Source organism: Herbiconiux flava (assembly GCF_013409865.1).
Classification (GTDB): Bacteria; Actinomycetota; Actinomycetes; order Actinomycetales; family Microbacteriaceae; genus Herbiconiux; species Herbiconiux flava.
Map to the genome: position 1 here is coordinate 1,621,780 of NZ_JACCBM010000001.1, position 223,218 is coordinate 1,844,997.

The 223,218-nt window shown below is 69.9% G+C and carries 224 protein-coding genes, 3 tRNA genes and 2 pseudogenes (2 of these 229 cut by a window edge); 132 read left to right on the plus strand and 97 right to left on the minus strand.

What is annotated here, in order from left to right; all coding sequences use genetic code 11:
• The 10 genes from BJ984_RS07860 to BJ984_RS07905 all read right to left on the minus strand — a co-directional run.
• A protein-coding gene (locus tag BJ984_RS07860; RefSeq protein ID WP_179547535.1) for a cell wall-binding repeat-containing protein crosses the window boundary here: on the minus strand, positions 1-1,681 show its 5' portion. 86 nt of this gene lie to the left of the window's left edge; the window shows 1,681 of its 1,767 coding nt (coding positions 1-1,681); it begins with the start codon at positions 1,679-1,681; its stop codon lies beyond the left edge, outside the window.
• A gap of 95 nt (positions 1,682-1,776) precedes the next feature.
• Positions 1,777-2,556: a phosphate ABC transporter ATP-binding protein PstB gene (gene pstB, locus BJ984_RS07865; protein WP_179547536.1), complete on the minus strand. Its 780-nt coding sequence runs from the start codon at positions 2,554-2,556 to the stop codon at positions 1,777-1,779.
• A gap of 39 nt (positions 2,557-2,595) precedes the next feature.
• Positions 2,596-3,696 (minus strand): phosphate ABC transporter permease PstA, encoded by a 1,101-nt coding sequence (gene pstA, locus BJ984_RS07870; RefSeq protein ID WP_179547537.1) that lies wholly within the window; start codon positions 3,694-3,696, stop codon positions 2,596-2,598.
• Positions 3,697-3,698: 2 nt separating this feature from the next.
• The gene (gene pstC, locus BJ984_RS07875) at positions 3,699-4,655 is read right to left on the minus strand and encodes a phosphate ABC transporter permease subunit PstC (RefSeq protein ID WP_179547538.1); all 957 of its coding nucleotides are present in this window, start codon (positions 4,653-4,655) and stop codon (positions 3,699-3,701) included.
• A 140-nt stretch (positions 4,656-4,795) separates the two neighbouring features.
• On the minus strand, positions 4,796-5,902 hold the full coding sequence (gene pstS / locus BJ984_RS07880; protein WP_179547539.1) for a phosphate ABC transporter substrate-binding protein PstS: 1,107 nt from the start codon (positions 5,900-5,902) through the stop codon (positions 4,796-4,798).
• A gap of 133 nt (positions 5,903-6,035) precedes the next feature.
• Positions 6,036-6,962 (minus strand): NUDIX hydrolase, encoded by a 927-nt coding sequence (locus tag BJ984_RS07885; RefSeq protein WP_179547540.1) that lies wholly within the window; start codon positions 6,960-6,962, stop codon positions 6,036-6,038.
• Complete coding sequence (locus BJ984_RS07890; protein ID WP_179547541.1) at positions 6,959-9,139, minus strand: RNA degradosome polyphosphate kinase; 2,181 nt, start codon at positions 9,137-9,139, stop codon at positions 6,959-6,961. The genes BJ984_RS07885 and BJ984_RS07890 overlap by 4 nt, the downstream gene beginning before the upstream one ends.
• 43 nt (positions 9,140-9,182) lie before the next feature.
• Positions 9,183-11,360: a glycosyl hydrolase family 8 gene (locus BJ984_RS07895; protein WP_179547542.1), complete on the minus strand. Its 2,178-nt coding sequence runs from the start codon at positions 11,358-11,360 to the stop codon at positions 9,183-9,185.
• A 4-nt stretch (positions 11,361-11,364) separates the two neighbouring features.
• The gene (mshD, locus tag BJ984_RS07900; RefSeq protein WP_179547543.1) at positions 11,365-12,261 is read right to left on the minus strand and encodes a mycothiol synthase; all 897 of its coding nucleotides are present in this window, start codon (positions 12,259-12,261) and stop codon (positions 11,365-11,367) included.
• Positions 12,230-12,922 (minus strand): response regulator transcription factor, encoded by a 693-nt coding sequence (locus BJ984_RS07905; protein WP_173183507.1) that lies wholly within the window; start codon positions 12,920-12,922, stop codon positions 12,230-12,232. The genes mshD and BJ984_RS07905 overlap by 32 nt, the downstream gene beginning before the upstream one ends.
• A gap of 67 nt (positions 12,923-12,989) precedes the next feature.
• Between BJ984_RS07905 and BJ984_RS07910 the strand changes: the two genes are divergently transcribed.
• From BJ984_RS07910 to BJ984_RS07930, 5 genes are all read left to right on the plus strand, one after another.
• The gene (locus tag BJ984_RS07910; RefSeq protein WP_179547544.1) at positions 12,990-13,256 is read left to right on the plus strand and encodes a hypothetical protein; all 267 of its coding nucleotides are present in this window, start codon (positions 12,990-12,992) and stop codon (positions 13,254-13,256) included.
• Positions 13,257-13,388: 132 nt separating this feature from the next.
• A complete protein-coding gene (locus tag BJ984_RS07915) occupies positions 13,389-14,027 on the plus strand; it encodes a nitrobindin family protein (RefSeq protein ID WP_179547545.1) in 639 nt (212 codons plus the stop codon).
• Between the two features lie 3 nt (positions 14,028-14,030).
• Positions 14,031-15,236, plus strand: a complete 1,206-nt coding sequence (ygfZ, locus tag BJ984_RS07920) for a CAF17-like 4Fe-4S cluster assembly/insertion protein YgfZ (RefSeq protein WP_179547546.1) — start codon at positions 14,031-14,033, stop codon at positions 15,234-15,236.
• On the plus strand, positions 15,236-16,348 hold the full coding sequence (locus tag BJ984_RS07925; protein ID WP_179547547.1) for an FUSC family protein: 1,113 nt from the start codon (positions 15,236-15,238) through the stop codon (positions 16,346-16,348). Before ygfZ ends, BJ984_RS07925 begins: the two co-directional genes overlap by 1 nt.
• A 27-nt stretch (positions 16,349-16,375) precedes the next feature.
• Positions 16,376-16,804: a hypothetical protein gene (locus BJ984_RS07930; RefSeq protein ID WP_179547548.1), complete on the plus strand. Its 429-nt coding sequence runs from the start codon at positions 16,376-16,378 to the stop codon at positions 16,802-16,804.
• 22 nt (positions 16,805-16,826) lie between these two features.
• On the opposite strand, the gene BJ984_RS07935 is transcribed toward BJ984_RS07930, so the two are convergent.
• Positions 16,827-17,639: a class I SAM-dependent methyltransferase gene (locus tag BJ984_RS07935; RefSeq protein ID WP_179547549.1), complete on the minus strand. Its 813-nt coding sequence runs from the start codon at positions 17,637-17,639 to the stop codon at positions 16,827-16,829.
• 74 nt (positions 17,640-17,713) lie between these two features.
• Here BJ984_RS07935 and BJ984_RS07940 point away from each other — a divergent pair, with 74 nt between their 5' ends.
• Positions 17,714-18,466: a phosphoglyceromutase gene (locus BJ984_RS07940; RefSeq protein ID WP_179547550.1), complete on the plus strand. Its 753-nt coding sequence runs from the start codon at positions 17,714-17,716 to the stop codon at positions 18,464-18,466.
• A gap of 78 nt (positions 18,467-18,544) precedes the next feature.
• Here the strand turns inward: BJ984_RS07940 and phoU are convergent, their stop codons facing one another.
• Positions 18,545-19,201, minus strand: coding sequence for a phosphate signaling complex protein PhoU (phoU, locus tag BJ984_RS07945; RefSeq protein ID WP_173183514.1), 657 nt, complete (start codon positions 19,199-19,201; stop codon positions 18,545-18,547).
• Positions 19,202-19,471: 270 nt separating this feature from the next.
• Between phoU and BJ984_RS07950 the strand changes: the two genes are divergently transcribed.
• Entirely contained in the window at positions 19,472-20,563 is a 1,092-nt protein-coding gene (locus tag BJ984_RS07950; protein ID WP_309298939.1) for a sensor histidine kinase, read from the plus strand.
• Positions 20,560-21,240, plus strand: a complete 681-nt coding sequence (locus BJ984_RS07955; RefSeq protein ID WP_173183516.1) for a response regulator transcription factor — start codon at positions 20,560-20,562, stop codon at positions 21,238-21,240. Before BJ984_RS07950 ends, BJ984_RS07955 begins: the two co-directional genes overlap by 4 nt.
• Positions 21,241-21,291: 51 nt before the next feature.
• Here the strand turns inward: BJ984_RS07955 and BJ984_RS07960 are convergent, their stop codons facing one another.
• Positions 21,292-21,888, minus strand: coding sequence for a hypothetical protein (locus BJ984_RS07960; RefSeq protein ID WP_179547552.1), 597 nt, complete (start codon positions 21,886-21,888; stop codon positions 21,292-21,294).
• Between the two features lie 126 nt (positions 21,889-22,014).
• Between BJ984_RS07960 and BJ984_RS18610 the strand changes: the two genes are divergently transcribed.
• Genes BJ984_RS18610 through rlmB form a run of 4 tightly spaced genes read left to right on the plus strand, consistent with a single transcriptional unit; the run spans position 22,015 to position 26,132 of the window.
• The gene (locus BJ984_RS18610) at positions 22,015-22,497 is read left to right on the plus strand and encodes a CarD family transcriptional regulator (protein ID WP_171703727.1); all 483 of its coding nucleotides are present in this window, start codon (positions 22,015-22,017) and stop codon (positions 22,495-22,497) included.
• Positions 22,498-22,499: 2 nt separating this feature from the next.
• Positions 22,500-23,657, plus strand: a complete 1,158-nt coding sequence (gene ispD / locus BJ984_RS07970) for a 2-C-methyl-D-erythritol 4-phosphate cytidylyltransferase (RefSeq protein WP_179547553.1) — start codon at positions 22,500-22,502, stop codon at positions 23,655-23,657.
• A gap of 26 nt (positions 23,658-23,683) precedes the next feature.
• Positions 23,684-25,102 (plus strand): cysteine--tRNA ligase, encoded by a 1,419-nt coding sequence (gene cysS, locus BJ984_RS07975; RefSeq protein ID WP_179547554.1) that lies wholly within the window; start codon positions 23,684-23,686, stop codon positions 25,100-25,102.
• On the plus strand, positions 25,095-26,132 hold the full coding sequence (gene rlmB / locus BJ984_RS07980; protein ID WP_179547555.1) for a 23S rRNA (guanosine(2251)-2'-O)-methyltransferase RlmB: 1,038 nt from the start codon (positions 25,095-25,097) through the stop codon (positions 26,130-26,132). The genes cysS and rlmB overlap by 8 nt, the downstream gene beginning before the upstream one ends.
• On the opposite strand, the gene BJ984_RS07985 is transcribed toward rlmB, so the two are convergent.
• Together BJ984_RS07985 and BJ984_RS07990 are read right to left on the minus strand one after the other, a co-directional pair.
• The gene (locus tag BJ984_RS07985; RefSeq protein ID WP_179547556.1) at positions 26,129-27,421 is read right to left on the minus strand and encodes a DUF4032 domain-containing protein; all 1,293 of its coding nucleotides are present in this window, start codon (positions 27,419-27,421) and stop codon (positions 26,129-26,131) included. The two genes, rlmB and BJ984_RS07985, sit on opposite strands and share 4 nt — an antisense overlap.
• 81 nt (positions 27,422-27,502) lie before the next feature.
• The gene (locus BJ984_RS07990) at positions 27,503-28,600 is read right to left on the minus strand and encodes an ABC transporter ATP-binding protein (RefSeq protein ID WP_179547557.1); all 1,098 of its coding nucleotides are present in this window, start codon (positions 28,598-28,600) and stop codon (positions 27,503-27,505) included.
• A gap of 215 nt (positions 28,601-28,815) precedes the next feature.
• On the opposite strand from BJ984_RS07990, the gene BJ984_RS07995 reads away from it, so the two are divergent.
• Positions 28,816-29,721: a DsbA family protein gene (locus BJ984_RS07995; RefSeq protein ID WP_179547558.1), complete on the plus strand. Its 906-nt coding sequence runs from the start codon at positions 28,816-28,818 to the stop codon at positions 29,719-29,721.
• Between the two features lie 85 nt (positions 29,722-29,806).
• A tRNA-Thr gene (locus BJ984_RS08000) sits at positions 29,807-29,882 on the plus strand.
• Between the two features lie 35 nt (positions 29,883-29,917).
• On the opposite strand, the gene BJ984_RS18925 is transcribed toward BJ984_RS08000, so the two are convergent.
• A complete protein-coding gene (locus BJ984_RS18925; protein ID WP_309298940.1) occupies positions 29,918-30,211 on the minus strand; it encodes a tyrosine-type recombinase/integrase in 294 nt (97 codons plus the stop codon).
• On the minus strand, positions 30,166-30,798 hold the full coding sequence (locus BJ984_RS08010) for a tyrosine-type recombinase/integrase (protein WP_179547559.1): 633 nt from the start codon (positions 30,796-30,798) through the stop codon (positions 30,166-30,168). Before BJ984_RS08010 ends, BJ984_RS18925 begins: the two co-directional genes overlap by 46 nt.
• A gap of 132 nt (positions 30,799-30,930) precedes the next feature.
• Between BJ984_RS08010 and BJ984_RS08015 the strand changes: the two genes are divergently transcribed.
• Both BJ984_RS08015 and BJ984_RS08020 read left to right on the plus strand, forming a co-directional pair.
• Entirely contained in the window at positions 30,931-31,116 is a 186-nt protein-coding gene (locus tag BJ984_RS08015) for a hypothetical protein (RefSeq protein ID WP_179547560.1), read from the plus strand.
• 32 nt (positions 31,117-31,148) lie between these two features.
• On the plus strand, positions 31,149-31,472 hold the full coding sequence (locus tag BJ984_RS08020) for a hypothetical protein (protein WP_179547561.1): 324 nt from the start codon (positions 31,149-31,151) through the stop codon (positions 31,470-31,472).
• Here the strand turns inward: BJ984_RS08020 and BJ984_RS08025 are convergent.
• On the minus strand, positions 31,445-31,849 hold the full coding sequence (locus BJ984_RS08025) for a hypothetical protein (protein WP_179547562.1): 405 nt from the start codon (positions 31,847-31,849) through the stop codon (positions 31,445-31,447). The two genes, BJ984_RS08020 and BJ984_RS08025, sit on opposite strands and share 28 nt — an antisense overlap.
• 20 nt (positions 31,850-31,869) lie before the next feature.
• Entirely contained in the window at positions 31,870-32,622 is a 753-nt protein-coding gene (locus BJ984_RS08030) for an AbiV family abortive infection protein (RefSeq protein WP_179547563.1), read from the minus strand.
• A 492-nt stretch (positions 32,623-33,114) separates the two neighbouring features.
• On the opposite strand from BJ984_RS08030, the gene BJ984_RS08035 reads away from it, so the two are divergent.
• Positions 33,115-33,621, plus strand: coding sequence for a helix-turn-helix domain-containing protein (locus BJ984_RS08035; protein WP_179547564.1), 507 nt, complete (start codon positions 33,115-33,117; stop codon positions 33,619-33,621).
• Positions 33,622-33,926: 305 nt separating this feature from the next.
• Here the strand turns inward: BJ984_RS08035 and BJ984_RS08040 are convergent, their stop codons facing one another.
• Positions 33,927-34,100 (minus strand): hypothetical protein, encoded by a 174-nt coding sequence (locus tag BJ984_RS08040; RefSeq protein ID WP_179547565.1) that lies wholly within the window; start codon positions 34,098-34,100, stop codon positions 33,927-33,929.
• 146 nt (positions 34,101-34,246) lie between these two features.
• Here BJ984_RS08040 and BJ984_RS08045 point away from each other — a divergent pair, with 146 nt between their 5' ends.
• The gene (locus BJ984_RS08045) at positions 34,247-34,459 is read left to right on the plus strand and encodes a multidrug transporter (RefSeq protein ID WP_179547566.1); all 213 of its coding nucleotides are present in this window, start codon (positions 34,247-34,249) and stop codon (positions 34,457-34,459) included.
• 4 nt (positions 34,460-34,463) lie between these two features.
• Here the strand turns inward: BJ984_RS08045 and BJ984_RS08050 are convergent, their stop codons facing one another.
• From BJ984_RS08050 to msrB, 3 genes are all read right to left on the minus strand, one after another.
• Positions 34,464-35,666: an MFS transporter gene (locus BJ984_RS08050; RefSeq protein ID WP_271206502.1), complete on the minus strand. Its 1,203-nt coding sequence runs from the start codon at positions 35,664-35,666 to the stop codon at positions 34,464-34,466.
• 114 nt (positions 35,667-35,780) lie between these two features.
• Positions 35,781-36,332, minus strand: coding sequence for a nitroreductase family protein (locus tag BJ984_RS08055; RefSeq protein WP_373877394.1), 552 nt, complete (start codon positions 36,330-36,332; stop codon positions 35,781-35,783).
• Between the two features lie 2 nt (positions 36,333-36,334).
• Positions 36,335-36,736 carry a peptide-methionine (R)-S-oxide reductase MsrB gene (msrB, locus tag BJ984_RS08060; protein ID WP_179547567.1) on the minus strand — a complete coding sequence of 134 codons (402 nt, stop codon included), beginning with the start codon at positions 36,734-36,736 and terminating at the stop codon, positions 36,335-36,337.
• Positions 36,737-36,872: 136 nt separating this feature from the next.
• On the opposite strand from msrB, the gene BJ984_RS08065 reads away from it, so the two are divergent.
• From BJ984_RS08065 to groL, 4 genes are all read left to right on the plus strand, one after another.
• Positions 36,873-37,124 carry a DUF3263 domain-containing protein gene (locus BJ984_RS08065; protein WP_173183527.1) on the plus strand — a complete coding sequence of 84 codons (252 nt, stop codon included), beginning with the start codon at positions 36,873-36,875 and terminating at the stop codon, positions 37,122-37,124.
• 14 nt (positions 37,125-37,138) lie between these two features.
• Positions 37,139-37,762, plus strand: a complete 624-nt coding sequence (locus tag BJ984_RS08070) for a LytR C-terminal domain-containing protein (protein WP_179547568.1) — start codon at positions 37,139-37,141, stop codon at positions 37,760-37,762.
• Positions 37,763-37,973: 211 nt separating this feature from the next.
• On the plus strand, positions 37,974-38,177 hold the full coding sequence (locus BJ984_RS08075; protein ID WP_173183529.1) for a cold-shock protein: 204 nt from the start codon (positions 37,974-37,976) through the stop codon (positions 38,175-38,177).
• A 179-nt stretch (positions 38,178-38,356) separates the two neighbouring features.
• On the plus strand, positions 38,357-39,976 hold the full coding sequence (gene groL, locus BJ984_RS08080; protein ID WP_179547569.1) for a chaperonin GroEL: 1,620 nt from the start codon (positions 38,357-38,359) through the stop codon (positions 39,974-39,976).
• A gap of 490 nt (positions 39,977-40,466) precedes the next feature.
• Here the strand turns inward: groL and BJ984_RS08085 are convergent, their stop codons facing one another.
• The 6 genes from BJ984_RS08085 to BJ984_RS08115 form a co-directional block, all read right to left on the minus strand.
• A complete protein-coding gene (locus BJ984_RS08085) occupies positions 40,467-40,670 on the minus strand; it encodes a hypothetical protein (protein ID WP_179547570.1) in 204 nt (67 codons plus the stop codon).
• A 48-nt stretch (positions 40,671-40,718) separates the two neighbouring features.
• Positions 40,719-42,902, minus strand: a complete 2,184-nt coding sequence (locus BJ984_RS18615; RefSeq protein WP_246306448.1) for an ATP-binding protein — start codon at positions 42,900-42,902, stop codon at positions 40,719-40,721.
• 13 nt (positions 42,903-42,915) lie between these two features.
• Positions 42,916-43,605, minus strand: coding sequence for a response regulator transcription factor (locus BJ984_RS08100; protein ID WP_066040896.1), 690 nt, complete (start codon positions 43,603-43,605; stop codon positions 42,916-42,918).
• A gap of 81 nt (positions 43,606-43,686) precedes the next feature.
• Positions 43,687-45,327, minus strand: coding sequence for a DNA repair helicase XPB (locus BJ984_RS08105; protein WP_179547571.1), 1,641 nt, complete (start codon positions 45,325-45,327; stop codon positions 43,687-43,689).
• 116 nt (positions 45,328-45,443) lie between these two features.
• Positions 45,444-47,459, minus strand: coding sequence for a helicase-associated domain-containing protein (locus BJ984_RS08110; RefSeq protein ID WP_179547572.1), 2,016 nt, complete (start codon positions 47,457-47,459; stop codon positions 45,444-45,446).
• A complete protein-coding gene (locus BJ984_RS08115; RefSeq protein ID WP_173183534.1) occupies positions 47,456-47,719 on the minus strand; it encodes a hypothetical protein in 264 nt (87 codons plus the stop codon). The genes BJ984_RS08110 and BJ984_RS08115 overlap by 4 nt, the downstream gene beginning before the upstream one ends.
• Before the next feature lie 78 nt (positions 47,720-47,797).
• Between BJ984_RS08115 and BJ984_RS08120 the strand changes: the two genes are divergently transcribed.
• On the plus strand, positions 47,798-48,178 hold the full coding sequence (locus tag BJ984_RS08120; RefSeq protein WP_179547573.1) for a cold-shock protein: 381 nt from the start codon (positions 47,798-47,800) through the stop codon (positions 48,176-48,178).
• Positions 48,178-49,422 (plus strand): DUF3027 domain-containing protein, encoded by a 1,245-nt coding sequence (locus tag BJ984_RS08125; protein WP_179547574.1) that lies wholly within the window; start codon positions 48,178-48,180, stop codon positions 49,420-49,422. Before BJ984_RS08120 ends, BJ984_RS08125 begins: the two co-directional genes overlap by 1 nt.
• Before the next feature lie 108 nt (positions 49,423-49,530).
• Here BJ984_RS08125 and serC read toward each other — a convergent pair whose 3' ends face one another.
• On the minus strand, positions 49,531-50,649 hold the full coding sequence (gene serC, locus BJ984_RS08130) for a phosphoserine transaminase (RefSeq protein ID WP_173183537.1): 1,119 nt from the start codon (positions 50,647-50,649) through the stop codon (positions 49,531-49,533).
• A 96-nt stretch (positions 50,650-50,745) separates the two neighbouring features.
• On the opposite strand from serC, the gene BJ984_RS08135 reads away from it, so the two are divergent.
• The 3 genes from BJ984_RS08135 (at position 50,746) to BJ984_RS08145 (ending at position 53,534) form a co-directional block, all read left to right on the plus strand.
• A complete protein-coding gene (locus BJ984_RS08135; protein ID WP_173183538.1) occupies positions 50,746-51,438 on the plus strand; it encodes an iron-dependent transcriptional repressor DtxR in 693 nt (230 codons plus the stop codon).
• A gap of 225 nt (positions 51,439-51,663) precedes the next feature.
• Entirely contained in the window at positions 51,664-52,659 is a 996-nt protein-coding gene (locus tag BJ984_RS08140; protein ID WP_179547575.1) for a C40 family peptidase, read from the plus strand.
• Positions 52,660-53,036: 377 nt separating this feature from the next.
• Entirely contained in the window at positions 53,037-53,534 is a 498-nt protein-coding gene (locus BJ984_RS08145; RefSeq protein ID WP_173183540.1) for an HNH endonuclease, read from the plus strand.
• 97 nt (positions 53,535-53,631) lie between these two features.
• Here BJ984_RS08145 and BJ984_RS08150 read toward each other — a convergent pair whose 3' ends face one another.
• Together BJ984_RS08150 and BJ984_RS08155 are read right to left on the minus strand one after the other, a co-directional pair.
• Positions 53,632-54,609 carry a zinc-binding dehydrogenase gene (locus BJ984_RS08150; RefSeq protein WP_179547576.1) on the minus strand — a complete coding sequence of 326 codons (978 nt, stop codon included), beginning with the start codon at positions 54,607-54,609 and terminating at the stop codon, positions 53,632-53,634.
• An 86-nt stretch (positions 54,610-54,695) separates the two neighbouring features.
• A complete protein-coding gene (locus BJ984_RS08155) occupies positions 54,696-55,286 on the minus strand; it encodes a TetR/AcrR family transcriptional regulator (protein ID WP_179547577.1) in 591 nt (196 codons plus the stop codon).
• Positions 55,287-55,361: 75 nt separating this feature from the next.
• On the opposite strand from BJ984_RS08155, the gene BJ984_RS08160 reads away from it, so the two are divergent.
• From BJ984_RS08160 to BJ984_RS08170, 3 genes are all read left to right on the plus strand, one after another.
• A tRNA-Arg gene (locus tag BJ984_RS08160) sits at positions 55,362-55,433 on the plus strand.
• Positions 55,434-55,626: 193 nt separating this feature from the next.
• Entirely contained in the window at positions 55,627-56,673 is a 1,047-nt protein-coding gene (locus tag BJ984_RS08165) for a YihY/virulence factor BrkB family protein (RefSeq protein WP_179547578.1), read from the plus strand.
• A gap of 63 nt (positions 56,674-56,736) precedes the next feature.
• The gene (locus BJ984_RS08170) at positions 56,737-57,093 is read left to right on the plus strand and encodes a hypothetical protein (protein WP_179547579.1); all 357 of its coding nucleotides are present in this window, start codon (positions 56,737-56,739) and stop codon (positions 57,091-57,093) included.
• A 70-nt stretch (positions 57,094-57,163) separates the two neighbouring features.
• On the opposite strand, the gene BJ984_RS08175 is transcribed toward BJ984_RS08170, so the two are convergent.
• Positions 57,164-58,216: an SIS domain-containing protein gene (locus BJ984_RS08175; protein WP_179547580.1), complete on the minus strand. Its 1,053-nt coding sequence runs from the start codon at positions 58,214-58,216 to the stop codon at positions 57,164-57,166.
• Positions 58,186-59,412 carry a hypothetical protein gene (locus tag BJ984_RS08180; RefSeq protein ID WP_179547581.1) on the minus strand — a complete coding sequence of 409 codons (1,227 nt, stop codon included), beginning with the start codon at positions 59,410-59,412 and terminating at the stop codon, positions 58,186-58,188. The genes BJ984_RS08175 and BJ984_RS08180 overlap by 31 nt, the downstream gene beginning before the upstream one ends.
• 145 nt (positions 59,413-59,557) lie before the next feature.
• Here BJ984_RS08180 and BJ984_RS08185 point away from each other — a divergent pair, with 145 nt between their 5' ends.
• The 4 genes from BJ984_RS08185 to BJ984_RS08200 are packed head-to-tail and all read left to right on the plus strand — an operon-like array spanning position 59,558 to position 63,531.
• Positions 59,558-60,649 (plus strand): polyamine ABC transporter substrate-binding protein, encoded by a 1,092-nt coding sequence (locus BJ984_RS08185; RefSeq protein ID WP_218870009.1) that lies wholly within the window; start codon positions 59,558-59,560, stop codon positions 60,647-60,649.
• A 14-nt stretch (positions 60,650-60,663) separates the two neighbouring features.
• Complete coding sequence (locus BJ984_RS08190; protein ID WP_179547582.1) at positions 60,664-61,632, plus strand: ABC transporter permease; 969 nt, start codon at positions 60,664-60,666, stop codon at positions 61,630-61,632.
• Complete coding sequence (locus BJ984_RS08195; protein WP_179547583.1) at positions 61,625-62,395, plus strand: ABC transporter permease; 771 nt, start codon at positions 61,625-61,627, stop codon at positions 62,393-62,395. Before BJ984_RS08190 ends, BJ984_RS08195 begins: the two co-directional genes overlap by 8 nt.
• A 2-nt stretch (positions 62,396-62,397) precedes the next feature.
• On the plus strand, positions 62,398-63,531 hold the full coding sequence (locus BJ984_RS08200) for an ABC transporter ATP-binding protein (RefSeq protein WP_179547584.1): 1,134 nt from the start codon (positions 62,398-62,400) through the stop codon (positions 63,529-63,531).
• Between the two features lie 8 nt (positions 63,532-63,539).
• Here the strand turns inward: BJ984_RS08200 and BJ984_RS08205 are convergent, their stop codons facing one another.
• On the minus strand, positions 63,540-64,145 hold the full coding sequence (locus BJ984_RS08205; protein WP_179547585.1) for a TetR/AcrR family transcriptional regulator: 606 nt from the start codon (positions 64,143-64,145) through the stop codon (positions 63,540-63,542).
• Between the two features lie 146 nt (positions 64,146-64,291).
• On the opposite strand from BJ984_RS08205, the gene BJ984_RS08210 reads away from it, so the two are divergent.
• From BJ984_RS08210 to BJ984_RS08230, 5 genes are all read left to right on the plus strand, one after another.
• A complete protein-coding gene (locus BJ984_RS08210; RefSeq protein ID WP_179547586.1) occupies positions 64,292-65,611 on the plus strand; it encodes a glycosyltransferase in 1,320 nt (439 codons plus the stop codon).
• The gene (locus tag BJ984_RS08215) at positions 65,608-67,026 is read left to right on the plus strand and encodes an NAD(P)/FAD-dependent oxidoreductase (RefSeq protein ID WP_271206469.1); all 1,419 of its coding nucleotides are present in this window, start codon (positions 65,608-65,610) and stop codon (positions 67,024-67,026) included. The genes BJ984_RS08210 and BJ984_RS08215 overlap by 4 nt, the downstream gene beginning before the upstream one ends.
• Before the next feature lie 52 nt (positions 67,027-67,078).
• Positions 67,079-68,545: an aminobutyraldehyde dehydrogenase gene (locus tag BJ984_RS08220; protein ID WP_179547587.1), complete on the plus strand. Its 1,467-nt coding sequence runs from the start codon at positions 67,079-67,081 to the stop codon at positions 68,543-68,545.
• 99 nt (positions 68,546-68,644) lie between these two features.
• Complete coding sequence (locus tag BJ984_RS08225; protein WP_179547588.1) at positions 68,645-69,796, plus strand: glutathione-independent formaldehyde dehydrogenase; 1,152 nt, start codon at positions 68,645-68,647, stop codon at positions 69,794-69,796.
• Positions 69,796-71,097, plus strand: a complete 1,302-nt coding sequence (locus tag BJ984_RS08230) for a DUF2254 domain-containing protein (protein WP_271206472.1) — start codon at positions 69,796-69,798, stop codon at positions 71,095-71,097. Before BJ984_RS08225 ends, BJ984_RS08230 begins: the two co-directional genes overlap by 1 nt.
• Before the next feature lie 11 nt (positions 71,098-71,108).
• Here BJ984_RS08230 and BJ984_RS08235 read toward each other — a convergent pair whose 3' ends face one another.
• On the minus strand, positions 71,109-71,627 hold the full coding sequence (locus BJ984_RS08235) for a response regulator transcription factor (protein ID WP_179547590.1): 519 nt from the start codon (positions 71,625-71,627) through the stop codon (positions 71,109-71,111).
• Positions 71,628-71,689: 62 nt separating this feature from the next.
• A complete protein-coding gene (locus tag BJ984_RS08240; RefSeq protein ID WP_179547591.1) occupies positions 71,690-72,715 on the minus strand; it encodes an NADP-dependent oxidoreductase in 1,026 nt (341 codons plus the stop codon).
• Positions 72,716-72,780: 65 nt separating this feature from the next.
• On the opposite strand from BJ984_RS08240, the gene BJ984_RS08245 reads away from it, so the two are divergent.
• On the plus strand, positions 72,781-73,065 hold the full coding sequence (locus BJ984_RS08245; protein ID WP_179547592.1) for a GNAT family N-acetyltransferase: 285 nt from the start codon (positions 72,781-72,783) through the stop codon (positions 73,063-73,065).
• A gap of 107 nt (positions 73,066-73,172) precedes the next feature.
• On the opposite strand, the gene BJ984_RS08250 is transcribed toward BJ984_RS08245, so the two are convergent.
• Positions 73,173-74,192, minus strand: a complete 1,020-nt coding sequence (locus BJ984_RS08250; protein WP_179547593.1) for a right-handed parallel beta-helix repeat-containing protein — start codon at positions 74,190-74,192, stop codon at positions 73,173-73,175.
• Positions 74,193-74,409: 217 nt separating this feature from the next.
• On the opposite strand from BJ984_RS08250, the gene BJ984_RS08255 reads away from it, so the two are divergent.
• The 3 genes from BJ984_RS08255 to BJ984_RS08265 are packed head-to-tail and all read left to right on the plus strand — an operon-like array spanning position 74,410 to position 79,246.
• Positions 74,410-75,699 (plus strand): glycosyltransferase, encoded by a 1,290-nt coding sequence (locus BJ984_RS08255; RefSeq protein ID WP_179547594.1) that lies wholly within the window; start codon positions 74,410-74,412, stop codon positions 75,697-75,699.
• A complete protein-coding gene (locus BJ984_RS08260) occupies positions 75,696-77,885 on the plus strand; it encodes a right-handed parallel beta-helix repeat-containing protein (RefSeq protein WP_179547595.1) in 2,190 nt (729 codons plus the stop codon). Before BJ984_RS08255 ends, BJ984_RS08260 begins: the two co-directional genes overlap by 4 nt.
• Before the next feature lie 59 nt (positions 77,886-77,944).
• A complete protein-coding gene (locus tag BJ984_RS08265) occupies positions 77,945-79,246 on the plus strand; it encodes a GNAT family N-acetyltransferase (protein ID WP_179547596.1) in 1,302 nt (433 codons plus the stop codon).
• Positions 79,247-79,322: 76 nt separating this feature from the next.
• Here BJ984_RS08265 and BJ984_RS08270 read toward each other — a convergent pair whose 3' ends face one another.
• Entirely contained in the window at positions 79,323-79,952 is a 630-nt protein-coding gene (locus BJ984_RS08270; RefSeq protein ID WP_179547597.1) for a TetR/AcrR family transcriptional regulator, read from the minus strand.
• A gap of 165 nt (positions 79,953-80,117) precedes the next feature.
• Between BJ984_RS08270 and BJ984_RS08275 the strand changes: the two genes are divergently transcribed.
• Entirely contained in the window at positions 80,118-81,995 is a 1,878-nt protein-coding gene (locus BJ984_RS08275; protein ID WP_179547598.1) for an amidase, read from the plus strand.
• Here BJ984_RS08275 and BJ984_RS08280 read toward each other — a convergent pair.
• The gene (locus BJ984_RS08280; protein WP_444979735.1) at positions 81,958-82,914 is read right to left on the minus strand and encodes a LysR family transcriptional regulator; all 957 of its coding nucleotides are present in this window, start codon (positions 82,912-82,914) and stop codon (positions 81,958-81,960) included. The two genes, BJ984_RS08275 and BJ984_RS08280, sit on opposite strands and share 38 nt — an antisense overlap.
• A 100-nt stretch (positions 82,915-83,014) precedes the next feature.
• On the opposite strand from BJ984_RS08280, the gene BJ984_RS08285 reads away from it, so the two are divergent.
• A complete protein-coding gene (locus tag BJ984_RS08285) occupies positions 83,015-84,439 on the plus strand; it encodes an MFS transporter (RefSeq protein WP_179547600.1) in 1,425 nt (474 codons plus the stop codon).
• Positions 84,436-85,260, plus strand: a complete 825-nt coding sequence (locus tag BJ984_RS08290; RefSeq protein WP_179547601.1) for a 3-hydroxybutyrate dehydrogenase — start codon at positions 84,436-84,438, stop codon at positions 85,258-85,260. The genes BJ984_RS08285 and BJ984_RS08290 overlap by 4 nt, the downstream gene beginning before the upstream one ends.
• 46 nt (positions 85,261-85,306) lie before the next feature.
• On the opposite strand, the gene BJ984_RS08295 is transcribed toward BJ984_RS08290, so the two are convergent.
• Positions 85,307-86,413, minus strand: a complete 1,107-nt coding sequence (locus BJ984_RS08295; protein WP_179547602.1) for an LLM class flavin-dependent oxidoreductase — start codon at positions 86,411-86,413, stop codon at positions 85,307-85,309.
• A 206-nt stretch (positions 86,414-86,619) separates the two neighbouring features.
• On the opposite strand from BJ984_RS08295, the gene BJ984_RS08300 reads away from it, so the two are divergent.
• Both BJ984_RS08300 and BJ984_RS08305 read left to right on the plus strand, forming a co-directional pair.
• Positions 86,620-90,300, plus strand: a complete 3,681-nt coding sequence (locus tag BJ984_RS08300; RefSeq protein WP_271206475.1) for an AAA family ATPase — start codon at positions 86,620-86,622, stop codon at positions 90,298-90,300.
• Positions 90,301-90,353: 53 nt separating this feature from the next.
• Positions 90,354-90,569, plus strand: a complete 216-nt coding sequence (locus BJ984_RS08305; protein ID WP_179547604.1) for a hypothetical protein — start codon at positions 90,354-90,356, stop codon at positions 90,567-90,569.
• 3 nt (positions 90,570-90,572) lie between these two features.
• On the opposite strand, the gene mscL is transcribed toward BJ984_RS08305, so the two are convergent.
• The 3 genes from mscL to BJ984_RS08320 are packed head-to-tail and all read right to left on the minus strand — an operon-like array spanning position 90,573 to position 91,984.
• Positions 90,573-91,031 carry a large conductance mechanosensitive channel protein MscL gene (gene mscL / locus BJ984_RS08310; RefSeq protein ID WP_179547605.1) on the minus strand — a complete coding sequence of 153 codons (459 nt, stop codon included), beginning with the start codon at positions 91,029-91,031 and terminating at the stop codon, positions 90,573-90,575.
• 10 nt (positions 91,032-91,041) lie between these two features.
• The gene (locus BJ984_RS08315) at positions 91,042-91,368 is read right to left on the minus strand and encodes an FmdB family zinc ribbon protein (RefSeq protein WP_179547606.1); all 327 of its coding nucleotides are present in this window, start codon (positions 91,366-91,368) and stop codon (positions 91,042-91,044) included.
• A gap of 31 nt (positions 91,369-91,399) precedes the next feature.
• Entirely contained in the window at positions 91,400-91,984 is a 585-nt protein-coding gene (locus BJ984_RS08320; RefSeq protein WP_179547607.1) for a 5-formyltetrahydrofolate cyclo-ligase, read from the minus strand.
• Between the two features lie 60 nt (positions 91,985-92,044).
• Here BJ984_RS08320 and galU point away from each other — a divergent pair, with 60 nt between their 5' ends.
• The 5 genes from galU to BJ984_RS08345 all read left to right on the plus strand — a co-directional run bounded on the left by galU (position 92,045) and on the right by BJ984_RS08345 (position 96,365).
• The gene (gene galU, locus BJ984_RS08325; protein ID WP_179547608.1) at positions 92,045-92,935 is read left to right on the plus strand and encodes a UTP--glucose-1-phosphate uridylyltransferase GalU; all 891 of its coding nucleotides are present in this window, start codon (positions 92,045-92,047) and stop codon (positions 92,933-92,935) included.
• A 31-nt stretch (positions 92,936-92,966) separates the two neighbouring features.
• Positions 92,967-93,620 carry a GNAT family N-acetyltransferase gene (locus BJ984_RS08330; protein WP_179547609.1) on the plus strand — a complete coding sequence of 218 codons (654 nt, stop codon included), beginning with the start codon at positions 92,967-92,969 and terminating at the stop codon, positions 93,618-93,620.
• Between the two features lie 123 nt (positions 93,621-93,743).
• Entirely contained in the window at positions 93,744-94,751 is a 1,008-nt protein-coding gene (locus tag BJ984_RS08335; protein WP_179547610.1) for a hypothetical protein, read from the plus strand.
• 138 nt (positions 94,752-94,889) lie between these two features.
• On the plus strand, positions 94,890-96,260 hold the full coding sequence (locus tag BJ984_RS08340) for an acyltransferase family protein (protein ID WP_179547611.1): 1,371 nt from the start codon (positions 94,890-94,892) through the stop codon (positions 96,258-96,260).
• Between the two features lie 29 nt (positions 96,261-96,289).
• Positions 96,290-96,365 (plus strand) — tRNA-Ala (locus tag BJ984_RS08345).
• 77 nt (positions 96,366-96,442) lie between these two features.
• On the opposite strand, the gene BJ984_RS08350 is transcribed toward BJ984_RS08345, so the two are convergent.
• A complete protein-coding gene (locus BJ984_RS08350) occupies positions 96,443-96,691 on the minus strand; it encodes a hypothetical protein (RefSeq protein ID WP_179547612.1) in 249 nt (82 codons plus the stop codon).
• Between the two features lie 88 nt (positions 96,692-96,779).
• Entirely contained in the window at positions 96,780-97,031 is a 252-nt protein-coding gene (locus BJ984_RS08355; protein ID WP_179547613.1) for a hypothetical protein, read from the minus strand.
• Positions 97,032-97,157: 126 nt separating this feature from the next.
• Here BJ984_RS08355 and BJ984_RS08360 point away from each other — a divergent pair, with 126 nt between their 5' ends.
• From BJ984_RS08360 to BJ984_RS08405, 10 genes are all read left to right on the plus strand, one after another.
• A complete protein-coding gene (locus BJ984_RS08360) occupies positions 97,158-97,562 on the plus strand; it encodes a TOBE domain-containing protein (protein WP_179547614.1) in 405 nt (134 codons plus the stop codon).
• Complete coding sequence (gene modA, locus BJ984_RS08365) at positions 97,562-98,386, plus strand: molybdate ABC transporter substrate-binding protein (protein WP_179547615.1); 825 nt, start codon at positions 97,562-97,564, stop codon at positions 98,384-98,386. The genes BJ984_RS08360 and modA overlap by 1 nt, the downstream gene beginning before the upstream one ends.
• An 8-nt stretch (positions 98,387-98,394) precedes the next feature.
• Complete coding sequence (locus tag BJ984_RS08370) at positions 98,395-99,210, plus strand: ABC transporter permease (protein ID WP_179547616.1); 816 nt, start codon at positions 98,395-98,397, stop codon at positions 99,208-99,210.
• Positions 99,207-100,271 (plus strand): sulfate/molybdate ABC transporter ATP-binding protein, encoded by a 1,065-nt coding sequence (locus BJ984_RS08375; RefSeq protein ID WP_179547617.1) that lies wholly within the window; start codon positions 99,207-99,209, stop codon positions 100,269-100,271. Before BJ984_RS08370 ends, BJ984_RS08375 begins: the two co-directional genes overlap by 4 nt.
• 303 nt (positions 100,272-100,574) lie before the next feature.
• Positions 100,575-100,664, plus strand: coding sequence for a potassium-transporting ATPase subunit F (locus BJ984_RS18620; RefSeq protein WP_173183582.1), 90 nt, complete (start codon positions 100,575-100,577; stop codon positions 100,662-100,664).
• The gene (gene kdpA, locus BJ984_RS08385) at positions 100,665-102,338 is read left to right on the plus strand and encodes a potassium-transporting ATPase subunit KdpA (RefSeq protein ID WP_179547618.1); all 1,674 of its coding nucleotides are present in this window, start codon (positions 100,665-100,667) and stop codon (positions 102,336-102,338) included.
• The gene (gene kdpB, locus BJ984_RS08390) at positions 102,338-104,407 is read left to right on the plus strand and encodes a potassium-transporting ATPase subunit KdpB (protein ID WP_179547619.1); all 2,070 of its coding nucleotides are present in this window, start codon (positions 102,338-102,340) and stop codon (positions 104,405-104,407) included. The genes kdpA and kdpB overlap by 1 nt, the downstream gene beginning before the upstream one ends.
• Positions 104,408-104,439: 32 nt before the next feature.
• Positions 104,440-105,042 (plus strand): potassium-transporting ATPase subunit KdpC, encoded by a 603-nt coding sequence (kdpC, locus tag BJ984_RS08395; RefSeq protein WP_179547620.1) that lies wholly within the window; start codon positions 104,440-104,442, stop codon positions 105,040-105,042.
• Positions 105,043-105,075: 33 nt separating this feature from the next.
• Positions 105,076-107,577 carry a DUF4118 domain-containing protein gene (locus BJ984_RS08400; protein ID WP_179547621.1) on the plus strand — a complete coding sequence of 834 codons (2,502 nt, stop codon included), beginning with the start codon at positions 105,076-105,078 and terminating at the stop codon, positions 107,575-107,577.
• A gap of 4 nt (positions 107,578-107,581) precedes the next feature.
• Complete coding sequence (locus BJ984_RS08405) at positions 107,582-108,322, plus strand: creatininase family protein (RefSeq protein WP_179547622.1); 741 nt, start codon at positions 107,582-107,584, stop codon at positions 108,320-108,322.
• 28 nt (positions 108,323-108,350) lie between these two features.
• Here BJ984_RS08405 and BJ984_RS08410 read toward each other — a convergent pair whose 3' ends face one another.
• Positions 108,351-108,809 carry a PPC domain-containing DNA-binding protein gene (locus tag BJ984_RS08410; RefSeq protein ID WP_179547623.1) on the minus strand — a complete coding sequence of 153 codons (459 nt, stop codon included), beginning with the start codon at positions 108,807-108,809 and terminating at the stop codon, positions 108,351-108,353.
• 140 nt (positions 108,810-108,949) lie between these two features.
• Between BJ984_RS08410 and BJ984_RS08415 the strand changes: the two genes are divergently transcribed.
• On the plus strand, positions 108,950-110,164 hold the full coding sequence (locus BJ984_RS08415; RefSeq protein WP_179547624.1) for a metal-dependent hydrolase family protein: 1,215 nt from the start codon (positions 108,950-108,952) through the stop codon (positions 110,162-110,164).
• 42 nt (positions 110,165-110,206) lie between these two features.
• Here BJ984_RS08415 and BJ984_RS08420 read toward each other — a convergent pair whose 3' ends face one another.
• Positions 110,207-110,683 carry a nucleoside deaminase gene (locus BJ984_RS08420; RefSeq protein WP_271206476.1) on the minus strand — a complete coding sequence of 159 codons (477 nt, stop codon included), beginning with the start codon at positions 110,681-110,683 and terminating at the stop codon, positions 110,207-110,209.
• 198 nt (positions 110,684-110,881) lie between these two features.
• Here BJ984_RS08420 and add point away from each other — a divergent pair, with 198 nt between their 5' ends.
• From add to BJ984_RS08470, 10 genes are all read left to right on the plus strand, one after another.
• Positions 110,882-112,009, plus strand: a complete 1,128-nt coding sequence (add, locus tag BJ984_RS08425; RefSeq protein ID WP_179547626.1) for an adenosine deaminase — start codon at positions 110,882-110,884, stop codon at positions 112,007-112,009.
• The gene (locus BJ984_RS08430; protein WP_179547627.1) at positions 112,006-112,716 is read left to right on the plus strand and encodes a hypothetical protein; all 711 of its coding nucleotides are present in this window, start codon (positions 112,006-112,008) and stop codon (positions 112,714-112,716) included. Before add ends, BJ984_RS08430 begins: the two co-directional genes overlap by 4 nt.
• Before the next feature lie 76 nt (positions 112,717-112,792).
• The gene (locus BJ984_RS08435; RefSeq protein ID WP_179547628.1) at positions 112,793-113,815 is read left to right on the plus strand and encodes a BMP family lipoprotein; all 1,023 of its coding nucleotides are present in this window, start codon (positions 112,793-112,795) and stop codon (positions 113,813-113,815) included.
• Positions 113,815-115,419, plus strand: coding sequence for an ABC transporter ATP-binding protein (locus BJ984_RS08440; protein WP_179547629.1), 1,605 nt, complete (start codon positions 113,815-113,817; stop codon positions 115,417-115,419). Before BJ984_RS08435 ends, BJ984_RS08440 begins: the two co-directional genes overlap by 1 nt.
• Positions 115,416-117,209 (plus strand): adenine deaminase C-terminal domain-containing protein, encoded by a 1,794-nt coding sequence (locus tag BJ984_RS08445; RefSeq protein WP_179547630.1) that lies wholly within the window; start codon positions 115,416-115,418, stop codon positions 117,207-117,209. The genes BJ984_RS08440 and BJ984_RS08445 overlap by 4 nt, the downstream gene beginning before the upstream one ends.
• The gene (locus tag BJ984_RS08450) at positions 117,206-118,342 is read left to right on the plus strand and encodes an ABC transporter permease (protein ID WP_179547631.1); all 1,137 of its coding nucleotides are present in this window, start codon (positions 117,206-117,208) and stop codon (positions 118,340-118,342) included. The genes BJ984_RS08445 and BJ984_RS08450 overlap by 4 nt, the downstream gene beginning before the upstream one ends.
• Complete coding sequence (locus tag BJ984_RS08455) at positions 118,339-119,253, plus strand: ABC transporter permease (protein ID WP_173183598.1); 915 nt, start codon at positions 118,339-118,341, stop codon at positions 119,251-119,253. Before BJ984_RS08450 ends, BJ984_RS08455 begins: the two co-directional genes overlap by 4 nt.
• On the plus strand, positions 119,250-119,990 hold the full coding sequence (locus BJ984_RS08460; protein ID WP_173183599.1) for a GntR family transcriptional regulator: 741 nt from the start codon (positions 119,250-119,252) through the stop codon (positions 119,988-119,990). The genes BJ984_RS08455 and BJ984_RS08460 overlap by 4 nt, the downstream gene beginning before the upstream one ends.
• 50 nt (positions 119,991-120,040) lie before the next feature.
• Complete coding sequence (locus tag BJ984_RS08465) at positions 120,041-121,162, plus strand: acyl-CoA dehydrogenase family protein (protein WP_179547632.1); 1,122 nt, start codon at positions 120,041-120,043, stop codon at positions 121,160-121,162.
• A gap of 30 nt (positions 121,163-121,192) precedes the next feature.
• Entirely contained in the window at positions 121,193-121,765 is a 573-nt protein-coding gene (locus BJ984_RS08470; RefSeq protein WP_179547633.1) for an MSMEG_1061 family FMN-dependent PPOX-type flavoprotein, read from the plus strand.
• A gap of 25 nt (positions 121,766-121,790) precedes the next feature.
• On the opposite strand, the gene BJ984_RS08475 is transcribed toward BJ984_RS08470, so the two are convergent.
• From BJ984_RS08475 to BJ984_RS08495, 5 genes are all read right to left on the minus strand, one after another.
• Entirely contained in the window at positions 121,791-122,669 is an 879-nt protein-coding gene (locus BJ984_RS08475) for an Fpg/Nei family DNA glycosylase (RefSeq protein WP_179547634.1), read from the minus strand.
• A 75-nt stretch (positions 122,670-122,744) separates the two neighbouring features.
• Complete coding sequence (locus BJ984_RS08480; RefSeq protein ID WP_179547635.1) at positions 122,745-123,224, minus strand: MarR family winged helix-turn-helix transcriptional regulator; 480 nt, start codon at positions 123,222-123,224, stop codon at positions 122,745-122,747.
• A gap of 50 nt (positions 123,225-123,274) precedes the next feature.
• A complete protein-coding gene (locus BJ984_RS08485) occupies positions 123,275-124,258 on the minus strand; it encodes a sucrase ferredoxin (RefSeq protein WP_218870014.1) in 984 nt (327 codons plus the stop codon).
• The gene (locus BJ984_RS08490; protein WP_271206477.1) at positions 124,255-125,526 is read right to left on the minus strand and encodes a JmjC domain-containing protein; all 1,272 of its coding nucleotides are present in this window, start codon (positions 125,524-125,526) and stop codon (positions 124,255-124,257) included. The genes BJ984_RS08485 and BJ984_RS08490 overlap by 4 nt, the downstream gene beginning before the upstream one ends.
• Positions 125,523-125,780 carry a BatC protein gene (locus BJ984_RS08495; RefSeq protein WP_179547636.1) on the minus strand — a complete coding sequence of 86 codons (258 nt, stop codon included), beginning with the start codon at positions 125,778-125,780 and terminating at the stop codon, positions 125,523-125,525. Before BJ984_RS08495 ends, BJ984_RS08490 begins: the two co-directional genes overlap by 4 nt.
• A gap of 139 nt (positions 125,781-125,919) precedes the next feature.
• On the opposite strand from BJ984_RS08495, the gene BJ984_RS08500 reads away from it, so the two are divergent.
• From BJ984_RS08500 to BJ984_RS08510, 3 genes are all read left to right on the plus strand, one after another.
• Positions 125,920-126,204: a type II toxin-antitoxin system Phd/YefM family antitoxin gene (locus tag BJ984_RS08500; RefSeq protein ID WP_179547637.1), complete on the plus strand. Its 285-nt coding sequence runs from the start codon at positions 125,920-125,922 to the stop codon at positions 126,202-126,204.
• Positions 126,201-126,467, plus strand: a complete 267-nt coding sequence (locus tag BJ984_RS08505; RefSeq protein ID WP_179547638.1) for a type II toxin-antitoxin system RelE family toxin — start codon at positions 126,201-126,203, stop codon at positions 126,465-126,467. Before BJ984_RS08500 ends, BJ984_RS08505 begins: the two co-directional genes overlap by 4 nt.
• A 92-nt stretch (positions 126,468-126,559) precedes the next feature.
• Positions 126,560-127,111, plus strand: a complete 552-nt coding sequence (locus tag BJ984_RS08510) for a GNAT family N-acetyltransferase (protein ID WP_179547639.1) — start codon at positions 126,560-126,562, stop codon at positions 127,109-127,111.
• 37 nt (positions 127,112-127,148) lie between these two features.
• On the opposite strand, the gene BJ984_RS08515 is transcribed toward BJ984_RS08510, so the two are convergent.
• Together BJ984_RS08515 and BJ984_RS08520 are read right to left on the minus strand one after the other, a co-directional pair.
• Entirely contained in the window at positions 127,149-127,376 is a 228-nt protein-coding gene (locus BJ984_RS08515) for an RNA-binding S4 domain-containing protein (RefSeq protein WP_179547640.1), read from the minus strand.
• A 64-nt stretch (positions 127,377-127,440) separates the two neighbouring features.
• Positions 127,441-128,019: a small multidrug efflux protein gene (locus BJ984_RS08520; protein WP_179547641.1), complete on the minus strand. Its 579-nt coding sequence runs from the start codon at positions 128,017-128,019 to the stop codon at positions 127,441-127,443.
• A gap of 125 nt (positions 128,020-128,144) precedes the next feature.
• Between BJ984_RS08520 and BJ984_RS08525 the strand changes: the two genes are divergently transcribed.
• The 3 genes from BJ984_RS08525 to BJ984_RS08535 all read left to right on the plus strand — a co-directional run bounded on the left by BJ984_RS08525 (position 128,145) and on the right by BJ984_RS08535 (position 130,539).
• On the plus strand, positions 128,145-128,750 hold the full coding sequence (locus BJ984_RS08525; protein WP_179547642.1) for a TetR family transcriptional regulator: 606 nt from the start codon (positions 128,145-128,147) through the stop codon (positions 128,748-128,750).
• A gap of 155 nt (positions 128,751-128,905) precedes the next feature.
• On the plus strand, positions 128,906-129,373 hold the full coding sequence (locus BJ984_RS08530) for a hypothetical protein (protein WP_179547643.1): 468 nt from the start codon (positions 128,906-128,908) through the stop codon (positions 129,371-129,373).
• Positions 129,370-130,539 carry a zinc-dependent alcohol dehydrogenase gene (locus tag BJ984_RS08535; RefSeq protein WP_179547644.1) on the plus strand — a complete coding sequence of 390 codons (1,170 nt, stop codon included), beginning with the start codon at positions 129,370-129,372 and terminating at the stop codon, positions 130,537-130,539. Before BJ984_RS08530 ends, BJ984_RS08535 begins: the two co-directional genes overlap by 4 nt.
• Before the next feature lie 97 nt (positions 130,540-130,636).
• Here BJ984_RS08535 and BJ984_RS08540 read toward each other — a convergent pair whose 3' ends face one another.
• Entirely contained in the window at positions 130,637-131,029 is a 393-nt protein-coding gene (locus tag BJ984_RS08540) for a DUF7144 family membrane protein (RefSeq protein WP_179547645.1), read from the minus strand.
• A gap of 164 nt (positions 131,030-131,193) precedes the next feature.
• Here BJ984_RS08540 and BJ984_RS08545 point away from each other — a divergent pair, with 164 nt between their 5' ends.
• Together BJ984_RS08545 and BJ984_RS08550 are read left to right on the plus strand one after the other, a co-directional pair.
• Complete coding sequence (locus BJ984_RS08545; protein WP_179547646.1) at positions 131,194-132,471, plus strand: DUF445 domain-containing protein; 1,278 nt, start codon at positions 131,194-131,196, stop codon at positions 132,469-132,471.
• Between the two features lie 44 nt (positions 132,472-132,515).
• The gene (locus BJ984_RS08550) at positions 132,516-132,905 is read left to right on the plus strand and encodes a VOC family protein (RefSeq protein WP_179547647.1); all 390 of its coding nucleotides are present in this window, start codon (positions 132,516-132,518) and stop codon (positions 132,903-132,905) included.
• 83 nt (positions 132,906-132,988) lie between these two features.
• Here BJ984_RS08550 and BJ984_RS08555 read toward each other — a convergent pair whose 3' ends face one another.
• Both BJ984_RS08555 and BJ984_RS08560 read right to left on the minus strand, forming a co-directional pair.
• Positions 132,989-134,881: a glycoside hydrolase family 2 TIM barrel-domain containing protein gene (locus BJ984_RS08555; RefSeq protein WP_309298942.1), complete on the minus strand. Its 1,893-nt coding sequence runs from the start codon at positions 134,879-134,881 to the stop codon at positions 132,989-132,991.
• Positions 134,878-135,882 carry a LacI family DNA-binding transcriptional regulator gene (locus BJ984_RS08560; RefSeq protein WP_179547648.1) on the minus strand — a complete coding sequence of 335 codons (1,005 nt, stop codon included), beginning with the start codon at positions 135,880-135,882 and terminating at the stop codon, positions 134,878-134,880. The genes BJ984_RS08555 and BJ984_RS08560 overlap by 4 nt, the downstream gene beginning before the upstream one ends.
• A 135-nt stretch (positions 135,883-136,017) precedes the next feature.
• Between BJ984_RS08560 and BJ984_RS08565 the strand changes: the two genes are divergently transcribed.
• The 4 genes from BJ984_RS08565 to BJ984_RS08580 are packed head-to-tail and all read left to right on the plus strand — an operon-like array spanning position 136,018 to position 140,531.
• Complete coding sequence (locus BJ984_RS08565) at positions 136,018-137,361, plus strand: ABC transporter substrate-binding protein (RefSeq protein ID WP_179547649.1); 1,344 nt, start codon at positions 136,018-136,020, stop codon at positions 137,359-137,361.
• Positions 137,362-137,413: 52 nt separating this feature from the next.
• Positions 137,414-138,355 carry a carbohydrate ABC transporter permease gene (locus BJ984_RS08570; protein WP_179547650.1) on the plus strand — a complete coding sequence of 314 codons (942 nt, stop codon included), beginning with the start codon at positions 137,414-137,416 and terminating at the stop codon, positions 138,353-138,355.
• Between the two features lie 8 nt (positions 138,356-138,363).
• Entirely contained in the window at positions 138,364-139,269 is a 906-nt protein-coding gene (locus BJ984_RS08575; RefSeq protein ID WP_246306449.1) for a carbohydrate ABC transporter permease, read from the plus strand.
• Positions 139,270-139,283: 14 nt separating this feature from the next.
• Positions 139,284-140,531 (plus strand): family 1 glycosylhydrolase, encoded by a 1,248-nt coding sequence (locus tag BJ984_RS08580; RefSeq protein WP_179547651.1) that lies wholly within the window; start codon positions 139,284-139,286, stop codon positions 140,529-140,531.
• A 47-nt stretch (positions 140,532-140,578) separates the two neighbouring features.
• Here BJ984_RS08580 and nagB read toward each other — a convergent pair whose 3' ends face one another.
• From nagB to BJ984_RS08615, 7 genes are all read right to left on the minus strand, one after another.
• Positions 140,579-141,364 carry a glucosamine-6-phosphate deaminase gene (nagB, locus tag BJ984_RS08585; RefSeq protein ID WP_179547652.1) on the minus strand — a complete coding sequence of 262 codons (786 nt, stop codon included), beginning with the start codon at positions 141,362-141,364 and terminating at the stop codon, positions 140,579-140,581.
• 43 nt (positions 141,365-141,407) lie between these two features.
• Positions 141,408-142,334, minus strand: a complete 927-nt coding sequence (locus BJ984_RS08590) for an N-acetylglucosamine kinase (protein ID WP_179547653.1) — start codon at positions 142,332-142,334, stop codon at positions 141,408-141,410.
• 56 nt (positions 142,335-142,390) lie between these two features.
• Positions 142,391-143,092 (minus strand): N-acetylmannosamine-6-phosphate 2-epimerase, encoded by a 702-nt coding sequence (locus BJ984_RS08595; RefSeq protein WP_218870016.1) that lies wholly within the window; start codon positions 143,090-143,092, stop codon positions 142,391-142,393.
• A 32-nt stretch (positions 143,093-143,124) separates the two neighbouring features.
• Positions 143,125-143,859, minus strand: coding sequence for a GntR family transcriptional regulator (locus tag BJ984_RS08600; RefSeq protein ID WP_179547655.1), 735 nt, complete (start codon positions 143,857-143,859; stop codon positions 143,125-143,127).
• Positions 143,856-144,740, minus strand: a complete 885-nt coding sequence (locus BJ984_RS08605) for a carbohydrate ABC transporter permease (protein ID WP_179547656.1) — start codon at positions 144,738-144,740, stop codon at positions 143,856-143,858. The genes BJ984_RS08600 and BJ984_RS08605 overlap by 4 nt, the downstream gene beginning before the upstream one ends.
• A complete protein-coding gene (locus BJ984_RS08610) occupies positions 144,737-145,651 on the minus strand; it encodes a carbohydrate ABC transporter permease (protein WP_179547657.1) in 915 nt (304 codons plus the stop codon). Before BJ984_RS08610 ends, BJ984_RS08605 begins: the two co-directional genes overlap by 4 nt.
• A 70-nt stretch (positions 145,652-145,721) precedes the next feature.
• Positions 145,722-146,897 (minus strand): extracellular solute-binding protein, encoded by a 1,176-nt coding sequence (locus BJ984_RS08615; RefSeq protein ID WP_179547658.1) that lies wholly within the window; start codon positions 146,895-146,897, stop codon positions 145,722-145,724.
• A gap of 303 nt (positions 146,898-147,200) precedes the next feature.
• On the opposite strand from BJ984_RS08615, the pseudogene BJ984_RS19200 reads away from it, so the two are divergent.
• A pseudogene (locus BJ984_RS19200) lies at positions 147,201-147,338 on the plus strand (DUF445 family protein); the annotation flags it as partial.
• A gap of 192 nt (positions 147,339-147,530) precedes the next feature.
• Here BJ984_RS19200 and BJ984_RS19205 read toward each other — a convergent pair.
• Positions 147,531-148,115, minus strand: a pseudogene (locus BJ984_RS19205) (DUF3800 domain-containing protein); the annotation flags it as partial.
• Positions 148,116-148,168: 53 nt separating this feature from the next.
• Here BJ984_RS19205 and BJ984_RS08625 point away from each other — a divergent pair.
• The 4 genes from BJ984_RS08625 to BJ984_RS08640 all read left to right on the plus strand — a co-directional run bounded on the left by BJ984_RS08625 (position 148,169) and on the right by BJ984_RS08640 (position 150,669).
• Positions 148,169-149,404, plus strand: coding sequence for an MFS transporter (locus BJ984_RS08625; RefSeq protein WP_179547660.1), 1,236 nt, complete (start codon positions 148,169-148,171; stop codon positions 149,402-149,404).
• Between the two features lie 51 nt (positions 149,405-149,455).
• Positions 149,456-150,019 (plus strand): dihydrofolate reductase family protein, encoded by a 564-nt coding sequence (locus BJ984_RS08630; RefSeq protein WP_179547661.1) that lies wholly within the window; start codon positions 149,456-149,458, stop codon positions 150,017-150,019.
• Positions 150,020-150,111: 92 nt separating this feature from the next.
• The gene (locus tag BJ984_RS08635; protein ID WP_179547662.1) at positions 150,112-150,336 is read left to right on the plus strand and encodes a DUF433 domain-containing protein; all 225 of its coding nucleotides are present in this window, start codon (positions 150,112-150,114) and stop codon (positions 150,334-150,336) included.
• Positions 150,337-150,339: 3 nt separating this feature from the next.
• Positions 150,340-150,669, plus strand: coding sequence for a DUF5615 family PIN-like protein (locus BJ984_RS08640; protein ID WP_179547663.1), 330 nt, complete (start codon positions 150,340-150,342; stop codon positions 150,667-150,669).
• A gap of 1,048 nt (positions 150,670-151,717) precedes the next feature.
• Here the strand turns inward: BJ984_RS08640 and BJ984_RS08645 are convergent.
• Both BJ984_RS08645 and BJ984_RS08650 read right to left on the minus strand, forming a co-directional pair.
• The gene (locus BJ984_RS08645) at positions 151,718-152,782 is read right to left on the minus strand and encodes a hypothetical protein (protein ID WP_179547664.1); all 1,065 of its coding nucleotides are present in this window, start codon (positions 152,780-152,782) and stop codon (positions 151,718-151,720) included.
• Positions 152,779-153,141, minus strand: coding sequence for a PadR family transcriptional regulator (locus BJ984_RS08650; RefSeq protein ID WP_179547665.1), 363 nt, complete (start codon positions 153,139-153,141; stop codon positions 152,779-152,781). Before BJ984_RS08650 ends, BJ984_RS08645 begins: the two co-directional genes overlap by 4 nt.
• Before the next feature lie 573 nt (positions 153,142-153,714).
• Here BJ984_RS08650 and BJ984_RS08655 point away from each other — a divergent pair.
• A complete protein-coding gene (locus tag BJ984_RS08655; RefSeq protein ID WP_179547666.1) occupies positions 153,715-154,974 on the plus strand; it encodes an AAA family ATPase in 1,260 nt (419 codons plus the stop codon).
• 388 nt (positions 154,975-155,362) lie between these two features.
• On the opposite strand, the gene BJ984_RS08660 is transcribed toward BJ984_RS08655, so the two are convergent.
• Genes BJ984_RS08660 through BJ984_RS08670 form a run of 3 tightly spaced genes read right to left on the minus strand, consistent with a single transcriptional unit; the run spans position 155,363 to position 156,127 of the window.
• Positions 155,363-155,782, minus strand: coding sequence for a hypothetical protein (locus BJ984_RS08660; protein WP_179547667.1), 420 nt, complete (start codon positions 155,780-155,782; stop codon positions 155,363-155,365).
• 43 nt (positions 155,783-155,825) lie between these two features.
• A complete protein-coding gene (locus BJ984_RS08665; RefSeq protein ID WP_179547668.1) occupies positions 155,826-155,984 on the minus strand; it encodes a hypothetical protein in 159 nt (52 codons plus the stop codon).
• Entirely contained in the window at positions 155,981-156,127 is a 147-nt protein-coding gene (locus tag BJ984_RS08670) for a hypothetical protein (RefSeq protein WP_179547669.1), read from the minus strand. Before BJ984_RS08670 ends, BJ984_RS08665 begins: the two co-directional genes overlap by 4 nt.
• A 598-nt stretch (positions 156,128-156,725) precedes the next feature.
• Between BJ984_RS08670 and BJ984_RS08680 the strand changes: the two genes are divergently transcribed.
• Entirely contained in the window at positions 156,726-157,097 is a 372-nt protein-coding gene (locus BJ984_RS08680) for a hypothetical protein (protein WP_179547671.1), read from the plus strand.
• Here the strand turns inward: BJ984_RS08680 and BJ984_RS08685 are convergent.
• Both BJ984_RS08685 and BJ984_RS08690 read right to left on the minus strand, forming a co-directional pair.
• Positions 157,094-158,218 (minus strand): hypothetical protein, encoded by a 1,125-nt coding sequence (locus BJ984_RS08685; RefSeq protein ID WP_179547672.1) that lies wholly within the window; start codon positions 158,216-158,218, stop codon positions 157,094-157,096. The two genes, BJ984_RS08680 and BJ984_RS08685, sit on opposite strands and share 4 nt — an antisense overlap.
• Positions 158,215-159,225 carry a helix-turn-helix domain-containing protein gene (locus tag BJ984_RS08690; protein WP_179547673.1) on the minus strand — a complete coding sequence of 337 codons (1,011 nt, stop codon included), beginning with the start codon at positions 159,223-159,225 and terminating at the stop codon, positions 158,215-158,217. Before BJ984_RS08690 ends, BJ984_RS08685 begins: the two co-directional genes overlap by 4 nt.
• A 225-nt stretch (positions 159,226-159,450) precedes the next feature.
• On the opposite strand from BJ984_RS08690, the gene BJ984_RS08695 reads away from it, so the two are divergent.
• Both BJ984_RS08695 and BJ984_RS08700 read left to right on the plus strand, forming a co-directional pair.
• Positions 159,451-160,746: a Shedu anti-phage system protein SduA domain-containing protein gene (locus tag BJ984_RS08695; protein ID WP_179547674.1), complete on the plus strand. Its 1,296-nt coding sequence runs from the start codon at positions 159,451-159,453 to the stop codon at positions 160,744-160,746.
• A 93-nt stretch (positions 160,747-160,839) separates the two neighbouring features.
• Positions 160,840-161,601: a hypothetical protein gene (locus BJ984_RS08700; protein WP_179547675.1), complete on the plus strand. Its 762-nt coding sequence runs from the start codon at positions 160,840-160,842 to the stop codon at positions 161,599-161,601.
• A 2-nt stretch (positions 161,602-161,603) separates the two neighbouring features.
• Here the strand turns inward: BJ984_RS08700 and BJ984_RS19060 are convergent, their stop codons facing one another.
• The 3 genes from BJ984_RS19060 to BJ984_RS08715 all read right to left on the minus strand — a co-directional run bounded on the left by BJ984_RS19060 (position 161,604) and on the right by BJ984_RS08715 (position 163,679).
• Positions 161,604-161,798 (minus strand): hypothetical protein, encoded by a 195-nt coding sequence (locus BJ984_RS19060; RefSeq protein WP_309298944.1) that lies wholly within the window; start codon positions 161,796-161,798, stop codon positions 161,604-161,606.
• Positions 161,799-162,326: 528 nt separating this feature from the next.
• Entirely contained in the window at positions 162,327-162,815 is a 489-nt protein-coding gene (locus BJ984_RS08710; RefSeq protein ID WP_179547676.1) for a hypothetical protein, read from the minus strand.
• A gap of 75 nt (positions 162,816-162,890) precedes the next feature.
• A complete protein-coding gene (locus BJ984_RS08715; protein ID WP_179547677.1) occupies positions 162,891-163,679 on the minus strand; it encodes a hypothetical protein in 789 nt (262 codons plus the stop codon).
• Positions 163,680-164,532: 853 nt separating this feature from the next.
• Here BJ984_RS08715 and BJ984_RS08720 point away from each other — a divergent pair.
• From BJ984_RS08720 to BJ984_RS08735, 4 genes are all read left to right on the plus strand, one after another.
• Positions 164,533-167,094, plus strand: coding sequence for an AAA family ATPase (locus BJ984_RS08720; RefSeq protein WP_179547678.1), 2,562 nt, complete (start codon positions 164,533-164,535; stop codon positions 167,092-167,094).
• Between the two features lie 426 nt (positions 167,095-167,520).
• Positions 167,521-167,886, plus strand: a complete 366-nt coding sequence (locus BJ984_RS08725; protein ID WP_179547679.1) for a hypothetical protein — start codon at positions 167,521-167,523, stop codon at positions 167,884-167,886.
• Positions 167,883-169,250 (plus strand): ApeA N-terminal domain 1-containing protein, encoded by a 1,368-nt coding sequence (locus tag BJ984_RS08730; RefSeq protein ID WP_271206478.1) that lies wholly within the window; start codon positions 167,883-167,885, stop codon positions 169,248-169,250. Before BJ984_RS08725 ends, BJ984_RS08730 begins: the two co-directional genes overlap by 4 nt.
• Positions 169,251-169,696: 446 nt before the next feature.
• Complete coding sequence (locus tag BJ984_RS08735; RefSeq protein ID WP_179547681.1) at positions 169,697-170,398, plus strand: MFS transporter; 702 nt, start codon at positions 169,697-169,699, stop codon at positions 170,396-170,398.
• Positions 170,399-170,606: 208 nt separating this feature from the next.
• On the opposite strand, the gene BJ984_RS08740 is transcribed toward BJ984_RS08735, so the two are convergent.
• Entirely contained in the window at positions 170,607-171,359 is a 753-nt protein-coding gene (locus tag BJ984_RS08740) for a DUF4145 domain-containing protein (protein WP_179547682.1), read from the minus strand.
• Between the two features lie 66 nt (positions 171,360-171,425).
• Here BJ984_RS08740 and BJ984_RS08745 point away from each other — a divergent pair, with 66 nt between their 5' ends.
• Together BJ984_RS08745 and BJ984_RS08750 are read left to right on the plus strand one after the other, a co-directional pair.
• The gene (locus BJ984_RS08745; RefSeq protein ID WP_179547683.1) at positions 171,426-172,214 is read left to right on the plus strand and encodes a hypothetical protein; all 789 of its coding nucleotides are present in this window, start codon (positions 171,426-171,428) and stop codon (positions 172,212-172,214) included.
• A 112-nt stretch (positions 172,215-172,326) separates the two neighbouring features.
• On the plus strand, positions 172,327-172,878 hold the full coding sequence (locus tag BJ984_RS08750; protein ID WP_179547684.1) for a hypothetical protein: 552 nt from the start codon (positions 172,327-172,329) through the stop codon (positions 172,876-172,878).
• 453 nt (positions 172,879-173,331) lie between these two features.
• Here BJ984_RS08750 and BJ984_RS08755 read toward each other — a convergent pair whose 3' ends face one another.
• Both BJ984_RS08755 and BJ984_RS08760 read right to left on the minus strand, forming a co-directional pair.
• The gene (locus BJ984_RS08755; RefSeq protein WP_179547685.1) at positions 173,332-175,716 is read right to left on the minus strand and encodes a tetratricopeptide repeat protein; all 2,385 of its coding nucleotides are present in this window, start codon (positions 175,714-175,716) and stop codon (positions 173,332-173,334) included.
• 90 nt (positions 175,717-175,806) lie between these two features.
• On the minus strand, positions 175,807-177,477 hold the full coding sequence (locus BJ984_RS08760) for a PucR family transcriptional regulator (RefSeq protein WP_179547686.1): 1,671 nt from the start codon (positions 177,475-177,477) through the stop codon (positions 175,807-175,809).
• A 190-nt stretch (positions 177,478-177,667) separates the two neighbouring features.
• Between BJ984_RS08760 and dnaK the strand changes: the two genes are divergently transcribed.
• The 9 genes from dnaK to BJ984_RS08805 all read left to right on the plus strand — a co-directional run bounded on the left by dnaK (position 177,668) and on the right by BJ984_RS08805 (position 186,960).
• Positions 177,668-179,545: a molecular chaperone DnaK gene (dnaK, locus tag BJ984_RS08765; RefSeq protein ID WP_179547687.1), complete on the plus strand. Its 1,878-nt coding sequence runs from the start codon at positions 177,668-177,670 to the stop codon at positions 179,543-179,545.
• Between the two features lie 11 nt (positions 179,546-179,556).
• Positions 179,557-180,072, plus strand: coding sequence for a nucleotide exchange factor GrpE (locus tag BJ984_RS08770; protein ID WP_179547688.1), 516 nt, complete (start codon positions 179,557-179,559; stop codon positions 180,070-180,072).
• A 4-nt stretch (positions 180,073-180,076) separates the two neighbouring features.
• Positions 180,077-181,024 (plus strand): J domain-containing protein, encoded by a 948-nt coding sequence (locus BJ984_RS08775; RefSeq protein WP_271206479.1) that lies wholly within the window; start codon positions 180,077-180,079, stop codon positions 181,022-181,024.
• Positions 181,021-181,338 carry a chaperone modulator CbpM gene (locus BJ984_RS08780; protein WP_179547689.1) on the plus strand — a complete coding sequence of 106 codons (318 nt, stop codon included), beginning with the start codon at positions 181,021-181,023 and terminating at the stop codon, positions 181,336-181,338. The genes BJ984_RS08775 and BJ984_RS08780 overlap by 4 nt, the downstream gene beginning before the upstream one ends.
• Positions 181,329-183,971, plus strand: a complete 2,643-nt coding sequence (gene clpB / locus BJ984_RS08785; protein WP_179547690.1) for an ATP-dependent chaperone ClpB — start codon at positions 181,329-181,331, stop codon at positions 183,969-183,971. The genes BJ984_RS08780 and clpB overlap by 10 nt, the downstream gene beginning before the upstream one ends.
• Complete coding sequence (gene trxA, locus BJ984_RS08790) at positions 183,968-184,420, plus strand: thioredoxin (protein ID WP_179547691.1); 453 nt, start codon at positions 183,968-183,970, stop codon at positions 184,418-184,420. The genes clpB and trxA overlap by 4 nt, the downstream gene beginning before the upstream one ends.
• The gene (locus tag BJ984_RS08795; protein ID WP_179547692.1) at positions 184,417-184,680 is read left to right on the plus strand and encodes a UBP-type zinc finger domain-containing protein; all 264 of its coding nucleotides are present in this window, start codon (positions 184,417-184,419) and stop codon (positions 184,678-184,680) included. The genes trxA and BJ984_RS08795 overlap by 4 nt, the downstream gene beginning before the upstream one ends.
• A gap of 110 nt (positions 184,681-184,790) precedes the next feature.
• Positions 184,791-186,326, plus strand: a complete 1,536-nt coding sequence (locus BJ984_RS08800; protein WP_271206480.1) for an FAD-dependent oxidoreductase — start codon at positions 184,791-184,793, stop codon at positions 186,324-186,326.
• Between the two features lie 58 nt (positions 186,327-186,384).
• Positions 186,385-186,960, plus strand: a complete 576-nt coding sequence (locus BJ984_RS08805) for an NADPH-dependent F420 reductase (protein WP_179547694.1) — start codon at positions 186,385-186,387, stop codon at positions 186,958-186,960.
• Between the two features lie 33 nt (positions 186,961-186,993).
• Here the strand turns inward: BJ984_RS08805 and BJ984_RS08810 are convergent, their stop codons facing one another.
• Together BJ984_RS08810 and BJ984_RS08815 are read right to left on the minus strand one after the other, a co-directional pair.
• Positions 186,994-187,497: a DinB family protein gene (locus BJ984_RS08810; RefSeq protein ID WP_179547695.1), complete on the minus strand. Its 504-nt coding sequence runs from the start codon at positions 187,495-187,497 to the stop codon at positions 186,994-186,996.
• A gap of 50 nt (positions 187,498-187,547) precedes the next feature.
• Positions 187,548-188,114 (minus strand): TetR/AcrR family transcriptional regulator, encoded by a 567-nt coding sequence (locus tag BJ984_RS08815; protein WP_179547696.1) that lies wholly within the window; start codon positions 188,112-188,114, stop codon positions 187,548-187,550.
• 92 nt (positions 188,115-188,206) lie between these two features.
• On the opposite strand from BJ984_RS08815, the gene BJ984_RS08820 reads away from it, so the two are divergent.
• Positions 188,207-189,229: an aldo/keto reductase gene (locus BJ984_RS08820; RefSeq protein WP_179547697.1), complete on the plus strand. Its 1,023-nt coding sequence runs from the start codon at positions 188,207-188,209 to the stop codon at positions 189,227-189,229.
• Positions 189,230-189,291: 62 nt separating this feature from the next.
• Here the strand turns inward: BJ984_RS08820 and BJ984_RS08825 are convergent, their stop codons facing one another.
• Together BJ984_RS08825 and BJ984_RS08830 are read right to left on the minus strand one after the other, a co-directional pair.
• Positions 189,292-190,539, minus strand: a complete 1,248-nt coding sequence (locus BJ984_RS08825; RefSeq protein WP_179547698.1) for a multidrug effflux MFS transporter — start codon at positions 190,537-190,539, stop codon at positions 189,292-189,294.
• Positions 190,536-191,426 carry a helix-turn-helix transcriptional regulator gene (locus tag BJ984_RS08830; protein ID WP_179547699.1) on the minus strand — a complete coding sequence of 297 codons (891 nt, stop codon included), beginning with the start codon at positions 191,424-191,426 and terminating at the stop codon, positions 190,536-190,538. Before BJ984_RS08830 ends, BJ984_RS08825 begins: the two co-directional genes overlap by 4 nt.
• 126 nt (positions 191,427-191,552) lie before the next feature.
• Between BJ984_RS08830 and BJ984_RS08835 the strand changes: the two genes are divergently transcribed.
• From BJ984_RS08835 to BJ984_RS08855, 5 genes are read left to right on the plus strand one after another with little or no spacing between them, the layout of a single operon-like run.
• Positions 191,553-192,569, plus strand: coding sequence for a zinc-dependent alcohol dehydrogenase family protein (locus BJ984_RS08835; RefSeq protein WP_179547700.1), 1,017 nt, complete (start codon positions 191,553-191,555; stop codon positions 192,567-192,569).
• A gap of 37 nt (positions 192,570-192,606) precedes the next feature.
• Positions 192,607-193,275 carry an NADPH-dependent F420 reductase gene (locus tag BJ984_RS08840; RefSeq protein ID WP_179547701.1) on the plus strand — a complete coding sequence of 223 codons (669 nt, stop codon included), beginning with the start codon at positions 192,607-192,609 and terminating at the stop codon, positions 193,273-193,275.
• 37 nt (positions 193,276-193,312) lie between these two features.
• Entirely contained in the window at positions 193,313-193,639 is a 327-nt protein-coding gene (locus BJ984_RS08845; protein ID WP_179547702.1) for a carboxymuconolactone decarboxylase family protein, read from the plus strand.
• Positions 193,636-194,037, plus strand: coding sequence for a (R)-mandelonitrile lyase (locus BJ984_RS08850; RefSeq protein ID WP_179547703.1), 402 nt, complete (start codon positions 193,636-193,638; stop codon positions 194,035-194,037). The genes BJ984_RS08845 and BJ984_RS08850 overlap by 4 nt, the downstream gene beginning before the upstream one ends.
• A gap of 29 nt (positions 194,038-194,066) precedes the next feature.
• Positions 194,067-195,053, plus strand: a complete 987-nt coding sequence (locus BJ984_RS08855; RefSeq protein WP_179547704.1) for an aldo/keto reductase — start codon at positions 194,067-194,069, stop codon at positions 195,051-195,053.
• Between the two features lie 20 nt (positions 195,054-195,073).
• On the opposite strand, the gene BJ984_RS08860 is transcribed toward BJ984_RS08855, so the two are convergent.
• Entirely contained in the window at positions 195,074-195,871 is a 798-nt protein-coding gene (locus BJ984_RS08860; protein ID WP_179547705.1) for an SDR family NAD(P)-dependent oxidoreductase, read from the minus strand.
• A 154-nt stretch (positions 195,872-196,025) separates the two neighbouring features.
• Here BJ984_RS08860 and BJ984_RS08865 point away from each other — a divergent pair, with 154 nt between their 5' ends.
• A complete protein-coding gene (locus tag BJ984_RS08865) occupies positions 196,026-196,418 on the plus strand; it encodes a MarR family winged helix-turn-helix transcriptional regulator (protein WP_246306672.1) in 393 nt (130 codons plus the stop codon).
• A 60-nt stretch (positions 196,419-196,478) separates the two neighbouring features.
• On the opposite strand, the gene BJ984_RS08870 is transcribed toward BJ984_RS08865, so the two are convergent.
• Both BJ984_RS08870 and BJ984_RS08875 read right to left on the minus strand, forming a co-directional pair.
• Positions 196,479-197,228, minus strand: a complete 750-nt coding sequence (locus tag BJ984_RS08870) for an alpha/beta hydrolase family protein (RefSeq protein WP_179547706.1) — start codon at positions 197,226-197,228, stop codon at positions 196,479-196,481.
• The gene (locus BJ984_RS08875) at positions 197,225-197,701 is read right to left on the minus strand and encodes a cupin domain-containing protein (protein ID WP_179547707.1); all 477 of its coding nucleotides are present in this window, start codon (positions 197,699-197,701) and stop codon (positions 197,225-197,227) included. Before BJ984_RS08875 ends, BJ984_RS08870 begins: the two co-directional genes overlap by 4 nt.
• 203 nt (positions 197,702-197,904) lie before the next feature.
• On the opposite strand from BJ984_RS08875, the gene BJ984_RS08880 reads away from it, so the two are divergent.
• Both BJ984_RS08880 and BJ984_RS08885 read left to right on the plus strand, forming a co-directional pair.
• On the plus strand, positions 197,905-198,480 hold the full coding sequence (locus BJ984_RS08880; RefSeq protein ID WP_179547708.1) for a helix-turn-helix domain-containing protein: 576 nt from the start codon (positions 197,905-197,907) through the stop codon (positions 198,478-198,480).
• Positions 198,481-198,482: 2 nt separating this feature from the next.
• Positions 198,483-199,064, plus strand: a complete 582-nt coding sequence (locus BJ984_RS08885; RefSeq protein ID WP_179547709.1) for a hypothetical protein — start codon at positions 198,483-198,485, stop codon at positions 199,062-199,064.
• Between the two features lie 35 nt (positions 199,065-199,099).
• On the opposite strand, the gene BJ984_RS08890 is transcribed toward BJ984_RS08885, so the two are convergent.
• Together BJ984_RS08890 and BJ984_RS08895 are read right to left on the minus strand one after the other, a co-directional pair.
• Positions 199,100-199,411, minus strand: a complete 312-nt coding sequence (locus tag BJ984_RS08890) for a transcriptional regulator (protein ID WP_179547710.1) — start codon at positions 199,409-199,411, stop codon at positions 199,100-199,102.
• Complete coding sequence (locus BJ984_RS08895; RefSeq protein ID WP_179547711.1) at positions 199,401-199,880, minus strand: hypothetical protein; 480 nt, start codon at positions 199,878-199,880, stop codon at positions 199,401-199,403. The genes BJ984_RS08890 and BJ984_RS08895 overlap by 11 nt, the downstream gene beginning before the upstream one ends.
• A 202-nt stretch (positions 199,881-200,082) precedes the next feature.
• Between BJ984_RS08895 and BJ984_RS08900 the strand changes: the two genes are divergently transcribed.
• The 3 genes from BJ984_RS08900 (at position 200,083) to BJ984_RS08910 (ending at position 201,951) form a co-directional block, all read left to right on the plus strand.
• Positions 200,083-200,343, plus strand: a complete 261-nt coding sequence (locus tag BJ984_RS08900; protein ID WP_179547712.1) for a hypothetical protein — start codon at positions 200,083-200,085, stop codon at positions 200,341-200,343.
• The gene (locus BJ984_RS08905) at positions 200,333-200,821 is read left to right on the plus strand and encodes a YbaK/EbsC family protein (RefSeq protein ID WP_179547713.1); all 489 of its coding nucleotides are present in this window, start codon (positions 200,333-200,335) and stop codon (positions 200,819-200,821) included. The genes BJ984_RS08900 and BJ984_RS08905 overlap by 11 nt, the downstream gene beginning before the upstream one ends.
• 167 nt (positions 200,822-200,988) lie before the next feature.
• Positions 200,989-201,951, plus strand: a complete 963-nt coding sequence (locus tag BJ984_RS08910) for a hypothetical protein (protein ID WP_179547714.1) — start codon at positions 200,989-200,991, stop codon at positions 201,949-201,951.
• 40 nt (positions 201,952-201,991) lie between these two features.
• Here the strand turns inward: BJ984_RS08910 and BJ984_RS08915 are convergent, their stop codons facing one another.
• Positions 201,992-202,930, minus strand: a complete 939-nt coding sequence (locus tag BJ984_RS08915) for a LysR family transcriptional regulator (protein WP_271206481.1) — start codon at positions 202,928-202,930, stop codon at positions 201,992-201,994.
• 86 nt (positions 202,931-203,016) lie between these two features.
• On the opposite strand from BJ984_RS08915, the gene BJ984_RS08920 reads away from it, so the two are divergent.
• Positions 203,017-203,934: a DMT family transporter gene (locus BJ984_RS08920; RefSeq protein ID WP_179547715.1), complete on the plus strand. Its 918-nt coding sequence runs from the start codon at positions 203,017-203,019 to the stop codon at positions 203,932-203,934.
• On the opposite strand, the gene BJ984_RS08925 is transcribed toward BJ984_RS08920, so the two are convergent.
• The 3 genes from BJ984_RS08925 to BJ984_RS08935 form a co-directional block, all read right to left on the minus strand.
• The gene (locus BJ984_RS08925) at positions 203,903-204,484 is read right to left on the minus strand and encodes a hypothetical protein (protein WP_179547716.1); all 582 of its coding nucleotides are present in this window, start codon (positions 204,482-204,484) and stop codon (positions 203,903-203,905) included. The two genes, BJ984_RS08920 and BJ984_RS08925, sit on opposite strands and share 32 nt — an antisense overlap.
• Before the next feature lie 121 nt (positions 204,485-204,605).
• Complete coding sequence (locus BJ984_RS08930; protein ID WP_179547717.1) at positions 204,606-204,833, minus strand: hypothetical protein; 228 nt, start codon at positions 204,831-204,833, stop codon at positions 204,606-204,608.
• 254 nt (positions 204,834-205,087) lie between these two features.
• On the minus strand, positions 205,088-205,567 hold the full coding sequence (locus BJ984_RS08935; protein WP_179547718.1) for a PPOX class F420-dependent oxidoreductase: 480 nt from the start codon (positions 205,565-205,567) through the stop codon (positions 205,088-205,090).
• A gap of 83 nt (positions 205,568-205,650) precedes the next feature.
• On the opposite strand from BJ984_RS08935, the gene BJ984_RS08940 reads away from it, so the two are divergent.
• The 4 genes from BJ984_RS08940 (at position 205,651) to BJ984_RS08955 (ending at position 207,918) form a co-directional block, all read left to right on the plus strand.
• Positions 205,651-206,544, plus strand: coding sequence for a hypothetical protein (locus BJ984_RS08940; protein WP_179547719.1), 894 nt, complete (start codon positions 205,651-205,653; stop codon positions 206,542-206,544).
• A gap of 64 nt (positions 206,545-206,608) precedes the next feature.
• The gene (locus tag BJ984_RS08945) at positions 206,609-207,130 is read left to right on the plus strand and encodes a helix-turn-helix domain-containing protein (protein WP_179547720.1); all 522 of its coding nucleotides are present in this window, start codon (positions 206,609-206,611) and stop codon (positions 207,128-207,130) included.
• Positions 207,127-207,453 carry a HepT-like ribonuclease domain-containing protein gene (locus tag BJ984_RS18625; protein ID WP_179547721.1) on the plus strand — a complete coding sequence of 109 codons (327 nt, stop codon included), beginning with the start codon at positions 207,127-207,129 and terminating at the stop codon, positions 207,451-207,453. Before BJ984_RS08945 ends, BJ984_RS18625 begins: the two co-directional genes overlap by 4 nt.
• Before the next feature lie 60 nt (positions 207,454-207,513).
• On the plus strand, positions 207,514-207,918 hold the full coding sequence (locus BJ984_RS08955) for a VOC family protein (protein WP_179547722.1): 405 nt from the start codon (positions 207,514-207,516) through the stop codon (positions 207,916-207,918).
• A 75-nt stretch (positions 207,919-207,993) separates the two neighbouring features.
• Here the strand turns inward: BJ984_RS08955 and BJ984_RS08960 are convergent, their stop codons facing one another.
• Positions 207,994-209,466 (minus strand): helix-turn-helix transcriptional regulator, encoded by a 1,473-nt coding sequence (locus BJ984_RS08960; RefSeq protein ID WP_179547723.1) that lies wholly within the window; start codon positions 209,464-209,466, stop codon positions 207,994-207,996.
• A gap of 143 nt (positions 209,467-209,609) precedes the next feature.
• Between BJ984_RS08960 and aceA the strand changes: the two genes are divergently transcribed.
• The 3 genes from aceA to BJ984_RS08975 all read left to right on the plus strand — a co-directional run bounded on the left by aceA (position 209,610) and on the right by BJ984_RS08975 (position 214,280).
• Positions 209,610-210,902: an isocitrate lyase gene (aceA, locus tag BJ984_RS08965; protein WP_179547724.1), complete on the plus strand. Its 1,293-nt coding sequence runs from the start codon at positions 209,610-209,612 to the stop codon at positions 210,900-210,902.
• Between the two features lie 63 nt (positions 210,903-210,965).
• Positions 210,966-212,594, plus strand: coding sequence for a malate synthase A (gene aceB / locus BJ984_RS08970; protein ID WP_179547725.1), 1,629 nt, complete (start codon positions 210,966-210,968; stop codon positions 212,592-212,594).
• Positions 212,595-212,675: 81 nt separating this feature from the next.
• A complete protein-coding gene (locus BJ984_RS08975; RefSeq protein WP_179547726.1) occupies positions 212,676-214,280 on the plus strand; it encodes a cation:proton antiporter in 1,605 nt (534 codons plus the stop codon).
• Between the two features lie 44 nt (positions 214,281-214,324).
• On the opposite strand, the gene BJ984_RS08980 is transcribed toward BJ984_RS08975, so the two are convergent.
• The 3 genes from BJ984_RS08980 to BJ984_RS08990 form a co-directional block, all read right to left on the minus strand.
• Entirely contained in the window at positions 214,325-215,086 is a 762-nt protein-coding gene (locus tag BJ984_RS08980; protein WP_179547727.1) for an HAD-IIB family hydrolase, read from the minus strand.
• 26 nt (positions 215,087-215,112) lie between these two features.
• Complete coding sequence (locus tag BJ984_RS19065; RefSeq protein WP_179547728.1) at positions 215,113-216,831, minus strand: EAL domain-containing protein; 1,719 nt, start codon at positions 216,829-216,831, stop codon at positions 215,113-215,115.
• A gap of 116 nt (positions 216,832-216,947) precedes the next feature.
• Complete coding sequence (locus tag BJ984_RS08990; protein ID WP_179547729.1) at positions 216,948-218,516, minus strand: carboxylesterase/lipase family protein; 1,569 nt, start codon at positions 218,514-218,516, stop codon at positions 216,948-216,950.
• A gap of 28 nt (positions 218,517-218,544) precedes the next feature.
• Here BJ984_RS08990 and BJ984_RS08995 point away from each other — a divergent pair, with 28 nt between their 5' ends.
• The gene (locus BJ984_RS08995; protein WP_373877399.1) at positions 218,545-220,212 is read left to right on the plus strand and encodes a DUF7059 domain-containing protein; all 1,668 of its coding nucleotides are present in this window, start codon (positions 218,545-218,547) and stop codon (positions 220,210-220,212) included.
• Between the two features lie 3 nt (positions 220,213-220,215).
• On the opposite strand, the gene BJ984_RS09000 is transcribed toward BJ984_RS08995, so the two are convergent.
• The gene (locus BJ984_RS09000) at positions 220,216-222,189 is read right to left on the minus strand and encodes a cell wall-binding repeat-containing protein (protein ID WP_179547730.1); all 1,974 of its coding nucleotides are present in this window, start codon (positions 222,187-222,189) and stop codon (positions 220,216-220,218) included.
• Positions 222,190-222,270: 81 nt separating this feature from the next.
• Here BJ984_RS09000 and BJ984_RS09005 point away from each other — a divergent pair, with 81 nt between their 5' ends.
• Positions 222,271-223,218, plus strand: the 5' portion of a protein-coding gene (locus BJ984_RS09005; protein ID WP_179547731.1) for an FAD-dependent oxidoreductase. The gene runs 354 nt beyond the window's last position; only the first 948 of its 1,302 coding nucleotides appear in the window; it begins with the start codon at positions 222,271-222,273; its stop codon lies off the right edge, out of view.

Below are 223,218 nucleotides of genomic sequence, written 5' to 3' on the forward strand. Positions count from 1 at the left end.
CGGTGCGCTGCAGCGAACCGAGCACCGAGTCGGGGACGCAGTCAGGACGGACGGCGTACAGCGGCATCGCCGACTTCGCGGCCCAGGCCGACCCGGACAGTGCATCGGGGAACGTCGTGCCGGTTGCGAAGAACGCCTGCGATTCATGGGGGAAGACGGCAACGTTGATCGCGACGGACGTCTCGTACCGGTCGGCCCCGAAAAGGCGGTTCGCCCTGGTGAACGACGCGAGTTCCGCCTCGATCTCCGATGACACCGCGATGGGCCCGCCGACGACGGTGGCCCTGTAGAGGGACAGTGCGCGGAGGAGTTCGGCGGTCGGCGCGTCGAGAGTCGGGGCGGCGCCGTCGACGAGGAGCACCGGGAGTCGTGAGACACCGGCCGCGGCGCCGGCGCTCAGAGCGTCGGGGAAGTCCCGCCCGGTCGCGATGAACACCTGTGAAGGGCCGTCGGGGAACGCGTGCGTCAGAACGTTGCGGGAGACCGCGTAGCGATCGGAGCCGTCGATGCGTTCGGTCGGCGCGATGCCTTCGAGTTCCTCTTGAACGTCCGGTGTTAGGGCGGCGGGCCCTCCGACCATCACGATCCTCTGGGGAGCAAGGCGCGCAAGCTCGGCGCTCACCTCGGGGAGCAGCGAGTCTCCAGTGGTGAGAAGGAGTGGCCCGCCCTCCTTGACCGCCGCCGGGCCCGCGGTCAGGGCGTCGGCGAATCCCGACCCGGTGACGACGTACGCCACTCGGGCGCCGTTAGGGTAGGACGCTTTCGACACGTTCACCGCGACGTCGTAGCGATCCTCACCGCCGAGCCGCTCGGTCGTTATCGGATGCTCGAGTCGAACGGGCATCCGCAGTTCGAATCGTCCCATCCGGCCCTGCGGGTCGGACCGATCACGAGGCTGGTAGAAGGCGACCCACAGGGACATGTCGGCGACGTCGTCATCGACGAGTCCTGCAGGGATGGCGACGAAAAGTTCCGACCCGTCGTCTGACCTCGTGTATTCGAGGTCGATCGTGCGATCGTCGGCGTTCCCGTCCAGTCGTACCTGCGGCACGATCTCGCGGTCGGGTTCGTTCAACCCGGACGGAGCGGTCCAGAAGCCGTCCTCGGCGTCGAGCACGAAGTCGCTGCCGGGCCGCAGCACCGCCGGTGAGGGACTCCCGGTGGAGGAGTCCCGGAGGTCGCTCGCCACCGCATTCTGCAGGGAGAGGTCGTAGTCGAAGGCATCCTGGGCCGGAGAGCCGGAGGAGTCTCCGGTGGTGAAGCTCGCCCAGAGCAGGGCGGAGTCCCTCGACAGATCAGGTTCTCCCGTCTCCTGGTCCGGAACCGAGATCACCACCGAGAGCCCCTGGTGAGGGGGCAGATCAAGCGGGAGGGGGATGTCGATCGAGGTGGCGTTACCCGGCGCCGTGCCGGTCGATCCCTCGCCGAGACCGAGGTTCCAGGCGAACGAATCGATCTGGAAGGCGGCGAGTTCGGCCGGCAAGGTGAGATGAAGGCTCTGTGGCGAAGCCGGGATCGGAGTCGTCGGCCAGTGGGCCGTCAGCGACTTCGTGATGATGTGGACGGCTGCGTGCTGCGTGGGCGATGGTTCGATATCCGAGGCCGCCGCGCCGTGGAGGGGAAGGAGCGGCGCCAGTAGCAGTGCCGCACTCGCGCTCGCCAGTGTGATGAGTCTCCTCATGCCCGTCCCCGTTCGTCCCCGCCCCGCAGGCTGCTGGCCGCGACCGTGCGGCAGCAGCTCAGCCTAGCCTGCGGGGACGGCGAGAGGAGGTCAGCTCAACCGAAACGGCCGCTCACGTAGTCCTCGGTGTCCTTGACGGTGGGGTTCGAGAAGATCGTCGTGGTGTCGTCGTACTCGATCAGCTTGCCGGGCTTGCCCGTGCCCGCGATGTTGAAGAAGGCGGTGCGGTCGCTGACGCGTGAGGCCTGCTGCATGTTGTGGGTCACGATGACGACCGTGTACTCCGACTTGAGCTCCTCGATCAGGTCCTCGATGGCGAGGGTCGAGATCGGGTCGAGGGCCGAGCAGGGCTCGTCCATCAGGATGACGTCGGGGGAGACCGCGATCGCGCGGGCGATGCAGAGGCGCTGCTGCTGGCCGCCCGAGAGGCCGGAGCCGGGCGCGTTCAGGCGGTCCTTGACCTCGTTCCAGAGGTTGGCGCCGCGCAGCGACTTCTCGATCAGCGCGTCGGAGTCGCTCTTCGACATGCGCTTGTTGTTGAGCTTCACGCCGGCCAGCACGTTCTCGCCGATCGACATGGTGGGGAACGGGTTGGGGCGCTGGAAGACCATGCCCACCTGACGGCGCACGAGCACCGGGTCGACGCCGGGGCCGTAGAGGTTGTTGCCGTCGATCAGCACCTCGCCCTCGACGTGGGCGCCGGGGATGACCTCGTGCATGCGGTTCAGCGTGCGGAGGAAGGTCGACTTGCCGCAGCCCGACGGGCCGATGAAGGCGGTGACGGTGCGGGGCTCGATCTTGAGGGAGACACCCTCCACGGCCAGGAAGCTGCTGTAGTAGACGTTGAGATCGTTGACTTCGATGCGCTTGGACACTCGAGTTCCTTCGGGTTGCGGTGGGTTCGACAGGCCGCGTCAGCGGCCGAGCTTGGGGGAGAAGACCTTCGCGACGATGCGCGCCACGAGGTTCAGGGCCATCACGATCACGACGAGGGTGAGGGCACCGGCCCACGCGCGGTCGAGGTAGGCCTGGGCATCCGTGCCCTGGTTCGCGTACTGCGTGTAGACGAACACCGGCAGCGTCATCATGCGCTCGTTGAACAGGTTGTAGTTCATGCTCTGCGTGAAGCCGGCGATGATCAGCAGCGGGGCGGTCTCGCCGATGACGCGGGAGATGGCGAGCATCACACCGGTCGTGATGCCGGCGATCGAGGTGGGCAGCACGACCTTGACGATGGTGAGCCACTTCGGCACGCCGAGGGCGTAGGCGGCCTCGCGCAGCTCGTTCGGCACCAGCTTCAGCATCTCCTCGCTGGAGCGCACGACGACCGGGATCATCAGCACCGACAGCGCCACGGCGCCGCCGAAGCCGAAGCGGATGCCGGGCTGGTTCAGGATGAGCGCGAAGAACGCGAAGGCGAACAGACCGGCGACGATCGAGGGGATGCCCGTCATCACGTCGACCAGGAAGGTGATCGAGCGGGCGAGGTGGCCGCGGCCGTACTCGACGAGGTAGATGGCGGTGAGCAGGCCGACCGGCACCGAGATGAGCGTCGCCATGCCGGTGATCTCGAGCGTGCCGACGATGGCGTGCAGGGCCCCACCGCCCTCGCCGACCACGTTGCGCATCGACTCGCTGAAGAACGGCAGGTCGAAGCGGGGGATGCCGTTCGAGATGACGGTGAACAGCAGCGAGATCAGGGGCAGCAGCGCGATCACGAAGGCCAGCGTCACGAGCGAGGTGACGAAGCGGTTCATCGCGGGCCGCGGGCCCTCGTAGGCCCGGGAGACGATGTAGTTCACGAGAACCCAGAGCGCGGTGCCGAAGAAGACGGCTCCGACGACGTTGAAGTTCTCGTTGACGCCGGCGGCCATCAGGATGACGAAGACCGAGCCGACGATGACCCAGCTGGTGACGAGCAGCAGCCAGGGCACGTACTTGGGCAGGATGCCCGTGGTGAGCGAGTTGGCGATGGGTTCCGCCTGCCGCGTGGGGGGAGTGGTGGTCGTCGTCATGACTAGTTGGCTCCCGAGAAGGCCTTGCGGCGGTTGACGATGGCGCGGGCGATGAAGTTCACCGCGAAGGTGATGACGAACAGGATCAGGCCGGTCGCGATCAGCACGTTCACACCGACGCCGTGGGCCTCGGGGAAGTTCAGGGCGATGTTCGCGGCGATCGTGGTGGGGTTCGTCGACTGCAGCAGGGCGAAGGAGATCAGCACCTGCGGCGAGAGCACCATGGCGACGGCCATGGTCTCGCCGAGGGCGCGGCCGAGGCCGAGCATGGACGCCGAGACGATGCCGGGACGGCCGAACGGCAGCACGGCCGTGCGGATCATCTCCCAGCGGGTGGCGCCGAGCGCGAGCGCCGCCTCCTCGTGCAGCTTCGGCGTCTGCAGGAAGATCTCACGGCTGAGGGCGGTGATGATCGGCAGGATCATGACGGCCAGCACGATGGCGACCGTGAGGATGGTGCGGCCGGTGCCCGAGACGGGGCCGGCGAACAGCGGGAACCAGCCGAACAGGTCGACCAGGGTCGACCAGAAGGGCTGGACGAACGGTGCGAGCACCGTGATGCCCCAGAGGCCGAACACGACGCTCGGCACGGCGGCCAGCAGGTCGATCACGTAGCCGAGGCCCTGGGCGAGCCGGCGGGGCGCGTAGTGCGAGATGAAGAGGGCGATGCCGATCGCGAGCGGCACGGCGATCAGGAGGGCGAGGAACGCCGCCCAGATGGTGCCGAAGACCAGCGGGCCGACATAGGCCCAGAAGTTCTCGGCGCCGCCCTTGAGGTCTTCCGGCTTCGCGGTGAAGGCGGGGATGCTCTGGGCGATCAGGAAGACCGTGACCGCGGCGAGGGTGACGAGGATGAGCGAGCCCGCGACGACCGTGGCGGTCGAGAAGATGCGGTCTCCCGGCCGTTGCTTGGCCTTGAGCCGCGGTGGCGCGGCCGGCTTGACGGGGGCGGTGGTCATGGAGCTCGTCTCCTGTCGTCCTGGGTGAGGAGTCAGCGGGTGCAGATGTGGGGCGGGGTTCGGGATGGGCCCTGACCCGGTTCTGTCCGGTTCCGGATCCCGCGGGCGGGACCGGAACCGGACAGAGGTGACAAGCGGTGTTACTTGATGGTCTCGATCGCGGCGGCGACCTTCGTCGACAGCTCGGAGGAGAGCGGCGCGGCGCCGGCCGACTCGGCGGCGACCGACTGGCCGTCCTCCGAGGCGAGGTAGCCGATGTAGGCCTTCACGAGCTCACCCTGAGCGGCGTCGGCGTACTCCTGGCAGGCGATCGCGTAGGAGACGAGCACCAGCGGGTATTGGGTCGGGTCGGTGGTGGAGCGGTCCAGCGCGATGGCGATGTCGTTCGCCTCGCGGCCCTCGACCAGCGGCGACTCCTCGACCACGGCGGCCGCGGCCTCGGCGCTGTACTCGACGAACTCCTCGCCGACCTTGATCTTCGCGACACCGAGGTCGCCGGCCTTGGAGGCGTCGGCGTAGCCGATGGTGTTCACGCCGTTGGTGACGGCCTGGATGACACCGGAGGTGCCCTGAGCGCCCTCACCCGACTGGAAGGGGAAGGTGTCGGCGGCCTTCTCGGCCCAGGCCTCGGGAGCGACCTTGCCGAGGTAGTCGGTGAAGTTCTTGGTGGTGCCCGAGTCGTCCGAACGGTGAACGGCGGTGATCGGAGCGGAGGGGAGCGTCGCGTCGGCGTTCAGCGCGGCGATGGCCGGGTCGTTCCAGGTGGTGATCTTGCCCGAGAAGATGTTCGCGATGGTGGCCGCGTCCAGGTTCAGGTCGGTGACGCCCTCGACGTTGAACACGACGGCGATCGGGGAGATGTAGACCGGGATGTCGATGGCCTTGGTGTCGGGCGCGCAGCTGGCGAACTCGCCGGCCAGCTCCTCGTCGCTCAGCGCCGAGTCGGAGCCGGCGAAGGCGGCGGCACCCGAGATGAAGCTCTCGCGGCCGGCGCCGGAGCCCTGGGGGTCGTAGTTGACGGTGACGTCGGGGTTCGCGGTCTGGAACGCGGCGATCCAGGCCTCCTGGGCCGAGCCCTGCGAGGAGGCGCCGATGCCGGTGAGGGTGCCGGTGAGAGCCGAGGCGGACGCGGCGTCGGAGGAGCCGCCGGCGGCGGGGGCGCCGCCTTCGTTCGAGGCGCAGGCGCTCAGGGCGAGGGCTGCGGTGATGGCGATGACCGCGGGGGCGGCATAGCGCTTGAGCTTCACGAGGAATCTCCCTTTCGGAGTGATGTCAGGTCGGGCCGGTGCGGGCCCGTCTGAGACGCTAAGCGCCACGGCTTAAGAGCCTGCCGCCCAGGGGTGAACGGAAGGTGAACAGCCGGGTTTCCTCGTGAGAGATCTACTGCGGGACGTGCGTCTCGATCGCGATGATGCCCGATCCGGGCCGGTCGACCGAGAGGTGCAGCACCGAGAACCCGGCCACCGGCAGGTCGCCCGCACGGGACGCACTGACCCGCGACGCCGTGCCGGTCGCCAGGGCGACCTCGCGCACGATCTCGGGCAGCACCGGCCCGTGGCTGCAGAGCACCGTGGTGATCCGCTTGCGGATGCGCTTGCCGACCACCTCGCGGATGCCGTCGTCGCCCGACTCGAACGCGTCCTGGCTGATCGCATCCGTCGTCTTCACGTCGAGGTGCAGGGTCTTGGACAGCGGTTCGACGGTCTGCCGGCAGCGCTTGGCGGTGGAGCTGATGATGCGGGAGGGGCCGAAGCTGGCCAGGGCGGGGACGATCGACTTCGCCTCGCCGCGTCCGCGCTCGGTGAGGTGCCGGGAGGCGTCGGGCCCGTCGAACTGGTAGGGCGGCACGGCCTTGGCGTGACGGAGGGCGATCACGGCGAAGGTGCGCGTGACACCCTCGTCGACGAGCATCCGGAACCTCTCGACGATCTCGGCGTCGCGCTCGTAGGTGAGGGCGCCCAGGGCCTTGCGGATGGGCAGCCACTCCAGGGCCGCCACCTCGCCGTTCGGCAGGAACGAGGAGGCGAGCACGGCGGCGTCGGTGACCTCGGCGGCCCAGTAGTGCACGACCTTCTCGCGCCCGTTGGGCATGGTGTAGTTCGTCATGCCGAGCGGTACGCCGAGGGTGACGGCGAGCCCGGTCTCCTCGACGACCTCGCGCACCGCGGTCTGCGGCAGCGTCTCGCCGGGGTCGACCTTGCCCTTGGGCAGCGAGACGTCGCGGTGGGCGGTGCGATGGATGACCAGCACCTTCACCTTGCCGTCGACGACCCGCCAGCACACCGCCCCCGCGGCGAAGACCGTCACCGCGTGGTGCCCGGGCGCTTGCGGCGGCTGACGATGTGCATGAGCTCGTCCTGGAGGTCGATCAGCGGGGCGCCCTCCCCGTCGAACTCGGAGCGGGTCCAGTCGCCGTCGGCGTCGAGCTCCCAGGAGGAGGTGCTGTCGCTCATCGCCATCTCGAACAGGGTGTCGATCTCCTTGAGGTGACCCGGGTCGACCAGGCGCACCAGCGCCTCGACGCGGCGGTCGAGGTTGCGGTGCATCATGTCGGCGCTGCCGATGTAGACCTGCGGGTCGCCGTCGTTGACGAACGAGAAGATGCGCGAGTGCTCGAGGTAGCGGCCCAGGATGGAGCGCACGCGGATGGTCTCGCTGAGCCCCTCCTGCCCGGGCTTCAGGGCGCAGATGCCGCGCACCCAGAGGTCGATCGGCACGCCCGCCTGGCTGGCCCGGTAGAGCCCGTCGATGATGGCCTCGTCGACAATCGAGTTCAGCTTGATCCGGATGCCGGAGGGCAGCCCCTTCCGCGCGTTCTCGGCCTCGACCGCGATGCGCTTGAGCAGGCCCTTGCGGAGGTGCAGGGGCGCCACGAGCAGGCGCTTGAACTTCTTCTCGATGGCGTAGCCGGAGAGCTCGTTGAACAGCCGGGTGAGGTCTTTGCCCACCTGGTCGTCGGCGGTGAGGAGGCCGAGGTCTTCGTAGATGCGCGAGGTCTTCGGGTTGTAGTTGCCCGTGCCGATGTGGCTGTAGCTCTTCAGCCGGCCCTTCTCCTGCCGGATCACGAGCGCGAGCTTGCAGTGGGTCTTGAGGCCCACCAGTCCGTAGACGACGTGCACGCCGGCCTTCTCGAGCTTGCGCGCCCAGGAGATGTTGGCCTGCTCGTCGAAGCGGGCCTTGATCTCGACCAGCGCGAGCACCTGCTTGCCGGCCTCGGCCGCGTCGATCAGCGCCTCGACGATGGGGGAGTCGCCGCTCGTGCGGTAGAGGGTCTGCTTGATGGCGAGCACGTTCGGGTCGGCCGCGGCCTGCTCGAGGAAGGCCTGCACGCTGGTCGCGAACGACTCGTAGGGGTGGTGCAGCAGGATGTCGCCGCGCGAGATCGCCTTGAAGATGTCGGGCTTCGCGTTCGGCTCGGGCGGCAGCAGCGCGGCGGCCGTGGTCGGCACGTGCTTGGGGTACTTCAGGTCGGGCCGCGGGATGCGCGTCAGGTCGAACAGGCCGCCGAGATCCAGCGGCGACGGCAGCCGGTAGACCTCCTGCTCGGTGATGTCGAGCTCGCGCACGATCAGCTCGAGGGTCACCGCGTCCATGTCGTCGCTGACCTCGAGGCGGATGGGCGGGCCGAAGCGGCGTCGCAGCAGCTCCTTCTCGAGTGCCTGCAGCAGGTTCTCGGTCTCGTCCTCCTCGACCTCGACGTCCTCGTTGCGGGTGACGCGGAAGACGTGGTGCTCGACGATCTCCATGCCGGGGAACAGGTCGCCCAGGTGGTTGGAGATCAGGTCTTCGAGGGTGATGAAGCGCACCTCGTCGGAGGTCTCGCGGTGATCGACCCGGATGAAGCGGCTGAGCACCTGCGGCACCTTCAGGCGCGCGAACTCCTCCTTGCCGGTCTTGGCGTTGCGAACGCGCACCGAGAGGTTGAGCGAGAGGCCGGAGATGTAGGGGAACGGATGCGCGGGGTCGACGGCGAGCGGCATCAGCACCGGGAAGATCTGGTTCGAGAAGATGTCGCGCAGGTTCACGCGGTCGGCCTCGTCGAGCTCGTCATAGGTGGCGATGCGGATGCCCGCCTCCGCCAGTGCCGGACGCACGAGGTCCTGGTAGGCCGCCGCGTGCCGGGCCTGGAGCTCGTGGGCCTTGACCGAGATGTCCTGCAGCACGTCGGTGGGACGGCGGCCGACGTTCGTGGGCACCGCGAGGTCGGTGAGGATGCGGCGCTTCAGGCCTGCGACCCGCACCATGAAGAACTCGTCGAGGTTCGAGGCGAAGATGGCGAGGAAGTTGGCGCGTTCGAGCACCGGCACCGTCGGGTCCTCCGCGAGCTCGAGTACGCGCGTGTTGAAGGCGAGCCAGCTCAGCTCGCGGTCGAGGTAGCGGCCCTCGGGCAGCGGCTCGCCGGGGGTCTGCGGAGCGGCCTCGTCGTAGTCGTCGTCGAAGTCGGTCACGACGCCGGCGTCGAGCGAGATGATGTCGTCGTCCATGCAGACATCATGTCACCCACGACGTGTCCAGCGGATGAACGGGTCAGCCGGACGGCCTGAGGTAGGCGCGCAGCGCGGCCTCGGTGGCGGCCGAGACCGGGGCGGTTCCGCCGAGCACGACGATGCGCGTGGGGCGCAGTCGCTTCAGCTCGGCCGCGATGGCGGCGGGGATCGCGTCGCGGGTGACGAGGAGCACGGGCGCGCCCACCGCGATCGCCGCGGCGGAGCCGGACAGGGCGTCGGGGAAGGTGGCGCCCGACGCCACGTAGACGGTGGGGGTGCCGGGCGAGGGGAAGACCGCGGCCGAGAGCGAGGCGGCAACGGCGAAGCGGTCGGCGCCGCTGATGCGGGTCACGGGGGCGATTGCGGCGAGAGACGCCTTCGTGGCCTCGGAGACGGCGTTGGGGCCACCGAGCAGCACGATCAATGTCGGTGTGAGGCGGGCCAGCTCGGCACGGATGGGCTCCGGGACGCCGTCGCGGCGCACGAGCAGCACCGGCCCCCCGTCGTGGCCGGCGGCGGCCGAGCCCGCGAGGGCGTCGGGGAACGTCTCGCCCGAGGCGACGTAGACCGTGCCCGCGCCACGAGGGAAGGCGGCCTTCGACACCGCTGCCGACACCACGAAGCGGTCGGCGCCGCCGATCCGGGTGACCGGGGCGACGGCCGCCAGGGCCTGTTTCACGGCGGCGCCCACGGAGTTCTCGCCGCCGAGCAGCACGATCTGCGCCGGCGCGAGGCGCTTCAGCTCGGCCGCCACCTCGGGCGGCAGCGCATCCCGGCGAACCAGCAGCACCGGACCGCCGACGGCGCCGGCCGCGGCGGAGGCGGAGAGGGCGTCGGGGAAGTTCTCGCCCGAGGCCACGTAGACGGTCGGGGTGCCGCGCGGGAAGGACGCTGCCGAGATCGCCGCGGACACGACGAAGCGGTCGGCGCCGCCGATGCGCTCGACGCCGGCGGGTGTCCGGGTGCTCGGCTGCCAGGCGTTGCCCGAGATCAGGAGCATCGCCTGCAGGCGGAGCGTGTCGGAGTAGTACCCGGTGGAGGGCTGCGACTTCAGCAGCGCCCAGCCCGCGTTCACCCAGCCCTGCCGGCTCGACGAGACCGCGGCTCCGGCGGTCATCGGCGCGAGGAAGGCGAGGTCGGCGAAGTCGGCGGTCGCGGTGCCGTCGAGCGCGTAGCCCGCCCGGAGGCGCGCGGGGTCGCCGTTCGTCGCCGAGACCGCCCAGCCCGCCAGGCGGCCGGCCGCGGCGGCGGCGCGGGTGTCGCCCGCGAGCAGGGCGGAGGAGGCGAGCCGCCAGGGCGTGCGGCAGGCGTTGTAGCCGAATTCTCCGTCGTGAACCGATTCGAGGTACTTCGCGGGCGCCGGCACCGGGGTCGTCGCGGTGCCGACCGCGAAGTCGGGCAGCAGCCCGGTCTTGGGGGCGGCGGTGCGCTGCAGCGTCTCGACCAGGTCGAGGGCCGCGTCGGCGGCCTCGCCCCAGAACGGGTCGCCGGTCGCCGCCTGGAAGGCCCGGAAGTGTCCGACCATCAGGTCGGAGGTGCGCACGCCGTCGCGCTTGGGGCTGTCGGGGCCGACCCAGTCGCCGAGCAGCGGCAGGGCGGTGTCGGGGTTCATCGCGCTGCGCTTGATCGCCGCGATCACCCGCCGGGCCTCTCCGGCGTAGTCGACGGAGCCGCTCGAGCCCCACTGCGTGTCGGCGAGCAGCAGCGCGTAGGCGATGTCGAGGTCGCCGTCGCTCGCCGAGCTGTCGTTCTCGGGCTCGTCGCTGCAGTCGTCGAGCTGGTGCCACGACATCAGCTGCGGGTCGCCCGAGCTCGGGTGGTCGAGCACGAAGCGGTACAGGCCGTCGAAGACGGTGCGCGCCTTCGCGTCGTGCCCGGCCATCAGGGCGGTGACGACCATCCCGTACCCCTGGCCCTCGGAGACCACGAGGTACGGCGTCGCGGTCGAGGCGTCGACGTAGTAGCGGCCGTCGCCGCAGCCCGCCTTCAGGTAGCGGGTCCTCCAGGCGTCGTAAGCGGCGGCGGTGGCGGCGTCTGCCGCCGCGGTGCCACCCGGTGCGTTCGCCGACCCGGGGGCACGCGGAACGGGGTGCGAACCGAACGGGCGCGCGACCGCGGCGGCCGCGCTCGCCGCGGGTGCGGCGACCGGAGCGAGCCCGGTGACGAGCAGCAGAGCGCAGACGACGAGGCCGAGGAAAGGGATCAGCCGCCGCGCCACGGTGCTACCGCGCCGTCCGTCGCGCCGTGCGCTGCGCGTACTGCACGTCGATGGTGTGGTCGGTGAAGCCGAGGGAACGGTAGAGGGCGACGGCCCGGGTGTTGTCGGCGTCGACGTAGAGGGCGGCCTGCGTGCAGCCGCGCTCGACGAGCCGGTTCAGCCCCGCGTTCATCAGGTGCCGGCCGAGGCCCTGCCCGGCGTGCCCCTCCTCGACGCCGACCACGTAGATCTCGCCGACCCTGTCGCCCGGCTCGACCTTCAGCCAGTTGTAACCGACCAGGCGCCCGTCGCCGTCGCGCAGCAGCAGGAAGTCGTCGGGGTCGAACCAGCTCTCGGACTGCCGGAAGCGCAGGTCGTCGGCGGTGATCGAGCCCTGTTCGGCGTGGCCGGCGAAGACCCGGGCGTTCAGCTCGACCCAGTCGTCGGCGTCGCGCCCGCCGCGGTACGGCACGACCTCGAAGCCGGCAGGGATCTCGGTGCGCGGCGCCGGAGACGTGGCCGAGAGCTCGCGGCGCAGCTGCAGCAGCGTGCGCACGGCGTCGAAGCGGTGGGTCGCGGCGAGGCGGCGGCTGGCGGGGTGGTCGCCGTGCGCCCAGGCGAGCAGCGGCCCCTGCGCGTTGTTGCGCAGCACGATGTCGAGCAGCTGACGGCCGAGGCCCTCCTCGCGCCACTCGGGGTCGATCACGAACTCGAGCTCGCCCTGCCCCACGATGGCGGCGCCCACCACGGTGCCGCCGCGCTCGGCGAGCAGCAGCGAGCGCGCGCCCTTGCCGGCGTCGATCTGCGCCTGGTCGTTGAAGGGGTGCTGCCCGTCGACGAGCTCCGCCCGGGCGACGAGCCGGAGGAACGGCTCCCGCGCCTCGTCGGGGCTACTGACCGAGAGTGTGAGCGAGTCGGTCATTGTCGTCCTCGAAGAAGTTGAACCGGTAGCCGACGTTGCGCACGGTGCCGATCAACGACTCGAGGTCGCCGAGCTTCGCGCGGAGACGCCGCACGTGCACGTCGACCGTGCGGGTGCCGCCGAAGTAGTCGTAGCCCCACACCTCGCTGAGCAGCTGCTCGCGGGTGAAGACGCGCGAGGGGTGCATGGCGAAGAAGCGCAGCAGCTCGAACTCCTTGAAGGTGAGGTCGAGCGGCCGGCCGTGCACGCGGGCCGAGTAGCTGGCCTCGTCGATGACGACGCCCGAGGCCTGGATCTTCGAGGTCGACTGATCCTGCACCTGACGGCCGATGGCGAGCCGGATGCGCGTGTCGACCTCGGCCGGACCGGCCGACTCGAGCACCACGTCGGCCGCGCCCCACTCGGCACTGACCGCGGTGAGACCGCCCTCGGTGAGGATCAGGACGACCGGCACACCGATGCCCGTGGTGCTCAGGATCTTGCAGAGGGAACGGGCCGAGGCGAGGTCGTGCCGGGCGTCGACGAAGATGAGGTCGCTGTTCGGTGTGTTCACGAGCTGCGACGGCTCGGCAGGGATCTGACGGGTGCGGTGGCTGAGCAGGGACAGGGCGGGGAGGACCTCGCGGTCGACCGTGGAGGTCAGGATCAACAACTGCGCCACGTAAGATCCTCCAGAGAATGCCTGCGCTTCATACTACTCGGGCAGAATGGCGGGTATGAGTCTGCTCATGAGAAGCGTAGTGCCGGTCTGGATCCTCTCCGTGGTGGCCGTCCTCGCGGTGGGGCTGTTCGTGCCCGCCGCGAGCTTCCTGGTCTTCCTGCCCGTGGTGCTCGGGCTCGCCCTCGTGGTGACCTTCGGCATCCAGCTGCTCGTGCCCGTGCGCAAGGGCTTCGTCGACCGCGTCTCGGCCAGCCTCGGCGGAGCGGTGGTCATCCTGGCCGTCGCGACGGCGGTGCTCGCGCCCCTCGCCTTCGCGGCGGGGGCTAAGATCTAGGCATGTCCTACGTCGCGCTCGAACTCCTGTTCATCGGCCTTCTCGGGCTCGCGAGCCTCGCGATCGCCTGGACATCGGGGGTCGTCATCTACAAGCTCTTCCGCGGCCAGCGCTGACCGGCGAGGCGCGACCGTGATCGAGATCCCGACAGGGCTCCCCGCCGAACTGGTCCCCCTCTCCTGGCTCATCGGCGTGTGGGAGGGCACCGGCGTCATCGACTACGCCATCGACCCGCCGGCCGACGCCGAGGAGGGCACGGAGCCCACCCGTGTCTCGCGCGAGTTCGGCCAGCGCATCAGCTTCAGCCACGACGGCCTGCCCTTCCTGAACTACAGCTCCTCGAGCTGGCTGCTGCCCGTCGGCGACGAGACCGAGCCCACCCCGCTCACCGCCGAAACGGGTTACTGGCGCCTCAGCCGCCTGCACATCGAGGGCGACGCCGGCCCCGGCATGCTCCCCGGTGAGGGCCCGCGGCCCTTCAACACCGCCCAGTCGGTCGAGACGCTCCGCAACGCGGCCGAGGGCTTCGACATCGAGGTGGCGATCGTGCATCCCACCGGTGTCAGCGAGCTCTACCTCGGCCAGGTCAAGGGCCCGCGCATCGATCTCGCCACCGACGCGGTCGTGCGCACCCGCTCCGCCAAGGAGTACGCGGCGGCCACCCGCCTCTACGGGCTCGTCGACAACCACCTGCTCTGGGCGTGGGACATCGCGGCCCTCGGCCAAGACCTCCGCACCCACGCCTCGGCGCGGCTCGCGAAGGTCGACTGAGCAGTGACGCTCCGCGTCGCCTCGCCCTTCCTCAGCCTCCCCGGCGCCGTCGCCGCCACCGGTGCCGACCACGGTGTGGCCGCCCATTACGGCAACCCGGTCTCCGAGCAGCGGATGCTCGATGCCGGCCGCTCCGGCCGCGCCACCGCCGCCCCGGCCGTCGTCGACCTCTCGAACCGGGGTGTCGTGTCGGTGACCGGCCCCGACCGCCTGTCCTGGCTCGACTCCGTCACCAGCCAGCGCCTCACCGGGCTCGCCCCGGGGGAGTCCGCCGAGACGCTGCTGCTCTCGGCGGCCGGACGCATCGAGCACGCCATCCGGGTGCTCGACGACGGCGAGACCGCTTGGCTGCTCGTCGACGCCGCCGAGACCGAGCCGCTCGAGCAGTGGCTGCAGCGCATGCGCTTCATGCTCCGGGTCGAGATCGCCGACCGCAGCGCCGAGTTCGCCACGATCGGCTGGCTGGCCGCCGGGCCGGGGGTGCTCGAGGGCGCCGCGCCGGTGCTCGTCCCCGCCCTGGCCGAGGGCGGCGGGCATCCGCTCGTCTGGGCCGACCCGTGGCCCGAGGTCGTCGCCGGGGGCGTGCAGTACGCCCAGATCGCCGAGCACCCGGGGGCCGACTGGTTCTGGCGTGAGGGGCTCGTGCCGCGCGCGGGCCTCGAGGGTCTCGCCGACGCGGTGCGCCGCCGTGACCTCTCGGCCGCCGGCGTGCTCGCCCTCGAGGCGCTGCGCATCGCCGCCTGGCGACCGCGCCTCTCGACCGAGGTCGACGACCGCAGCATCCCGCACGAACTCGACTGGATGCGGTCGGCCGTGCATCTCGCGAAGGGCTGCTACCGCGGCCAGGAGACCGTGGCGAAGGTGCACAACCTCGGCCACCCGCCGCGGCGGCTCGTGCAGCTGCAGCTCGACGGCTCCGACGCGGTGCTGCCGGCCGCCGGCGACCCGGTGCTGCGCGCCGCCGATGCCGCCCTGCCGGCCGACGAAGCACCCGAGGCCCTCGGCCACGTGACCTCGGTGGGCAACCACCACGAGTGGGGGCCCATCGCGCTCGCGGTGCTGCGCCGCCAGGCGCCCGAGGGGGAGCCCCTCGTCGTGCGCACGGAGGCCGGTGACGTCGCCGCCTCGGCCGACACGATCGTGGGGCCCGACGCCGGCGCCGCGGTCGGTCGGGTGCGGCTGCCGCGTCTCGGCGCCCGCACGCGGTAGTGACCGCACCCGCGGCCGACGACGGCCCCCTGCCGCTGCCTGCGCGCTGGGCCGCGCTGACCCGCGCCTCAGCCGAGCGCACCGTCGCGAGCGCACCGGCCCTGCTGCAGCTCGCCGTCGCGGTGACGATCGCGTACGCGCTGGCGCACTTCGTGCTCGCCCACCCCTATCCGATCGCCGCGGTCACCGTGACGCTGTCGAGCCTCGGGCTGGTGCTCGACGCCCGGCCGCGCCGGGTGGCCGAGACGGCGGTGGCGATGACGGTGGGCATCGCGCTGAGCGAGGTCATCCTGCTGCTGGCCGGCCAGGGGCTCTGGCAGTTCGCGGTGACGGTGCTCGTGGCACTGACCGTCACCCGCTTCCTCTCCCCGGTGCCCGGGCTGCCGATCCTCGCCGCCGTGCAGGCCTCGCTCGTCTCGCTCATGCCGGTGCCCGCCGGCGGCCCGTTCACCCGCACCGCAGACGCGGTGCTCGGCGGGCTCGTCGCGCTGGCCTGCACCGCGCTCATCCCGCGCGACCCGCGCCGGGCGGCCCGCCGCGAGGGGCTGAAGTTCTTCGCCGCCTTCACCGCCATCCTGTCCTCGCTCGTGACGGTGCTGCGCATCGGCGACCAGCACACCGCCGAGCTCGTGCTCAGCCGCGCCCGCGGCACCCAGGTGCTCATCGAGCAGTGGCGCGGCTCGCTCGACTCGGCCGTCGCCATCGCCCGCATCTCGCCGTTCCTCCGCCGGCACCGGTCCGAGCTGGCCGAGCTGCAGACGATGCAGCTGCACCTCGACCACGCCGCCCGCAACCTCCGCGTGATCAGCCGGCGGCTGAGCGTGCTCGGCGACGGGCACCCCCGGCCCGAGCTGGCTGAGCTGCTGGCGGGCATCCTGAGCGCCACCGCCCTGCTCGGGCAGAGCATCGACCGGCCGGAGCTGCGGCCGGTGGTGAGGCAGAGCCTCGTGCTCGTCGCCATCCGGCTCGACCCGCGGGTGCTGACGCCAGGGCAGCCGTTCGCCGAGGCGGCGCTCGTGCTGTCGATCCGGCCGCTCGTGCTCGACCTGCTGGCGGCCAGCGGCATGCCCCTCGAGGAGGCCCGGCGCACGCTGCCCGACATCACCACGTGAGGCCCGCGGATTCGATACCGTAGAGCCATGCAGATGCGAAAGCTCGTTCCCGCCGTTCTCGTCGCCACCGCCTTCGCGTTCGTGCTCACCGGGTGCACCGAGACCGGCCCCACCCAGAACTTCTCCGGCCTCCCCGACGAGGAGGAGATCGCCACCGAGTCCGAGGGCGGCGCCGACCAGGGCCTGCAGGCCTTCTGGCTGCAGGAGGGCTCGCAGATCGCCGTCGCCATCTCGGGCAGCTCGACCTGCCCGGTGGTCGGCTCGCACATCGAGGTCGTCGAGCCCGAGGGCAAGGGCAACGTGGTCGAGATCACCACCCGCCCCATCTCCAGCGGCCCCTGCACCATGGACTTCGTGCCCCACACCTCGGTGTTCTGGACGCCCGACCTCGTCACCACCGCCGAGCCGCTCACCGTGCGCGTCGGGGACCAGGAGATCGAGCTCCCGATCAAGTAGCGGGCTCCCGATCGAGTAGGGGTCAGGCGGCCGGCGCAACGTCGGCCCAGTCGACCGTGAGCTCGCCGAGCCGTTGCCGCCGTTTCGGCGTGCGCACCGACCAGCCGGCGTCGGCCATCGCGCCCACCGTGGCGATCCAGCGCTGCACCGGGCCGTAGCTGCCGAGCCCGGCGTTGTGCTGCCAGAACCGGTCGAGCTCGGCGAGAAAGCGGTGCACGTTCTCGCCGGGAACGTTGCGGTGGATGAGCGCCTTGGGCAGTCGCTCCGCCACGATCGACGGATGCTCGAGCTCGGACAGCCGCAACGACACCGTGAAGCTCTCCGGCCCCTCCGGCGCGAGTGTGACCCAGCTCGCCACCCGGCCCACCTCGTTGCAGGTGCCCTCGACGAGCCGACCTCCGGGCTGCAGGCGGCCGAGCATCCGCTGCCAGGCATCGGGCACGGCGCTCTCGTCGTACTGCCTCAGCACGTTGAAGGCCCGGATGACCGCGGCGTCGCGGCCGGCCGGCAGCGGCACCTCGAAGCCGCCGACGGCGAACGACACCCGGGCGTCGCGGTCGAACGGGGTGCGGCCGTCGCGCACGTCCTTCAGCTGGGCGGTGGCGGTGGCGACGCGCTCGGGTGCGATCTCGAAGCCGATCACCTCGACGTCGGGGCGCACCCCGGCGAGCCGGGCCTGCAGTTCGAACGCCGTCACCCCGCTCGCGCCGTAGCCGAGGTCGACGACCAGCGGATCATCGGTGCGGCGCAGCACCGGCAGCGTGCCGATGAAGCGGTCGACGCGGCGCAGACGGTTGGTGCCCGTCGTTCCCCGGGTGACGGCACCGATCGGCATGCGACCATCCAAGCACGAGCGGATGCCCGCCCGGGCCCCCTGGATAGGCCGAGCCCCCTGGATAGGATGGAGGCATGCCAACAGAGCCCTACACCCTCGTCCTGCTGCGCCACGGCAACAGCGACTGGAACCAGAAGAACCTGTTCACCGGCTGGGTCGACGTGAAGCTCAGTGAGCAGGGCGTCGCCGAGGCCAAGCGCGCCGGCGAGCTGCTCGCCGAGTCGGGGCTGCTGCCCGACGTGCTGTACACCTCGCGCCTGACCCGCGCGATCCAGACCGCCGACCTCGCGCTCGAGGTGGCCGACCGCCTCTGGGTCGACGTCAAGCGCTCCTGGCGTCTGAACGAGCGCCACTACGGCGCCCTCCAGGGCAAGGACAAGGCGCAGACGCTCGCGGAGTACGGCCCCGAGCAGTTCCAGACCTGGCGCCGCTCCTTCGACGTGCCGCCGCCCCCCATCGACGACGACGCCCAGTACTCGCAGGTCGGCGACCCGCGGTACGCCGACCTCGGCGACGCGGTGCCCCGCACCGAGTGCCTGAAGGACGTCATCGACCGCATGCTGCCCTATTGGGAGAGCGACATCACGGGCGACCTGGCCCTCGGCAAGACTGTGCTCGTCACCGCGCACGGCAACTCGCTGCGCGCGCTCGTCAAGCACCTCGACGGCATCAGCGACGACGACATCGCCGAGCTCAACATCCCCACGGGCATCCCGCTCGTCTACCGTCTCGACGAGTCGTTCGTGCCCGTCGGGCCGGCCGAGTACCTCGACCCCGAGGCCGCCGCCGCGGGTGCCGCCGCGGTCGCCGCCCAGGGCAAGAAGTAGCCCTCGCCCGCATCCCGAACACGAAGAAGCCCCGGCCCGCTGACGCGGCCGGGGCTTCTTCGGTGAACGGACGGTGAATCAGGGGTTGGACGACCCGACCCATTCGCCCGTGGCGAGGTACTGCACCTTCTTGGCGATCGAGACCGCGTGGTCGGCGAAGCGCTCGTGGTAGCGGCTGGCGAGGGTGACGTCGACGGTGTCGACCGCCTCGCCCTTCCAGTGTGCGCCGAGCACCGCGTCGAACACGCTGACGTGTAGCTCGTCGATCGCGTCGTCGTCGTTGCGCATCTCGTCGGCCAGCGCCAGGTCTTCGGTCTTCAGCAGCACGGTGAGCTTCTTCGCGATCTCCACGTCGAGCCGGCCCATCTCTGCGAAGGTCTGGCGCAGGCTCTTCTTCACCACCTTGTCGGGGTAGCGGTAGCGCGCCAGCTGGGCGATGTGCTCGGCGATGTCGCCCATCCGCTCGAGCGAGGCGCTGACGCGGAGCGCGGTGACCACGATGCGCAGGTCGCGGGCGACCGGCTGCTGCAACGCGAGGATGTTGATGGCCAGCTCGTCCAGGCTCGAGGCCAGGGCGTCGATCTTGGGGTCCTCGGCGATGACCTTCTCGGCCAGGGTGACGTTCGATTCGTTGAACGCCGCGGTGGCGTTCGTGATGGCGACCGTGACGAGCTCGGAGATCTCGACGAGACGATCCTGAACCTCGCGCAGCTCTTGCTGGAATACCTCACGCATGCGTGTGGTCCTTTCTTGGGTACGGCGGACACGTCGGACATGGACCACGCGTGCGCGCGGCGCACCGCCGCGATCGGCAGGCGACGGATCCATCCTCGCGGGGGCAGGTTAACGTCAGGTGCCGGTCAGTTGAACAGTCGCCGAAGCGACGCCCCTGCGGCCCCTGACCTCAGTCTGGCCCCGATCGGACTCACTAGTGTAGTCAGCATGGAAACAGGCTGGTTGGTGCTGTTGTCCGTGGCACTCGGCCTGGTCGTCGGAGCAGGTTTCATGGCCCTCCTGCACGTCGCCGAGCGGCGCGGGAGCGACGCCGTCGCGGCGACCTCGAGCGCCGTCCCCGACGGCGTCGATCAGGTGATCGACGCGATCGAGTCGGCGGGCCTCGTGCTCGACCCCTCGAACAACGTCGTGAAGGCCTCGGCGGCCGCCTACACCTACGGCCTGGTGTCGAACCAGGTGCTCGTGCATCCGGAGATCGACGGGCTGGTCGCCCGCGTGCGTCGCACCGGCGAGCCCGTCGACCAGGAGATCACGCTCGCCCGCGGGCCCTTCGGCGAGGCGCTGATCCACCTCGACGTGCGCGTGGCGCGGCTCGGCAGCCGCTACGTCGTGGTGCTCGCCGACGACCGCACCGACTCGTACCGGCTCGAGGAGACGCGACGGGACTTCATCGCGAACATCAGCCACGAGCTGAAGACGCCGATCGGCGCGATCTCGCTGCTCGCCGAGGCCCTCGAACCGGCTTCCGACGACCCGGAGCAGGTGCGCCGCTTCGCCAAGCGCATGGCCACCGAGGCCACGCGGCTCTCCCAGATCACCCGCGAGATCATCGAGCTGTCGCGTCTGCAGGCGACGGATGTGCTGAGCACCGCGAAGCGACTCGACCTCGACGGCATCATCTCGAACGCGGTCGACCAGAACCACGTCGCGGCTGACGCCCGGCACATGACCCTCGCGGTCGGCGGCAAGAAGCACGTCATGATCGACGGCGACGAGACCTTGCTCACCCTCGCGGTGAACAACCTGATCGCCAACGCCATCCAGTACTCGCCCGACGGCTCGCGCATCGGCATCGGCGTGCGCCTGGAGGAGGGCGTCGTCGAGCTCTCGGTCACCGACCAGGGCATCGGCATCCCCGAGGACGACCTGCCCCGCGTCTTCGAGCGCTTCTTCCGGGTCGACCAGGCGCGCTCGCGCAACACGGGCGGCACCGGTCTCGGCCTCAGCATCGTCAAGCACGTGGTGCAGAACCACGGCGGAGACATCCGGGCCTGGTCGCAGATCGGCCAGGGCTCGACGTTCACCATCCGGCTGCCGGAGGCCTCGAACTCCGCAGCCGCCCTGCAAGGAGAGAAGCGATGACCCACATCCTGCTGGTCGAAGACGAGGCCGCGCTGAGCGAGCCGCTCAGCTACCTGCTGCGTCGCGAGGGCTACGGCGTGACCGTGGCGCCCGACGGCCCGAGCGCGCTCAGCGAGTTCGACCGGGGCGGCGTCGACATCATCCTGCTCGACCTGATGATCCCCGGCATCCCGGGCACCGAGGTCTGCCGTGAGATCCGCACCCGCTCCTCGGTGCCGATCATCATGCTGACGGCGAAGGACTCGGAGATCGACATCGTCGTGGGCCTGGAGCTCGGCGCCGACGACTACGTCACCAAGCCGTACTCGACGCGGGAGCTGCTGGCGCGCATCCGAGCCGTCATGCGGCGTCAGCTCGAGGTGCTCGACGCCGCCGAGCCGATGCTGAAGGCCGGCCCGGTGTCGATGGACGTGGAGCGGCACACGGTCGCCGTCGACGGCACCGAGGTCTCCATGCCGCTGAAGGAATTCGAGCTGCTGGAGCTGCTGCTCCGGAACGCCGGTCGCGTGCTCACGCGCGGGCAGCTGATCGACCGGGTCTGGGGCTCGGACTACTTCGGCGACACCAAGACGCTCGACGTGCACATCAAGCGCATCCGCTCGAAGATCGAGAAGACGCCGTCGGAGCCGACGCTGCTCGTGACCGTGCGGGGGCTGGGCTACCGCTTCGAGGCCTAGGCCTCACGGACCCTGGGGGCTGCTCGCCCTCGGGGTCACTCGCCCTGGGGGCTACTCGCCCTCGGGGCTCTGCTGGGTCCCTTCGGTGCCGGACGTGGGCTCGGGGGTCGGGACCACGGTGGGGGTCGGCAGCGCGACGGTGGGGGTCGGCGTGGGAGTCGCGGTGGGCGCCAGGCCGTCGTACTCGGGCAGCGAGGTGTTCAGCACCGGCACCATGAGCTGCTCGCCCTCGGTGTCGCCGTACTGGAAGTAGACGGGGAAGAGGCTGCCCGGCTCGGTGACGTTCTCGAGCAGGATCTGCTCGGAGTCGCTGCCGCCGAAGCTCGTGATGGTGCCGACGTTGTCGGCGTCACCTTCGAGCTCGACCTCCTGGGAGACGCGCTCACCGGTGGAGCCGTTCTCGTACTGCACCGTGACCGACTGGGGCTGGTCGGTGTTGTTGACGAAGGAGACCAGCAGGCTGGCGAGCTCGCCGCTGTCGCTGATCAGGGTGGCGTTGCGCACGTCGACGTCACCGATGGTGGTGTTGACGCCGTCGGTGACCTGCTTGATCTCGCCGGTCACCTGGGGCGTGATGAAGGCGCACCCGGCCGTACCGGTGACGACGAGTGCAGCCGTCAGAACGGATGCCGCGAACCGAGCTCTCACAAGACCCTCCAGAGGCGTAGACGCTTTGACTTCACCCTACAACGCGGCGGCGGGGAGGGGCTGGTTAGGACACCCTTAGTACATGCCCGCTGTGGTATCCTAGAGGTCACGGAAGGACATCCATACATGCTTTTTGAGGTCGGCGAGACTGTCGTTTACCCCCACCACGGAGCCGCAACGATCTCCGAGGTGAAGACCCGGGTCATCAAGGGCGAAGAGAAGATCTACCTGAAGCTCCGTGTCACCCAGGGAGATCTGACGATCGAGGTGCCCGCCGAGAACGTCGACCTGGTCGGCGTCCGTGACGTCATCGGCCGCGAGGGCCTCGACAAGGTGTTCGAGGTGCTGCGCGCTCCCTTCACCGAGGAGCCCACCAACTGGTCGCGCCGCTACAAGGCCAACCTCGAGAAGCTCGCCTCCGGCGACGTCATCAAGGTCAGCGAGGTCGTGCGCGACCTCTGGCGCCGCGATCAGGATCGCGGGCTCTCGGCCGGCGAGAAGCGCATGCTCGCGAAGGCCCGTCAGATCCTCATCTCCGAGCTCGCGCTCGCCGAGAAGACCGACGAGGAGAAGGCGTCGCTCGTCCTCGACGAGGTCCTGGCCTCCTAGCAGTGCCGGCCACCCCCTCGGTCGCGGTCATCGTCGTCGCGGCCGGCTCCGGCACGCGCCTCGGGCTGAACCGGCCCAAGGCCTTCGTCGAGATCGCCGGCCGCACCATCCTGTCGCGCTCGCTCGACCCGGTGCGCGGCATGGCTGAACCTGTGTCGATCGTGGTCGTCGTGCCCGAGGCGCTCGTCGCCGAGACGGCAGCCGGGCTCGATGCGGCCGTGGTGGCGGGTGCCGCCACCCGGCAGCAGTCCGTCGCCGCCGGGCTGGCCGTCGTGCCCGAGGGCACCGAGATCGTGCTCGTGCACGACGCGGCCCGCGCCTTCACCCCGCCCGAGGTCTTCGACCGGGTGGTCGCCGCCGTGCGGGCGACCGGTCACGGCGTCATCCCGGGGCTGCCGGTCACCGACACCATCAAGGGTGTCGCCGCCGACGGCACCGTGCGTGACACGATCGACCGCTCCACCCTCACCGCGGTGCAGACCCCGCAGGGCTTCCCGCTCGGGCAGCTGACCGAGGCCTACCGGCTCGCGGCCGGCGACTTCACCGACGACGCCGCCCTCCTGCGCGAGGCCGGGCATCCCGTCTCGGTGGTGGCCGGCGACGGCCGCTCGTTCAAGATCACCACGGCAGACGACCTCGGCCGCGCCGAGGACCTGCTGCGCCGGAGCCTCCCCACGATGCGCACCGGCGTCGGCGTCGACGCCCACGCCTTCTCGACCGACGAGGGCGAGGAGCTCTGGCTCGCCGGTCTGTTCTGGCCGGGGGAGCGGGGCCTCTCGGGGCACAGTGACGGCGACGTCGTCGCGCACGCCATCTGCGACGCCCTGCTCGGTGCGAGCGGGCTCGGCGACCTCGGCAGCCGCTTCGGCACCGCCGACCCCGAGCTGGCCGGTGCGCACGGCGAGGTCTTCCTGCGCCGCACCCGCCAGATCCTCGCCGCCGAGGGCTTCACGGTCGGCAACGTCTCGGTGCAGCTGATCGGCAACCGTCCCCGCTTCTCGCCGCGGAAGGCCGAGGCCGACGCGCTGCTGTCGGCCGTGCTCGGAGCCCCCGTGAGCGTCTCGGCGACCACGACCGACGGGCTCGGCTCCGTCGGGCGGGGCGAGGGGCTCACGGCGATCGCGACGGCGCTCGTCGTCGGCGTCACACGCAGCGGCTGAGCGGGGCGGCCCTCTAAACTGTGGGGGTGACCATCCGACTCTACGATTCGAAGGCCCACGCGCTCACCGACTTCTCGCCCATCGTTCCGGGCCGGGTCGGCATCTACGTGTGCGGCCCGACCGTGCAGTCGTCCCCGCACATCGGGCACCTGCGCTCGGCGCTCGTCTACGACCAGCTGCGCCGCTGGTTCGACCACAACGGCTACGTCGTCACCTTCGTGCGCAACGTCACCGACATCGACGACAAGATCCTGATGAACGCGGCCGGCACCACCGAGGAGTGGTGGGCGCTGGCCTACCGCATCGAGCTCGAGTTCACCGCGGCCTACAGCGCCATCGGCGTGCTGCCGCCCACCTACGAGCCGCGGGCCACCGCCTCCATCTCCGAGATGCAGGCGATCATCGCCCGGCTGATCGAGAACGGCCACGCCTACGCCACCGACGACGGCACGGGCGACGTCTACTTCGACACCGCCTCCTGGCCCTCCTACGGCGAGCTGACCCGCCAGAAGCTCGATGACATGGCGCCGGCCGGCGACTCCGACTCCCGCGGCAAGCGCGACGTGCGCGACTTCGCCCTCTGGAAGGGGCACAAGGAGGGCGAGCCGCAGACGGCCGCCTGGCCGAGCCCCTGGGGCGCCGGCCGCCCCGGCTGGCACATCGAGTGCTCGGCGATGTCCACGAAGTACCTCGGGCCGCAGTTCGACATCCACGGCGGCGGCCTCGACCTGCGCTTCCCGCACCACGAGAACGAGCTGGCCCAGTCGCACGCGGCGGGCGACCCCTTCGCCAACCTCTGGATCCACAACGGCCTGGTGGCCGTCACCGGCCAGAAGATGTCGAAGTCGCTCGGCAACTCGATCTTCGCGGCTGAACTGATCGCCTCGGCCCGCCCGGTGGTGCTGCGCTACTACCTCGGCGCCGCCCACTACCGCTCCACCCTCGAGTACCACGAGGGGGCGCTGGAGGAGGCCGAGGCCGCGGTCTCGCGCATCGAGGGCTTCCTCGAGCGCGCCGAGCGCCGGCTCGAGGGCACCCGCTTCCAGGGCACCGCCGTGCTGGTCGTGCCCGAGGAGTTCCGGGAGGCGATGGACGACGATCTCAGCGTGCCCCAAGCGGTCGCGGTCATCCACGAGACCGTCCGCCGCGGCAACGCCGCCCTCGACGACGAGGACTTCGCCGAGGCGGCCACGCTGCTCGGCCAGGTGCTCGCCATGACCGAGGTGCTCGGCATCAACCCCCTGGCCCCCGAGTGGGCCTCCCGAACCGACAGCGGGGCCGAGCGCGCGCTCGGCGCGCTCGTCGAACGACTCGTCTCCGACCGGGAGACGGCACGCAAGAGCCGCGATTTCACCACCGCGGACCGCATCCGGGACGAACTCGGACAAGCGGGGATCTCGATAGAAGACACGCCCACGGGCGCGCACTGGAGTCTCGATGGCTAAATCAGGATCGGCACGCCCCTCGCGGGCCGGAGCCGTACGCAAGAGCAGCAAGGGCCGTGCCGTCGGCTCGGGCGGGCAGGGGCGCCAGGCGCTCGAGGGCAAAAAGCCCACGCCCAAGGCCGAAGACCGGCCGTACCACCCCGCCGGCAAGGCCAAGGCCGCGCGTGACCGCTTCGCCGCGGCCGGCGGCAAGGGCCGGCCCGGCGCCCGCTCGTCCTCCGAGCGGGGTCAGGATGCTCCGCGGAGCGCTCCCGCCCGCCGGGTCAAGAAGGCCGACGACAGCGAGATGGTCACCGGGCGCAACTCGGTGGTCGAGGCGCTGCGCGCGCAGATCCCCGCGACGGCGCTCTACGTGGCGTTCCGCGTCGAGGTCGACGAGCGCGTCAAGGAGGCGCTGTCGCTGGCGAACAAGCGCGGCATCCCCGTGATGGAGGTCATGCGCCCCGAGCTCGACCGGCTCTCCGGCCACGACTCCGTGCACCAGGGTCTCGCCCTCAAGGTGCCGCCCTACGAGTACGCGCACCCCGAGACGCTGCTCGACCAGGTCACGCGCAAGGGTCAGACGCCGCTGTTCGTGGCACTGGACGGCATCACCGATCCGCGCAACCTCGGGGCGATCATCCGCTCGACCGCCGCGTTCGGCGGCCACGGCGTGATCGTGCCCCAGCGTCGCTCGGTGGGCGTCACCGCCTCGGCCTGGAAGACCTCGGCCGGCGCCGCCGCGCGCACGCCCGTCGCCATGGCGTCGAACCTCACCCAGACCCTCAAGGCCTTCAAGGCCGCCGGTGTCTTCGTGGTGGGCCTCGACGGCGACGGCGACGTCGAGCTGCCGGGCCTCGACTTCGCCCAGGGCCCGATCGTGATCGTCGTGGGCAACGAGGGCAAGGGGCTGTCGCGCCTGGTCACCGAGACCTGCGACGCGATCGTCTCGATCCCGATCTCGTCGGGCACCGAGTCGCTGAACGCCGGCATCGCCGCCTCGGTCACCCTCTACGAGATCGCCAGGCAACGCACCCTGAAGAAGGGTTAGACCTTCAGTCGCCAGTCCTCGTCGTCGGACGCGGCGTCCTGCACCGCGATGGCCATCGTGATCGCCCCGGTCGGGGGCTCGATCACGGTGGCCTCGTCGCGTCGGTGGCGCAGGATGTCCTCGACGTAGGACGAGAGGGCCTCGGCCAGCGGCACGTCGCGGTTCTGCTCCTGGCTCATGTACCAGCGGTGCTCGAGCAGCTGGTGGAAGATCTCGGCCGGCTCGAGCTTGCCCTTGAGGTCGCGCGGGATGGCGCGGATGACCGGCTCGAACACCTTGGCGAGCCACTCGTGCGCGAGCATCTCCTCGTCGTAGGCCTTCCGGCCGTACTTCGCCGTGTACGAGTCGAGGTCGTTCAGCAGGCGCCGGGCCTGGTTCTCCTGGGCGTCGAGGCCGGTGAGGCGGAGCAGGCGGCGCTGGTGGTGCCCCGCATCCACCACCTTGGGCTGGATGCGCACGGTCGTGCCGCCCTCGGTGGTCTTGATCGCGAGCTCTTCGATGTCAAAGCCGAGGTCGTTCAGGCGGTCGACGCGCTCGTTGATGCGCCAGCGCTCGGAGCTGCTGAACGACTCGGAACCCGTGAGCTCCTTCCAGAGCGAGCGGTAGGCCGCGACGATGCCGTTCGAGACGGTGATCGGGTCGAGCTCCTCGTCGATGCGGCCGCCGGCCTCGAGGTCCATCAGCTCGCCGGCGATGTTCACGCGGGCGATCTCGAGGTCGTTCTCGCGCTGGCCGTTGGAGAGGCCGCCCTCGTAGAGTTGGCCGGTCTCGGCGTCGACGAGGTAGGCGGCGAAGGCGCCGGCGTCACGACGGAAGAGGGTGTTCGAGAGCGAGACGTCACCCCAGAAGAAGCCGATCACGTGCAGGCGGACGAGCAGCACGGCGAGGGCGTCGACGAGGCGGGTGGCCGTGTCGGGGCGCAGCTGCTGGGAGAACAGCGCGCGGTAGGGCAGCGAGAACTTCAGATGCCGGGTGACGAGCGCGGAGTTCAGCACGTCGCCGTCGTAGGTGCGGCGGTTGGTGACCACGGCCAGAGGGTCGACGCAGGGCACGTCGAGACGCTGCAGGGTGCGGAGCATCTCGTACTCGCGCTTGGCCATCTCGTCGGTGGTCTCCTTGATGGCGATCACGTGGCCCGAGAGGTGGGCGAAGCGCACCAGGTGACGGGAGATGCCCTTGGGCAGCGCGGCGATGTACTCGTCGGCCCAGTCGTCGAGCGGCAGCTCCCAGGGCAGGTCGAGCAGCGCCGGGTCGGCCGTGGCGGAGGTGATGTTCAGGGAGGTGCTCATGGGCTCATCCGTCTCGTGAGGGGAAGACGACTCTGCCGTGGCCCCTGGGAGCCACGGCAGAGTCGATCAGGATCGGGCAGGTCAGACGATGGCCTTGTTGCCCATGCGCTCGCCCGACTCGAGGTCGAACAGGTGCACGTGGTTCGGGGCGGCGGTGAGGTACACCTTGTCGCCGACGAAGGGGTGCGAGCGGCCGTCGACGCGGGTGACGATGTCGGTGCGCTTGCCCTCGATCTCGGAGTGGCCGTAGAGGTAGCCGTCGGCGCCGAGCTCCTCGATCAGGTCGACCGTGACCTCGAGGCCCTCGCCCGGGGTGGAGGAGAGCACGATGTCCTCGGGACGGACGCCGATGGTGGCGCTGGTGCCCGTGGTGCTGGCGAGCGTCTCGCGGTCGACCGGCACGATCGAGGTGCCGAAGCGCACTCCGCCGTCGGCCAGGTCGGCGTGGAACAGGTTCATCGCGGGGGAGCCGATGAAGCCGGCGACGAAGACGTTGTTCGGCTTCTCGTACAGGTCGCGCGGGGTTCCGACCTGCTGGAGCAGTCCGTCCTTCAGCACGGCGATGCGGTCGCCCATGGTGAGCGCCTCGGTCTGGTCGTGGGTGACGTAGACGGTGGTGACGCCCAGGCGGCGCTGCAGCGACGCGATCTGGGTGCGGGTCTGCACGCGGAGCTTGGCGTCGAGGTTCGACAGCGGCTCGTCCATCAGGAACACCTGGGGCTGACGCACGATGGCGCGGCCCATGGCGACGCGCTGACGCTGACCACCCGAGAGGGCCTTGGGCTTGCGGCTGAGGTAGGGCTCGAGGTCGAGCAGCTTCGCGGCCTCGAGCACGCGGGCGGCGCGCTCGTCCTTGCCGACGCCGGCGATCTTGAGCGCGAAGCCCATGTTCTCGGCGACCGTCATGTGCGGGTAGAGCGCGTAGTTCTGGAAGACCATCGCGATGTCGCGGTCCTTCGGGGGGATGTCGGTGACGTCGCGGTCACCGATCAGGATGCGGCCCTCGTTGACCTCTTCGAGACCGGCCAGCATGCGCAGCGACGTGGACTTGCCGCAGCCGGAGGGGCCGACGAGCACGAGGAACTCGCCGTCGGCGACCTGAAGGTCGAGCTTGTCGACCGACGCGCGGGTGGCGCCGGGGTAGACGCGGGACGCCTTGTCGAAAGTGACAGATGCCATGTTCATTTCTCCTTCACCGGCAGGTACGTGCCGGACGATCCGTTGTGATGGATGGAACCGACCCTCGACAGCGAGGGTCCATCGCTCATTCTCGCACAGCTCGGGCGCACAGCCACCCTGTGGCCAGTTCCCAGACTGCCTTCCTACTATCCTTGAGTGGTCGCGAGCCCCTGGTCGCGCTCCACCCCCCTGACACCACCACACGGAAGAGACGTATGACCATCGACGGACCCGGAGATCGTCAGTCCAAGAACCAGCGACGCGAGGCCGCCCGGGAGAAGGCGAAGCAGCTCCGCGAGGAGCAGCGCAAGAAAGAGGTGCGCAACCGCGCCATCCTCATCTCCTCGCTCAGCGTCGTCGTCATCGCGATCATCGTCGGTGTCGCGCTCGTGATCGTGTCGACCATCCGCCCGGCCGGCCCCGGCCCGCAGAACATGGCGAGCGACGGCATCCAGATCGGCACCGGCTTCGTCGCGGAGACCACTCCGGCCCTCGCCGCCGGCGAAGACCCCGTGCCGACCGTGAACGACCCGGCGTCCGGCACCGTCGACATCCGCGTCTACCTCGACTACATGTGCCCCTACTGCGGCCAGTTCGAGGCCACGAACAACACCCAGCTGGGGGAGTGGATCGAGTCCGGCGCCGCCACCGTCGAGATCCACCCGCTGTCGATCCTCGACCGCTCCTCGCTCGGGTCGAAGTACTCCACGCGCTCGGCCAACGCCGCCGCCTGCGTCGCGAACTACTCGCCCGATCAGTTCTGGGACTACAACTCGCTGCTGTTCCAGAACCAGCCCGCCGAGAACACCGAGGGCCTCGACAACCAGAAGCTCAAAGACCTGGCCGGTGAGGCCGAGGTGACGGCGCAGGGCGACATCGAGTCGTGCATCGACGACACCACCTTCCGGGGCTGGGTCGCCGACTCCACCTCGCGGGCCCTCGAGGGCCCGCTGCCCGACACCGACGAGGCCAAGGTCACCGGCACCCCGACCGTGCTCGTGAACGGCGAGAAGTACACCGGCTCGCTCACCGACCCCGACGCGTTCAGCGCCTTCGTCGTGCAGGTCTCGGGCGAGGCCTACTCGACCGCGACGCCGACCCCCACTCCCACCGCGGGCTGATCGGCCCCAGGACGGCCGTCCGGTGCGCCGGGCGGCCGTCCTCCTGCGCAGCTCCTGCGTCGCTACAATGAGGTGTTCCACCCCAGCCGGCCTGGCGCAATTGGTAGCGCACCGCTCTTGTAAAGCGGGGGTTACGGGTTCGAGTCCCGTGGCCGGCCCCACGATCCGTTGTTCTGCGCGGAACTGCCGCTGAGGCTCACGCCGCCGCCGAGCCGCCAGTCATGATTTGCTCATGATGAGCATTCTTCTCTGCGCGAGCTAAGGCTTTCGCTCGTGCTGCCTCGACCTTCGAAGTGACCTCATCGAGCCGATCGGGCCACAGATGGCCGTACGTGTTCAGTGTCTCCGTAGCGTCCCGGTGACTCAACATCCTCTGCACCAGCTTCACGTCGGCGCCGGCTGCGATCGCCATGCTCGCAGCGGTGTGACGCAGCTTGTGCGGTGTCACACCCACCTCGTCGAGGCCCGCCCCGCGACCGCCTTGGCCCACACTCGAGGCCGCCAGTTGTGATCGTGGACGGCCTGACCAGATTGAGCGCGGAAGACGTATTCGTCGTCCGTGCGCCCATCGAGTAGTGGCTTCAGTTCTTCCACGATGAAGCTCACCAGAGGAACCACGCGACGTTCACCGGTCTTCGGCATTCCAAGCTTCCGGGCTCCAGCCGCGTCGATGGTCCAGGTCCTCCGGACGGACACTCTCCTAGTGGTGATGTCGACGTCGGCGACCGTCAGAGCCAGCGCCTCGTTGATCCGCAGCCCCGAGTAGGCCAGCAGCAGAACCAGGGCCCTATCGCTCTGCGTGCCGGCAGCTTCGGCCGCGTCCGCGAGCGACTCGACTTCCTCGAAGTTGAGGTAGATCTGCTCCGCCTTCTGCGATGCCGGAAGCTTGACGCCGGCAGCGGGGTTGGAGGAGACCCATCCCGCCTTCACCGCGTACCCAAGAACCGCCGACGTGACGTAGTGCAGACGATCGATACTCGTCAAGCTCGCCGGCGCAGCGTCGGCCGAGTCGATGCTCGTCAACAACAACTTGACGGTGCTTGGCAAAGCCAGCGTGGTCGATGACGTCGAGCTCATCAGCAATCTGGACGTACCGAACCTGCCACCAGTGCCAACGGGCATGACGACGTACGAGGTGGTCGTTGGTTCCAACGGGCGGCTATACCGCGGCCCTGCCATCTGACGAAGCGGTGCCGGTATGGTCGGGGTGTGGCAGAAACCTCGATCCCAGGAGTCGGTATCGCGACCTATGAAGTCCGGACCGAGAGCTTTTACCAGCCTGGCTACGAGCTTCGAACAGCCGAGGACATCCGCGTCGACGGCGCGGTCCCCGACGCGGCGACGAAGCAGCTGGTCGAGGCCCACCTGAAGCGGCTCGCGATCATCAATCAATAGGCGTCGCTCCGATCCGCCTTGGAGGCAATGAAATGAGCAACGAATCGAGTGACCTGGACCAGTCGATAGTCGAGCTGGCTCGCGAGCAGGTCGATGCGCTCGAGGTACCAGAGTCGGAAGTCAGGCGCATCTATCTGGAGCTCGCCGCGCTCGCTCAGGACACCGAGTTGCCCGGACCGGAGTTCGTGCTCGCGCAGGTCGGCTTTCTGGCCATGACGACCGCTCTGCGTGAGAACTTCGAGAAGAAGACTCCACTGCAGGAGCAGGCCGACTTCCTGCGGGCACGGCGCGAGATCAAAAAGCTCACTGGTATCGAGGTCAGGAACCCCTATGACGTCTCGCCGCCTTCTTCGTAAAGATCTTCCCTGATTTCTGCCTCGCGCATTGCTAGACCCGCAAGCGTCGCTTCGATCTGACCGATACGAAGCGCATCCCCGTAGCTCTCAGCCACCTGAAGCCAGTAGCGATTCTTCTCTTGGTCCGCGAGAACTTGCTGCAGCTCGTTTCGGAGCGACCTCTCGGCACGAGTGGCGAGTGTGTGCTGAGCTGCCGCTTCCGCAGCGCGAGCGTATGCCGTCTGCTCCTCAGCCGCGCGAGCTCTGCGATTCGCAAGGACGCTGTCTCGTATTGCGACGATCAGCGCAAGAAGAGTAACCAGACCGATGAATACATTGGCGGCGAAATTCCACCAATCCGAGGCTGAATCAGGAGCGAAAGGGTTACCGGTGAGCATCCGCCGAGCTTAGCGAAAGGTCAAGCCGCCGACTCCGGTTCGTTGCCGCCGCCGCCGCCGCCGTAAGGAGTGCCTGTCTCTGAGAGCCGCCCGATCGCGTCGTCTTGGGCCTCCCAGCCCTCTCTCGACTGTCGCTGCACCGCAAGGCGACCGCCATCCGCGTAGGCGGCGTAGAGGTCAGTGTCTGGGATTGCCGATCGATCGGGCTGCTCACCGATGAACTTGATGTGGTCGCCCAAGCGAAGCTGCCACCCGATTTGATCGACGATCGCGACTAACTCCGCGACGTCGTCGCCAGTCTCGTCGTAAGGCTTGCGGGTCCGACCGGTCCCCTTGTCGATGTCGACGTACAGGCCGCTCATGCGATTCGCGCTCTGCTTCTCGGCGAACGCGTCCAGATCCGCGAGATAGTCCTCAACCGATCCGAGGAGCAGATCGTTGGGCTCCGGCGGCTCGACATCGAACCAGTAGTCGTGGTTCAGGATGAACGCGCGCACCTCACGCAGCTTGGGCTGATGATTGCGCCAGTCCCGCCAGAACTGATCGTCCAGCTCGGGGTCGCGGTGGCCGGCGGTGTGGCTGACGATCTTTGCCTTGTGAATCATGATCGCCTTGCCGGATTCCTCGAGAGCCACGATCGCGAGTGCACGGGCCCTGCCGCCGGCACCTACTGCAGCCAGAGCTTCGGCTTCCCGTGCCAGGCGCCACGCGTTCGACAGGAGCGCGTCGTAGAGCGACTCGACCTGCTCGAACGTCAGCTTTCGATTCGCCACCGTAACCCCCGCCCTCGACGTTACCTGCAGCCTAGCGATCACCCCAAGCGCCCTTCGGGGTGAAGTTCTTGCCGGCCGGCACCATCGCGTGCAGCGCCGCTCTATGGCATGCGGCCGCGGCGTCCGCGAGGGTCCCGAAGTAGCCGATGAGCTCGCGCGGCTCGGTCGATACATTCACTGCGCGGAAGCGCCACACCGTCTCGAGGCCGCGGCGTACCGTACTGCGAGGTAGCGGATCTCCACAAACGGCCCCTCTGTGCCCGGGCGGGGGAAGAGCCAAGTGGTGGGCAGGACCGTGTCTACGGGATGCCAAGCGGGCAACAGGGGCTCCTCTCTCGGGAGCGCGCCGGCCCGCGCACCAAGACCGTAGCAGTGCCCTCGGACAGCGCCCGTCTTGCGCTCGTGTGCCCAGCTGTCTCAGATACGACACCTATCCGGTCGGTTCGTGACAGCGTAGGTGCAGCCGCCTCCGCACGTGTCTAGAGTCGCTGCGTGACCACCCGCGACGCAGCTCTGGCGAATGTCAAGACGAACCTACGTGCAGCGATGCAGCAGGCCCGACTCTCGCCAGCAGAGGTCGCTGCTGCCGCTGGAATGAACCGCTCTACCGTTTCCCGGAGGCTGCTCGAGGGTGCCGACATGCCCATAGCCGATGTGTTCAGGATCGCACTGGCCTGCGGAGTGGACCCCGTCGAGATGTTCGCGGAATCAGGCCGCGTCGAAACTGGAGCCTCATCTGGAGCGCAGGCACAGACAAATCGACTAGCCGCGTTCGTTCGGACGATTGTGCGCGAGGAGCTGCTTCGATCCGACAACGCGAAGATCGCCTACTCTATCCCGGAGGCTGCAGACGCCGCAGGGCTGAGCACCACCTCGATCAGGAACGCGATCGCCCGCAACGACCTCGTGCCATCGTTCTACGGGCCTAAGCCGTTGCTGCCGCGGGCCGAACTTGAGCGGTGGCTCGTGGCCATGCCGTCCGAGCCCCCACGGAGGTAGGGGACCCCTCGCCCCCATCAATCGCGAGCCCGCTTCGCGTTCTGCCTCTCGCTGTGCGCATGAGTCTGGGGGGTACTTCGATGTCATGATCTGGTCATGATGGCCCGCGGCTCAAGCGTGAAGTAGCGGAATCAAGACGAACCGTTCCGGCGCCCGGGTTTCGCATGCCTGCGCGCTTCTCGGACGCAGGGGAAGGTACTTAGATGTACTGCGAAGTGACGCGAGAGAAAGCGGGGGTTACGGGTTCGAGTCCCGTGGCCGGCCCCACGCGCATCCGCCCTGCTCGGCCTGATCAGCCGGGCGGGTCAGCTCAGGATGCGGTCGCCGTACATCGCCATCACGGCGAGACCCACGGCCACGACGCCCATGACGGCGACGAGCACGATCCTGCCGATGCGCAACGCGCGGTCGCGTCGCGGGTTGACGTAGTAGCGGCTGGAGTTGCGTCGCCCTCGGCGACGTCTCGTCGTCGAAGGCATGACGCCAGATTACGACGTCTGAGCGCCAGGATCATTGCGGTCGTGTGAACAGATGCTGTGAGACGTGTGACGCGTTCGGGGGGCGTCGAGCGGATGCGCGGAGCGGCGTTCGTGCGCGCATCCGCTCACCGGGGTTGACTTGACCCATGCGCGAACCCACCGACGCCGAGAAGCGCCACGACCAGCTGACCAGTGCCCCCGACGCGACGGAGGCCGACGCGGCCCCGCGCATCGACGTCTCGACGACGGCCGACGGAACGACGCGGATCGACATCCGTGACGACGCCGAGGTGCGGCCGGGCGGCGACCCCGAGATCATCGACCCCGACGGCGACGCCGGGGCCAGCTCTCGCGAGTGACGGTTCAGGCCCTGCTGCGCGCCCGGTCGACCGCGAACGACGCCAGCAGCGCCACGAAGCCGAGCGCCGCCAGCCCCACGCCCACGTAGGCGGGGGCGAGGTAGCCGAAGCCGGCCGCGATGGCGACGCCCCCGAGGAACGCGCCGAGCGTGTTGCCGATGTTCAGCGCCGAGTGGTTCAGGGCGGCGGCGATGGTCTGCGCGTTGTGCGAGACGTCCATCAGCCGGGTCTGGATGGCGGGCGAGCACGACCCGGCGAAGGCGCCGACGAAGAAGATCGAGATCATCAGCCCCGCCACGGTGTGCGCGGTCAGGGCGAAGGCGAGCACCGAGACACCGGTGCCGAGGATGCCGATGACGAGCGAGCGCTTCACCGACCGGTCGGTCAGCCAGCCGGCGAGGGCGTTGCCGATGGTCATGCCCACGCCGAAGGCGACGAGCACCCAGGGCACGAAGCCGTCGCCCTGCCGGGTGACGTCGGTGACCACGGGAGCGACGTAGGTGTAGACGGCGAACACGCCGCCGAAGCCGATCGAGCCGACCGCGAGCGTGAGCCAGACCTGCAACCGGGTGAACGCCTTCAGCTCGTTGCGCATCGTGGCCGTCGGGTCGCCCGGCCGGAACGGCACCGTGAGGGCGATCGCGACGAAGGTCACCGCGAAGATGATGCCGACCATCAGGTAGGCGCTGCGCCAGCCGAAGTTCTGGCCGAGGAAGGTGCCGAAGGGCACGCCGACCACGTTGGCGATGGTGAGGCCGCCGAGCACGAAGGCGACACCGCGGGCCCGCTTGTCGGGCCCCATCAGCGAGGCCGCGACGAGCGAGGCGATGCCGAAGTAGGCCCCGTGCGGGAGGGCACTGAGGAATCGGGCGGCGAGCACCAGTCCGAACGAGGGCAGGATCGCCGAGAGCAGGTTGCCCACGACGAACACGGCGACCAGGACGAGCAGCAGGCGCTTGCGGGGCCAGCGCGCGGCGGCCGCAGCGATCGTGGGAGCGCCGACCACGACACCGAGGGCGTAGGCCGAGACGAGCAGGCCCGCATTGGCGTTGGCACCCGCCGCGTCGACCGCGTACTGGCCGGGCAGCAGGTCGGCCGCGATGTTCGGCAGCAGTCCCATCGTGACGAACTCGGTGACGCCGATGCCGAAGCCACCGAGCGCGAGGGCGAGGATGGCGAGCCACCGCCGCGCCGCGGGCACGTCGATGAGCGCCGGCCCGGCGGGGAGGTCCTGGGCGGCGGAGCCGTCGGCAGGAAGAAGGGAGTCGTCATCGACCGGAGCACGATCCAGATCGGTCACAGTGCCCCCAGCCTACGGCCGTCAGAGGGTCGAGAGGTGCTCCGAGACGCGGATGCGCCCCTTCCCGCGGGGCTTCCGCCCTCGGGGCGGCACGCCTCCCACATAGAGCCAGCCGAGCAGCTCCTCGTTCTTGCCGAGCCGGTGGGCCTTCTTCACGGCCTTGGCGCGGGTGTGCTCGCCGGTGCGCCAGAACACGCCCCAGCCCTCGTCGTCGAGCACGAGCGAGAGGTTGTGCGCGACTCCGGCGGCCACCGCCTCCTGCTCCCACTTCGGCACCTTGTGCTTCGGGGCGTACGACACGACGATGGCCAGCACGAGCGGGGCGCGGTGCGCCTTCGCCACGAACTTCTCGACGTCCTTCTCCTTCGCGCCGTCGGCCTCGGCGAGGCCCCGGCCCAGGCGGCTGATGCCGTCGGCTCGCATTTCGATGACGCGCCACGGGCGCAGGCCGCTGTGGTCGGCGAGCTGGCCGGCCGCCTCGACGGCCGCGGCCACCTGGGCGGGACTGGGGGCCGCATCCGTCACCTTCGACGACGAGCGGCGGGCGAGCATCGCCTCCTTCACACCGGGCACGGCTACACGACCTCGTCGAAGGTGAGCGAGACGGAGTTCATGCAGTAGCGGTCGCCCGTCGGCGTCTGCGGTGCGTCGTCGAAGAGGTGGCCGAGGTGCGAGCCGCAGCGGGCGCAGCGCACCTCGGTGCGCACCATGCCGAGCGTGCGGTCCTCGATCAGCTCGACGGCGTCCGAGCCGGCCGGGTCGTAGAAGCTCGGCCAGCCGCAGTGCGAGTCGAACTTGGTCTCGCTGCGGAAGAGCTCGGCCGAGCAGGCCTTGCAGCGGTAGACGCCCTCGCGCTGCTCGTCGAGCAGCTCGCCCGTCCACGGGCGCTCGGTGGCGGCCTGCCGCAGCACGGCGAACTCCTCGGCCGAGAGCTCCTCGCGCCACTCGTCGTCGGACTTGGAAACCTGGTAGCTCATGATGCTCCTGCTGTAACGGGATCGGGTGATCGGGGCCGCGAACGATCATCGCAGGAATGTCTGGGTGCCGCGCGGCTATCGGCGGGCGTTGAGCTACCCGCCAATATGATGTCGGGATCGGACAGGAGGGCAGGGCATGGAGCTCAGCGAGCGGGACATCCGCATCCTCGTCTTCGAACGCAGCTGGTGGCGCCACGCCGGCGCCAAGGAACAGGCGATCCGCAAGACGTTCGGCCTCTCCTCCGCCCGCTACTATCAACTTCTCGGTGCGCTGATCGACTCCCCGGCCGCTCTCGCACACGACCCGATGCTCATCAAGAGGCTTCAGCGGGTTCGGGAGGCGCGCCTCGCAGCGCGCTCGGCCCGGCTGCTGTCGCGCGACGACTAGGACCCTGCCGCTCCATGCCACGTTTCCCCGAGGACAGCTTCGACCGCCTGCCCGCCCCGTCCGGGCGCGTGGGCGCGCATCGCGGCCCCGTGCCGCGCGGTCGGGGATGGCGCGTGCTCGCCTGGGCGGCGCTCGCGACGGTGCTGCTCGTGGGTGCGGGCATCGGCTACCTCGCGATCATCGACAACAACAACCAGTTCACGGATGCGCTGGGGGGCGCCGGCTCGTCGGAGGCCGCCACCGAGGCGCCGACCCCGACCCCCACGGTCGCGCCGGTCACCGACGGCACCAAATCGGTCACCGTCCTGAACGGCACCGAGATCGCGGGACTCGCCACCCGGGTCGGCGACGCGGCGGTCGCGAGCGGCTGGAACGTCGGATCGCGCGCCAACGCCAGCACCACCGACTTCGCGACCACCACCGTGTACTACGCCGATGCGGCGAACGAAGGGGCCGCACTCGGCCTCGCCCAGTTGCTCGGCGGGGTGCCGACCGAGCTGAACGCCTCCTTCCCGGGCGCCGACCTCACCGTGGTGCTCGGCACCGACTACGCCGGGCCCGGGCTCACCGACGCGGCGGCGCCGGCGGAGGAGGCGCCGGCGGAAGAGGCCCCGGCCGAGGACGCTCCGGTCGAGTAGCGGCGGCGTCCGCCGGTCGTGCCGGCGGGCATCATGGACCCCCTCGCGGGGCCCCGTTGTTTCGCGCACGTTTCGACCGTGTTGAGTTGCTGTCACGATGTGTCGAATTCACCCGGATCGGCCGTCGTGCTCGCCGGACCAGTGATTAGTATCTGGAAATGGGCGTGGCAACCGTGTCACTTCTGCAGAAACACAGCACTTGGGAGTAACGATGGCGAACGGAACCGTGAAGTGGTTCAACGCTGAGAAGGGCTTCGGCTTCATCACGGTCGACGGGGGCGGACAGGACGTGTTCGTGCACTACTCGGCGATCGACATGAGCGGCTACAAGGTCCTCGAGGAGGGCCAGCAGGTCGTCTTCGAGGTCGGCACCGGATCGAAGGGTCCGCAGGCGGAATCGGTCCGTCTGGCCTGACGGGTTCGATCCAGCGAGACGCCCCGCCCTTCTGGGCCGGGGCGTTTCGCCATGCCCGGCGTCGTCACAGGTTCACTTGCACTCGCGCACCCCGAGTGCCAATATTGGTTTAGCACTCATGAAGTTCGAGTGCTAACCGCTGAATCTTTGATGACGTCCAGGGAGGACGAGAAACACACATGGCAAAGATCATTGCTTTCGATGAAGAGGCCCGCCGCGGCCTCGAGCGTGGCCTGAACACGCTCGCCGATGCCGTCAAGGTCACGCTCGGCCCGCGCGGTCGCAACGTCGTCCTCGAGAAGAAGTGGGGCGCCCCCACGATCACCAACGACGGCGTGTCCATCGCCAAGGAGATCGAGCTCGACGACCCCTACGAGAAGATCGGTGCCGAGCTCGTCAAGGAGGTCGCCAAGAAGACCGACGACGTCGCGGGTGACGGAACAACCACCGCGACCGTGCTCGCTCAGGCGCTCGTCAAGGAGGGCCTCCGCAACGTGGCCGCCGGCGCCGACCCCATCAGCCTCAAGAAGGGCATCGAGAAGGCCGTCGCGGCCGTCTCCGCCGAGCTGATCAAGAACGCCAAGGAGATCGAGACCAAGGAAGAGATCGCCGCCACCGCGTCGATCTCCGCCGCCGACCCCGAGATCGGCGCCATCATCGCCGAGGCCATCGACAAGGTCGGCAAGGAGGGTGTCGTCACCGTCGAGGAGTCGAACACCTTCGGCACCGAGCTCGAGCTGACCGAGGGCATGCGCTTCGATAAGGGCTACCTGTCGGCGTACTTCGTCACCGACCCCGAGCGTCAGGAAGCGGTCTTCGAAGACCCCTACATCCTGATCGTCAACTCGAAGGTCTCGAACATCAAGGACCTGCTGCCGATCGTCGACAAGGTCATCCAGACCGGCAAGCAGCTCCTCATCATCGCTGAGGACGTCGACGGCGAGGCCCTGGCCACGCTCGTCGTGAACAAGATCCGTGGCATCTTCAAGTCGGTCGCCGTCAAGGCTCCCGGCTTCGGCGACCGTCGCAAGGCGCAGCTGCAGGACATCGCGATCCTCACCGGCGGCCAGGTCATCTCCGAGGAGGTCGGCCTCAAGCTCGAGAACGTCTCCCTCGACCTGCTCGGCCAGGCCCGCAAGGTCGTCATCACGAAGGACGAGACCACCATCGTCGAGGGTGCCGGCGACGCCGACGCCATCGCCGGCCGCGTGGCTCAGATCCGTGCCGAGATCGAGAACACCGACAGCGACTACGACCGTGAGAAGCTCCAGGAGCGTCTCGCCAAGCTCGCCGGCGGTGTCGCGGTCATCAAGGCCGGTGCCGCCACCGAGGTCGAGCTGAAGGAGCGCAAGCACCGCATCGAAGACGCCGTGCGCAACGCCAAGGCCGCCGTCGAAGAGGGCATCGTCGCCGGTGGTGGCGTCGCCCTCATCCAGGCCGGCAAGACCGCGTTCGCGAACCTCGACCTCGTCGGTGACGAGGCCACCGGTGCGAACATCGTCAAGGTCGCCATCGAGGCGCCCCTGAAGCAGATCGCCTTCAACGCCGGCATGGAGCCGGGTGTCGTCGCCGCCAAGGTGCGCGAGCTCGACTACGGCTGGGGCCTGAACGCCGCGACCGGTGAGTACGTCGACCTCCTGGCCGCCGGCATCATCGACCCGGCCAAGGTCACCCGCTCGGCGCTGCAGAACGCCGCGTCGATCGCCGGCCTCTTCCTCACCACCGAGGTCGTCGTCGCCGAGAAGCCCGAGAAGAACCCGGCTCCGGCCGGCGACCCCACGGGCGGCATGGACTTCTAGTCCGCACGGGGTGCCGCGGCCCGCGCCGCGTCACCCCACCCGCGGCTCGCGCCGCACGCACCACTGCACCACTGCACTACCCCACAGGGCGGCTCCTCCGGGAGCCGCCCTTCTGCGTTCCCCGACGGTCCTTCGCCGCTCGGATCTCAGCCCGCGGGTGCACCCGGATGACGGAAGTTGCTTCTACCGACCCAGCCATGATCATCTCGGGTAATCGCGTGAGCGCGCGGCAGCCGGGTGTGCTGCCGCGCGCTTCGCGCTTGCCTACGGATGCGGTGGCTGGTTTAGGCGGCGGGTCGCCGGATGGTGCGTCGACGGGTCGTCGGAATAGGCTTCTGTTCCGTGTCGACCCATCTGGGTGGAATGAGATGAGGCACACCCTCGTGCATGGTCAATTTCCACGGTGATTTGTGCAGGTGTGAGTGGTGGAAGTGGCGGAGAAGACGCCATCGTCGATGTCGGTTCTTCCGGGCGGATGATTGTGACCGGCTCAGGCCTCGTTGCCGAGTTCGGTGCGCGACGGCACCCCGACCTCGCCGCTGAGCCGGCCCTGCAGCGCCCTCGCCGCGCGCCCGAGGACTTCGTGAGCGGCAAGCATTTCGAGCAGTTCGTCGTCAGTCAGGTCGGCCAGGCTCGAGCGTTGATCGCCGCGGATTTCGGCGGCGATCTCGTGCAGGCGAGCGGCTGAGATCAACCTGAAATTCTGTCAGACGAAGCTGATGAATGCTCGGTTTCTGCCTACTTACAGGGGGGCAGGGGCAGGCGGGGCGGGGGCGTCCATGAGGGGGAGGGTCACGCGGAAGGTCGCGCCACCGCCCGGCGTCTCGAGCGCCTGCACGGTGCCGTGGTGGGCTGCCACGATCGACGAGACGATCGCGAGGCCGAGGCCCGAGCCGCCCGTCTCGCGCGTGCGCGAGGAGTCGGCGCGCCAGAAGCGCTGGAAGATCTTCTCGCGGATCTGCGGCGGGATGCCGTCACCGTGGTCCACGATGTCGACCATCGCCACGCCCGCGGCCTCGTCGACCTGAACCACGAGCTCGATCGGGCTGTCGGCGTCGGTGAAGCGCAGAGCGTTGCCGATCAGGTTGGTCAGCACCTGCCGGATCTTGTTCTCCTCGGCCAGCACGATCGGCCGCACCGCAGGCGTCAGCTCGATCTCACCGGTCGCGGCGAACTCCTCGGTGCCGTCGAGGGCGGGGTCTCCGGATGCTCCGCCCGCCGTCTTTGGCCGACGCCGCAGCCGCGCCATGGCCGCGTTCGCCGACGACCGCACCGACGCCGAGGCGCCCTTGCGGGCCGGCGTGCCGATGGGCCCGGTGGTGTCGGCCGGGGTGCCGGCCCCGCCGTCGGGGGTGGCGGCGGACGATCCGGCCGAACGGGCGGCCGACTGCCCCGAGGCGAAGGCCGAACCGCCCCGCGGAAGCCCCCAGGCCCGCGCGGGCTTTCCGACGGCCGGAGGCGGGGTGGTCTCTGCGGCCGCGGAAGGTTCGGCCGATTCCTGGGGTGCGACGACCGTCTCGGAGGCCATGTCCGACGAGGCAGGTGAAAGAGGTACGTCAGGGATGACGGGTGACAAGGCTTCGGCGAGCTCCAACGTCTCCGCGACGGGATCGGGGGTCGTCGGCGTCACGGGCTCGACCGCTCCGGTCGTGTAGAGAGAGCCGGTCGAGGGCTCCCGCGGCTCCGCCGACACGTACAGCGACGGCTTTGGGCTGCCGGCGGGGGGCTGCTCCTCGCCGTCCAACGGCTGATACGCCGAACCGGGTGGGGCGTCCTCGGCGGGAGCGTCGGCCTGCTCCTCCGCCGGAGCCTCGAGCACCGGGCTGAACGGTACGGCAGGCGGGCCGACGGGGGTGCGCACGGTGACTTCGCGGCCGGGGCTCGCGGCACGCGCATCCGATGCCGTATCGATCGAGAGGGGCAGCAGGTCGACGGGAGCGAGCTGCAGGGGCCGGGTCTCGTCGAGGCGGGCCAGCTCGAGCAGGTCCTCGACGAGGGTGCCCATGCGGATCGCCTCCTTCTCGATGCGGTCCATGGCCTGGGCGACGTCGTCGGGGGTCTGCAGCGCACCCATGCGGTAGAGCTCGGCGTAGCCGCGCACCGAGACGAGCGGGGTGCGCAGCTCGTGCGAGGCGTCGCCGACGAAGCGGCGCATCTGGTCGATCGTGCGGGCACGGTCGGCGAAAGCGCTGTCGATGCGGGAGAGCATCGTGTTGAGGGAGCGGTTCAGGCGCCCGACCTCGGTCTCCGGCATCGCATCCGACATGCGGCGGCTGAAGTCGCCGCCGTCGGCGATGGCCGCGGCGGTGCGCTCCACCTCCCGCAGCGGGCCGAAGGTCGACGTCACGAGCAGCCGCGTGAGCATGGCGCCCAGGATGACCACGCCGATGCCGAAGGCGAGGAAGATCGACAGGTAGGTCGCTGTCGTCTTCTCGGTCTCGACCAGCGACTTCGCGATCACCACCGTGCCGAAGCCGTCGCCGCCGAACAGCTCGACCATCGTCGTGACGGCGTGCCACTCGGCACTGTGGTCGACCGAGTCGACCGTGAAGACCTTGCCGCCGAGCTGGTTCGCGGTGTCGAGGTCGACCAGGGCGGCGGGCATCGTGCCGGAGTCTTTATCGGCCCAGTTGCTGACGATCAGGTTGCCCGAGGCGTCGAGCAGACCCACGAAGTAGTCGTCAGGCGCCGACGTGATGTCCTGGATGTTGAACGAGGTGCTCGACGCGTTCGGCCCGAGGAAGGGGGAGGGGTCGGCGCTCGCCTGATCGAGCTGCGAGTCGACCTGCTGGAGCAGATACGTGCGCAGCACCACCATGGTGCCGACGCCCGAGACCACCAGCCCGAAGGTCAGCATCAGGACCGTCACACCGGTGATCTTGGTGCGCAGGGAGATGGAGTTCCACTGCCTCAGAATGGCGTGCATGCTGAGGGAAAGGCTACGCCTTGCTCACCTTCAGCATGTACCCGAAGCCGCGCTTGGTCTGGATGAGCGACTCCTCGGTGTGTGCGTCGAGCTTGCGGCGCAGGTAGGAGATGTAGCTCTCGACGATGCCGGCGTCGCCGTTGAAGTCGTACTCCCAGACGTGGTCGAGGATCTGCGCCTTCGACAGCACCCGGTTCGGGTTCAGCATCAGGTAGCGCAGCAGCTTGAACTCGGTGGGCGAGAGTTCGATGGCGGTGTCGCCGACGAAGACCTCGTGCGTGTCCTGATCCATGGTCAGCTCACCGGCGCGGATGATCGCGTCCTCGTCGGCCTGCATGGTGCGGCGGAGGATCGCCTTGATGCGCGCCACGATCTCGTCGAGGCTGAACGGCTTGGTGACGTAGTCGTCGCCGCCGACGGTGAGGCCCGTGATCTTGTCTTCCGTGTCGTCCTTCGCCGTGAGGAAGAGGATGGGCGCGGTGTAGCCGGCCGCGCGCAGACGCTTTGTGACGCCGAAGCCGTTCATGTCGGGCAGCATGACGTCCAGGATGATCAGGTCGGGCTCCTCCTCGAGCACCGCCGAGATGGTCTGCGCACCGTTCGAGACCGCGCGCACGGCGAAGCCGGCGAAGCGGAGGCTCGTGGTGAGCAGATCGCGGATGTTGGGTTCGTCGTCGACGATCAGGATGCGAGGACCGGTCATGCTCCTAGTATCTGCGGGTTCGCTGGGCGCAACCTGGGAGCTGGCGGCACGGCATCCATGACCGCACCCGGCCCGACCGGGCTACGCGGCCGCCGGCTCCGCGTCGAGGATCGTGTAGGCGTAGCCCTGCTCGGCGAGGAAGCGCTGGCGGTTCTGGGCGAACTCCTGGTCGACGGTGTCGCGCGCGACGAGCGTGTAGAAGCTCGCCGTGAGGCCCGACTCCTTCGGCCGCAGCAGACGGCCGAGGCGCTGGGCCTCCTCCTGGCGCGAGCCGAACGAGCCCGAGACCTGGATGGCGACGCTCGCCTCCGGCAGGTCGATCGAGAAGTTCGCGACCTTGGACACCACGAGGATCTTCTCCTCGCCGTCGCGGAAGGCCTGGAACAGCCGCTCGCGCTCGGCCACCGGCGTGGCGCCCGTGATCTGCGGGGCGCCGAGGGCCGCCGAGAGCTGCTCCAGCTGATCCAGGTACTGGCCGATGACGAGGATGCGCTCCCCGCGGTGCTGCTCGATGAGCCGCTTCGTCGCGTCGAGCTTCGCGGGGGCGGTGGCGGCGAGCCGGTAGCGCTCGTCGTCCGATGCGGCGGCGTAGATCATCCGCTCGTCGAAGGGCAGGTCGACCCGCACCTCGAAGCACTCGGCGGGGGAGATGTAGCCCTGGGCCTCGATCTCCTTCCACGGGGCGTCGAAGCGCTTGGGGCCGATCAGGCTGAAGACGTCGCTCTCGCGGCCGTCCTCCCGCACGAGCGTGGCGGTGAGGCCGAGGCGGCGGCGGGCCTGCAGGTCGGCGGTGAGCTTGAACACCGGGGCGGGCAGCAGGTGCACCTCGTCGTAGACCACGAGACCCCAGTCGAGGGCGTCGAGCAGCTCGAGGTGGGCGTACTTGCCGCCGCGCTTGGCCGTGAGGATCTGGTAGGTCGCGATCGTGACCGGCTTGATCTCCTTGAGCTGGCCCGAGTACTCGCCGATCTCCTCCTCGGTGAGGCTCGTGCGCTTCAGCAGCTCGGCGCGCCACTGCCTCGCCGACACCGTGTTCGTGACCAGGATGAGCGTGTTCGTCTTCACCGCCGCCATCGCCGCGGCACCGACGAGCGTCTTCCCCGCGCCACAGGGCAGCACGACCACGCCGGAACCGTGCTCGGCGAAGTTGTCGACGGCCTGCTGCTGGTAGCCGCGGAGGTGCCAGCTGGTCTCGTCGAGGTCGATCTCGTGCGGGGTGCCGGGGGTGAAGCCGGCCAGGTCGTCGGCGGGCCAGCCGAGCTTGATCAGCTCCTGCTTGAGCTGCCCGCGGGCCCAGGCCTCGATGCTCCAGGTGCCGTCGTCGTTCTTCTCGGTCAGCAGCGGGGCGACCTTCTTGCCGCGCGTGATCTCGGTCAGCACGGCCGGGTCGGTGGAGCGCAGGGTGAGGATGCCGTCGGGGCGGCGCTCGATCACGAGCTTGCCGTAGCGGCCGATGGTCTCGACGATCTCCATGGTCACCGACTGCGGCACCGCGAACTTCGAGTAGCTCTCGAGCGTGGCGAGGATCTCGTCGGCGCTGTGGCCGGCGGCGCGGGCGTTCCAGAGGCCGAGCCGGGTGATGCGGTAGGTGTGGATGTGCTCGGGCGCGCGCTCGAGCTCGGCGAAGACAGCGAGCTCGTGGCGGGCGGCTTCGGCCTGCGGATGCGCGACCTCGAGCAGCACGGTGCGGTCGCTTTGGACGATGAGAGGGCCGTCGGGCATAGTCCTCAAGTCTACGGCGGCCTGGGGCGGGGCGGTCGCCCGGGGCTGTCAGAGCGCCGTGAGCCTGGGCGTGTTCGCCGAGGGCGCGGAGGGCCGCGCGCGGGTGGCCGATCGGCTCAGAGCGCCGTGAGCTCGACGATGTTCGCCACGGGCACCGTGCGCTCGACGCCGGCCCGCTCGTCGGACACGCGGAGGCGTCCGTTGGCGAGGCTCAGCGGGGTGACGTCGAGACGCGTGGTGCTGCCGTCGGGCATCCGCACCCCGATGGTGACGGGGGTGCGGGCGCGCACGGCGCGGTCGAGCAGGCGCGCCGTCCAGGCGTCGGCGTCGTCGGGGTTGCGGCGGGCGGCGTCGCGCAGGCGCAGCACGAGGTCGGTGACGGCTGCGGTGGCGGGCGGCGGGGTGGCGGCGCTCGCCGCGGGGCGGGCCGGCAGCACGCGGGCGCGGCGCATCAGGCGCACGCGGCCGTCGGCGTCCTCGGCGATGACGGGGTAGCGGGCGTCCAGCAGCAGCCAGTAGGCGGATGCGGGGGTCGCCCGGGTGGCCAGCGCCCCCTCGCCGTCGCGGCGGAGGCCGAGCGCCGAGAGCGCCTGATCGGCGGCCAGCGCGGTCAGCAGAGAGGGGTCGGCGCTCTGCACGAGGGTGCGGGGCGGCTCCTCGCCGGCACCACGGTGCTGCGGGGAGCTGCGGTACCGGCCGTCGGCGCGGAACGGATCGCCGCCGTCGCGCTGGTCGGAGCCGGGGTGCCGGTCGGATCCGAGGTGCTGCCCCGAGCCGTGGTACTGGTCGGCCTCGCGGTGGGACTCGCTCGGCGGACGCGAGAGCACCCGCACCAAGCCGTGCCGGCGGGCTCCTTCGGTGAGCAGGTAGTCGACCGCCTGCGGGATGCCGGTGAGCGAGAGCGCGCCGAGGAACTCATGGAGCGACTGCTCGGTCTCGCCCGAGGACAGGGCGCGATCGATGCTCGGCTGCGAGATGCGGTACGAGGAGGCGACGCCGCGGTTCTCGAGGTCGGCCGCGAGGCGGAGGCGGGCATCGAGGGCAGGGGAGAGGGGGCCGGGGGCGATCACCGAGAGGTCGTGCTGGAGGTAGACCTGGTCGACCTCGGGCGGCAGCTCGGCGTCGAGCGCGGAGGTGTCGAGCACGGTGGTGTCGAGCGCGGTGGGGGCCGCGTCGGTGGCCGCGGCGGTGCCGGTCGCGGGGGTGGTGCGCCCCGCGTCGGCGGGGGAGTCCGCGGCGTCGAAGAGCGTGCGGCCGAAGAGGGTGAGATGTCCCGACGCCCAGACGCCCAACAGTTCGCCGCGCTCGGCGGCGTCGAGCAGGGCCGCGTGCATCGGCTCGTCGGCGGCGGGATAAGCGGCGTCGAGGGCGGCGGCGTCGGTGACCCGGGCGGTGCGCAGATGCTCCGGCAGCGGGGCGGGCAGCCCGTTGAGCCAGCGGCGCGCGAGCGCCAGCCAGCGGCCGCCGGGGGAGAGGGCGCTCCAGGCGTCGGCGGACTCCGTCGACAGCAGCTCCTCGCCGTCCACCGCCGCGAGTCCGGCCGCCACCGCGACCTCGGCCAGCGGGCCGACCGCGTCGGGTTCGAGCGAGAGCAGGGGCGCGAGGCGCTTCTCCTCGGCGACCGAGACGCCGCCGCGCGCCCGCACCCGGGCGGGGGCGACGCGCAGCTGCTGCACGAGCTCGGCCACGGCGGTGATCGCGGTGAAGGCGCGCTCGCGGGCGGTCGCGGCGACCGGCTCGGGCACCTCGGCGGTGTCGTCGGCCTGAGGGCTGCGCCGCGCATCCTGAGCCCCCTGGCCATCGGGCAGCGGATGCTCGGACATCACCGACCCGGCCGTCTCGGCGACCTCGGGGGGAACGCTCGGGCCGGCCTCCGTATCCGGGATCACGAGGGCCAGCGCCACCGCGGTGTCGAGGTCGGCGGGCGCGGTGCCGGACGCGAGGCGCTGGAGCTCGGCACGCGGCAGGGTGCGCAGGGCCGGGCGGATCGAGGCGGGGTCGAGCAGCGCGTCGGCGAGGTCGAAGAAGTCGCGGAGTTCGCGGGGAGGCGGCTGCCGGGTCAGCAGCAGCGAGGTGAGCGCGTCGTCGTCGAGGCGGGTGAGCCGGCGGGCGAGCGGGAGCGGATCGCTCATTTACTCCCGCGGGCATCCTGCCGGCGACGGCGGATGCTGATGATGAGCAGCACGAAGATCAGCACGAAGCCGATCGGCAGACCGAAGTACGGCACGAAGAAGACGACCTGCCAGATCTGCAGGTCGTAGTTCAGCGTCTGGGTGGCCAGGCCGATGAGCAGGGCGACGAACGCGAGCACCGAGAGACCGATCACCGCGGCGATCATGAAGGTCAGCGACCGCTGCACTCGGCTCGGCGGGGTGTTCTCGGCATCACTCACAGTCCGAGGATACCGGCACGGGTAGTCTGGTAGTCGGCCACGAGCGGTATTCGGGCCGATTACACGAGGAGATGCACGATGCCCACCGGCAAGGTCAAGTTCTACGACGACGAGAAGGGCTTCGGCTTCATCAGCAGCGATGACGGCCAAGAAGTGTTCCTGCACGCGTCCGCCCTGCCTGCGGGAGCCACCGTCAAGGCGGGCACCAAGCTCGAGTTCGGCATCGCCGACGGCAAGCGCGGCGCCCAGGCTCTCTCGGTGCGGGTGCTCGAAGCGCCCCCGAGCCTCGTGAAGATGTCGCGCAAGCCGGCCGACGACATGGCCGTCATCATCGAAGACCTCGTGAAGGTGCTCGACTCGATCGGCGGCAATCTCAAGCGCGGCCGCTACCCCGACAACGCCCACAGCCGCAAGATCGCGGCCCTGCTGCGCAAGGTCGCCGACGAGCTGGACGCGTGATGACGGATGCCCGTGCCGCCGCCCCGGGCGACGGTGACGAGACCGTGACCGCTGCCGACACCGTCGTCGAACCGGCCTCGGTGGTGACCGACTCTGTCGAGCCTTCGGGCGGGGTCGAGGTCGAGCTGGCCGCTGAGGTCGAGGTCGAGATTGACGTCGAGGTCGAGGTGGTTGAGCTGGCGGCCGAGGTCGTCACGGTCGAGCCCGACGGCATCGAGATCGTGGAGATCGCCGAGGTGATCGAGACCGCGGAGGTTCTCGAGGTGCTGGACGAGCTGGGGTCCGGCGACGACGCCGACATCGCGGCCGACGTGGAGCCTGAGCCCGAGGTGGACGAGAACCCGTCCCAGGCCGAACCCGAGCCCGCGGTGGACGAGGTCGCATCCGAGCCTGCGCCCGCGGTGGACGAGGACGCGGCTGAGGCGGCGGTCGACGAGGTCGCAGCGGAGCCTGTCGAGGGCGCGGTGGAGGCGAAGCCGGAGCCCGTCGTGGACGAGGTGCTGCTGAAGGCCGTGGAGCTCGCGCGGAGCGCGCTGCGGGAGATCACGCCCGGCGCGACCGTCGGCGAGGTCATCGGGCATCGCGCCGAGGAGGATCACGTGCTGAGCCTCTTCTTCGCGACCCGGCTGCCCGGCTACCCCGGATGGCACTGGACCGTCACGCTCGGCCGCGTCGACGCGGACTCCGCGCCGTCGGTGCTCGAGGTCGAGCTGCTGCCGGGCGAGGGCGCCCTCGTGGCCCCCGACTGGCTGCCCTGGTCGGAGCGCCTCGCCGAGTACCAGCTCGCTCAGGAGCTGGCCGCAGCCCAGGCCGGCGACGACTCCGACGACGACGATTCCGACGATGATGTCGATTCCGACGACGATTCGGACGACGACGACAGCGACGACTCCGACGATGACGACTCGGACGACGACGATGATGATGGCGACGAGTCCGATGACGACGACCTGGACGACGCCGATGACGTGCTCGACCTCGACGACGGCATCGGCCTCGACGACCACGTCACGGACGACGACGACCTCGTCTCGTCAGCGGCCGGCGCCGAGGCCGACGGCTCGGACGACCTGTCGTACGACGACGAGTCCGACGACGGCGATGACGACGACGAGGCGGGCGACGACGAGTCCGACGACGACGGCGACGTGGACGACGGCGAGTCGGACGGCCACGACGACAACGACGACGCGGACGACTTCGACGACCCGCACGCCGAGGGGCCCGCATCCGGCCGCTGGTGACCGTGGCGCATGATCGGTGACGGGTGAGCCGTCACGGCCGAACGTTCGCACGCACCGGTGGCGCAGCCTCTGCACCACCCGGCCTGAGGGCCCGCCCGCCCCGGCGGGTCAGGCCGCCAGGGCCTCCACGACGTAGTCGATCGCCGCGATGAGCTGCTTCACGTCGGACGGCTCGATGGCCACGAAGGTGGCCACGCGCAGCTGGTTGCGACCGAGCTTGCGGTAGGGCTCCGTGTCCACGATGCCGTTCTGGCGCAGCACCTTCGCGACGGCGGCGGCGTCGACCGAGTCGTCGAAGTCGATCGTCACGACGACCTGCGAGCGGTGCGACGGGTCGGCCACGAACGGCCGGGCGAACGAGGTGCTCTCGGCCCACTCGTAGAGCGAGCCCGACGACTCCGCCGTGCGGGCCGAGGCCCAGGGGAGGCCGCCGTTGCCGTTGATCCACGAGACCTGGTCGTCGAGCATGACGAGCGTCGCGATCGCCGGGGTGTTCAGCGTCTGGTTCAGCCGCGAGTTGTCGACGGCGTTCTTCAGGCTGAGGAACTCGGGGATGTAGCGGCCGGACGCCGCGACCGTCTCGACCCGCTCGAGGGCGGCCGGCGACATCAGGGCGAACCACAGGCCGCCGTCGCTGGCGAAGTTCTTCTGCGGGGCGAAGTAGTAGACGTCGGCCTCGGCCGCGTCGAAGTCGATGCCGCCCGCGGCGCTCGTGGCGTCGACCACGGTGAGCGCTCCCGCGTCGCCGTGCACCCGGCGCACCGGGGCCATCACGCCGGTGGAGGTCTCGTTGTGCGGCCAGGCGTAGACGTCGACGCCCTCCAGCACCTCGATCTCGCCACGCGATCCCGCCTCCGACTTCACCACGTGCGGCGCCTGGAGCCACGGGGCCCCGGCGGCGGCGGCGAACTTCGAGCCGAACTCGCCGAAGGAGAGGTTCTCGGCGCGGTTCTGGATCAACCCGAATGCCGCAGCGTCCCAGAACGCGGTCGAGCCGCCGTTGCCGAGCACGACCTCGTAGCCCTCGGGGAGGGAGAACAGCGACGACAAGCCCTCGCGCACCGATCCGACGAGGTTCTTGACCGGCGCCTGACGGTGGCTCGTGCCGAGCAGCGAGGCGCCGCGGGTGAGCAGGTCTTCGAGCTGACCGGGGCGCACCTTCGAGGGGCCGCAGCCGAAGCGCCCGTCTACGGGGAGTCGGTCGGTGGGAATCTGGATCTCGGCCATGGGCACCATAGTATCGACGCGGGCACCCGCCTCGATGTCGCGGCGAAACACTAGGCTGGGTTAGGTACGCCTCACATGGCCGCAAGGAGTATTCACTTGGCAGATCTGATCGACACCACCGAGATGTATCTCCGCACCATCCTCGAACTCGAGGAGGAGAACATCAACCCCCTGCGCGCTCGCATCTCCGAGCGCCTCGGGCACTCGGGCCCCACCGTGTCTCAGACCGTCGGCCGCATGGAGCGCGACGGCCTGGTCGTCGTCTCGCTCGACCGCCACCTCGAGCTCACCGAGGTCGGCCGCAAGAAGGCCATCTCCGTCATGCGCAAGCACCGGCTCGCCGAGCGCCTGCTGAGCGACGTCATCGGCCTCGAGTGGGAGCTCGTGCACGACGAGGCGTGCCGCTGGGAGCACGTGATGAGCGAGCAGGTCGAGCGGCGCATCCTCGAGATGCTCGACCACCCCACCGAGTCGCCCTACGGCAACCCCATCCCGGGCCTGGATGCGTTCGGCGACAAGGAGTCGATCCCCTTCACCAAGGGCGTCGTCAACATCGTCACCCTCGTGCACGGCGCGGTCGGGCCGCAGACCAAGACCATCCGCCGGCTCGGCGAGCCCGCGCAGGTCGACCCCGAGCTGCTGCTGCAGCTGAAGCAAGCCGGTGTGGTGCCGGGCAACTCCGCCGCCTTCACCGCGGTCGGCTCCTACGTTCTGGTAGAGGTCGAAGGTTTCGACGAGGGCATCGAACTGCCCAACGAGGTCGCGAGCCATATATTCGTTGGCATCTAGCCGGGTCGACGTCGACGGGCGTTACCGAAATGTTAAAAACACCCCGTTTCAAGGTGACAAAGCCACCCCCCTCCCGTATTCTCTAACGAGTCCACCGGCCCCCGAATGGCGGCGGACACGGGCCAAGACACCTCGATTCCCGTCTCTTGGCCGCTGACTGCACACGGACTCGGTGTGGACGGGAGCAGCTGCCCTTGCTGCGAGAGGTGCCGGAGGAAAATAATCTTGGCCCCACTTGGTGATTCGCTCGACAACGAGCAGAACCCCGACAACGACCGACCCGAACAGCCGATGACCCGGCGCCGCCTGCGAGAGCTCGAAGCTCTGAACTCCGCAGCGGCGAGCAGCGCGGTCGAGGCTCCCTCGAAGGACATGGTTCTCGCCGTGCCCGCGCCCAGCGCGCAGGCCCGCGCCACCACGACCGCTCTCGAGGTGAAGAAGCCGGCTCCCATCGCGACGCAGCGACCGAGCATCCGGATGCCGCGGTTCGCGAAGCCGTCGAAGAAGAGCGCCGGCCGCGCGGTCGTCATGACCTTCGCCGCCGCCCTCGTGGCCACGATGGCCCTGCCCGCCTACGCCTTCGGCGGCGGCGGAAGCTTCGAGGCCGGCGTCGCCACCGATGGCGAGCTCGCCGGCAACCAGACGCTCGTGGTGCCCGACGCCTCGGCGGCGCTGGCCGTGAGCCGCGACAACTACACCGCTCCCACGCCCGAGGAGCTGCAGGCCAGCCGTGAGCGGGCCGCCGCCGCGGTCGCCGCCACCCAGGCCGCCGCCGCCCGCGAGGCCGCCGCAGCATCGGCCGCCACCGCAGCGGCCGCTGCGGCCGAGAAGGGTTCGTCCGCGGGCTCGAGCGCCTTCACGGTGAACCCGCCTTCGGGCGCCTACAGCGGTGCCGCGGTCGTCGAGTACGCCGAGCAGTTCGTCGGCAAGGTGCCCTACGGCAGCGGCGCGAGCCCCGACACCAGCTTCGGCTGCGACGGCCTCACCCAGTACGTCTTCGGTCAGTTCGGCATCTACCTGCCCCGTCTCGTCAGCAACCAGGCCGCGATGGGCATCCCGATCTCGCCCGCCGACGCGCAGGCCGGCGACCTGATCATCTGGCCGATCGGCCACGTCGGCATCTACGACGGCGCCGGCGGATCGATCGATTCCCCCGACTGGGGCCGCTACGTCGAGCACCGCCCTCTGTGGGGCAGCTACTACTTCGTGCGGATCGTTTAGTCGGTCGAGTCCCGACCGGCCGGATCGGCCGCCGAGCATCCGCTCGGGGAGTGTAAACACTTCGTTACCAGCACCTGAATCGGCGCGCTACCTGTAGGTGGCGCGCCGATTCTGTCGTATCCTGGCGCTCTGATCGTCTCGAGAACACGGAGAGCCAGATGACGCAGGGCAGGAGCATCCCCACCACGGATCGCCTCGTGCTGCGCGTCCGCCGGCACACGAGTGGGCTGAGTCAGAGCCAGATACCCGGTTCTGCATGCACGGCGCTGTCATCATGACGGCGCCTTTTTTTGTGCCCTCCCGTCTCCCCGTTCGCCCGATGAGCGGATGCACGTCGAACACCTGGAAGCCGTCCAGGTCTCTTCGAAAGGGAGAGCATGCGAACACTGGTACTCAACGCAGGATATGAGCCGCTCGGCGTCGTGTCGTTCAAGCGGGCCCTCGTGCTCGTGCTGAACGACAAGGCCCGGGTGCTGGCACGGGATGCCGAGCATCCGGTGCACGGCATCGACACCGACTTCGACCGCCCGGCCGTCATCCTGCTCACCCGCTACGTGCGGGTTCCCACGAATCGGATGATGCCGGTCTCGCGCCGCGGCGTGCTGAGACGCGACTCGCAGCGCTGCGGGTACTGCGGCGGGTCGGCCAGCACGATCGACCACGTGCAGCCCCGGTCGCGGGGTGGGAAGGACACCTGGGAGAACCTCGTGGCCTGCTGCCTGCGCTGCAACAACGTCAAGGGCGATCGCACGCCGGCCGAGATGGGGTGGTCTCTGCGGTTCGCGCCGCGGATGCCGCACCAGGCCGGGTGGACCGTGAAGGGCGCGGAGCGGGTCGAGCCGGCGTGGGATCCGTTCCTCGCGGTGGCTGCCTGAGTGGTGGTGCCGACCGTCGGTGCGGTGGTGCGAGTGCGGGCGCGGGCCGCCCGAGCGGTGGTGCTCGCTCAGGCGGCGGCCGCGCATCCGCTCGTCGTCAGAAGCTGAGCAGGATCTTGCCCCGTCGGCCGGGCACCGCGCTCGCGGCGGCGGCCTCGCGGCCCTGCTCGATCGGGTAGACGGCCTCGACCGGCAGTTCGACCTCGCCCGAGCCGACGCGCTGGAGCAGCTCGCCGAAGAGGGCGTTGCGCTTGGCCGGGTCCATGTCGCGGCTGACGGTGCTGCCCCAGAAGCCCTTGACGGTGGCCTGCTTGAAGATCAGGTCGCCCGAGGAGAGCTGGAGCTGGCCCGACTCCATCGCGCCGAACGAGACGAGCGTGCCGTTCTCACCGAGGAGTGACAGCAGCTCACCGGCCGAGGCCCCGCCCACGGAGTCGACGGCGGCCCGCGGGCTCGCGCCGTCGAGCAGCTCGGCCACCCGGTCGCGCCAGCCGTCGTGCTCGGTCGACACGACGTCGCGGATGCCCACCCGGGCCAGCTCGTCGACACCGGCGTCGCGGCGCACGAGCCCGAGCACCCGCACCCCGCGGGCGGCGGCGAACTGGGCGAGCAGCTTGCCCACGGCGCCGTTCGCGGTGTTCTGCAGGATCCAGTCACCCTCCTGCACGTCGAGGAAGTCGAGCAGGCTCAAGGCGCTGAAGGGCATCGACACGAGCTGTGCGGCCGTCTCGTCGCTGATCGCGTCGGGCACCGGGATGAGGCCGGCCGCCTTCGTGACGAAGTACTCGCTCCAGACGCCGAAGGTGCCGCCGGTGGCGACGCGCTGGCCGACCGTGAGCGCGTCGACGCCCTCGCCGAGCGCGTCGACGACGCCCACGGCCTCGGTGCCGGACTGCGCGGGCAGCTCGGGCTTGTATCCGTAGGTGCCGCGGATCGTCCACAGGTCGTGGTTGTGGATGGGGGAGAGCACGGTGCGCACGCGCACCTCGCCCGGGCCCGGCTCGGGGGTGGGCAGCTCGGTGACGTCGAGGACGTCGGGGGCGTCGCCGAAGGTGGCGTGGGTGAGGGCGCGCATGGGGGTCTCCTTGGGGTTTGTGGATTGTCGGGGTCGGGGTGGGGTGGGATGGGGTCGGATCGGCTGGTCTGGTCCGGGCTCGACGCTCAGGGGCTGTCGAGCAGGCGGTCGGTGGCGCCGAGCGCGGCCACGAAGGGCGTGCCGTCGCGGGCGAGGCGGTCGAGCAGGGCGGCTCCGAGCCAGAGTTGGTAGAGCGCCTCGGCGAGCTCGCGGGCCGGTGCCCCGGCGGCGATCGAGCCGTCGGCCTGGCCCTCGGCGACGACGTCGGCGAACAGCGCCACGAGGGCGGCGACGCCGTCGGCGAGGGCGACGCGCATCCGCTCGGAGAAGCCCGAGACCTCGGCCGCCAGCTGCACCACGAGGCACCGCCCGGCCGAGGCGCTGCCCGCCCGTGCGGCCCAGGCCTCACCGAGCAGGCGGATGCGCTCGCGCCCGGTGCCCGGCTGGGCGAGCAGGGCGTCGACCGCGGCGAGGTAGGTCTCGACGTAGCGCTCGAGCACGGCGACGCCGAAGCCCTCTTTCGAGGAGAAGTAGTGGTAGAACGAGCCCTTCGGGACGCCGCAGGTGGTCAGGATCTCCTGCAGGCCGACGCCGGTGAAGCCCTTCGCGAGCATCAGCTCCTCGCCGGTGGCGAGGATGGAGCCGCGGGTCTGCTCGGCTTTGGCGGTGAGGGACATGCGACCACTCTACGCTCGAATAGACCGGTCGGCTAGCGCCATAGACGCAGGGAGGCGGCTAAACTCGAAACGTCAGCCTCTGTAGCTCAATGGAAGAGCAGTTCCGTCCTAAGGAAAGGGTTGGGGGTTCGAGTCCCTCCAGGGGCACCCCGCCGTTCAGGCGCCCGAGTCGGGTCGCCGTCGTGCTGCATGCCTGGGCGGCCGTGGCAAGGGCCTGGCGGAACCCGCCCATCGGTCCAGATTGAGGACAGACGCGGCCGTGACGGCCCGTTGCACGAGGTGCGACCGACATCAGCCGCCGGCCCGGTCGCACACTCCCATCCCCTTTCTGGAGGACCCGATGAGCGCGACCGACACGGCAGACACGAACAGCAAGGGCGCACCCGCCCCGGACGATCCGCGCAAGCCGGACGGCCCCACCGACCTGAAGAAGCGGTCGTGGACGTACGTGCTGAAGAAGACCGCCCGCGAGTTCAGCGCCGACCAGTGCACCGACATCGCTGCGAGCCTCACGTACTACGCCGTGCTCGCGCTCTTCCCGGCGCTGATCGCCATCTTCTCGCTGCTCGGCGTCTTCGGTCAGGGCCAGGCGGCCACCGATGCCATCCTGGGCATCGTCGACGACGTCGCCCCGGGCGGCACCGCCGATGTCGTGCGCGGCCCGATCGAGCAGTTCGCGAGCTCGCCCGCAGCCGGCTTCGCGCTGATCGCCGGCCTGATCGTGGCGGTCTGGTCGGCGTCTGGCTATGTCACCGCCTTCAGCCGTGCCATGAACCGGATCTACGAGATCCAGGAGGGGCGCCCCTTCTGGAAGCTCAAGCCGGTGCAGCTGCTCGTGACGCTCGTCTCGCTCGTGCTGATCGTCATCGCCGCCCTCATCCTGGTGATCTCCGGCCCGGTCGCCGACGCGGTCGGCTCGGCCCTCGGCATCGGGGAGACCGCGACGACCGTCTGGTCGATCGCCAAGTGGCCGGTGCTCGCACTCGTGGTGGTGCTGATCCTCGCGATCCTCTACTACGCGACGCCGAACGCGAAGCAGCCTGAGTTCCGCTGGATGAGCATGGGGGCACTCCTCGCCATCGTCGTGCTCGTCATCGCGACCGTCGCCTTCGGCTTCTACGTGGCGAACTTCTCGAACTACGACAAGACCTACGGCTCCCTGGCCGGGGTCGTCATCTTCCTGCTCTGGCTCTGGATCGTGAACAACGCCATCCTGTTCGGTGCCGAGTTCGACGCCGAGCTCGAACGCGGCCGTCAGCTCCAGGCCGGGATCGCCGCCGAGGAGGACATCCAGCTCCCGCCGCGCGACACGAGGAAGAGCGACAAGGCGGCTGCCAAGGAGGAGGAGGACGTCGCCGAGGGACGCCGCATCCGGGAGGGGCGGTAGTGGCTGTTCAGCAGCGGAGTCAACCCGGTTGGCGGGGTCCGATCATCAGGGTGGGATGAGGGCATGGACAGGATCTTCTACGCCGGCGACTCGATCCTCACCGGGTCGGCGATCGCGAAGGCGCTGCTCGAGTACGCGGGAGCGCTGGCGAAGGCCGACACCTCCGCGACCGTCGAGATCCCGACCCGGCTCGACGACGGCGAGGTCGGGCGGTCGACGTTCCTCGTCGGCCCGGCGAGCCAGCTCGTCTCCGACACCGAGCCGAGCGACTCCGAGGAGATCGTCGACGCGGCGTTGATCGAGTACTTCCACGAGCAGACGCGTCGCCTGGAGTTCCGATCGGCGGGCGGGCGGGCCGGGCCGGCGGGTGTGGCGTCGGAGCCGGTCGACGACGGGAGCGGCTGGGCCGACGAGCTCTGAGGAGGTCTGCGGGCCGGGTGCGGGCGTGACGGGCAGGCGGCGGGCCGGCAGACGTCCGGTCCGGCCGGCGTCAGCTGAGCGACCGGCTCCAGGCGAAGTCGGGGTCGGCGCCGTGCCAGCGGGCCGCGAGCAGCTCCGCGACGAGGGGCTCGACGAGCAGAGCGACCGCGGGGTCGTCGTCGCCGCGGTAGCGCAGGTTCAGGTCGGCGGACAGGGCAGGGGAGGAGCCGACCAGCACGACCGTCGCGGCGCGCGAGCTCAGCCAGTCGAGGGCCGCCCCGTCCCACACCGACCCCGCGAACAGCAGCGCCCGGTAGTCGAGCGTCTTCGACAGGTACACGTCGACGTGCGACCAGTCGCCGGTCTCGCTCGCCCACGCGGGGCGGCGAGGCACCTCGCGCAGCATCAGCGCCGACTGCTGCGCCGACGACAGCCGCTCGACCGGGGCGAGCAGGAAGGTGCCGTCGGGCCCGCCGAGCAGGCGGTCGACGTCGTCGATCCAGGATGCCGCCGAGCCGAGCAGCTCGTCGGCGCTCGCCGCGGCGTCGCGCGCGAGGGTGGCCGGTTCGCGCACCCCGAGCAGAACCGGCACGCTCGCCGCGGCAGTCGAGGCGTGCCCGGCGACCGGTACGGCCGGCCGAAGCAGCGCCGCCAGCACCACGAGCGTGTGCCGGAAGGTGCGGCACGACACCCCGCTCGCCTCGACGCCGGCGACGAGCGGCACGACGAGGTCGGCGCGGGCGGCGAGCGGTGAGTCCTCGACGTTCGTGACCGCGATCAGCCGCCCGGCCCCGCGATACCCCTCGACGGCCTGCAGCACCTCGGCGCTGCCTCCCGTCGCCGAGACGGCCACGACCACGAGGTCGTCGGCGGGCGGCGGGAGCAGCGCCGTGCTGGCGAGCTCGACCACGACGTCGCGCCCGAGGCTGCGTGCCTCGCGGGCGACGACGGCCGCGGCATAGGCGCTCGAGCCCATGCCGAGCACGAGCACGCGCAGCCGCGGGGGAGCGAGCAGTGTGCGCGCACGCTCCAGGCCCGGGAGGCCGCCCGACAGGGCGTCGGCGAGCCGGCGCAGGGCCGCGGGGATGGCGCTCAGGTCGTCGGCGAAGCGGGCGGGGTCCACGGCGGGTCCTCTCGGTCGGCGGTCGGGGCGTAGCGCGCGGTGATGCCCGCGTCGGGAGCGTAGTTCCAGCGCGGCAGGAAGCGCGCCGCGTAGCTCAGCTCGCGGGCGAACTGCTCGACCTCGAGCGCCGGGAGCAGCCGCTCGTCGAGGAGGTCGTCGGCGCCGGCGTCGTGCAGCGCGCTGCGGTACGCGGCCCGCAGCTGCGCCCGGGCGTCGGCGGCCCAGGCGGTGGCCCGGGCATCCGCGGCCCCGAGCCGCCGCTGCGCGATGGAGCCCACCAGGTCGACCGAGACCAGGAGATGGGCGACGTCGACCGCCGCCGGTTCGAGCTCGTCGGCGAGCAGTGAAGCAGGCACGGTCTGGGGATCGCCGTCGAGGTCGACGACGAGGTAGCGAGGCGTGCCGCCGTCGGGTCGACGCAGGAACTGCCCCACGTGCAGGTCGCCGTGCACGGGGATGAGGCGCCCGGCCGCCGTGTCGGGCAGGGTGTCGGCGAGCGACCGCAGGGCGGGCATCCGGTTCGCCAGGCGCACGGAGGTGTCACCCGCCGCCACCTCGGCGGCGCGGTCGAGCGCGTCGTGCACCCGCGACCGGAGGCCGGCGGCAGTCGAGGACGGCTCGGGCCACACGTCGGCCGCCAGCGCGAGGTGCAGCCGGGCCGTCAGCTCGCCGAGCTCGCCCGGCCACATCGGCGCCGGGCCCCCGTCGAGGTGCTCGAGCAGGTCGTCGACCGCCCAGCTCCACCCGTCGCTCGCGCCCGCCACGTACTCACTGACGACGGCGACCGTGCCGGTGCCGAGGCCGGGCACCGTCCACTCGATGCGGCCGGCGGTGCGCGGCACGAAGTCGGCCCCGGCGGCGGCGAGCCGATCGAGCTGCCGCACCGAGCGCTCGGCCCCGCCCCAGTCGCGCACGACCTTCACGAGGAAGGCCTCGTCGACGACCACGGCCCAGTTCGTCATGTCGACGCCGAGGTCCCGCTCGACGCCCGCTCCGGGTGCGCGCGCCGGGCCGGCGGTGACGACCCGTGCCGTGCCGGCGTCGACGAACGGCGGATGCCCGCCCAGCACCATCGCGGCGAGCTCCGCTCCCACGCCCGAGCCCGCTCGGGCCGCGCTTCCGGAGCCGTCGACGACGCGCAGTCGCGCATCGGTCAGCGTCACCGCGCCCGAGGCGGTGGGAAGGCGGAAGTCCACTCGCCCAGGCTATCCATTCCTTGAACTCCAATTCGAACAATCATGTAAATTCCGCCATCCAGGCCTCGCCTGGGCATTGTGATTCCTTGCTGGACGGTGCAACAATCGGCCAACCCAGTTCTCGCGACCCGACCAGGAGGCAACCGTGCGATTCCGAAAGTCCGCAGCAGTGCTCGCCGGAGCGGCGGTGACCGCGCTCTCGCTGTCCTCGTGCGCCGGCAGTTCGTCCGAGGCCATCGACCCCGAGGCCGACCTGAGCACGCAGAGCCTCGTCGTGAGCATCTGGGCCGACTACTACCCCGAGACCCTCGCGGAGGACTTCGAGGCCGAGACGGGCATCCCCGTCACCATCGTGAACCACGCCACCAACGAGGAGATCGTCGCGAAGCTCACCGCCAGCGGCGACCCCGGCATCGACGTCGCCTTCGTGTCGGGGCAGTACGCCCAGGCGCTGAACGAGGCGGGGCTGCTGCAGGAGCTCGAGAAGTCGCTCATCCCGAACGAGGAGAACCTCTACCCCGAGGCCCTCGAGCTCGCCTACGACGAGGGCAACGTCTACTCCGAGCCCTACGCCTGGGGCACCACCGGGCTCTGCTACCGCCCCGACCTCACCGGCTTCGCGCCGACCTCGTGGAACGACCTGTTGAACCCGCGGCCCGAGCTCGAGGGCAAGACCACCATGCTCTCGACCGAGCGCTGGATGGCCCTGCCCGCGCTGAAGGTGCTCGGGGAGTCGGTCAACTCCACCGACCCGGCCGTGCTCGAGAAGGTCAAGGAGCAGATGGAGTCGACGAAGGACACGCTGCTCGCCTTCGACGACACCACGTTCTACAGCAAGCTCGTCTCGGGCGAGGCGGCCATGGTCGAGGCCTGGGACGGCTGGTGCAACTACGCCATCGCCGAGGACCCGACGGTCGAGTTCGTGGTGCCCGAGGAGGGCAGCGACCTCTGGGTCGACACCATGACCGTGCTGAAGAGCTCGAAGAACAAGGAGGCCGCGATGGCCTTCGTGAACTACATCCTCGAGGCCGACGTGCAGAAGTACGTGGCCGAGTCGATCCTGTACTCCGTGCCGAACAAGGCCGCCATCGACTCGCTCGACCCCGCGCTGGTCGAGCAGTTCCCGAACCTGGCCCTGCCGCCGTCGGAGCTGCTGAAGGGCGAGACCGTTGTCGACGTGGGCGAGTTCGGCACCGAGTACACCCGCCTCGCCACCGAGATCATGGCCGCCGGCTGAGCGAGCCCCGCCCCATGACCGTCCCCACCGGTACCGTGCAGAACCGCCCGGCACCCCCGCCCGCCGCCTCCCGGCCTGCCGCCCCCGCGCGCAGGCCGGGGGCCGGGGCCCGCTTCGCCGCCGTGCCGCTCGTCGGGCCGGGCGCGCTCTACATCACCCTGCTCGTGCTCGTGCCGGTCGCCCTGATCACGGTCTATTCGTTCTTCGAGCGCGGGCGCTTCGGCGGCGTGGTCTGGACCTTCACGCTCGACAACTTCGCCCGGCTGTTCGACCCGCTCTACCTCTCCGTCGTCGGCAACTCCCTCGTCATCGCCGCGATCGTCACGCTGCTCGCCCTGCTGATCGGCTACCCGACCGCGCTGATGATCACCCGGCTGTCCCCGAAGTGGCGCACGGTCGCGCTGATCGCGGTGCTGCTGCCGTTCTGGACGAACTTCCTGATCCGCACCTACGCCTGGATCCTGCTGCTCAACAACGCCGGCTGGATCAACCAGGCGCTCCAGGCCCTGGGCATCACCGACGAGCCGATCTCGATGCTCTACACACCGCAGGCGGTGGTGGTCGGACTGCTCTACATGTATCTGCCCCTGATGATCCTGCCGCTCTACTCGGCGCTCGCCCATCAGGACCGCCAGCTCGGCGAGGCCGCGACCGACCTCGGGGCGAGCCCGTTCCGGGTGTTCCGCACCGTCACCGTGCCGCTGTCGATCCCCGGCATCCTCACCGGCTGCGTCTTCGTGTTCGTGCCGGCGATGAGCAACTTCGTCATCCCCGAGCTGATCGGAGGCGGCAAGACGGTGCTCGTCGGCAACCTGATCCGCGACCAGTTCCTGAAGGCCCGCGACTGGCCGTTCGGTGCGGCGCTCGCGCTTGTGCTGACGGTCTCGCTGCTCCTGCTGCTCGTGCTGCAGAGCCGGCTGTCGAAGCGCCTGACCGAGGGCAAGCGTCAGGCCGAGGGGAAGAAGGTGCGCCGCGATGCGTGAGTCCCGCTTCATCCGCGTCCCGTTCTGGCTGACGTTCGCGTTCCTCTACCTGCCGATCGTGGTCGTCGTCGTGATCTCGTTCAACGACTCGTCGAACCTCTTCGTCTGGAAGGGCTTCACCCTCGACTGGTACGGGGTGCTGTTCAGCGACCAGGCGATCCTGCAGGGGCTCGTCAACACGCTGATCGTGGCGACCGGCTCGACGGCGATCGCCTGCGTGCTCGGCACGCTGCTCGCCGTCGGCATCCAGCGGCACACCCGTGGCGGCCTGATCCGGGCCTTCGCCCTCGCGCCCGCGCTGCTGCCCGACCTGCTGCTCGGCATCGGCATCCTGAGCGTGTTCTCGCTGCTCGGCTTCACCCTCGGCCTCTACTCGGTGCTGCTCTCGCACGCGGCCTTCTCGATCGCCTTCGTCACGGCGATCGTGCTGGCGCGACTGAGCCAGCTCGACCCGAGCCTCGAGGAGGCCTCGCGAGACCTCGGTGCCGGCCCGGTGCGCACCTTCACCCGGGTGACCCTGCCGCAGCTGGCCCCGGGCATCGTGGCCGGTGCCCTGCTCAGCTTCACCCTTTCGATCGACGAGTTCGTGATCGCCTTCTTCACCTCGGCTCCCACCACGCCGACCCTGCCGATCGTCATCTACTCGATGGTGCGGTTCGGGGTCACCCCCGAGATCAACGCGCTCGCCACCGTCCTCCTGTTCGTCAGCGTCGTCGCCGTCCTCGGTGCGCAGCGCCTCACCCGCGTCACGGAAGCCCTATGACCATGGACACCCACGCTCCCCTCAGTCGACCGGATGCCCGCGCCGACGCCCCCGCCCGCCCCGAGCTGCTCGTGCTGAGCGGCCTCAGCCACTCCTACGGCGGAGTGCGCGCGCTGCACGACATCGACCTCACGATCGGCGACAACGAGTTCTTCGCCCTGCTCGGCCCGTCGGGCTGCGGCAAGACGACCCTGCTGCGCTCGATCGCCGGTTTCGAGACCCCCGAGTCGGGCACGATCGCCCTGGACGGCGTCGACCTGGTCTCGACGCCCGCGCACAAGCGACCCGTCAACATGATGTTCCAGTCCTACGCGCTGTTCCCGCACCTCAGCGTGGAGCGCAACGTCGCCTACGGGCTCGAGGCCGAGGGCCTCGGCAAGGCCGAGGTGAAGCGCCGTGTCGGCGAGGCCATCGAGACCGTCGGGCTCGGCGCCTTCGCACGGCGCCGGCCGTCGCAGCTCTCGGGCGGACAGCGCCAGCGCGTGGCGCTCGCCCGCGCGATCGTGAAGCGCCCCCGGCTGCTGCTGCTCGACGAGCCGCTGTCGGCGCTCGACCGCAAGGTGCGCGCCGACATGCAGCTCGAGCTGAAGCGCCTCCAGCACGAGGTCGGCATGACCTTCGTGGTCGTCACCCACGACCAGGAGGAGGCCATGTCGATGGCCGACCGCGTGGCCGTGCTCGACGCCGGGCGGGTCGAGCAGCTCGACACCCCCGTGGGCCTCTACTCGAACCCGCGCACCCGCTTCGTCGCCGAGTTCATCGGCTCGTCGAGCCTGTTCGATGGTACGGCGACGGCGGGCGGCGTCGACGTGGCGGGGCTCGCCGAGCTGCCCGCCGCGCACACGCTGCCCGTGGGCTCCGCGGTCACCCTGGTGGTGCGGCCCGAAGACATCGAGGTCGTCGCCCCCGGCGGTGCGGGCCTGCTCGAGGGCGTCGTGATCGACACCTACTTCCTCGGCGGCAGCTCGACCGTCTCGGTGGCGGTGCCCGGCCGCGAGAAGCCCGTCGGATGCACGGTGCACGCCACGAGCACCGCCCGCCGCGGCGACACCGTCGGCCTCCGCATCGACCACGCCCGCTCGGTGGTGGTGGCCGACACCCGGCCGGTCTCCCACGGAGGGACCGAGTCGGCGTGAGCGCCCGCTCAAGCCAGCGCGTGACCGGTCGACTGGCGAGCGTACTCGACGATCAGGGCGCGGGCGCCGACGTGGTCGATCGTGGGGTGGCGGGCGACCATGCGGTAGCCGTACGCGTCCTCGAGCGCCACCAGGTTGCGGGCGATGGCGAGCGACGGGGCGGTGAGCGCGAAGATGCCGCGCGCCGCGCCCTGCTCCAGCACGATCTGGTACATGCCGACCTGGCGGTCGTAGAGGGCCGTCAGCAGGGTCGCCATCACGGGGTTGCGGCCGGCCGAGCCGCCGAGCTCGCACAGCAGGCGCACCTCGGGATCGGTGGAGTCGCTCGGCAGGCCGGAGTCGATCAGGGCGAGCAGGCGCAGCACCGGGTCGTCGTCGAGGCTCTCGAGCATGCGCACTCGCTCCTCGTAGAAGCGCTCCATGCCGGCGCGGTTCGCCTCCATCACGAGCTCGTCGATGTCGGGGTAGTAGTAGAGCACCGCACCGCTCGTCAAGCCCGCCTCTTCGGCCACCCGGTTCAGCCGCGCGCCGTCGGGTCCGTGCTGGGCGATGGTGCGCTGCGCGGCCGCGACGATCTCGCTGCGACGCTGCTCCTGACGCTTGGGACGGGCCATGGGGCTCCTCGGGGCGGTGGTGGTTCGGGGTGCGTCCGCTGTTTCGGGCGCGGTTCAATGTTAGGCCGCACTCGCCCGGATTACCGACGACCTGCGCGCATCCATTCTTTTCACGTCTATTCAAACAACGAGTCAGGAGCTGATTCATGACCGACGAGCGACTCACCGTGCTCTTCATGCCCGAGAGTGCCTACGGGCCGACCAACAACTGCATCGGGATCGGTACCGAGCTGCTCGCGCGCGGCCACCGCGTGGTGTTCGCCGCGGAGGCGAGCTGGGCCGGGAAGCTCGAACGCCTCGGCTTCGACGAGGACCTCGTGGAGCTCGCACCGCCGGCGCCCGAGGCGGACGGCGCGGAGGCCGACGCCGGGGCGTTCTGGAAGGACTACATCCGGAGCATCGCGCCGGAGTTCGCCAAGCCCACCGAGGCGCAGCTCGAGTCGGTCATCCGGCCCATCTGGGAGGAGCTGATCGAGGGGGCGAAGTACAGCGAGCCCGCGCTGAGGGCGATCATCGAGCGCACCCGCCCCGATGTGATCGTCGAGGACAACGTGGTGCTCTTCCCCGCGCTCGTCACCGCCGGCGTGCCGTTCGTGCGGATCGTCTCGTGCAACCCGCTCGAGGTGCCGGGTGCGGCGATCGCCCCGGCGTTCTCGGGCCTCGCCGACGACGACGCCGAGGGGCACGCGCGCTTCCGCGCCGAGTACGACCGCACCCACCGTGCGCTCTGGCAGGCGTTCGACGAGTGGGTGCAGGAGCAGGGCGCCGCCCCGCTGCCCGAGCTCGAGTTCCTGCCCGCCGGCGACCTCAACCTCTACGTCTACCCCGAGGAGCTCGACTACGTCGACGCCCGTCCGCTCGATGCCAGCTGGCACCGGCTGGAGTCGTCGGTGCGCCAGACCGACGAGCCGTTCGAGCTGCCGGAGGGCTTCGGCGGCCGCCCGCTCGTCTACTTCAGCCTCGGTTCCCTGGGGAGCGCCGACGTCTCGCTGATGCGGCGGGTGATCGTCGTGCTGGCCGAGCTGCCCTACGACGTCATCGTCTCGATGGGGCCCCTGCACGACGAGATCGAGCTGGCGCCGAACATGTGGGGCGCCGAGTTCCTGCCGCAGACCTCGATCATCCCTCTCGTCGACCTCGTGATCACCCACGGCGGCAACAACACGGTCACCGAGGCGCTGCACTTCGGCAAGCCCATGATCCTGCTGCCCCTGTTCTGGGACCAGTACGACAACGCCCAGCGCGTGCACGAGAGGGGTCTCGGCCGACGCCTGGCGAGCTACGACTTCACCGCCGAGGAGCTCACGGCGGCGCTCGGCGAGCTGCTGGCCGACGCCGCCTTTCGGGAGCGGGTCGACGCGATCGGCCGGCGCATCCGCGAGGGCGACGGCGTGCGGCGGGCGGCCGGCCTGATCGAGGCCGCCGCCCTCGAGCGCCGCGGTGCGTCGGCGTCGGTGCTGTCGTGACGCTGCCGCTGGCCGACGGGGCGCAGATCGCACGATCACTGGCGGATGCCCGTCCCACCGCCTTCTGGACCGACCAGCCCGGGGCGCCGGAACCCGGCGAGCCGCTCTCGGGCGCGACCGACGCCGACCTCGTCGTCGTCGGCGCCGGTTTCACCGGACTCTGGTCGGCCTGGCGCGCGCTCGACCGCGACCCCGGACTCAGCATCTTGGTGCTCGAGGGGCAGAGCGTCGGATTCGGCGCGAGCGGCCGCAACGGCGGCTTCGTCTCGGCCTCCCTCACCCACGGGCTCGCGCACGGCCGGCACCTCTGGCCCGGCGAGCTGACCGCGCTGCACGAGGAGGGCGAGCACAACCTCGCCGAGCTCGTGCGGCAGGTGACCGAGGCCGGCATCGACTGCGACCTCCAGCTCACCGGCAAGACGGCCCTGGCGGTGGAGCCGTGGCAGGTCGACGCGCTCGCCGAGTCGGCGGAGCTCGCCCGCGAGTTCGGGGAGGACGTCGAGCTGCAGAGCCGCGAGGAGGTGCAGGCCGACGTGCACTCGCCGACGTACCTCGCCGGCCTGCGCTCGCGAGCCGGCAACGTGATGGTGGATCCCGCCCGCCTCGCCTGGGGCATGGCCGCGGTGCTGCGGGCCCGCGGCGTACGGATCGTCGAGGGCAGCCCGGTGCGGTCGATCGAGCGCAGCGGTGCCGGGGTGCGGCTCAGCACCCCCGCCGGTTCGGTGACCGCGCGACAGGCCGTCGTCGCCACCGCCGCGTACCCGTCTCCGCTGAAGCGGCTGCGCACCTGGATCATGCCGCTCTACGACCACGCCCTGATGACCGAGCCGCTGACCGCCCCGCAGCTGCAGTCGATCGGCTGGGGCGAGCGGCAGGGACTGACCGACTCCGGCAACCAGTTCCACTACTACCGGCTGAGCGCGGACGACCGCATCCTCTGGGGCGGCTGGGACGCGCTCTACTACCGCGGAGGCCGCGTCGACCCGGCGCTGGAGCAGGAGGGCGGATCGCACGAGCTGCTCGCCCGCCAGTTCTTCGAGACCTTCCCGCAGCTCGCCGACGTCTCGTTCAGCCACCGCTGGGCCGGGCCGATCGACTCCACGACGCGCTTCACGGCCGCCTACGGGACGGCGTTCGGCGGGCGGGTCGCCTACGCGGCGGGGCACACCGGCCTCGGGGTCGGCGCGGCCCGCTTCTCGGCCGACGTCGCCCTCGACCTGCTCAGCGGCACGCCGACCTCGCGCACCCGCTTCGAGATCGTGCGCAGACGGCCCTTCCCCATCCCGCCCGAGCCGTTCCGCAACCCGATCGTGCAGTTCACCCGCTCCCGGATGATCGCCGCCGACGACAACGGCGGGCGCCGGGGCCTCTGGCTGCGGGCGCTCGACGCCGCGGGCCTCGGCTTCAACTCCTGAGCCGGCGCGCCCCACTCTTCCCCCTCCCGCACCACACGAACGGACGACAGACATGACAACGGGCACCACGGGCACCTTCATCGGCAACGAGTACCGGCCGGGCACGGGCGGAACCGCCCCGCTGATCGACCCCGCCACCGGCGAGCAGGCGAGCGAGATCGCCCTCTCCGGCCCGGCCGACGTCGACGAGGCCGTCGCCGCCGCGCGCGCCGCGGCTCCGGCCTGGGCCGCGCAGACGCCCGGCACCCGGGCGCGCGTGCTGCTGAAGCTCGCCGACGCCATCGAGGAGCACGCCGACGAGCTCGCGCGGATCGAGACCCGCGAGTCGGGCAAGCCCTACCTCACGGGGCTCGACGGTGAGATCCCGTTCGCTGCCGACAACCTGCGCTTCTTCGCCGGAGCCGCCCGGTCGCTCGACGGCACGGGGGCCGGCGTGTTCAGCGAGGGGTTCACCTCGGTGCTCACCCGGCGGCCTGTCGGGGTGGTGGCCGGCATCACGCCCTGGAACTTCCCGCTGATCATGGCGCTGTGGAAGGCGGGGCCGGCGCTCGCCGCCGGCAACACGAGCATCCTGAAGCCGGCTCCGCCGACGCCGGGGACGACCCTCCGGCTCGCGGAGCTCGCCGCCGAGTGCGGTCTGCCCGCGGGCGTGCTCAACGTCGTGACGGGGCACACCGAGGTGGGGTCGGCGCTCGCCGGGCATCCGGGAGTCGACATGGTCAGCGTCACGGGGTCGACCCGCACGGGCCAGGCCGTGATGCGCGGCGCCGTCGAGGGCGTGAAGCGGGTTCACCTGGAGCTCGGCGGCAAGGCGCCCGCGCTCGTGTTCGCCGACGCCGACATCGCGGCGATGGCCCACGCGCTGGCGCTCGGTTCGACGTACAACACGGGGCAGGACTGCACCGCGGCGACCCGGGTCTACATCCAGCGGGAGCGGTTCGACGACGGTGTGGCCGCCCTCCGCGCGGAGCTCGCGGGCATCCGGGTCGGCGACCCGATGAGCGATCAGACCGACGTGGGGCCGCTGATCTCGGCCGAGCACCGCGACCGCGTGCACGGCTTCGTCAGCCGGGCCGTCACCGAGGGCGCCGAGGTGCTCGTGGGCGGATCGCCGCTCGAACGGGCCGGCTCGTACTACCCGCCGACGCTCATCGTCGGCGCCGCCCAGAGTTCGGAGATCGTGCAGGGGGAGGTGTTCGGCCCGGTGCTCGTGGCGCTGCCCTTCGACGACGAGGCCGACGCGGTGCGGCTCGCGAACGACAGCGCGTACGGGCTCGCCTCGTCGGTGTGGACGAACGACGTCGCGCGGGCCATCCGGGTGAGCCAGCTGCTCGACGTCGGGGTGACCTGGGTGAACGACCACCTGCCGATCGCCTCGGAGGCGCCGCACGGCGGTGTGAAGGGCTCGGGCTTCGGCAAGGACATGAGCATCGAACCGCTGCTGGACTACTCCGTGACGCGGCACCTGATGATCCGGCACGCGGCGCCGCCCGCGACCACGGGGTACCGGCCCGCGTAGCGCCCGAACCCGGCCGGGATCGGCAGTCCTGCCGATGTGCCGGTGGGGACCGGAGGCGTCGAATGGTGGGACCACGTCGTCGTCCGGGAGGAGAAGGCCATGAGAGCAGTCGTCTACGAGGGTCCGCGTCAGGTGAGCGTCAAGGACGTTCCCGACGCCCGGATCGAACGCCCCACCGATGCGCTGGTGCGCATCACCACCACCAACATCTGCGGGTCGGACCTGCACATGTACGAGGGGCGCACCGATTTCGAACCGGGGCGCTGGTTCGGGCACGAGAACATGGGCGAGGTCGTCGAGGTGGGCGACGGCGTCGACAAGCTGCGGGTGGGCGATCAGGTGGTGATCCCGTTCAACGTCGCCTGCGGTCACTGCAAGAACTGCGAGCGCGGGCTCACCAACTACTGCCTGACCGCTCAGCCCGAGACGGCCTTCGCGGGTGCCGCCTACGGCTTCGCCGACATGGGGCCGTGGGCCGGCGGCCAGGCCGAGCTGCTGCGGGTTCCCTGGGCCGACTTCAACTGCCTGCGGCTGGGGGAGGACGCGGACGAGAGGGCGTCGGACTACGTGATGCTCGCCGACATCTTCCCCACCGGATACCACGCCACCGAGATGGCCGGGGTGCAGCCGGGAGACCAGACCGTCATCTACGGGGCCGGTCCGGTGGGTTTGATGGCGGCGCTGTCCGCGACGATCCGGGGGGCCGCCAAGGTCATGGTCGTGGACCGGCACCCGGATCGGCTCGCCCTCGCCGAATCGATCGGGGCGATCGCGATCGACGACTCCGAGGTCGACCCGGTCGAGGCCGTGCTCGAGCAGACGATGGGGCTCGGCGCGGACAATGGCTGCGAGTGCGTGGGGTATCAGGCGCACGACCCGGGCGGGGACGAGCATCCGAACCTCACCATGAACCGGCTGGTCTCGTCGGTGCGCTTCACCGGCCGGATCGGCTGCGTGGGGGTGTTCGTGCCCCAGGACCCCGGGGCCTCGGACGAGCTGGCCAAGCAGGGACAGCTCGCCTTCGACTACGGGATGTTCTGGTTCAAGGGTCAGCAGCTCGGCAGCGGACAGGCCCCGGTCAAGAAGTACAACCGGAGACTGCGGGACCTGATCGCGGAGGGGCGTGCCACCCCGTCGTTCATCGTCAGCCACGAGCTGCCGCTCGATCGGGCACCTGAGGCGTACGAGCGCTTCGACGCGCGCGAGGACGGCTGGACGAAGGTCGTGCTGAAGCCCGGTCTGGCCGCCTGATGCCGGCGGGCGCGACCCGGTCGGAGGCACGCCGGCCGGAACCCAGCGGCAATCGCCAGCACGAGTCGGAGTACCGCTGGCGCGCCAACAGCCTCTGGATCGTGCCGCTGCTGTGCATCGCCGGAGGTGCGATCGTGGCGGTGATCACCCTGAGCATCGACGGCGCGCTGGGCTACGACCGGCTCCCGTCGGACGTGCTCGGCACGCCGACGGCGGTGCAGACGATCCTGAGCACCGCCGCGTCGGCGATGCTCACCCTGACGACGATCGTGCTCACGGTGCTGACCCTCGGGGTGCAGCTGGCGATGCAGCAGTTCTCGCCCCGGATCGTGCGGGCGCTGCTGGCCGATCGGCGCAGCCAGCTCGCGCACGGCCTGTTCGCGGCCACGTTCCTCTACTGCATGATCGCGGTGGCGAAGGTGGACGAGTCGGCGCAGCCGGGTGACCAGGTGCCGAGCGTCACCGTCGCCGTCGCCTACCTGCTGCTGCTCGCGAGCCTGATCGCCCTCGTGGGCTACGTGCACCACGCCGGGCAGTCGTTGCGCGTCGCCGGCCTGATCGACCTGGTGGGCGACAACCTGCAGGAGGAGATCGAGCGGGCGTTCCCCCTGACGTCACCTCCGGTGATGGGGGAGCGGGTGATCACGATGCCGGAGTCGGGCGTCGTCGTGATGCTCGACGTCGACGGTCTGATCGACCGGGCCCGGCGCGCCGGGGACCGCTTCGAGATGCTCGTCGCGGTCGGCGACTTCGTGCCGCGCGGTGGGGCCGTGCTGCGGCACAGCGGCGATGGGCCCCTCGACGAGTCGGCGATCCGCCGGATGGTCGTGCTCGACAACGAGCGCAGCCATGTGGGAGACGCCGCGTACGGATTCCGGAAGCTCGTCGACATCACCGAACGCAGCATCGCCTCGAGTCCGCAGCACGATCCCGCCACGGCCGTGCAGGCCATCGATCGGCTGCACGACGCCATGCGGCAGCTGTGCCTGCGGGAGCTGCCGGGTTCGCAGCATCACGACGCCGCCGGCGTACTGCGGCTGGTGACCCGTGAGCTCGCCTGGCGAGGCTATGTCGCGATCGCGTTCGACGAGGTCGTGCTCGTCGCCCGGTCGTCCCCACCGGTGGTGCGGCGGCTGCTCGCCGCGTTCGACGACCTGATCGAGGTCGCCCCGCCCGATCGGCGCCCCCCGCTGGAGGAGCGGCGTGCACGCCTCCTCGCCGGCGCCGAGGAGCAGGGCATCCCGATCCTGCCCGATCTCCAGGGCATCGGCTCGGGGAGGGACCTGCTCGAGACGGACTGAGGGGCGGGTGCTCAGACCGCCCGGCTCCCGGAGGCCGCCGGTACGTACAGGCCCTCGCGATGCGCCAGGACCGCCGCGTGGGTGCGGGTGGGCGACGCCAGCTTGACGAGGATGTGCTCGACGTGGGTGGCCACCGTCCGCGGTGTCACGACCAGTCCTTCCGCGATCTGCTGGTTCGAGCATCCGTCGACCAGCAGCCCGAGCACCTCGAACTCGCGGTGGGTCAGACCATGGTCGACTCGCACGGGGGACAGCAGCACCACGCCCAGCCGGTGCGAGCGGGGCGGCTCGGTGGACGCCAGGTAGGACACCCGGACGTGCTGCGGCGAGTCGGCTGCGCCGCCCGTCGGCCAGAGGAATGTCAGGTGCAGCTCGCCCTCGATCAGGCGACCCCGCACCGTGTCGAGGAGGGGGCAGCCGCTGTCGAAGAGCTCATGGCCGGGGACATCGGGCAGCGGTTCGCACCCGCTCCGCTCGAGCAGCACCGTGCCGGCGTAGGCGTCGTCGACGAGCACGGAGGTGGTGACCATGGCGCGATGGTGCTCGCCGCCTGCAAGACCGGCAAGGGGATTGCGCCGGGGGCGGCCGTGTGTCAGGTGCGGGCGTCGGCCACGTCGCGGGCCTTGAGGTGGCGGGTGGTCGAGACGGGCTGCGTGCCCAGCACGACCTTGCCGCGCGAGTGCAGGCGCTGCAGGTCGGCGTAGGCGCGGTTCACGTCGGCGAGCGGGTAGAAGCCCGAGATGAGCAGGGTGAAGGCCTGCGACTCAGCGAGGCGCACGAGGGTCTCGAGCTGGCGGGTGCCGTGCTCGACCGACTCCGCGTCGTCGCGCAGCAGGGCGAGCTCGACCTCGCGGCGGTCGGCGCTCGAGCGATAGCGCTCGGTGGGCACGTCGAGCTCGCGGGCCAGCTCGTGGCCGTCCTGACCGAAGTTGTCGATGAAGGCGGTGACGCCTCCGGGGGCCGCCTTGCGGATGCGGTCGGCGATGCCCGGGCCGTACTCCACCGGCACGATGCCGAGCTGGCGCAGGTAGTCGAAGTTGCGGGCGCCGCAGGTTCCGATGACCTTCGCGCCGCGGTGCTTCGCGAGCTGCGCCTCGATGCTCCCGACGCCGCCGGCGGCCGCCGAGATGACGACGGTGTCGCCCGCGCCGATGTGCAGGTCGTCGAGCGTGTCGAGCGCGGTGACGCCGGCGAGGTAGAGGCCGCCGGCGGTCTCCCAGCTGAGCCGCGACGGCTTCTTCACGAGCGCCGACGCCGGCACCGTGAGGTAGGTGGCGTGCGCGCCCGAGCGCACGTGCCCGACCACGTCGGAGCCGCGCGGGAAGCGGGGGTCGGCCGAGTCGACGACGATGCCCGCGAAGTCGCTGCCCGAGCGGCGGGGGAAGGGCTCGTCGGCCCAGGTGGACTCCCGGCCGTCCCTGATGAAGATGTCGATGTGGCTGATGCCGGTGGCGATCACCTCGACCGTGACCTGACCGGGCGGCGGTGGGGCGAGCGGCCGCGTGCGGTTCTCCAGCACATCGACGTCACCCGTGCGGTCGTACTCGACGACCCTGGTCTCGCTCGGCTTCTTCACCGCGATCACCTCGATCCTGTGGATAGGGCTCACCCTATTCATGCCGGAGGTCGTGCGTCCAGCGACAGTTCGGCGGGCGCCCGGCGCGGCGGGCGTAGGGTGAGGCCATGGCACGCGAATTCAGTCACGACGTCGACGCGAAGCGCTACTCCCTCCGGGTCGACGGGGCGCTCGTGAGCGCGGTCGACTACGTCGTCGGCGGGCAGCAGATCTCGTTCACGCACACCTTCACCGACCCGAAGCAGCGGGGCAAGGGCTACGCGGGCGAGATCGTCGGCTACGCGGTCGACGACGTCGAGACGAGCACCGACTACCGGGTGGTGCCCATGTGCTGGTATGTCGGCAAGTGGTTCGACGAGCATCCGGAGCGGGCCGGCCTGCTGACTCGCTGAGCGATCGGTGCGGCGGGCGCCGGGTGGTTGGTGCCGCGGGCACCGGGGCGCTATAGTCGTCTGCGGGGAGGGCTTCGGCCCTCTCCACCAACGTTTAACGGGTGGTTTCAGCCCCCGCAGCTCACGTTGCTGACGAACGCGGGGTTCGCGACGCCGTCCACCGTCGCCTCGTTGTCGCAGAGCACCGTGTTGCCCGCAGCTCGCGCCGCCCCTTCGAGCAGCACGCCGTAGCCGTCGGCGGCCACGGCGAAGCGGTTGAGCTCGAAGCGGTTCCGCGCCCCCCAGCCGTCGACGATCACGTGCACCTGGGCCCCGTCGCGCGGGCCCCCGCCCGTGTTGCCCGTGATCAGCCAGTCCGAGCCCTTGACGTCGATCAGCGAGTCGACCGCCGTGCTCGCCGCGCCGTCGAGCGTGTTGCCGCTCAGCTCGCCGTCGCTCGTCCCCTCCTTCACGTCGATCGCCTCGGCCGTCGTGCCCGCGATGTCGGAGCCGGTGACGACGTTGCGGTCGCTGGCATCCGGCGCGCACTCCGAGATCTCGCACCAGTTGCTCTCGGCGGTGCCGATGTAGACGCCCTCCCCGAACTCGGCCTTGCGGAGGCCGGTGCCCCGCACGACCACGCCCTCGAGGCGGTTGTCGCTCGAGCCGGCCCTGAGGTGCAGGGCCTCGTCCCCGGTGTCCGAGACGCGGATGCCCGTCAGCACGTTCGAGGAGGAGCCGTCGAGCATCACCCCCTTCTGCCCGCCCTCGACCGAGAAGCCGCTCAGCACCCAGTGCGACGCCTGGTCGAGGTGCAGCGTGTAGCCCGAGTCGGTGGACGCCCCCACGAGCACCGCGTCGTCCCCGCCGCAGAGGGTGATCGGCGCGTCGGCGGTGCCGGAGCGGGTGATCTCGACGGGGGCGTCGTAGCGTCCGGCGGCGAGCAGGATGGTCTGGCCGGGCTCGGCGGCCGCGAGGGCGGCGGCCAGTTCGGACGTGCTCGCGACGGGGGTGCCTTCGGGGCACCCGGCGGCGGCGCCGGAGGGGGCGGCGGGCGGGGCGGGCCGGGGCGAGCATCCGCTCATCGCCGTCGCCACGATCGCCACGAGGAGAGCCCCCGCAGCGGCCGACCTGCGGTGCGCCCTCATGGGGTCAGTCTACGAAGGGCCGCGAGACGCGGTGCATGCCGCAGACGGAATGCGCTCCGCCGCGCCCACAACTGGGGGTGCCCCGGCCCGGGATGACGGGGGGCCGCGCCGCTACGCTGAGGCCGGGAGATGCTCGCCCGGCGTCTCGCGCCCGCACGCCGCCGCGGCCCACCCCACCACGGCGGCATCCCGATCCCGCCCGAAGGGTGGCAGCCCGATGCCCACCGACGTCTCGTCGTTCGTCGACGATCTCGGACGCACGCTGCTTTGGATCCTGCCCTTCGGCGTGTTCGGGATGGTCTCGTGGAGCTTCTGGCTGGTGCGCAAGGTCATCTCGGCGGCCACGAAGCCGGTCGTGAACGACTACCGCACGACGACGACGGTGGTCGTGCCCTCCTATCGCGAGGACCCGGCGGTGCTCGTGCGCTGCCTCGAGACCTGGCGGCGGCAGGGGCCGTCGCGCATCGTGATCGTGCTCGACGTGGCCGACACCGAGGCCGAGGCGCAGGTCGAGGCGCTCGGGCACGCCGAGGTCGACGTGATCATGTTCCGGCACCGCGGCAAGCGCTCGGCGCTGGGGGTGGGCATCCGGGCGGCCGACACCGAGCTCGTCGTCCTGGTCGACTCCGACACGGCGTGGGAGGACGGGATGCTCGACGCCATCCAGATGCCGTTCGTCGACGCCGCGGTGGGGGCCGTGAGCACGCGGCAGAACGTGTACCTCCCGGGCACGAGCATCTGGCGGCGGGTCGCCGACTGGATCATCGACCAGCGCTACTTCGACTACGCGCCCGCGATGGGTCGCTTCGGCGGCGTGATCTGCGCCTCGGGGCGCACGAGCGCGTACCGGCGGGAGGTCATCCTGCCGAAGCTGCCCGAGCTCGAGCACGAGATCTTCCTCGGCAGGGAGTGCGTCGCGGGCGACGACGGGCGGCTGACCTGGCTGGTGCTCTCGGAGGGCTACCGGGTGACGCACCAGGACTCGGCGCGGGCGCTGTCGATGTTCCCCGACACCTTCCGGGCGTTCGTGAAGCAGCGGGTGCGGTGGAGCCGCAACTCGTACCGGTGCTACCTCACGGCCATCCGGCGCGGCTGGATCTTCCGGGTGCCGTTCATCTCGCAGATCACGGTGATGCAGATCCTCTTCACCCCGGTGAGCATGTTCATCGCGCTGGCCTACGTGTTCCACGCCCTCTCGTCGCCCGTGCCGCTGCTCGGCTTCGGGGTGGCGGTGCTGTGGATGCTCGTGGGGCGCGGCATCCGCGGCATCTCGCACCTCTGGCGGAGGCCGCAGGACATCGTGCTGCTGCCGCTCGTGACCGTCGTCACGGCGCTCGTGGCGCTGCCGATCAAGCTGTTCGCGCTGTGCACGATGAACACGCAGGGGTGGCTGACGAGGTCGGCCGACAGCGTGGGCGGCGAGGGGCAGTCGGAGGCGACGCTGACGACGGCGCCGGCGTCGAGCGAGGCGACCGCGGCCGAGGCCGTCGAGGGGATGCGGGCGTGAGCGCCGGGCCCGACCGCGACCCCGAGCGCAGCGAGCTGCTCAGCGCCGCCGAGCGCGGCCAGACCATGGGCAGCGGCGCGCGGTGGGCGGTGCGGGCGGTCGTCGTCGGAGTGATCGTGCTGGGGTTCGGGGCGACGGTCGCCGTGGCGAACGGGGTGCCGCCACGGGTGTCCGCGTTCCTGCAGGGCGTCGTCGGCGGGGATGCGGCGGAGGCCGCGGCCGCCTCACCATCCGCGGGTGCGACGGCCGCCCGGTCGACGGAGGCGGAGGCCGGGGCCGAGGCGCTGATCGACCCCCGCACCGATCCCGAGGGCTTCGCGACCGCGTTGCAGCAGGCGCGCGACGAGGCCGACCCGGAGGCGGTCTCGCCCGACGCCGCCGAGCTCGCCGCCTACCAGCGGGCGCTCGAGGTGACCCGCGGCATCTCGACCACGCCCGAGGAGCAGGGGGAGGACCCGGCCGCCGTCATCCAGAGCCGCATCGTGCGGCTTCAGGATGCGCGCTGGAGCCTGCTCGCCCGCACCGGAGCCGCGGCCACCCGTGCCGACACCGTCGACGTGGTGCCGGCCGGATCGACGGTGACGCTCGACCAGCTCGTCGCCCGCGGTTCCGCGACCAGGATCGACGCCACGACGGTGCTCGTGACGCGATCGCTGTTCGTGGCCCGCGGGGCGGTGCTCGACCTCACGGCGCCGGGGCAGAGCATCCGGCTGCTCAGTGGGGAGCACGGCTCGGTGACGGTCGTCGCCTGGGGTGGCACGGTGACCCTCGCGGGCACCGAGGCCTCACCCGTCGGCCTCACCTCGTGGGACGAGGAGGCAGGCCGCTCCGACATCGACGTGGCCGACGGACGCTCGTACCTGCGGGTGCACGAGGGCACCCTGACGATCGGCCACGCGAACGTGGCCGACCTCGGCTTCTGGAGCGGGCGCACCGGCGGGCTCGCCGTGACCGGCACCCTCGCCTCGCCCTCCTCGGCCACCGTGACCCACTCGGTGATCACCGGGCAGCACATCGGGCTCTACCTCGCCTTCGCCGCGGCACCGACGATCGACGACACTCTCGTGCGGGCCTCGAGCGCGGAGGCGGTCGTGCTCGCGAACGGCACGGTCAGCCCCACGGTCGGTGCCAGCACCCTCACGGGCTCGGGCGGCGACGGGCTCGACGTGCGGCCGGGCGTCGACGACGTCACTCTGACCGGCAGCACGGTGACGCGCAACGGGGGGTACGGCATCCGCGCCGACGGGCGGCCGCAGGCCGACGGGGCGAACTCCTCGGGCTTCTCGGTCGAGGGCTCGTGGGGGCTGAGCGTCGACGGCAGCACCTTCGGCGACAACCGGGCGGGCGGGCTCTGGGTGCGCGGCACCGGCGGCGTCGTGCTCGAGGGCAACACGATAGACCAGCGCACGGTGGGGCTCAGACTGACGGATGCGCAGGGGACCGTCGCGCAGAACACCGTGCACGTCGAACCGGGCAGCGGCATCGTGCTCGAGGGGGCGGCGACCGCCGTGACGGCGCGCGCCAACCTCGTGACGGGGGAGGGGCCCGCGGCGATCCGGCTGCCGGAGGACGACGCCGGGACGGTCGCCGAGGCGGGCAACGACACCACCGGCTGGACCGGCCGGTGGGAGGCGCTGCTGTGGGTGGAGGCGCATCCGCTCGCGCTGCTCTGGGGGCTGCTGCTCGTCATCCCGATCGTGGGCATCGGCTTCGTGTTCTACCGGATGCGCCGGCAGCAAGCGATCCGCGAGCTGGTGGAGGCGTCGACGATCGCGCTCGCGGCGGCGGCGAAGGCGAAGTACGAGCGGGCCCGGGCGGGTGGTGGGGAGGAGTCCTTGCCGTCCCTCGTGGGTGCCGGGCAGTCGGCGCCGCCTCTTCAGCGAGTCGCGCCGCGCGTCGCCGGCACCGCGTACCGGGCCGGGCGCGAGGCGTCGGCGCCCGAACCGCGGTACGCCCCTCGTCAGGCCGCTGCGACACCGACGCCGATGCCGAAGCCCGCGCCGACCCCTGCACCCTCCGTCGCCGGAACCGACTTCGGCCAGTTCTCCTCGGTCGAGGACCTCGCCGTCGCGGCCGTGCTCGACGCCGGCAAGCCGATCGACACCGTCGCCCACGCGCTGCGGGTGCCGGTCGGCTCGGTGGCCGGCTGGGTGGCGAAGGCCCGCCGGGCGCGCGGCGAGCTCTGACGCGCATCCGGAACCCCGGCGCGGGCGCCCCGACGGAGGCGAGCGAATAGCCTGGGGGGATGGCTTCGCATGACGAGTACGACTTCCGCACCTTCCCCGCCGCCGTGGCGGAGGACGGCACGCCCGACCCGGCGTCGGCCGCCTGGCTGCAGGCCGAGACCCGCGGCTTCCACGACCCGCGCAAGAGCGAGAAGGTGCTCGCCCGCTCGGTGGAGCGCCTCGCCGCCGACGGCCGACGGCTCACCGGCGTCTACGCCCGCTCGGCTCCGGCCGGCGCGCTCGGCGTCGAGGTGCCCGTCGCCACCTTCGCCTGGTTCCCGAGCACCCTGAACACGGGCGGCGCCGAGCCCCTCGACGTGCACCTCGTCTCGAACGTCACGGTGCGGCCGACCCATCGCCGCCGGGGCCTCCTCCGCTCGATGATGACCGCCGACCTCGAGCAGGCCGTCACCGACGGCTACGCGCTGGCCGGGCTCACCGCATCGGAGGCGGGCATCTACCGCCGCTTCGGCTTCGGCGAGGCCAGCTGGGTGCGGCACGTCACGGTCACGACCGACAGTCGGTTCCGGATGGTCGCCGAGCCCCGAGGCCGGTGCGAGCTGATCGAGGCCGCCTCGCTCCGCACCATCGGGCCCGAGGTCTTCGCGCGGTTCCACGCCGGGCACCCCGGGTCGATCGACCGCCACGCCAAGTACTGGGATCGCGCGACGGGGCTCGCCGACGACAAGGGCGAGCCCGACGACGCCGTGCACGCGGCGGTGCACTACGACGAGTCGGGTGCGGTCGACGGCTACGTGGCCTACCGGTTCCAGGGCTGGGAGAAGGAGCCGTACACGCTCGGCATCGTCGACCTGGTGGCCGCCGACGACGAGGCCTACCTCGGCCTCTGGGACTTCCTCGGAGCCGTCGACCTCGTCGAGCGCATCGAGTGGGAGTTCGCGCCGATGGATGACCCGCTGCCCTTCGCCCTCACCGACTCGCGCCTGGTGAAGACGACGTTCGTCGAGGACTGGCTCTGGCTGCGGGTGCTCGACGTCGAGCGCGCCTTCGCGGCCCGCGGCTACGCGAACGACGGCGAGGCGGTGCTCGACGTGACGGATCCGCTCGGCTACGCCGCGGGCGTCTTCCGCCTGCGGGTCACCGGCGGCGTGGGCTCGGTGGTGCGCGTGGACCGCTCGGACAGCATGACGCCCGACGTCGTCGTCGACGCGGCGGCGCTCGGCTCGCTCTACCTCGGCGGGGTCGACCCGCGGGTGCTGGCGGCGGCCGGCCGGCTCTCGGAGCGCGCGCCGGGCGGGCTCCAGCGGCTGCGCGCGCTGCTCGCACCGGTGGCGCCGGTGTACGGCATCACGCACTTCTGACGCCGCCCGGCCCGACGACGCCTGCGCGCGTCAGAGGCCGGCGGCCGTCGGGCGCGGTCGGCCAGGCGCTGCGGCGTCAGAGGCCGGCGGCGGCGCGGGCGCGGCTGACGAAGGCCGGGCGCACGAGCTCGAAGCCGTCGAGGTAGGCGCCGACGAGTGCCGCGTCACGCAGCAGCACGAGCGTGGCGGCCGCCTCGTCGGCGTCGAAACCAGGGCGACCCGCCGCGTCATCCGCGTCGGCGTGCGCCGCCACCAGCGCCGCCCGCACCGTGGCGCGGAACCAGGCGCGATGCCGGGTGACGATCGTGCGGATCGGGCTCGCCGCATCCGGGAACTCGGCCGCCGCGTTGATGAACGGGCAGCCCCGGTCGTGCCGATCGGCCACGTCGTCGGCGATCGCCTCGATCAGCAGCTCGACGAGCCGCCGCGGGTCGTCGCCGGCCGTGACGGCGACGGCGGCGAACAGCCCGCGCACCCCGGCGTCCTCCCGCTCGAGGTAGGCGGCGACGAGCGCCTCCTTGCCGGTGAAGTGCCGGTACATCGTGGCACGGGTGACGTTCGCCTCGGCGAGCACCCGGTCCATGCCGACCCGGTGGATGCCCTCCCGGTAGAACAGCTCGGACGCCACCGCCACCAGCCGCTCCCGCGCCACCGACACGCGCCCGGCGGGGGCCGGTGCGGGATCGACGTGGAGAGCGGTGGACACGCCGCAATCCTAACGGAACACTCGTTCTCCCCGGCCGATCCCGGACGATCCACGGCCCAGCGGGCCACCGGTCAGAACGTTCGACGACGGACCCGCGACCGAAACACCCGGGAAATACGTCGACCCGATACTGGGAATCCCCTGTCGATCACCTAAGGATGTCCGTTGCCCGATTCCCCGTCCCGCCTCCGCTCCTTCGCCCGCCTCGGTGCCACGACCGCCGTCTGCGCGGGTCTCGTCATCACCGCCTCGGCCACGGCGAGCGCCGCCCCGCTGATCTCGTCCGTTCCGGCCGCCCCCACCGCCGCTCCCGCCCCCGACGTCGTCGACCTCGGCATCTCCGACGTGCTCGCTCAGCTCGAGGCGGGCACCACCACCTCGGTCGCGCTGACCCAGGAGTACCTCGACCGCATCGCGGCCTACGACGACCCCTACGCCGACCAGCCCGGGCTCGCCGCGGTCATCCTGGCCAACCCCGAGGCGCTGGCGACGGCCGCCGAACTCGACGCCGAGCGCGCCGCCGGCGAGCTCCGCGGCCCGCTGCACGGCGTGCCCATCCTGGTCAAGGACAACTACGCCACCTTCGACATGCCCACCACGGCGGGCAGCGCCTCGCTGCACACCTACCAGACGAAGGTCGACTCGACCGCGGTGGAGCGCCTCCGCGCGGCCGGCGCGATCATCATCGCGAAGACCAACATGGCCGAGTTCGCCTGGCACGGCACCTTCACCCTGAGCTCCGAGCGGGGCCGCACCAACAACCCCTACAACCAGCTGAACAGCGCGAGCGGTTCCAGTGGCGGAACGGGCGCGGCGGTGGCGGCGAGCTACGCGCCCGCCGGTCTCGGCACCGACTCCTGCGGCTCGATCGTCGGCCCGAGCGCCCACCAGAGCCTCGTCGGCTACCGGCCCACGATGGGCCTGACGAGCGTCGCGGGGATCGTTCCGCTCAGCGTGCGGCAGGACGTCTCCGGCCCGATGACCAAGACGGTGACGGATGCGGCCCTGCTGATGGAGGTGCTCGCCGGCTACGACCCGGCCGACCCCCAGACGGTGATCGCGAACGAGCAGTCGACCGACCGCTACGTCGAGGGCCTCAGCGACACCGCCCTCGAGGGCAAGCGCATCGGCTACGTGAAATGGGACTTCGAGGAGGACCCGGCCCGCCCCGGCCTCGCCGAGACCACCGCGCTCGTCGACCAGGCCGTCGCCGATCTCGAGGCGCAGGGCGCCGAGATCGTCGAGGTGCCGCAGTTCTCACGCGACTTCGTCTCGACCGTGCTGAAGAGCGGTGGCTGGATGGACATGCAGTCCTCCATCGACACCTTCTTCGCCACGACCGACGCCACCTGGCCGGAGGGCCTTGCCGAGCTGACCGAGCCGGCCGACGCTCTGACCTTCTCCGACGTGATCGCCGACGGCAAGTCGTCGCTGGAGCAGGGCGACATCGACTACTTCACGAGCTTCCCGGACTTCCCGAACGAGGCCTACGAGACCGCCGTCGCCGAGCAGGACGCGGGCAAGGCCGCGATGGACCGGTTCTTCGTCGACAACGACCTCGACGCCCTCGCCATGCCGACGAGCGCCACCTCGGCCACCACCGACTGGGCGGGCACGACGTTCTGCGACGTCGGCGCCAACACGGGCGTGCCGACCGTCTCCCTGCCGGCCGGCTTCACCTCGACGGGCGCCGCCGTCGGTCTCGAGCTCGCCGCTCCGCGGAGCGCCGACGCCGCATTGCTCGCCATGTCGTACGACTACGAGCAGGCCACCCTGCACCGTGTCGCCCCGGCCTCCACGCCCGAGCTGGTGCACCTCGCCCCGACCCCGACCCCGACGCCCACCCCCACGGCCACGCCGGCACCCGCCCCCGCCCCGGCTCCGGCCACCCCGGCACCGGCGGCCGACGGGTCGAACTCGCTGGCCGCGACCGGCGCCGGTCAGAGCGCCCCGCTCGGCCTCGCCGGTCTGGCGCTCGTCGCGGGCGGTCTGATCGTCGGGCTCGTCACCGTTCTGAAGCGCCGACGCCCCCGGGCGGAGTGATCGACGGCGCTGCGGCCGGCTCTCCGAGGAGGGCCGGCCGCAGCGCCGCGGCCTGTCGCCGGAGCGCGTCGACGACGGCCGCCACGGCGGGCTGGGCGAGCGACTCGGGTCGCACGACCATCCAGTACGAGAGCGTCTCGGCGATCTCCCCGGGCAGCAGCCGCACCAGGTCGGCGTGCCGGTCGGCCATGAAGCACGGCAGGAAGCCTATGCCGGCTCCCGCCCGGGTCGCCTCGACGTGCACGAACACATTGGTCGAGCTGAGCGAGTCGCGCATCCCGGGCACGAGCCGCCGGGGTGCGTCGAGGTCGTCCACCTGCAGCATCGAGTCGATGAAGTAGACGAGCGGATGCTCACCCAGCTCCTCCACGGCCGCCGGCGCCGGGTGCGCGGCGAGGTACTCCCGCGACGCGTACATGCCGAGCACGTACCGCCCGAGCAGGATCGCCTCGGCCCGGTGCACCTCCGGCCGCCCCACGACCACCTCCACGTCGAGCCCGGAGCGGTGCTGAAGAGCCCGCCGGGTCACCGACACCAGCTCGACGCGCAGCAGCGGATGCTCGCGCTGCAGCCGCGCGACCGCGGGAGCCGCGACGAAGGCGCTGAACCCGTCGGTCGCCGACATCCGCACGACGCCGGTGATCCGCGCATCCGCCTCGTCGGGGCCGAGCTGAGCCAGGGCCTCCTCGACACCGGCGGCGGCCCGGAGGGCGCGGTGTCCGAGCTCGGTCGGCTCCCACCCGCCGGCCGCGCGCGAGAGCACCCGCCCGCCGAGCGACCGCTCGAGGGCTCCGATGCGGCGGGCCACCGTGGTGTGGTTCAGCCCGAGCGAGGCCCCGGCCGAAGTGAAGCGACCCGTGCGCGAGACGGCGAGCAGGACGAGCAGATCCTGCGGGTCGGGCCCTGTCTCCGGTGACATGTCTGCAATTATGCACAGCGGATGCGCCGGATTGCTCATTGCCTGCCCGCGGATGTGCACGAATACTCGGTGCTGTCAACGACGACACCGAGGAGACAGCATGAGCGTCAACGATCGAGTCCGGGTCGAACCCGGCACGGCAGGGGCCCGGAACGAGGCCGGCGGCAGCGCAGCAGGCGGGGGAGCCGCGCCGAAGGGCCTGAAGAAGGTGGTCGCCGCCTCGATGGTCGGCACCGTCGTGGAGTGGTACGAGTTCTTCCTCTACGCCACGGCCGCGAGCCTCGTCTTCGGCACCGTGTTCTTCCCCAACGCCGGCACCCGGCTCGACGGCATCATCGCCGCCTTCCTCACCTACGCGGTCGGCTTCATCGCCCGCCCGCTCGGCGGCATCGTGTTCGGCCAGATCGGCGACCGGCTCGGCCGCAAGCACACCCTGCAGGTCACGATCATCATGATCGGCGCCGCCACCTTCCTGATCGGCTGCCTGCCGGGCTTCGACAGCATCGGCTACTGGGCGCCGGCCCTCCTCGTGGTGCTGCGCTTCATCCAGGGCTTCGCCCTCGGCGGCGAGTGGGGCGGTGCCGTGCTGCTCGTGGCCGAGCAGAGCCCCGACCGCTCGCGCGCCTTCTGGGCCAGCTGGCCGCAGGCGGCGGTGCCGGTCGGCAACCTGCTCGCCACGCTCGTGCTGCTGACGATGTCGGCCGTGCTGCCCGCCGAGCAGTTCCTCGGCTGGGGCTGGCGCGTGGCGTTCTGGATCTCGGCGCTGATCGTGCTCGTCGGCTACTACATCCGCACCCACGTCAACGAGGCGCCCATCTTCATCGAGGCTCGCGCCGAGGCGGAGGCGTCCAAGGCTGTGCGCGTCGGCGTCTTCGAGGTCGTGCGCCGGTACCCCCGCGGGGTGCTGAGCGCGATGGGTCTGAGGCTGGCCGAGAACATCCTGTACTACATCATCGTCAGCTTCTCGATCGTCTACCTCGTCACCGTGCACGAGTACAACACGAGCCAGCTGCTGCTCGCCCTGCTGATCGCCCACGCCGTGCACTTCGCGGTCATCCCGCAGGCCGGCCGGCTGGCCGACCGCATCGGCCGGAAGCCCGTCTACCTCGCCGGGGCCGTGCTCGGCGCCACCTGGGCGTTCTTCGCCTTCCCGCTCTTCGACACGCTCAACCCTGTGCTGATCGTCGCCGCGGTGACCATCGGCCTCTGCTTCCACGCCCTGATGTACGCGGGTCAGCCGGCCATCATGGCCGAGATGTTCCCGACCCGGATGCGCTACTCCGGTGTCTCGCTCGGCTACCAGGTCACGTCGGTGGTCGCGGGCTCGCTCGCCCCGATCATCGCTTCGGCGCTGCTGCAGCAGTACTCCTCCTGGATCCCGGTGGCCCTCTACGTGCTGATCGCCTGCGCGATCACCGCCGTCACGGTGCTCACCCTGCGCGAGACCCGCGGCATCTCCCTCCGCGCGGTCGACGCCGCCGATGCGGCCCGCGTGGCCGCCGAGTCGGGCGCGGTGCGGGCATGACGCTGCAGCAGGTGCCCTGGGCCGTGATCCCGGATGCTCGGCTGCCGCTCGCGGGCCGCCGCGCCCTGGTCACCGGCGCGGCCGGCGGCATCGGCGCAGCGGTCGCACGGGAGCTGGCCTCCCGCGGCGCCGAGCTCGTGCTCGCCGATCTCGACGGAGCCCGCGCCGAGGCGCTCGCCGACGAGCTCCGCTCCGGCCCCTCCGGGCCGGCCACCCGGGCCTGGGCCGTCGATCTCGGAGACACCGCCCGGCTGACCGACGAGCGGCTCGCGGGCATGCTCGGCGACGTCGACATCCTCGTGAACAACGCCGGGGTGCAGCACATCAGCCCGATCGAGGACTTCGACCCGGCCGAGTTCCGGCGCATCCTCTCGATCATGCTCGAGGCGCCGTTCCTGCTGGTGCGGGCCGCGCTGCCCGGCATGTACTCGCGCGGCTTCGGCCGGATCATCAACATCTCGTCGGTGCACGGCGTGCGGGCCTCCGCGTTCAAGAGCGCCTACGTCACCGCGAAGCACGGTCTCGAGGGCTTCTCGAAGGCGACCGCGCTCGAGGCGGCACCGCATGGGGTGACGAGCGTCTGCGTCAACCCCGGTTACGTGCGCACCCCGCTCGTGGAGCGGCAGCTGGAGCAGCAGGCCGAGGCGCACGGCGTCTCGGTCGAGGAGGTGCTGGAGCGCATCCTGCTCGCCGACGCCGCGATCAAGCGCCTGGTCGAGCCGCACGAGGTCGCCTCGCTCGTGGCCTGGCTGGCCTCGGACGACGCGGCCATGGCCACCGGCTCGAGCTACCTGCTCGACGGCGGCTGGTCGGCGCACTGAGCCACGCCGGAGCCGTCGGGCCCGGCCACCGGATCGGCGCGGTGGTTCAGGCGGGCTGCAGCGCCGACGACAGCTCGGGGAAGCGGGTCGCGAGCAGCTCGAGCGCCTCGACCCGGGCGGGCGTCTCGCGCGGCCCGTCGGTCGCGAGCGACCCGGCCACGGGGGAGACCATGACCTCGTCGACACCGTGGCGCTCGGTGAGCGGGCGGATGCGTGCCTCGACCTCGTCGGCCGTGCCGATCAGCCAGTGCCGCTCCTGCTCGAGCACCGACTGCTCCTCCATCGGGCTGAGGGCGGTGGCCTCGGCCTCCTCGACCGTGAGCTGCGGGCCGAGCACGCCGCCGGTGCGGAGTCTCGCCATGGCGATCAGCTGGGGGAGGGCGCGGCGGCGGGCCTCCTCCGCGGTGGCCGCGACCGAGATGTTGACGGTCAGCAGCGTCTTCGGAGTCGCGAGTGCCTCGGAGGGCTGGAAGTCGTCGCGGTAGATCGCCAGGGCGCGGTCGATCCCGGGCTGGCCGAAGTGGTTGGCGAAGACGTAGGCGGTGCCGAGCTTCGCGGCCAGGGCGGCGCTGTAGTCGCTGGAGCCGAGCAGCCAGAGCTCGGGTGCCGAGCTGCTGCGGGGCGTGGCCTGCAGCTCGTAGGAGCGGCCGCCGACGTTCAGGCCCACCCCGGGCTGCTCGTCGCCGAAGGGCCGGTCGGCCGGGCGGTCGGAGCCCAGCAGGGCGGCCACCGTCTCGACGTCGGTGGGGAACGAGGCCGCCGGGTCGGTGTCGGTCGTCGAGCGCTGCCCGCGCAGCATGTAGGCGGTGACCGGGTCGGAGCCCGGCGCGCGGCCGAGACCGAGGTCGATGCGGCCCGGGTGCATCGCCTCGAGCAGGGCGAACTGCTCGGCCACCGTGAGGGCGGCGTGGTTCGGCAGCATGACGCCGCCCGAGCCCAGACGGATGCGCGAGGTGCCGGCCGCGAAGTGGGCGATCAGCGTGGCGGGGGAGGTGGACGCGACCGAGGGCATGTTGTGGTGCTCGGCCATCCAGTAGCGGGTGTAGCCGAGGCGCTCGGCCGCCCGGGCGAGCGCCAGGCTCGCGGCGACGGCGTCTCCCGTCGTCTGGTCGGAGCGGACGGGGATGAGATCGAGCACCGAGAGAGCAGTCATGTCCCTGTTCTCAGCGGCTCCGTGCCCCCGTTTATTCCGAAACTCGCCTGTGGTTGCGCGATATTCCGGGAGGTCGCACGTACTGTGGCGGTGTGTGGCGTGCCGATAAGAAACGAGAAGCAGACGATCCGACGTCTGCCCCCGACTCTGCCGAGTCGGCCTGGGGCCGCAACGGGCAGTCCGCTGCCGGTGGCCCGATCGGACAGGTGTTCACGACGGAGAGTCTCGTCGAACCCGCCCGTGACCTGTGGCGTGCGGAGATCGCGGCGCTCGGCGGCGAATCGCCGCTGATCGTCTTCGACGACACCCCCCGCTCGCGGATCGAGCTCAGCACCACCCATCCCGGTGGTCTGGCGCAGTTCATCACGGGCAACTCGACGCTGCTGTCGAGCCTCATCCGCGACGAGCTCGCGCTCCGGAACGCCCGCATCGCCGCGGGCGCCATCACCGACAAGGGCGTCGAGCTCCGCTCGGTGCGGGGCATCGACTCGGTGCACCTCGCCATCGGCCTCGCCGAGTGGCGCGCGCCGAACCCCGACGGCAGCCCGGCCGGCGTCGGCGACGCGGGTGCCCAGCAGTTCCGCGCGCCGGTGCTCCTCCGCCCCATCTCGGTGCGCCGCTACGGCCGCGACTTCGAGCTGAAGCTCCGCGGAGTGCCGTTCGTGAACCCCGTGCTGGTGCGCGCGCTGCAGGAGCAGTTCGGCATCACGCTCGACGGCGAGAGCCTCGTGGCGCTGGCGCAGTCCAGCGGTGTCTTCAAGCCGCAGCCCGTGATCGACCGGCTGCGCAGCCTCACGTCCCACCTGCCCTGGTTCGCCGTCCAGCCGCGACTCGTGGTGTCGTCGTTCGCCGACGTGTCGAGCGCCATGCTGGCGGACAGCACCGAGCTCGCGCATCCGGTGCTCGACGCCCTCGCGGGCAACTTCAGCTCCCGGCGGGCCGTGCAGGAGGGCTACCACCCCGTCGAGCCCTCGCCGCAGGACCACCGAGCCCCCAGCACCGACACCCTGCTGCTCGACGCCGACAGCGAGCAGGAGAACGTGATCGCCCAGATCTCGGGCGGCAACTCCATCGTGGTCAAGACGCTTCCGGGCACCGGCGGCACCCAGACCATCGTGAACGCCATCGGCGCCCTCGTCGCGCAGAACAAGCGCGTGCTCGTCGTCAGCCCCCGCCGCCTCAGCCTGAGCGGCATCGGCCGCCGGCTGAGCGACGTGGGCCTGCCCGGCGTCGCCGTCTCGCCCCGCACGCTGCGCCGCGACCTGATCCAGTCGATCGGCCGCAACGAGAAGGCGTCGCAGCCCCGCGTCGCCGACATCGACGAGGCCCTCGTGCGCCTGCGCGGCGTGCTGCTCGACTACCGCTCCTCGATGTCGCGCGTCGACCCGACGCTCAAGGTCTCGGTGCTCGACGCCCTGCGCGAACTCGCCCGGCTGGCGCTGCTGCCGAACCCGCCCTCGACCACGGCCCGGCTCGACCGCACCGCGCTGGAGTCGCTCGCGACCGGCCGTGCCAAGGCCGCCAAGACGCTCAGCCGCGCGGCCGAGCTCGGCCAGTTCCGCTACGGCCCCGACGACTCTCCCTGGTACGGCGCGCAGTTCTCCTCGAGCGACGACGCCCACCGCACGCACCAGCTCGCGAAGCGGCTCGACCGCACCGACCTGCCGCGGCTGCTCACCGGCGCCTACGAGCTCATCGGCCAGACCCGCATGCGGCCGTTCACCTCGCTGAACGAGCTCGGCACCTACCTGCGCCTGCTCGCCGACCTGCGCGAGACGCTCGACAAGTTCCTGCCCGTGGTCTTCGACCGCTCGCTCACCGACCTGATCGCCGCCACCTCGCCGCGTCGCGACGCCCCGCAGATGTCGTCGACCTCGCGTCGGCGGCTCAAGGCGCTGGCCCGCGAGTACGTGCGCCCCGGCGTGCACATCGGCGACATCAACGAGTCGCTGCGGCGCATCCAGCAGCAGCGCACGCTCTGGTACCGCTACGCGGCGGCGGGCATCCCGCCGGAGATCCCCGTCGGCATCAACGACGTGCAGGTGGCCTTCCAGCGCGTCACCGAGGACCTGGCGCAGCTCGATCTGCCGCTCGGCCGCTCCGGCACCGCGCAGCACCTCGGCGCGCTGCCGATCGACCAGCTGATCGGCATGGTCGAGGGCCTGGCCGCCGACTCGGAGGTGCTCGCCAACCTGCAGGAGCGCACCGCGCTGCTCGACTCGCTGCACGAGCACTCGCTCGACCCGCTGCTCGTCGACCTGTCGAACCGCCACGTGCCCGAGTCGGCCGTGCCCGACGAGCTCGAGCTCGCCTGGTGGCAGTCGGTGCTCGAGCTGATGCTCGAGGGCGACCGCGCCCTGCTCGGCGCCAACACCGGCGTGCTCGACCGCCTCGAGGGCGACTTCCGGCTCGTCGACGAGGCGCACGCCTCGATGAACGGCCAGCTGCTCTCGTGGCAGCTCGCCGAGACCTGGAGTGTCGGCCTCGTCGACCACCCCGCCGAGGCGAGCGCGCTCAAGGAGCTGCTGCGCACCGACAAGGTCACCTCCGCGACCCTGCACGAGGCCGCGCCGCACCTCGGCAAGGTGCTCGCGCCGGTCTGGCTCGCCTCGCCCTACGAGGTGCCGCAGATCACCGACGCGATCACCTTCGACACCGTCGTGCTCGTCGACGCGGGGGCGACCACCCTCGCCGAGAACGTCGGCGCCATCCGTCGCGGCCGTCAGGTCGTTGCGTTCGGTGACCCGGTCACCCAGACGCCCTCGCACTTCGAGGTCGCCATCCGGCCCTTCGACGACTCCCGCACCCGCACGGCGGTCGACGCCGAGCTGGTCGAGGAGCTGCACGCCGACTCGGCGCTCGCCCGACTGGCCGACCTCGTGCCGACACTCTCGCTCACCCGCAGCTACCGCGCGGGCGGCGAAGACCTGGCCGAGCTCGTCAACCACCGCTTCTACGGCGGCAAGATCGACTCCCTGCCCTGGGCCGGCACCTTCCTCGGCCACGGCAGCCTCGCGCTGCACTACGTCGAGGGCCGCGGCGGCATGCCCGACTCCGAGACCGGGGCCGTCGAGAGCGTCGACGCCGAGGTCGACGAGGTCGTCTCGCTCGTGCTCGACCACGCGATCAACTACCCGCGCGAGTCGCTGATGGTCATCACGGCGTCGCCGAAGCATGCCGTGCGCGTGCAGCAGGCCGTGCTGGCGGCGTTCGCGAAGCGCAGCGACCTGGCCGACTTCATCCTGAAGGAGCGGGCCGAGCCGTTCATGGTCGCCACGCTCGAGCAGTCGGTGGCCCAGAGCCGCGACCGCGTGATCTTCTCGGTCGGCTACGGCAAGACCGCCCACGGGCGCGTGCTCACGAATTTCGGCGGGCTCGCTCGTCCCGGGGGAGAGCGTCTGCTCGCCGTCGGTATGACGAGGGCCCGTCGATCCATGGACATCGTGAGCTGCTTCATGCCCGCCGACATCGACGAGGAGCGGATGAACTACGGGGTCGTGGCGCTGCGCCAGATCCTGCAGGAGGCCGAGACCGGGCCGACGCCCGACACCTTCTCGAGCCCCGGCGACGCGCTGCTGATCGATCTCGCCCGCCGGCTCGGCGCGCGCGGCCTCGAGGTGGCCTTCGAGCACCGCGGCAAGCTGACGCTGGTGGCCTCGCACGACGGTCGCGCGATCGCGATCGAGACGGATGCGGTGGTGCACTCCACCTCGCTCCGCGAGTCCCTGCGCCTCCGGCCCGACATGCTCCGCCGGCTCGGCTGGCACTACCTGCGGGTGCACTCCTTCGAGCTGTTCACGAACCCGGAGGCCGTGGCGGCCCGCATCGCCTCGGTGATCGGGGTGCGCGAGCTGCAGCTGGTGGAGACGTCGCCGATCTCGGTCTGAGTCCGGCATCCGGGCTGGGTCCGGCATCCGGGCCCGGCCCGTACGCTGGTGTCATGGACGTGAAGAAGCTCGGGCGCCGGCGTGTGGCCACCTCGGCCGTGCGGGGGAGCGACCCGTCACCCCAGACGGGGCCCGACGGCGAGCGGGTGCGCGCCGCGGAGGACACCGATCAGGCGTGGGGCGTCACCCCGCGCGCGGGCGGTGGCGGAGCATCCGGAGCCGGCGCCAACGACGAGCAGCTCAAGCGGGACGTGCCCCCGCACTGGTGACCGCTAGTGCTTCGGCACGTGACCCGTCGCCGGTGGCTCGTCCGCCGCGGCGGCCCGCTGGGCGGCGAGCAGGTCGCGGATCTCGATCAGCAGCTCGGTCTCGGTGGGAGGGAGCTCCTCGTTCGTCTTCTCGAGCGACTCGGCCGGGGTGCCCTTGATGGCGAACGCCGCCTTCTTGAGGTGGTTGATCGGCAGCACGAAGACGAAGTAGACGACGACGGCGACGATCAGGAACTGGATGATCGCACCCAGTACGGCGCCGAACTTGATCTCGGCGTCGCCGATCGCGACGATGCCCGCGCTATCGAGGCTGTCGGCCCGGAACAGCGCCCCGATGATCGGGTTGAAGATGTTCGCGACGATCGAGTTGACGACCGCGGTGAAGGCGGCGCCGATGACCACGGCGACCGCGAGGTCGATGACGTTTCCGCGGAGGATGAACTCCCTGAATCCCTTGAACATGGGATCAAGCCTAGGAGGAAGCCGCCTTCGACGGCGTCGACGTGGCCGCCGGAGCCGACTTCGAGCTGGAGGAATCGGACTTCGACGCGCTGCTGGAGCTGCCGCCGCCGGAGTCGGAGTTCGACGACGAGCTCGAGGCGGGCGTCGAGTCGGACGTCTTCGCCCGCGAGTCGGTGCGGTAGAAGCCCGAGCCGTTGAAGGTCACGCCGACGGGGCTGAAGACCTTGCGCAGCTTGCCGCCGCAGACGGGGCACTCGGTGAGCGTGTCGTCGGTGAAGGCCTGCTGGATGTCGAAGGCGTTGTCGCACTCGGTGCAGCGGTAGGAGTAGGTGGGCACAGGAGCCTCCGGGAACGGGCTTCTCGCGCGGTCAGCGCGCGAAACGGATGATGCGGGTGGGGGTGACGGCTCCGTCGACGGGTGCGTCGTGCACCTCGCGGGGCACCTCGTCGAGGATCTCGTCGTCGAACACGACGGCGAACACCGGCGGGCAGTTCTCCATGGAGCCGAGGGTGCGGTCGAAGTAGCCGCGGCCCCAGCCCATGCGGGTGCCCCGGCCGTCGACGGCCGAGGCGGGGATCACGATGAGGTCGGCGTCGTTGATGGCGATCGGGCCGAGGATGCCGCCGGCCGGCTCGGGCAGGCCGTAGAGCCCCTCGGTCTCGGTCTCGCCGTCGGCCTCGGCCCAGTCGAGCAGGCCGTCCTGGCGGGCGATCGGCAGGAGCACGCGGCGGCCGTCGGCGAGCGCCCAGTTGATGAAGGGGCGCGTGTTCGGCTCGAACGACGTCGACAGGTACGCGGAGATGACCCGCGCATCCGTCTCGGTGGCGATCTTCACGAGGTTCTCGGTGAAGCCCAGCTCGGCGGCGTCGACGACATGGGCGGGGCGGGTTCGCCGGCGCTCGCGCAGCTCGGCGCGGAGGGCCCGCTTGTCGGTGCTGCGGTCGGTGGCCATGAGATCGATTCTAGAGCCGCGTGGAGTGAGGGATGCGCGAACCTGGATATGCTCTCGGACATGGGGACACCACTGACCAAAGCAGTTATTCCGGCCGCCGGACTCGGCACGCGCTTCCTTCCCGCCACCAAGGCGATGCCCAAGGAGATGCTGCCGGTCGTCGACAAGCCCGCCATCCAGTACGTCGTGGAGGAGGCCGTCAGCGCCGGCCTGAACGACGTCCTCGTGGTCACGGGCCGCAACAAGGCCGCCATCGAGAACCACTTCGACCGGGTCTACGAGCTCGAGTCGACGCTCGAGCAGAAGGGCAAGGGCGAGATGCTCCGGGTGGTCAACGAGTCCACCGCCCTCGCCGAGATGCACTACGTGCGCCAGGGCGACCCGCTGGGTCTCGGCCACGCGGTGCTGCGCTCGCGCATGCACGTCGGCCACGAGCCGTTCGCCGTGCTGCTCGGTGACGACATCATCGACGCCCGCGACCCCCTGCTGAAGCGGATGCTCGAGGTGCAGGACAAGCGTTCGGCCACCGTCATCGCGCTGATGGAGGTCGACCCCTCGATGACCCACCTCTACGGTGTCGCCTCGGTCGAGGCCACCGACGAGGACGACGTGGTGAAGGTCACCGGTCTCGTCGAGAAGCCCGACGAGGGCACCGCGCCCTCGAACCTCGCGGTGATCGGCCGCTACGTGCTCCAGCCCGAGGTCTTCGAGATCCTCGAGAACACGCCTCCGGGCAAGGGCGGCGAGATCCAGCTGACGGATGCTCTGCTCACGCTCGCCGACGACGACTCGATCGCGGGCGGCGTCTACGGCGTCGTCTTCGGCGGCCGTCGCTACGACACCGGCGACAAGCTCGACTACATCAAGGCGATCGTGCAGCTCGCCAGCGACCGCAGGGACCTCGGTCCCGACCTCCGGCCGTGGCTGCAGGAGTTCGTGGCCGGACTCTGAACCGGACGGGCCCCGCGGTAGTGTTCCAGCCATGTTCGTACCCACTCTGACCGAGGGGCGCGTCACGCTCCGGCCCATCCGGGTGCGGGACGCCAAGACCCTCGAGCGCGAGCTGATCGAGAACCGGTCGTGGCTGCGCACGTGGGAGGCGACCAACCCGCAGGGTCCGATGTCCTTCGACACCCGCGCGAGCATCCGCTCTCTTCAGACGAATGCGCGCGCGGGGTTCGGCCTGCCCTTTTTGATCGAGTACGACGGCGAGGTCGCCGGCCAGCTGAACGTGTCGTCGATCACCTACGGCTCGGTGGCCTCGGCCTCGATCGGCTACTGGGTGTCGGAGCGCTTCGCCGGCAAGAACATCACGCCGATCAGCACGGCGCTCGCGAGCGACTACTGCTTCTTCTCGGTGGGGCTGCACCGCATCGAGATCTGCATCCGGCCCGAGAACGGGCCGAGCCTGCGCGTGGTCGAGAAGCTGGGCTTCCGGTACGAGGGGCTGCGGCGTCGGTACATCCACATCAACGGCGACTGGCGCGACCACTTCTGCTTCGCGCTGGTGCGCGAGGAGCTGCCCGTGGGCGTGCTGCGGCGGTGGCAGGAGGGCGAGGTGCCCGTGGGTGACGGGGTCGTGCCCGAGAGCGAGCGCATCGCGGCGCAGCGGGCCATCCCGATCACACGCGCCTGACGGCCACGGCGGCGCCCGCCGTCGCGCGCGTCCGACACCCGCCGGCTCACGCGGAGCCGATTCCCACCCGACACACGTCCCGCGTTGAGGGGTGCGGGCGGCGCGCGCCCCTACCGTAGAGCCATGACGACGGACTGGCTCAGCGGAGGGTTCATCATCGCCCTCGCGGCGGTGCTGTGGCTCGCGTACCTGCTGCCGTCGTGGTTCCGTTCGCGCCAGTACCTCGCCACGGAGCGGAACGCCGTGCGGCTGCAGCAGACCCTGCGCATCCTCGCCGAGACCGCCGAGGTGCCCGAGGAGATCCGGGTCGAGGCGAGTGCGCGGTCGATCGCCGAGCAGGAGCGCATCCTGAAGCACCGGTCGCAGCAGCAGTCGCTCTCGGCCGTGCCGACCGCCGTGCGCACCGCCGACCGGCTGCGCCGCTCGCGCGCCGTGACCGCTCTGGTGCTCGCCGTCTCGCTCTCGGTCGCCGTGCTCGGCGGCATGCAGGCCGTCTACACCGGTGCCTGGATCATCCTGATCGGCGGCGCGCTGGCCTCGGTCGTCAGCATCGCGGTGCTGGTGCGGCTCGCCCGGGCCGGACGCCGGCTGCGGCTGCCCGCCTCGCTCGCGCCGAACGGAGTGCCGCTGGCCTCGCCGGAGCTCGTCGACTACGGGTTCGAGGACGCCGCCGCACCCGCCGTCGTCGGGGCGGAGGACGACGGCCGCTCGGCCGGCGACCGCGCCTCGGGCTGGGTGCCCGTCGCCGTGCCGCGACCCCTCTACCTCTCGCGCACGGCCCTGCCGCTCGGTCTCGACCAGCCTGCCGAGGTCGACGTGCCCGAGCGGCTCGACACGGTGAAGACCGCCGAACTCGCGGAGGCCACCGCGCGCGCCTCCCGTGAGCGGGCGGAGCCCGACCACCACGAGTCGCTGCGCCGGGCCGCTGCCTCGGCCGAGGCCGCCCTGCGGGCGCGCCTGGAGGCCGAGTCGGCCACCGTCGCCTCGCTGCCCGTCGCGGAGCCTGTCGCGCCGGCCGCCCCGGTCGCCCCCGCCGTGCCGTCCCGCTTCGCCCGCATGGGCATCGTCGACGGCGACACCGACGCCCACCTCGACATCGACGCCGTTCTCGCACGGCGGCGCGCGGGCTGACACTGCGCCGTGCTGGCACGGCGTCGCGCCGGCTGAGCTCGCCCGATCGTCTCGCGGCGGGGTGGTGCGGAACGCGCATCCGTCGACCTGCCCGTCGTATGCCCGAGCGGCGATGGGCTCCGCTCCTAGGATGGCGGCATGAGTGACGCCGGAGTCCGCGCCCCCGCCTCGAGATCGCAGTCGGCCTCGGGAGCCGCCGCCATCGACCTGTCGAAGCGGGATCTGACGCTCGACCTGGCCCGGGTGTTCTGCGTTCTGCTGGTGGTGCTGATCCACCTGCTGATGGTCGGTGTGGGCGCCGGGCCCGACGGCTCGATCGTCGTCTCGCGGCCCCTCGAGGAGCAGTGGTGGTTCGCCCCGGTCACCTGGGCCGGCCAGATCATGCCCCTGTTCTTCGTGGTGGGCGGATTCGCGTCCCTCACCGCCTGGCGCAGCCTCACCCGCCGGAGCGGCACGGCCGCGGGCTACGTGCGCAACCGCGTGCTGCGGCTCGCCCAGCCGGCCCTGCCCCTGTTCGTCTTCTACGCCGTCGTGATCGGGGGAGCGCGCCTCATCGGCGTCGATCCCGCGCTGATCGACGTGGCGGTCACGGGCGCCGCGTCGCCGCTGTGGTTCCTCGCCGCCTACACGCTCTGCCAGGCGCTCGTGCCGCTGATGGCCGGCTGGCACGCCCGGGCGCCGCGAGCCACCCTCCTGGTGCTGCTCGCCGGGGCGATCGTGATCGACGCGCTGCGCTACTCCACCGGCATCACCGAGATCGGCCTGCTGAACCTGTTCTTCGTATGGCTGCTCGTGCAGCAGCTCGGCTTCTTCTACGCCGACGGCTGGTTCGCCGCCCGGCGCTGGTACACGCTCGTCGGCATCGCGGCGCTCGCCTACGCCGCGCTCGTGCCGCTCACCGTCTGGGGCCCGTACGCCGACGACATGCTGACGAACCTCAACCCGCCCACGCTGCCGCTGGTGGCGCTCGCGGTGGCGCAGGCGTGCATCCTGAGGCTGTTGAAGCCCGCCCTCGCCCGCCTGATGAACACGCACGCGGCCCGGGCCGTGGTGTTCCTCGTCGGCACGCGGCTGATGACGATCTACCTCTGGCACCTGCCCGTGATCCTGCTCGTCTCGGGCGCGCTGCTGCTCATTCCCGGGGCGTCGCCCGAGCCGGCGAGCCCCGCCTGGTGGTGGTCGCGGCCGGTGATGTTCGTGCTGGTGCTCGCCGCGGTGTTCGGGCTGTCATTCCTCGTCGGGCGCTGGGAGGCGCCGCGCGAGGTGGGGCCGACGCCGCCGACGCCGGTGGTCGCGGTGGCGACGGTGCTGGCGTTCGTGCCGCCGTTCCTCGTGATGGAGTTCTTCATGGACCTGCCCACCGCGCTGATCGGAGTGGTGCTGCTGTCGATCGCCATCCTGATGCTCGGCCGCTGGCGGGCCCGGGATGCGGTCGCCCCGCCTGCAGGGACCCCGGCGGCCGCGCCGACGGCCGACCCCGGTTCGCAATCGGCGCCGCTTTCGTCGTAGAATATCGGGGTTGTCGTTTCGGCGTCAGCGGGGCTATGGCGCAGTTGGTAGCGCGTCTCGTTCGCAATGAGAAGGTCAGGGGTTCGAATCCCCTTAGCTCCACCAGATCCGTTCCCCCGGGAACGAACGAAGGGCCCGCCTAGGCGGGCCCTTCGTCGTTGCAGTGCGCGATTCCGCGTCGACTACTCCTCGGACTTCAGCGCGAGGCCGATCGCGAAGAAGGTCGGGGCCCAGTGGCCGATGAAGATGCCCCATCGGTCGGACTTCGCCTTGTCGGTCTCGTCCTTCTTGCCGCGCGAGGCGAGCCAGGCGATCAGCGACACGACGATCGAGACGAAGCCCGCGAGGTACGCGTGCTTGCTCTGGATGCCGAGTCCGTGGGCGAACTCGATCGGGTCGAAGCCGACCTTCTCGATGTCTTTCTTGGCCATGATGGGTCCTTTCGAGGATTCCCGGGGCAGGGATGCTCTCACACTCCACCTCCGCCGCCGAAAGCGCCACCCCTTCCTTCCCCGCGACTCACACCGCGGCCAGCAGCAGCAGCCAGCTCTCGCCGCTGAGGTCGTGGGCGGGGCCGCGGAGTGTCCAGTGCTGCGTGCCCTGGTTCTCGTCGACGCGCAGGATGGCGAGGGTGCGCCCGGTGTCCCCGTCGCCGAGCACCCACGTGGTGCCGTTCGACGCGGCGAGGAAGTAGCGCTGCCCGCCGTGCTCGTAATGGGTGCGGTCCCCGTGCCTCCAGGGCAGGCGGTCGAGTGATGTCAGCTGGGACAAGACGGTCCCCCTCCGGTGCGCGCGGCTGCATGGTGACGGCCGGGGTCCGGGGCTGACGCTCCAATTTTGCCCCACCGGCGCATGAATCGACCTTTCAGCCGCAGATCCGGCGATAGCATGGCATCCATGACGCAGATACGGATCCGAGACGCCGCGAGCTTCCTCGGCGTAAGCGATGACACCGTGCGCCGCTGGATCGAGACCGGCCTGCTCGCGAGCGAGAAGGACGAGGCCGGGCGCGGCGTGGTCGACGCCCTCGCCGTCGCCGAACTGGCGCGCCGCAACGCGGTGCTGCCTGCCGACCCCTCCGAGATCGGCCGCTCGGCGCGCAACCGCCTGGTCGGCGTCGTCACCGAGGTCGTCTCCGACACCGTGATGGCCCAGGTCGAGCTGCAGTGCGGCCCGCACCGCATCGTCTCCCTGATGAGCAGCGAGGCGGTGCGCGAGCTCGGCCTCGAGCCCGGCTCGATCGCGATCGCGGTGGTGAAGGCCACGACCGTGATGATCGAGACCCCCGGCGGGCGGGCCTGATGCGCCGCGTGACGACCGCGCTGCTGGCGGCGGCCACCCTGCTGCTGATGAGCGGATGCGCGGGCGCGGCCGCCCCTGCCGGTGACGCCGCGGCATCCTCCGCCGCCCCGAGCGGCACGGACTCGAGCGGCACGGACGCCGCCCTCGAGGGCACGATCACCGTGTTCGCGGCCGCCTCGCTGAAGGCGTCGTTCACCGAGCTCGCGCACGAGTTCGAGGCCGCGCATCCGGGAGTGACGGTCGAGCTCTCGTTCGCGGGCTCCTCCGACCTCGTGACCCAGATCACCGAGGGGGCACCCGCCGACGTCTTCGCCTCGGCCGACGAGAAGAACATGGCGAAGCTCACCGACGCCGGGCTCGTCGACGCCGCAGCCCCGGTCGACTTCGCCACCAACGTGCTGACGATCGCCGTGCCCCCGGGCAACCCGGGCGGCGTTCAGGGCTTCGCCGATCTCGCCGACCCGGCCATCGCGACCGTGGTCTGCGCGGCCCAGGTGCCCTGCGGTGCCGCCGCGGAGACACTCGAGACGGCCACCGGCGTCCGCATCCCCGCGGTCAGCGAGGAGTCCTCCGTCACCGACGTGCTCGGCAAGGTGACGAGCGGCGAGGCCGACGCGGGCCTGGTCTACGTCACCGACGTCGTGGCGGCGGGCGACGCGGTCGAGGGCATCGACATCGCCGAGGCGGGTGAGGCCGTCAACACCTACCCGATCGCCCCCGTGACCGACTCGCAGAACCCGGCGGCCGCGAAGGCCTTCGTCGCGCTCGTCACCGGCAGCGCCGGCCGCGAGGTGCTGACCGCCGCCGGCTTCGGCACACGGTAGGCCCGCCGGTGTCCGGCAGCACGTACGGCGGGGTTCCGCGCTGGGTCGCAGCCGTCGCAGCGATCGGCGCCGCCTTCGTGGTGCTGCCGCTCGTGGCGATGCTCGTGCGGGTGAACTGGGCGGAGTTCGTGCCGCTGATCACCTCGGAGTCCTCCCTCGACGCGCTCGGCCTCAGTCTCCGCACCTCCCTCGCCTCGACCGCGCTCTGCGTGCTGCTCGGGGTGCCGATGGCGGTCGTGCTCGCGCGCACCCGGTTCTGGGGGCAGAAGGTGCTGCGCTCGCTCGTGCTGCTGCCGCTCGTGCTGCCGCCGGTCGTCGGCGGCATCGCCCTGCTCTACACCTTCGGTCGGCGCGGGCTCCTGGGACAGGGCTTCGAGGCCTTCGGCGTGACCATCGCGTTCTCGACCACGGCGGTCGTGCTCGCGCAGACCTTCGTGGCACTGCCCTTCCTCGTGCTCAGCCTCGAGGGCGCTCTGCGCACGGTCGGCACCCGCTACGAGGCGGTCGGCGCGACCCTCGGTGCCCGGCCCACCACGGTGCTGCGGCGCATCACGCTGCCCCTCGTGCTGCCCGCTCTCGTCTCGGGCGCGGTGCTGTCGTTCGCCCGCGCGCTCGGCGAATTCGGTGCCACGCTCACCTTCGCGGGCTCGCTGCAGGGTGTGACGCGCACGCTGCCGCTCGAGATCTACCTCCAGCGCGAGACCGATCCGGATGCGGCGGTCGCGCTCTCGCTGGTGCTGGTCGTCGTCGCCGTGGTCGTCGTGGCCGTCGCGCACCGCGCCGGCGAGCCCGCCGGGCTCCGCCTGAGGCGGCGGCCGCGATGAGCTTCGAGCTGGAGGCGCACCTCGCCGAGCGGGACGTGTCGGTGGCCATCGAGGTCGCGGAGGGGGAGACCGTCGCCGTGCTCGGCCCGAACGGATCGGGCAAGTCGACGATGCTCGCGGTGGCCGCCGGGCTGCTGCGGCCCGACTCGGGGTGGGCGCGGCTCGGCGACCGGGTGCTGTTCGACCTCGGCGGGCCGGGCCGGGACCACGATCGAGGCCGGGGCCGCTGGCTGCCCCCGCACGCCCGCGGCATCGCACTGCTGGCGCAGGAGGCGCTGCTCTTCCCCCACCTGAGCGTGCTCGACAACGTCGCCTTCGGTTCACGCAGCCGGGGCCGATCGCGTTCCGAGTCGGCCGCGCACGCCCGGGTCTGGCTCGAGCAGGTCGACGCCGTCGAGCTCGCCGGCCGCCGCCCCGCCGAGCTCTCGGGCGGCCAGGCCCAGCGCATCGCCGTGGCGAGGGCGCTCGCCGCCGACCCGGCGCTGCTGCTCCTCGACGAGCCGATGGCGGCCCTCGACGTCTCGGTGGCCCCCGCGCTCCGCCGCATGCTGCGGGGCGTGCTCGCCGGCCGCAGCGCCGTCATCGTCACGCACGACGTGCTCGACGCCTTCACCCTCGCCGACCGGGTCGTCGTGCTCGACGCCGGCCGGGTCGTCGACTCCGGCCCCACCGCGGCGGTGCTCGAGCGGCCCCGCACCCCGTTCGCCGCCGGGCTCACCGGGGTGAACCTCATCACGGGCACCGCCCGGGGCGGGCGAGTGCTGACGGCCGACGGCCGGCGCGTCGACGCCCGCTTCACCGAGCCCGTGACCGACGGCACCGCGGCCGGCGTCTCGGTGCGCCCCGCCGCGGTGGCCGTGACGCTCGAGGAGCCCCCGGCATCCTGCCGCCTTCCCGGCCGGGTGACCGACGTCGAGCCGCGCGGCGACACGGTGCGCGTGCGCGCCGGCACGCTCGCGGCCGACCTCTCGCCGCGCGCCGCGGCCGAGCTCGACCTCGCGCCCGGGGCGACCGTGTGGTTCTCGTTCGCCGCCGACGACGCGACCGCCTACCCGCTCTAGCGCATCCGGAGCGGCCCGCTCGGGCTACCCGCGAGTGAGCGCCCGAGCGCCCGTTCGAACGAGCGCTCAGGCGACCGTGCGTTCGGATCGTGTGAGGATTCGACGCGCCCACCGCCCCCGGCCGTCAGGAAAGCGTTAGGACCGGCGGAACCGGGCTCCCCGGCGAGCACACTCGCATCCGTACCGCGCGCCCATCGGGGGCGCCTGTCGGATGGAGAACACCGTGCTCGACGTGATCTATATCGTCGCGATCCTCGCCGCCTTCGGCGTCGTCGCCCTCGTCGCGAAGGGGGTCGAGAAGCTGTGATCGTGCTCGAACTCGCCGCCGCGCTGCTGGGTGTCGCCGGAGTGGCGTACCTGGTGGTCGCCCTCGTGAAGCCGGAGAGGTTCTAGATGGAAGCCTGGCTCCTGGTCGCCCAGCTGGCGACCCTCGTGCTCGTGCTGGCGGTCATCCACCGCCCCCTGGGTGACTACATCGCCTGGACCTTCACCCGCGCCGAGGACCTCCGCGTCGAACGCGGGCTCTACCGGCTCGTCGGGGTCGACTCCGACTCCGAGCAGAGCTGGGGCGCCTACCTCCGCGGGGTGCTCGCCTTCTCGCTGATCGGCGTGCTGCTCGTCTACGCGCTGCAGCGGCTGCAGGCCGTGCTGCCCTATTCGCTCGGCTTCCCGGCCGTGCCCGAGGGGCTGTCGTTCAACACGGCCGCCTCCTTCGTGACGAACACGAACTGGCAGTCGTACTCGCCCGACGTCACCCTCGGCTACACCGTGCAGATCGCCGGCCTCGCCGTGCAGAACTTCGTCTCGGCCGGTGTCGGTCTCGCGGTCGCCATCGCCCTGGTGCGCGGCTTCGCGCGGCGCAACACGGGCACGCTCGGCAACTTCTGGGTCGACCTGACGCGTGCGGTGCTGCGCATCCTGCTGCCGCTGGCCGTCGTGTCGGCGATCGTGCTGATCGCGGGCGGCGTCATCCAGAACTTCAGCGGCTTCACCGAGGTGACCACGCTGACAGGTGGCACCGCGACGGTTCCCGGCGGGCCGGTGGCCTCGCAGGAGGCCATCAAGATGCTGGGCAACAACGGCGGCGGCTTCTTCAACACGAACTCCGCGCATCCCTTCGAGAACCCCACGCCCTGGACGAACCTGTTCCAGATCGTCCTGATGCTCGCCATCCCGTTCGCGCTGCCGCGCACCTTCGGGAAGATGGTCGGCGACACCCGCCAGGGCTACGCCGTGCTGGCCGCCATGGGCGTGCTCTTCGTGGCGTCGCTCGCCGCGCTGACCGCCTTCGAGATCGGCGGCGCCGGAACCGGGCCGCAGCTCGCCGGCGGCGCGATGGAGGGCAAGGAGCAGCGCTTCGGCATCGCCGCGTCGACGCTCTTCGCCACGACCTCGACCATCACGTCCACGGGCGCGGTCAACTCGATGCACGACAGCTTCACGTCGCTCGGCGGCATGATGACGCTGTTCAACATGATGCTCGGCGAGATCGCGCCCGGCGGCATCGGGGCGGGGCTCTACGGCATCCTGATGATCGCGGTGATCACCGTGTTCATCGCGGGCCTGCTCGTCGGCCGCACCCCGGAGTACCTGGGCAAGAAGCTCGGCCCGCGCGAGATCAAGCTGGCGAGCCTGTACATCCTCGCCACGCCCACCCTCGTGCTCGTCGGCACCGCGCTCAGCTTCGCGATCCCGCCGGTGCGGGCCGACGTCGAGAGCACCTCGATCTGGAACCCCGGCCTGCACGGCTTCACCGAGGTGCTCTACGCCTTCACCAGCGCGGCGAACAACAACGGCTCGGCCTTCGCCGGCCTCACCGCCAACACCCCGTGGTTCAACACCGCGCTCGGTGTGGCGATGCTGCTCGGCCGCTTCGTGCCCATCGTGCTCGTGCTCGCCCTGGCCGGCTCGCTGGCCGCGCAGGGCAAGGTGCCCGTCACCGCCGGCACCCTGCCGACCCACCGCCCGCAGTTCGTGGGCCTCCTCGTGGGCGTGATCGTCATCGTCGTCGCCCTCACCTACTTCCCCGTGCTCGCACTCGGACCTCTCGCCGAAGGGCTTCAGTAATGTCCAACCTCCCCAGTCAGATCGCCGCGGGGCTCCCCGGGGCGCTCCGCAAGCTCTCTCCGCGGCTGATGTGGCGGAACCCCGTCATGTTCATCGTCGAGGTCGGCGCCGCGTTCACCACGGTGCTCGCCATCGCGCAGCCGTTCGTCGGCGGCTCCGACTCGCTCGCCTTCACCTGGGCGATCGCCGTCTGGCTCTGGCTCACCGTGCTGTTCGCGAACCTCGCCGAGTCGGTCGCCGAGGGGCGGGGCAAGGCGCAGGCCGCCACGCTCCGCTCCACCCGCACCAGCACGACCGCCGCCCGGGTCGTCGGGTACGACCCCGCGGGCGACCCCGCCGCGCTCCGGGCCTCGACCGAGCAGGTGGCCTCGGCCGACCTCACCCTCGGCGACACCGTCGTGGTGGTCGCCGGGGAGCTCGTGCCGGGCGACGGCGACATCGTCGACGGCATCGCCTCGATCGACGAGTCGGCGATCACGGGCGAGTCCGCCCCGGTCGTGCGCGAGTCGGGCGGCGACCGCAGCGCCGTCACGGGCGGCACCCGGGTGCTGTCCGACCGGGTGGTCGTGCGCATCACCTCCAAGCCCGGCGAGACCTTCGTCGACCGCATGATCCGCCTCGTCGAGGGGGCCTCGCGCCAGAAGACGCCGAACGAGATCGCCTTGAACATCCTGCTGGCGAGCCTGTCGATCGTGTTCCTGATCGTCGTGCTCACCCTCGGCCCGATCGCCGGGTACTCGGATGCCGCACCCTCCATCGCCGTGATGGTCGCCCTGCTCGTCTGCCTCATCCCCACCACGATCGGCGCCCTCCTCTCGGCGATCGGCATCGCCGGCATGGACCGGCTCGTGCAGCACAACGTGCTCGCGATGTCGGGGCGCGCCGTCGAGGCCGCCGGCGACGTGACCACGCTGCTGATGGACAAGACCGGAACGATCACCTACGGCAACCGCCGCGCCGCCGAGTTCCGCACGCTGAAGGGCGTGCTGGCCGGCGAGCTGCGGGAGGCGGCGGCGCTGTCGTCGCTCTCCGACCCGACGCCCGAGGGCAAGTCGATCGTGGATCTGGCCTCGGCGGACGGCTTCGTGCGGCCCGCCTCCGTCGACGGCGAGATCGTGCCGTTCACGGCCCAGACCCGGATGAGCGGCATCGACTTCGCCGACGGCCGCCAGATCCGCAAGGGCGCCGGCTCGGCCGTCACCGCCTGGGCGAAGGAGAGCGGCACCTCGGGCAGCGAGCTCTTCGACGAGCTCGAGGAGTCGACCGACCGCATCGCGAGCCTGGGCGGCACCCCGCTCGTCGTCGCGGTGCGCGAACCCGGCGCCCCCGCGCGGGTGCTCGGCGTCGTCTACCTCAAGGACATCGTCAAGGAGGGCATGGCGTCGCGCTTCGCCGAGCTGCGCTCGATGGGCATCCGCACCGTCATGATCACGGGCGACAACCCGCTCACCGCCAAGGCGATCGCCGAGGAGGCCGGGGTCGACGACTACCTCGCCGAGGCGACGCCCGAGGACAAGCTCGCGCTGATCCGCCAGGAGCAGGAGGGCGGCCGGCTGGTCGCGATGACCGGCGACGGCACCAACGACGCCCCGGCGCTCGCGCAGGCCGACGTCGGCGTCGCGATGAACACCGGCACTTCCGCCGCGAAGGAGGCCGGCAACATGGTCGACCTCGACAGCGACCCGACCAAGCTCATCGACATCGTGGCCATCGGCAAGCAGCTCCTGATCACCCGCGGAGCGCTCACGACCTTCTCGATCGCCAACGACGTGGCGAAGTACTTCGCGATCATCCCGGCGATGTTCGCCGCGGTGTTCCCGGGGCTCGGGCTGCTGAACATCATGGGGCTGCACTCGCCGGCCTCGGCCATCCTCTCGGCGGTGATCTTCAACGCGCTGGTGATCATCGCGCTGATCCCGCTGGCGCTGAGGGGTGTGAAGTACCGGCCGATGTCGGCGTCGCGCATCCTCTCGCGCAACATCCTCGTGTACGGGCTGGGCGGGGTGATCGCCCCGTTCATCGGGATCAAGATCATCGACCTCGTCGTCAGCCTCATCCCGGGCTTCTAGCCCCTCTCATTCTCTACAGACAGGACATCACCATGGCCACCACCCGCGGGTTCGCCCGCCCCTACTGGGTCGCCCTCCGCTACATGCTCGTCGCGACCGTCGTGCTCGGCATCGCGTACCCCGTCGCCGTGCTCGGCATCGGCCAGCTCGCGCTGCCCGCCCAGGCCAACGGCAGCATCGTGACCGTCGACGGCCAGCCGGTCGGCTCGTCGCTGATCGGCCAGTCGTTCACCGATGCCGACGGAGCCGCTCTGCCCGAGTGGTTCCAGTCCCGCCCCTCCGCGGCCGGCTACGACGCCTCGGCGTCGGTCGCGAGCAACTACGGGCCCGAGAACCCCGACTTCATCGCCGAGATCGAGGCCCGTCGCGACGCCATCGCCGCGAGCGACGGAGTCGACGCCGGCGACATCCCGGTCGACGCGCTCACCACCTCGGGCTCGGGCCTCGACCCGCACATCAGCCCCGAGTACGCGAACGAGCAGGTCGCTCGAATCGCGGATGCCCGGGGCGTCCCCGAGGCCGACGTGCAGTCGCTCGTCGACTCGTTCAGCCAGGGTCGCGACCTCGGGTACCTCGGCGAGCCGACCGTGAACGTGCTGCAGCTGAACGTCGCGCTGTCGCAGCTCGCCGGCTGAGCATCCGGTGCCGGTCATGACGGGGGTGCACGCGTGAAGCAGGGACGACTGCGGGTGCTGCTCGGGGCCGCCCCCGGCGTGGGCAAGACCTACGCGATGCTCGAGGAGGGGCGGCGGCTGCGGTCGGAGGGCCGGGACGTGGTGGTGGCCGTGGTCGAGACCCACGGCCGTGCCGCCACCCGCGCCATGACCCTCGGCTTCGAGATCGTGCCCCGGCTGCGCGTGGCACACCGCGGCGTCGACCTCGAGGAGCTCGACCTCGACGCCGTGCTCGCCCGGGCCCCGCAGGTCGCGCTGGTCGACGAGCTGGCGCACACCAACGCGCCCGGCCTCGCGCACGAGAAGCGCTGGCGCGACGTCGAGACGCTGCTCGACGCGGGGATCGACGTCATCTCGACGGTGAACATCCAGCACATCGAGTCCCTCAACGACGTGGTGCAGCAGATCACGGGCGTGCCCCAGCGCGAGACCGTGCCCGACGCGGTGCTGCGCGACGCCGACCAGATCGAGGTCGTCGACCTGGCCCCGCAGGCGCTCCGCGACCGGCTCTCGGCCGGCGTCGTCTATCCGGCCGCGCGCATCGACGCTGCCCTGTCGAACTACTTCCGGCTGGGAAACCTCACCGCCCTGCGCGAGCTCGCCCTGCTCTGGCTGGCCGACGAGGTCGACTCCTCGCTGCAGCGCTACCGCACCGAGCACGGCATCGGCCAGAAGTGGGAGGCCCGCGAGCGCGTCGTCGTCGCGCTGACCGGCGGACCCGAGGGTGAGACGCTGCTGCGGCGCGGCTCCCGCATCGCCGCCCGCTCGGCCGGCGGACAGCTGCTCGCGGTGCACGTCACCAGCCAGGACGGACTGCGGTCGGGCGATCCCGGCGCCCTCACCGCCCAGCGCGCCCTCGTCGAGAGCCTCGGCGGAACCTTCCATCAGGTGGTCGGCAGCGACATCCCCGAGGCGCTCGTGCAGTTCGCCCGCGCCTCCAACGCCACCCAGCTCGTGCTCGGGGTGTCGCGGCGCAGCCGCCTCGCCGCGCTGGTCACGGGGGCGGGCATCGGGGCGACGGTCATCCGCGAGTCGGGTGACATCGACGTGCACATCGTCACCCATGCCGCAGCCGGCGGCCGGCTCAGGATGCGCCTCCCGGGCGTCGGGGGATCGCTCACCGCCCGGCGCCGGCTGCTCGGCGCCGCGATCGCGCTGGCGGGCGGGCCCTTGCTGACCTGGCTGCTGACGGCGTTCCGGAGCGACGAGTCGATCACCTCGGACGTGCTGGCGTACCAGCTGCTCGTGGTCGTCGTCGCGCTGGTCGGCGGCATCTGGCCGGCGCTGTTCGCGGCGCTGCTGTCGGGGGTGACGCTCGACTTCTTCTTCGTCGACCCGCTCTACACGGTGACGGTCGACGAACCGCTGCACCTCCTGGCGCTGCTGCTCTACATCGTGATCGCGGTGCTCGTGTCGATCGTGGTCGACCAGGCGGCCCGGCGCTCGCGGGCGGCGCGACGCTCGGCGGCGGAGTCGGAGCTGATCGCGGGCGTCGCGGGGGAGGTGCTGCGCGGGCAGGACGCACTGCAGGCCTTCGTGACCCGCACGCGGGAGGCGTTCGGGCTGACGGGCGTGCGGGTCGTGGTGGGGGAGCGGGTGCTGGCGAGCGACGGGGAGCCGGCCGACGGTGCGGGAGCACCGGACGTATCGGTCGATCGGGTGGCCGTCGGCGAGCGGGCCGTGCTCGAGCTGCACGGGCGCACGCTGCAGTCGTCGGATCGGCGGCTGCTCGGGATCATCGTCACCCAGCTCGCTTCGGCCCTCGAGAACGCCGACCTCGAGCAGACCGCCCGGGAGATGGCTCCGCTGGCCGCCGCCGACCGGGTGCGCACCGCCCTGCTCGCGGCCGTCGGCCATGACCTCCGCCGCCCGCTGGCCAGCGCCACGGCGGCGCTGACCGGGTTGCGCAGCTCGACGGGCATCCTGACTCCGGCCGACCGCGAGGAGCTGCTGGAGACCGCCGAGACGAGCCTCGGCCAGCTCACCCGGCTGCTCACCGACCTGCTCGACGTCAGCCGAGTGCAGGCCGGGGCGCTCGCCGTGACCCTCGCCGACGTCGACCTCGTCGACGTCGTGCCCGCCGCCCTGGAGGAGCTCGAGGTCGGTCCGTCGGCCGTCGAGCTCGACCTGCCCGCCGAACTGCCGGCCATGCGCGCCGACCCGGTGCTGCTCGAGCGCGTGCTGGTGAACCTGCTGGCGAACGCCCTCAAGCACGCGCCGTCGGCGTCGCCCGTGGTGGTGGCGGCGTCGGCGTTCCTCGACGGGGTCCAGATCCGCGTGATCGACCGGGGGCCGGGGGTGCCCGCCGACCGCCGTGAGGACATCTTCGTGCCCTTCCAGCGCCTCGGCGACACCGACAACAGCACGGGCCTCGGCCTCGGCCTCGCCCTCTCGAAGGGCTTCGTCGAGGGCATGGGCGGCACCCTCGAGTACGAGGAGACGCCCGGTGGCGGCTCGACCTTCGTCGTCGCGCTGCGGGCGGCGGCGGTACTGTGACCGCATGCCGATGACCGACCTCGCCTCCGCCAGCTGGACCGACGTGCAGCAGCACCTCGCCTCTGGCCGCACCCTCGCCGTGCTGCCCTTCGGTGCGCTCGAGCAGCACGGGCCGCACCTCCCGCTCTCGACCGACACGATCCAGGCGGCCGGCGTCGCCGAGCGCATCGCCCGCCACTACGAGGCCCTGCTGCTGCCGGCCGTGCCCTACGGCGAGACCTGGGACAACGGCGGCTTCCCCGGCACGATCTCCCTGGCCGCCTCGACCGTCACCGCGATCTGCCGCGACATCGGCCTCTCGGCCCAGTCGTTCGGCGTGACGACGCTGGTCGTCGTGAACGGCGACTACGGCAACCGGGCGCCCGTGCACGCGGCCGCCCGCGAGCTCTCGATCGGGGGCTTCGACACGCTGGTGCTCGACTATCCGGGGCTCGCCGAGATCGGTGACACCGTGAAGGAGACCGCCTGGGCGGCACCGGGTCTCTGCCACGCCGACGAGATCGAGACCTCGATGGTACTGGCCCTCGAACCGCGGCTCGTGCATCCGGACCGCTTCGTCGCGGCCTATCCCGAGCTGCCCGCCGACTTCGGGCGGCGGCCGATCCGTTTCGACACGCTCTCGCCGAGCGGCGTCTTCGGCGACCCGCGGCCCGCGACCGCCGCCAAGGGCGAGTCGATCATCGCCTACGTCGTCGAGCGCTCGATCGAGGAGATCGACGGGCACCTGGCCGCGATCTCCGCCTGAGCGACGCAGAGCGGATGCCCGCCTGCCCCTACTCGTTCGGGAACGTGAGGGTCGCGAGCCCCCGCGCCCGCGCGTTCGGCTGCCGCTCCAGCGCCGGCGACAGCAGCTCGACCAGCACGACCTCGGTCGGATACTGCACCACGCCCGACAGCACGTGCCCCGAGTGCGCCCGTGCCGAGTCGCCCTTCGCGCCGACGGAGGCGTGCAGGTGCACGAGCGGGCCGTCGGAGCCGCGCGCGACGGTCGCCGTGCCCTGGCCCTCGCAGTTGCGCACGGTGATCGACTCGGGCATCGGCTCGTCCTCGTCGGCCGGCGGCTCGCCCGCCCCGATCAGCGTGAGCTCGCGGAAGGCCCCGAGGAACACCGGCACGTAGCCGTCGGTCACCCCGAAGCGAAGGCACGCCTGCACCAGCGCCTCGAGCACGCCGTCGCCCGGCTCGAGCACCACGAGGATCGTGCGGCCCGTGACCGCTTCGCTACCGAACATCCGTCGATTCTCGCAGGTGCCGGCGCCCTGTTCCGCCCGGGCGGTGGCGCGTGCTCCACCCGCCGCTCCGCTCGGTCGCCCATCCGCCGGTGGCTAGGGTGGTGCCAGCGCCGGCGAGGCGCCCGAACGAGGGGAACCCGATGGACGGCACGCTCGACGGCATCACGGTCTGGAACGGCGAGCGGATGCTCGGGCCGTCCCGCCTCGCGTGGACGACGCCCGGCGACCGCGGCCCCGACCGCATCACCGCACTCGCCCCCGCCGACGACCGCCACCCGGGGCTCACCGTCATCCCGGGACTCATCGACACCCACGTGCACCTCGACACGAACGTGCTCGACGGATCGGGCCCCGGCGACGCCTGGCCGCTCGTCACCCCGCCCGAGGAGAAGGCGCTGCACGTGGCCGCGCACACGCAGCGCTTCGCGGCGCACGGCGTGACGACGGTGCGCGACCTCGCCGCGTCGGTCGTGCAGATCGCGGTGGCGCGCGCCCTCGATCAGGGTGTGCTCGAAGGCCCTCGCCTGCTCGCGAGCGGCCCCGTCGGCATGACCGCCGGGCACGGCGACCTCTTCACGCCGCCGCGGGTGCGCGACCGGCCGCCGGTCGCCGACTCGCCCGACGAGTGCCGGCGGCTCGTGCGGCAGTGGGCGCGGGAGGGTGCGACGGGCATCAAGCTCTACACCAGCGGCGGCATCTTCTCGATGGGCGACCAGGTGGGCTGGCGCAACCAGACGCGGGCCGAGATCGCGGCGACCGTCGACGAGGCGCACGCGCTGGGGATGCTGGTCGCCGCCCACAGCCACACGGCCGAGGGCATCGCGATCGCCCTCGAGGAGGGCGTCGACTCGATCGAGCACGGCACCGGGATGACCCCGGAGCAGTTCCCGGCGCTGGTCGCGGCGGACATCCCGGTGAGCCCGACGCTGCTGATCAACGACCTGGTCGCGGCCGGGGGGCCGGGCATCCGCCCCGAGGCAGCCGAGAAGGCGCGCGCCGTCGTGGCCGGGCGCGACGAGGTCTTCCGCGAGGCCGCCCGCGCCGGCGTGCGGTTCGTGCTCGGCACGGATGCGAACGGCCGGTTCGTGCGGCACGGCGGCCAGCTCGACGAGCTGCGGGCGATGAGCCGGCTGTTCGGGTGGGACGCCTCGCGGACGCTGGTCGCCGCCACCTCGGACGCCGCCGACGCGCTCGGCCTCGGCGACCGGATCGGGCGGCTCGCGGAGGGGTTCGCCGCCGACTTCGTCGTCGTGCGGGGCCGCCCGTGGGAGGACCTCGCCGCGCTGGCGCCCGACCGCATCGTCGCGGTCGTGGCGCGCGGACGCGTGCTGGCGGGGCGGCTGCCCGGCGCTTGACCGGGTCACAGGGTGCCCGGCGGTCGCGTCGGCCTGCGGAGACTAGACCCAGAAGTCCTCGTGCACGACCGACGCCTCGTCCTCGAGATGCGGGCCCGACACCTCGATGCGGCGCTGGCCGCGGGCGAAGACCTCGCGGCAGGGCAGCGAGAAGGTCGGGTTCTCGGGGTGGTCGCCGGTGAGCTCGAGCAGCCGGTGCTCGGAGAGGGCGTAGACGACGCGGTCGACGCCCGTCCAGTAGACGGCGCCGGAGCACATCGCGCACGGTTCGGCGCTCGTGTACAGCGTGCTGCCGGCCATGCCCTCGGCGCCGAGCCGGCGGAACGCGAGCGCGACCGCGCGCAGCTCGGCGTGCTGCGTGGGGTCGCCGGTGGGCGGGAGGGAGTCGTTGCCGGCCTCGGCGACGATCGTGCCCGCGGCGTCGGTGACCAGGGCGCCGAAGGGGTGGCGGCCCGACTCGCGGGACTCCGCTGCGACGCGCAGGCTCTCGCGCAGCAATCGGGTATCGGTGTCGTTCACGGGTGCCTCCACATGTACACAAGACGATTGGACGGATCACAGCGAGTGTAGACGAACCGCGGTATTACGACGAAGTGTTACAGCGGCGTTACGGTCCTGCTACATCTCCCGTACAACTTGTGAACAAGTCGCGACGGGCGGTTAGCCTGCTGGAACACCGCGGCTCCGACCGTGCCGCCGCCTCCCCGAAAGGCCAGAATGCTCCACTCCGACGCCGCTCCCGCTCGAATCGACGAGCAGGAGATCCGGCTGCTGCCGAAGGCCGAGGTGCACGTGCACCTCGAGGGCACCTTCGCGCTCGGGGACATCCTGCGGCTCGCGAAGGAGAACGGCGTCGCCCTCCCCGGACCGGCCGCCACGATCTTCGACGTCAGCACCCACGACGGCTTCACCCGCCCCGAGGTGAGCACCGGCGGCACCGCGCAGGGCGTCGGCGGTGCGGGGCTGAGCGGGTTCCTCCGCTTCCTCGACTGGCAGTGCGGGCTGGTGCGCAGCGCCGAGCAGGCCGCGCGGGTGGCGTACTCCTTCGCCGCCCGGCAGACGGCCTCGGGCGTGCGCTACTCCGACGTCATCGTCAACCCGACGCACTGGAACGCCTGGCGCGGACGCGAGATCGCCCTCCTGGAGGCGCTCGCCGCCGGCTTCGACGAGGCCGAGCAGGACGGCCTGGGCTCCGCGAACATCGCGTGCTCGCTGCTCCGCGGCCAGAGCGCGCCCGAGGCCGAGCAGCTGATCGGCGACCTCGTCTCCCGTCGCCCGGCCCGCGTGGTCGCCGTGAGCGTCGACGGCGACGAGAAGGCCAGCGGCCGCACCGGCGAGAAGTTCCGCGGCGCCTTCCGTCTCGCCGAGTCGGCGGGGCTCCGCCGCACGGTGCACGCGGGGGAGTCGAGCGGGCCGGAGGGAGTCTGGGACGCCCTCGACCTCCTGCACGCCGAGCGCATCGACCACGGCGTGCGATCGATCGAGGATCCGGCCCTCATCCAGCGGCTGATCGACGACGACGTCCCGCTCGGCGTCTGCCCTCGCTCGAACGTCACGCTCGGCCTCTACGCCGACTGGGCCGCGCATCCGCTGCCCCGGCTCGTCGAGGCCGGCGTGCGGGTGACGCTCAACACCGACGACCCCGCGCCGCTCGCCTGCACCATCGACGAGGACTGGGCCGTCGCCGCCGAGGTCTACGGCTTCGACCGCGCGCAGCTCGCCCGCTTCGCCGCCGAGTCCATCCGCGCCTCCTTCGCCGACGACGACCTCAAGCGCGAGCTGCTGGCCGAGCTCGAGGCGCTGACGCCCGCGCTCACGGGTGCGGCGCCCGGAGGCACGCCATGATCCCGCTCCCGACCGGTGCCGTGCGACCGGCGGCCTTCGCACTGGGCCTCGGCGCGATCGCGCTCGTCTCCTTCGTGGTGCTGGCGGCGGCCCCGTCGCGCGCGGAGGCGCCGACGGCCGCCACCCCGACTGCCACCTCCGCGGTCACCGCGTCGGCCGCCGCCACCGCGGCCGACGGCTCCGCCGTCGCACTCGCCCCGCTCCTCGCCACCTGGCCCGACGCCTACCGCGTCACCGGCACCAAGTCCGAGCCCCTCTACGTCGAGCACATCACCTCCACCCGCAGCGGTGACGACTACGCCCTCACCATCGACGTCGTGGCCCAGGGCGACAGCCCGCTCGGCGTCCAGTCGAGCTCGGTGCACCTCGACGCCGACGGCACGATCCGCTGGGTCGACGGATGCGCGAAAGCGCCCGAGCGCTGCGCCGACGACCCGGGCCTCCGCGGTTTCCTGTCCCAGGCGGCGCTGCTCGCGGCCGAGCGTCGAGGTGAGCTGCCCGAGTGGGGCGTCGCCAGGACGCAGCACGGGCATCCGGTCGTCTGCGTCTCGGACGCCGCCCTGCACCCCCTCGACCCGCCCACCGTGGCGACCCTCGACCCCTGCTTCTCGACCGCGACGGGCGCCCTGCTCGGTCACTGGTCGAGCGACAGCGCCGCCTTCGTCGGACCGACCCTCGCCGAGGGTCTCGTCGACGAGGCACGCTGACCCGCGCCCCGGCGCGCCGCACCACCACCCCGCACCACCACCTCCACCCCTGCACCGCATCCCCGAAAGGACCACCATGAGACGCCGCGCCTCCCTCCTCCCGGCCGCCGCCCTGATCACCGTCGCCGGACTCGCCCTCGCGGGCTGCAGCTCCGGCTCGTCGGCCTCGAGCGACTCCTCCACCCCCGCCGCCGACGACGTCATCAAGGTCGGTGCGCTGACCCCGGGCAACACGAACGACGGCGCCTTCAACCAGTCGCTGGCGGATGCGCTCGAGAAGCTGAAGGACGAGGGGCTGATCGACTACGAGCTCCGCGACCAGATGAGCGACCCGGCCGAGAGCGAGCCGGTCATCGCCGACTTCGCCAGCCAGGGCTATGACCTCATCATCGGCCACGGCATCGAGCTCGGAGACGCCGTGTTCTCGGTCGCCGAGACCTTCCCCGACGTGAAGTTCACCGCGTCGGGCGGCCCCGACATCCTCGAGAAGTACACCGACAACGTCGAGACCTGGACCTACAGCACCCCCGAGGTCGGCTACCTCTCGGGCTACATCGCGGGCGCAACCGGTGCCTCGCCGATCGGCCGCGTCGAGAGCCTGGAGCTCGACTTCGTCACCGCGACCGACGCCTTCTTCCAGCAGGGCGTGACCGCGGCCAACCCCGCGGCCGAGTTCCTGCCGGTCGTCTACGCGGGCAGCTTCGACGACGCCCAGGCGGCCGCCGCGGCGACCACCGGCCTGATCGGTCAGGGCGCGAAGCTCGTCTACACGACCGGTGACGGCATCGCCGCGGGTGTCGGCTCCGCCGCCGCCGACGGCGGGGTGCTGAGCGTCGGCGTGTCCTCCGCCGGTGGCGAGGCCGCCCTGGCGAACAACGTCTCGACCGTCGACCTCGACATGTACCCGATCGTCAAGGCCTGGGTCGAGGAGGTCGCCGACGGCGGCTTCGGCGGCAAGGGCGTGACCTCGACGCTGGCGAACGGCGGCATCGTCTTCGACCCGATCAACGACGTCGGCGGACAGGTCCCCGCCGAGGCGGCGGCCAAGGTCGACGAGGTCATCGCGGGCATCAACGACGGATCCGTCACGATCGGCTGATGACCATCTCACCCCAGGAGGCGGGCCGCGTCGTCGAGGCGCGGTCCGTCTCCAAGAGCTACGGCCCGGTGCGGGCGCTGCACGAGGTCTCGATCACGGTGCGCCCCGGCGCGGTGCACGCCCTGGTCGGCGAGAACGGGGCCGGCAAGTCGACCCTGGCGAAGGTGCTCGCCGGCATCGAGCCGCCGTCGAGCGGCACGATGAGCCTCGGCGGGGCGCCCTACGCGCCGCGCGACCGAGCCGAGGCGAAGCGCCGCGGCATCAACATGGTGCCGCAGCAGCTCAGCCTCGTGGGGGAGCTCAGCCTCGTCGAGAACTACCTCGTCGTCGGCTCGCGGCCGTTCGTCAACCGGCGGTCGGCCCGCTCCCTGCTCGCCGCGACCCTCGACCGGGCCCGCGTCGAGGTCGACCTCGACGCCCCCACCGCCTCGCTCACCCACTCCCACCGCCAGCTCGGCGAGATCGTGGTGGCGCTCGCCGAGGGCGCGCACACGCTCATCCTCGACGAGCCGACCGCGAGCCTCGGCCCGCTCGAGGTGGGCGGGCTGTTCGAGCACCTGCGCTCGCTCTGCGAACTCGGCACCGCGATCGTGCTGATCACCCACCGGCTCGACGAGGTGCGCCAGGTGGCCGACGACCTCACCGTGCTGTCGCACGGCCTCGAGGTGCACCACGGCTCGGCGACCGGGCTGCAGCCGGCCGAGATCGCCCGCCTGATGGTGGGGGAGCTGCCCGAGCTCGCCCCTCGCGCAGCCCGCACCCGCGGTGCCGTGACCCTGCGAGCCGAGGCCGTCGTGGCGCAGTCCACCCGCGACGCGCGCCTCGACGGGGTCGACCTCGCGGTGCACGCGGGCGAGGTGGTGGGCCTCGCGGGTGTCGCCGGCAGCGGCCAGAACCTGCTGCTCGACGTGCTCGCCGGGTTCGTGCCGCCGCGCTCCGGCACGGTGACGCTCGAGGGTTCCCGCACCGTCACGATCACCGGCAGCCGCGCCTCGACCGCCGCCGCCGAGCGCGGCGGGGCCACGGCGAGCACGCTCCGGGCCGCGGGCCTCGCCTGGATCCCGGAGGACCGCCGCGACGCCGTCGTGCCCACCATGAGCCTCCGCGAGAACCTCGCGGTCTACTCCAGTGCCCGGGGCCGGCGAGCGGATGCGCGGTCGCGCCCCCAGGGCTCCGACGACGTGTCGGCAGCCGGCCGCCTCGCGGCCTTCGACGTGCGCCCGGCCCGCCCCGAGCTCCTCGCCGCCGGCCTCTCCGGAGGCAACCAGCAGAAGCTGCTCGCCGCCCGCGAGCTCGGAGCCGCGCAGACCCCGAGTGCCGTGCTCGCCTACGGGCCGACCCAGGGTCTCGACCTCCGAGCGGCACAGGCCATCCGCGAGCGTCTGGTCGACCTCGCCGCCGCCGGCGCCGCCGTGCTCGTGGCCTCGCACGACCTCGAGGAGGTGCGCGCCGTCGCCGACCGCATCGTGGTCATGTTCGGTGGCCGCATCGTCGCCGACCTGCCCATCGCCGAGGCCACCACCGAACGCCTCGGCCGCGCCATGGCGGGCCTCCCCGCCGATGACACGCCTCGTCCCACCCTTCCCGAGGAGCCCGCACCATGACCGAGCTGACCGACCTCTACCCCACGGCCGCCGAGCTCGGCCGCCTCCGGGCCGTCGCCTCCGGCACCGAGCGCCCCGACCTGATCGTCCGCGGCGGCCTCGTGCAGTCGCCCGGCACCGAGGAGTGGCTCGAGCGCGACGTCGTCATCGCCGGCCGCCACATCGCGACCCTGACCCCCTGGAACCACGTCCCACCCGGCCCTGACGTCGAGCAGATCGACGCCACCGGATCCCACGTCGTGCCCACCTTCATCGACGCCCACCTGCACATCGAGTACACCAACCTCACCCCGGGCGAGCTCGCCCGCCTCAGTGTCGCCCGCGGCACGGGCACCGTGCTGACCGACCCGAACGGTGCCGCGAACGTCTGGGGCGCCCGCGGCATGGACCTCCTGCTCAGCACCGAGACCCCGCTCCACGTCTTCCAGCAGGTCTCGCCCACGACCCCCGCTTCTCCCACCCTCGAGCGCGGCGGCGCGGTCATCCCCGAGGAGGTCGTGCGCGCCCGCCTGTGGGACCCGGTCACCACCAACCTCGGCGAGGGCAACCCCTTCGACTACGGCGAGATCTCCACCGGCCGCTTCCGCGAGGCGCTCGTGGCCGGCCGCCGCATCACCGGCCACACCGCCGCCCAGACCGAGGAGTCGCTCTGGGGCTACCTCGCCGCCGGCGTCGGCGACGACCACAACTCCGCGACCGTCGACGAGGTGCTCGAACGCGTGCGGCTCGGCGCCATGATCACGATCATGGGGGCCTCCCTCACCGACAACACGGTGCCGATCTTCGCCGACCTCGAGCGGGTCGCCCCGGCGCTCCGCAGCCTCTGCTTCTGCGCCGACGACAAGCACGCCCTCGACCTGCACACCGAGGGGCACATCGACCATCACGTCCGCCAGGCCATCCGCTTCGGGGTCGACCCGCAGCTGGCCTACCGCATGGCCACCACGCAGCCCGCCGCGTACTACCGGCTCGATCAGGTGCTGGGGCTCCTCGCCCCGTCGCGCCTGGCCGATCTGCAGATCATCCCCGAGCTCGCCGAGGTGCGGCCGTCGGTGGTGGTCGTCGAGGGCCGCGTGGCCGCCCGCGACGGCCGGGCACTGTTCGAGAACCGCGACGAACTGCCGGACTGGGCATCCGGAACCGTGCACCTGCCCGAGCTGCTCGACCCCACGATGTTCGCGGTGCCCTCGACCGGCGACGAGGCCCGCGTGCGCGCGATGGCCATGTACAAGGGCTACTTCAAGCGCGAGTTCGAGGCCGGGCTGCCGATCGTCGACGGCCTCGTGCAGACCGACCCGTCATCCGACGTGCTGAAGATCGCGGTCGTCGACCGGCACCACGGCTCGGCCGAGACCGGCATCGGCTTCGTGCAGGGCTTCGGGCTGCGGGAGGGCGCCGTCGCCATCACGATGAACTGCCCGAACATGAACATCGCGGTCGTCGGGGTCGACGACGCCGCGATGCTCCGAGCCGTCGAGGAGCTGCGCGCCATGGACGGCGGCTTCGTCACGGTCGACGGCTCGGGCGAGGTGGTCGGCCGGGTGGCCCTGCCCGTCGGCGGCATGATGAGCGCCGCTCCGTTCGAAGAGACGGCGGATGCTCTGCAGCGCGCCCACGCCGCCACCCACGCCCTGGGCTGCCGCATCCCCTCGCCGTACATCATCCTGTCGTTCGTCGGCCTCTACGTCGTGCCCGACCTGGGGCTCACGGAACTCGGACTGATCGACACCGCGTCGCAGTCCTTCGTCGACGTGCTGCTGCCGGGAGCCGTCGACCGGTGCGGCTCGTGAGGGCCCTCGACCGGCGGCGGTGGGTGCTCACCGCTGCGGTCGTCGTCTCGATCATCCTGATCGCCGGTGCGCTGATCGTGTTCGCCGGAGCCGACCCGCTGCTCGGCCTGCAGGGACTCGTCGACGGGGTCTCGAGCTCGCCGTACCGCATCGGCGAGGTGCTCGTCGGGGCGGTGCCGATCGGGATCGTGGCGCTGACGCTCATCCCCGCGCTGCGGGCCGGCGTGTTCTCGGTCGGAGCCGAGGGGCAGATCGTGGTCGGAGCGATCTTCGCGACCGCCGCCGTGTTCGCCGTGAACCGGACGCTCGACGGCGCTGCCCCCGCCCTGCTGCTCTGGATCGCCGGCTTCGTCGCCGGTGCCGTCGGCGGCGGGCTGATGGCGCTGCTGCCAGCGTTCCTCGCGGTGCGCTGGCGGGTGAACGAGATCCTCAGCACCCTGCTGCTCAACTACCTCGCCGCCGGGTTCCTCGGCTGGACGCTCCGCACCTGGCTCGCCACCGACGCCGAGACCGCGACCCCGCAGAGCGACGAGCTGCCCGACGCCGCGAGCCTGCCGAGCCTCATCCCCGGCACCCGGGCGCACTGGGGCATCCTGCTGGTCGTCGTGCTCGCGGTCGTGTTCCTCGTCTGGCAGCGGAGCGCGGCCAGCACCCGGCTGAGCGTGTTCGCCAGCCGGCCGAAGCTCGCGCTGCGCCTCGGCGCGACCCGCAGCCGCACGGTGTACTCGACGATGCTCGTGTCGGGGCTCGGTGCGGGCGTGGTCGGCTGGATCCAGGTGGCCGGCGTCAACGACCGGCTGCTGAGCTCGGTGTCGGGCGGGGTGGGGTTCTCGGGCATCGCGGTGGCGCTGCTCGGGGCGCTCGCGCCGATCGGCATCGTGGCGGCGGCTCTGTTCTTCTCGGCGCTCACCGCCGGCGCCGTGGGCATGCAGTCGGCGACGGGCACCGTGCCATCGTCGATCGCCGAGGTGATCAAAGGCGTGCTGCTGATGGGCGTGGCGTGCATCGCGGCGTACCAACGGCGGCCGGCCGCCGTCGTGGCGCCGGCCGAGCCGGTGGTGGCGGATGCGCCCGACGGCCCCGATGCTCCAGGCCCGATCGCGACGGCCGAGGCCGAGGAGGCACGCGCATGAGCGTCGAGCTGTGGGTCGCCATCATCGCGGGCGCGCTCGCGCTGGCCGCGCCGCTCGTGCTCGCCGGCATCGGCGAGGGCTTCGTCGAGCGGGCGGGCCGGATCAACCTCGGCATCGAGGGCATGATGATCATGGGCGCCCTCACCGGCGTGTGGGCCGGCAGCCTCGCGGGCCCGCTCGCCGGTCTCGTCGCCGGCCTCCTGGTCGGCCTCGTGCTGGCCGTCGTGATGAACCTGCTCGTCTACCGGCTGCACGCCAACGAGATCGTGATCGGCCTGGGCATCACCATGCTAGGACTCGGCCTCAGCACCTACCTCTACCAGCTCTGGGTTCCTTCGGGTCAGACCAACGTCGCCGTCGCCACCGTGCCCCGCGTCGACCTCGGGCCGCTGAGCGAGCTGCCGGTGGTCGGCCCCATCCTGTTCGGCCAGAGCCCGCTGGTCTACCTGGCCGTCGTGCTGCTCGTCGTCGCCTGGGCCGTGATGCGGTTCACCCGCTTCGGCCTCGCGGTGCAGGCCGTGGGAACCGACCCGGCCTCGGCCGCTCTGCGGGGCGTGCGGGTGGAGCGCACGGGCGCATCCGCTCTGCTGATCGGCGGGGCGCTCGCCGGGCTCGGTGGCGCGGTGATCACGGTCGGCACCATCGGCTCGTTCACGCCCGATATCACCGCCGGTCGCGGGTACATCGTGCTGGCGGTCGTGATCATGGGCCGCAGCCGCCCGATCGGCATCGCATTGGGTGCGCTGCTGTTCGCGTTCCTGCAGAGCTTCGCGCTGCTGTCGCAGTCGACGTCGCTGCAGCTGCCCAGCGAGCTCTATCAGTCGCTACCGTACCTGGTGACCCTCGTCGTGCTCGTGATCACCTCGCGCAGCCAGATGCGACGGCTCTTCAAGACAGTGAGGCCTGCATGACCAGTGACAGCCAGCGCGTGCTCGCGGGGGTGCTGCGCTTCGTGCGCGACGCCGCCGCGTCCGGATCGACCCTGCCCGGCGAGGTCGAGATGGCCGAGCGCCTCGGTATCACCCGCAAGCAGGTGCGCGACGTGCTCGCCTCGCTCGAGCAGCAGGGCATCGTGCTGCGCCGGCAGGGCGCCGCCACCGAGGTCGACCCGGTGGCCACCCGGATGAGCGTGCGCTTCGAGGATCAGCTCGAGTACAGCACCCTGCTTCGGCAGCTGGGATACGAGAGCACCGTCGAGGTGCTGTCGATCTCGGACGTGCTGCTGCCCAAGGAGAGCGCGGGCCTGCTGATGACCGAGACCGGCCGGCCCGCGGCCCGGATCGTGAAGCGCTGGCGGGCCGACGGCTCGGTGGCGATGCTCTCGTTCGGCACGATGCCGCTGCCCTTCCCGCGGGCCGAGGTCGACCTCGGCGACTCCATCTACACGGCCGTCAAGCAGGTGTGGGGCGAGGCGATCGCGTGGGAGATCACGACCCCGTCGGCCGAGGTGCTCGGTGAGGAGGATGCCGAGCTGTTCGAGCATCCGGTGGGCACGCCCGTGCTGACGCTCGACATCGTGGGGCTCGGCCTGAGCGGGCGGCGGCTGTTCCACGCGCGGGAGCTGCACGACCCGAAGACCGTGTCGTACTCGATCATGCGCACTATTCGGCCTCCGCAGGTGTTCTCGACGGCGCGGTACCAGTTCTGAGTCCGCGTTCTCCTCTCTCTTCCTCGTCGTCCCCCTCGAAAGGACCTCTCATGCTCCGTCGCCCCTCACCGGTCGCCGTGCCCTCCTCGGAGGAGCCCTGGATCGACGTCGCCACCGCGCTCGCCGCGCGCTTCGCCGCGACGGTCGCCGCCGACGACGAGTCGGGCGAGCTGCCCCTCGCGCACCTGCAGGCGATCTCGGACAGCGGCCTCGACTCCGCGTTCCTGCCCGTCGAGCACGGGGGAGAGGGGCTGTCGTACGCCGCCCTCGCGCAGATCGTGCGTCTCTTCGCCGCCGCGCATCCGGCCGTCGCCGCGGTCTGGCTGATGCACATCGGAGCCGCGCACGGACTCGTGACCATGTCGCCGCCGCCCGCGGCCTCGTTCTTCGCCGAGCGGCTGCGCGCCGGCGACCGCTTCTCGAACGCGCTCTCGGAGCCCGCGGGCGGCAACCACTTCCTCGCCTCGCAGCAGGACGTCGACCCCATCGACGGCGGCTGGTCGCTCACGGGCCGCAAGCTCTTCGTCTCGGGCGTCGAGGTGGCGGACCACCTGCTGCTCAACGTGCGCATCGACGGCGCCCCCGCGTTCTTCGGCGTCTCCCGGGATTCGACGACGAGCCTGCCGCCGATCGACCAGACCATCGGCATGCGGGCCACCCGCAGCCGCAGCATCGTCTTCGACGGCACCGTGCTGCCGGCGTCACGCCGCTGCGGCCCGCCACCGGCCGACTACGCGAACCTCATCACGGTCGGCTTCGCCTCGCTCTCGATCGGCATCGCCGAGTCGGCGGTCGACGCCCTCGTGGCGTCGGCGACGACCCCGAAGGGCCCGGCCGGCGCTGTACTGGCCGACGAGCAGTGGGTGAAGTCCGAGACCGGGATGCTCTGGACCGAGCTGCGCGGCGCCGCACTGGTGGCGGAGCAGGTGGGCTGGCTCGCCGACCGCCGCGACCCGCTCGCGATGGCGGCCGCCACCGAGGCGAAGATGCTCGCGAACGAGATCGCGAAGAAGGCCGCGGCGCTGGCGCTCAAGGTCGGGGGCGGGGGAGCGTACCTCGCGCGCTCGCCCATCCAGCGGATCTTCCGCGACGCGCAGGCCGGGGCGCTGATGGCGTACTCGGTGCCGTTCAGCGCGGAGGCTGTGGGGGCGTGGGTGCTGGGGTCGCGCTGACCGCGCCGCCGGCCGGTACAGTGGGGCCCCATGGCGTACCCGCTCGTGAACCCGCCCGTCGACAGCGTCGAGGAGCTGGAAGCGGTGGTCGGAACCGCCATCCCCGCCATCGCGAACAAGGTGCGCGACCGCCTCGACGACCACGACCGCGCCTGGATCGCCCAGTCGCCCCTCGTCTTCATCGGCACCTCCGACGCGGCCGGCCGGCTCGACGTCTCGCCGAAGGGCGACCCGGGATCGGTCGCGCTCGTGCTCGACGACACCACGCTCGTGATAGCCGAGCGCCCGGGCAACCGCCGGGCCGACGGCTTCCGCAACATCCTGCAGAACCCGCGCGTCGGGCTCCTCTTCGTCGAGCCCGGACGCAGCGAGACCCTCCGCGTGGCGGGCCGCGCCCGCATCGCTCGCGACGAGCCCTTCTTCGACCGCCTCGTGGTGCGCGGCCACCGCCCCGCACTGGCGCTCGTCGTCGACGTCGAGGAGGTCTTCCTGCACTGCGCCAAGGCATTCGCGCGCTCGCGGGCCTGGAACGCGGAGCACTGGGCCGAGCATCCGCTGCCCGCCTACGCCGCCGCCACGAATCTCTACCGATCGACTCCGTGACCACTGCCTGACGGAGGCGAAGCCCCTACTTCAGCAGGCGGGAGAGCACGCGGTCGGCCAGCGGCTTGCCGCCCGTCTGGCAGGTGGGGCAGTACTGCAGGCTCGAGTCGGCGTAGGTGACCTGGCGGATGGTGTCGCCGCAGACCGGGCAGGCCTGGCCCGTGCGGCCGTGCACCGCGAGGCCCTGCTTCTTCTCGGCCTTCAGCTCCGACGCCGCGAGACCCTCCGCCCGAGCGATCGCCCCGCGCAGCGTCGACTGCATCGCTCCGTAGAGCAGCACCGTCTCGTCGGCGGTCATGGCGGCGGGCTTGAACGGCGACATCTTCGCCGCGTGCAGGATCTCATCCGAATACGCATTCCCGATGCCCGCGATGGTCGACTGATTGCGCAGCACGCCCTTGATCTGCGCCCGACCCGCCTGTTTCAGGATGCCCGCGAACACCTCGAGCGTGAAGCCCTCGCCCAAGGGATCGGGGCCGAGCCGGGCGATGCCCGGCACCTCGTCGGGCGACCGCACGACGTAGATCGCGAGGCTCTTCTTCGTGCCCGCCTCGGTGAGGTCGAAGCCGGTGCCGTCGTCGAGCACGAGCCGCGCCGCTAGGGCACCGCGCCCGGGTTTGCCGCTGGGTGGCGGAGGCGGAGCATCCCGCCACCTGAGCCAGCCCGCCCGCGCGAGGTGGGTGATGACGTGCAGCTCACCGCCGTCGGCGCCGCGCAGCACGAAGTCGAGGAACTTGCCGTGCCGGTCGACCCGCTCGACCGTGCTGCCCGCGACCGCCGAGACGGGCGGGTCGAAGGTCTTGAGGGCGGCGAACGACACCGGCTCGAGACGCTCGACGAGGCGACCCGCCAGCCGGCCGTTCAGGTCGACCGTGAGGGCGTGGACTTCAGGCAGCTCCGGCACGCCTCCAGTCTCCACCCGGCCGCCGACATCGGGCCAGGGGCAGCCGCGAGCAGGCCGGAGACGCCGACGAGCGACTCAGGGCAGGATGCGCAGCGTGTTCGACGGGTCGAGCTTCTGCAGCAGCGCCGCCATGATCCCGTCGAGCTGCTCCACCTGCTCGTCCGAGAGCAGATCGATCACGTGCTCCCGCACGGTCGCCACGTGCCCGGGCGCCGCGGCCACGACCTTGGCGCGCCCCTCGTCGGTGAGGTGCGCGTTGGTGGCCCGCCGATCGCCGGGGCAGGGCATCCGCTCGACGAAGCCACGGCTCTCCAGGCGCGAGACGACGTGGGAGAGGCGGGGCAGCGTGCTGTTCGTCGTGGCGGCGAGGGCGGTCATCCGCAGCACCTGATCGGGCGATTCGGACAGCTTCGCGAGCACCACGTACTCGAAGTGCGTGAGCGAGGAGTCGCGCTGCAGCTGCGAGTCGAGCACGGTCGGCAGCAGCTCGACGACGGCCTCGAGACGGATCCACGCCCGCAGCTGATCGGGCGTCAGCCAGCGCACCTCGTCCATGCGTTCAGTGTACGTCCCTTGTCGCGACAACCAACGCGGGTGCCCCGACGTCACTCGCGCGTGAGCGATACCAGCTGCCACTGCCGAACCTGCCCCGGCCGCGTGGTGTCGCAGGTCGACAGCAGCGGAGCGGACAGGTGCTCGGCCAGCTCGACCACCATGCTGCCGGCCTCGGCCGCCAGCGTCACGACCCACCTCGCGCCCGGCCCCTCGACCCCGTTCCAGTGCTCGTCGAGCGGCGCGAACGCCTCGAGCCGGTCGTCGCCCGTGGCCTCGCGCGCGAAGTGCTGCGCCGCCTGCACCGGATGCGTCAGCGCGCTCCGCCCACGGAAGAACTCCTCGACGACCCGCCCCTCGCCGTACGCCGTCGCTACAGCGGGCGCATCGCCGTCGTCGACCCGCCCGTAGTACAGCCCGTGCGGGAACAGCACCATCGTGCCCGCGAACCGGTCGCCGCCGAGGTGCGAGCACTCCCACGTCTCCTCGGGATACGCCTCGGCCAGCCGCGCCGCCACCTGCCGCCCGCGCACCGCGCAGCAGCGGTCATGCCGCCCGTGCGCGCACACCGCGAAGAGCGGGCGATCGGATGCGCGCCCCGCCGACCCGTCGAGAGGAACGTCGAGCAGCTTCTCGGGCGCGTCCACCTCACCCCACCGGATGCTCTCGTGCCCCGGCCGCGAGTCGACGAACGCCCATCGCCACGACGTCTGCGCCTCGAGCCGGGAGGGGTGCCGCCCCGTGCGCCGGATCGCCAGCGGCCGGAGCCCCGCGCTCTCGATGCGCGTGACCAGCGCCCGCCCCAGCTCGGCGTCGAACGGCGGATCGAGCAGCGCCCTCGTGCCCCACCCGCTCGACACCTCGACGAGGAACCACTGCAGCCCCCGCGACCCGGTGGCGAACAGCGGGTCATCGCGCTCGCGCGAGCGGTCGCTGCAGGGCGCCCACTCCGCGGGCGCCGGGCCGGTGGCAGCCAGGCCGGTGGCAGCTAGGCCGGTGTCGGGCAGGCCGGTGGCGGGGAGGGCGGTGGCGCTCACGCAGGAACCAGCACGCCCTCGCGCAGCAGTCGCCTTACCACGACCACCGCGCTGGCGGCGTCGAGCCCCGGCAGCTCGCCGAGAGCGATGTCGCCGCCCTCGTGCAGCCGGCGCACCGCGGCCTCGGCCTCGGCCGGCAGCGCGACGGTCTTCGTCGAGGTGCGGATGCGCACGCTCTCCCCGTCGTCGCTCAGGTCGACGGCGGCGTGCAGCGAGCCGCGCCATCGCACCCGCGACGACTCGCCGAGCGCCGCGATGAGGTCGACCGTGGCGAGCGGGGCCACCGGCTCGGGCCGCGTGGCCGAGTCGAAGCGGGAGGTGAGACTCTTCGACACGGTCTCCACCGCGTCTGCCGCGCCACCGGGGCCGGTGCCGGCCATCTCGGCGAACGCCTGCTGCACCGCGGCGAGGGTCTCGTCGACCACCGTCTTCAGCGCCGCGGGATCGGAGAAGTCGAGCCCGGCCGGCAGCGACGATCTGAGCGAAGCCACGTCGCCGAGCGACCCGATCAGTGCCTGCACCACGTCGGCCCTCGTGTACGCGGCCACGCCGATGGTGAGGTGCACGCTGGTGCCGCCGAGAGCCTCGGCCGAGTGGATCCATCCGCGCGGAAGGTAGAGCGCATCGCCAGGCTTGAAGACGGCGTCGATGATCGGCTCGTGCGTGGCGGCCTCGGCGACGGCGTCGCGATGGTCGCCCCACGGCTGATCGCGCAGCGGGTCGACGTGCACGGGCGCGTGGATGCGCCAGTGCTTCTCGCCCGCGATCTGCAGCACGAACACGTCGTGCACGTCGTAGTGGGGATCGAACCCGCGCGAGGAGGCCGGGGTGATGTACGCGTTCACCTGGATCGGATGCCCGAGGTCGTCGACGAGGCGCCGCGTGAAGTCGATCAGCGGCGGCCAGGTGCGGTGCAGCCCCTGGAGCACGATGGTCGCGCCTCCGGCGAACTCCTCCAGCACCTTCTCGGAGCTGACCTGGTCACCGACTTCGGCGCCGAACCCGCCGGGCGCGGTGTACCTGCCGGCCGCGAGCACCGAGCCCTCATGGGCCATGCGGATGAACGGCGTGCGCAGCCCGCGCGAGCTGACGAGCTCGTCGACCGCGGCCTCGGTCATCAGGTCGGTGAACCCCTCGGGCAGGTTCTCAGCCCTCGAGAGCAGGGGCTTCAGCCCCCAGAACTCCCGGTCGAACTCCTCGGGAGCGACCGAGATGCAGCGGGAGAGCGCGGGCCGGACATCCGACCCGCGCTCGATCTCGATCGTCACGCCGAGCCGTCGGCCCCGCCGTCGTGGCCGCCCGGGTTGGCGCCGCCGTCAGCGGTGCCCTCGCCCTCGTCGGCCGAGCCGTCGGCTCCGCCGTCGTGACCGTCGGCGTTCGCGCCGCCGTCTGCGGTGCCCTCGCCGGCCGAAGCCGAGCCGTCGGCCCCGCCGTCGTGGCCGCCGGGGTTCGCGCCGCCGTCGGCGGTGCCTTCGCCGCCGCCTGCGCCCTCGGTGGTGATGTCGTCGTCGTTGATTGCCATGGGTTTCTCCAATCGCCGGCGGTAGCTGCCGTCGCTCTCCAACCTACGCCGCACCCCCGACGCCCGACAGACCCCGCCCTGCGACCCCCGTCGGAACTTCCCTCACCGCACGAATAGGTCGTGCGCTAGAATTCTGTACATGGCTGTCATCCCCGTCGCCGAGGCCCGCGCGAACTTCTCGAAGATCGTCGAGTCGGCCTCGACCACCCACGAACGATTCGATGTGACGCGCAACGGCGCGCGGGCCGCCGTCATCCTGGGCGCCGACGACTACGACTCTCTGATCGAGACCGTCGAGATCCTCGGTGACAGCGAGACGGTCGAGGCCATCCGTGCCGGGCTCGGCGACCTCGTCGACGGCGAGACCCGCTCGGCCGACGACGTCCGCGAGGCGATGCGTCGCGCCGGGCGACTCCCCGAGTGACGTTCGAGGTCCGTTTCACTCGAGCTGCATCCCGGGCACTCGCCGAGCAGCTGCCCGAGAAGGTCGCGGCGGCGGCGTTCGAGTTCATCATGGGCGCTCTCCGCGAGAACCCGAAGCGGGTGGGCAAGCAACTGCGCGAACCCCTTCACCCGCTCTACTCGGCGCGCCGCGGTGAGTATCGCGTCATCTACCGCGTGCTCGATCAGCAGGTCGTGATCGAGATCGTGACGGTCACCCACCGGCGGGACGCGTACCGGCGGTAGCCACCTCGCCGGGCCGCAGCCGGGTCACCTGGAGATCTGTACAGTCGCTACGGCCGCAGCCGGGTCACCTGGAGATCTGTACAGTCGCCACCATGACGAACGACTCCGGGGCTCTCTCGATCGAGCTGCTCCCACCCGAAGCCGCCGACGACGAGGCACTCGTCGGCCGGCTCGTCGCGATCGTCAACGCCGCGTACGCCGTGGGCGAGGCCGGGATGTGGGTCGCCGGGACGAGCCGGGTGGGCGCCGAGGAGATGCGTGGGCTCATCCGGGCATCCGAGATCGTAGTCGCCCGGGTGGGGGAGCGGCCGACTGGATGCGTGCGCGTGCACCGCCTCGACGAGACCACCTGGGGCTTCGGGATGCTCGCCGCCGCCCGCGACGCGCACGGCCGGGGCATCGGGCGCGCGCTCGTGGCGGCCGCCGAGGAAGTCGCGCGGAGTGCCGGCGCCGCCGAGATGCAGCTGGAGCTGCTGGTTCCGAGCGTCGGCGTGCAGGAGTCGAAGGTGCGGCTCGCCGCCTGGTACGCCAGGGCCGGCTACCGCAGGACGGCCAGCAAGCCGATGGCGGAGGACTACCCCGAGCTCGCCGACTCGCTGGCCGCCCCTTGCGACTACCAGATCTGGCGCAAGCCGCTCGACTAGGACGGCGGGACCCGTCGAAGAGCGGCGGCGCGCTCCGCTACGGGCAGACCCGGGCTCGGCGCCCGTCGAAGCCGACGACATCCCCGACAGCGAGCTGCCGCCCCCGCCGCAGCTCGACCTCCCCGTTCACCATCACGGCGCCGTCGGCGATGACCTCCTTGACCATGCCGCCGCTGTCGAGCAGCCCCGCGAACTTGAGGAACTGCCCCAGCCGGATCATCTCCCCGCCGATGGAGACGTCGTCGATCGGTGCCTGCTTCGCCATGCCGCCAGGCTAGCCGACCCGGCCGTGCCACCAGGAGTCCCGGCTCGAGCGCACCACCCGGGGGTCAGCCCTCGAGCAGGGCCAGCACGCCGACGGCGCTCAGGGTCGTGACGGTGGTCCAGAGCACGATCGCGACGCCCTGCCAGAGCAGCACCCAGCCCTTCGCCACACCGGTCGAGACCAGCACCGCCGAGGTGAACTGGGTGGGCAGGGCCAGCGGGCCCAGGATGCTCGCACCGGGAACCCCGAAGCGCACGAGGAACCGCTTGAAGCGCTGAACGCCCTTCGACTCGGGCTTCGATTTCGGCTCGGGCTCCAGCTCGGGCTCGGCGATTTCGCCCGGCATCCCGCCCGCCGGCACCGGCACGGCCGCGGCCCGAGCAGCAGCCGCCTTGCGTGCGCGGCGTGCGACGACGACGGCCCGGATGCGCGCCCCGAAGAACACCACGACGAAGACGGAGGCGAAGTTGCCCACCGCAGCAGCGATCGCCGCGACGAACGGATTCAGTCCCGCCCACACCCCGAGCACGGCGGCGAGCTCACCCTCGACGAACGGGATCACCCCCGCCAGCGCGACGAGCAACGGCTGCACGATGACCGGCACGTGTGCCATGGCCTGCTGGAAGAACGCGATGACGTCCATGATCTCTCCAAAGGGGGTGGTGGCGACGGGTCGCCGAGGCGGTGCACCGAGACTAGCACACTGTACCGGTACAGTGTGCCAAACGTCCTGATGTGCCTTTAGAATCGAGCCAGGAGGTCTGACCCATGGAGAGCACTCGCGACCGCATCCTCGCCTCGGTCACGGCGATGATGCGCGACGGCGTCGAGCGCCTCAGCGTGCGTGCGGTCGCCGCCCACGCCGGGGTCGGCGCAAGCACCCTGCGCCACTACTTCCCGACCCAGCGCGACCTCATCAATGCCGCCCTCACCGCGACCTACGACGCGGCGATGCCCGACGAGCGCATCCGCGACACGTCCGTGCCGCCCCGCGAGCGACTGCGCGAGTGCCTCTGGCGCCTGTTCGAGCCCTTCGGCACCGACGACGCCGACGCGTTCGCGGTCTGGCAGAGCCTGTTCCAGGCGTTCCCGGGCGCCGACACGACTCCGGATGCGCGCGCCGGCTACGACCTGATCGTCGCCCAGGCCGAGCGCCGGGTCGGTGCGTGGCTCGCCATCCTCGAGGAGGAGGGCGTACTGCCGCCCGGCGACACCGAGCGCCGCGTGCACCTCCTGCTCACGGTCGTCGACGGCCTCTCGATCGAGCGCGCGCTCCCGCACCGCCCCGACTACCTCGTGCACCAGGCGGCCACGCTGGCATTCGCCGTCGACGCGGTCTTCGATCTCCCGCGCTCGTCGGCCTCGGCGATCTGACGCTCACCGCCGAGGAGTCCGCTCCTCCCGGCATTGTCTCTCCTGATCGCGCGGATGTGAATCCCCCTGCCATCGCCTGGGCGCGTCAATAGGTTCATGCCCATCGACCGAGGGTGGTTCTCGGAGGAACTCACCCTCTCAGCGAAGGAGGAGTGATGGGTACGAAGACAGCCGTCGCCGCAGGAGCGGCCGGCGTGGTGGCCATAGGCCTGGTGGCGAGGACACTGGTGCGCAAGCAGCCCGAGTCCGACGGGGACTCACGGCATCCGGAGGGCTGGAAGGCCGTGACCGTGCTGGGTGACCCGAGCGCCTTCGAGCAGGGCGCCTACCCCGAACCGCTGCAGCGCCTCGCCGAGGGGCTCGAGGTGCGGGTGCAGCCGGCCCCGGGTGACAAGGGCTTCGAGGTGCACGCCCGCGTGAAGGACGACGCCGACAAGGCCTTGTTCGGCGACGACGAACCCGACCAGGCCCTGCGGGCGGCGCTGCGGGACGCGAAGCAGCTGATCGAGACGGGAGAGGTGCTCCGCGCCGTCCCGAGGCCGCACGGCAAGCGGCCCACCACCCTGTTCGGAGTCGCCGTCGACAAAGCCGAGGACGAGGCGAAAGGCGGTGGAGTGCTGTGAAGGCTCTGACCTGGACCGGAGTGAACGAGCTCTCGGTCGAAGACGTGGACGACCCCGAGATCCTGAATGCGCAGGACATCATCGTCAGGGTCATCCTGAGCACCTCGTGCGGCTCGGATCTGCACCTGCTCGGCGGTTACGTGCCGACCATGCGCGCCGGCGATGTGCTCGGCCACGAGTTCATCGGCGAGGTCGTCGAGGTGGGCTCGGCGGTCTCCAGGCACAGAGCCGGCGACCGTGTCGTCGTGTGCTCGTTCATCAGCTGCGGCAGATGCTGGTTCTGCAGGAACGAGCTCTACTCGCTGTGCGACAACGGCAACCCGAACGCGGGCATCCCCGAGATGCTCTGGGGCCAGGCGCCGGGCGGATGCTACGGCTACTCCCACGCGCTCGGCGGCTGGGCGGGCAGTCATGCCCAGTACATCCGGGTGCCGTACGCCGATCAGGGTGCGTTCCCCGTGCCCGAGGGCGTCGCCGACGAGCGGGCGCTCTTCGCCTCGGATGCTGCGCCGACCGGGTGGATGGGCGCCGACCTCGGCGGGGTGAAGCCCGGCGACACGGTGGCCGTCTGGGGAGCGGGTGGCGTCGGCCAGATGGCGGCGCGAGCATCCATTCTGCTGGGGGCGGAGCGCGTGATCGTGATCGACCGCTTCCAGGAGCGGCTCGCTCAGGTCGAGAGCGTCATCGGCGCCGAGACGATGAACTACGAGACCAGCGAGGTGCTGCCCGAGCTGCGCGAGCTCACCGGCGGACGCGGGCCCGACGTCTGCATCGAGGCCGTGGGCATGGAGGCGCACAAGGATCGCCCCGACTTCGCCTACGACCAGGTCAAGCAGCAGTTGCGGCTGCAGACCGACCGGCCCACTGCCGTGCGCGAGGCGATCTTCGCGGCGCGGAAGGGCGGCAGCGTGTTCGTGCTGGGCGTCTTCGGCGGGTTCGTGGACAAGTTCCCACTGGGGCCGCTGATGAACAAGGGGCTCACGCTGCGGTCGGCGCAGCAGCACGGGCACCGGTACATCCCGATGCTGCTCGAGCGGATGGCCCGCGACGAGCTCGTCACCGAGCACCTCGCGACGCACGTGATGCCGCTCGCGCAGGGCCCTGAGGGCTACGAGATGTTCAAGGAGAAGACCGACGGATGCGTGCGGGCGGTCTTCCGCCCGTAACCGCTCTCGGCGGCGGGAGCGAGGCGCTGCGCGCCCTCCCGCCGTCGGGCTCGCGGGCCTGCCACGTGTCAGGACCGATCCGTGCCGCGCGACACCGCTAGCGGCGGAAGTAGGCGTTCGCGCTGCGGGTGTAGAGGAGGATGATGCCGAGCAGGGCCAGGGCCGCGTTGACGACGCCCTGCCAGAGGCTCGAGGGCACCGCCGCCAGGAGGTAGATCGCGCTCGCGAGGTTGAGGGCCAGCACGATCGTCGTCAGCACGCGGGCCAGCTGGCTGCCGCGCAGGAGGGCGGCGCCGACGATGACCGTGATGATGCCGAGCACGATCGACACGATCGCGCCGGTCGTCAGTGCACCGGCCGTGTCCGGGGCGCCGTTCGCCTCCGCCGTCGTCGAGGCGGTGATCAGACCGATGACGCCGCCGATCACCTGCAGCGCGCCCGAGATCCAGACGATCACGGCCACGAGGGTGACTCCACCAGGTCGCTTCATGTTTCCTCCCCCTGAGCCGGTGCGGCCCGGCTGTTGGCATCACCCTAATGTCGACGGATGCCCGGTGAGAAGGCCCGATCGGCCGACTGCACCCTGGGCGGCCATCGCGGTGGGGCGGCACGTGCCCGGACGCGTACGGTGGTGGGTGCCGCGACAAGGGAGGCATGATGACGACGACCACTCAGCTCGGCCCCGCCGACCTCGAGCGCCGCTCCGCGCTCCGGCGGATGAAGGTGCTCGCCACGAGCCTGCTCGTCGTCTCGGCCGTCGTCTTCGCCGTCGCCTTCGCGCTCGAGGATCGGTACCCGTGGCTCGGCTACGTGCGCGCCGCCGCCGAGGGCGCGATGGTCGGCGCGCTCGCGGACTGGTTCGCCGTGACGGCGCTGTTCCGGCATCCGCTCGGGCTGCGCATCCCGCACACGGCGATCATCCCGAACCGCAAGGACGAGATCGGCGTCAGCCTCGGCGAGTTCGTCGAGGAGAACTTCCTCTCCGACGAGGTGGTGCGCAGCAAACTGGCGACCTTCAGCGTGGCCGACCGGCTCGGCGCGTGGCTCGCAGACCCGAAGAACGCCGAGAGGGCGAGCGCCGAGGGTGCCGTGATGGCGCAGGGTCTGCTCCGCTTCCTCAGCGACCGCGACGTCGAGAGCCTGATCGAGCGCCTCGCCCGCGAGCACCTGTTCGAGAAGGAGTGGGCGCCGGCCCTCGGGCGGATGGGGTCCGAGCTCGTGGCGGCCGATCAGCAGCGGGCCGTCGTGGACGCGCTGGTCGAGGCGGCCGAGACCTGGCTCGCCGAGCATCCGGATGCCCTCGATGCCGTCGTCTCCACCCGCATCCCCCGCTGGGTGCCCGGTTTCGCGCGCGACTTCGCCGACGACCGCGCGCATCGCGAGCTCAACAAACTGCTGCAGGCGGTGAAGGAGGACCCCGAGCATCCGCTTCGCCTGGCCATCGACGGCTACCTCGACGACCTCACCGACCGGCTGCAGCACGACCCCGCGATGTCGGCCCGGGTCGAGCAGATCAAGGCCGAGTTCCTCGAGAGCCCGCGCCTGCGCTCGTTCGCGGGCCAGCTCTGGGAGGCGGCCAAGACGACCCTCGCCGAAGCACTGGCCGACCCCGCGAGCGAGCTGCGGTCGGCGGCGACGTCGGCGCTGGTCGACCTCGGGGCGCGTCTTTCGAGCGACCGGGTGCTCGCCACGAAGATCGACGCATGGATCGCCGACGCGGCGGGGTATGCGGTGCAGAAGTACCGCCACGACCTCGCGTCGGTGATCAGTGACACGGTGCAGCGGTGGGACGCGCGCGAGACGACGGAGAAGATCGAGCTGCAGGTGGGGCGTGACCTGCAGTTCATCCGCATCAACGGCACGGTGGTGGGTGCCCTCGCGGGCGTCGGCATCTACGCGATCGCGACGGGCGTGCACGCGCTGCTCGCCTGACCATGACCCTGGGGCTGGAGGGCTCGCGCGGCTAGGCTCGCCGCATGGCAGCCCGCATCTCGCACACGACGATCGACAGCCGCGACGCCCTGGCGCAGTCGGTGTTCTGGAGCGCTGTGCTCGGCTTCGCGGAGGACCCCGACGACCCGAACGTGCCGGGCGACGACGAGTGCATGATCTTCTCAAGCGACGGCGCTCAGCGCCTGCTCTTCATCGAGGTGCCCGAGGCGAAGGAGCTGAAGAACCGGCTGCACCTCGATCTCGAGCCCGAGGCGGGGAGCACCCGCGACGAGGAGCTGGAGCGGCTCCTGCAGCTCGGTGCCCGGCAGGTCGACGACCGCCGCCGGCCCGACGGCTCGGGCTGGGTCGTGCTGGCCGACCCCGAGGGCAACGAGTTCTGCATCCTGCGCAGCCGGGCCGAGCGGGCCGCTTAGCCCTCCGCTCCCGCCGCGAGGCGGCCGCTGCGACCACCCGCGCCGCGCGGGTGACGAACGCGCCGGGTGACGAACGCACCGGGCTAGCCGCGCACCGCCGCGCGGATGCGGTCGACGGGGAACTTCGGGGAGCGGTCGGCGTGGAGCAGGCCGTTCGTCTCCTGGCCGGTGTCGGTGAGCTGCGTGTAGCAGAACCCGGCGAGGGGCTGCACCGACCCGACCGCGAGGAGGATGGAGGTGACCTGCTTCTCGAACGACTCCGCGTCGCGGGCGGTCGAGTAGCCCCAGTCGCCGTCGCCGCCCGTCTCGAGGCTCACGCCGCCGAACTCGGTGAGCATGATCGGGCGGTGCGGATGCGCGTCCCTGCCTTCCGAGGAGGCGCCCGGTCCCGGTTCCGCCGACATGCGCCGCCCCGCCGGCCCGAACCCGTCGATCATCCGCTGCAGGCTCTCGGCGCTGCCGTACCGCGACGTGAGCGTGGCGGGGTCGGCCTCGTAGTCGTGGATCGTCATGATGTCGGAGTCGGTGTGCTCCCACCCGTCGTTGGAGATCACGGGTCGCGTGCCGTCGAGCGCCCGGGTCAGATCGGCGATCGCGCGACTGAAGGCGCGCTGGCGCGGGTCGTGCGAGATGTGCTGCACCCCCCAGCTCTCGTTCAGCGGCACCCAGGCGATGATCGACGGATGCGAGCGGTCGCGTTCGAGCACGGCGGTCCACTCGCTGACGAGGGCTCCGACGGCCTTCGGGTCGAACGCGTAGGCGCTGGCGGTCTCGCCCCACAGCATCAGCCCGAGCCGGTCGGCCCAGTACAGGAAGCGCGGGTCCTCGACCTTCTGGTGCACGCGAGCCGCGTTGAAGCCGAGCTCGAGGATCAGCTCGACCTCGCGCTTCAGCGTCGCCGCCGACGCGGCGAGATGCGATTCGGGCCAGTAGTTCTGGGCCAGCACCGACCGGAGGTAGATCGGCCGGTCGTTGAGCAGGAGGGCGTCGTCGGAGGTCGCGACGCTGCGGAGACCGAGGTAGCTCGACACCGTGTCCCAGGAGGGAGCCGCCGGCTCGTGCGGGTGCACGGAGATCCGGGCCCCGATCAGCGTCGGGGACGAGGGGCTCCAGAGCAGCTCCTCGTACTGCTGGCCGTTGAGCTGGCGGGGGATGACCAGCCGCACCGAGACCGTGCCCTCGCCCATCGTGCTCACCGTCGTGGCGGCGATGGTCTCGCCGAGGTGGCTGAGCGTCACGCTCACCGAGTCGGCGGCCGCGACGGGCCCGCTGAGCTCGATGTCGGCCTCCACCGTCGACGTCGTCAGGTCGGATCGCCAGATGATCGACTCCACGGAGACCGACGGCACCCACTCGAGCCACACCGGCTGCCAGATGCCGGTCGTGCGGTGGTACCAGATGGTGTGCGGTTCCTCGCGCCAGTCCTGCTTCCCGCGCAGCGACGAGACGTCACCGGGCAGGTCGACGGCGCGCACGACGATCGTCAGCTCGTCGCCCTCGGCGCGCACGAGGCGGGTGATGTCGGCCGCGAACGGGGTCTGCCCTCCGACGTGGGTGGCCACGAGGTGCCCGTTCACCCAGACGCTGGCCGCGTGGTCGACGGCGCCGAAGTGCAGCAGCATCCGCCCCGGCGCGGCGCCAGCATCCGTCGGCGCACCAGCCGCCCGCAGCTCGGCCGCCCCGACCGTGCGCCGGTACCAGGCGCGCGAGTGGAAACCGGTCTCATGGATGCCCGATGCCGGCGACTCGGGCGGGAAAGGCACCTCGATGCGGCGCGAGAACGGCACGTCGTCGTGCTCGTACTCCTCGTCGTCGTCCCAGGCGAAGTCCCACGTGCCGGAGAGGTCGTGCCAGTGCGGACGCATCAGCTGAGGCCGCGGGTAGGTGCCGTCCTGGGTCGTCGCGTCGGGGAGTCCGCGAGCGGGAAGATCGGCGTCGGACGCCGCCCGGGCCGCGGGGGTCGAGGTCATGGTCATTGCGCAGGTCCTTTCGTGCTGCCGCGGTGGGCGATCGTGAACCCGACGGTGTGCATTCCCGGTTCGGGGGGTTGGGCGAGCAGCAGGTCTATCGCCGTCGCGACGAGCTCGCCGGTGTTCGGCGAGACGGAGCTCAGCGTCGGCGTGCTGTACTGGCCCTCCTCGATGTCGTCGAAGCCGATGACGGCGATGTCGTCGGGCACCCTGACGTTCGCGGTCGAGAGCGCGTGCATCGCTCCGAGGGCGAGGAGGTCGTTGAAGGCGAAGATGCCGTCGGGCTCGAGCCCGGTGCCGAGGATGGTGCGGGCCGCCCGGGCTCCGTCGGCGCGGTGGAACCCGTCGACGGTCAGGATCAACGACTCGTCGACCGGGATGCCTGCCTCTTCCAGTGCGGCGCGGTACCCGGCGAGCCGCAGCAGTGCCGTCTCGTTCGGCCCGTGGTCCTGCGCCCCGATCGCGGCGATGCGCCGGCAGCCGATCGACAGCAGGTGCTGCGTCGCCGCCTTGGCCGCGGCCGTGTTGTCGACGGTGACGTGAGGGAAGGTGCTGGTGCCGATGTGCTCGCCGAGGAGCACGAGCGGCGTGCTGTCGCGGCGCCCCTCGAGGTCGCTGGCGCTCAGCGCGAGCGGACTGAGGATGATGCCGTCGACGGCGGTGGCCCCGATGCCCTCGCTGATCTTGCGCTCGACGTCGGCGAGGCCGTCGGTCTGATTCACCAGCACGGTGATCAGGCGGCCCTGGGCCTCGCGCACGAGGGAGGCGGCGAGCTCGGCGAAGTACGGCTGGCTGAGCTCGGGCACCGCGAGGGCGATCATGCCGCTCCGCCCGCTGCGCAGCTGGCGGGCGGCGGCGTTCGGCCGGTAGCCGACCTCGACCAGCGCCACCTGCACGCGCTCGCGCAGCTCGGCGGTCACCCAGCCGGTTCCGTTCACCACGTTCGAGACCGTCTTGGCCGAGACGCCGACGCGGTCGGCGACGTCTTTCAGTGTGGGCCGCGCCATTGCCGACCTCCCTTCCGTATCGCTGGCACCGGGTGGATCACCTTCACGGTAATGCCTTGTTCAACGATTACCAGTCATGTATAACGGTATTTGTCCTCTCGTTCAACGTTGAACGACACACGAAGGAGAAAGTCGATGAAGACACAGCACCGGCGCCGTTCACCTGAACGGCGTGCCCGTCACACCCTCCGCCCGCTCACCCTGGTGGCCGCCCTGGCCGTCACCGGCCTCGCGCTCGCCGGCTGCACCGGCCAGGGCTCGGGCGGCGGCAGCGACGACCAGCCCGACGCCTCGGGCAAGGTGACCCTCGACTTCTGGAACGGGTTCACCGGCCCCGACGGCCCCGCGCTCGAGAAGGTGATCGAGGACTTCAACGCGTCGCAGGACGACGTCGAGGTGAAGGCGAACATCATGCCGTGGGACACCCTGTACCAGAAGGTGCTCACCTCGGTCGCCGGCAACGACGGCCCCGACATCATCGCGATGTCGGCGTCGCGCATGCCCCAGTTCGCGAGTCAGGGCCTGTTCGAGCCGCTCGACGACTACTACACCGACGCCGACAACGACACCGAGGCCCTCGCCACGGCCGCGGTCGACGCCTCGGTGTTCGACGGCGTCAACTACGGGGTGCCGGTGAACTTCACCCCCATGATGATGTACTACAACAAAGACCTCTTCTCGGCCGCCGGCCTCGACCCCGAGGCGCCTCCCACCACCTGGGACGAGCTCGCGGGCATGGTTCCCAAGCTCACCGTCGACGAGAACGGCGACGGCCAGCCCGAGCAGTTCGCCCTGGCCCTCGCCGACCACGAGACGGTCCCCGTCTTCGCCTCGCTGCTGTGGGGAACGGGCGGCAGCATCGCCAACGACGACGGCACGAAGTCGACCCTCGGCGACCCCGAGTCGATCGAGGCCCTCGACTTCTGGGTGTCGCTCATCCGCGACCAGAAGGCCACCCAGATCGGCATGTCGGGTGCGGATGCGGACAAGCTGTTCCAGACGCAGAAGGCCGCCATCGAGGTCGTCGGCCCGTGGATGACGACCGGCTTCGACGAGGCCGGGCTCAACTACGGTCTCGCCAAGCCCCCGGCGGGCCCGAGCGACGAGGCGGTGCTCGCCGACGTCGTGTCGATGGGGCTGCCCGCCGGCACGAGCGACGCGCAGAAGGAGGCGGCGTACGAGTTCTTCGCCTACTGGAACTCGGCCGAAGGTCAGACCACCTGGGCCGACGGATCCGGCTTCCCGCCGAACCGCGCCGACGTGGCGGACAAGGTGACCGCGAGCCCCTACCCGGCGATCTTCGGTGCCGCCGAGGTGACGGACGTCTCGAAGACCCTCCTCCCCGGTGTCGCCAGCGGCGGCCCGATCATGGAGACCATCTTCAATCCCTCCGTGCAGAAGGCGCTGAACGGGGAGGGCTCGGTGAAGGACATCTTCACCGACGCGTCCGCCCAGGTCCAGGCCGAGCTCGACAAGTGATCCACCCGGAGGGCGGGAGCGTGTCGCACCCGCCCTCCGTGAAAGGCACCCCATGACGACCACCGCAGAGCGCCCCGCCGCTCAGCTCCCGCCGCCCCCGCGCCGGCGACCGGCCCTCCGCGTGAGCGCCCGCCGCTCGCTCACCGCCTGGCTCTTCCTGACGCCGACCCTGCTCATCCTGGTCGCGTTCACGGTCTACCCGATGGTGCAGGCGCTGTACCTCTCCTTCACCGACTACAACCTGATCCGGGCGGCCGAGTGGGTCGGCCTCGACAACTACACCGAGCTGCTCTCCGACGGCTCGTTCTGGAACGCCTTCGGCAACACGGTGCTCTACGCCCTCGTGGTCACCCCGGTGACCGTCGTGCTGGCGCTCGCCTTCGCACTGATGCTCAACCAGGCGTTCCGCGGCCGGGCGTTCGCCCGCACGGCGATCTTCCTGCCGTTCATCGTGTCGCTCGGCATCATCGCGATCGCCTGGGCCTTCCTGCTCGACCCGAACATCGGCTTGATCTCGCACTGGCTGAGCCTCGTCGGAATCGTGCCCGAGCAGGGCTGGCTGAGCGACCCGCGCTACGCGATGGCCGCGGTGATGATCGTGGGCGTGTGGAAAAACGTCGGCTTCTACATGGTGATCTACCTGGCGGGGCTGCAGTCGATCCCGGTCGACATGTACGAGGCCGCTCGACTCGACGGCGCCGGCGTGTTGCAGCGTTTCCGCAACGTGACGCTGCCCCTGCTCTCGAACCAGACGCTGCTCGTCTCCGTCCTGGCCCTGATCGCGACGCTGCAGGCGTTCGACCAGATCTACGTGATGACACGCGGCGGGCCGTTCTTCCGCACCGAGACGCTCGTGATGCTCGTCTACCGGGAGGGCTTCCAGGAGCTCCGCTTCGGCTACGCCTCGGCGATCTCCTTCGTGCTCGTGATCTTCGTGTTCATCCTCTCGATGGTGCAGTTCGGCTATCTCCGACGGAAGCAGGTGACCTACTGATGGCCGCGATGACGACCACGAAGCCCGTCAGACCCGGGAAGCCGGCCGTGGGCGGGGCGGCGACCACCGCATCCGCTCGTCGCCGTCGCCCGGTGAACACCCACCGGGCCGCCACCTGGCTGCTCGCGATCACCTCGGTCGCCATCGGCCTGCTGATGCTGCTGCCGATCATCTGGATGGTGTTCACCGCCTTCAAGCCCGAGAGCGACATCGTCAGCGCGCCACCCACCCTGTGGCCGCGGGAGCTCACCCTCGAGCACTTCGTGGAGGTGTGGGACCGCATCCCGTTCGCCCGGCTCTACGTGAACACGATCGTCTTCGCCGGCAGCGTCACGATCATCTCGCTGCTGTTCGACTCGATGGCGGCCTACGCCCTCGCTCGTCTGCCGTTCAAGGGGCGGGCCGTGGTGATGGTGCTGATCCTGCTGCTGCTCATGCTGCCGTTCCAGGTCACGCTCATCCCGCTCTACGACATGCTGAACGGGATGGGGCTGACGAACACCCTCCCCGGCCTGATCATCCCGAGGATGACGAACGCCTTCGGCATCTTCTTCCTCACCCAGTTCTTCCTCTCGCTGCCGAAGGACTTGGAGGAGGCGGCGCGGGTCGACGGAGCATCCGAGTGGCGCATCTACTGGGGCATCATCCTGCCGCTGTCGCGTCCGGCCCTGCTGACGCTCGGGCTGTTCCACTTCCAGTACAACTGGAACGACCTGCTCTGGCCGCTCGTCATGTCGTCGTCGGTGGAGACCTCGACCCTGCCGGCCGGGCTCGCGCTGTTCATGGGGCAGCACGTCGTGGAGTACGGCCTGCTGATGGCCGGGTCGCTCCTGGCGATGCTGCCGGTCATCCTGTTCTTCCTCCTCATCCAGCGCAGCTTCGTGGCGGGCATCGCCACCACGGGCCTCAAATGACGAAAGGATGCCGCGTGAGCGACACCCCCTGGTACCGCGAAGACCGCCTGCACTACGGCGTCGGCATCGAGGACACCTTCATCCCGCAGGAGGCCGTCGGCCACCGCAAGCTCGACGAGTACGAGCTCACCCAGCACTACGCCCGCTGGCGCGACGACCTCGACCTGGTCGCCGAGAGCGGGGCGGAGTTCGTGCGGTGGGGCATCCCGTGGTACCTCGTCGAACCGCGGCCGGGGGAGTTCGACTGGTCGTGGCTCGACCAGGTCGCCGAGCGGATGCGCGAACTGGGCCTGCGCTGCATCGTCGACCTGATGCACTACGGAACACCGCTGTGGCTCGACAACTCGTTCATCAACGCCGGCTATCCCGAGCGGGTCGCCTCGTACGGCCGAGCGGTCGCCGAGCGCTACCGCGACGTCTTAACCGACTTCACGCCGCTGAACGAACCGGTCGTCAATGCGGAGTGGTGCGGCGAGAACGCCAAGTGGCCGCCGTACCTCTCGGGTCACGACGGCTTCATCAAGGTCACGATGCAGCTGGCTCGCGGCATGGTGCTCACCCAGCGGGAGATCGCCGCCGTGCATCCGGACGCCACCTTCGTGCACGTCGACGCCGGCTTCCTGTACCGGGGAGACGGGGAGTCGCCGCTGCTCTCCCGAGAGCTGCTCGAGGAGCGCCGCTTCATCGCCCTCGACCTGATCACGGGCCGCTTCGACGCCGACTCCCCACTGCACCCGTGGCTGACCTCGCACGGCGTCACGGAGGCGGAGCTGCAGTGGTTCCGCGACAACGCGGTCACGCCCGACGTGATCGGGGTGAACTACTACCCCCACTTCACTACGGGCGAGTTCGTCGACGGCCGCCTCACGCCGGTGCACAACGACGGGGGCGGGCTGCGCACCCTCATCTCGCTGTACTCCGATCGCTACGGCCTCCCCATCGCCGTCACCGAGACCTCCCTCGTGGGCACCCCCGCCGAGAAGATCGACTGGATGCGCGAGTCGGGTTCGGTGCTTTCAGCGATGCGGGCCGAGGGTCACCCCATCATCGGCTTCACCTGGTTCCCGTTCTTCTCGATGGTCGACTGGCTGTACCGCTTCGACCAGCTGAAGCCCGACGACTGGATGCTCGAGTTCGGCATCGTCGATCTCGTGCGGGGCGCCGACCTCGGGCTCGAGCGGGTGCGCAACGAGGCGTTCGACGTCTTCAGGCGGGCGGCGCTCGATGCGCGCGGGGCGGGTGACCGGTCAGCCGCGCGGTGACCTCGCGGCGCTTGCGCGCCTGACCGCTTCGGACGCGGGCCGGCTTCTCAGCGCGTCCGCTGCCACTCGGGCTTGTGGTCGTAGGTGTAGCGGTAGTAGTCGGTGAGCTGCAGGCGGGATGCGGCCGCTTCATCGACCACGATCGTCGCGTGTTCGTGCAGCTGGAGCGCACTGGCCGGCACGAAGGCGCTGAGGGGTCCTTCGACCGCCGCCGCGATGGCGTCGGCCTTCTGCTCGCCCTGAGCGACCAGGACGAGGGCTCGGGCGTCGAGGATGGTTCCGAGGCCCTGCGTCATGCAGTGCGTGGGAACCTCGTCGGGCGATGCGAAGAAGCGCGCGTTGTCTTCGCGGGTGCGGAGGGCGAGGGTCTTGATGCGGGTGCGCGAGGCGAACGACGACGTCGGTTCGTTGAAGCCGATGTGGCCGTTCGTCCCGATGCCGAGGATCTGGATGTCGATCCCACCGGCGTCGAGGATGTCGGCTTCGTACTGTTTCGCCGCGAGGTCGAGGTCGCTCGCACGCCCGTCGGGAACCTGGACGCGAGAGGGATCGAACCCGAGCGGCTCGACCACGTCGCGAGCGATGATGCGGGCGTAGGACTCCGGATGCTCCAAAGGGATGCCCACGTACTCGTCGAGGGCGAAACCTCGAGCGAGCGCGAACGATAGCTCTCCCGCCTCGACTCGTCGGGCGAGGTCGCGGTAGATGCCCTGCGGGCTCGATCCGGTGGCGAGGCCGATCACGGCGTCGGAACGGTTCGCGACGACCGCCGCGATCAGGCCGGCGGCTGCACGGCCGACGTCGGCCGCGGTGGGGAGGATGACGATTTCCATGACGATCTCCTGAGATGGTTCGAGGGGAGGTGAGGCCCGCTTGTCAGCGGATCCTGCTCAGGCGCACCATCGGTGCGAAGCGAGCGGTGTCGACGTGCAGGAGCCGGCTGACGCCATCGAGGGGCCCGCCGACGGGTGGCATGCGCGAACCGAGGGGAACGAGGGAGGCCAGCCGAGCGTCGAGACCGGGCTGCAGGAGGTCGTCTGCTCGGGACAGTCGCCCGATGAGTGTCCACTGGGGGTCGTCGCCCAGCCCGCCGCCGGATGCGGCCGCCGCGATCACGCCAGCGATGTGCTCGCCGGCCTCGCGCCAGATGCTGGCGGCCATCGCATCCCCCTCCCTGGCGGCGTCGGCGACGTCTTTCGCGAAGGACGCCACGACCGCCACGGGGGAGGGCTCGGCGGCGAGGGTGCCGGGGAAGTCGGCGACGGCTCCGAACCGATCCTGCAACCGGTCCAGGAGTGCGGCCGAGCCGTTCGGGCGCCCGTCGGCGGCGCTGAGGGCGGCGACGAGGCCCTGCCGGCCGATCCACCAGCCAGAGCCCTCGTCGCCGATGAGGTATCCGACGCCGTCGACGCGGGCGGCTCCGGCTGGACCGAGACCGAGACCGACCATGCCGGTGCCCGCCGCGACGACGACGCCGTCCTGATCTCCGCGGGCTCCGAGGTAGGCCGTCACCGCGTCATCGGCGAGCACGATCGACGTGGTGCCCAGGGTGCGGTGCAGCCGATTCAGCACCCCATCGACGGCCGGAAGCCGGCCGTGGAGTCCGGTGCTCCCCACAGCTACGGCGTCGACACGGTCCAGACCGAGCTTCTCGGCGCACTCCGCCACGATCCGGGCGATGCTGTCGAGAAGGTTCGAGCCGTAGGCGAAGCCGTCGACCTCGAGTTCCGGGTCAGGACTGCCGTCGTGCACGGCTCGGATCCGGGCCTGGGTCTGCCCGATGTCGATTGCGAGGTCGACCACTGGTTCCTCTCTGGGGGTGGCGGGGCGCCGTCGGCCCGTGTCGGTAGGGGGCGTGATCAGCCCTGGAGTTGCCCGTCGGCGATCCGGCTGCGCTCGCCGGCGATGGCGTCGACGTACCACGAGGTGATGGAGGCAGGATGGGTGATCGCTGTCCCCACGACCACCGAGTAGGCACCGGCCTCCAGCGCCGCGCGCGCCTCGGTGGGGGTGTGGATGCGCCCCTCGGCGAAGAGCGGGACGCCGAGGCGAGCGGCGAGCGCGTTCACGAGCTCGAGGTCCGGGCCATCTGTACGGGGTCGTTCTCCGGTGTAGCCGGCGAGCGTGGTGCCGACGATGTCGGCTCCCGCGTCTTCGGCGGCCAGCCCGTCGTCGACGCTTCCCGCATCGGCCATCACCAGGACGTCGGCGCGCTGCCTGAGCTCGCGGATGGTCTGCTTCAGAGTGAGTCCGTCCGGCCGTTCGCGACGTGTGCCGTCGATCGCGACGACGTCGGCGCCGGCGTCGGCGACCGCCACGGCGTGCGTGAGCGTCGGGGTGATGAACACCCCGTCCGATCCGACCTTCCACAGTCCGATCTGCGGAACGTCCACGCTGCGGGCGATCGCGCGGATGTCGTCGAGCCCTTGGGAGCGGATGGCGGCGGCTCCGCCGATGACCACCGACTGGGCGATCCGCGCCATGGTCTCGGAGTCGCGCAGGGGTTCGCCCGGGTAGGCCTGGCAGGAGACGATGAGGCGGCCGCGCAGGGTGTGGAGCATGTGGAGCTTTCTGTCGGAGACTGCGTCGGACGTCATTTGTCGTCCCGGGTGACGGCCAGTTGGAAGGTGTACCGGTCGGCCCGGTAGGTGGTGCGTGCGAACTCGATGAGCTGACCTCGGCGCGAGGAGCTGACCCGGGTCACGGAGAGCGCGGCCGAGCCTTCCGCGACGTCGAGCAGGCGACTGTCCTCGGCCGACAGCGAGATGGCCATGATCTCCTGCTCGGCGCGGAACACCTCGTATCCGGCGAGGCGGAGCTGTTCGTAGAGCGACGAGCCGAGGTTCAGCGATTCGGTGGGCAGCACCGTCGTCGGGAGGTAGACCTCTTCGAGCGCGATGGGGGTGTCGTCCGCGAGTCTCAGTCGCCGGATCTTCGTCACTTCGCTCGACGGGGCCAGGCCGAGGGCGAGCGCGACCTGGTCCGGCGCAGCGATGCGCGTCAGCTCGAGCACCCGCGAGGAGGGGGTCGAGCCGCGGCTGATCATGTCCTCGGTGAACGACGTCAGCTTGGGGGTCTTCGAGAAGATGTCGGCCGAACCGACGAAGGTGCCCGAGCCGTGGACGTTGTAGACCCGGCCCTCCTCCACGAGGACCGAGATGGCCTTTCTCACGGTCATCCGGCTCACGCCATGGATGGCCATGAGTTCGCGTTCCGATGCCAGCGCATCGTGCGGCGACAGGGACTGGGCGATCGATTCCCGGATGCTGGCTGCGACCTGTTCGTATTTGTGGACCACGATTCGTCCTTCCCCGGCGTCCCCGGTCATCCCTTGACCGCGCCGGAGGACAGGCCACTAACAAGGTAGCGCTGCGCGAACACGGCGAAGAGGAGCGGTGGCAGGGTGGACAGCACCGAGGCGGCGGAGATGTCGCCCCACCGGATGCCGGTGCTGGTGATGAAGTTCGCCGCCCCGAGGGTGACCGGTGTGGCGTCGGACGTGGACAGGACCAGGGCGAACAGGTAGTCGTTCCAGCTGAAGATGAACACCAGCACCGACACGGCGACCATCGTGGGCGCCAGCAGCGGGAGCACGATCGACCCCAGCGTCCGATATATGCTCGCGCCGTCGACCGCTGCAGCCTCTTCGATCTCCTGCGGGATGTCGCCGAGGGCCGACGAGAGCAGGATGATCGCGAGCGGCAGATTGAGGAACGTGTTCGCGGCGATCAGGCCGGGGATGGTGTCGGCGAGCCCGAGCGTGGAGAACAGGATGAAGAACGGCACGACGAAGAAGATGGCGGGAAGCAGGCGGAGACCGGATGCGCTGCTGATGATCCACCGTCCGCCGAAGTTCAGCCGAACGATGGCGTAGGTGGCGGGAATGGCGATGATCAGCACGAGGAGCACGGTTCCCACGGCGATCATCGCCGAGTTGGCGAAGAACCGCGGGAAGTCGTAGCCCGACGCGTACAGCACGTTGGCGTAGTGATCGAGCGTGGGCGACGTGGGGAGGGAGATCGGGTTCTTGGCGATCTCGCCGTCGGGCTTGAAGCTGACCAGCACCGCGTTCAGCAACGGCACGTTCACGACCAACGCGATGATGCCGGCGGCGATAGTGAAGAGCCACGCCCTTCGACGGCGCGGTGCCTTGGTGGGCGGCGACACGGTCGCGGTCGTCTTCGTCGTGTTCTGGGCCAGCGCGGTCACTTCTTGGCCTCCATTCCGGTCGAGGAGATGCGTCGCACGATGAACGGCACGAACGGGATCAGGCAGACCAGCACGACCAGCGCGGCGGCGGCCGCTTTGCCGAAGTCGCCCGACTCGAACGCGGTCTTGTAGATGTAGATACTCAGAGTGGTGGTGCTCGTGCCGGGTCCGCCGGCGGTCAGCACGTAGATGACGTCGAAGGTGCGGATGGCGTCGATCGCACGGAGGAAGAAGGCCGCGAAGAGCACCGGTTTGAGCACGGGCACGATCACCGACGTCAACGACCGCACGTAGCCGGCTCCGTCCATCGCGGAGGCTTCGAGAAGCTCCTTCGGGAACGACTGCAGGCCCGCGTAGATGATCAGGAAGGTGAAGGGCGTCCACTGCAGCACGTCGAGCACGACGAGCAACGGGATGACCGAGTCGGGGGAGAACAGCGAGACGCTGAGGCCGACGCTGTCGAGCAAGGCGGGCAGTGCGCCGATGTCGCCGTTCAGCAGCAACCGGAACATGACGCCGAGCAGGGCCGGTGCGACCATGATCGGCAGCAGGAGCAGGGTGAAGAAGAGCTTCTTGCCGGGGAACGCGCGGTTCATCAGCAACGCCAGGGCGAACCCGAGCACCATCTCGATCACGACGACCACGGCGGAGAACCCGACGGTGAAGCCGGCGGCTTTCGCGAATCCGTCGCTGCGGAAGAGCGAGATGAAGTTGTCGATGCCGTTGGGTTCGTTCGACTGATCCAGCAGGGTGCTGCTCTGGAACGCGGTGAGCGCCCCTGACGCGAGCGGGTAGATCACGAAGACGGCGGCGAAGAGGATGAGGGGCAAGCTCAGGATCAGGGCCGCCGTGGTGCGCTTGCGGCGCTCCGTGGCGGTCGATCTCGGGCGTTCGACGACGGTGGATGGCATCTGTGGTTCGACCTTCTGTGCAGGAGGAGACCGAGGGGCGAGCCGCGAAGGGCCCGCCCCAGGGAGTCGATCAGCCGAGCAGCTCTTGCAGGTTGGCGTTGGCGGTCTCCAGCGCGTCGTCGACGTCCGTCTGGCCGACCCAGGCTCCGCTGAGGTCCTCGGCGAGCTTGCTGTAGGCCTGGAACGTCTGCGGGAAGACGGGTTCGGAGAACCCGTTCTCATCGATGGTCTTCGACACCTGGGCGAAGGCCGGGTTCACGGCAGCCTGAGCCTCCAGCACCTCGGGCATGGGCGGGATGCCGCCCGCCTCGGCGTACTGGGTCATCGCGTCGGTCGAGGCCAGGAACGAGAGGAACTTCTTCGCTGCGGCCTTGTTCTCGCTGTACTTGTTCAGCGAGACGGCGAGTGCGTGCACGTGGGTCTTTCCGCCCGGAACCGGAGCGATCGCGATCTTCCCGGCCACGTCAGGCGACTGAGCGGGGTCGTTCAGTGCTGCGAAGGCGGCGGACCACTGGATGGCGAACGCGGTGTCGCCCGACTGCAGTGCAGCCTGGGTCTCGGGGAACTCGGCCTGTGCGCTGTCGGGGGAGGTCCAGCCGTTCTCGTAGATGTCGGCATAGAGCTCGACGGCCTTCTTGGCAGCATCGCTCGTGAGCGCGGCCTGGCCGTCTTCCTCCCAGTTGCCGCCGTAGCCCCACAGCACGTCGTTCCAGATCATCGTGTTGTAGAGGAGATTCTTCGCCTGCAGGATGGTGCCGTACTCGGTGGGGGAGTCGGGGTTCTCGCTCTTCGAGAAGTAGGCCGCTGCCACCTTGAAATCGTCCAGATCCCACTCGGCGGGGTCTTTCGGGGCGCGCTTCTCGCCCAGGACCGATTCGCTGACCGTCTCGTACTCGGCCTGTGCGGCCGGGTCGCTCAGCAGAGCATCGACGAGGTCTTTGCGGTAGAGCAGGAAGTGGTTGCTCACGTCCAGCGGAAGCGCGTACAACTCGTCCTCGTAGGTGAGGCCTTCCGCCGCTACCGGGAAGTACGCCGAGGTGTCGATGTCGGTGAGCGGCTCGAGCGACGGAGCGAACTGGCCGATGTTGTACGACGCGGTGAAATAGATGTCGACGTCCGAGGACTTCGACGCCATCAGCGCCGCCTCCTTCGAGAACGTGTCCTGCCGCGACAGCAGCGTCAGCTCGACGTCGACCCCGTCGTCTTTGCCCTGACCGGCGTTGTAGGCGTCTACGACCTTGCTCATCGCATCGCCCTCAGGCCCAGGCCAGGCGACCAGCTTGACGGTACCTTCACCGGAACCCTCATCGCCGGCCGAGCCGTTCGAGCCCGCCGAACAGCCGGCCAGCAGCGCTGCCGACACGAACATCGCGCCGAGCGCCATTGCTTTCCTACGCATCATTCCTCCAGTGGTACGGTCCAGTTGAGATCTTCACTCTGCCATACAGTCTGGCGCGCTAACCAACACGTAACCCAACCGAAACATTGGTACGGTCCAGTTTGGCGACGGCTTCCAGCTGACCTCCACCCGACTGGCTCTCGCCGTCATGTAGGGCGCGATCTGCGGTTCATCCGTATCAACGGGACGGTCGTGGGCGCCCTCGCGGGCGTCGGCATCTTCGCCATCGCGTCGGCGCGGCAGGCGCTCCTCGCCCGGGTTGCGGGCTTCTTTTTCCCCAGTCGGTGAGATATCCTTGCAATCACGACGGGCTGGCTTCCAGAACGTTGTTCGCCTAAGACCTCGCCTCGTGCGGGGTTTTAGTGCTTGAGGCGTCCAAACCCTCGCCACTCTGGTCACAGGAGCGAGCGTCTGCCAGAGCTTCTCCACCTCGGCTCGGGTGCGAGGATCCTTCTCGACGTGGCCGTCGTAACGACGGTAGAGATAAGCGATCAGGTCGGCGACCTGCAACCCCGGCGTCGTGGTGGAGCACGCGAACGTGATGGGTGTCTCGATGTGGGCGAGCCTCGTCGGCCGTCCCGCGATCGTCCCGAGCTGCCGATACGTCTCGACCTGGGTCATGTGCGACTCCTGATCCGGGAGCTCGTCAGCCACCACCCGCACGTGCTCGCCCCGCTGCCGACCGCAGGCGCTCACCTCCTCGAGAACGTGTTGCAGCACGATCCTGTGTGGAGGATCGGGATACCTGTACCGAGCGCGGAGGCGCGGGATGTCCACTCCTCGCACGCACACGATGCCGGAAAGCTTCGCGATATTCGTCAGAGCCTGCTGGTAGATGGCGATCGCCGATCGCTGCTGACCCCGCAGCGCCTTCCACGACCCCCTGCCCGACATGATCTCGTGGGCGTGCAATTCGGCACCGGGCGGGACACCGAACCCTTCTGCGTACCTCGCAGCGTCCGCGACGGCAGCGTTCAGGATCGCCAGGTCCTTGGACTCGATGGTGAACGCGGCAATGTAGTACCGGTTCTGCGTGTACGACTCGTCGAGGAAGGAAATGAGCACATATCATTATCCTGCGTGCCAGACGACGACCTGACTTCAGCCAGACTGGCCCTGTGACCAGCCCGAGCTACCCCGTCGTCGACGTCCTGCGAACCAGGCACACGGGGTACCTGCTCGCGACGTCGCTGCTCGGTCGCCTCCCCGGCGCCATGGCCGCCCTCGCGATCGTGCAGCTCGTGCGCTCCACCAGCGGCGACTTCGCCTTCGCCGGCCTCATCACCGCCGTCTACGTCATCGCCGGCGCGGTGGGCCAGCCGCTTCTCGGACGACTGATCGACCGTCTCGGGCAGGTCGCTGTTCTGACCGTCAGCGGCATCCTGAGCTTTCTCGCCTTCACCGGCATGGCGCTGACCCTCGAACCGCTGCCGGGGCTGGCCGTGGCGCTCGCCGCAGCCGCCGGGGTGTTCACGCCGCCGCTCGAGCCGGCGCTGCGGGCGCTGTGGCCGCGGCTCGTGGCGCCCGGCCCGCAGCTGAAGGCGGCCTTCAGCCTGGATGCGGGCGCCCAGGAGATCATCTTCATCGTCGGCCCGCTGCTCACCGTGGTCGGCATCGCGGTGTTCGGCCCGGTCGGCAACCTGCTGTTCGCGGGCGCGCTCGGGTTGGTCGGAGCGGTCGCCTTCGTTCTCGACGCCGTCCCGCGCGCGGCCTCGACGAGCCGGGGCAGCGGTGGCCCCCGGCATCCCGGCGTGCGTTCGCCCATCCTCATCCCGGCGGTCGCGCGGGTGGCCGTGTTCACGTTCGGCATCGGCGTGCCCGTCGGCGCGCTGACCATCGTCGCGACGGCGTCCGAGGCGGCCCGCTCGAACGAGGGGCTGGCGGGGTGGATGCTCGCCGTGAACGCCCTCGGAGCCCTCGTCGGGGCGACCGTCGTCGGCATCCGTCCGCTCGGTTCCACGCCGGCGCGCCTCCTTACCGTGTGCGGTGTGCTCCTCGCCGTCGGCTACCTCCCGCTCGCCGCGACCGCACTTCCCACCTGGGCGTACATCGCCGTGGCCGGCATCTCGGGGCTGATGCTCCCGCCGACCCTAGGCCAGGTCTTCGAGCGGATCTCGCAGCTCAGCCCTGCCGCGGCCCTCACCGAGGCGAACGGCTGGGTCGTGAGCGCCATGACCCTCGGGGTCGGGGCGGGCACCCTCGTGGCCGGCGCGGTCGTCGGGGCGGCCGGCACGTCGATGGTGGCGTGGATCGTCCTCGGCGCGTCGACCCTCACCGCTCTGCTGTCTCTGGTCGCGCTGCCCGGCAGAGCGGCCGTCCCGACGGATCTTCCCGTGAACATCGCGCGCCAGTAGCCTGACAACGCATCGGCGGAAGACTCCGCACGCGTCGAGGGAGAGCACCGGATGAGGTCACTGCACTACGGGATCAACATCACCCTCGACGGCTGCGTGCATCACGAAGCGGGGATCGCCCCCGACGAGGAGTCGATGCGCTACTGGACCGCCCAGATCGACCGAGCAGACGCGCTGCTCTACGGCCGCGTCACCTACGAGATGATGGAGTCGGCCTGGCGCCGGCCGGCCTCGGGTGGGTGGCCGGACTGGATGAGCGAGTCCGACATCCCGTTCGCCGAGAGCATCGACCGCACGAAGAAGTATGTCGTGTCGAGCAACCTCGACGAGGTCGACTGGAACGCCGAACTCGTGCGGGGCGATCTCGAGCAGGCGGTGCGGAGGCTCAAGGAGGAGCCGGGAGAGAGCCTGTCCGTCGGGGGAGTGCAGCTGCCGCTGGCGCTCGCCGATCTGGGGCTGATCGACGAGTACGCGTTCGTGGTGCATCCGGTGATCGCCGGCCACGGCCCGACGCTGTTCGCGGGTCTGCGCGAGAGACTCGAGCTCGAGCTCGTCGACCGCCAGGACTTCCGCTCAGGAGCCATCGCCCTGCTCTACCGGCCCGCCACCGCGTGAGCCCTCGATCAGGGCTGGTCTCCCGGCGCGGATCGCTCGTGAGGATCGAAGTACTCAGATCGGAACAGGCGTCCAACCGGTACCCTTGATACATGCCCCTGTTGGATCGCATCGTCGTCGACCCGGAGATCGTGCACGGCCGTCCGGCCGTTCGCGGCACGCGCGTGCGTGTGACCGACGTTCTTTCACTCCTGGCTGCGGGCGCGTCCGAGGCGGAAATCCTCGAGGACTATCCCTACCTGACGGCAGACGACATCCGAGCCTGCCTCGCCTACGCGGCCGCTCAGGCCGATCACCCCATCCTGCTTGCTTCTTAGGCCGTGCGTTTCCTCGTCGACGCACAGCTGCCTCCCGCGCTGGCCCGCATGCTGTCCGATCACGGCCACTATTCGGAGCATGTGACGGACATCGGCCCAGCGGACGCGTCGGATCGAGAGCTGTGGAGGTACGCACTCGAGAACAGCGCGGTCCTCGTCACGAAGGACGAGGACTTCCCGAGCATGGTCGCTCTCGGCGGTCAGGCGCCGGCGATCGTGTGGATCCGCGTCGGCAACACGAGGCGCTACGCGCTGCTCGAGTGGTTCGAGCCCCTGATCGACACCGTGGTCGAGATGATCGAAGCCGGTAACGCCCTCATCGAACTCCGTTAGGCCTGAATCGAGGACTGGTTAGGAGTGCACCGGCTTGCGATCAGACAGTCTTCTGAGCGTGAGGCGACGCTTAAGGAAGCAGTGTCGCTACGACGTCGCTGGTATAGCCGTCAGGGCCGAATTCGACCCAGAACGTCGCTATCCAAAGGCCACCGCCGAAGAACTGCGTCTCCCCACCAGACGCTGTCGCGTCCTGATGGCTGGTTGAACAGCGCGTGCCCTGCTCCTGAGATTCGCAGACGTAGCCCGAGGACGACGCTGTCGAAATGAGACCGAGTTGCTCTTCAGGCGAGATCAAGCTGACAGAAGTCGTGAGTCCGACGCCTCCTGCCCCGCTCGGACTAGCCCAGAAGCAATCGAGACGGTCCCTTGTCTCGAGCATCGGCAGCAGCTCGGAACTCTTGGTGCCCAGGCTGGCCGCCCCGTCAACTTCGGTCCATGGAGGGTTGAGTTCAAGTCGTCCCGCTGCCTCTTGGAGATTCTCAAAGTAGGGCGGGCTGTATATCAGATCGCACGAAGTCGGCAGGGCAGAAGTCGCCGCCGGGGACGTAGTCGGGGCAGCCGCGGGCGTGCTTGCAATCGTCGCCGTCGCATTGTCCGTTGCCGTTGCCGTTGCCGTTGCCGAGGGCATCGCGGTCGGGTCGAGGGTCGTCGCTACTGGCTCACCGGCGCAGCCCGCCAGTAGCACGAGGGCGATCGGCAGGAGCACGAGCTTCCCGGCGCAACCTCTCATGCCCTCACTGTAACCTCACGGCTACACCTGTCGGGCGGCCGATCGTGTTCTTGCTGCGCCTCGCCGTATCGACCTGTCGGCGCAGCTGACACTCGCCCCTGGTGTTCCGTGCCTAGCTGGTGGCGGATGCGTCTTCGATTATGGGGTGCTGCTCCACGTTCCATACGCGGGGATGAACCGTCACAGCGATCTCGAACGAGAGTCAGTCCCGCTCAGCTCGGGTTAGCTCGATGTGCTTTGGCACGTTGGGGGCCACGATCGCCGCCTCAGCGGCCCTCCGACACACGAGCTCTGCCCTGAGTTGTATCTCGGTGATCATTGTGCGGCATCCGGCGCCGCGCTCGGCTCGGGAGTTGGTCTGGGGGCAGCGGTGGGAGTGGACGCGGCGGTGGGAATCGGAGTCGGGGTGAGGACGGTCGACTCCGGCACGGCATTGGTGGAGCGGAACGGCGGCGTCGCCGGCAGTGCGTCGCGAGCATCCACGTCGCCCTCATCGAGGGGTGCCTCCCTCAGCGGGTACACGTTCCAGAGGTTGCGGTTCGCGCCGGCCGCCAGGGGCACGGTGACCGTGGTTCCGTCCTCGCTGTAGCCGAAGTCCTCGTCGACGAGCGCGGCCCCGGTGGCCACCAGCGGCTCACCGTTCTGGTCGAACAGCTGGAGGTCGGTGACGGGGTTGCCCTCGGCGTCGTAGCCGAAGATGTTCGTGACGCGCTGCCCGTCGAACCACAGCCCGGTCGGATCGGTGTACGAGACGGCGGAGGAGGATCCTTCGTTCGCCCTGGCCTCGTTCAGCGCCCACACCGCGACGAACGGCAGGGCCACGATCGCGATCACCGAGACGGCCACCCGGAGGCCCCGAAGGAAGCGCCCGGGCGCCCACCGCCCGCGCCCCCACTGCACGCTCAGCACGAGGGAGGCGAACAGCATCACCCACATCACCAGCCCCGTCGGCACCAGTGCGCTCTGCCCCAGCACGACGACCGTGAGCAGCTGGTAGACGACCCACCCGCGCAGCACCCACCACACCGGCCGCACGGCGAGGGCGAACCCGACCATCCCCGACCCGAGGCGGGTCGAGTGGGCGATCCTCCGAGTCGCGGCCTCGAGCGCGTCGAGCCTCTGCTCCACGCGACGCCGCAGCGGCAGGGCCGAACTGGTGCGTGGCGGTAGACCAGCGGATGCGCGCAGCTCCTCCGCATAGGCGGCCGGGTCGTCGAGATGCAGATCGCCCTGCTCGTCGGAGGCCTGCTCGGAGAGGTCGGCCTCGAGCCCGCCGGTGAGGTCGTCGATGTCTTCGAGAGGGAGGTCGTCGAGGTGGCGCCTGACTGCGGCGGCGAAGTCCGCGATCGTCTTGTCGAGGGTGGCCGTTGGTTCGCTCACTTGTTCTCTCCGATCGTGCGAAGCGCGGTCTTCTTCGGTGGGGTCTCGGCCAGCAGGGCCGACATGGCCCCCGCGAAGTCGGACCAGGTGGTGCGCTGGCGGGCCAGCATGTCGCGACCCTCGGCGTTGATGGCGTAGTACTTGCGATGCGGGCCCCCGTCGGAGGGAACCACGTAGCTCGACAGCGCGCCCGCCGCGTAGAGCCGGCGCAACGTTCCGTAGACCGACGCGTCACCGACGTCGCCCAGCCCCGCGTCGCGCAGGCGCCGCACGATGTCGTACCCGTACCCGTCGTCGTGCTGCACGACCGCAAGCACGGCCACGTCGAGCACACCCTTGAGCAGTTGCGTCGTATCCACTGCACCTCCACTGTGTCGAAATACAAGGTACCACGGAGTGCGCGGTAGTGCGCACTGGGGAGTGAATGTGCCGCCACGCCATGGCGAGTGGATACGGCGGTCATTTGGTCTTCCGCCTCATCCATAGAGCGCGGATCTCCTCGCGGGAGCGATGGTCGTGGTGGCGACTCAGCCCGGTCAGGAGGCACCTCCCTCGGCCCATTCTCGCGAGACTGTGCACTCCCTACCCGTCACGCTCTTGACCGACACGGCGGATCGGATCATCCCATGCGAGGGCGGCCGGATGGCGCGGTGGGCGCGCAGTTCGAGGTCGGGGAGAGTGGCCCTCTCCGCACTGGCCACGGTTCTGTCCTTGCTCGCGTTGCCCGGCGGTTCCGCCCTCCACTTGGTGGTCAGAAAGATCCACCTGACGCTAGCGCCGCAGAACGGCGAGTCTCTGGAGGCTCGGCCACTTCTGAGGCGGACGGCGTCACAACCAGCATCTACATGTGAGGATGACCTATTGCAGTCCGCTAATTGGGGGAACTATTGTCAACGTCGATATTGCTCAATGCATTCGTACCGGCCGAGAGCATGGGGGATCCGCAGCGCTTCTCTGGGCGTTCCAAGGAGGTTGTTGAGATCGCAAAGTCGCTTCACCAGAGCGGAGTAATACCGCTAATCCACGGCGATCGCGGGTTGGGTAAATCAAGCCTTGCGCTGCAACTTAGCCGCATAGCCCAGGGCGATGTGGAGCTCCTCGAGGACATCGGTCGGAAAGATCTTGTCCTAACCAGTGAGCAGCAAATGATCACCTTTTATGTGGCGTGCGAAGACTCCACAAAGAATCTAAAAGGTCTGCTGCACCTGCTCGCAAATGCCGTGAACGGGCTCAAGCATGAACTTGCGAATGAGAAAAGTGACTCGTACAAGCTTGTGGACAAAAAGACTAAGCGTGGCTTGTCCTTGAAGATCTTCAAATCGGAGACTACGAAGAAATACGAGGTGAGTAGGAAGGAACGTAGCCTGAGTGGCCTTTCGCCATCCGAAACTCTTGTCGCGTTGTGCGAGACCCTTTCTGAGGCTTACGGACAGCCCGTGCTCTTCATCATTGACGAACTAGATCGCCTCAAGGGCGTCAAAGGGCTCGCAAGCTTCCTGAAGTCGAATGCGGGCCCGATGCTCCGATTCGCGCTAGTTGGGATTGGAGAAACTGAAGGCCAAATCCTCAAAGATCACCAATCACTCGATCGCCAGCTCGTCGGCGTGAACGTCCCGATCATGAAGCGCTCTGAACTAATTGCAATCGTTGATCATACGGAGGCGTATCTCCTGGAGCGTGATCTTGAGTATTCCTTTACCCCGTCGGCCAAGTCTGAACTTGCGCGACTCTCGTCGGGATTTCCCTGGTTCGTGCATGTGATTGGACAGCAGGCCCTCGCTCGCGCTCAAGAGGAAGGCCTGATGACGATTCAGAAAGGGATGATCGATAGGGCTGTTCTCGATCTGGCAGAGGGCCGCATGGCAGGGCAATTCTATTCGCTGTATCAGCGCGCTGTTAAGGACTCAAACCTGCGAGAGTACGTAATTCGGTTGTTCGCAGAGTGGAGGAACCAGGACATTCCGACAAGCGAAATTTACCCTCTGGCAACGAAGCTCGGCGTGAAAAACCCTTCCATCTACACGGGTCACCTCGGAAAGCCCATCTACGGTGCAGTGCTAACGAAGTCGCCAATTCAGGGTCGTGCGCTTTACCGATTCAAAGATGAGATGTTCAAGGTTTATGTGAGGATCCGAGGGTCGTTGTATCAGGACGTCGATGAAGAAGTTCGCAAGGCGTTTAGCAATCGCTGATCCACGGGGCTAATAAATGGTCCCGTGGATCAGTCGTACGAACGATCGTGCACCTATCGTAGAAGCCCAGCCTTCGGCTGAGATGCCGGCGCTGAACAGCCTATTTTCGTCAGCCCCGCACCGCGCGCTGCCTCGCTTTGGCGGAGCAGCAGAGGCGGACGAGGTCGATCTACGTGTTCTCGGCGATCGAACTGGGCCTGGGAGCCACCCCGCCCTGTCCTAGGTCGGTCAGTGTCTAAGCCGAGCAGCCAAGTCCCCGTCGGGGGTAGGACTCCTCGCGGTGCAAACTTTGCACGGCGATGTAGCCCATGGGTTGTATGACTTCGGCGCTGTTGGCCAGCTCTCCTAGCTCCCTCGCCCTGGCCGACCGTCTCACAACCCTGGGCAGTCAGGCCTTTCTGTTCAGGTCGGCGCGTTCCCGTGGAGAAGATGGCCCGAACCATATCCAAAGGGGGCGAGCCGTGGCGAGGATGAGCACCGCAAACAGGCTCTGACTGAGGACGCCAAACAAGGAGAGTCCGCCCACCACAGCGAAGACGGTCCAGTTCACGGCGATGTCGGCGACGATCACGACGATGCCGACCACGATGCCGGAGCGCCGTCGAAAGATGATCAGCGCAGCGGTGGCCGGATCCAGGATCGTCAGTGACACCCAGAACAACCGGACGCCGAGAGGGAAGTCGCTGTAGGCGTTCACTCCGCCGACGATCAGATCCGCTGTGTGAGTGGTTGTTCCCACGAGGAAGCCGAGCACCCACACGACCTGGAACACTCTGAGCGCTCGTGCTGATGCGGCGAGAGCGATCATGCGCTCATGCTACCGAGCCGGATGGTGCCGCCGAGTCCTCCGTCTAGTCCACGAAAGCGTCGAACGTCTCCTTGAACCAGAGGTTGTTGGCGCAGTCTTCGGAGCAGGCGCGGTGGCCGTAGACCATCTCGCTGCGGGGCACCCGGATGCCGCACTGCCGGCAGCGCCGGAGCCGGCCGCTGAACCGCTCGTGCGCGCTCACAGTGGCACCGCCCCGATGTACTCGCGCAGGGCCGCGCAGACCACTGCATTGATGTCCTCGCCTCGTGCCGCGGCAATAAGACGAGCCGTTCGTTCGAGCTGGTCGGGAACCCCGACGATAAGCTCCGTTCTGTTGGCTGTCATAAGGCAATTTTACGAGGTGCTATAGCACCCGCGCAAGAGGAAAGTGATGCATTGTCAGAATGCCGCGTGGCACACTGATCGCGTGCCGAATCAGCCGAAGACCCCTATGCGAGGGTTCAGAATCCCCACCGATCTCTATAAGGCCGCGCAGGCCAAGGCCGCCAGCGAAGGACGGTCGGTCACCGACATCGTTCGAGAGGCACTCGCCAGCTACGTGGGCGATGGATCCGCGACCCGTACGAGCAACCGTTAAATCTTCGAGCAACTCCGCACGCATCGCGCTTGGTGGCTCCGACTCACCGGAGCCATGAGAAAACGTATCGATAGGGGGTCGTTCACCGGTCGCTCCAACGACATCGTCGACACGCCCAAACGGCGCGTCTCGCTTACTGGTCCGAAATGCGCTCCGGTGACCGGGGCCCATGTGAGACGGCCCCTCAAGACCTACTGGGAACACTGACCTCAGCCGCTTGAGTATCAAGAACCGTAGCCCTGGGGAGGTACTCGGCTAAGCCTTCGTCAATCAACTTCATACGGCTACGACAACGGATTGCGAAGGTGCATCCTGATATCGTCACCGAGGTGAGGTTTAAGCACGATGTATGAGGTGGATGTGCACACGTTCGCGACACAGCTCCGTGGGGTGGAAGTTCTTTGCACCGTCGAGAACGTCGAGGGGGAGGAGCCCGTGATTGGAGTAGAGACCCGCGCATTGGACGTCGAACGCGGGCTGCGCGCGGTCTCGAGGTTTGCGGGCTACTGTCAGCGCACGCTTATTCTTGCGGCGCCATCGATCGAAGACGAGCAGTGGGCTGGTGTTCTTGCGTCTTACTTCGGCTTTGGATTGGTCGTGGATGATCGTCAGCGCCGCCAGATCATGCCGCCGCCGGAGATGGATGCCGGGAACGATGCAGAATCGCGTCGTCGATTTGTGCAGCGCGTGCTGCAGAACCTGGACGCTGCCAGTTAGGCGCCCGACCACGCAGTGATGTCGTCGGGCGCCTTCCACGGACGCCCGACCAATGCCGCAGTTGTTTCGTGGGCCACGACTGCATCGTGAACTCGGCCGTGCCAGATCGAGGGACGATCCATCGGGGCTGCGCCATGGATCTCCATCACGTAGGCATCGATAACTGCGTGATTGTGACGCGCAGCCGCGTCCTTCTGCTTGTCAGTGAACCGGTCGATGCGCTGGCCGTTGCATTCGCGACAGGAGCAGGTGGGTGCCGGCACGCCGACGTACAGCTCCTCCTGCATTGCATGGGTCTTCATCCAGTGCATATGCCCAGGGATTAGGACGTAGGGGGTCGGATCATCGGGACGCCGGGCCTTCCCGGAGTTCTTCGGCGGGGTGAACCGGCGGCTACTGGGACTCGCACCAATTGCGGCACCGAGTGCGCCATAAGCGAGCGCCTCGAGGCCCGCGAGGTCGGTTCGCCACGCGAGTGCCCCTGTCTCGGCGAGGACTTCACGGTGCAGTGCGAGTTTGCGGTTCGAGTCGAGAGGGTTGGTCGACGACCCAAACGAAAGAAGTACGGGGTGATCGCTTAGCTCGATGACGGCGATCAGGAACGCCTTATGTTCTGGCCGCAGCCAAGCGCTGGCCAGATAGAGCGGCAGGGCGAGGTCGGTCCCGGTGATCGCGTTCGCCGCTTCAACAGTGGCACGGAGGGTCTCGGTATCGCCCACATCGATGAACCCAGAGGGCAGCAGCGCAATCGATGCTCCAGACGTGCGCTGTGCGTCCAGGACATCTTCCAGGGTAGGGGCCGGAAATAGTCCCTCGCCCTCTGCTGGTAGATACCAGAGTGCATCTGGGGTGGACTCGTGATGCATGTGCGAGTCGGGCTCGGCGATAAGCAATATGTCAGCGAAGATGCGTCGTATCCGGCGCATCTTCGCGTGCCGATCTGCGCCGGTTATCACAAGCCCTTCGTAGTCAGTGGACAGATGAGTAGACATAGCCTCGGCGCCGTCGCATCCTGAGATTGTTAGCACACGGCTGCGAAGGACATCCCGAGCGGTTGGCCGCGCGGGGGCAACGACTGGCTGTGTGAACGTGCCGGAGTTGTTCGGCTCAATGGTGCTCATGCTGCCTCCAAATACTGATTGTTCAGCTCGTCGGTTTCGATCAGAGCAAGGTCGGCGACCTCTGAGAGGGGCTGGCCGGCGTTAATCCGCTGCCTGATCGCGTCTTGGATCAGCGTCGGGCGTTCTCGTGGAACGTTCACGGGTTCGTTTTTGCGGAGCCCACCCGCGGATATCTCGATATTCAAAGTTCGATAGGCAGAATCGGTAACGACGCCCAGGTCCCTCGCGCGCCGCGCGAGGGCTGCAATGGATGTTCCCCACAGCGACTTAAGCTCGGCCAGCTTCGGAAGAGTGGCACCACGCAGTGCTTCTTTGATATCTGCTCGCGGCATGAGGAACTCCGACGCAAACTCGTCGGCCTCCCGCTCGCAGTCCGCACACGGCACGTCATGCATGACGGCATGACCGAGCTCATGCGCGACAGTGAAGCGCAGGCGGTCGCCGGGAGCGTGCGACCCGAGCAGGATTATGGGTGGTGCGTCGTGGGGCCAGCTCGCAATGGCGTCGACCCGTGACGACGATACATCCCAACTAATGCACGGGACACCGTGCTGCTCGAGTAGCGCAACCATGTTCGGAATTGGGCCGGGTGGAAGATTCCAGAGCTTCCGAACGGCGCGTGCCCGGTCGGCAGGCTGATCCAGGGGAGACGCTAGGGGGAGGCGAGGGACGTCGGCGGGCCCCAGTGAATTGAGCAGGCGATTGACGCGCACATGTGTCAGCACCATGTCGGCACGAAGTTGATTGGCCGCCTTCGCAGGAAGCGAAGCCTGCTTGCGATGGAACTGTCGCGTATGGGGGGCATTGGTCGTCGACCCGTCGACGAGAGCGAGCGGTACGCGGAGCTGTCTAGCGAGCAGCTCAACGCGCGCATCAGCGAGCGGGAGCCGCCCGCTCTCCAATTTCGAGATGACGCCTTGAGCGACCCCAGCGGCATCAGCAAGCTCAGCTTGCGTCAGCCCTCGGGACACTCGCGCTGCCTCCAATAGAGAGATCTCGGTACTCATACCTGAAGTCTAACGCAAATCTCGCATCCAATATCGCGAATTATTCTCCATCTAAATCGAGCAGCTCAGCGAAGGAGTCGCGGTTGAGCGCATCGGAGGTGTTCGTGCTGTCGGAGCGATATGCCAGAACATCCCTCCGGCGACGCGCAGCTAGCTGCACCTGCACCTGCGATTCACGGCTCATCTGGCTCTAGTCAATCTGAGGCTCACACTAGGCTCGTGAATATGCCGTCAATCTCGACGCCACAGCCTCGGTGGAAGTACATTGCAGACGATCTGGATGCCATGGCTGCTGGTCCCACTGCCGACCAGATAAGGATTGCCGACGCTGTCGGCGCGCCGCTAACGCCTAGTCTTCCTGCTCCCGTAGCCGCCGTGGTTATTCGGGATCATTTGAAGTCGGTTCTTTTTCAGGGAGTCGGCCGGCCCGCTGACCTTCCCGAAGCGCTGAGTGAACTCGAAGCCGAACTCGGCATTACGATTCGTGCTCACCTGGTGACAGGCTCTCGGGATGAAGTAAGTGCTTGGTTCCATGCCCGCTACATGGTGATGACTTCCAGGGGTTTGCGTGCTCTAATGCCCGAACCCGGGGACGTAGTAAGTAGGCAATCCGGGGTAATCGAGAACCGAGTAATTTCAAGCATTAGCGCCGATGGTCGCATCAACTTCAAGGGCCGACCTGCGGCCCGTGCCTGGCCAAATCACCTTACATCAGTCGCGCGGGTCGGGAGCACGGGACACGCGGAGGCTATCAGGCAGATAGACGCATCTCTTCGTAATGCCGCCAGTTACACAAGAGCAAGCTTCGGGAACTTCGTACCGCTATCGGAGTTTGCGCTCGACGAGTATGCGCCAGCAGCCGAAGCCGTCAGAGCTCTTGAGGAGCTCTTGGAATCAGGAGAACGCCTGGAGCAGCCATTCCAAAACCTGCTCCAACGGTATCCGGCGCTTCTTGCATCGGTGGTCATCGGGAACTGGAAAACATTTGTTATCCCGCAGCCTCGATTGGGTGCCGAACTAGTGCCAGATTTTCTGGTTCTTGGCTTTAACAGCCTCGGGCCTCAATGGGTCACCGTCGAGATTGAGGCGGCTCGTCACAAGATCCTCAACCGTCATGGCCGGTTGTCCGGCCCTAGCAATCATGCAGTCCAGCAGATTCAAGATTGGCGAGAGTGGCTGACGGACCATATCGCCTACGCGCAGACGGAACATCACCTTCATGGGCTGACCAACCGTGCGCCCGGGTTGGTCATCATCGGTCGAGACAGCCCATCGTCCCAACGGCAGGCCGCTCGAGCCCAATCAGAGGAAGACGCGCGTATTGCAGTCCACTCGTGGGACTGGTTGCTCCGAAACGCTCAAGCTCGCATCCAGAACCCGCTAGCGCCATCGCAGTTCGCGCTGGCGAATCTTCCAGAAGAGGCAAACTCAGCTTCGCTCTTCCAGTCGTCCTTACAGATCTCTGGCGACACTTTCGATGACTCTGAGGTTCTGGACATCGACGATCTATTTTCGAGTTGAATCGCCTCTGTCGGAACGCTGCCTCGGTCGCCTCACCTGCTGGTCAAAGGCTAAGCGCCTTACGATTGGGATATTCGTGGGGAGGGGGGAAGCATGGCAGAAAACCAGGACTACCGCTTGGTGATTGGGAAGGTGCCCAATAACGGTGATCCCCTTGGCACCGGCGGAACGCGACGGCCCGGTGGCACGCTATCGTCCCAGGTGCGTGACCTTCGGGAAGTCGGCGACGATGCCCTCGCGAGATTGGACGCGCCGGTGTCGTCCACGTCACCGAGCTTCGCCAAGGAGCTGGGTAGGCAGCTTCTATTCAACATCGCCGATCAACTCGCGCGCGAGGTTGTCATCCCGGGCAGCAAGAAAGTCTGGAACGAGCGAGTCGCTCCCGCGATCGGACAGAAATGGAAGACGTGGCGCGCGAAGCAGGTGCCTTCAGACGAAAGCGACTCCGTGGAGGTTTCCGAGGGTGAATGGGTTGATGTCGATTGGAGCGAGCCCGCTGCAGAGATCGAGGCTATAGACCGCCCGACTATCGTGTTGAGTCGGCAGGAAGCTCAATGGCGCATCGCGGAGGCGCGGCGGGCCGCTCGCGAATTGGCACAGCATCTGGCTGTATTGCGTGCTTCAGGAGTGGTGGACGACCTCGACGTGCTTTCACTGCTCGTAGGGGATGGTGCACTCGAAATGACCGCGACGGCTTCAAGCAAAGCTGGGCAAGACCTCGTGGAGGACGCAGATCTGAAGCCTGAGCCGACCCGCATCTCGCAACGCCCTATCCATACCGAGAACTCGTATTCGCCGTGGCGAAGGGTGCCCACCGAGGACGATGAGGATGGTCACTCGTCGGCGCCGCAATGAGATCACACAGCGCACATGCCGGGGCTGGCCTTCAGGTGAATCGCGGCGGCGGTGATGTTGACACCCGAACGCCGATAGGGGCAATGGTGTTCACGGTGATGACTGCGCTTGCGCAGATGGAGTTTGACATCGAGCGGGAGCGTATCGGCGACTTTGTCAGCGAGCGGCGCACTGCAAGCGAGGACCTTGGTGGCCACCGATGACAGTTCATGGACTCGCAGATTCGGGGCGCCGCTTACCTGTTCGAGTAGCAGAAACCACCTGCACAAATGGCGAGGAATCTAGGGATGTCGCGCGCGACTCTGTATCGACAAATCCGTGAACTCGAACAGCGGGCCAGATACCTCGAACTCCTCGACGCTCTCGAAGATTACTGATTTGTGTCCTTCCTCGGGGTCCCGTTCTTCGATCTGGGATCGCTGTCTCGGAACTCGTCATCTGCTGGGCGCACTCGACATCACCAATCCTGCGGTGAACACTCGCGTCAGCGACCTTGGGATGACCGCGTTCATCAGAGCAGAACCCGCCACGGCAAACGACGGTGGGACGATTCTTCACAGCCTGACTATCGGACCATGCACGACAGATCCAGCAGCGGCAGACGCCGGCGCGCGCTTAGCCTTATCTCGTCGTTGATGCGACGATGTGCCGGTCGACATAGCAAATATTCCATTCCGCAGCAGCAGCAACATTCCGCCTGCTTCTACTGGATGCGAAGCGGGTCCCTACCGAATTCGCGGCCGCGGGGGCAGGCCATGCGCGGCACGTACTTCGTCGATGAACGAAGCCAACCGTGCCGAGTTCTCTGGTGAATCAGGGTTGACGCCTTTGACCATCACCTTGACCACTGTCGCGGTGGTGCACTGAAAGGTCACATACGGTCCTTTAGGGGTGTCCGTGTCAATTTCGACGTTGTCAGGGCCGGTCATCACTTGGTAGACCGCACCCCAATTCTTCGCGGACCCCGGCCGTTTGGCGTAATGTGCCGCGACCCCGACTGCGATGAATCGGTCGGTCGTGATGTAGATCCGATCTTTCCGAATCTGCTTCTCGGGACTGATCTCTCGGAACACGTCGCTCAGGTTGTGGGATTGAGTGACGGACGCCGGCAAGAGAGCGTCGCCGGCCTGAAGTCCCGGAAATCCTCCGTGATAGACCTTGACCCTTCCAGCGCGAATGTCACGGCTGAGCTGAGCGAGTTCTTCGGGCGTCATGTTTCTCCAATGTAAGCGGGTGGCGCGGCCAGGGCGGATGCTCTAGCGCGGAATGCGCCACCAGCCGGAGGAAGATTAATTGCTGTCATTCTTGGCCGCGGAATGGTCGTCGTGGGTGTCGAAGAATGCGTCTACGATCGTCATGGCCAACGATTCATCGGTCCCTTCCTCGACTAGGAGACGGTAGGTGAGCATGATGACGAAGACCGTCATCATGCGGTGAGCGTCGAGGTCGGGGTCCAGGACGTGCGGTCGCCCCACGCCCATGGTGTCGTCTGACACTGGTGCGTAGGCGCCGGCGAGATAGCCGGTTGCATGGGCATAGGACGATTCCTCCCGCCACGCCCGGAATGGGCCGGGATTCTTCACGATTGTTGCGTGCGCGGCCGAGGCAAATTTCCGAGCCTGATCCTTGATCTGTCCGTTGCTAGTGACGTTGAGGACGAAGGCGTTCATCGCTTCGAAATCGGGCTCCTCATTCCATCCCATCTCGCGGAGATGGTCGAACGTTTTCAGGGTCTGCTCGCGCTCAGCGTCGAGCATGGCGTCGACTGCTCCTGCGCGGTCTGACTGGGGCAGGTCGTGGAGCCAGTGAAGACGCATTGCGATCTCGATGAAGCAGCGACGGTTCGGTGCTGCTGCCGGAGACATGTCGGCAAGCGTCAGGGTGGCGACGACCTTGCTCTGTTCGAATGATGCACGAAGCCAGCCCACGACAAACTGGGTGACTCGATCGACCGGCACCTGTGAGAGCTCTACGGCGAGAACCCGGTGTGCGGAGGCGAGTGCATACTCCGCGTTCCCGAACCGTAGTGGTTTGCCAGTGGCGTGACGCCGCTGAGCTTTTGATCGTCGTCCACTCATCTGCGAACGCTATCGCGCCAGCGCATCATCGTGGTCCAGGCGCTGGCTTCGCTTGGGCCCGTCGGGTCAGGGTTACTGAGCCTTCGTTTTCCACCTAAGTACGCGGCAGAGATTCAGGCCCTGCTTGACGACAATGGGCTCAAGCACAGTGCCGCGATAGAACACTCAGACGGTGCCGAACTCGCGATTGAAACAAAAACCGTCGTGGCCGGGGCACTTGGTGCCGTGGGCGTTGGAGGGGTCGCAGCCGGGATCGCATCGATGTCCAAGACCTTCGTGCATCGCCACGACGGCAAGCACGTCATCACCGGTGACATCGACGTCACCGGATTCTCGATGAAGAAGACCGAGGAGATCATCTAGCGGCAGGTCGCTGCTCAGGCGCAGCGCGATGCCGACTGGTTCGCGTCGATCGAGTCTGACCCGACCGACCAGTAACGACCCCCTAATCGGGTAGCCCGACTCATTCGACAACCGATCTCAGAACCCCGTCGCGTAATGCACCTTCCGGCTCGCCATCTGATCTGATCTGTGAATATGCATCGGGACTCGTCGGAGTGTCAGTCACGACGTCTAGGCGCGCGACGATACGTCCCACGAAGTAGAGCGGAGCCGCCTTCAGGTGAATGATATGGGAGGGCGGAACGATTCGATCATTTCGCCCTCCCATGAAGGTTCGCGTGAGCCGGTGCCTGGCCTAATTGCCGAAAACAATCGTGTCCGGCTGTCCGGTGAGAATAACCCGCTCGTGAAGCTCGTCGATCCGTTCGCCGACTGCAGCGCTGCACTAGCATTCGGGTGAGTCGCATGGTCGCGTTCGGCGGAGCGCTCGTACACCAGGGGAGAATGGGTGATGGGGACAACAACGGCCGCGCGGATCGATCCGCGGGACTTGCTCAGCGAGTGGGCGAACGGTTCTGATGAGTGGGTCCGGTACATCGTCCGGAATGTTCTCACCGGCACTGGACCCCTCAACGCCGACCAGTCGGCGATCGCGTATGCATTGTTTCGGCAGGAGAAGGCCTTCGATGCCCGAGAGCTGCCTACGGAGGAGCCGTTAGCGACGTTGGAGTCCGTAGAGGAGGCGATTGAACCGCTGACGCTAACCTCGGTGTCGGAGGTGGCCGGGGTTAACGCGCTCGTTGCCGGCGGCGTCATCGAACCTCACGCGGGCCTGACGATCCTCTTTGGCGAGAACGGTACAGGTAAGACCGGGTACTCGCGGATCTTCAAAGCCCTCGCGGCCAGCCGGACTGCTGACGTAATCCTTGGTGACATTGAAGCGGCGACCTCTTTGCCGCAATCCGCGCTAATTAGCTACACCTTGGGGTCTGAGGCGAAAACATACACATGGAGCGGCGGACAGGGGGTGGCCCCGTTCACCCGGATGTCAATTTTCGACAGCCCCTCGGTGAGCTTCCACGTCGACGACGACCTGGAATACGTCTATGTACCGGCCGCGTTGGCACTGTTCAACCACGTCATAGCGGGCATTAAGACGGTGCAAAGCACGATCGATCGGAGCGTGAAAGAGCTGCGCTCCGCCCCAAACGGACTGCTGACCCGTTTTTCGCGCAACGCGACCGTGTACCCGTTGATCGAGACTCTTGGAGCATCGACCGACCTCGAATACCTGAGATCTTTCGTCGACACGAGGAATGACGTGGAGACTCACGTTGGGGACCTCCGCCGCACTGTAGCCGCTTTGGAAGCTGACACGATCAGTGCAGAGATCAAAGTTGTGCAGCGAGTTGAACGTATTCTCTCCCAGGCGTCCGCCGCGGCCACGGTGATCGCCGGCCTCGATCTTGATGCATATATTCGTGAACGGGAGACGCTCCGCGGCCTGCTGGACGACTACCGCATCTTCAGGAAGTCGCTGTTTGAAGCAGCAGATCTTCCCACTGAGCCCGATGACACATGGAGCGCGTTCATCACAGCCGGTGAGGCCTACCAGGGGCACCTGGTGGCGCTCGGTGTGCACGACACCGAGCGGTGCCTGTACTGCCGTCAATCGGTCAACGACGAAGCGCGTACATTGATTGAGAAGTACTCGCAATATCTCGATGACAAGATCAGCGTCGACATTGACGCTTCCCGTGCCCGGCTTCAAGCCCTTACCGCTCCGATCACCGCTCTGGTTGTCACTGATGCTGCAACGTTCGCCGCTGAATACGCCGACAGTGCTGATAAACCCGCCTTCCACGTCGAGCTGAGCCGCATGCTTAAGACCGCGAACACCCTCTCCGAACTGCTGAGCACCGCCGCACCTGTCACCCCGGCTCTCACCAAGCACGCCTCCGCAGATGCCGGCGGACTGAGCGTCGCCCTGTCTACCACCTCGACTCAGTTGGCAGAGCTGAAGTCGCAAGCCGCGACCCGTTCGGACACGCTTGCTGCGAAGAAGAAGGAACTCGTCGAGCTCGAAGCCGCGGTCGAGCTCGGTAAATCCTGGACCGCGATCGAGGCACAGGTGAAAGACACGAAGCAGGCTGACCGACTCGCGCTACTGGCAAAGCCCATGCCCGGGCTCCTCCGCACCGTCACGGGACTTGCCAAGACCGCCAGCGATCAGATGATAAACGAAAGCTTCGACGCGCTATTCACCCAAGAATGCGCTGCCTTGCGTGCCCCAACGCTGAACATCGAATTTGTGGGCCGCCAAGGACGCGCACAACGCCGCAAGGTCCTCACCGGCAAACACAAACCATCGGCCGTGTTGTCCGAGGGCGAGCAGAAGGTGCTTGCGATGGCAGACTTCCTTGCCGAAGCGCGCTTAGCCGGAATCACCGCCCCGGTCATCTTCGACGACCCCGTATCCAGCCTCGACCACCGCCGCATCAACGAAGTCGCTCAACGTGTAGTCCTACTCGCTGAAACCACCCAGGTGATGGTCTTCACCCACGACATCTTCTTCGCCAGCACCCTGCTCTCGCTGATGGAAACCAGCAAGCGCTGCTCGTACTTCCAGATCACAGACGAGGACGGCAAGGGCAAAATCACCCGCGCGACAGGCCCCCGCTGGGACAGTCTCACCAATATCAAAAAGAACATCAACGAAACCATCCAGGCCGCCAAAACGCAGGATGGCGACGCGCGTGCCGCGCTCGTGCGCACCGGCTACGACTGGGTTCGCGCCTGGTGCGAGGTTTTCACCGAAACAGAACTCCTCCAAGGGGTCACCCAGCGGTATCAACCCAACGTTCGGATGACAAACCTGCCGAAGATCAAAGCCGAAGCACTCCCAACCGCGATTGAGACCGTCAACCGTGTGTTCGAGGAAGCCTGCCGCTACATTGACGGCCACTCCCAACCCCTCCCCACACTCGGAGTCAGCCCGACACTCGCCGGACTCGAAACCCACTGGGCAGAATTAGCGGCGACGCGCAGTGCCTACTTGTCTGCGGACAACTAACTCAGGAGCGAATAGGTGGGAGCTTCGTGTCTATCAACCGATGTCAAGTGCGCCGAGTGGTGCTGACTAGACGGATCTTGTAGGCGTCCAGAGCCCGTATGTCGTGAGCCTGAATAGGTACTCCGAAGGCGTTATGCGGCGAACCAGTAACGATCGTCTCCGGAACGGTAAGCGCCGTAAAGCGTCCTCGCGCGGTCTAGGTGCGGCTGTCTCGATGCGCAGTTGATCGCGATCTAGTGATTCCCAGGCTCTCCGAGCCTGGCTGTCGCGCCCAGGCCACGGCTTGAATCCGTTCTCCGCCTGGAGGTCGAACCCGTCTTGGAGCGAGAGACTCCATCAGGAACGTGGCCTTGCTCGAGTGCTCGTCGACGGCGTGGATGGACGCGCAGACGAGGTCATCCTGATGGGTGTTGAGATACTCGACTCATGGTCAGCTATCTCCAGAATCTGCTCCTCGAGGTCGACGCGATCGAGGAGCAGTACGTGGCGATCGCCGGCTCGACTCCGATCGGGGATGTGAATCTAAACGAGGGCGGGTACGGTACCGTCCTTATCGTCGGCACCCCGGTTTGGGGCCGGGCCCCGTCAACCGCTCCCGAGGAGGTTGCGCGCTCTCAGTGTCTGAGTGCGTTCTCCGACTGGTTCATCCGCTATCGCCTCTTGTTCCCCGATCGTCTGCCTCGGGTGATGACTACCCTTCGCGAGTCCACGAAACCGCTCGCCACCGCCCTCGGCGTATCCAGCGTGCGCCGTGCACTCGACACTCCCGGAGAAGTCGAGGCCGCGCAGTGAGTGAGCGATTCGCGGGAAGCTGGTGGAACCCGGCCATACCGGGTGTTCGCTTTCCCGGAGTATTGAAGATCAACGGGCGAGGAGCCCCAACCCTTCACTTCAGTTCTCCCGCCTACGGGATAGAAGCCTATGGGCTTGACGTGCCGACACTGCACGGCAACCTCGATGACGGCACGGACGTCACCTTATGGGCGGTCGGATGGCACCCGATCCAACACCAGCCGGCCGTCGACGGCGACGGCGATGACGACCGCCAGCAGTGGAAGCGGACGCTGAGCACAGCTGTGCTCGGCGCTAATCTTCAGAGCGTGGGGAGCACCCTCTTTTCCAGGAGTGCAGTCCGGTTCACGAACCTCGACATGTGGAGTCGGCACCCAACGATCGTTGACCATGACGCCCCGGCGCCTGAGCACCCTCAAGCTCAGGTGACTCCCTACGGTGAGGAGTACCGCGTCACCATCGGCATCGAGAATCCCCAGGTCGTTCGTCGTCAGGCCGCCGGGTACGACTCGATCAATCAGGGGTCTGGTGATGACGCAGCCATCACCTTCGATGTAGTGCCAGCAGCGCCACTTGCGTTTCACGACCATCTTGCGATGGACGCTCGGAACCTGCTGACGTTCAGCTATCAAGCCGCCGCACACATCACTGCTCAGTATGCCACGACAGGGGACGGCCAGCCCGTCCGCATCTACCGGCAGAGACCGTCACGTAAAAGCAGCCGCCGCGTGCACCGCTCGAACATGATCATCACCGCGAACACATCAGACCCGGTGGAAATCTTCTCCCGGTGGTGGGCGGCCACGAAGGACTACTACCCCTTGCCGCAGATCCTGGCTGGCCGCTTCTACACACGGTTCGCGTTTCTCGAGCACCACGTCATCAGCGCTATCTCAGCCCTCGAAGCCACCTACGATCGGCTCGGACACTTGACCTCGGCGCCGATGGATAACGACCTGTTCCATGCCCGCAAGCAGTGGCACATCGATAACGAGCCCGACGAAGAGTTCCGTCGACTCCTCATCGGGATAGGCAACCGCCAGTCGCTCCGGCGAAAGCTCAAAGCCATCTATCGGGACCTCTCTGAACCGTTGGTGAAGGAGTCCGGCACCGACCCCAAGAAGTGGGTAGAGGACGTCATGGAGGTTCGCGACCTGCTCGCTCACACGGGGTCGCATGTTCCCGGCGTCAGCGATAGTGCCGAGTCGATTTTGGCGCGCGTCGATCGCGACACACGAGCCGTCCTCGCCCTACTGCTGTGCCGCTTCCTGGATATGGAGAGTGCCACGCTCTCGCGCGCAGCATCCGTGCTGTCGCAGTCCGGGCCTCTCGTGCGTGCCGACTCGATGCCGGGCGACATGTGATTTGACTAACGCTGAATCGGCGGTGCCGGGATTAAGCCAGTGGCGCCCGTAGGCCGCTGTCTTGTGGAGCGGATGGGCTGTCTCGCGCGAGCGGTGGGGTGACTCCGTATGTGTCGAGGCCGTGCACGGGTCACACTTCTCCGGAGCGGGAGAAACGCGACTGGGGTGAGGGTGTGGGGCGCCTGCTCCCATGGAGTTCGGCTTTGGGGATCATATTCCGGGCGGAAGGCGCGACGGCGAGCAGGTGGATGCTGGACGCGGCCGCGGGTCGCTCTGGTCGAGACGCGAGGTAATGCCGGCTTCCAGGTCGCCGCCGCGAGCGATATAGCGCGTGAGCTCAGCTCGTCCGTCATCAACCGGTGCCACAGCTCGTGCGTCTAATCACCGACGGCCGGTCGTTGTACAGAGAAGGGGAGTCCGGGGAGCGCATTCGGTAGGGTCGTCGCGTGAATCCCAACCCGTCGGCCGCAGCCGGGTCGCATCCGGATCGTCGCGCTCAGGTGGGGGTCATCCTGGCGGGTTCGGTGCCCAATCTCGTGCAGTGGTTCAACCTGTACCTCTACGCCACTTTCGCTCCGTACTTCCGGACCGAGTTCTTCGATCCCGACTCGCCCGATTCGCTGATCTACGTCTACGGGCTCTTCGCTCTGACGTTCGTGGTTCGCCCGCTCGGCTCCTGGCTCTTCGGCCGACTCGCCGACACGCGAGGCAGGCAACGGGCACTCGTTGCGGCGGTCACGATGATGTCGGCCGGATCCGTTGCTCTCGCGCTTGCCCCGACCGAGCGCGCGGTCGGGGCGTGGGCGGCCGTGATCCTCGTGGTCGTGAGCCTGCTCCAGGGCATCGCCACCGGGGGTGAGTACGCGGCCGCCACGGTGTTGTTGTCGGAGTCGGGCACGCGGGGCCACCGCGGATTCTTCGCCTCGTTCCAGGCCACCACGATCGTCGGTGGTCTCGTGCTCGCTCAGGCCTGCCTCCTGGCGCTGCTGCTGATCAGCGATCGAGAGGGGATTCCGGAGTGGGGCTGGCGGGTCGCGTTCGTGGCCGGTGGGGTGGCCGGGCTTGCGTCGCTGTTGTGGCGCGCGGATTCAAGCGCGGCGGATCCGGTGCCGGCACCGCCTCATATTTTCTTTTCGCCGCCGCCCTGATGATGCGGGAGGGGCATCCACCACGCTCAACACACAAGCCAGCTCCGCGAAGGGCTGAGCTCGGGTAGGCGGTCACGCCTAGGACCGAGCGATGTCCTCGGGCTTGGCGTCCGTCATCTGAATCGCCGTGACAAGCGACCCGGCTGCCACACGATGATGCTCGACCTGTTGGGAAGACCTGACGCCATTCGTCAGCCACCGGAATCTCTCAGATCTTCTTGCGCTTGTTGATCTGTCGTACCTTCGCCATCAGCTGCTGGTCGGTCTGGTCGAAAAGATCCCGAAGTGCCAACTCGAGAATCTCGGCTCCTTCGAGCACATTCGAGGGCGTGATGACAGCTTCGTGAGAACCACTGTTGCCTATCCACTTCACGGCTTCGAGCGCCTCGCCTACCCGTGGCTGTACGGCCTTGTAAAGCTGTATCCGACGATGGGTTGAGAGACGCTCGCGCTTGCCCTTCGCGGTTTTCACCGTTTTCGGAATCCTCTTGGCTGTCAGTAAGGCTTCGATGCCCTGACGGAGCTGGTTCGCGGCAGCACTCGGGTTTACCCACAGCAACTCGGACGCGGCAGTGACAGCGGTCATAACGGCTTGTGGTGCTCTGTCCGGGACGCGGAACAGCAACAGAGGCGGGGTCACGTACTGGATCCAGTAGGCATCGCCCATCTGGCCATACTTGGGGTCGCCATCGTTCACGAAGTAACCCCACTTCCCGGACATTGCTAGAACCTGACCGCACTTCGGCTCGTTGCACTTAAGGGACCCGGAGAACCACCCCGTGAGCTCCTCGTAGGGGCCGCCATAGTGTCGTTCATGATCGAGGTGGGCCTGAGATTCTCGGTCGGGATAGTGATGTGCCTTCTCGAAGCCGACTGATCCGATATCGCAAATGGGGCAGGCCACGCGGGGCCACTCATGCGTCGTCAGCCATCCGTGTAGGGCGCCGAGTGAACTTGCCATAGAAAGAACCTAGAGCACCGCGCCAGCGCAACGGGGGACCACTCATCTATTGCTATGGTGCCCGGCATGCCGATGACGGAAGCGCAGCGCGTAGCTCTGATCCAGATGCTGGACGCCGCGGAGGACCTGAACCGTTGGCGCCTCAGGGCGCATCGCGTGGAGGAGCCGGAGACCGGAAGTGAGCTCGCGCTCGACGACGCCATCTTTCAGCACATGGCGATCAGTCAGCTTGCTCGAATGTCTTTAGTTCTCGCCGGTGAGCACCTTCGCCTCGCGCTCGACGCAATACGAGCAAAGCAGCTCTATCCGTCTTCCCACTTCACCGTCCTGCGAGGCGCGCTCGTCGGCGCTTCCCAAGCTCTGTGGATTCTGGCGCCCGAAAACCGTGGTCAGCGTCAGGAGAGAGGCCTCACCGTCCTCACCGAGATGTACGCGCAGATGGCGAAGCAGTACCGCTTCCTCGAGAGCACCGGACTCTCGGCCAGCGACCGAGCGGCCCTCCATGGTCAGCAGCGATGGTTGAGTCAACGTCAAACAGAAGTCGCCTCCCTGAGAACAACCGTGGCGGTCCTGAACCTCACCGACGTGATCGGCGCCGCCGCCGACCACGCCCTCAAAGACGCGAAGCAACGTATCGCTGTCCGTCGCATGTGGCGCGAGACGAGCGCGGACGCTCACGTTCTCGGATGGTCTCTATTCCAGAGGACGACTTTCGGCCGCCCCGACAGACGCACGGGTGTGGGCGAGGGAGCGGCGTCTGGCAGCCCCGAGCACGTCGCCGAGTCGTTTGTGGCTTCCTATCGACTTCTGAGAGAGGGATGGTCGTTATTTGATCGGCGATGTGAAGCGCCGTAGTAGCTTCGCGGTGGCAACCGAAGAATGTCACTATTGACATAGCGTCCACAATGCGCGCGTCTGAACCCCAAACGTGAGCGAGGTGCGCTCCCGTGGAAACCTCGACACGTCTGTGTCAACAGTTGATGATTTCTTGTTATCCTCAGGTATGGGGGATCGAGTCAAGACTGTTCGGGTCGCTGGCGTACCGCCGCGAAAGCTCGTCCTACAGGGGCGAGAATATGGCGAAGAAACGTTGCAGCTACTTCACGAGGAGGTCGTGCGTTGTCGCGACGCCCAGTTGCAGAGCGTTGCGCAGATGCAAACTCGTGCGGGATTACTGGTCGGCTCAGCGTCAATAGCAGCGGCACTTGTCGGCGTAGCGGCGGATAGCTCGTGGTGGACCACTGTGATCGCACTTTTCTTGATCGCCGCGCTCCTCGGGCTGGCGGCTGCTGCGCCAACGACGGGCTTCATTGTCCAACCTCGTAAAGCGTTCGAGATCGCCGCAGGGCAAGACTTTCTACCGGCGCGTCATGTAGTAGTGGCGAACATCATTAAGGAGTACGAAACGTATTCCGCCCTCCTGGCTCGTCAGAGACGGTGGGCAACCGCAGGAATTATCGCCTTCGTCCTCGCGGCGGCTCTATGTGCGGTCATTCGTGTGCTTTCGCAATCAATTTAGGGAGAAGACATGGCAAGAGGGAACGACGACCGCGACGAGACGGTGTACTACGGAGTCGACGACACGAACGCCTCTAACGACAGCACTGATCGCCTCACTCTTAGTGGGGACGGGCCAGATGACAAAGCGGTTCGCCTGTCAGAAGCTCGCAAAAAGTCTGACTGACGCCGCGTATCGGAGCCGGTGGCGGCGGAGTTAAGTACATGGAAAAAGCCACCTCGGCGCGGGGTGGCTTTCCTCTACTGTGCGCCATTCATGGCGTAAGCGTAGGGGTTCGTCGCCGTTTCACCCGGGTAACGTTGCCGAATCCACCGGGATTAACCGCCGAATTACCCGACAGTTGATCGATTTTCGAATGGGTCGCTGCTGATAATCGCGGTTGAGTACCTCCGGTGCGACTCAAGTTCCGAGCACACAGCCGTTGCCGCCCTCTCGAGTATCTGCCAGCGTGAGTCAGATCTGGAGTCGCGCCTTGTCGTCTGCGAGAGCCTGATACAGGGCAGCTGCCTTGGCATGGTCGCCGGCGTCGTCGGTGGATCGAGCGAGGTTCTCGCGCGTGGTGAGCACGCGGGGATCGTCTGGGCCGAGCACCCGGCGCTCGTCGGCGAGCTGCTCGGTGAACAGCCCGATCGCCGCTTGCGCACCGATGGAGTCCTCGGTGGCGCGAGCCACGCTCGACCTCGCGGCGAGTGCGTCGGGACTGTCTCGGCCCGACCTCGCGGCGAGTGCGGTGGCCACCTGCTCCCAGAGGGGAAGTGCCTCCGCCGCCCGACCCGAGTCCGCGAGCGCCGAGGCCAATCGGCCGCGGGTGGTGATGAGGTCCGCGCTGTCGCTACCCAGAGTGTTCGCCTGGGTGGCGAGGATGTCTTCCGTGACCTGGATGGCGTCCGACGGGCGGTCGGATTCCGAGAGGGCGAGGGCCAGCTCTGCCCGGGTGTCGAGCACGTCGGCGTCGGACTCAGCGCGTGTGGTCAGCTGCTGAGCCAGCACCGCTTCGAGCATCGCTACGGCGGCCTGTGGTCGCCCGTCGAGCGCCATGGCGCTCGCGATCGACCGGCGAGTCCCCAGAACCTCCGAGGCGTCCGGCCCGTAGACGTCCTGTTCCACGCTCAGGAGCTCGTCGAGCAGCTCGATCGCTCGCCTCGGGTTGCCGAGTTGTCGCTGCGTCTGAGCGAAGGTCCACTGCAGCTCGCGGTCGCGCTGGTCGCGCAGGTCGAGTCGAGGGAGGGCCTCATCGCCCAAGCTCTCGATCGCCCGGTTCTCCTGGTGCAGATCGCCGAGAACGCCGAGCAGCGCGCGACTCGCGTCGACGGACTCGCGGTCGTCGAGTTCAGCTCGGTAGGCCAGCAACAGCCGGCCGGCCTGCGCCGCTCGATGCGCAGGAGCGTCGCGATCGGCGATGAGGTCCTTGGCCTGCTCGATGAGTGCACGCCGCACCTGCAGCCGTCGAGGCGCCTTCGCGAAGTCGTTGGCTGCGAGCTTCATCTGCGCCACGTCGTGGAACTGGCAGAAGATCTCGTCGACCGTGCGCACCCAGGCGCGGTCGATCACACTCCTCCCCGTGACGCGATCGCCGTGGTCGTCGCCGAGTTGCGCGAGCGCGGTCGCCAGCATCTCCCGATCCCACGATCGGTCGGCGCCCGCATCGGCCGAGACAATGGCGGGGATGGCGAGGGTCGCCAGCGTCAAGGCCTCGCGGTCGGGATCGCTGAGCCGCTCCCACGCCGTCTTGTAGAGATCCTCCACCTTGCCCGACAGCCGCTCGAGATCTCTCGGATCGATCTCGAGCACGTCGTCGTCGGGGTCGCCGTACGTCTCCAGCACCAGTTCGAGCGCGAACGGATTGCGGTAGGTGGAGACCAGCGCGTCCCGGGTGGCCGCACCGACCTGCGCGTGACGCGCGTGCACGATCGATTCGAGGTCTGCGGTGTCCAGGGCGCGCAGCGACGCCTCGGGTGGGAACGGGTGCGGAAGAGTCGTCGACTCCTCGTCGATGCGGATCAACCGCTCGCCCGCACTCTGCATGACGCGCACGAGGCCGGGGTCGGCGTCGACGAACCCCGGCCATCCGGTCGTCAGGATCATCACCGGGGCATCGCGGCGGATCAAACGCTCGAGCAGGTCGAGGAGAAGCTCATCGGCGTCATGCACGTCCTCCACGACGAGCACGACGGGAACCAGAGGGGCGATCTTGGTGAGGAACGACTCCACCTCGTCCACCTCGGAGGGCCGGTACACGATCCCCTCTGCGCTCCTGAGGTTCTTGCTGCGGGCCCGGGCAGCTCTCGTCCCCGCCACCCCCTTGCGGATCAGCCAGCTCATCGCCGAGAAACCCGGAAGCGCGCCCCCGACCATCTCAGCGGCTTTCGTGACGCCGAAGTCGACGACCGCGGTCCTGCCCTCCTCGAGCACCTTCGCACGGAGCGCGAGGAACGCGGGGTAGGCGAACTTCTCCACGAAGCCCGCCCGGTACCACCACGCGTTCTCGAGATGGTCGATGTGCTTGCGCAGCACGCCGACGTCCTGCAGCAGCGACTCGGTTGCCGTGCCGTTGCGCCTGCCGCAGGCGATTCCCCACCACAGGTAGTCCGGTCGGCTCATCGGCACGTGCTCGAAGTCGGGAGGGTTGATGGCCTTGCGTCGTTCCGAGACCTTGGCGTGATCGGTGGCGATCGCCGAGGGCCAGTACGCCGGCTCGGTCTGGCGCGACTGCGCCAGCGCGGAGTAGAACTCCCGGGCGATGCGCGTCTTGCCCCAGCCGGTCGGTGCCTCCAGCGAGACCCAGACGGGCCGCCGGTCTGCCTGTGCTCGATCGAACAGGTCGAGGAGGCCGGCCACGATCGCTCGCCGTCCTCGGCCGACGAACTCAGCCTCGTGGGGGTCGGATGTCACGGGCGTTCCTCCTTCGTTGCGTCGAGCCCGCGCGGATCAGCGCAGGCCGCCCCGCAGAGCCGCCTGGACGCGCACGGCGATGTGGAGGTTGAGCCGGTTCTCCGGGTCGGTGAGGTCGCGACCACTCAACTCGCGGATGCGCCCGAGCCGGTAGCGGAGGGTGCTGCGGTGGATGGTCAGCGCATCCGCCGCACGGTCGTAGTTGCCGCCGGAGTCCAGGTACAGCGTGAGCGTGTGGACGAGATCGGAGTGGTGTTCGCGGTCATGCTCGAGCAGTGCGCCGAGCCACTCATCCAGGTACCGGTTGAGCTCGAGCCCGTCGTTCGAGGTGTCGAGGATTCGGAGCAGGCCGAGATCGTCGTGGTGGGAGAGACCGAATGGCCGAGCTGACTCGATCCGGATCTTCAGGGCCCTGCCGGCCTCGGCGTAGGAGCGCGGCAGATCGTCGGCGACGCAGCGCCCTCCCACTCCGATCGTGCCTCGTTCGCTGAACACCGTCGACGACAACCGCCTGTGAAGGCTGGAGAGGTCGGCGTCGGCAGCGACGACCGCGAGCACGGTGTCCGTCCGGCGCGAGATGAGAGCTGGCACGCGCATGGCGATCAGGTCGTGGCCCAGGGCCGCCCCGATGTCGACACCGTTCGGGGAGGGCTGCTCCCAGGACACGAGCACAGCGCGTTGCAGGCCGCTGAGATCGAAGCCGAGCATCTCGGCGCGAGCACGGGCTTCGACGATGTCGGCACCGAGGACGAGATCGTCGGCGAGATTGCGACCCAAGCGGATCTCGACTGCGGCGACACTGCGCTGGTGTTCGAGCTCGACGGCGATCACCGCACTCGCGTGCTCGACGGCAAATCGATCGTCGTCGCTCCGCTCGTCATCCGGATCGTAGATGCCGATCACGCCGACGAGTTCGCCGTCGGCGCAGACCGCGGTCGAATGCCATCCCGCCCGTGCCGCGGCGTTCGCCGTGCCACTAGTGGTTGCCCGGAGGTCGGGCGGCGCAACGCAGTCGCCGACCCTGACCAGAATGCGTTCCGTGCCGAAGGAGTCCTGGAGCACCACCGATCGTCCCGTGAGCGCGCTCAAGGCCGAGACGACCTGGGTCTCACCGTTTTCGGTACGGGCCGCCGCGGCCAAGGTATCCCGCACCCTCTGGTACGTGTCGAGCCGCTGGATCGTCGCCGTCAGGGTGCGGTTGGCGCCCTTCTGAGTCTGACCGAGCTGCCGCAATTCGTGAGCCTGGCGGCGTTCCCGGTCGATCAACTCGGCTGTCGCCAGCGCCGCACCGGTCGGCTCCGCCAGCGCGCCGAGCAGGAACATCGCCTCGGGTGACGGTTCGGCTGCCCTGCGGAGCACCAGGGCACCCCTGACCGCACCGGTGCCCCGGAAGAAGAGGGCGTAGCTCCAGCCCCGGCCGTTCTCCAGCACCCCGCTCGTCCCGGCGCGCTCCTCCACCAGCAGGTCGAGCCGCCGGTCGGCTCTGCCGGAATGGCGGGCGAGACGACCTCCCTGGGCGATGTACGCGGCGGGGACCGCGCATCCGGAGATCGCCTTGGCCGAGACGGATGCGAGGCGGAGCGTTCGGCGCGCGGTCGGCCGCTCGAACATCGTCGAACCCACTCTGAAGAGGTCGTACAGGCCCGACCGTGCCTTGGCATCCAGGTCGGCTTGCGCGACTATCTCTGGGTCGCTCAGTGCGCACATGATGGTGGACTCCGCACCGCCAGGCTAACTGCTTTCGGCTGGGCCCGACAGAGCGAAGATCGCCGCTTCTTTCGACTCGCGAGGCCGATGACACGGCCTCCGGGGACGCGCACACTCGGCGTCAGCGAGACCAGTCTCGACGGCTCGAACCGGGCGCATGACCCGTGGGGCCCGACGAAAGGTATGTCTGATGGCCAAGGCAGTGGGCATCGACCTCGGCACCACGAACTCGGTGATCGCGGTTTGGGAAGGGGGAGAGGCGAAAGTCATCCCCAACGCGGAAGGTGCTCGCACCACTCCATCGGTGGTGGCGTTCACCGACACGGGTGAGCGACTCGTGGGGCAGCTCGCCCGGCGGCAGGCGATCCTGAATCCGAAAGGAACGATCTCGTCGGCCAAGCGCTTCATCGGGCGGAATTTCGACGAGATCGACGAGGAGGCCAAGGCGGTCGGCTTCGACATCGCAGCCGGGCCGAACGGCGAGGCGCGATTCACGATCCGTGACAAGCTCCACTCGCCGGAGGAGATCAGCGCGCTCGTGCTGCGCAAGCTCGTCGACGACGCCGCCAAGTTCCTCGGCGAGAAGGTGACCGAGGCGGTCATCACGGTTCCCGCCTACTTCAACGACGCCCAGCGCACCGCGACGAAGGATGCCGGCCGCATCGCCGGCCTCGAAGTGCTCCGCATCATCAACGAGCCGACCGCGGCCGCCCTCGCCTACGGCATGGACAAGAAAGAGCACGAGACGGTGCTCGTGTTCGACCTCGGCGGCGGCACCTTCGACGTGAGCCTCCTGGATGTCGGTGACGGCGTAGTGGAGGTGCGCTCGACGGCCGGCGACACCCATCTCGGCGGGGACGACTTCGACCGTCGCGTGGTCGACTACCTCGCCGATGAGTTTCAGAAGCTGGAGGGCATCGACCTCCGCAAGGACCCGCAGGCCCTCCAGCGCTTGTTCGAGGCGGCCGAGAAGGCCAAGGTCGAGCTCAGCACCGTGAGTCAGACGCAGGTCAGTCTGCCGTTCATCACGGCGGATGCCGACGGCCCGAAACATCTGACGACGACGCTGAAGCGCGCCACGTTCGAGAACATCACCGCCGACCTCGTGGAGCGCTGCCTCGGCCCGGTGCGGCAGGCGATGGAGGACGCGAAGGTCACCGCCAACGACATCGACGAGGTGATCCTGGTCGGAGGTTCGACGAGGATTCCAGCGGTGCAGAACCTCGTCAAACGACTCACCGGGGGCAAGGACCCCAACATGACCGTCAATCCCGATGAGGTGGTGGCCGTCGGTGCCGCGATCCAGGCGGGCGTCTTGAAGGGCGAGGTCAGCGACGTCCTCCTGCTCGACGTGACACCGCTCTCGCTGGGCGTCGAGACGCGCGGCGGCGTGATGACGAAGATCATCGAGCGCAACACCACTATCCCGGCTCGCCGAAGCGAGGTGTTCTCCACCGCTCAGGACAGCCAGGACTCGGTCGAGATCGTGGTGCTGCAGGGCGAGCGGGAGCGGGCAGCCGACAACCGGGTGCTCGGACGCTTCACCCTGACCGGCATCCGGCCGGCCCCGCGCGGCGAACCCCAGGTCGAAGTCACCTTCGACATCGACGCGGACGGCATCCTGAACGTGAAGGCCCGCGATAAGGACACCGGTGCCGAGCAGGGCATCACGATTAGCGGCACCACGAATCTCGATCAGTCCGAGATCGAGCGTATGGTCCGGGAGGCCGAGCAGAATCGCGGCGAGGACCAGCGGCTGCGTGAGGACATCGACGCCCGGAACGAGCTCGACGCCGCCGCGTACCGGGTCGAGCGCACGCTCACCGAGCATGGCGATTCCGTGCCGCAGCATGAGCGCGCTCGGGCCGAGATGCTGATCGGGCAGGCACGAGACGCCGTCGGCCGCGAGGTCTCGGCGGCTGAAGCGCGCGAGTTGACCAGTGAGTTGCAGCAGATGGATGCCGCGCTGTCCGTCGCCCGGGCATCCGATGCGCCGTCCTCCGAGAATCACACCGAGGACGATTCCGACGACGACGACGTCGTCGACGCCGAGTTCGATCGAAGCTGAGAGACCGTGACATGGCCGACCCGGAGGGCACCGACACCGACGTCGACACCGACGCGGGTGCCGCGTCAGCCCCGCCCGTCGCGCCCGACGATCCGGACCTTCGTCTCGCCGATCTCGAGGACCGCTGGCGCCGTGCGGTCGCCGACCTCGACAACCTGAGAAAGCGGGCGGCTCGGGAGATCGAATTCGTCCGCGACTCCGAGCGTGCCCAGGCCGCATCCGTCTTCCTCCCCGTCGTCGACGGGCTCGAGGATGCGGTCACCTACGCCCGAGGGCAGAGCGCCGGCCTGGCCGAAGGCATGCAGGCGATCCGGGAACAGGCCGTCGCCGCGCTCGAGCGCCTCGGTTACCCCCGCATCGACGGGGTCGGGGTGCCCTTCGACCCGCGCATCCACGAGGTCGTGTCGGTGGTCGGCCGGGGCGACCGGCCGCCGCGAACGGTCGTGGACGTCGCCCGGCTCGGGTTCGGAACCCCGGATCGGCTGCTGCGGGCCGCCGAAGTCGTCGTCACCTCAGCCGAGGAGTGACATCGTGGCGGCCGACGACTACTACCGACTGCTCGGCGTCTCGCGATCGGCCGACGCCAAGGAGATCCAGCGCGCCTACCGCAAACTGGCCCGCAGGTACCACCCCGACGTCAACAAGGAGACCGGAGCGGAAGACCGGTTCAAGGAGATCAGCGAGGCCTACCACGTGCTGGCCGATCCCGATTCGCGGGCGCAGTACGACCGGTTCGGGCCGGACTTCCGTCAGTACGCCGCGGGAGCCGAGCGCGAGCACGCCTCGCAGACGCGGGCCGGCGCGGCGGGGGGCGGCGGCCGAACCCGAGCGCGCCCCGGGCCTTCGGGATACACCTGGTCGAGCGCTCAAGGCGGCGCCGGGCCGGGCAGCGCCTCCGTCGACTGGGGAGACCTCTTCGGCGACGTCTTCGGCTCGATGCGGGGAATGGACAACGAAGCCACCCTCGAGCTCACCGTCGAGGAGGCCTTCCGCGGGGGTGCCCGAACGGTCGTCGTCTCGGGCCCCGACGGCGGCCGCCAGACCTTCGACATCCAGATCCCGGCGGGCGTCCTCGACGGCCAACGGATGCGCGTGACCGGCGGCGGGGGCGCGGGCCGGGACGACGGCGGGGCCGGCGACCTCGTCGTCACGTTCCGCGTGCGGCCCGACCGTCATCTGCGGCTCGACGGGAAGAACATCGAGATGGACCTGCCGATCTCGCCCTGGGAGGCCGCGCTCGGGACGAGCGTCTCGACCCGGGCTCCCGGCGGCCCGATCACCGTGCGGGTTCCGCCCGGCTCGTCCAGCGGCCGCCGCCTGAGGCTGAAGGGTCAGGGCATGCCGCAGTCCGGCGGGAAGCCGGGCGACCTCTTCGCGAAGGTGAAGATCATGGTCCCGCCGCACCTCACCGACCGTGAACGCGAGCTCTTCGAGACGCTCGGGCACGAGTCCGCCTACGATCCGAGGGCCGCATCATGAGCTCTCCGCTGCTTCCGGCGCTCCCACCCCGCCTCGACATCGGGATGGTCGCTGCCGCCTCCGGCACCCACCCCGAACTCGTCGCCCGGTTCGTCGAGCTCGGCCTCGTCCCGGCGCACCGGGACGGCGCGGGGCGGTTGTGGTTCGACCCGACCGCACCCGGACTGGTGCGGCGGATCGTGCGGCTGCACGCCGACCTGTCGCTCAACTATACCGCCGTCGCCCTCGTCATCGACCTGCTCGCCCGCATCGATGTGCTCGAGAGCTGGCGCCGGGTGATCCGTTCCGGAAAGGGGACTCCACCATGGAGATGAACAAACTGACCCAGAAATCCCAGGAAGCCCTTCAGCAGGCGCAGAGCATCGCGAGCCGGAACGGGCAGACGGAGACCGAGAACGAGCACCTCCTGCTGGCGCTGATCACGCAGGAGGGCGGACTGATCCCGCGACTGCTGGAGGCATCCGGTGTCGATCTGCCGGTGCTGCTCGGCGACGTGACGCGCGCGATCGAGCGCAAACCGAGGGCCACGGGGCCCGGGGCGACGCCCGGCCAGGTGTTCCTGTCGAAGACCCTGGCAGCGACCCTCGACCGTGCCGAGAGGGAGGCGGATCGGCTCAAGGACTCCTACGTCTCGGTGGAGCATCTGCTGCTCGCGCTCGCCGACGACCCCGGAAGCGCGACGGCGCGCCTGCTGCAGAGCGACGGCGTCACGCGCGAGAGCTTCCTGACGGCGCTCACCGCCGTCCGCGGCAACCAGCACGTCAATTCCGCGACCCCCGAGCAGACCTACGAGGCCTTGGAGAAGTACGGCCGCGATCTCGTCGCCGACGCCCGGGCCGGGCGCCTCGATCCGGTCATCGGCCGCGACACCGAGATCCGTCGCGTCATCCAGATCCTGTCGCGCAAGACGAAGAACAACCCGGTGCTGATCGGCGAGCCGGGCGTCGGCAAGACCGCCATCGTCGAGGGTCTGGCCCAGCGGATCGTGCGCACCGACGTTCCCGAAGGGCTCCGCGACAAGACGGTCTTCCAGCTCGACCTCGCGGCTCTGGTCGCCGGTGCGAAGTATCGCGGCGAGTTCGAGGAGCGGATGAAGGCGGTGCTGGCCGAGGTCACGTCGTCGGACGGGCGCATCCTGCTCTTCATCGACGAACTGCACACGCTCGTCGGTGCCGGTGCGACCGAGGGCGCCATGGACGCGGGCAACATGCTGAAGCCCATGCTCGCCCGGGGCGAGCTGCACCTCATCGGCGCGACGACGCTGGACGAATACCGCCGACACATCGAGAAGGATGCCGCGCTCGAGCGACGGTTCCAGACCGTGCTGGTGGAGGAGCCGGGCGTCGAGGACGCCATCTCGATCCTCCGTGGACTGCGGGAGCGCCTCGAGGTCTTCCACGGCGTGCGCATCCAGGACAACGCGCTCGTCGCGGCCGCCACCCTCTCCCACCGCTACATCACCGAGCGGTTCCTGCCCGACAAGGCCATCGACCTCGTCGACGAGGCCTGCGCGCGGCTGCGCACCGAGATCGATTCGATGCCCGCCGAGCTCGACGAGCTCACGCGACGGGTGACCCGCCTCGAGATCGAGGAGGCTGCGCTGGCGAAGGAGAAGGACAAGCCGAGCCGCCTCCGTCTGCATGAGCTGCGCCGGGAGCTCGCCGACCTGCGGGCGGATGCCGATGCGAAGCGGGCGCAGTGGGAGGCCGAGCGCCAGGCCATCCGCAAGGTGCAGGAGCTGCGCAGCGAACTCGAGCGGGTGCGGCGTGAGGCGGAGCAGGCCGAACGCAACTACGACCTCGACCGTGCGGCGGAACTGCGCTACGGCACGCTCGCCGACCTCGAGCGCAACCTCGCCGCCGAGGAGGCGAGGCTCCAATCGAAGCAGGGCCGGCAGCGGATGCTGCGCGAGGTCGTGACCGAGGAGGAGATCGCCGAGATCGTCGCCGCTTGGACCGGCATCCCGGTCGCCCGCCTGCAGGAGGGCGAACGCGAGAAGGTGCTGAAGCTCGACGAGGTGCTCGAGGAGCGCGTCGTCGGGCAGTCGGAGGCCGTGAGGCTGGTCACCGAGGCGATCATCCGTGCCCGGTCGGGCATCCGCGACCCTCGGCGGCCGATCGGGTCGTTCATCTTCCTGGGGCCGACGGGCGTCGGCAAGACCGAGCTCGCCAAAGCCCTGGCCGGCGCGCTGTTCGACAGCGAGTCGGCGATGATCCGTCTCGACATGAGCGAGTACCAGGAGCGGCACACCGTCAGCCGCCTGGTCGGGGCGCCTCCCGGGTACGTCGGCTACGACGAGGGCGGTCAGCTCACGGAGGCGGTGCGGAGACGGCCGTACTGCGTCGTGCTCTTCGACGAGATCGAGAAGGCGCATCCCGACGTGTTCAACACCCTGCTGCAGGTGCTCGACGACGGCCGCATCACCGACAGCCAGGGCCGCACGGTCGACTTCCGGAACACCGTCGTGATCATGACCTCCAACATCGGTGCCGACCACCTCCTCAGCGGCGCTCGCGACAGCGGCGGTGGCATCACCGACGAGGTGCGCGACCAGGTGCTCGCCGAACTGCGCGGCCGCTTCCGCCCGGAGTTCCTCAACCGCGTCGACGACATCGTCGTCTTCGCGCCGCTCGGCCTCGAACAGATCGAGTCGATCGTCGAGCTGCTGATGGACGACCTCCGCCGACGCCTCGCGGAACGCCAGATCACGCTGGAACTCACTCCCGAGGCGCGGTGGCTGATCGCCGAACGCGGCTACGACCCGCTCTACGGCGCGCGGCCGCTGCGGCGGTACATCTCGCACGACATCGAGACGCGGCTGGGCCGGGCCCTCCTCTCCGGATCGGTCGGCGAGGGCTCCACCGTGCGCATCGACGTGCGGGACGGCGACCTCGTGGTCGACCTGGAGCGGTCGGCGGCCGACACCGAGGCTGAGGTGATGACATGACGACCACGACGGCCACTATCATCCGGTGCCCGAACTGCCAGCACAAGAACCGCGTGCTCACGGCCGGCGCGGGGCGGCCGCGCTGCGGAAACTGCCATGAGCCCCTTCCCTGGATCGTCGATGCTCTCGACGACACCTTCGCCGAGGTCGCGGAGAAGGCCGATCCGCCGGTGATCGTCGACATGTGGGCGACCTGGTGTGGGCCGTGCCGCGTGGTCAGCCCCATCCTGGAGCAGCTGGCCACCGAGCGAGCGGGCGAGCTGAAGCTCGTGAAGGTGGATGTCGATCGCGCGCCCGGTCTGTCGTCGCGGTTCGGCATCCAGGCCGTCCCGACACTGCTCGTGCTGCACGGAGGCGAGGTCATAGCCCGGCAGGCCGGCGCCGCGCCGGTCGGCGTGCTGCGCCGCTGGTTCGACGAGGCGATGGCGAAAGAAAGAGAAGTCTCATGACCGTCCGCCCCGATCCCCACCTCGCCTTCGTCCGGCCGGTGTCTCCCCGCACTCCCGGCGCCTGCGAGGACTGTGTGGCCCTCGGCACGCCGTGGGTGCATCTGCGGCTGTGTCTGACCTGCGGCAAGGTCGGATGCTGCGACTCGTCGCCGATGAGGCATGCGCGAGCGCACGCACGGCACGACGGGCATCCCATCGTGCGCTCCCTCGAGCCGGGGGAGACCTGGCGCTGGTGCTACATCGACGAGGACTTCGCCTGATGCCGGGCCTCGGATCGGGGAGGGTCGTCGTGGAGACGCCGGACACGCTCGGGGCGTACCCCCGGCTCACGCCTGTGCAGCTGGAGGTTCTGAGGGGGGTGGGATCGCCCGTGCCCGTCTCCGAAGGGCAGGTGCTCATGCGGGCGGGCGAGGTGCCCGTCTCGTTCTTCGTGGTGCTCGAGGGGCTGCTCGAGGTCTCCGACGGCGAGCAGGTCGGCATCCACGGCCCCGGCCGTTTCGTGGGCGACATCGGGTTGCTGGAAGGGCAGCCGACCTTCAGCACCACCACCGCGGTGGTCGACGGCGTCGCGCTCGCGGTGCCGATCGAGGAGCTGACGAGGATCGTGACCGGCGATCCGCTGCTCGGCGACGTCATCCTGCGCGCCTACCTGATCCGGCGTTCGATGGCGATCGGTTTCGGGGCCGGGCTGCGCGTGATCGGATCGCCGTTCTCGCCCGACACCCGCCGGCTGCTCGACTTCGCCGCGCGAAACCGGGTTCCGCACCGGTTGCTCGACCTGGAACACGACCCGGGCGCCGAGGCGATCCTGCGGCGGCTGGGACTCGGCGCCTCCGAGGTGCCGTTAGTGATCGTCGGCGGATCGCGGATCCTCCGGAACCCCTCCGTCGTGCAGGTCGCACAGGCGCTCGGCGTGCGGAGCACCCTCCCTCCGGCGAGCAGCGACGTGCTCGTCGTCGGTGCGGGGCCCGCGGGTCTCGCCGCGGCGGTCTACGCCGCCTCGGACGGACTGTCCGTTCTGCTCACCGACGCCGTCGCGACCGGAGGGCAGGCGGCGCTGTCGGCGCGGATCGAGAACTACCTCGGATTCCCCTCCGGCATCTCCGGCGCGGAACTCGCGGAGCGTGGCACCCTCCAGGTCGCGAAGTTCGGCGCCACCCTGGTCACGCCCTCCGTCGCCGAAAGCCTCGTCGTCGACGAAGGCGCGCTGGTGGTGCGTTTTTCAGACGGAACGAGCGTCACTCCACGGGCGGTGGTGGTCGCATCCGGGATGAGCTACAACCGCCTCGCGGTGACGGGCCTCGACCGCTTCGAGTACACGAGCGTCTACTACGCCGCCACGGTCAACGAGGCGCGTCAGTGCGGCGCGGAGCCGGTCGTCGTGGTCGGGGGCGGCAACTCGGCCGGGCAGGCCGCCGTCTTCCTCGCCGGCACCGCGTCGCACGTGAACCTGGTCGTGCGCGGGGCGGATCTCGCGGCGAGCATGTCGCGCTACTTGATCGTGCAGGTGGAGGAGCATCCCCGCATCACGGTGCATCGGCAGACGGTGGTGGTGGAGGCGAACGGCCGAGCCGAACTCGAGTCGGTCGTCGTCGAGCACGTGCCCTCGGGTGCGCGAACTGAGATCCTCACGACGAATCTCTTCGTCTTCATCGGGGCGTCGCCGGCCACCTCGTGGCTCGGCCCGGACGTCGCTCGAGACGAGCGCGGCTACCTGATCACGGGGAGCGGCACGACACCGTCCGGCGCGAGCAGGCCCGCCCTCGAGACATCGGTTGCGGGTGTCTTCGCCATCGGCGACGTCCGCAGCCAGTCGGTCAAGCGGATATCGGCGGCGATCGGCGAAGGAGCGAGCGTCGTGCGGATGGTCCACGATCACATTGCGACCGGCGGCAGCCGATCGTGAGCGGCCGTGTGCCGACCGACTCCACGAGCACACACCACCAGAAGGGAAAGGGATCGTCATGTCACGCATCACCATCATCGGCAAGGGCTCCATGGGCGACGCCATCGGGGGTGTGTTCGCCGCGGGAGGCAGCGATGTCGCCTACGTCACGCATGGCCAGACCGAGGCGACCATCTCGGGCGACATCGTTGTGCTCGCGGTTCCCCATCCCGAGGTCGACGGCATCCTGACCGCCTTCGGTGCGCAACTCGAAGGCAAGACGGTCGTCGACATCACCAACCCGCTCGACTTCTCGACCTTCGACTCGCTCGTGGTGCCCGCCGACGCGTCCGCCGCATCCCACATCCAGGCGGAGCTCCTCGAGAGCCGCGTGCTCAAGGCGTTCAACACCACCTTCGCCGCCACCCTCGTGCACAGGCAGCTGGGCGGTGTGCCGACCACCGTGCTCGTGGCGGGCGACGACGCCGACGCCAAGGCCGCGCTGATCGAGGCGATCACGGCCGGCGGCGTCTCGGCGCTCGACGCGGGGGCCCTGAGCCGCGCGCGCGAACTCGAGGCGATCGGGTTTCTGCAGCTCACGCTCGCGGTGAGCGAGAAGATCGGGTGGAACGGCGGCTTCGCCGTGATCCGCTGACGAGACACGCGCGGAGGCGGTGACAGTAGGCGGTCAGTCGCCCGTGGTGCCGTCGGCCAGCTCGCGGAGGATGTCGAGGTGGCCGTTGTGGCGGGCGTTCTCCTCGATGAGGTGCAGGATCACCCAGCGGAGCGTCGGATGCTCGCCCGAGCGGAACGATGTCTGCGACCGGTCGTCGAGCTGCAGGCCGGCGATGATCGCGTCGGTCGCGACTGCCTGGGCGCGGTAGCCGTCGATCACGGTCTGCAGCGGCAGGGTGGCGCCGTCGATGAACTCCTGGTCGGGGGACTCGTCTGTCCAGGGGCCGAGGTCGGGGCCGCCGACGAAGCGGTTCTCGATCCAGGAGTGCTCGACCCAGCGCAGGTGGTTGAGCACGCCGCCGACGCTCATCAGCGGTGACGTGGCGAGCGGGGCGGCTGCGGCCTGTGCATCCGTCAGACCCGTCGACTTCTCGATGGCGGTGTCGCGGGTGTACTGCAGCATCGTGAGCAGGGTCGATCGTTCGTCCCAGGCTTCGGGGTGGTCGGTGCGTTCCATGCATCGAGTATCACCGAGCGAGCCCGCGAGCGCACTCGTCGGGACTGCTTCTACCGAGTGCGGAGGCCGTCGAGAAGCAGCCGCACCATCGGGTTCGGCGTGCCGTCGGGGGAGGGGGCGCGGTGGCTGAGATCGCCGACGGCCTGGAGGAGTTCGAGGGGGTCGACGTCATCGCGGATGTCGCCGGACGCTGCGGCCGCGTCGAGCAGCGAGGCGAGGGCCGGGCCGAGCTTGCCCATGAGCAGCGCGGGCAGGGCGTCGAACGCCGGGTCGCCTGAGCGGAGCGCATCCGAGAGGCCCTGCTTGGTCGCGACGAAGCGGGTGAAGCGGGTGATCCAGAGGTCGAGCGCTTCCTTCGGCGGATGCTCGGCCAGCAGCTCGGCCGCCGCCGCAGCCGTGGCGTCGATCTCCGAGGTGAAGACCGCGGCCACGAGCTCGGCGCGGTTGGGGAAGTGGCGGTAGAGGGTGCCGACCCCGACTCCGGCTTCGGTGGCGATCTCGCGGGCCGGCGCATCCACCCCGGAGCGGGCGAAGACCGTGCGCGCGGCGGTGAGGAGGGCGTCGAGGTTCTGCCGCGCATCCGCTCGCACCTTGCGCGGCTCGGTCGGTAAGGTCACGGCAAGGCCCCTTGCTTAATCGGAACCATGTTCCGTATAGTAATCAGCGTAGCGGAACGGTGTTCCGTATCTGATCCTAACAGGAGGACCCCATGCAGTATCGACCCCTCGGACGCACCGGAATCCAGGTGACGCCCTACGCGCTGGGCGCCATGATGCTCGGCTCGTTCGGCAATCCCGATCGCAAGGAGGGCGTGCGGATCATCCACCGCGCGCTGGAGGGCGGCATCAACTTCATCGACACGGCCGACCGCTACGGCGACTCGGAGGAGGTGGTGGGCGAGGCGCTCGTCGGGCGGCGCGACGACGTCGTGCTCGCCACCAAGTTCTGGGGTCCCGTCGACGACGACGTGAACCATCGCGGGGCCTCGCGGAGGTGGATCCGGCAGGCCGTCGAGCGCTCGCTGCGCAACCTGCAGACCGACCGCATCGACCTCTACCAGCTGCACCGGCCGGAGCCCGACACCGACATCGACGAGACCCTCTCCGCGCTCACCGACCTCGTGCGCGAGGGCAAGGTGCTCGCGATCGGCACGTCGTCGATGCGCGGGTCGGAGATCGTCGAGGCGCAGTGGGTCTCGGAGCGGCGCGGGTTCGAGCGGTTCCGCACCGAGCAGCCGAACTACTCGATCCTCGATCGCGAGATCGAGCGGGAGATCCTGCCGGTGGCTCAGCGCTATGGCATGGGCACGCTCGTCTACAGCCCGCTCGCGGGCGGGGCGCTGTCGGGCAAGTACCGCGCGGGGCAGGCGAACGAGAACTTCCGGGCGAGTACTGGTATGCGGCATTTTCAGGATGAGCGGCGGCTCGGTGCCATCGAGCAGCTCATCTCGCTGGCGGAGGAGGCGGGGATGCCGCTGACGCACCTGGCGATGGCGTTCGCCGTCGCGCATCCGGGAGTCACCTCGGCGATCGCGGGGCCGCGCACCATGGAGCAGCTCGAGGACACCCTGGCGGGCGCCGAGGTCTCACTGTCGGACGAGATCCTCGACCGGATCGACGCGATCGTTCCTCCGGGTGAGAGCATCGGGGCGATGGACATGGTCTACCGCGGGCCCGAGGTCGCGGATGCCACGCTGCGGCGCCGCCCGGCGTCCGCTCGCTCGGCGCGGTAGCGCGCTCGAGTTCGTGGCGCTGAGCTTCGAGCGGCACAGTTGAGTTAACGCGGTCGGTGGCGCTATCCGACTGATCCGGCGTGCGACCCGTGTTCCGCCTGATGGGAGACCGCGAATCCCGCGAGCAGCACCGCGAGGCAGATGCCGAACGCGATCGAGAGAGACACCGGCAGGCTGACGCTTCCGGCTCCGACCGTGGCCGTGCTGATGCCGGCGAGGGCGAACTGGGTGAAACCGATGAGCGCCGACGCGGTGCCGGCCGCGCGCGGCACCGCGGTGATCGCGGCCGCCACCGCGTTGCCCTGCACGAGTCCGAATCCGCCGAGGAAGAGCGGCAGGCACAGCGCCATCAGCCCGGCCGGCATCCCGGTGAGAGCCACCAGGGCGAAGGATGCCGCGGCCGCCGCCATGATGACGAGGCCGAGGGTGAGGATGCGGCGCGGCGCCCAGCGCACGGCCAGTCGCGACGAGATGAACGTGGCGGCGACGAGCGCGACGGCGTTCGCGCCGAACGCGAGCCCGAACTGGGCCGGGTCGAGTCCGATCACGTCCTGATAGAGGAAAGGGGCGGCCGAGACGTAGGCCATCAGGGCGGCGAACGCGAAGGCGCAGATGAGGGCGTTGCCGATGAACAGGCGCGAGCGCAGGTCGCGCAAGGCGGAGCCGTCTTCGGCGGCACGCTTGCGGAAGTGCTCACGGCGCGACGCCGGGTGGGTCTCCGGGATCGCGACCAGCGCGACGACGAGCATCCCGACGGTCAGGGCGAACACGATCACGAGCGCACCGCGCCAGCCGAGCGGGCCCGCGATGAAGCCGCCGAGAACAGGGCCCGCGATCGGCGCGATGCCGCCGATCGTCATGACCAGGCTGAACGCGCGGGCGGCGGTGGCGCCCGTGGAGATGTCGGCGATCACCGCGCGCCCGATCACCATGCCGGCCGCGCCGGTCGCGCCCTGCACGAAGCGCGCCGCGATCAGCACGGGGAGCGTGGGGGAGAAGACGGCCACCGCACCCGCGATGCAGCAGATGATCGCGCCCACGATGAGGGGCCGGCGGCGGCCGAACCGGTCGGAGGCGGGGCCGAGGATGAGCTGACCGACGCCGATCCCCACCAGGGAGGCGGTGAGGGTGAGCTGCGCCCCCGTCTCGTCCACGCCGAAGTCCGCCGCGAGCTGCGGGAACGACGGCAGGTAGAGGTCGGTGGTGATGGGGGCAACGGTGGAGAGGAACGCGATCGCCAGGAAGACGGGCAGCGGGATGCGCCCCGGGGTCGCGCCTCCTGGCGGCCCCGGTCGGGCTGCGCGGCTCACGAGGCGGTATCTGCGGCCATCGTCGGGAATGAGACATCCGTCTGTGTGAGGGCCCAGCTCGCCAGCAGGCGCAGCTTCTCCTCGGTGGCCGAGCCACGGGCGGCGTTGTAGACGGTGAGGGTGAGCCCGGGGTCTGCGGGCAGGTCGAGGGCGTTGTAGATGAGCTCGAGTTCGCCGACGGCCGGGTGCACGAACGTCTTCACGCCGGAGTGGTGCAGGCTCACCCGGTGGGCGGCCCAGCGGGTGCGGAAGTCGTCGCTGCGGGTGGAGAGCTCACCGACCAGGTCCGATAGTCCCCGGTCATAGGGATTGCGACCGGCCTCGGTGCGGAGGATCGCCACGTTGTCGTTCGCGGCCCGTTCCCAGTCGGCGTAGTACTCGCGCGCCTTCGGGTCGAGGAAGATGAACCGCGAGTGGTTCACCGGCCGTTCCGGGTTGGCGAACAGCGGCGAGTAGAGGGCGTGGCAGAGCAGATTGCCGGCGACGAAGTCCATCCGTGCGTTCCGCACGAACGCCGGCGCCGCCGTGATGGAGTCGAGAAGGAGCTGGATGCTCTCCCGCAGCTTCGGCTGCGAGGGCCGCTTCTTCGGGCCCCTCAGGCCGGCGTTCGCGGTGCGGGACAGGTCGAAGAGGTGCTCGGTCTCGGCCTCGTCGAGCTGCAGGGCCAGCGCGACGGCGTTGAGCACGCTCTCGGAGACGCCGGTCAGGTTTCCGCGCTCGAGGCGGGTGTAGTAGTCCGTTGAGACACCGGCCATCATCGCGACCTCCTCGCGTCGGAGCCCGGGCACTCGGCGGCGGCCGCCGTAAAGCGGCACACCGGCCTGCTCGGGCGTGATCCGATCCCGCCTGGCGGTCAGGAACGCCTGGATGTCGTCGCGGTTGTCCATACGGAAACGCTACGCCCGGGGTGGGGGCCGGAGAGAGTGTCTGTCATAACCGGGATAACACCGCCCTCTCACTGTTCCTTCGCGCGGGTGTCGACTGAAGATCCACCACCCGAAAGGAGCCCACCCATGCGTGGAGCAGTCATCTACGGCCCCGGTGACGTGCGGGTCGAGAACCTCGACGACGCCATGATCGTCAAGCCCACCGATGCCGTCATCCGTCTCGCGGCGACGTGCGTGTGCGGATCCGACCTCTGGGACTGGCGCGGGATCAACCACGTCGATCAGCCGACGCCGATGGGCCACGAGTACGCCGGTGTCGTCGAGGCGGTCGGCGGCGACGTCGAGAACGTCAAGGTCGGCGACTTCGTCATCGGCTCGTTCTTCGCCTCCGACAACACCTGCCCGATCTGCCAGGCCGGCTACCAGTCCTCCTGCGTGCACCGCGAGTTCGTCGGCGGCGCCCAGGCCGGACTGCTGCGCGTGCCCCTGGCCGACGGCACCCTCGTCGCCACCCCGGGGATGCCCGAGCCGGACCTCATCCCGAGTCTGCTCGCCGCCTCCGACGTGCTCGGCACCGGCTGGTTCGGTGCCGTGGCGGCCGAGGTCGGCCCCGGCAAGACCGTCGCGGTCGTGGGAGACGGCGCGGTGGGCCTTCTCGCCGTGCTCGCCGCGAAGCAGCTCGGCGCCGACCGCATCATCGCGATGAGCCGGCACGCCTCCCGGCAGGAGCTCGCCCGCGAGTTCGGTGCGACCGACATCGTCGAAGAGCGCGGCGACGCGGGCGTGGCGAAGATCATGGAGCTCACCGACGGGCTGGGGGCCCACTCGGTGATCGAGGCCGTCGGCACGCAGGAGTCGATGATGCAGGCCATCCACTCCACCCGCGCCGGTGGACACGTCGGCTTCGTCGGCGTCTCCCACGACGTCGAGATCCCCGGCGAGGAACTGTTCTTCTCGGCCGTGCACCTCCACGGCGGGCCGGCTCCCGTGCGCCGATTCCTGCCGGAGCTGATCGACCTGATCTGGAGCCGGCAGATCGACCCGGGCAAGGTCTTCGACCTCACCCTCCCGCTGGACGACGCCGCCGAAGGCTACAAGGCGATGGATGAGCGCCGCGCCATCAAGGTGCTGCTTCAGCCGTAGCTGCTCCGGTTCATCCGCACGAGAAAGAAGGCACACCATGAAGATCGCTGTTCTGGGAACCGGGATGGTCGGGCGAGCCCTCGCCGGCCGCCTGGCCGAGCTCGGCCACGACGTGAGCATCGGCACCCGCGACGTCGCCGACACGCAACGCTCGGCGGACTATTCCGCCTGGCAGGAGCAGCACCCCGCAGTGTCGCTCCGCACGTTCCGGGATGCGGGCGAGGCCGGCGAGCTGATCCTCAACGCGGTCGCCGGTGCTCACGCGCTCGCCGCCCTCGAGACCGTCGGCGCGGCCGTGCTCTCCGGAAAGGTGCTGCTGGATCTCGCGATCCCGCTGGACCTGTCCGCCGGGCTGCCGCCGATGCTCACCACCGCGAACACCGACTCGCTCGGCGAGCAGATCCAGGCCGCGTTCCCGGACACGCTCGTCGTCAAGTCGCTGCACACGGTGTACTACGAAGTCATGATCGACCCCGCCCGTGTGCCCGGAGAGCACTCGATCTTCGTCGCGGGGAACGACCCGTCGGCCAAGAACGTCGTCACCGGCATCCTGGAGCAGTTCGGATGGCCGGCCGGATCGATCATCGACCTCGGCGACATCACGGCCGCGCGGGCCACCGAGATGTACTCGCGGCTGTTCTTCGCCCTCTACGACCGGCTCGGCACCTTCGACTTCAACATCGCCGTCGTGCGCGCCGGCGCCTGAACCCCACGACACGTCAGACACCCGATAGGAGAACCCCATGACTGATCAGCCCAAACAGGTCGGCGGCGGACGCCGCATGTTCGGCGACTTCGCCCCGAAGCTGGCCTCCCTCACCGACGACGTGCTCTTCGACGACGTCTGGAACCGGCCCGAGCTGCCGGCCCGCGACCGCAGCCTCATCACCGTGGCCGTGCTCGCCGCGGGTGGCGACACCGCTCAGCTCGAGTTCCACCTCGGTCGCGCCGTCGAGAACGGAGTGACCGAGGAGGAGCTGATCGAAGCCATCACGCACGTCACGTTCTACGCCGGCTGGCCGAAGGGCATGGCCGCGATGGGAGTCGCGAAGAAGGTGTTCTCCGAATGAGGATCGTCCCGAAGCCCGCCACCGTGAAGAACCCGCCCGAGCAGTTCACCGGCGACGTGTGGGTGGATGCGATCGCGTCGCCGCAGAACGACGACCAGCGTGCCAGCGTCGCCCTGGTGCGGTTCAGCCCCGGCGCCCGCACCGCCTGGCACTCCCACGCGCGAGGCCAGACGCTGCACATCACCGAGGGCGTCGCGCTGCTCGGCAGCCGTGACGGAACCGTCATCGAGGCGCGGCCCGGACAGACGATCTACACCCCGCCCGGCGAGGAGCACTGGCACGGCGCCACCCCCGACGACTTCATGCAGCACCTCGCCTGCCTGGAGATGGGCGAGGATGCCGCCACCACCACCGTGTGGCTCGAGCACGTCACCGACGCCGAGTACCACCGGCTCTAGACCTCAGCGGAGAGAAGAAGGAGAACGCGATGCACACGCGAACACTCGGACAGGGTCTCGAGGTCTCGGCCATCGGCCTCGGCTGCATGGGGATGTCACAGGGGTACGGCCCGAACCCCGGAAGCCGCGAGGAGATGATCGGCGTGATCCGCGCCGCCGTCGACCGGGGGATCACCTTCTTCGACACCGCCGAGGTCTACGGCCCGTACGTGAACGAGGAGCTGGTCGGCGAGGCCCTGGAGCCGGTGCGCGATCAGGTCGTCATCGCGACCAAGTTCGGCTGGGACATCCGGGACGGGAAGTCGGTGGGCCTCGACAGCCGGCCCGACCAGATCAGGCGGGTCGCCGAGGCCTCCCTGCGGCGGCTGCGCACCGACACGATCGACCTCTTCTACCAGCACCGCGTCGACCCGGATGTTCCGATCGAAGACGTGGCCGGCGCCGTGGGCGAGCTGGTGCAGGAGGGGAAGGTGCGTCACTTCGGGCTGTCCGAGCCTGCTGCGGCGACCGTCCGGAGGGCGCACGCCGTGTTCCCGGTGACCGCTGTGCAGAGCGAGTACTCGCTGTGGACCCGCGACCCGGAGGCCGAGGTGCTGCCGGCGCTCGCCGAGCTGGGCATCGGCTTCGTTCCGTTCAGCCCGCTCGGCAAGGGGTTCTTCACCGGCACCGTCGACACGGCCGCGCCGTTCGGGGCGGGCGACGTGCGCGGCAGCATCCCGCGGTTCGAGGCCGAGAACCGGGCCGCGAACCAGTCGCTGGTCGATCACGTGAGGCAGCTCGCCGATACGAGAGGTGTGACGTCGGGGCAGATCGCTCTGGCCTGGCTGCTCGCGCAGCATCCGTGGGTCGTCCCCATCCCGGGCACCCGCCGCATCTCACGACTCGACGAGAACGCCGGCGCCACCCGGGCTGCGCTCTCGGCCGACGATGTGGCCGACCTCGACTCGCTCGCCTCGCGGCTCGGGGTGCAGGGCGACCGGTACAACGAGCAGCACATGGGGTACGTCGGCGGGTGACCGGGGGGCCGGCGGGCCGATCAGGGGCGGTAGCGCTCGGCCAGGCCAGAGCCGAGGTTGCCGCCCATGATCGCGCGCTCGGTGTTCGCGAGATCCTGGAGCAGATCGACGGATTCGAGACCGGGCAGGCAGACGACCTCGCCGCGTGAGAAGCCCGACCAGGCGGCCTTCGCGACGTCATCGGGTGTCATGGCGTTCGGCCCCTGGGAGGCGCCCCCGTTCCACTCCGAGGAGACGAGTCCCGGGCACAGCGCCATGGCGTGCACACCGGTGCCCTCCAGCTCGGTCGCGAGCACACGGGTGAAGGCGACCATCCCCGCTTTCGCGCCGACGTACAACGCCCGCTGTGGGAGGGAACGGCCCTGGGATGCGGGGCTCGACGGCACGCCCGCGCTGAAAGTGAGGTTCGAGGCGACCGCGATCAGGCCGCCCCGGCCGCGCTCGAGCATTCCGGGGAGGGCGGCGCGGGTGAGAGCCGGTGTGGCGTCGGCGTTCAGGGTCCACGCCCGCTCCAGCTCGGCCGGATCGATCTCGGCGAACGGGCCGTAGGCGCTGACGCCGGCATTCGAGACCAGCAGGTCGATGTCACCGGCGGCGGCCCGCTCGGTGACGAGGCGGAGGCCGGAGCGCTCGGACAGGTCGGCACCGACAGCCTCGGCGTGGGCTCCGGTCGGGCTCAGCTCCTCCGCCAGCGCCGCCAGACGGTCTTCGCGACGTGCGACGAGAACGAGGTCGTAGCCCTTCTCCGCCAGGAGGGCGGCGAGGGAGGCGCCGATGCCGGAGCTGGCGCCGGTGATGAGTGCGCGGGGACGAGTCATTGGTTCTCCAAAGCATTGATGACTATCAAGACGTTGATAAGTGTAAAGCAGATAAGCTGCCCGTGTGAACTCCGAATCGACAGGCACCGAGCGATCCGACCCGCGTCATCGGGTCATCTGGGCACTCCGTCGTGCGGAGATGGCGGTGCAGACCATGAAGGAGCGCCAGCTGCGCCCGATCGGGATGACCGCATCGCACTACGCGCTCCTGGTGTCGATCGACTCCGAGCCCGGCTCAGCGGGGGCAACTCTCGCCCGCCGACTCAACGTGACTCCGCAGGCTGTGGCCGCGCTCGTCGCCCGTCTGGAGGATCGCGGTCTTCTGGAGCGCCGCTCGCACCCGCGTCACGCGCATGTGCAGGAGCTCCATCTCACCGAACCCGGGCGTCAGGCGCTGCGGCAGGCGGAAGAGGTGATGGAGCGCATCGAGCAGCAGGTCATCGAGCTGATCGGGCCGGACTCGAGTTCAGCCTTCCGTGTGGCGCTCGACACCCTCGCCGACTCCGCTCTCGAGCTGCCGCAGGCCGAGACTCTCGCCGACCGGTAGGTCTCTTCCCCGGGCATGGCCTCGGCGGTCGCGATGAGAGCGTGAGGGGCCTCGCCGCGGCTACCGGTTGGCCCAGCGGTCGAGCCACTCGTGCACGGCAGCGAGGTGCGGTGCTTCGGGGTCGATCGCATCCATGTGGGCGAGGTGGGGTGGCTCGAAGAGCGTCACCGCGCCGCCGGTCGCCCGGGCGGCTTCGAGGAAGGCGCGGGTGTGGGCGATGGGGACTCGGGCGTCGTCGGTGCCGTGGATGATGAGGACCTCGGCGGGTGGGGGCACCTGGGCCAGGGGCGAAGCCTCGGCGTAGGTCGCGGGTATCTCAGAGGGGGCGCCGTCGAAGAACTCGGCGGCCGCGCCGGTGCCGACACCCTCGTGGTAGCTGCGGACGACGTCGGTGACCGGAGCCAGGGCTACGACCGCGTCGCCCGCCTCGCCGCCGAGCAGGGCGAGCTGGCCGCCGACCGAGTGACCGACGATCGCCAGGCGCGACGTCGCGCCCTCCGCGCGGACGGCGGTCAGGGCCGAGGCCAGGTCGTCACGCAGCGCGTCCCAGCCGTCCGCGCCCCGGCGGTACTCGATGTTCGCCACCATCCAGCCCCGCGCCGCGAACTGCGGCACGAGCGGCCGCATGAGCTCGGCGGTGTACGGCGCGCGCCAGTAGCCGCCGTGGATGAAGACGACCGTGCCGGGCGAGCCGGTCTCGGCACGCGCATCCGGGTTCCAGAGCTCGACCCACTGGTCGGCGTGCGGGCCGTACCGCCGCACGAGGTCGGCCTCGGGGAGGCCCCGCGGACGAGCATCCGTCGCCGTCACGCGCCCTCGACCGAGCCCGGCGCCAGGAAGTCGACGCCGTTGGCCGCCGAGAGGCGCACGACCTCGTCGGGGTCGGTGACGTTGTGGAGGAGGCTGAAGAGGGTGGCGAGCTTGCCGCCGGGGCTCACCCAGAAGAGCGACTTCGCATCCGTCTCCTGCTTGTTGTAGTAGGCGTGGGGGAGGTTGCGGGGCATCTGCACGAGGTCGCCGGGGCCGGCGGTGGTCCACCGGCCGTCGAGGTAGAGGGTGTAGACGCCCTCGAAGACGTAGATGAACTCGTCCTGCGTGGGGTGCACGTGCGGCGGCACACCGGTGCCGGCCGGGTCGAACGAGAGCCAGGAGTAGGTGTTCGCGCTCTCGATCTTGGTCGTGTAGGTGTGGCCCAGCACGTTCCAGACGCGGCCGCCGAACGCCTCGTCGGCGCGCACGATGCCGGCGGGCAGGTCGCCCAGGATGATCTCGTCAGTGCTCATCGTCGAACTCCTCGGGTCGGGTGGTGTGTGGCTCCATCATGGCCTGCTCGCGAGCGCCGTGCCGCGATCCTGCTCTGAACTGCGCCGAGTCCCTGGGCGGGCTGGTTTGAGCACTTCGGGATGGTAGGCCGTCCTATGTCGTAGGCGACTGATAAGATATGTCCTCCAAGACATAATTGACCTGAACGATGGAGGTGGCCGGTATGGCAGATGCATCGACGTTGATTCGCGCCGCCCGCCGGAGTCGACGGCTCACCCAGGAGCAACTGGCTGATCGCGCTCAGGTCGACCAGGGGAGCGTGTCTCGCTCAGAACGGGGTCGGGACGCCGGGTTCAGCACGATCGATCGTCTACTGGCAGGTACCGGTCATCGGCTCTACTCGGCCCCGACTCGGCGCGACGACGCTTCGACAGCGGCTGCAGAGATTCGTCAGCGGCTTCGCGAGAGGGACAAGGATCGCGCTCTGCGCGCTCTGCTTCAGCTCAACGACAACCTTCTCGCGGAGCACGGCCTCGTTCGAGGGATTCTCGGCCTGGCCGAGCCCGAGTTGACCGGGGACTCGGCGTGGGATGCGGCGATAGCGGCCCTCGTCGCCTGGCATTTGGGGGCAGAGAGCATCCCGGTGCCGGCCTGGGTCGACCAGCCGGACCGCTTTCTCACCGCGCCGAGAACGCTCGACGTGGACCCTGCCGACCCGGTGCCGCCGCGCTCCGAGGTGCCCGATGCGTTCGCCAAGCGGGGCGTCCTCGTCTGGCGTGACACGTTCGCGAGCGTCTGACGATGCCGAGCGCACTGAACCGCGACGACATCATCGCAGGACTGCGTGAGCTCATCGTCGAGCTTCGCGCCGCCGATCAGGTTGCGGGTATTCGGCTCGTCGGCGGTGCGGCGCTGGCTCTGCGCTATTTCGATCGCGGGACGACGCAGGATCTCGACTCGCTCCATGTCCGCCCGGGCAGCGACGCAGAAGTGGCGGCTGCCGCAGTGCGGGTCGCTCGACGCCGCGATTGGGATCCCGCCTGGCTGAACCTCGAAGTCACCAGAGCCGATGCGCTCCCGACCCTCGGGCGCGAAGTCGAGTGGGAGACGATCCACGATCAGGGCGGCATCCTCATCCAGGTGGCCTCCCAGGAGGCTCTTCTCGCGATGAAGCTGCGGGCCAACCGGCCCGGCCGTGATACCCGCGATATTCGACTCCTCCTCGGCCTGTGTGGCATAGACACCCTCGAGGCGTGCGAAGACTTCTATGAAGGGTTCTATCCCGGTGACGGTCTCGCGCCGCGCGCGGTGAACATCGTGACTGCCATCCTCGCGGAAGGGCCGCCCCAGGTCCCGGAATCGCCGCCGCCCATCGTGCTCTGATCGCGGGTCGACAAGGCCCGGCGACCTCGGTGGCGTCAGGCGCCGAGGTCGCCCGCGATGCGGCGGAGTGCCGCCACGTGGCCGTCGAAGGCCCGGCGCCCCTCCGGGGTCAGCGCCACCGTGGTGGTGCGGCGCTGGTCGCCGCGGCTCGACGACGACGCCTTGGTGACCCGCACGTAGCCGATGTCGGTGAGCGCGCGGAGCGTCTTCGAGAGGTTCGCCTCCGACAGGTCGAGCGTGGCGCGCAGCACGGCGAACTCCGCCGCGTCGACCGGTCGCAGCAGCCCGCAGATGCGCAGCCGGGTGGGGGCGTGGATCTGCTCGTCGAACCCGTCGTCAGTGTCCATCGCGCAGCTCGCGGTCGTAGACCCGGTCGTACAGCCGGCCGCCGCCCCACATCGCCACGAAGGCCGCCGCCGCGCTGGCCACCACCCACTCCGGATGCCCGGTGGCGGTCAGGGCGAACGAGACGCCGAGCAGCAGCACGATCACGATGCCGAGCACGATCGAGACCACGAGACTCTTCGGGCCGGCCATCCGTGTGATCGTCATGCCCGTGATGCGCTGGTAGGCCAGCGAGAGGAAGGTGATGCCGAGGCAGCCGAACGCCACCAGCACGAACTGAGCGGGCGCACCGGGCCCTGGCGAGCCGATGATGAGGGCGGTGCAGAGCGCCAGCAGGGGGTAGTACCAGGCGGGTGTGCGGATGCGGTCGGCCAGAGCCTGCCGGTCGGCGTGCAGGGCCGACAGGGCTTCACGGGCCGCGGGCCCGTCGGTGCGGCCGGCCCCGTTGCTGGTCTCGAAGTCGCTTTCCATGTAGTGAAGTGTTTCACTTGCCGATCGGTTAAGCAACTGGTCGACTGCCCGCGAGGCGGGTTCGGCGGGCGGCCGCCGGGCACGCCGGTTCGACGGTGAGTCGGGTCGACGGGGCATCCGGATGCTGGCATGCTCGGATTCGACCCGGAGGACTTCGGGCGGGGGCGAGGGCGAATGGAGCCGCTCGCGATTGGGGGATCACATGAACGGACTGGGCTGGAAGGCGACCGCGGCGGTGGCCGTCGTGTTCTTCGTCGTCGCGGGGGCGAGCGTGCCCGTGCTCTTCGGCGGTGGGGACGTGGCGCTCTGGCGGTGGCTGTTCCCGGTGGCGTGGCTGGCGCTCGGGATCGCTCAGCTGGTTCGGGCGCGCAAGAAGTACGTGGCGGAGAAGCAGGTGGCCGACGGGGCGGCGGACTCCTCGATCGGGGCGACCGATTCCGGGAGCGTCGACCATGAGCGATGAGCAGCAGTTGCCCGAGCGCAGCCGGATCGTGCAGCAGCACCTGACCGACGCCGGGATCACGGCTCGCGTGCGCGAGCTGCCCGATTCCACCCGCACCGCCGCCGAGGCGGCTGCCGCGCTCGGCTGCGAGGTCGGTGCGATCGCCAGCAGCCTCCTGTTCCTGGCCGACGACGAGCCGGTGCTCGTGATGACCAGCGGCCGTCATCGGGTCGACACCGATATCCTCGCGGGGCAGCTCGGTGCGCAGACGGTCGTCATGGCGTCGGCGAAGCAGGTGCGGGCCGTGACGGGGCAGGCCATCGGCGGGGTCGCGCCGGTCGGGCATCCGTCACCGGTGCGCACCGTGATCGACGCGGCGCTGGCCGGCTACGAGACGATCTGGGCGGCAGCCGGCACACCGCACACCGTGATGCCGCTGACGTTCGAGCAGCTCACCGCGCTCACCGGCGGCCCGCGGATTCGGGTCGCGGCCGACTGAGCTGACCGGCGACTCACCGACCGGGCCGGCGGACTGAGTTCACCGGTCATTCACTCGCCGAGGGCCGGTGCGCCGCTGGGAGCGCGGATAATCCGTGTCATGGTCGAGTCCGTCAGTGCGTGCGCAGTCGGTGGCCTGCGCTTCGGCCGCGCCCGTCGGCGGGTGCGGTGAACGGCGAGGTGCGGCAGCGGGGGCCGCGCACCCGCCTCCGGCTCTCCGTCGCCGTGCTCGCGGTGGTGGCGGCGGTCGGGCTCGTCGTCGGCGCACTCGTCGTCTTCACCTGGATGGTCGACGAGACCCATTTCGACCGGCCGGACGCCGGCTTCGATCGCCTCGAGTCGCAGCTCGACGGGCTACCCGGGGTGAGTGTCGACGCGAGCGAGCGCTGGGTCGAAGCGCCCACGTTCTCGGGGCCGACGTCGTGGATCTCGCTCGCCGTCGACCAGACGAACCTGCCACGCCTGCTCGAGGCGGCGTGCGGGATGGAGTACCGCGATCCCGTGACGTGGTCCCTCCGGGTGCGGACGGACGCCGGTGACGTCGTGTCGGTGCACACGGACGCGGTGCACACGGACGCGGTGCATACGGATGCGGTGCACACGGACGCGGTGCATACGGACGCGGTGGCGCCCGAACGCGCGGGCGACGATCCGCGCTGCATCGACGCGGGTTTCGACATCGTCGCCGTGGTCGGCCAGGTCGACCGTCTGCGGCTCGGAATCGACCTGCAGCCGACGATCTGGGAGAGCGGCCGCTTCGCGCTCGTCGCGATCGACGCAGCGTCCGACGATCTCCTGACCATGCTGCCGCTGGTCGCTCACGCCGATGAGCTCCGGGACTCCGCGGGACTCGACCCCGACAGGCTTATCGAGATAAACGCGCCATCGCTCGGGATCGTCATCGAGCCGGGCGAGCAGGACCGTCACCTCGCGCTGCTCTCCGAGCTGGCCGGCGAGCACGGCGCCCGGAGCGTCTGGGCCGACGACGGCACCACGCAGATCGACGGCATCGCGAAGGTGCAGGTCGTGGCGCCGCCGGGGGAGCACTCGGCGATCGAGGAGGCGATTCGGGCATCCGGTCTGTCCTTCGCGGGCTACCCCGTGCGCTTCCTGCCCTCCGGATCGGACTGAGGTCGCCGGGACCTCCATGGGGCGGGCGGGCGGGCGGGCGTCAGTTCGCGGCGGCGCGGCTGAGCGAGGCGGTGAGCCGCTCGGCGGCGGCGTCGGCGAGGAGTCTGCCGAGGGTGCGGATGCCGGGGTCGTTCGCATTCGGCTGCCGCGTCGCGAGGAAGAGGGTTCGCTCGACGGGCACGGTCAGATCGTGCAGCACGACACCGTCGGGCAGCCGGTCGACCGTCAGAGACGGAACCAGGGCGACACCGACGCCGGCCGCGACGAGCTCGAGCTGCACACCGAAGTCCATCGTCTCCGCGACGATGCGGGGGCGGAACCCGGCCAGGCCGCAGGCCCGTTCGACCATGCTGTAGCAGGTCACATCGGCGGTGGGCACGATCCACGGTGCCCCGTTGTAGTCGCCGAGCCGAGCCGCGCCGCCCTGCAGCGGGCGCCGGTCACCGGTGCCCACGGCGAGCCGCACCGGCTCGCTGCCGAGCGCGTTCGCGACGGCACCTCTCGGCAGCTCGCGCGCGACGTTGGAGTACGAGTGGATGACCGCGAGATCGACCGCACCCGCGGTGAGTGCGGCGAGTGCAGCCTCCGGCTCGAGCGTGCTCAAGGTGAGGTCGAGTCCTGAGCCCGGGTCGGTCAGGAGGCTGCGGCAGACGTCGGCCACGAAAGTGCGGGCCGCCGAGGGGAACGCCGTGAGCGTGTAATGGCCCACCGAGCCGGAGCGCAGCGCCTCCAGCTCCAGCTCGGCCATCGAGAGCTGGTCGAGGATGCCGTGGCCGTGCTGCGCCAGCACGGCGCCGGCCGCGGTGAGGACGACCCGTCGGCCCTGCCGCTGGGTCAGCGCCAGGCCGAGCTCCCGCTCCAGGGCGGCCAGCTGCATCGAGACGCCGGGAGCCGTGAGGTGCAACTCGTCGGCGACCGCGGCGATGGTTCCGAGGCGCTGCAGGGCGGCGAGCATCCGGAGCTTTCTGACGTCGATCACGCCTTCAGGCTATGCCAACCAGGGCTTAGCTCGCGAGTAACGAATGCTAAGTGGTGCTGATGCTTCACTGCTGCGAGCATCGGAGCATGAAGAGACATGGGGCGGTGTTCGCGGGGCTCGCCGTCGTGGTGCTCTGGGCGTCGGCGTTCCCGGCGATCCGGGTCGCTGCGCCGATGATGGGCGTGGTCGGGCTGTCGTTCGCGCGACTCGCGGTGGCCACCGTCGCGCTGGTCGTGTTCGCGGTGATCGCCCGGGCTCGGCTGCCGCGGATGCGCGATCTGGGCTGGATCGCGGCGTGCGGCTTCTTCGGCATGACCGCCTATCAGCTGCTGCTCAACTGGGGTGAGCTGGACGTGCCGGCGGGCACGGCGAGCATCATCGTCGCTGCGGCGCCGCTCGTGTCGGTGGCGGTCGCCCGGATGCTCTTCCACGAGCGCGTGTCGGTGGTCACGATCGTCGGCAGTGCGATCGCGCTCGGCGGGGTGGCCTTCGTCTGCCTCGCCCGGGCGGGGGTCTCGCTGTCGGCGGCAGTGTGGATCGTGGTCGCCGCGATGGTGGTGCAGGGCGTCTACCATCCGCTGCAGCGGCCGCTGTTGACGAGGTACAGCAGTCTCGAGGTGGCCTGCTACGCGATGGTCGCCGGCACGGTGATGACGCTGCCGCTCGTGCCGTTCGATCTCGACGGCCTGCTCGGTGCGGGGCCGGTGCCGTGGCTCGCGGCGATCTACCTCGGTCTGCTGCCCTCGGCCGCGGGGTTCGTGCTGTGGGCGTACGCGGTGGCGCGGATGCCCGTGGCCGCGTCGACCTCGCTGCTGTACCTGGTGCCGCCGGTGGCGGTGCTGATCGCGTGGGTGTGGCTCGGAGAGCTGCCGATCGTGGCGGAACTGGTGGGCGGGGTCGTGGTGATCGTCGGTGTCGTCGTCGTGTCGCAGGGGCCGCGGATGCTCGCGCACCGGGCCGCGCGGCGGGTGGTCAGGGCTTCTCGTTCTCCAGCGCTGCGGTGAGCTGGGTCTTGTTCATGCGGGAGTAGCGGGCGATTTTCTTCGCCCTGGCTCGCTCGCGGAGCTGGATCAGGGTCGGCGCCGCGGGGCTCGGCTTCGGCAGGGGCGGAGTCAGGGGAGAGGGCTGCTGCGCCGTCTTCTCTTCCGGCTGCTGCGCCGTCCTCGCTTCCGGCTGCTGCGCCGTCCTCGCTTCCTCCACCTGCGCCGCCTTCGACTGCGCTGCCTTCACCTGCGCTGCCTTCGACTGCGCTGACTCGGCGGCCAGGCGTCGCACCGCCTTGGCCTGCTTGGCCGCGAGCTTCTCGGTGTCCTTCGCGAGCGCGCGTGCCTGCTTGCGGAGCTTCTTGCTCGAGTCGCGCACGGCCTTGTGCGCGGCCTGCACCGACTTCTCCGCGCGGCGAAGTGCCTTCTTGGCCTTCTTCTCGCCGGCCTTCTCGCCCGACGGCTTCGTGTTCGAGTTCTTCTTCTCGGTCTTCGACTGCGCCATTCTGCGCACCTCCTGGAAGTGTCCACGGATGTTCGTGTGGCTCACCGTACTGAACGCCTGGAGCATCGAGGGTGAACGCGCGGGGGCCCGGGTCGGCTCGGAGGGAACGTCCAGACGCGGGGTCGTGGGGTGTGCATCCGCTCGGATCGGCGGCGGAGGGAGCGTCGGACCGGCTCGTCGGGTGCGGTCAGGACAGGCGGCGGGCTGCGGCGAGGAGCCCGATCCCCAGGACGAAGACGCCGAGCGCGACGATCAGCAGGAGGAACGCGACCTCGTAGCCGGTCAGGAAGATCGCGAGGCCCACCGCGAACGCGACGATCGCGAGCACGACGCACGCGATGCCCGCCACGCGGAACGCCATGACGGCGGGGTGGGTGCGGGGGTGCGTCGGGCGCGCTCGGGAGGGCGGTGTCACGGGTGGCCGATCCTGGCGCTCGAGACCGCGGGCGACACGAGGGGGCCGCTGATGCGCCAGGCCGTGCTCTCGCGGGGACTCACACCTCGAGTGTGAACGCGGCCGGTCGAGGGGGCAACCGGGTCGGCGCCGACTTCGCCGACTGTTCACCCGCGACGTCGGGTGCCCGAGCGCCGTGACGGTCATGGCGGGTGCGAGCATCCATCCCCTGGGGAGCGTCGATGTGCCGATGGCAGCTGCCACCCCGCGGATGCTCAGCGGGCGTCGAGGCGGGCCGCCACGTCGGGCGGGAAGCCGCCCGTGGCGATGGGGCTCCAGCGGGTCGGGGTGATGCGGAGGAGCGACTTGTCCTGCAGCGCCATCGCCGAGCGGTACTCGGCCCAGTCGGGGTGCTCGCCCGCGATGCAGCGGTAGTAGTCGACGAGGCCGTCGGCCGCCTCGGGCATGTGCAGCACCTCGGCGTCGCCGTCGACCTGGATCCAGGCGTCGTTCCAGTCGTCCGAGAGCACGAGCACCGAGGCCGCCGGCCGGCGGGACGCGTTGCGGGTCTTCGCGCGTCCGGGGTAGGTGGAGACGACGATGCGGCCCTCGGCGTCGACGCCGCCCGACACCGGGGACATCTGAGGGCGGCCGTCGGCCCTCGTGGTCGCGACGAGCATCCGGTGCCTGGGCCTGACGAAGGCGAGCATGCCGTCGCGATCGACCTCGGTGGTGGTGGAGATGGTTCTGGCCATGGCTCAAGGGTAGGGGTGCCCTGTTGCGGACATGTCCGGAACAGGCTCTAGCTGCCGGGCCCGCCACCTCGGAGAGTGAGAAGATGCCCGAAGACTCGCTCTCCGACCTGTTCGCCCTCTTCTCGCACCGGTCGACGGATGCTCGTCGCAGCGGTGTCTCGCGCCGCACCGTCCTCGGCGCGGCGTGGTCGGCCCCCGTCATCGTCGCCGCCGTCGCCGCGCCGCTCGCGGCCGCCAGCACCGGTCGGCCGGACGCGTCGCTGTTCTGGTCGGAGGCGGACGGGATCCAGGGGCAGTCGTCGCTTCTCACTCTGATGGTGCCGAGCGGGTCGCCCGGTATCGGCAGCACGGCGACGATCGTGCTGCAGCTCACGCCGTACGGGAACATCCCGGAGACGATCGGCTCGGGGCGATGGACGTACACCCCGAACTTCGGGGCGTACTCCGCGACTCTCACGTCGCCCGTCGGGGGCGTGACCGGGGGCACCAGGGGGTTCACCATCGATGAGTGGGGCGAGCTCTCGGGCCCGTACACCGTCGTCGCGACCTACACGAACGACAAGGAACCGGGCTCGCTGACGGCGACCATCAGGGTCGGTTTCGGGCCCGAGCCGACGCTCGAGTGGCTCACCGATCCCGCGGAGTTCGGCACGACGACGACGCTGAGGCTCACGGTGCCTCCCGAGTCGTACGCGATCGGCCGGCGGGGGCTCCTGGCCGACCTCAATCAGTTCCCTCCCCCCAATCAGACCCCGCCGTTCCCGGCGGGCACCACGGTCATGAAGGCGCCGGGGTGGACGGACTACGTCGATCCCGACCAGGGCGTGAAGGCCTTCCAGCTCGACCCCCTGACGGAGGGTGTCCACGACTTCGTCTACACCCTCGGCGCCGGTACCGCGGCGGTGACGCCGAGCACGATCCTGATCGTAGGCAAGGGCGTGCCGCCCCAGGCGCCCCTCCGCATCGTCCCGGCCTAGTTCGGGCCGGTTGAGCGGGCTCGACGCTCTGTCGTTGCAACTCACGATCCGCTATATTCAAGGCATGACTCCGGCCGCCGAACTCCTTCGCAGTGCGCGGGTGACATCGGGGCTCACGCAGCGTGAGCTGGGGGAGCGGGCGGGCGTCACCCAGAGCGTCATCAGCGCCTACGAGAGCGGCCGACGCGAGCCGTCGCTGACCACGCTCTCGAAGCTGGTGGGCGCCACCGGGCTCCGCCTCGAGACGCGAATCGCGGCCGCGGAGCGAGCCGACGACGTGGCGCGGGCGGCTGGAGCCGGCCTGCGCTCGCTCGTGCGCGAACGACGTGAGGAGCTCGAAGCCGCGCTCGGGGCGCTCGGTGCTACGGGCATCCGGGTCTTCGGCAGTGTCGCCCGCGGCGAGGCGACAAGTGAGAGCGACGTCGATCTGCTCGTCCAGCTCGACGAAGGTGTCGGCCTTTTCAACCTCGCCCGGATGCGCGGGGAAGCGGAACGGATCCTCGGGGTCGCCGTCGACGTCGTACCGGAGGACTCTCTCAAGGCTGACGTGCGGGAGAGCGTCCTCGCCGACGCGGTCGAGCTGTGAGGCGGAGCGACGAGAAGCTCCTCGGCGACATCGCGGTCGCGTGCGCGGCGATCCTCGACTATTCGAGCCGGGCATCCGCACCCGAGGATCTCGTCTTCGACGCCATCCGAATCAGGCTCGTCGAGATAGGCGAGGCGGTCAAGGGGCTGAGCGAAGCGGCGACGGCCCAGGAGCCCGACGTGCCGTGGAAGGACATCGCGCGCATGCGGGATTCGCTCGCGCACCACTACTACTTCGACACCTCGCACGCCATCGTCACGGAGACCGCGCGGACGGACATCCCCGTGCTGTATCAGGCGGTTGAACGGCTTCTCGCCCGATAGCTGCCGAGGGTGGGGCGCCCGCTCTTGACGGGTGGCGCGAGGGTGGAGGATGGTGGCCGCATGAGCCTGTTCATCACGTGCCCCGTCGCCGACGTCGAGCGGGCGACCGCGTTCTACACCGCCCTGGGGTGGAGCCTGAACACCGAGATGTCGGGGGAGCAGGTGTCGTGCTTCGCGATCGGGGCCGAGCAGTACGTGATGCTCGGCAGCCGGGAGATGTACGCGGGCGTCGGCGGCGTCGAGGAGCTGATCGGCGGGCCCGGCACGCCCTCGAAGGTGACGGTGTCGTTCGATCTCGGCAGTCAGGAGGCGGTTGACGAGCTCGTCGACCGCGCGGGGGCTGCCGGCGGACGGATCGGGGACACCGACGACTACCCCTTCATGTACCAGCGCCAGTTCGATGACCCCGACGGGTACCACTACTCCCCGTTCTGGATGAAGCCCGCCGCCGAGCCGGCCGGCTGAGCGGCCGCGCCGCCGGCCGGTCGGCCGCCGAGCCAGCCGCCCGCCGGCCCGGCCGGCCGAGCGGGGCGACGCCCGCTACGGAGCCGCGGGCGCGTGGCGGTCGAGGAACTCGAAGACCTCCGTGGTGTCGACGCCCGTGAAGCCCGAGGTGGGCATCGCCGCGTGCAGCGACGAGTTGAGGCGCGCCGACGGGTGCGCCTGGCCCGCCCAGCGCGACGCGAGGCCCGCCGGCGGCCGGCGGCAGCAGGAGTCGTCGGGGCAGGTCGACGCGAAGCGGTTGGGGGTGCCGCGGCCGCGGAACCACTTCGCGTGCGCGAACGCCGTACCGACCGAGACCGAGAACTGGCCGCGCGACGAGGGCTGGATGCGCGAGGTGCACCAGTAGGTGCCCGCCGGCTTGTCCGTGTACTGGTGGTACGGGCTGAAGCGGTCCTCGACGTCGAAGACGCGGCGCGCGCTCCAGAAGCGGCAGACGGTCTGGCCTTCGACGGCGCCGAGGGCGTCGGTGGGGAAGGCGACGCTGTCGTTCTCGTAGGCCTTCGAGATGGTGCCCGACTCGTGCACCTTGAGGAAGTGCACCGGGATGCCGAGGTGCTCGGTCGCGAGGTTCGTGAAGCGGTGGGCCGCCGTCTCGTAGCTGACGCCGAAGGCGTCGCGCAGGTCCTCGACCGAGAGCTCACGCGCATCCTTCGCCGGTCTCAGGATGCTCAGCGCACTCGCTTCGGGAATGAGCAGCGCCGCGGCGAGATAGTTCGTCTCGACCCGCTGCTGCAGAAACGCCGCGTAGTCGGCGGGCTCGTCGTGCTTCAGCACGTGCGACGCGAGCGCCTGGAGCACGACCGAGCGCGGATCGGCGTCGGGCGACTGACCGAGCGGCACATAGATCCGGCCGTGGCGGAGGTCGGTGACCGAGCGGGTGGAGCCCGGGAGGTCGCCGACGTAGTGCAGCGTGAAGCCGAGGTGCGAGGCGAGGTCGGAGGCGACGCGCTGGGAGAGCGGGCCTCCCGTGTGTCCGACTGCCGCGTGCAGGGAGGCCGCGGTCTGCTCGAGCTCGGCGAAGTAGTTGTGGCGGTGGCGCATCGAGCGACGCAGGAGCGTGTTGGCTCGGCGGGCCTCTTCGGGGGTCGCGGCGCGTTCGCCGTGCATCCGCTCGAGCTCGCGGTGGAGGCCCAGGATCGTTCTGATCGCCTCGTCGCTGAGGGACTTGCGGAGGGGGAGGGCCGGCAGGCCGAGCGAGGCGAACAGGGGGCCTCGCTGGGCACGTTCGAGCGCGATCTCGAGGGCGGCGCGGCCGGTGGGCGGCGTCGAGTCCATCAGCTGATCGAGGCCCACGTCCAGAGCGGTGGCGAAGCGCTGCAGCTCGCCGAGCTTCAGTTCGCGCTTGCCGTTCTCGACGACCGAGACCTGCGAGGCGGCCCGGCCGATGGCGCTGCCGAGCTCGTCGAGGGTGAGGCCGCGCGCGGTGCGCAGCTGGCGGATGCGGCGGCCGATGGTGAGGGAGTCGGGCATGTCTCCATCGTGGGCGGGGAGGAGTGACGTCAGCGTCATGCCGGGAGTCTGGCACAGGACGTTCTTCGGGAAAACAGAAGAACGGCCGAAGTTCTGCCGAGAAAGGCGGTGAAGAGCGGATGCGCGGCCCGGATAGTCGAAGTCAGCCCCCGTTTCACGGCACCGACGCAAGGAGCGACACCATGACCATCCGCCCCGGAGACCAGACCCAGACCGCCGCCGAGCTCGAGCGCGAGTGGAAGACCGACGCCCGCTGGAGCGGCGTCGAGCGCGACTACACCGCCGCCGACGTCATCGCCCTGCGCGGCCGCGTCGCCGAGGACGCCACCCTCGCCCGCCGCGGCGCCGAGAACCTCTGGAGCCTGCTGCACGACGACACCACCTGGGTCGCCGCCCTCGGAGCCCTCACGGGCAACCAGGCGGTGCAGCAGGTGCGCGCCGGCCTCAAGGCCATCTACCTCTCGGGCTGGCAGGTCGCGGCCGACGCCAACCTGAGTGGCCAGACCTACCCCGACCAGAGCCTCTACCCGGCGAACTCGGTGCCGGCCGTGGTGCGGCGCATCAACAACGCGCTGCTGCGGGCCGACCAGATCGAGCACGCCGAGGGCATGCCGAAAAAGGAATGGCTCGTGCCGATCGTCGCCGACGCCGAGGCCGGCTTCGGTGGCCCGCTGAACGCGTACGAGCTGATGAAGTCGATGATCCAGGCGGGCGCCGCAGGCGTGCACTGGGAGGACCAGCTCGCCAGCGAGAAGAAGTGCGGGCACATGGGCGGCAAGGTGCTCGTGCCGACCAGCCAGCACATCCGCACTCTCAACGCCGCGCGGCTGGCCGCCGACGTGGCGGGCGTGCCGACGATCGTCATCGCCCGCACCGACTCACTCGCCGCGAACCTCATCACGAGCGACGTCGACGAGCGCGACCAGCCCTTCCTCGACGGCACCCGCACGCCCGAGGGCTTCTTCGGCACGACGCCGGGCATCGAGACGGTCGTCCAGCGGGGCTTGGCCTACGCGCCCTACGCCGATCTGCTCTGGGTCGAGTCGAGCGAGCCCGACATCGAGCTGGCCCGCTCGTTCGCCGAGGCCGTCCACGCCGAGCACCCCGGCAAGCTCCTCGCCTACAACTGCAGCCCCAGCTTCAACTGGAAGGCGAAACTCAGCGACGACCAGATCGTCACCTTCCAGAGCGATCTCGCGGCGATGGGCTACGCCTTCCAGTTCATCACCCTGGCGGGCTTCCACGCCCTCAACCACTCCATGTTCACGCTCGCCCGCGGCTACCAGCAGCGGCAGATGAGCGCGTACGTCGAGCTGCAGGAGGCCGAGTTCGCCTCCGAGGCCGACGGCTACACCGCCACGAAGCACCAGCGTGAGGTGGGCACCGGCTACTTCGACCGGATCGCCACGGCCCTGAACCCCACGAGCGCCACCCTCGCGCTCGTCGGGTCGACCGAGTCCGAGCAGTTCCACTAGGCCGAGATTCCTGCGAGCCGCCACACCAGCCAGCCCCACGACGAGCCGAAAAGAGACACGACCATGACCTCCATCACCCGCACCACCGCCCCCGACCCCCGCCACGACGAGATCCTGACCCCGGATGCCCTCGCCTTCCTGGCCCGCCTGCACGACCAGTTCGCCCACCGACGCCAAGAACGCCTCGAGGCGCGGATGTCCGCCCGAACCGCCATCGAGAACGGCCGCGACCTCCGCTTCCTCCCCGAGACCCGCGCGATCCGCGAGAACACGGAGTGGCGGGTGGCCGGACCCGGCCCGGGCCTCGAGGACCGCCGCGTCGAGATCACCGGCCCCACCGACCGCAAGATGACCGTCAACGCCCTGAACTCCGGGGCGAAGGCCTGGCTCGCCGACCTCGAGGACGCCACGAGCCCCACCTGGGCGAACATCGTCGGCGGTCAGCTGAACCTCCGCGACGCGATCCGCGGCGAGATCGACTTCGCCACCCCCGAGGGCCGCGAGTACCGGGTGACCGCGACCGAGACACCGACGATCATCATGCGGCCGCGTGGCTGGCACCTGGTCGAGAAGCACCTCTGCCACACCGACCGCGCGGGCCACCGCCGGCCAGCCAGCGCCTCGCTGACCGACTTCGGGCTGTACCTCTTCCACAACGCGCATGCCCTGATCGCCGGCGGCCGCGGCCCGTACTTCTACCTGCCGAAGCTCGAGAACCACCTCGAGGCGCGGCTCTGGGACGACGTCTTCACCTGGTCGGAGTCGGCGCTCGGCCTCGCGCACGGCACCATCCGCGCGACGATCCTGATTGAGACGATCTCGGCGGCCTTCGAGATGGACGAGATCCTCTACGAGCTGCGCGACCACGCGGCGGGTCTGAACGCCGGCCGCTGGGACTACATCTTCAGCCTGATCAAGAACCACCGCGACCGTGGCCGCTCCTTCGTGCTGCCCGACCGCGACCGCATCACGATGACGGTGCCGTTCATGCGCGCCTACACCGAGCTCCTCGTGCAGACCTGCCACAAGCGGGGAGCGCATGCCATCGGAGGCATGAGCGCCTTCATCCCGAACCGTCGCGATCCGGAGGCCACGGAGCGGGCCCTGGCGAAGGTCGCCGAGGACAAGCGACGGGAGGCGGGCGACGGCTTCGACGGCACGTGGGTCGCGCATCCGGATCTCATCGACACCGCCCGAGCCGAATTCGACGCCGTGCTCGGCGACCGGCCGAACCAGGTCGACCGGCAGCGGCCCGAGGTGTCGGTGTCGGCCCGCGAGCTGCTCGACCTCAGCACGATCGAGAAGACGGTGACGGATGCGGGCGTGCGCGCCAACGTGTCCGTGGCCCTGCGCTACATCGAGAGCTGGCTGCGCGGTGTCGGCGCCGCCGCTATCGACGGCCTGATGGAGGACGCGGCCACCGCGGAGATCTCGCGCTCGCAGCTCTGGCAGTGGATCCACCAAGGCGTCGTGACCGAGGAGGGCACCCGCATCACGCGGGCGCACGTCGAGCACGAGCTGCACGAGGTTCTGCGGATGCTCGACCGCTCGCTCGACGACCGCTACGACGACGCCGAGAACATCCTGCGCCAGGTCGCCCTCGAGGACGGCTTCCCGACATTCCTCACGATCCCGGCCTACGCGCACTACCTCGTGGAGACCGCACCGGCCCGGGAGCCGCTCGCCGCGTGAGCCGAGGCGCCCGGCCGAGGCACCCGAGCCGGGCATCGGCCGCGTGACGCCACCGCCTCCGTGCCCGCCATAATGGTGGGCATGGAGGCGGATGCGGTCGGGACCATCGTGTGGATCGTCTCGTTCGTCGTCGTCACGGTCGCCGTCACCGGAGTCGCCGGCCGCGTCGGCTGGTCGGCACCGGTCGCGCTGGTGGCGGTCGGGGCGCTCGTCTCCTTCATCCCGGGAGTGCCGACGATCGCGGTCGAGCCCGACCTCATCCTCTACGGGTTGCTGCCGCCGCTGCTGTTCGCGGCGGCCATCCGCACCTCGTTCGCCGACGTGCGGGCGAGGCGCGACGGCATCCTGCTGCTCTCGGTCGGCCTCGTGGTGTTCACCGTGGTCACCGTCGGGCTGACCGCCTGGCTGATCATCCCGGCCATCTCACTCGCGGCGGCCTTCGCCTTCGGTGCGGTCGTCGCGCCGACGGATGCGGTGGCCGTCACCGCGATCGCCGGCCGTCTCAAGCTGCCCCGCCGCCTGGTCACCGTGCTCGAGGGCGAGAGCCTGCTCAACGACGCCACCGCACTGGTCGCCCTGAACGCCGCGATCGCAGCGATCGTCAGCGCCAACACGCCGGGCGCCGAGCCGCTGACGCCGTGGGGGATCATCCTCGAGTTCGTGATCGCGGTGGCCGTGGGCGTCGGGGTCGGCTTGCTCGTGGGCTGGGTGTTCGCGCTCATCCGCAAACAGCTGCGCTCGCCGGTGCTCGACACCAGCCTGTCGCTGATCACACCGTTCGTGGCGTTCATCCCGGCGCAGTTCCTGCACGGCTCCGGCGTGCTGGCGGTCGTGGTCGCCGGACTGTACCTCGGCTTCAAGGCGCCCGTCATCCAGACCGCCGAGTCGCGCATCGCCGAGTCGCTGAACTGGCGCACCATCCAGTTCCTGCTCGAGAACGCGGTGTTCCTGTTCATCGGTCTGAGCCTGTTCGGCATCTTCCAAGGGGTGGCGGACAGCGGGCCCGGCCTCTGGCCGACCGTCGTCATCTCGGTGGTGCTGCTGCTGGCGATCTTCCTGTCCCGCTTCGTCTGGATGATCTTCACCACCTCCGTCTACCGCTTCGGCCCGGGCTGGCTGCGCAACCGCGGCTGGAGCTGGCGCAACGGCATCGCGGTGTCGTTCGCGGGCATCCGCGGGGTGGTGACGCTCGCGGCCGTGTTCCTGCTGCCGGAGGAGACGCCCGAGCGCTCGTTCCTGCAGTTCCTGGCGTTCGTCGTGGTGGTGGGCACGCTCGTCGAGGGCGCCTTCCTGCCCTTCGTGATCCGCCGGCTGCGGCTGCCCCCGCCCGACTTCTCCCAGGAGATGACCGAGGTGCACATGCTGATGGCCGAGGCGCAGGGCCAGGGCCTCGCCCGGCTCGAGAGCGAGGTCACCGACGCCGACGAGCAGCGGGTGGTCGACCGTCTGCGCCTGAACGCGACCTTCTTGACGGATGCCCTCGAGAACCCCTCGCCGGAGGGCACCGAGCCCCCGGCGCGCGCCTACAACCGCCTGCGCCGCATCATGATCGAGGCCGAGCGGCAGGCCGTGCTGCAGGCGCGTTCGGAGGGCCGGTACCAGGAGCGGGCCGTGAAGTCGGTGCTCGCCAAGATCGACGTCGAGGAGACCGAGCTCAACATCGGCAAGCCCCGCAAGGGGGAGTGAGGCGCGTCGGCGCGAGCCGGCAGCGGCACCCGCAGGTGCGCCCGCTACCGGCGCTCGGCCAGGAAGCCCTCGATGAACGTCGCGGTGTCGTGCCAGTTGTGCACGGCCACGGTGTCGATCCCCATCGCCTTGACCGGGTAGTCGTTGCCGCCCTCGTCGAGGCGGTCGCCGACGAAGAGCATGTCGTCCTGCGCGATGCCGGTCAGCTCGGCCAGGCGGTTCATGCCGTAGGCCTTGTCGATGCCCTTGCGGGTGATGTCGACCGAGGTCGAGCCGCCGGAGCGCACCTCGAGCTCGGGCAGCCGCTCGGCGACGGCGGCGCGGAGGAGTTCCTTCTTCGCGCCGTCCGGGTCCCAGGCCGACTTGATGTCGACGGGGGCCGCCTGGCCGAGGGCCGAGAAGGTGATCTGCGAGCCGCGGTCCTCCAGCACGGGGCCGAAGGTCTCGGTCTCCCAGAGGCCCAGGCGCTTGGCCTCGGCCTCGAGGGCCGCCTGGGCCTCTGCCTTCTGCTCGTCGGTGAGGTTCTCGGCGTAGACCTGCGTCCACCCGTCGTTCTCGTAGCGGTAGTACTGGGTGCCGCAGGTGGGCATGAGGTGCAGGCGCGCGAGCTTGTCGCCGGCCGACGCCGGCAGGTTCGCCACGAGCTGCGACTCGAACTGGCCGAACTGGCCTCCCGAGATGACGCACACGGGCACGACGTCGAGCAGTTCGACGAGCAGCTCCGCCATGCGCGGGTTGAGGGGCGCCTTCGAGGGCGCGAGCGTGTCGTCGAGGTCGAAGGCGACCAGGCGGACGTTCGTCGTCAAGCGGAGTTCTCCTCTGTCGGCCGCTGTCACAGCGGGGTGGTGGGGGTTCCAGGCGAGGCTAGCAGGTCGTCGATCCGCTCCGCGGGCACCGGCTCCGAGATGAGGAAGCCCTGGGCGTAGGTGCAGCCCATCTCGGCGAGCAGCCGGCGCTGCTCCTCGGTCTCGACGCCCTCGGCGACGGTCTCGCTGCCGAGCTCCTCGGCCAGGGCGATGGTCGATTTCACCAGGGCGCGGGCGCGGGCATCCCCGCCGACGGTCTCGACGAAGCTGCGGTCGATCTTCACCTCGTCGACCGGGAAGTCGTGCAGGGCGCTGAGGGAGTTGTAGCCCGTGCCGAAGTCGTCGAGCGAGATGCGCACGCCGGCGGCGCGGAGGGGCTCGATCCGGCGCCAGGCCGCCTCCGGGTCGGCGACGAGCGACTGCTCGGTGATCTCGAGGGTGAGCGTCGAAGGGGGCAGCGAGCGGAGCCCGAGCGCCGGCAGCACCTCGTGCACGGCGCGGGCATCCTGAAGCCACTCGGCGGTGATGTTGACCGCCACGCCCACGGGTGTGCCGCGCTGACGCCAGCGGGCGGCGTCGTCGAGCGCGACGTTCAGGATGCTCGACGTCCACGCCCTCAGGGCGCCCGCCTCCTCGAGCAGCGGAACGAAGTCGGCGGGCACGAGCAGCCCCCGGGTCGGATGCCGCCACCGCACGAGCGCCTCGACGCCGTCGACCCGGCCGGTCGAGAGCCGCAGCTTCGGCTGGTACATCAGCACGAGCTGCTCGTGGCTCGCGGGGGAGCGCAGCTCGCGCACCGTGCGCTGGCGCCGGCCCGTGGCCCCGACGGCCGGCAGGGCTCCGCGGCGGAGCGCTACCGAGAGCACCGTCGCGAGCAGAGCGGCCATGGCGAGCACCACCGCGATGATCGAGCCGTCGATGATCGGCGCCAGGACGAGCACGGCCAGGGCGGCGGCCATCGAGACGACCGCGAGCGTCGTGCCGGCCCGGGTGGCGGAGGCGGGAGGGGCCACCGCGTCGGGCCGGGCGGTGATGGCGCAGACCCAGAGCGCGAACAGGAGACAGCCCGCGATCCAGATGGCGTCGAGGGGGGTGCCCACCCGGTAGTCGTCGCTCGGCAGCTGCAGGGCGAGCAGGGTGTCGGCGGCGGCGAAGAGCAGCAGCGCCGCCCCGACGAGGCGCCAGTGCCCGCCCCAGCGATCCGAGGCGCCGATGGCCACGACGGTGGCCACCAGCAGCAGGTCGAAGAGCGGGTACATCGTCGACAGCACGAACTCGGTCGTTCCCGTGCCGGCCAGGGCGGAATCGAGGACAGGGGTGAGTGCCAGCGCAAGGAGGGCCGCCAGCCCGAAGGAGGTGATCACGACGTCGAAGACGACGGTGGCCGTCGGGGCGACGAGGTGCCGACGGGCCAGAACGGACATCGCGGCGACCAGCAGCAGGTAGAAGGTGAGGTAGAACGCATCCGGCCAGGACGGGAACGGGAGGGCGCCGCTGCGGTCGGTGAGGACGACCGCCACCGAGAGGGTGTCGCCCAGCACGGTGGCGGCCACGGCACCCGCGGCCAGGGCCGGCGCGACCCGGTGGGCGCGGCTGAGCACCACGGCGGCGATGCAGGCGAGCACGGCCACCCATTCGCTGCTCAGAGCGAGCCCGGCCTCGAGCTGCGGGTGCGAACCGGGTAGTGCGAGCGCCAGGAGGGCTGAGACCAGAAGCAGCCCGGCGAGGACCATGAGCGCGCGCACCGAGCGGCGCCCCGGGACGCCCGCACCGGGCACACCGGAGACGGCCTGACGTCCCGCTGGAATCCTCGCGTCGTGCGTCACAGCACCCCCGTCCCGAGCGTAGCGCCCGGCGAGCGTCAGTCGAAGGAGATCGTGGCGTCTCCCCAGGCTTCCCGGATGGCCGCGTCGGGGTCGTCGGCCACGCGCTCGCCGTGGTCGAAGAGCAGGGTCGCCCGCCGCTCCTCGTCGTAGCGGGGCCACGCGGGTGCCGGGTCGCCGGCCTCGAGGGTGCTGAGGCCGGCGGGCTCGCCCTCGCTCGCGAACGAGAGCCAGCGGCGCTGCACCGCCTCGGAGAGGTGCCGCGCCTCGGCCAGGCCGCCGAGCCGGAAGCTCGGGTCACGGCGGCCGATGCCGAGCGTGCCGAAGACGTAGGCGATCTCGGCGCCGTGGGTGGCTCCGATGCCGAGCAGGGACAGCGCCGGGGTGCTGTGGTCGAAGCGGTACATCCAGGTGGGGGCGACACGGCTGTGGGCCGACGCGAGCCAGATGCCGGGCATCCGGAAGCCGGCGTCGCGCGAGAGCTCGGCGGGCGTGCGGTGGTGCGGGAAGCGCGGGTAGGCGGCCTCGATGCGGTTCTCGGCGGCGGCGAACTCCGGATGCTCGGCCGCCAGCTCCTCGAACATGACGTGCACCGAGCCTGCAGTGATCGGCATCAGCGGCGACTTCATCAGGCGGAACAGCGACGCCTCGTCGTGGTTCGTGCCGATGACGAGCGGAACCGGCAGCTGGCGGCCGGCGCGGTAGGCGTCGACCGGATGCTCGGGCACGAGGTCTCCGTCGACCACCGGTGCGACGGCCAGGGTTCCGGGCTGCTCGGCGGCGACGGCCGCGACGAGGTCGAAGGTGGCTCGGGCGAGGCGGGCGGCGTCGATCGTCCGGAGCTCGCCGGGCGTCGTCGGGGCATCGGGATCGAGGCCGAGCAGGCCGAGGAAGCGGCGGGACACCCGGGCGGCGCGCTCGCGGTCGTAGACGCTCGTGGCGGGGGAGCTCTCGGCGATGGCGCGGTGGAACAGGCCCCCGGCGGCGGGGGAGGTGAGCAGGGTGGTGATGCAGCCGGCGCCCGCGGACTCGCCGAAGAGCGTCACGTTGTGAGGGTCGCCGCCGAACGCCGCGATGTTGTGCTGCACCCAGGCGAGGGCGGCGAGCTGGTCGCGCAGGGCGACGTTGGTCTCGAAGTCGTCGCCCAGGCTCGAGAAGTCGAGGAAGCCGAGGGCGCCGAGGCGGTAGTTGAGGCTCACGACGACGACGTCGCCGTTCGCGACGAGCTCGGTGCCGTCGAAGAGGGGCTGGGCGCTGGAGCCGGCGACGTAGGCGCCGCCGTGGATCCAGACCATGACGGGGAATGGGCCGTCGGACTCGTTCGGCGGCGCCAGCACGTTCAGACTTAGGCAGTCCTCCGACTGGGTGACGCCCTCGGGCAGCGAGACCGCCTTGTTCTCGAGCTGCACGGCCGCCGGGCCGAAGTCGAGGGCCTCACGCACCCCGTCCCACGGCGCGACCGGCGCCGGTGCCCGGAACCGGAGCGGCCCGACCGGAGGGGCGGCGTAGGGGATGCCGCGCCACGAGCGCACTCCGCGCCTCAGCGTGCCGCGCAGGGTGCCGGACTCGGTCTCGACGAGGAGCGGATCGCCCGGGAGGTGCGTCATGGGGTCACTGTAGCGATTGAATGGTCGGGTGAGCCACGATTCGACCGCCCTTCCGCCCGCCCTCGGCTCGGCCGCTCCGGCCGACGTCGCCCTGGTCGAGGCTCTGCGCGACGACCTCGTGGCCGCGCGCTTCCGGGTCGACACGATCGACGCGCTGTGGGGGCCCTCGGCGGCGGCCGCCCTGCACCGGGGGCAGCGGGAGCCGGCGGTTCGCGCGATCGAGCGGGCTCGAGCATCCGGAGCCCCCGTCTCGCCCGTGTCGACGCTGGCCCGGCTCTTCCTGCTGGGGTCGAGCGTGCCGGCTGACGAGGTGGCGGATGCTCTGCCGCGGCTCGGGGTCGCCGGCCTCGAGGCGCTGGGCTTCGTCGGGCCCTCTGGCCCTTCTGGCGAGGTTCGGGCCCGCCTCGACCTGCGGCCGTACAGCTTCGTCGACTCGCTCGGGGCGGGCAGCTGGTGGATCGCCTCGGATCTCGGTGAGTCGGTGCTCGGCCGGCCGCTCGACCCCGACCACGTGCTCGGCATCGGCGGGGCGTCGATGACGCTGTCAGGGCTGATGATCCCGACGCCCGTCGACTCGGTGCTCGACCTCGGCACCGGATGCGGCATCCAGGCCCTGCACGCCGCCCGGCACGCGCGCCGGGTCGTGGCCACCGACATCTCGCGCCGCGCCCTCGCGATCGCCGCCTTCAACGCGCGGCTGAACGGGATCGACTCGATCGAGTTCCGGCACGGCAGCCTGTTCGAGCCGGTCGCGGGGGAGCGGTTCGACCGGATCGTGTCGAACCCGCCGTTCGTCATCACCCCGCGGCAGGAGGGCGTGCCCCTCTACGAATACCGCGACGGCGGGCTGGTGGGGGATGCACTGGTGGCGTCCGTCATCCGCTCGGCCCCGTCGCATCTGGCGCCGGGAGGCATCGCGCAGCTGCTCGGGAACTGGGAGTACCGGGACTCGGACGGGCTGCACCGGGTGCGGTCGTGGGTGGCGTCGTCGCCGGTCGCGGTCGACGCGTGGGTAATCGAGCGGGATCGGCAGGATGCGCCGCTGTACGCGGAGACGTGGATCCGGGACGGCGGGACGCGGCCGGGCACCCCGGCGTTCGACTCCCTCTACTCGAGCTGGCTGGACGACTTCGAGGCGCGGGGCGTGCGCGAGGTGGGGTTCGGGTACGTGCTGCTGCGGCGGCCGATGGCGGCGCCCTCGGTCGGGGCACCTGCCTCGGCTCCGGCCGGGTCTGCCGGGTCTGCCGGGTCTTCCGGGTCTGCCGTGGCGCCTGCGCCGACCCTCGACCGCTACGAGCGCGTCGACGCCGCGATCGGCTCGAACCCCATCGGCCTCGGCGACCACCTCGCGGTCTGCCTCGCCGGCCACGACTGGCAGGCGCACCGCTCCGACGACGAGCTGCTCGCGGGCACCTACGTGTACGCCTCCGACGTCACCGAGGAGCGCCACTACTGGCCGGGCCACGACGACCCCGTGGTGATGACGCTCCGCCAGGGCGGCGGCTTCTCGCGCTCGGCCGACCTCGACACCGGCCTCGCGGCGTTCGTCGGAGCCTGCGACGGCGACCTCTCGGCGTCCGCCATCGCGGCGGCCATCGCCCAGGTGCTGGACGCCGACGAGGCGGCCCTCCGCGCCGCCCTCGCCCCTCGCCTCCGCGCCCTCCTCGTCGACGCCTTCCTCCTCCCCGCCTCCTGAGAATCAGTCAGGCAGGTAGCCCTTCAGCTGCTCACTGACCGCGTTCGAGACGGCTGCCGTCCCACCGAGCACGACGATCCGATACGGACGCAGCCGTTCCAGCTCGCGGGCGACCGCGGACGGGACGGCGTCGCGGGTGAGGAGAAGCACGGGCGCCCCGTCAGCGATGGCCACCGGAGCGCCCGACAGGGCATCGGGGAAGGTCGCGCCGGAGGCGATGTAGACGGTGTAGGCGCCGTCGTGGAACTTCTGCGACGAGATGCCGCCCGACACCTCAAATCGATCGGCGCCCTCGATCCGCGACACCGGTTTCGTTGTCACCAGCTGATCGACCACCGACTGGCTGATGGCATTCGGCCCGCCGAGCACGACGATCTCGGCCGGATCGAGCCGCGTCAACTCGGCGGCGACGGCATCGGGGATCCGGTCTTTCTCGATCAGCAGCACCGGCGCCTGAGCCCGACCCGCTGCCGGAGACCCCGATAGCGCGTCGGGGAAGTTCGCCCCTGACGCCAGGTACACGACGGGCGTCTTCGGGGCGAACACCGAGGCCGAGATCGCGGCGGACACGACGAAGCGGTCGGCGCCGCCGATCCGGCTGACTGCCGGCGAATAGGCCTTGAGGCCGGCCTCGACCGACGCGGCGATCGCCGCCGTGCCACCCAGGACGACGATGCGTCGCGGCTTCAGTCGACTGAGTTCGGCGGCGACGGGGTCGGGAATCTCGTCTTTCGTCACCAGCAGGACAGGCCCGCCCTTGCCTCCGGCAGCGGCCGACCCCGAGAGCGCATCGGCGAAACCCGTGCCTGAGGCCACATAGGCCACCGCGGTGTTCGGAGCGAAGCGGCCCCGCGAGATCGCCGCCGACACCTCGAACCGATCGGCGCCTCCGATCCGCTCCACTCGCGGCGGTGGGCTGAACTGCGGCTGGAACATGACCACCGCAGATCCGGCACCACGCGGTGTCTCGCTCGCGAAGATGCGATCACCCGCCGAATCCGTCGACAGCGTGCTGTAGTAGTCCTCAGCGGTCGAGCCCTCTAACGTGAGATCGCTCGTGCGGAACATCTGCACTCCGGGCACCCCGATCGCCGCGTCGGCCGAGTAGAGAACCTGGCGACGGCAGTCCGGGAGAATCTTGGTCGGCATCGACGCCAGAGGCTGCGAGACCGTCAGCCGATGCATGCCCGAGTCGTACTTCTCGATGTGGATGCCGTACGGGCGGTCGGTGGTGGTGAATACCGTGTCACCGCACACGGCGATCGAGCGGGGGCGGTTCGCCAGAGCCGACGTAGACGACCCGGTCGCGAAGACCGTCGTGACGCTCGCATCGTCAGTGCTGGTGACAAACGCACGGTGCAGGCCGATGTCGATCGCCATGTCGGATGGGTTCTTTCCCGTCGCCACTGAGCGCACGCTGCCCGTGGTCGCGTCGATGACGGTGACGTCGTTCGAGGAGGCGTTCATGACGTAGACGACGTGCGACACAGGATCGACCTCGATCCGTATACCGCCGTCGCCTCCGGTCGGGTAGGCGGTGATCACTGTGTCGCGTGTCGCGGAAGCCGGGTCGACATCGATGGCTACCACGCGATTGGGCGTCGATCGGTCAAGCACGTAGAGGACGTGATCCTGATCGTCGAGCGCAGCGGCCAGGGGGAGGGCCGCTCCCGTTGTGAGGGGCCCGGTCGACGACAGGGCGTCCCCGGCGACGGTGAAGGTCTCGACCTTGTTCAGGGACGTGTCGACCACGAATCCCCGAGCGGTCGAGGCGTCGACCAGGGCGGCGCCGAGCCCGGCGGAGCCGGGGTCGGGGATGAGGGAGGACATCCGTTCCAGCTCGATAGCACGCGGCGGGGCGCCGGCCGTCGCGGTGATCGCGGGCGCGAGAAGGGCGAGCCCGACGAGAATCAGCGAAGCGACCAGTCCGGAACCGGTGCGGACGAGTGATTGCGGCATGAATACTCCGATTGTCATAGTGAGGATAATTCATCCAAGTCGCTCTTGTCACGCTCGGTGGGCCTATCCCTGCCGCGACGGCGGGCCTAGCCTGGCGGCATGAGCGGAGACGGAGCGGGCGGAGGTGGCAATGGAGCGCGCGTGGTGCGCGCCGAGGTGTGCGTCGTGGGCGGTGGGCCGGCGGGGGTGATGCTCGGGTACCTGCTCGCGCGGGCCGGGGTCGAGGTCGTGGTGCTCGAGAAGCACGCCGACTTCTTCCGCGACTTCCGCGGCGACACGATCCACCCGTCGACGCTGGCGCTGCTCGGGCAGCTGGGGCTGCGGGAGGAGTTCCTCGAGCTGCCGCACAGCGAGGTGGGCAAGCTCGACGCCGTGGTGAACGGCACGCGCATCCACGCCGTCGACTTCGCACGGCTCGGCGGGGAGGACGACTTCCTGACCTTCATGCCGCAGTGGGACTTCCTCTCCTTCCTCACGCGCAAGGCGTCCGAGTTCGCGTCGTTCCGCATCCTCATGGGCACAGCGGCCACCGGGGTGCTGGACGAGGGCGGACGCATCACCGGGGTGACCGCCGAGGACGCCGACGGCCCGCTCGATGTGCACGCCGGCCTGACCGTCGCCGCCGACGGGCGGGGCTCGACGGTGCGGCCCGCCGCGGGCTTCGTGCCTAGGGAGTCCGGCGTCGGCATCGACGTGCTGTGGTTCTCGCTGCCGAAGCCGCGCGCGACGCTGAAGCCCACGCTGCTCTACGTCGCCGACGGCTCGTTCGTGCTCACGATCGACCGGCGCGACCACTTCCAGGCCGGCCAGATCATCCCCAAGGGTCGCTTCGACGAGGTCAAGGCCGCGGGGCTCGAGGCCTTCCGGCAGAACCTCGCGGCCACCGCCAAGCCGCTGACGAGCGTGGTCGGCACCCTCACCGACTGGGACCAGGTGAAGCTGCTCAGCGTGCAGGTCTCCCATCTCGAGCGGTGGCACCGGCCGGGCCTGCTCTGCATCGGCGACTCGGCGCACGCCATGTCGCCGGCGTTCGGTGTCGGGGTCAAC

Coding starts and splice junctions, on each gene's coding strand:
- BJ984_RS08195 (WP_179547583.1), top strand. CDS start 61,625: ATGCGTGAGTCCCGCTTCATCCGCGTCCCGTTCTGGCTGACGTTCGCG.
- BJ984_RS08375 (WP_179547617.1), top strand. CDS start 99,207: ATGAGCTTCGAGCTGGAGGCGCACCTCGCCGAGCGGGACGTGTCGGTG.
- BJ984_RS08340 (WP_179547611.1), top strand. CDS start 94,890: ATGAGTGACGCCGGAGTCCGCGCCCCCGCCTCGAGATCGCAGTCGGCC.
- BJ984_RS08760 (WP_179547686.1), bottom strand. CDS start 177,477: ATGTGCGCACTGAGCGACCCAGAGATAGTCGCGCAAGCCGACCTGGAT.
- BJ984_RS08975 (WP_179547726.1), top strand. CDS start 212,676: ATGGAGGCGGATGCGGTCGGGACCATCGTGTGGATCGTCTCGTTCGTC.
- modA (WP_179547615.1), top strand. CDS start 97,562: ATGCGCCGCGTGACGACCGCGCTGCTGGCGGCGGCCACCCTGCTGCTG.
- BJ984_RS08905 (WP_179547713.1), top strand. CDS start 200,333: ATGAGCGATGAGCAGCAGTTGCCCGAGCGCAGCCGGATCGTGCAGCAG.
- BJ984_RS08740 (WP_179547682.1), bottom strand. CDS start 171,359: ATGGCAAGTTCACTCGGCGCCCTACACGGATGGCTGACGACGCATGAG.
- nagB (WP_179547652.1), bottom strand. CDS start 141,364: ATGGAAATCGTCATCCTCCCCACCGCGGCCGACGTCGGCCGTGCAGCC.
- BJ984_RS07985 (WP_179547556.1), bottom strand. CDS start 27,421: ATGAGCACCTCCCTGAACATCACCTCCGCCACGGCCGACCCGGCGCTG.
- BJ984_RS08540 (WP_179547645.1), bottom strand. CDS start 131,029: ATGAAGCGACCTGGTGGAGTCACCCTCGTGGCCGTGATCGTCTGGATC.
- BJ984_RS08600 (WP_179547655.1), bottom strand. CDS start 143,859: ATGACCGGGGACGCCGGGGAAGGACGAATCGTGGTCCACAAATACGAA.
- BJ984_RS08895 (WP_179547711.1), bottom strand. CDS start 199,880: ATGGAAAGCGACTTCGAGACCAGCAACGGGGCCGGCCGCACCGACGGG.
- BJ984_RS08685 (WP_179547672.1), bottom strand. CDS start 158,218: ATGAGCACCATTGAGCCGAACAACTCCGGCACGTTCACACAGCCAGTC.
- BJ984_RS08045 (WP_179547566.1), top strand. CDS start 34,247: ATGCGCGAACCCACCGACGCCGAGAAGCGCCACGACCAGCTGACCAGT.
- add (WP_179547626.1), top strand. CDS start 110,882: ATGCTCCACTCCGACGCCGCTCCCGCTCGAATCGACGAGCAGGAGATC.
- BJ984_RS08255 (WP_179547594.1), top strand. CDS start 74,410: ATGCCCACCGACGTCTCGTCGTTCGTCGACGATCTCGGACGCACGCTG.
- BJ984_RS08440 (WP_179547629.1), top strand. CDS start 113,815: ATGACCATCTCACCCCAGGAGGCGGGCCGCGTCGTCGAGGCGCGGTCC.
- BJ984_RS08145 (WP_173183540.1), top strand. CDS start 53,037: ATGCGAACACTGGTACTCAACGCAGGATATGAGCCGCTCGGCGTCGTG.
- BJ984_RS07995 (WP_179547558.1), top strand. CDS start 28,816: ATGACCATCGACGGACCCGGAGATCGTCAGTCCAAGAACCAGCGACGC.
- BJ984_RS08820 (WP_179547697.1), top strand. CDS start 188,207: ATGCAGTATCGACCCCTCGGACGCACCGGAATCCAGGTGACGCCCTAC.
- BJ984_RS08405 (WP_179547622.1), top strand. CDS start 107,582: ATGCCGATGACCGACCTCGCCTCCGCCAGCTGGACCGACGTGCAGCAG.
- BJ984_RS08320 (WP_179547607.1), bottom strand. CDS start 91,984: ATGGCCACCGACCGCAGCACCGACAAGCGGGCCCTCCGCGCCGAGCTG.
- BJ984_RS08470 (WP_179547633.1), top strand. CDS start 121,193: ATGGCGTACCCGCTCGTGAACCCGCCCGTCGACAGCGTCGAGGAGCTG.
- BJ984_RS08845 (WP_179547702.1), top strand. CDS start 193,313: ATGACTGATCAGCCCAAACAGGTCGGCGGCGGACGCCGCATGTTCGGC.
- BJ984_RS08220 (WP_179547587.1), top strand. CDS start 67,079: ATGACAACGGGCACCACGGGCACCTTCATCGGCAACGAGTACCGGCCG.
- BJ984_RS08550 (WP_179547647.1), top strand. CDS start 132,516: ATGGCAGCCCGCATCTCGCACACGACGATCGACAGCCGCGACGCCCTG.
- BJ984_RS08655 (WP_179547666.1), top strand. CDS start 153,715: ATGGGGGATCCGCAGCGCTTCTCTGGGCGTTCCAAGGAGGTTGTTGAG.
- dnaK (WP_179547687.1), top strand. CDS start 177,668: ATGGCCAAGGCAGTGGGCATCGACCTCGGCACCACGAACTCGGTGATC.
- BJ984_RS08210 (WP_179547586.1), top strand. CDS start 64,292: ATGACCGACGAGCGACTCACCGTGCTCTTCATGCCCGAGAGTGCCTAC.
- BJ984_RS08410 (WP_179547623.1), bottom strand. CDS start 108,809: ATGTTCGGTAGCGAAGCGGTCACGGGCCGCACGATCCTCGTGGTGCTC.
- BJ984_RS08295 (WP_179547602.1), bottom strand. CDS start 86,413: ATGACTGCTCTCTCGGTGCTCGATCTCATCCCCGTCCGCTCCGACCAG.
- BJ984_RS08125 (WP_179547574.1), top strand. CDS start 48,178: ATGACGGATGCCCGTGCCGCCGCCCCGGGCGACGGTGACGAGACCGTG.
- mshD (WP_179547543.1), bottom strand. CDS start 12,261: ATGACCGACTCGCTCACACTCTCGGTCAGTAGCCCCGACGAGGCGCGG.
- BJ984_RS08225 (WP_179547588.1), top strand. CDS start 68,645: ATGAGAGCAGTCGTCTACGAGGGTCCGCGTCAGGTGAGCGTCAAGGAC.
- BJ984_RS08690 (WP_179547673.1), bottom strand. CDS start 159,225: ATGAGTACCGAGATCTCTCTATTGGAGGCAGCGCGAGTGTCCCGAGGG.
- BJ984_RS08835 (WP_179547700.1), top strand. CDS start 191,553: ATGCGTGGAGCAGTCATCTACGGCCCCGGTGACGTGCGGGTCGAGAAC.
- BJ984_RS08925 (WP_179547716.1), bottom strand. CDS start 204,484: ATGCTCCAGGCGTTCAGTACGGTGAGCCACACGAACATCCGTGGACAC.
- BJ984_RS08265 (WP_179547596.1), top strand. CDS start 77,945: ATGGCTTCGCATGACGAGTACGACTTCCGCACCTTCCCCGCCGCCGTG.
- BJ984_RS08530 (WP_179547643.1), top strand. CDS start 128,906: ATGGGTACGAAGACAGCCGTCGCCGCAGGAGCGGCCGGCGTGGTGGCC.
- aceA (WP_179547724.1), top strand. CDS start 209,610: ATGACCATCCGCCCCGGAGACCAGACCCAGACCGCCGCCGAGCTCGAG.
- BJ984_RS07990 (WP_179547557.1), bottom strand. CDS start 28,600: ATGGCATCTGTCACTTTCGACAAGGCGTCCCGCGTCTACCCCGGCGCC.
- BJ984_RS08455 (WP_173183598.1), top strand. CDS start 118,339: ATGAGCGTCGAGCTGTGGGTCGCCATCATCGCGGGCGCGCTCGCGCTG.
- BJ984_RS08245 (WP_179547592.1), top strand. CDS start 72,781: ATGGCACGCGAATTCAGTCACGACGTCGACGCGAAGCGCTACTCCCTC.
- BJ984_RS08290 (WP_179547601.1), top strand. CDS start 84,436: ATGACGCTGCAGCAGGTGCCCTGGGCCGTGATCCCGGATGCTCGGCTG.
- BJ984_RS08955 (WP_179547722.1), top strand. CDS start 207,514: ATGAGCCTGTTCATCACGTGCCCCGTCGCCGACGTCGAGCGGGCGACC.
- BJ984_RS08155 (WP_179547577.1), bottom strand. CDS start 55,286: ATGTCCCTCACCGCCAAAGCCGAGCAGACCCGCGGCTCCATCCTCGCC.
- BJ984_RS08460 (WP_173183599.1), top strand. CDS start 119,250: ATGACCAGTGACAGCCAGCGCGTGCTCGCGGGGGTGCTGCGCTTCGTG.
- BJ984_RS08700 (WP_179547675.1), top strand. CDS start 160,840: ATGGCAGAAAACCAGGACTACCGCTTGGTGATTGGGAAGGTGCCCAAT.
- BJ984_RS08855 (WP_179547704.1), top strand. CDS start 194,067: ATGCACACGCGAACACTCGGACAGGGTCTCGAGGTCTCGGCCATCGGC.
- BJ984_RS08150 (WP_179547576.1), bottom strand. CDS start 54,609: ATGCGCGCCCTCACCCACGCCACCTTCGGCGACGCCCCCGACGTCCTC.
- BJ984_RS08415 (WP_179547624.1), top strand. CDS start 108,950: ATGGACGGCACGCTCGACGGCATCACGGTCTGGAACGGCGAGCGGATG.
- BJ984_RS08940 (WP_179547719.1), top strand. CDS start 205,651: ATGCCCGAAGACTCGCTCTCCGACCTGTTCGCCCTCTTCTCGCACCGG.
- aceB (WP_179547725.1), top strand. CDS start 210,966: ATGACCTCCATCACCCGCACCACCGCCCCCGACCCCCGCCACGACGAG.
- BJ984_RS08715 (WP_179547677.1), bottom strand. CDS start 163,679: ATGAGTGGACGACGATCAAAAGCTCAGCGGCGTCACGCCACTGGCAAA.
- BJ984_RS18610 (WP_171703727.1), top strand. CDS start 22,015: ATGCTTTTTGAGGTCGGCGAGACTGTCGTTTACCCCCACCACGGAGCC.
- kdpB (WP_179547619.1), top strand. CDS start 102,338: ATGTCCAACCTCCCCAGTCAGATCGCCGCGGGGCTCCCCGGGGCGCTC.
- BJ984_RS08720 (WP_179547678.1), top strand. CDS start 164,533: ATGGGGACAACAACGGCCGCGCGGATCGATCCGCGGGACTTGCTCAGC.
- BJ984_RS08445 (WP_179547630.1), top strand. CDS start 115,416: ATGACCGAGCTGACCGACCTCTACCCCACGGCCGCCGAGCTCGGCCGC.
- rlmB (WP_179547555.1), top strand. CDS start 25,095: ATGGCTAAATCAGGATCGGCACGCCCCTCGCGGGCCGGAGCCGTACGC.
- BJ984_RS08850 (WP_179547703.1), top strand. CDS start 193,636: ATGAGGATCGTCCCGAAGCCCGCCACCGTGAAGAACCCGCCCGAGCAG.
- BJ984_RS08100 (WP_066040896.1), bottom strand. CDS start 43,605: ATGACCGGTCCTCGCATCCTGATCGTCGACGACGAACCCAACATCCGC.
- msrB (WP_179547567.1), bottom strand. CDS start 36,736: ATGAGCTACCAGGTTTCCAAGTCCGACGACGAGTGGCGCGAGGAGCTC.
- BJ984_RS08360 (WP_179547614.1), top strand. CDS start 97,158: ATGACGCAGATACGGATCCGAGACGCCGCGAGCTTCCTCGGCGTAAGC.
- BJ984_RS08170 (WP_179547579.1), top strand. CDS start 56,737: ATGGACAGGATCTTCTACGCCGGCGACTCGATCCTCACCGGGTCGGCG.
- groL (WP_179547569.1), top strand. CDS start 38,357: ATGGCAAAGATCATTGCTTTCGATGAAGAGGCCCGCCGCGGCCTCGAG.
- BJ984_RS07890 (WP_179547541.1), bottom strand. CDS start 9,139: ATGGACGACGACATCATCTCGCTCGACGCCGGCGTCGTGACCGACTTC.
- BJ984_RS08595 (WP_218870016.1), bottom strand. CDS start 143,092: ATGCTCCACACCCTGCGCGGCCGCCTCATCGTCTCCTGCCAGGCCTAC.
- BJ984_RS08065 (WP_173183527.1), top strand. CDS start 36,873: ATGGAGCTCAGCGAGCGGGACATCCGCATCCTCGTCTTCGAACGCAGC.
- BJ984_RS07955 (WP_173183516.1), top strand. CDS start 20,560: ATGACCCACATCCTGCTGGTCGAAGACGAGGCCGCGCTGAGCGAGCCG.
- BJ984_RS08935 (WP_179547718.1), bottom strand. CDS start 205,567: ATGGCCAGAACCATCTCCACCACCACCGAGGTCGATCGCGACGGCATG.
- BJ984_RS08875 (WP_179547707.1), bottom strand. CDS start 197,701: ATGAGCACTGACGAGATCATCCTGGGCGACCTGCCCGCCGGCATCGTG.
- BJ984_RS07950 (WP_309298939.1), top strand. CDS start 19,472: ATGGCCCTCCTGCACGTCGCCGAGCGGCGCGGGAGCGACGCCGTCGCG.
- BJ984_RS08330 (WP_179547609.1), top strand. CDS start 92,967: ATGTTCGTACCCACTCTGACCGAGGGGCGCGTCACGCTCCGGCCCATC.
- BJ984_RS08660 (WP_179547667.1), bottom strand. CDS start 155,782: ATGATCGCTCTCGCCGCATCAGCACGAGCGCTCAGAGTGTTCCAGGTC.
- BJ984_RS08615 (WP_179547658.1), bottom strand. CDS start 146,897: ATGAGCAAGGTCGTAGACGCCTACAACGCCGGTCAGGGCAAAGACGAC.
- BJ984_RS08525 (WP_179547642.1), top strand. CDS start 128,145: ATGGAGAGCACTCGCGACCGCATCCTCGCCTCGGTCACGGCGATGATG.
- BJ984_RS08860 (WP_179547705.1), bottom strand. CDS start 195,871: ATGACTCGTCCCCGCGCACTCATCACCGGCGCCAGCTCCGGCATCGGC.
- BJ984_RS08040 (WP_179547565.1), bottom strand. CDS start 34,100: ATGCCTTCGACGACGAGACGTCGCCGAGGGCGACGCAACTCCAGCCGC.
- BJ984_RS08545 (WP_179547646.1), top strand. CDS start 131,194: ATGATGACGACGACCACTCAGCTCGGCCCCGCCGACCTCGAGCGCCGC.
- BJ984_RS09000 (WP_179547730.1), bottom strand. CDS start 222,189: ATGACAATCGGAGTATTCATGCCGCAATCACTCGTCCGCACCGGTTCC.
- BJ984_RS08710 (WP_179547676.1), bottom strand. CDS start 162,815: ATGACGCCCGAAGAACTCGCTCAGCTCAGCCGTGACATTCGCGCTGGA.
- BJ984_RS08565 (WP_179547649.1), top strand. CDS start 136,018: ATGAAGACACAGCACCGGCGCCGTTCACCTGAACGGCGTGCCCGTCAC.
- BJ984_RS08305 (WP_179547604.1), top strand. CDS start 90,354: ATGGACGTGAAGAAGCTCGGGCGCCGGCGTGTGGCCACCTCGGCCGTG.
- galU (WP_179547608.1), top strand. CDS start 92,045: ATGGGGACACCACTGACCAAAGCAGTTATTCCGGCCGCCGGACTCGGC.
- BJ984_RS08020 (WP_179547561.1), top strand. CDS start 31,149: ATGAGCAACGAATCGAGTGACCTGGACCAGTCGATAGTCGAGCTGGCT.
- BJ984_RS08285 (WP_179547600.1), top strand. CDS start 83,015: ATGAGCGTCAACGATCGAGTCCGGGTCGAACCCGGCACGGCAGGGGCC.
- phoU (WP_173183514.1), bottom strand. CDS start 19,201: ATGCGTGAGGTATTCCAGCAAGAGCTGCGCGAGGTTCAGGATCGTCTC.
- BJ984_RS08070 (WP_179547568.1), top strand. CDS start 37,139: ATGCCACGTTTCCCCGAGGACAGCTTCGACCGCCTGCCCGCCCCGTCC.
- BJ984_RS08250 (WP_179547593.1), bottom strand. CDS start 74,192: ATGAGGGCGCACCGCAGGTCGGCCGCTGCGGGGGCTCTCCTCGTGGCG.
- BJ984_RS08205 (WP_179547585.1), bottom strand. CDS start 64,145: ATGGCCCGTCCCAAGCGTCAGGAGCAGCGTCGCAGCGAGATCGTCGCG.
- BJ984_RS08945 (WP_179547720.1), top strand. CDS start 206,609: ATGACTCCGGCCGCCGAACTCCTTCGCAGTGCGCGGGTGACATCGGGG.
- BJ984_RS08430 (WP_179547627.1), top strand. CDS start 112,006: ATGATCCCGCTCCCGACCGGTGCCGTGCGACCGGCGGCCTTCGCACTG.
- BJ984_RS08610 (WP_179547657.1), bottom strand. CDS start 145,651: ATGCCATCCACCGTCGTCGAACGCCCGAGATCGACCGCCACGGAGCGC.
- BJ984_RS08670 (WP_179547669.1), bottom strand. CDS start 156,127: ATGACAGCCAACAGAACGGAGCTTATCGTCGGGGTTCCCGACCAGCTC.
- BJ984_RS08900 (WP_179547712.1), top strand. CDS start 200,083: ATGAACGGACTGGGCTGGAAGGCGACCGCGGCGGTGGCCGTCGTGTTC.
- BJ984_RS07935 (WP_179547549.1), bottom strand. CDS start 17,639: ATGCCGATCGGTGCCGTCACCCGGGGAACGACGGGCACCAACCGTCTG.
- pstA (WP_179547537.1), bottom strand. CDS start 3,696: ATGACGACGACCACCACTCCCCCCACGCGGCAGGCGGAACCCATCGCC.
- BJ984_RS08200 (WP_179547584.1), top strand. CDS start 62,398: ATGGACACCCACGCTCCCCTCAGTCGACCGGATGCCCGCGCCGACGCC.
- BJ984_RS08435 (WP_179547628.1), top strand. CDS start 112,793: ATGAGACGCCGCGCCTCCCTCCTCCCGGCCGCCGCCCTGATCACCGTC.
- BJ984_RS08165 (WP_179547578.1), top strand. CDS start 55,627: ATGAGCGCGACCGACACGGCAGACACGAACAGCAAGGGCGCACCCGCC.
- BJ984_RS08515 (WP_179547640.1), bottom strand. CDS start 127,376: ATGGCGAAGCAGGCACCGATCGACGACGTCTCCATCGGCGGGGAGATG.
- BJ984_RS08280 (WP_444979735.1), bottom strand. CDS start 82,914: ATGTCACCGGAGACAGGGCCCGACCCGCAGGATCTGCTCGTCCTGCTC.
- BJ984_RS07910 (WP_179547544.1), top strand. CDS start 12,990: ATGAGAAGCGTAGTGCCGGTCTGGATCCTCTCCGTGGTGGCCGTCCTC.
- BJ984_RS08810 (WP_179547695.1), bottom strand. CDS start 187,497: ATGGAACGCACCGACCACCCCGAAGCCTGGGACGAACGATCGACCCTG.
- BJ984_RS08960 (WP_179547723.1), bottom strand. CDS start 209,466: ATGACGCTGACGTCACTCCTCCCCGCCCACGATGGAGACATGCCCGAC.
- serC (WP_173183537.1), bottom strand. CDS start 50,649: ATGGCCGAGATCCAGATTCCCACCGACCGACTCCCCGTAGACGGGCGC.
- kdpA (WP_179547618.1), top strand. CDS start 100,665: ATGGAAGCCTGGCTCCTGGTCGCCCAGCTGGCGACCCTCGTGCTCGTG.
- kdpC (WP_179547620.1), top strand. CDS start 104,440: ATGGCCACCACCCGCGGGTTCGCCCGCCCCTACTGGGTCGCCCTCCGC.
- BJ984_RS08350 (WP_179547612.1), bottom strand. CDS start 96,691: ATGGCCAAGAAAGACATCGAGAAGGTCGGCTTCGACCCGATCGAGTTC.
- BJ984_RS08830 (WP_179547699.1), bottom strand. CDS start 191,426: ATGGACAACCGCGACGACATCCAGGCGTTCCTGACCGCCAGGCGGGAT.
- BJ984_RS08890 (WP_179547710.1), bottom strand. CDS start 199,411: ATGGACACTGACGACGGGTTCGACGAGCAGATCCACGCCCCCACCCGG.
- BJ984_RS08465 (WP_179547632.1), top strand. CDS start 120,041: ATGCTCCGTCGCCCCTCACCGGTCGCCGTGCCCTCCTCGGAGGAGCCC.
- BJ984_RS08105 (WP_179547571.1), bottom strand. CDS start 45,327: ATGCCCGACGGCCCTCTCATCGTCCAAAGCGACCGCACCGTGCTGCTC.
- BJ984_RS08990 (WP_179547729.1), bottom strand. CDS start 218,516: ATGACGCACCTCCCGGGCGATCCGCTCCTCGTCGAGACCGAGTCCGGC.
- BJ984_RS08075 (WP_173183529.1), top strand. CDS start 37,974: ATGGCGAACGGAACCGTGAAGTGGTTCAACGCTGAGAAGGGCTTCGGC.
- BJ984_RS08575 (WP_246306449.1), top strand. CDS start 138,364: ATGACGACCACGAAGCCCGTCAGACCCGGGAAGCCGGCCGTGGGCGGG.
- BJ984_RS08555 (WP_309298942.1), bottom strand. CDS start 134,881: ATGACCATGACCTCGACCCCCGCGGCCCGGGCGGCGTCCGACGCCGAT.
- BJ984_RS08240 (WP_179547591.1), bottom strand. CDS start 72,715: ATGAATAGGGTGAGCCCTATCCACAGGATCGAGGTGATCGCGGTGAAG.
- BJ984_RS08745 (WP_179547683.1), top strand. CDS start 171,426: ATGCCGATGACGGAAGCGCAGCGCGTAGCTCTGATCCAGATGCTGGAC.
- BJ984_RS08335 (WP_179547610.1), top strand. CDS start 93,744: ATGACGACGGACTGGCTCAGCGGAGGGTTCATCATCGCCCTCGCGGCG.
- BJ984_RS08010 (WP_179547559.1), bottom strand. CDS start 30,798: ATGAGCTCGACGTCATCGACCACGCTGGCTTTGCCAAGCACCGTCAAG.
- BJ984_RS08120 (WP_179547573.1), top strand. CDS start 47,798: ATGCCCACCGGCAAGGTCAAGTTCTACGACGACGAGAAGGGCTTCGGC.
- BJ984_RS08920 (WP_179547715.1), top strand. CDS start 203,017: ATGAAGAGACATGGGGCGGTGTTCGCGGGGCTCGCCGTCGTGGTGCTC.
- BJ984_RS08560 (WP_179547648.1), bottom strand. CDS start 135,882: ATGGCGCGGCCCACACTGAAAGACGTCGCCGACCGCGTCGGCGTCTCG.
- clpB (WP_179547690.1), top strand. CDS start 181,329: ATGGAGATGAACAAACTGACCCAGAAATCCCAGGAAGCCCTTCAGCAG.
- BJ984_RS08510 (WP_179547639.1), top strand. CDS start 126,560: ATGACGAACGACTCCGGGGCTCTCTCGATCGAGCTGCTCCCACCCGAA.
- BJ984_RS08840 (WP_179547701.1), top strand. CDS start 192,607: ATGAAGATCGCTGTTCTGGGAACCGGGATGGTCGGGCGAGCCCTCGCC.
- BJ984_RS08230 (WP_271206472.1), top strand. CDS start 69,796: ATGCCGGCGGGCGCGACCCGGTCGGAGGCACGCCGGCCGGAACCCAGC.
- BJ984_RS08630 (WP_179547661.1), top strand. CDS start 149,456: ATGAGGTCACTGCACTACGGGATCAACATCACCCTCGACGGCTGCGTG.
- BJ984_RS08570 (WP_179547650.1), top strand. CDS start 137,414: ATGACGACCACCGCAGAGCGCCCCGCCGCTCAGCTCCCGCCGCCCCCG.
- BJ984_RS08635 (WP_179547662.1), top strand. CDS start 150,112: ATGCCCCTGTTGGATCGCATCGTCGTCGACCCGGAGATCGTGCACGGC.
- pstC (WP_179547538.1), bottom strand. CDS start 4,655: ATGACCACCGCCCCCGTCAAGCCGGCCGCGCCACCGCGGCTCAAGGCC.
- BJ984_RS08770 (WP_179547688.1), top strand. CDS start 179,557: ATGGCCGACCCGGAGGGCACCGACACCGACGTCGACACCGACGCGGGT.
- BJ984_RS08725 (WP_179547679.1), top strand. CDS start 167,521: ATGGTCAGCTATCTCCAGAATCTGCTCCTCGAGGTCGACGCGATCGAG.
- BJ984_RS07930 (WP_179547548.1), top strand. CDS start 16,376: ATGCAGATGCGAAAGCTCGTTCCCGCCGTTCTCGTCGCCACCGCCTTC.
- BJ984_RS08865 (WP_246306672.1), top strand. CDS start 196,026: ATGAAGGAGCGCCAGCTGCGCCCGATCGGGATGACCGCATCGCACTAC.
- BJ984_RS08805 (WP_179547694.1), top strand. CDS start 186,385: ATGTCACGCATCACCATCATCGGCAAGGGCTCCATGGGCGACGCCATC.
- BJ984_RS08795 (WP_179547692.1), top strand. CDS start 184,417: ATGACCGTCCGCCCCGATCCCCACCTCGCCTTCGTCCGGCCGGTGTCT.
- BJ984_RS08885 (WP_179547709.1), top strand. CDS start 198,483: ATGCCGAGCGCACTGAACCGCGACGACATCATCGCAGGACTGCGTGAG.
- BJ984_RS08190 (WP_179547582.1), top strand. CDS start 60,664: ATGACCGTCCCCACCGGTACCGTGCAGAACCGCCCGGCACCCCCGCCC.
- trxA (WP_179547691.1), top strand. CDS start 183,968: ATGACGACCACGACGGCCACTATCATCCGGTGCCCGAACTGCCAGCAC.
- BJ984_RS08480 (WP_179547635.1), bottom strand. CDS start 123,224: ATGGACGAGGTGCGCTGGCTGACGCCCGATCAGCTGCGGGCGTGGATC.
- BJ984_RS08695 (WP_179547674.1), top strand. CDS start 159,451: ATGCCGTCAATCTCGACGCCACAGCCTCGGTGGAAGTACATTGCAGAC.
- BJ984_RS08025 (WP_179547562.1), bottom strand. CDS start 31,849: ATGCTCACCGGTAACCCTTTCGCTCCTGATTCAGCCTCGGATTGGTGG.
- BJ984_RS08495 (WP_179547636.1), bottom strand. CDS start 125,780: ATGGCAATCAACGACGACGACATCACCACCGAGGGCGCAGGCGGCGGC.
- BJ984_RS07940 (WP_179547550.1), top strand. CDS start 17,714: ATGCCAACAGAGCCCTACACCCTCGTCCTGCTGCGCCACGGCAACAGC.
- BJ984_RS08110 (WP_179547572.1), bottom strand. CDS start 47,459: ATGAGCGATCCGCTCCCGCTCGCCCGCCGGCTCACCCGCCTCGACGAC.
- BJ984_RS08520 (WP_179547641.1), bottom strand. CDS start 128,019: ATGGACGTCATCGCGTTCTTCCAGCAGGCCATGGCACACGTGCCGGTC.
- BJ984_RS08780 (WP_179547689.1), top strand. CDS start 181,021: ATGAGCTCTCCGCTGCTTCCGGCGCTCCCACCCCGCCTCGACATCGGG.
- BJ984_RS08235 (WP_179547590.1), bottom strand. CDS start 71,627: ATGGTCACCACCTCCGTGCTCGTCGACGACGCCTACGCCGGCACGGTG.
- mscL (WP_179547605.1), bottom strand. CDS start 91,031: ATGTTCAAGGGATTCAGGGAGTTCATCCTCCGCGGAAACGTCATCGAC.
- BJ984_RS18615 (WP_246306448.1), bottom strand. CDS start 42,902: ATGCACGCCATTCTGAGGCAGTGGAACTCCATCTCCCTGCGCACCAAG.
- BJ984_RS08680 (WP_179547671.1), top strand. CDS start 156,726: ATGTATGAGGTGGATGTGCACACGTTCGCGACACAGCTCCGTGGGGTG.
- BJ984_RS08880 (WP_179547708.1), top strand. CDS start 197,905: ATGGCAGATGCATCGACGTTGATTCGCGCCGCCCGCCGGAGTCGACGG.
- BJ984_RS08500 (WP_179547637.1), top strand. CDS start 125,920: ATGGCTGTCATCCCCGTCGCCGAGGCCCGCGCGAACTTCTCGAAGATC.